Genomic DNA, 230,686 nt, shown 5'->3' on the forward strand with positions numbered 1-230,686 from the left:
AAGGCTCTCATTTCAAGGAGAGAAATCAAGGAGATTAAAGCTATGGAGAGCATTCAACCAACAAGATCAGGCCCGACTGAGGACAAATCCGCCAGGTTGTCGGCTGGTCAGGCAGCGTACGCACTCACCCGTTCTATCACTCCTAACGATCATGAGAGCCCTCCTCACAAGAAGCTGCGGTCAATGAAGGTTGATCCAGGTGAAGCTTTCCCGTCTTTTACTCCGCTATCCGCTCGTGGTATCGAACGCCCGGATACGAAAAATAGCAAGCCTGCCTGCCATGACTTGCCACCTGGCATTTCTACTCTCATCACAGACGAGCAAATCCGATCCTCTTTTGGCGGCAAGGGACTGTTTCTGCACCGTATGCAGCAGGCCAGGATACCGGTTCCACCCTTCACTGTGGTTGACACAGCCCTGATCGCCAGGCTCGAGCAACAGCCTTTCCCCACAAAATGCCTGTTGCCCTTTTTGCCAGATATTGACACGCGAAGTCAGGAATCATTCAGCCTGGAACAATTGCGCACGATCGTTACCGAACTACCGCATCAGCAACAATCAAAATGGCTCAAGGGGTTATCCGAATTTATTGCCAGTGAGGATTTCTATCAACAGGTAGAAAATATCAGTGCTGCCGAGGATATTCGTCATCGCTACTTTGTGCTTCAGCAACAAGCCAGCGAAGCCTGCATCGTCCGCAGTTCCGGCGTTGATGAAGACTGCTTCGGCAATGCCCAGGCCGGTCGCTATGATTCCCGGGTTCATGGTGGCGGCGATATCCTGAAAACCTGCCTGCAAGTCCTGTCCTCCGCCTACCGGCCTGAAGTCTGTCCAAACGGGCAAGTAAAGCCCATGGCGCTGGTGTTCCAGCAGTGCATTCATTGCCTGCTGGGGGGCGCAGTGATCAGCCACTCAACACTGCAGGACAATACCATTGAGGTGGAATATGCACTGGGTCAACCCCGGGGGGCGGTCTCCGGAACCACAGGTATCCGCCCCCATCGTTATTCGATCAAGCGCAGTGACGACAGAAACAGCCAACCAGATCGGCAATTTACCCCGGGTGATATTACGACACAGTTTGTCCTGGAAAAAATCACCGATGAAAAGACCGGTGAAGTGGGTTATATCGAACGCAGCAACACGGCAACCACCGATGCAAAAGAGATCATGCTCTCTGACGAGATATTGCAAGAACTGCAGAAAAACATAGAAAAGCTGGAAGATATGTTCTGTTGCCCGGTCGATGCTGAGTTCGGCGTGGATGGCGATCTGCAACTCCACATGTTCCAGAGTCGACCAGTGACCGAGCTGCCGGGCAGTACCCGTTTCTCTGCACCTGCGCCAACCCTGCCACTGGCTAAAGGAACCATGGTCAGTGAAGGTTGTTGCAGTGGTGTCGCCCTGGCGGTCACCGAACCGGTCAACGCAGAACAGATTCCGCCCGGAACCCTTCTGTTTGCCAATCACGCCAGTGACTGGATGCTGGCGCCTGATATTTTAAAACGTCTGGGTGGCTGCGTGTTCAAACAGGGAGGAACTAACGATCATGTTGCCATCACCCTGCGTCAGGCGGGTATACCCTGTCTGTTGGCTGGTTGTCAGTATTTTGAGGCATTAAGACAGAGCAGCGGACAACAGGTAACACTGGTAGCAGGCAGTTTTGCCGGCAGCCCCGGAGCCTGTTTGCTGTCAGGCGACCAGTCTGCCTATTGGCAGGCCAGGAGCACCACTTCCGGTCAGGATATCGTCAGCTCAGCCGCAACCAGTCCTGCGGAACCACCCAACTTCACCCGTGTCGACGACGGTTTTGCCTGGCTGAACCGCCAGAATAACCGGTTGCTTGACTATTTCCACCCTGACCGTATAACAAGTCGCTGCCTTGGCCCGGGCCGAAGTAAGGCAGTCAGCATGTCAGCAAACCGATCGAAACTATTACAACAACTTGACATTGAGATTCAGCAACTACAGAAGGATTTAGACCTGTTTGTCTCTGGTTATCAGCACTTTTTAGGTCTGGCCACAGCATCTGAATCGAATACTGCACCATCCAAAGTCAAATCCTTTACCCAGAAAATCCGACGCCTTAAAATACAATGCAAAAGCCTGAAAGATGCCATTGATGAACTGCGCTTAAAGGTGGTCTTGCCGCTGACCACCGAGCTGGAATTACCCGACCAGCCCGCGAATTTCAGACAGTGGCTAAGCGATTGCCAGACCTTGCAGGATAGATTGCAAAAACTGACCCGGCCCATATCTGTGTTCAATATTAGTTCTGCCCACGACCTGGTTTATTGGCTTCATCAGCAATTCGTTCTTGCACTCGACTCGGTGGCAGAAGCATCAGGGCAGGGACAAATCACCAAAATTTCATACACCGAAGTGCTGATTAATATACTCCCCCAGGGCGCCTGGGGACTATTAAACGACAATTGCATGTCGGTACTGAGCAAACTTGCCACATTAAGGCTACGGATACTTAATATGGTGGATGCCGCTTTTGTCAGTGCAACACTCGGAGTACACGTCTGCACTATATCCATGCTGGAACAGGCCGAGGGAGGCAAGGGCCGTACACTCCGCCTCGACATCTCTGATAAATTTTCCCAAGACGAGGAAAACACACACTTACAGGGTAAATTGAAGCGTTTCTGGTTTTTGATCCAGACACTGCGCTGCGCATCGATTGATAGTCATTCACTGCCAATGGCGGTCAGTTTCAATAAAAATGCATTGAAAATGACCATAGAATACACTCAGGTTGATTCAAAAAAAGCATTACAAGAGGGCTTTGTGAAATTAGTGACTGTTCTGAGCGGACTGACCGACCTGGATATGTCAATCAACAAATTTAATCGTGGTGAAAATCTTGACGAATGGAATTTTGAAACGCTGGTTAAAAAGTCTCAAATCGGGCTGAGCGACTCTGTAAATAACTGGACATTCAAACATTGCCTGGTAGTGGATGTATTCGAAAGCCGCAACAGGAATCGATGTCACAAAAACTATGCGTTCGTTGATTATCTGGACGACGAATACAAGTTGTTACATGAACTAGCCAAAAATACTCATGAAACTCTTGAGGCATTTCAGGGCTCGTGCAGAAGTTCGGAACTTCGCCAAATGTTAGCCAACGCCAGCAAACGGCTCAAACCCGATGATGCGGAAAGAATAATAAAGGAACTGCTGACCCACATGGTCATTGAAGACTTCCACCCGGAGCTTACTTTTACACTCTTGCGTGAGGACTTTAATTTAGATCACGATAAGGATCTGGTGCTTTTCCTGATAGAACAAAACCCGATGTTATTCCGTTATGTCTCCGACGCATTCAGGGATGATTTCGAAATAGCCAAGTCTGCAATAGGATCGCGAGGGCGGTTATTAGAATATGCCAGCGATCGTCTCAAAAAGCATAAACCTCTGGTAATGCTTGCCATTAGTGATCCTGGCTGTGTTGCGCTTGAGTATGCCAGTACCGATCTCAAAAATACCCCAGATGTGGTTGTGGCAGCTACCCGATATAGTTTTCATTCCATAAAATATGCCGGGCAGACAGTAAAAAACAACGAATCCCTCTTGAGAGTGCTCATTGCAGAAAACCCTATGGTCTTGATCTATGCAACTGAGTCCCTTAAAAATGACAAGGACTTTGTCCTGCCAGTGCTCTTGGGAAATACCCGCACTTACGAAAATGCCGACATTTACAAATATCTCAGTGACAGACTGAAATCGGATCTGGATATTATGGCTGCAGCCGGACACCCGATTGAAGTTGAACCATAAACCGAAAGTTGAGATCAGCCTGAAAAGCCGAAAGATAAAAAGCGTTCGTGTGTCACCCTATGACTCTGATTTTCACCTTCTGAGTGCGCTTTCGTGAACTGATGTGGTGCAGACAAAGAGGCCCGGTACCGGAATAAAGTAAGGGTCTCATTTCAAGGAGAGAAATCAAGGAGATCAAAGCTATGGAGAGCATTCAACCAACAAGATCAGGCCCGACTGAGGACAAATCTGCCCGGTTATCGGGTGCTCAGGCAGCGTACGCACTCACCCGTTCTGTCACTCCTTACGATCATGAGAGTCCTTCTCGCAAGCAATTGCAGTTAATGAAGGTTTATTCAAGTGAGAAAAAATTAAGACACCCAAATAAAAATAAAAAAATTAAGACACCCATAAAAATGTCTCTTCAGGGGAAAAAAATAAGACATTCAAAAATGTGTACTCCCAAAAAGGATCAGAAAAATCTATCTTCAAGTAGCGTATCAACGAACCACACAGCGCCACCCAAGGAACAGAGGCTGTTCAAGCCATAATTTAGACAATGCAAATTCATTCCGACATAAGTCGAAGAGAGATAAAGAGAGGGTCTTTGACGTCTTAACTGACTTCTACGCTAACCTGTCAGGTACAAACGACTGCAGGCGTTTAAACCTCGAAGCCACTTCTGTCCGGCTTCAAGTGCATAAGCCTTCATCGCCTTCAGACGGCCAACTGCCCGATAAAAACGATTATTCCATTGCATGGTTTTCAGCCACTCATCCGGATCAATTTCCAATCTTTCAAGAATCGGAGGGGTACACGACGGGATGGAACCTTTCTTGTCTGCCCTGACAATGCGGCCACTCCAGTCAACCAGTTCCAGATAGTCGTGAAGAAGGTACGGAAGGGCAACGTCCGTATTCTGGCCCTGCAAACAAAAAGGTTTCAGGGTCAGCGGCTGATTTTTAGTCTCAGAATGTGTAACCTGCTCTACGCGTTCCTGAATCGACGTGTAGTCTGATTCTTCCGGTGTTTCTACCTTTCCAGCCCGAATCGGATTCAAGTCAACGTAGGTCATGCAGGTCAGTAACGCTGCTTCGTCCAGCAATGCCTGGCTTTTAAAGCGTCCTTCCCAGAAGCGTCCTTTACACTGGTCTTCTTTGTTGGCCTCACGAGCAAGATGTTCATTCAGGCAGCGCATAAACCAGCTGATATCCGTTAAACGACGCCGGTATTCCTCAGCATATTCATCGATACGGGCCAATTCAGCTCTGCCCAGCTTGTCAGCGGCCAGATGCCTTTGCACCAGAAGCGGACCTCTGAACAAGGTCGTCCAACGGTGAAGCACTTGATTCCGTGACCAGCCTCTGGCAGATGACTGATTGATGTGCAAAACCACATGATAATGATTCGACATGATAGCGTAAGCACAGACTTCGATAGCAAAGACTGAAACCAGTTCCCGGAGTTTATCCACCACCCACTGACGGCGATGCTCGTAGTTCTTGCCAGTCAGGTGGTTCTCTCCACAGAGGTAAGCCTGACGAACACATCTTGCCATGCAGTGGTAATAAGGCGTTGTGCCGGGATCAATCAGGGTATTGCGAGCTTGGGCCATGAACTTACCTGTCTGGGTAAAAAATCAGTGATGGGTGAAAAAGTAGACCAGGTGGATGGTAAAGCAAATTTATGGGTGTCTTTTTGATTGTTAATTTAATTTCAACTTTGTACCAGTGTTCAGGAACTTTTTTTATTTTGTTGCATCTAAAATTAGTACAGGACACAGCTGTTTATTTTGAGCTGAAGCTCGCGGATTTTTCCGGGTTGCAACTCTTCAAGTTCAAAAGGGGCCTGCAAATTCTGGGCAGTGACTACGGAATAACCCAATAACCAAGTAAAGGAGAATCTTATGAATAATTTTAACTCTTATGGAACTAATCAATCTACTGCGGGTCCTTACCAGAAGCTAATGGAGCCAGATAGGCAGAAAGCCATCACGGAAAATTTTGATAAAAATAAAGCCCCTCGCTTTATAGACACTTCTGATTATAGATATCGCTATGAGACTAGAGGCTTGTCTTCATATTCTATTAAGACTTCTGATGATAATTCTGAAAACAATGATAATAAAATCTTACAATTGCATGTGGATGAACGTGAATGGATTGGGATCAATGAGAATGTTCAAGCTACAGAGCTTAATGGTTGCATATTCGCCATTCATGTTCCTGATAATGCTGAATTCTATAATGCATGGCATTTTAACTCGGTAAACAAGGCAATTTTAGCCGACGATTTAATAGAAGCCATGTTCATGATGACGAACCCTCTTGAAGTTAAATCAGCTTACCGCGAAGCTGAGTCCTGGCTAGAAATGCTGAGTCAATATCCCGGGACGAGCTATTTATGTGCCAATTACGACGTTACAGATAAGCTCAGGAGTGTTTTTCGTGTCAGTCCGGCTAATTTCACAAAAACTGGAGAATCAGTAGCTGTTGACGTCACATTTAATATTGCTACCCGAACCTTTGAGGTGAGACATTCTCTTGAAGTTGACGCCGCTGACAGTGAGCTTGAATCCGGAAAAGAAATGCTGCAAGAACATCTCGGGACCAGCCATTTATATGGCCCTAACGACGCTGGAGATGATCTGGAAGGGAATCCTTCTGATATTGATGCGGCTGTAGCAAAACCGGAGGACAGAGCTAACTCAGCCACGGAATAGATGGCATTGTTTGGGCCGCTCTTATTGATATCCTCCCCCAACCAGAGGCTGTCGTAAAACTCCAACAGCTCGTTCCCAGCCTGAAGAGAGTTTTGCGACATCGTCAGAACGTGGAAACGAGTGATAACAATCAGGGTTAGCACTCAAGGATAACAAAAGCGAGAGCATGCTCTGCTTCATCAGAAAGGCTCAGATGGATCGCTTTTATCCCCCTCTCTTTTTGAAGTTCCCGGGCGTAGTCCAAAAAACGCATACGAGGCGCGCCCCTCTCATCACTGAATGTCTCAAGATGCCGAAACGAAACCTTGCCTATGCCGGTTCCCAGAGCCTTGGAAGCGGCTTCCTTGGCCGCAAAGCGTTTGGCCAGCCAGGCTGCCTGCTGGGGGTGGGACGCAAAGATTTCCAGCTCGGAATCCGTAAGAATTCTGCGAGTAAAGGCCTCTGCCCGCCGCTCCAGGATTTTCCTGAATCGCGCAATACTGGCGATATCCGTGCCTATGCCTGCAATCATTTATGAAGAGAAGCTCTCAGCATTAAGGTCTTCATCTCTTTTACGGCAGTTTTCAATCCGCTAAAAAATGCCCGACCAATAATAGAATGACCAATATTCAATTCATTCATACCATTGATAGCAGCAACAGGCTCCACGTTCTGATAGTTCAAACCATGCCCGGCATTCACTATTAAGCCTTTAGACAGGGCAAACTCAGTGGCTTTTTTCAGCCTGTCCAGCTCTGTCTGCATAGCTTCTGGTGTTTCTGCATCGGCGTATGCACCAGTATGTAGTTCAATGACAGGCGCTCCCGCTTCCACAGAAGCTTCTATCTGCCCCAGATCCGGATCAATGAAAAGAGAAACTTCGATACCAGCCTTTGCCATTCGCGAGCAGGCAGAGGAGATGGAAGACATCTGTCCAACAATATCCAGCCCCCCTTCGGTGGTCAGCTCTTCGCGTTTTTCGGGTACCAGGCAAACTGCGTGAGGCAGAACCTCTTCAGCAATGGCTAACATTTCTTCCGTAGCAGCCATCTCCAGATTCATACGGGTCTGAAGTACATGGCGAATCAGCCTGACATCCCGATCCAGAATATGACGGCGATCTTCACGCAAATGCAGAGTGATACCATCGGCTCCTGCCTGCTCCGCCTCAATGGCGGCCTGAACCGGATCAGGGTAAGTACCTCCCCGGGCCTGACGGATGGTTGCGATATGATCAATGTTCACACCCAGCAGGATGCGGTTGTGAGGAATCATGAGACAAACTTCTCCCTGGTACGGAAAAATTCCCGACTTTTCAGCGGCTTCTCTCCCACCAGAGGAACCAGTGCCAGACGGGTTAATCGTTTATAGCCCGGATAATGCCGAACCTTGTCAAAACGCCTCTCTGCCAGAGACAGCAGCAGCTCTCCGGAAAAATAGTGGGACCGGTCTTTTTCCCTAAGCTCAAGAACAGGTATAAAACCCACTCCGGCTTTGAATTCATAAAGCAGATCGGGTTTTATGTCTGTCCCTGATGCAGCGTCAGAAGTCAATGACGGGGCGTAGCCAGTTATTTCCAGCAATTCAATCTCAAACACTCTCAACAAAGGTTGCAGAGGCGCTCCCGAAGTCAGTTGTTGCAGCACAGCACTGTACAGGTCGAACAACCCCTCAACATGCTGTCCTGGCAACACTGAACGCATCAAGAGTTCATTCAGATAAAAACCACAGTAGAGTGATTGTCCCTTCAGGTTTATGGCGGCAGCGGTTTCAAAGCTGTTGAGAGTTTTCAGTTCTGACCGCCCTCTCCAACTGACGAAGAGCCGGGTAAAGGGCTGAATAGCCCAGGAGCGGGATTTTGCCTGACGAACCCCTCTGATAACCATGGCAATACGGCCATGGTCTTTCACCAGGAATTCAGCAATAACAGAGCGCTCCTTGTAGGGTCTGCTGTGCAGCATCCAGGCTGCGCTCAGTTCATTCATCAGTCGAAGTCGTAGCCAAGGCTTTTCAGAGCCCTGTCATCGTCAGACCAGCCTCCCCTGACCTTAACCCAGAGATTCAACATGACCTTGCTGTCGAACATTTTTTCCATATCAATCCGGGCTTCCTGACCGATCTGTCTCAGTCTGGCACCCTTATCACCAATGACAATCGCCTTTTGACTGGAGCGTTCAACCAGAATCAGACCACTGATGACCAGCAATGGGCCTTTTGGACGCATTTCCTGCTTGAACTCTTCGATCTCAACCGTCATTTCGTAAGGCAGTTCGTCACCCAGCTGACGCATGATCTTTTCACGAATCAGCTCAGCGGCCATGAAGCGGGAACTGCGATCAGTGATCTGGTCTTCCGGGAAGAAGTGAATACTCTCAGGCATCAGATCAGCAATCAATTTTTCCAGTTCTTTCAGGTTATGACCATGCAGAGCCGACACCGGAATAATAGCTTTAAAGTTCGCCTTATCAGAAACTTCCTGCATAAACTGCATCAGCTCTTCTTTGCGTTCCTTGAGACGATCGACCTTGTTCAGTACCAGAATAATCGGACACTTGGCATGACTGAGTTTAGTGAGCACGAGCTGGTCTTCTTCGGTCCAGGTCAAACGATCGACAACAAACACGACGGCATCAACACCGGTCAGAGCACTGCTGGCAGCACGGTTCATGTAACGGTTAATGGCCTTCTTTTCCACTTTGTGCATACCGGGGGTATCCACAAATATGGTTTGTACATTATCTTCCGTCTTTATACCAAGAACCTGGTGTCGTGTGGTCTGGGGACGGCGGGAGGTAATGGACAGCTTCTGTCCCAGAACATGGTTGAGCAGCGTTGATTTACCTACATTAGGGCGCCCGACAATTGCCACGTAGCCACATCGTTGACCTTCAGTCACTGCTTCAGATCCGGTCACGGCTGAAATCATTGATTATCTACTCGCAGTTTTTCCAATGCAAAACGGGCAGCTTGCTGCTCTGCCCCTCGACGACTGGGCCCCTGACCTTCAGTGGTTATGTCCAGACTTTCCAGCTCACAAACCACAGTGAACACCTGATCATGGGCATCACCTTCAATATTCAACACCCGATATTTTGGCAGAGGATTCTGACGAGCCTGAAGGAACTCTTGCAGACGGGTTTTAGGGTCCTTGTTCTGCTGATCGGTGACGGAGAGCCCTGCCAAACGATCAGTAAACCAGCTGCGAATACGCGCACGACAAGCCTCCATGCCAGCATCCAGATAGATGGCACCAATAATCGCTTCTACCGCATCCGCCAAAATGGATTCGCGACGATAACCACCACTCTTCAACTCACCCGAACCCAATCGCAGAGAGTCTCCCAACTGGAATTCACGGCCAATTTCAGCCAGTGTCGCTCCTCGTACCATACGAGCACGCAGTCGGCTTAGCTGGCCTTCCCGGGCATCAGGAAAACGCTCAAACAGAGCTTCTGCGATGACAAAGTTAACGATGGAATCCCCAAGGAATTCGAGTCGTTCATTATTACGACTGCCACAGCTCCTGTGGGTCAGAGCCAGCTCCAGCCGGTTACGATCAGAAAATGTATAGCCCAGCCGTCTTTCCAGCCGGGCAAGTTCATCAGTCTTCACTGAGTTTTAGCATTCCAGTTATGTTCAAAAGTTAATACAAGATCAGCGTTGTGCACCAGGTGTACACGACGCTCATAATTGATTTCAACCGCCACCGACTGGCCCTTATTCCGAAGAACATTGGATTCTTCCCTGGCCAGCTGCACCCGGTTAGTCGAGAGCCCCTTATTTAGCCATTCTCTTACCTGCTGCACTCCCGCTTCTTTAATACCTGGCCTGGTATCCAAAGACGTCAGCACTTTCTTGATGGCATAATCATCCAGATAGACCGGTGTCACCTTGAGAGTCAACATGATCATAAAACCACCGACCAGTATAGCTACCAGCCAGCCCAAAGTACTCAGTCCTTTTTGTCTGTTTTTTGCAACGGTCATGATCCCTCCCGCCGGGCTATTATTGTCCGTTTTTTAAACCCCGGGACAACTCTGTCTCTGCTCACCATAACAGGCAGAGCCAAACCGAGAGAATAATTAATTTATTGTCCCATTATTCTTGAAACCGGGCAGCTGAGTCCAGCTCGGCCAGTGCATCCAGATATAAACGGCTTTACCGACAATATTCTTCTCAGGCACGGTTCCCCAATATCGACTGTCGTTACTGCGATCCCGGTTATCCCCCATCATAAAATACTGCCCTTGGGGAATGACCCAGATTCCTTCAGCTCGCAGACTTCTCACGCCCAGGTCCTTGCGAATCTCGAAGCTTTTATCATCAATGGTCTCTTCAAACAGCTGATAAGCTCGACTTTCATCCCTCAGTTGCGCGATGTATTTCTCGGGAACCGGCTTGCCATTGATGGTGAGTTTCTTGTTCAAATAGCGAATTTCATCTCCCGGTATACCAATCACCCGCTTGATAAAATTGATATTCGGATTTTGTGGCTCCTTGAAGACCATAACATCGCCACGCTCTGGCTCATTGATGGAGACAATTTTGGTACCAATGACCGGTAGACGAAGTCCGTATTCAAACTTGTTTACCAAAATAAAGTCTCCCACCTGCAGGGTAGGTATCATGGAACCGGAGGGAATCTGAAAGGGCTCAAAGAGAAAAGACCGGACCACCAGCACCAGAGCCAGAACCGGAAATATCGACTTCGAGGTCTCAATAATACTGGGCTCTTTCTCCAGACTGACCAGAGTCTCCTCGTCCGGCTCAGAACCCGAACTGGAGTTGAAGCTTTCTATGGCCGCCTTTCTTTTGGGCAATAGAACCAGCCTGTCAAACAGCGCAACCAGACCTGTAATAAAAACCGCCAGAACCAACAGCAGTGGAAAATTAATATCCATGGTTATTTGTTCTCAGATACCCGATCTTTTTTCTACCAAAATTGCTGCCAAGGCAGAATCTAAGCTGCCTCAACGGGATGTTTTTTCATGTTCATGGGAAGCCCGCCTGTTATGACAGACTCTCCATTGAGTAACCCTGACACTTTTTATCAAAGGTCAGTTATTTATCTACCTTAAGCACAGCAAGAAAAGCTTCCTGAGGAATTTCAACCCGCCCCACCTGCTTCATCCGTTTCTTACCTGCTTTCTGCTTCTCAAGCAGCTTACGCTTACGAGAAGCATCACCACCGTAACATTTCGCAGTCACATTCTTGCGCAGCGCCTTAACAGTGGTCCGTGCACAGATCTGACCACCTACTGCAGCCTGAATGGCCACATCAAACATCTGGCGCGGGATAATCTCTTTCATCTTTTCAGCCAGTGAACGACCTCTGGAGACTGCATGATCTCTATGAGCAATCAGAGCCAGTGCATCAACTTTCTCACCATTGATCAGAATATCCAGCTTAACCATGTTGGCCGTTTCAAAACGATCAAAACTGTAGTCCAAAGACGCAAAACCGCGACTAACAGACTTCAGACGATCAAAAAAATCCAGAACCACCTCGTTCATAGGCATATCATAGGTTATTGCCACCTGGCTGCCAGTGAACTGCATGTCTTTCTGAACTCCCCGACGCTCAACACACAGGGAGATCACGTTACCCAGATAATCCTGGGGAACCAGAATATTTGCCTGAACGATGGGCTCCCTGATTTCCTGGATACCAGCTGGATCTGGTAGTTTGGATGGGTTATCAACCTCTACCAGATCGCCATTTTTCAGCTCTACTTGGTAGATAACCGTCGGTGCAGTAGTAATCAGATCCAGGTTATATTCACGTTCAAGTCGCTCCTGAATGATCTCCATATGCAGCATACCCAGGAAGCCACAGCGGAAACCAAAGCCCAGGGCATCACTGCTTTCAGGCTCGTAGAACAAAGAAGCATCATTAAGACTCAGTTTTTCCAGGGCTTCACGGAAAGACTCAAAGTCGTCAGAGCTGACCGGGAAAAGACCTGCATAAACTTGAGGTTTGACCTTCTGAAAACCTGGTAGCTCCTGAACACCCGGTGTTTTTGCCAGAGTCAGGGTATCGCCCACTGGTGCTCCATGAATGTCCTTGATGCCGGCGATAACATAGCCGACTTCACCCGCTTTCAGTTCACCAGTAGCATCCATCTTTGGAGAGAAGATACCCACATTATCTACGCCGTGGGTCTGGCCAGTCGATTTGACGAGCACCTTGTCACCTTTCTTCAAGGTACCGTTCTTGACACGGACCAGAGATACAATACCGAGATAATTATCAAACCATGAATCAATAATCAAGGCCTGCAACTCACCGTCGACATCACCTTCTGGAGCAGGAATAGTCTGAACCAGACGCTCAAGCACATCGTCAATACCCAGACCACTCTTGGCGGAGCAGCGTACTGCATCCAGGGCATCAATACCGATAATTTCTTCGATTTCCTGCGCAACTCGCTCAGGTTCTGCCTGAGGCAGATCCATTTTATTCAGCACGGGCATCACTTCCAGCCCTTGCTCGATTGCGGTGTAACAGTTTGCCACAGACTGAGCTTCAACGCCCTGAGCAGCATCCACTACCAACAGAGCACCTTCACAGGCAGAAAGAGAACGTGAAACTTCATAGGAAAAGTCTACGTGTCCGGGCGTATCAATGAAATTCAACTGGTAGGTGATACCGTCTTTAGCGGTATAGTCCAGAGTGACACTCTGCGCCTTGATGGTAATACCACGCTCACGCTCAAGTTCCATGGAGTCAAGAACCTGGGCTTGCATTTCACGATCACTTAACCCTCCGCAGGACTGGATAAAGCGATCTGCCAGCGTCGACTTACCGTGGTCGATATGGGCAATAATGGAGAAATTCCTGATATGACTTAAGTCGCTCACGATTGCATCACTACAAAAAATTTGTCCCCGTTCAGAGCTCAATCTCTTTCACGAGGACAGTTGTTCAGCTTGCAGGGTCTTCGCGAGCCTGAAACAAAGGCGCGAAGCTGCTGTAAATTCAGACGAAGTCTACAGCATCTGAAGATACAGATCACCCCTGAAGACCTGAAACCCCAACCAGAACTGAATTATTCGGTCAGCCGGAATGTGATGTAGCCTGACTGCCCACCACGAATTACCCTCATGGAAACCGAGCGATCTACAGGAAGATCAGCCACTACCTTGTTAAAGTCCTTAACTGATTGAATACGGTCATTATTCAGATCTGTGATAACATCCCCTTTACGAAGACCAATGGATCGACCCACACCTGAAATCTCGCCAGTCACCACCACTCCTTTAACACTCTTTTCAAGGCGCAACTTGTTGCGATAGTCATCATTGAGGGCTTCGACCTGGATACCCAGACGGTTCTTTTTAATATCTATGCTTTGAGGACGTTCTGAGCCCTGCCCCTGCTCATCAGGCAACTCACCGACTTCCACCTTAATGATTTTTTTCTTGCCTTCACGAATCAGCTCAAGCGTTGCCTTGTCTTCCGACTTGATAACACCAATTGCCATGGGAAGAGCACCAGATCTCATGATCTCACGACCATTGACCCGGGTAATGATATCGCCTGGTTGCAACTTGGCTTTATCTGCAGGTCCACTGGGCACAATCTGACTGATCAGGGCCCCCATCGGCTTTTCAAGACCAAAAGACTCTGCCAGATCGCGATCCACCTCCTGAATAGCCACCCCCAGCCAGCCACGAGAGACATAGCCTTTATCCTTAAGCTGTTCAACAGCCCATTCAACATGGTCCGAAGGAATAGCGAAAGACAGCCCCATGAAACCACCGGAGCGGGTAAAAATCTGGGAATTGATACCAATCACTTCACCCTTCATGTTGAACAGCGGGCCACCGGAATTACCCGGGTTAATAGGCACATCTGTCTGAATGAATGGAACATAGGCGTCACTGGGCAGACTTCTGTCCAGAGCACTAACAATGCCTTTGGTGATGGAATACTCAAAGTTAAAGGGTGAACCAATAGCTGCCACCCATTGTCCCGGTTTAATATCTTCCGAATTACCCATCTTCACTGCGGGCAAATTGGCATCACTCTCAATTTTAAGCAACGCCAGATCAGAGCGCTTGTCGGCACCAATCAGTTTGGCCACCTTCTCACTGCGATCATGCAGTCTGACGATAATTTTATCTGCACCCTGCACCACATGATTGTTAGTAAGGATATAGCCATCATTAGAGATGATAAATCCGGAACCCAGGGACATGGGCTGCGGCTTACCAGAAGGCGCCTCAGGCATGGGTAAACCAAAATAGCGACGAAATATCTCGGGCAACTCTTCGCTGCCCGGACCATAAATCTGCCCACGCCCCTGTTTTGGGGTCGCAAGTGTGCTGATATTAACGACTGCGGGCGAGGCCTCTTCAAACAATCGGTCAAAGTCCGGTAACTCAGTGGCCTTAACCATTTGCAATGAAAGCAGCGAGAGACTCAGAAAATAAATAAAGTTCCTGAAGAGAAGGTTGACCCTGTTCATGAACCTGACTTCTCCTTACACCTTGTGATTAGAGACCCAAAATGGGTTTTGTGAATGAATGGTTATAACGTTTATTATGAAAAATATTCTGATGGCTAACTTTCCATATTCATTTTTCATGTTAAAAAACATTTTTCTTTGTTTTAAGCTGTTTATGCAGACCAGGACTGATCGATTGTGATTAGTTCAGGTCCGACCAACTTGCGGGGCATCACCTTTATCACCCTGACGCGACATTGGTCGCTGGTTGAATGACCCAGCATACGCACGGAAACAAACCCCGCAGCAAGGCCTGCCATAGCAGACAAGGCGGTAAAAAAATCATTCCAGCCAACAGCCGTGGCCAGCAAGAGTGCCCCCATCATAGCTACCAATGGCATCAGATAAACCAGAAACGAGGCTCTCATCAACGCACTTTCAGGTATACCTATGATGACCTGATCATCCTCTTCAATAGAGAAGTCATTGATCGCCTGGATATACGACTGATGTTTATTGGAGCGATACTTCTCAAGCAGATTCTGACCACAGCCATTTCGTACACTGCAACTCGAACAGGTGCTTTTGCGAATGGTTTCTACCCAGACAGCCCCCTGCTCAATAGCCACAACCCTGCCTTCTTCCTCAATCATTTATCTGCCTTCCGACTCTGTTCCCTGGGGCGAACTGAAACCGCTATCCTCTCGGCCGTACCCAATGGAATCTCTCCCAAAACAGTGACATGAAAATACTTTTCACCGTTACGAAAGACTTTAGACACTGCTGCCATAGAACCGATCTGCTCAGTAGCCTGACTCAATACCCGGGTTTCATCCGGCTCAACAAATACTGAAAAACTGGCCAGTCCATCAGAAAAGTTCAGAGTATCCACCTTTTGATTACTGACAGCTGAGTTTCTACTGCTGTGGCCACGAGGCGAAAAGCCTTCAGGTATCCAGCCAGTTTCCCATTTCCATTCAGCCTTTTCAGGGACTGATTTACTGCTAAGTTTCACTACATTCTTGCCCGATGATTCAGGCAGTTTCCGTTTTAATCGCTCCAGCTCTTGCGAAGTCAACTCTTTCGGAAATTCAAGGCTGGTAAACTGCATTCTCTCGATGATCCTGCCTTCTTTGTCCACCATAACGGACTTGAGCAGCAGACCGGTTCGACGATCCAGCCATAATTGATAACCGTAACGGAAGCGGTCCGTTGGTACCACCAGCAGCTGAACGGCTTCCCTGCCAGCCACCCTGTCCAGTGCAGCTGGCTTCAGTTTGTAATGTTTGTCAAAATGACCGGAAGTAAAACGCCCCACCATAGGAACCAGAGACTCGTGCTCAAACCTTGCAGGCTCTCTTCCAGCGCTGGCAAAAGTGATATTGTTTCCCTGACGAACCATCTCTCTGGGCAATCCATCAAGGTAAGCAATACTCTCCAGCTCTTCTGACTTACCATTCACCTTCTGAAGCGTATGCGTAACTGCCAGGGTCTCAAGATTAGCACCCTGTTGGTAAACAAAGTGTCCGCGATAGGTAAGATTTTGAGTGGCCTGAATCATGGTTTCCATCCACTTTTCGGGCGTATCGGCAGGCTTGGATGACTGGCCGACAGGCTTAGATGACTGACCGACAGATTTAGATGACTGGTCGGCAGGTTTTGATGACGGATTGCCCGATTTTGATGACTCCCCGTCAGCAAAGGGACGACCCACTGTTACTACCAGCAAAACCAGCAGTAATGGCAGTAAACGCCCCCTGTTCAATCGAATTCCTTTCATAAACTCATTGTGATTCAAAAGTGGTCAAGCGTGCAAAAGGGAGGATTCCCTGTCCTGAATTCATGGCACTCATTTCAGCATGCTGAAGTGCATAAGCCCTGAAACGTTCCTTAATAGCCCTGTCTGCTAGGCTCTGGGCCTGAGCAAGTTGTTCCGGGGTAATGCTGTCATGCTGACGAGAGTTGTATCCCGCCTGGATCCCGGCAGCACCATAGCCATTATGCATGATCTGCACAGGCTGCAACAGTGTCGTTTGATCAGTTACCGATGTGACCAGAGGTAAAGCTTCCGGAGTGGTGTGGTAATTTTTTACACCCAGCAACACAGCCAATGCAACAGAAGCAGCTACCGCTAGTCGCCCCGCTTTAGACCACCAATGCCCAACACCCTTCAAGACGCTGTAACCGGTTACAGATCTTTCTTTAGCCAGAGAATGAGGTGGCTCAGCCTCCAGTTGGTCGCGAATACCGGCTGACAGATCGATATTCATAAATTCGTTGGTTTCTCGCCGCAGCGCGTCACCTGCTATCTGATACCTGCGAGCTTTGCCCCGTAGATCTTCATCGCTGCCGATATTATCAAGCACCCGACGCAGTTCAAACTCTCCAGCTTCACCGTCCATCGCTGCTGACAGTGACTCATTCAACCTTTCCTGGGCATGATTGTGAGGTGTCTTCTCACTCATAGGCATACCTCCGGTCATCCGACCTGTCTGATACCCGATGCATCAAGTATCAACAATATCAATCAACATAACACGAAAATGATCACCATAAGGAAATCATTTTCTTCACTCATGGCCTTAACGGCCAGTTATGGACCGCGACGCAAAAGTGGCTCGACTTCCTTATCAATCGCCTCTCTGGCACGAAAGATTCTTGATCTTACCGTACCGACGGGACAATCCATAACATTAGCAATTTCGTCATAGCTGAGACCATCAAACTCCCTCAGCACGACAGCCGTTCGCAACTCATCCGGCAGACGACGGATTACATCATGGATAACCCGTTCAATCTCATCCCGGTAAAGATTTCTCTCGGGGGTATCAACCATTCGAAGAGACGTTGTAGTGTCCAGAAAATCTGCATCATGAACATCAATCTCAGACTCCGGAATCTTGCGCCCCCTGGAAACCAGATGATTCTTGGCAGTGTTCACAGCAATCCGGTACAGCCAGGTATAAAAAGAACTGTCGCCGCGAAACTTGTCTATTGCCCGATAGGCCTTAATAAACGTTTCCTGAGCTACATCCTGCACTTCCTGATAGTCAGTAATGTAACTACCTACCAGACCCAGTACACGATGCTGATACTTGAGAACCAGCATATCGAAAGCCGCTTTATCGCCCTTCTGAACGCGCTCAACGAGCTGCTTGTCCGCCTGTGGTTGTTCTACCATAGAGGGGGTCTCCCACTATTGCAGAAAACACATGGGCAAAAGGGAAAGGAATGGAAATATGAGACAGTCAGCTGACCGACCACAAATCGGCATCCCGGCTGACCAGACTCCCCCCCTTTCCACAAACACATGCTTGTGCTGTGAACTCTATTTTCTTCTATATAGACCATGTTTTGGCCAGAAAGTTCCCGAACTCATTCAAAAAAATTCACAGTATCGGCTGAAAACTGATTCGGACTATCACAGCGTACTATAGTGCTCGCCATAATTTCTATATACTAGATACCGATTTTTCAGTGTTTTATAACGCCGTACGTTGTGTCTGCTTTATATACCGCCAAAAGCGAAGACTGCATTACGAACCTCAGGGAGCGTAATGATTTTCACTGCAAAGGTGAGTGATATTCTCCGTACAGACCATCGGCAACCTATGACACAGCTTTAGATGGAAGTGAGTTTAACCGCCATGATTCTTAGTTCCAGTTTCACCTGTAAAACGACCATATTCACTTTATGTCCAGCTTCAGACACAGGAATCTCCACTGTCTATTGATGCCCAGTGGATAATTTCCCTGCCCGTGTTCATAATATTTTTCAGACCTGAGTCTGTCAGTGACAGACTCCCGGTACAGACCCAGCAGTCTGTTATAAAAGGATCAGAGAATATACATGCATCCAATACTTGACTATGACGTAGTAATCATTGGCAGTGGCGCAGCGGGACTGACACTAGCACTGCACCTGGACAGCCAACTTCAAGTCGCCATTCTCAGTAAGGGTGAGCTAATGGCCGGCTCTTCAGCCGGGGCCCAGGGTGGTGTCGCTGCTGTTCTGGACACACAACAAGACAGCCTGGACAAACACATAGAAGACACACTTCTTGCAGGTGCAGGACTCTGCAGGGAGTCCACTGTCAGGCACGTTGTAGAACAGGGTAATGCCAGCATCCAGTGGCTGATTAACCAGGGTGTCCCCTTTACCCGTGATGAAGAAGATGAAAAAAACTTTAATTTTCACCTGACCCGTGAAGGCGGTCACAGCACCAGAAGAATTATTCATGCTGCCGATGCGACCGGCAGAGCCATTTCAGAAACCCTGATCGATAAAGCCAGAAAACAACCCAACATTCATCTCTATGAGCACCACCTGGCCATCGATGTCGTTGCTACCAACAAACTGGGCCTGGATGAGCAAAGGTGCGTCGGGGTCTATGTGCTGGATATTCGTTCAGACCAGGTAAAACTGTTCCGTGGACGTGCACAGGCTATTGCCAGTGGCGGAGCCAGCAAAGCCTATCTTTTTACCACTAACAGCGATGGTGCCAGCGGAGATGGTATTGCTATGGCCTGGCGTGCGGGCTGCCGGGTTGCCAATCTGGAGTTCAACCAGTTTCATCCCACCTGTCTGTTCCATCCCAAGGCCAAATCCTTCCTGATATCTGAAGCGGTTCGAGGAGAAGGAGGTATGCTGGTTCGCCCTGATGGAACACGCTTTATGGATGACTACGACCACCGTGGCGAGCTGGCCCCCCGAGATATTGTTGCCAGAGCCATCGATCATGAAATGAAAAAGCTGGGTGCAGACTGTCTGTTTCTGGATATCAGTCACAAGCCACGGGATTTTATTACTTCCCACTTTCCGAATATTTATGAACGGTGTCTGGAATACGGGATTGATATGACCCGTGAACCTCTCCCCATCGTTCCGGCAGCCCACTACACCTGCGGTGGCATTCTTGTTGACCTTAACGGTCAAACGGACCTTCCGGGACTTTACGCCATCGGTGAATGTTCATTTACCGGCCTGCATGGTGCCAATCGTCTGGCCAGCAACTCACTGCTGGAATGTTTCGTCAGCGCCAGAAGTTGTGCCGAAGACATCAACCGCACCATCGCCGATCAACCTCCCTGCCCTGAAATTCCGGTGTGGGACGACAGCCTGGTGAGCGACTCTGATGAAAATGTTGTCATCTCACACAACTGGGACGAACTCAGACGCTTCATGTGGGACTACGTTGGCATTGTCAGAACGACCAAACGCCTGCTAAGAGCCAGAAACCGCTCCAGATTGTTACAGCATGAGATTCATGATTTTTACAGCAACTTCAAGATCAGCAATGACTTGATTGAATTGAGAAATCTGTCTCAGGTTGCGGAATTGATTATTGAATGCGCTCTCTCCCGGCAAGAGTCACGGGGATTGCATTTCAACCTGGACTTCCCGTTCACACAGGATCACAGCAAGGAAACTACCCTGATACCGGAAAATTTTGTGCCGGAAAACGCAATTAAGTTTTAATACCTCCAAAGGGCTGAAATCCACAGACTCGCAGGCCAGACATTTTCTAAGCCCCGGGTTTCGGCTCTTTAGAAACAGGAGCATGGTTCCTTCTCTGTTCCGGCGCTATCAGCATCGCCCCAAGACAGCCGACAACCCCAGCGACCATCAGGTAAAATGCTGGAGCTGCCTGCAACTCTGTCACTCGAATCAACCCCATTGAGATAACCGGGCCAAATCCGGCAAAAATCATGGCAGCTATGTTGTAAACGAAAGCCACTCCGGTAAAACGGATGCTTACTGGAAAGGCCGATACCAGCAACAAAAAGGAAATAGCATCAATACTTCCCCATAAGATGGCTCCAATGAGAGCAGTCACCGGCAGATTCGCATCGCCAGAAGCATACCAATGAAAAAGTGGCCAGGCCATCACAACGATCAGAAAAGAAGACCCCAGCATCAGATAGCGCCTGTCTAACCGATCAGCCAGCCAGCCCGTCAGCAGGCACACAGGCACTCCGACAAACATACTGATCCCGTTGGCCACCGCCACTTCTCTGGCCGAATAATCAAGCAGCCCTGTCAGATAGCCAGGCATAAACAGTACCAGGATTGTCACAGCAACCAGCACCGGCATAACCAGCAGAAACCCGGTAAAAATTTTTGACTTGTATTGCTTGAAAAGGGTGCGCACTGGCACTCTCTCTGCTTCACCCTGAGCCAACAGCAGCCTGAAAGCTTCCGGCTCCACAAAATGTCTTCTGACGACATAACTGACAGCCCCAAGAGATCCACCCAGTATGAAGGGCACTCGCCAGCCCCAATCAATCATTTGCTCCACCGTCAACAGATAAACAAGAACCCCTTGCAGGCCAATACCCAGAAGAGTTCCAGCCATAGTGGTTGCACTCAGGATACTGACAGCAAAACCCTTTGATTGAGCAGGGACGGTTTCATAGAGATAAACGAAAGCACCACAGAGCTCACCTGCAAAAGAAAACCCTTGCAAAAAACGTAAAACAGCAAGGAGTACAGGTGCCAACAGCCCCCACTGAGCGTAACCGGGTAGTAGGCCAATCAATAATGTTGAGATAGCCATTAAGAGAATGGTGACCGTAAAACTGGATTTACGGCTATGGCGATCTCCCCAGTGACTGAAGGCGATAGCCCCAAGTGGCCTGGAAATGTACCCAAACGCAAAAGTTACAAAGGTATTAATGAGTGAACTGGTAGTACCAGAAGCTGGAAAAAAAACCTGAGAGATATAGACTACCATGTACGCATACACAGTAAAGTCGAAGGCTTCAAGGAGTCCGCCCATTGATGTAATCGCTATTACCTTTTTCTGGGACAAAGCCATAGCTAACTCTCTGAAAAATTCATCAGTAATGTTGCAAAAAAATGACTTAACTTAATCTCAATAGGTCTGCAAAAAAGCATCACATATCATCTATCCGCTTCTGGGAGCCCGTTTCAGAATAGCACCCGTCAAAAAGCCTCTCAGACTACTGTCCTACGCGGCAACGCAGGAGCAGTTGCCGCGTAGGACAGTCTGTGCCCGGTCAGGCTCCAGGTGCATCACCGATCGTTAGCCATAATCATAGACAGCTCTCTGAGACGTAAAGTAGGAGGCAGGAAGTCATGAAAGCCCACAGAAATCGCTGCCTCTATCAACTGGGCGATGGAATGCACATCAAACTTTTTCTTCAGATGCTCAATGTGGGACCGGATAGTGTTTTCAGACAGTGACAGAATGCCGGCAATTTGCTTGATCTGCTGATTACAGATCAGGAAGAACAACACCTCGGACTCTCTGGGACTCAGGTTGGGCATGACACCCACACGAAATGTTGACTGACCTCTGGCTCGACCGTCCAGCTTCATCAGACAGCGGATGTTCATGGCTGCTTTCATCCATGACTGCGTCACCGAATAACCATGGCTGAGCACACCGTCTACCTGGTGCAGATGGTTGTAGTGAGGTTTTTTCCTGGAAATGTAGGCAAACCAGCCATTTCCTCCCGGATGCACATTAAGGACAGTAATCTCTTTTTTTTCCCTGATACAAATGTTGTTCTGCTCCACAATCTGGTCAGCACAGCGAGAGAATATGGGTGCTGGAATCTCTGAAAACCGTTTTCCACAGAGTTTGTAGCGGCGTGGAATACCGTACAACCGAAGAGAGTGCTCATTCATATAGAACGCTCTGGCATGGCAATCATGCACACCCCAGGCCTGCATGCGGTCGTGCTCCATAAAATGCATGAAGTCACTGGAGAGTTCCGGAGCAGAAGGTAAGTTATCGATAGAGGTCATTTTGTTATCACAATCGGTATGACTCAATACACCAGGTTTGCTCCTGCCCATCGTGGCCAGGCATAAAAAATTACAATCTGGACAACACTCTGAAATACTCACCGAAAGCCAGCTCAAAGTGACAAGAGTCACAATCCATTCAGTTGCAATTCAAGGCAAACCCAACCTGCGAATGAACAAGGATAGACCAATATTGACCATCACTGTGCGATCGATCATATTTTTAAAAAATAAAGAACATAAGTACTCAACTATTTACCTGCTGTGGCACAATGAACTTTAATCAGTCCGTTTCGTAATCTTTCATTAGGGTTTTGACTGGACAGGTAAAAATGTGCTGTCTAAGCTTCCCGCTGCTCCTGGCATTCAAGCAAGCTATTGCGTCCAGAAAACAACCTTTGTTTTTGGCTTTTATCCTTTAAGATGGTTTTTATAATTCATGAAGATACTTTCAAGTCTGTTTCTAGCCTTGATGCTGCCTTTTTGCTCTTTTCTCCGGGCTGCGAATAATGAAATTTTTGACGACGGCCTGCCGCCATATAATCATAAAGCCAAAATTAAAGTCACAAAATTCATGAATGGCCACTTGATCACCACCTCTAAAAAAATATCTGTCTCCATAAATCCGTTGGCTAAGACCATGCAAGGGAGTCAACCAATAAACAAAATTGAGTCCAAAGTTCGCTTTCAGAATAAAGAGTCTAATTTTCTTTATTACACTCTCAGTGGGTATGCATTAAAGGAGCCTTTGTTCCATCTGGTTTTAATTGAAGAACCAGAAGACTCTTCAAAATTGTATCTTGGTTACTATGAAGAGGATGAAGACAGTGTTATTGATACCACTGTTTTAAGTTCAACTCCTGCGTCCATCTTTCTAAAAAACGTTCTGAAAAAGTCTGACACATCGGCTTCCAAAATCAATGGATTCAGCACCAATAAGACTGTTTTACCACCTCATTCAGGGCAGTCTGCAAACGACACCTTGATAAATACCAATCTTACTTCCAGGAATACCGCCGGGTTACAGGGTTTGATGCCGAAAGAGCCTGACCTTAAGCCCTTCAGACCCATACTAAGTCTGGAAAAAGGGCAGGATTATGCAATCGAAGTAGTCTGGAAATCAAAGGATGCAATAACGTCAGTTGTAATGTCTGACACCAGTAGTATGACGTTTACAGCAGCCAGTACTTCAGCAACCGTGTCTTCATCAATACACCCTTCACCAGTCCAGTCTTCATCAATATTGTCTTCGACAAAACAAATACAGCCAGTCCCATTGGCAGAAATTTCCGAAAATGTCGGCACAGAGATTATTATCAAAGATAAAGACGGGATGACTCTGGCAACATTAAACCTTGATCTGGAGCCGGGTTATTTTTCGCTCAGTGATGAAAACGGATATTTGCTAGAGTACGGAATTGATCGGTTCGGGATTCATCAGCTCACTAAAATTCAAACTCATATTGAATATGTGAAAAAAAACGGATCTAATCCTGATCCGGAAAAACCTGAGCCTGACATCATGCGTAATTTTATTGCCGGACTTGTCGCATTTGGATTAGGCTGTGTTGGTTTGGTAGCATTTATAAACCATCGTAAGAATCGTTCCCCTGCGAGACTTGATGAAGTGCCTTTATAAAAAGACCCTGAGTTTATTTATACGCTCTCTTTTGCCAACGGTTGCAGCATTAGTGGCAATTACAGCTTTCATGTCCTCTATAACGAAATTTAACTGATTGTTTGGAGCAGTGAAACACCAGTATTCGTTATGGCAGCAATATAAGCAGATATTCGTCGCTGCGTTCATCAATAACTAAACACAGCGTCTACCTTGTGCAGATGGCTATGTCGAAAAACCAACCATTTCCTCCCGTATGCACATTCAGGACAATAATTTTTGACCCTGATACCAATGTCGTTCTGCTAAACAATCCGCTCAGAAGAGCGAGACAATATGGCTACTGGAATTTCTGTAAACCGTTTTCCGCAGAGCTTGTAGTGGTTTGGAATATCGTACAACCAGAGAGAGTGCTCATGTATTTTGATTGGACAGATAACAATGTGATATCGAATTTTCCTGCTACCATAAACATCTGACAAAACTATTATGTTCGGAAAATAAAATTTTCTTTGATTTTTTATCCTTCAGGTGCTTTGTAAAAATCATGAAGTTACTTTCTAGCCTTCTTTTATCCCTGACGCTGCCCTTTTGTTCTTCTCTTTGGGCTGTGAATGATGAGATCAGACCAGACGGTGTGTTTCCATACGATCCTCAGGAATACGCCGCTGACGAAGGAGTTGGTGCTGTTCCTGAAAGGGACAGAAGAGAAGCGCGAAGGGGCAGTGGATCCTCTGGAAGCGGCTCAAAGGGAAGCGGCTCAAAGGGAAGCGGCTCAAAGGGAAGCGGCTCAAAGGGAAGCGGCTCAAAAGGAGGCGGCTACAAAGGAGGCGGCTACAAAGGAGGCGGCTACAAAGGAGGCAGTCATAAGGCGACAAACTACATAAAATCATTAGCATCAGGCGCAAAAGTCAAACTCACAAAATTCATGAAAGGTTACTCTCTGACCAACTCTAAAAAAATATCTGTCTCCGTAAACCCGATAGGCAGGTCCCTGAGGGGAAGTCAGCCAGTAAACAAAATTGAGTCCAAAGTCCAATTTCAAAGTAAAGAGTCTGGTTTTCTTTACTACACACTCAGGGGATATTTATTACGGAATACTTTGTTCCATATGGTTTTAATTGGAGACCCGGAAGATTCCTCAAAATTGTATCTTGGTTACTATGAAGAGGATGAAGACAGTGTTATAGATACAGCTACTTCCAGTTCAACGGCTGCACCCATTTATTTGCAGAACGTTTTAAATAAGTCTGAAACGCCGGTTTCCAATGATTCTGAAACCAATAGCACGGTTTTACCACCTCATTCAGGTCAGACTTCAAACGACACTTTTATAAATGCTAATTTAACATCCCACAACACCACCAGATCGCTGGGTCTGATGCCAAAAAGACGTGAGCTTAAGCCCTTCAAACCCATTCTAAGTTTGGAAAAGGAGCAGGATTATTCAATCGAAGTCGTCTGGAAATCAAAGTCTGAAATAACGTCTGTTGCCATGTCTGACACCAGTACAATGACGTATACAACAATCAACCCTTCACCAACCCAGTCTTTATCACCACAGTCTTCATCAATAGCCTCTTCGAAGAGAGAAATACTGCCAGACGCCTCGGCCATTCCAGAAAATGTCGGCACACAGATCATTATCAAAGATAAAGAGGGGATGACTCTGGCAACATTAAACCTTGACCTGGAGCTGAGTTACTTTTCATTCAGTGATGAAAACGGATATTTGTTGGAGTACAGGATTGATGGGGACGGGATTCATCAGCTCACTAAAATTCATACCGAAACTGAATATGAGAATCAAGGCAGAATTGTTTTCACCTCTCAAGAAGGACCTGATGATACCAGTCTAATCGTGGTTGGCTCAGTGGTTGCTGGGCTTCTATTACTCTACGTCGGTGCACTCGCATTAATACACTATTATGAGAATCATTGGGAGAAGAGACCTTACGCAAATCCTTGAGTTTTTTTATACGCTTCTCATTTGCTCCAGTTGCAGCACTGATGGCAGTCTCTACTGTAATAGCTTTTTTAACGACATTTAACAGATAGTTTGGTGCACGGAAGCACCGGCATTCATCAATACTAAGCGCAACCTGAAATAAACACGAGTACCATTCATGCAATCGACGACTTCTTTATTGGACAAGTAAAAATATGCTGTCTAAGCTTCCCACCAGTCTGAGCATCCGGGTCAGCTGTTGTTTCCGGCGAACAACTTTTTCTTTTGGTTTTTAACCTCTTCAGCTGGTTACCATAATTTATGAAGATATTTTCAAGCCTGCTTTTGGCTCTGCTGCTCCCTTTTTGTTCTTCTCTTTGGGCTGGGAATGATAAGATCGGAGCAAATAGTTTGTTGCCATACGACTCTTATGAGTACGACGTTAATGAAGAAGGTGACGTTGTTTCTGAAAGGGACAAAAGGGAAGCGCGAAGAGATGGCGGCTCTTCAGGAGGCACTCACAAGCTAACAAACTACATAAATTCATTAGCATCAGGAGCCAGAATTAAACTCACAAAATTCTTGAAAGGTTACTCCCTGACTACCTCTAAAAAAATATCTGTCTCCGTAAACCCGCTGGGTAGGTCCATGCGGGGGAGTCAGCCAATTTACAAAATTGAGTCAAAAGTCCGCTTTCAAAGTAAGGAGTCTGATTTTCTTTACTACACACTCAGGGGGCATTCATTACAGGAGGTTTTGTTCCATCTGGTTTTAATTGAAAACCCGGTCGATTCCTCAAAATTGTATCTTGGCTACTATGAAGAGAGTGAAGACAGTGTTATAGATACAGCTGTTTCCAGTCCATCGGCTGCGCCGATCTGTTTGCAGAACGTTTTAAATAAGTCTGACTTACCGGTTTCAGTCACCAACGCTACTGACACTAATAGCACGATTCTAACACCTCATTCAGGCCAGTCTTCAAACAATACTTTTATAAATGCTAACTTGACTTCCCATAATAACACCGGGCCAGAGGGTTTGATCCCAAAAAGGGGTGAGTTTAAGCCCTTCAAACCTATTCTAAGCTTGGAAAAAAAGCTGGATTATTCGATTGAAGTCGTTTGGAAAGCAAGGGCTGAAAGAACCTCGGTTACCCTGTCTGACACTGGTCTAATGACGTATACAACAATCAACCCTTCTCCAATCCGGTCTTTATCAATATCCTCTTCAACAAGAGATATACTGCCAGACGCCTTAGCGGCCATTCCTGAAAATGTTGGTACAGAGATTATTACCAAAGATCAAGACGGGATGACTCTGGCAACGTTAAGTCTTGACCTGGAGCCGAATTACTTTTCGTTCAGTGACGAAAACGGATATTTGCTGGAGTACAGGATTGATGGCGATGGAATTCATCAGCTCACTGAAGTTCAGACCGATACTGAATATGTAAACAGAAATGGAAATAGAGACAGAAACGGAAATCTGGCAAAACCTGAACCTGCCTGCTCAATCCATTGTGCTTTGGCGTTAGTCGTCGCGATTGGTCTAGGTTGCATGGGTTTTGCAATAATGATAGTCAAGTATCAGGATCGTCGACTCGAGAGACAACATTATAGATTCCAGCGAAACCTGTTCGGTGAATAGCCCCCTATGATTCAGTGGCTGTCAATTTCTTCCTTCAGTCATCAACAGCAAGCGCAACCTCAAAGCATGCAGCGATTCAGGGTGATCAGAGTCTTTGAAAAAATTCACTGAATAATTTCGCTCATCCTCCCCACGAAATCTCAGACACATCAGCCATGGCAATACCAGCCATTCCCCCCTTGGTCGGCATGTCTGCCAACCTTTATGAGTCTCGATAAACCATCGATCTCCATGCCAGCGAATAGCCAGCACGCTAGTGCCAATACTCTTTTTTAGCCGCAACAGATAATAATGAATGGCATAGGCATTCAGGCCTGCAAAAAACAACAGGGAGTAAGTAAAATCAAGAGAGGTGAAAAACAGTGCCAGACTGGCAAGCAGATAACAGAAAACAGCCAGTATGAAGTGACGAACAGAAAGGCCTGCCCGCACTTCAATCAGAGTATCATTGGATGCTAACCGCATTCTTCAAACCACTCGCTAAACCACTACGGGCATATTGCAGAACTTTGTCCACCATACTTGCCAGCCCAGGGTCCTGAGGACGACCTTCTCCCATAAACCAGGCAAACAGGTCCGGATCTTCGCAATCAATTAATTTCAAGTAGACAGACTGATCTTCCACAGAGAGTTTTTTAAAAACCTGATTGGTGAAGGGCTCGAGCAAGACATCCAGCTCCAGCATACCGCGTCGACTGTGCCATTGCAGGCGTCTGAAATCATCAGCGCTCAACATTATCGCAATACTCCCTTGATTGAGTTCGATAAACAGGAACAGAAAGTCTTGTCACAGGACCAGAAGCCTGTCTAAAAGTAGACAGGACAAGCATCTTGTTTCCAGCGACGAGTATTATACGGTTTAGTTAGAGTCCTGAATACTCTATATTATGACGACTAACATTCACCCGCCCTTATCTGTATCCATTGCCAGCCAGCGGGGATACTGAAATCAGCATACTTTCGAAACATTGCAGAGAATGGATCATGACTAACGATCAAGAAGAAAGATTCCAACAGTTTTTTACTGAACGGGGCGCTCGTTATGAAAACGGCAAACTGCTTGACTTTGGTGAGGCCTCTCCAGCAGCCGAACCGGAAAGCCCGATATTATCTGTTCTGGATCAAAAAGCACTTTTGCAGGTTTCTGGCCCGGATAGTCTGAAATTTCTCCAGGGACAACTCACTTGCAATCTTGATACGCTTGCGACTGACCAGTTTTGCGGGGGAGCGGCCTGCACCCCCAAAGGTAGAATGTTCACCAGCTTCAGACTGCTCATGGCCGGTGAAGATCAATTTATGATGGCTATGCATCAGGGGCTGGTTGAGAGCACCCGGACCGGCCTGGGAAAATACGCTGTTTTTTATAAAACCGAACTGACCCCTGACCAGAAGTATGTTTGTCTGGGGCTTTCCGGAAATGCTGTTGAAGAGAAAATTGCCAGTCTCTTTAATGATGTTCCCGATGGCAACAGCGCGCTCAATATTGATCAGCAGGGTTGGCTTCTGAATGTTTCCGGGAGCCTGAATCGTTTTGAACTCTGGATTACCTTCGAGCATCTGGCAACACTCTGGGACAAACTCACTGAGCAGTTCTCACCCGCAGGGCATCAGCACTGGCAGCTGCTGGACTGTCTCGCAGTCGAGCCCTGCCTGTCACCGGAAACCGCAAATAATTACATTCCGCAGCATCTCAACCTGCCCTCACTGAAAAGTGTCAGCTTCAGAAAAGGCTGCTACACCGGCCAGGAAATAGTTGCCCGCATGCAAAATCTGGGGCAGCTTAAGAGTCGTTGCTATCGCCTCAGCTCAGACCAACAGCTGAGGCTGGAACCTGATACGCACCTGTTCAATAGCACAGGCAAAGCTATAGGTGAAGTGATTGAAAGCGTTCAAACCGGACAGGGAACAGAGCTGCTGGCGGTGATTCGAGTTGAATCCGCCCAGAAAAATGATATTCGACTGGATGGCGGTGAAGGACAAAAACTCAATTGTCAGCCACTGCCTTACGAAGTGGATCCCAAACAGGAACTGCAATTTTAAAAAGTGTCTAACTGCCAGTGAACTCTAAGTACTCAGCCATACGGAATCGAATATTTCTGGCTTATTGGGCAGGTGCTCTGCAAGGCGCAATGACGGGAACATAGCAAGCTATGTGACCAGAGTTGCAACGCAGTCAGAGTGCCTGAACAATGAGTCAGAAAGTATGATTTCGTAGGGTTGAGTACTTAAACCAGGGTACCTGCACATTAACAGGAGGTACCTCTGGCTTCAGATGCTCAGAACACCATCAGCTGAATACTGAGCATTCATTCTCTTGAGCTATTCCCGACGAATAACCCTTCGATAATATAAAACATTGTCGTTTGTCCTGAAACCTCCACAAGCCGGTAATCTGTGTTTTAAAGTAGCGCTACCGGCTGCAATAAACAAACAATCCAAAGATGTAAATTTCATATCGTTTTGGAAAACGTTTTAGCTTTATTTATGAAATTTCCGGTTTAGGATGAGTAGCGCCCTTAAAATGAATTGTCACGGCACGGATGCTTTTGTTTTAACTTTTAAAAATCAGGCAGAGTGCAGTTATGAACATTTCCAGATCCGGGTCAGGGGTCGTGATATTTTCAGCAATCTATGCCCTCTCTTGTCATGCTTTGCCCTCAGGTGGCTCAACGGACAGTTCCATCGTTAGAGAGGTTTCAGATTGTTCTGAATTGACCCTGACACACCCAGATCCGGGTCACTACCTGGATCGCAACAAAGCCGTAGTGTGTTGTTCTCCATGAACTTATGGCCCAGAGAAAATATTCTGAGCTTTGTCGATGCTACCTGTAACAGTCTCGTTGATCAGCATGATAATGATCTATCCATTGACTCAGCTCATCCAGCAGATCCCTATCACTATATGGGTGGCGTTTTTGGCAGTAATAACTGTTCCAATATCAAAATGGTTAATGGACCCTTTGGATTAAAAAACAGAGAGCAGGCATGGGGTTGGATATCCGTAGACGACACTGATCAACACAGTTGTACGACTCTGTTTGAAAAGGTTTATCGAACAGGATTTGCCCCAGTGCGCACATGGGCCAGGGCGGGTTTTGATGTTAAGTGTGATTCTTCTGTGCCAACACCCGGTTCATCACCCGCATTCATTCCTGATGCAGGTGATACGGGCGCTATGTTTATGAATAATATTGAAACAGCAGAGTCACAAAGACTGGAAAGGTTAGCCACATGGGAAAAAGTAGGCTTAGGTGCTGGCTTCTCTATTTTGAATCAGGCTATAACTCAAACCTGGTTCCACCTTTCAAAACTTATCAAGCAGGCCTGGATAAGACATACCAGTCAGGTGTTAGCGGCGACATTGGGTTTGGGTCTTCCGGCTCTCCCGTTGTTACCGGAATGTATTATTGGATTGAGAAGAAAGTCAGGACATAACCCATCAGGGGATCCTGGTCTATTGAGACGTCCAGATCTATATCAACCAGGTAATTTATTAGCGACATCTTCCGTTACTCAAGGATCTTTTGCTGAATTAGCTGTTTCCATAGCGCATGATGGGCGTTGGCCCACCCACGACCATACTTCCATCACTGGTGAAGAACAGGCGGATCACTTTATTACCCGTGATGGGATAACCTTTGCGGGCACGCATTTGATCCTCGACTTTTGGGGAGCTGAAAAGCTGGATCACCCCGCTCTGATGGAACAAGCACTGCGTGATGCGGTTGCAAAGGCAGGTGCTACCTTGTTGCATATCCATCTTCATCGCTTCGAGCCCAATGGCGGCATTTCTGGCGTTGCAATACTGGCTGAGTCGCATATCAGTGTGCACACCTGGCCAGAGAGGGACTTCGCGGCGTTCGATATCTTTGTCTGTGGTGATGCTCAGCCAGGATTAGCGATTCCGGTCTTAAAGGCCGCCTTCAATCCTGACTCGGTTAATATGGTTGAGCACTTGCGCGGTCAGGTACTCAGCGAAAGTGAGTAAAGCATTTATCATTAAGCGAATACACCTGTGGGAAGTTTTTCAAAGAACCTTTTATAAGGTGCTGTGCCAATAATATCGCGTCAACAAAATGCACTTTGAAAGTAACGAACCGACTATAAATTCAATCGTCGGGAATTGCTGCATTTTCTTAATGCTCGATTTCTGACTGAAAATCCTCAAGAATCTGCTCAGCTACTTCAAAATCATAGACTCTGATGCTTTTCTGCAGTCTGTCCAGTTTCTGTTTGTCAACCTTACCGTTCAGTCCGCCAACCAGTTCAGACAGAGACTCTGATGCAGAAACATCGCCTTCCTGAAGTTGAGTGATCATGGAACTCATCAGAAAGGACAAGCGTTCAACCTCAACCATCCCTTCGCCTATCACTTCTTCTTCCGGGCCGTTCTCGACCAGCTGCTTAAGACTCTCCATCACTTTGTTAAAGGCATGCTCAAAACTTTCAATCAACGCTTTTGAAGGCAATTCATCCCGGTTTCTCAAGGCTGCCTCCAAACGAGCCGCAGTAATATGCAACTGTTCTGCCCCAAGGCTGCCTCCAGCCCCCTTAATGCCATGAACAATAAAACGGGCACCCTGCCAATCCCGTTTATCCAGACAATTCAAGAGCTTTTGCAAGTCTTCTCTCTGATCCAGATAAAAGTTCACTAGCAACTGCCGGTATAAATCGACATTTCCTCTAACCCGGTTCAGACCATTGTGGAGATGAATGCCTTCCAGTTTCTCAAGATCTTCTGCAAACGCTTTTTGCTCTGATGCACCCTTTGCAGCGAGGCTGGATGACTTTCCTCGTTCAGGCACCTGAAGCCAGCGACCTACCATTTCCTGCAACTCAGCAGGATTCAAAGGTTTGGAAATATGATCATTCATCCCCATCTGCAGGCAACGCTCACGGTCACCGGTCATAGCATGGGCCGTCATGGCAACAATCGGCAAATTTTTATCACCTGAATTTCGTCGTATGACTCTGGTTGCCTGATAACCATCCATCAGGGGCATCTGAATATCCATAAAGACCAGGTCAAAAGCTTTGGATTCAAGAATATCTACAGCCTCCTGACCATTATCTGCCAGGGTCACCTTCAGCCCCATACCTTCGAGCAGCTCACGGGCTACCTGCTGGTTAATCTCATTATCTTCCACCAGCAGAATATCACCATTCAACGTCTGCTTGCCGGCACTGCTGTCGATACCCTTGCGGCCGCCACCCGAGCTTTTATAATCAAGGGTGCGAAGAATGGTTTCTATCAACACAGAGCTGCTGGCAGGCTTGATCAGGAAAGCGTCTACCCTGCCAGAAGCCCTGATCATGACCTCTTCACGACCGTAAGCTGAAACCATGATCAATACGGGTGCAGAGTCGAGATTCATCGCTCTGATCTGCTCTGCCAGCTCAATGCCATCGGTATCTGGCATTCGCCAGTCCAACAGAGTCACAGTAACCGGATTATTCGAGTCAAGATTGTGCTCTCTCAGGATATTCAGAGCCGTTGAACTGTCACAGGCTTCCAGAGTTTCACAGCCAAAACTGTTGAGCTGACTAACCAGTATCTTCCGGGCCTCATCAGTGTCATCGACGACCAGCACTCGTGTGCCGACCAGCGCCTGATCATTAAGCCCAATCGGTACACCCAGACCCAGCTCAACATCAAATCTGAAGGTACTGCCCCGATCAATTTCGGACTCCACCTCAATATCACCATTCATCATATTGACCAGACTTCGACAGATGGCCAGACCGAGACCCGTACCCCCAAATTTACGGGTAGTGGAGCCATCAACCTGAGAGAAAGACTCAAACAGTCGGGCCTGATGTTCAGGACTGATACCGATACCGGTATCCTGTACTTCAAAACAGATTCTGGCAGTTTTTGAATTAAGCGACAGTAGTCTTACTGAAATTCTGACAGCCCCAACGTGGGTAAATTTCACAGCATTGTGAATCAGGTTAATCAATACCTGTCCAAGACGCAGAGGATCACCCCGGAGGTGGTCCGGAACATCCGGCGCAATATCGTAGCCAAGTTCAATCCCCTTCTCTTCTGCCCTTACGTTGGTAATGTCATAAACATTGTCAAAAACATCCTCCAGATTAAAGTCAATGGTCTCCATATTGAGCTTTCCGGCTTCAATTCTGGAAAAATCAAGGATGTCATTAATAATGCCTAGCAGAGCATGGGCAGAGGACTGGATCTTGGTGACATAATCCTGCTGCTTGTCAGACATATCTGTTTGCAACACCAGGTGGCTCAGGCCAATAATGGCATTCATTGGCGTACGGATTTCATGGCTCATATTGGCCAGGAAGTTACTTTTCGCCTGGTTAGCCTGATCTGCGGCTTCTTTGGCTTTATGAAGCGTTTCTTCAGCGTGCTTGCGGTCGGTGATGTCACGCCCGGTAGCAGAGAGATAACCTTCGCCTTCGTACTCCATATAGTTCGCCGTCACTTCAACCGGGAAAACCCTGCCATCATGGGTTTTGCGCAGGGTCTCATAAGTCATTGCCTTGCGCATGGTCAGCTGATCCCAGAGCCGCTCCCAGGAAGTTTCCGTCACCGCAGGATTGATATCCATGATGCTGAGTTCCATCACCTGTGCGGTGGTATAGCCCAGGGCGCGGCAAGAAGACTCATTCACATATTTATGGCTGCCATCATGGCGGAACCAGTGAATGAAGTCAGCAGCCCGATCCAGCGTGAAACGGGCCATTGAGAGTTCACGCTCACGTTCTTTCTGCTCGGTAATATCCACCATGGTGCCCACTGCTCGCAATGGATGACCACGACTATCCCGGAAAACAACCTTACCTTTGTTCCTGACCGTAGCGAAACTGCCATCCTTGCGTCTGATCCGGTATTCATAGACGAAGGCTTTATCCGAGTGAGCAAACTGGTCGTTAAAGAAATCTACGGTTGCAATCTTGTCATCTGAGTGGATCAGCCGACGCCAGCCCCCTGGGGTATTTATCAGCTCTCCGGCCTCATAGCCGAGCATACTTTGATATCGGGGACTGAAATAGATACGTTCATTAGCGACATCCCAGTCCCAGAGACCATCGGAAGCAGCATCCATCGCCAGCTGATAGCGCTCTTCACTGGACCTCAGGGCATCTTCGGAGAGTTGTCTTGAACGCGCAACAGCCACCAGTTCACTGGCCCTGCGCAGGAGATCCACTTCATCACTCAACAGTTCGTCTTCGGTCTGGCGATTGAGAAAAATGACCCCACCTATCTCTTCAGCGAATAGCCTCATGGCCACATGAATCCCTGCTACCACTCCGTCCTTACTGATGCTTCTCAAAGATTCGCTTTTGGCTAACTGTTCACTATCAACACTCAATTTCATTGTTGCTATACCATCTTCAGATGGCTGGCTTCCCTGACTGAGAGCACCCCGGAGCAACTCATTCAGGTCAGCCATTTTCAGAAATTTTCTGTCGGACCAGAAATGTTCAATGGCTGCATGTCCATCCGTTCTCGAATAAACCAGAGCTATGTCGTAACTCATAAAGACAGCCAATTTGCGAAGGAAGTACTGAACGGCCTCTTCAAGCGGTTTGTTAATGAACTTTCTGGAAATATCACTGAGCAGGCGGTCCAGATCTGAACGGGCTTTCAACTCTTCTTCGGCACGCTCCCTTTCACCGATTTCCAGAATCAGCCTTCGGTTCCAATAAATAATGAGAATCAGCGTCACAAAAATCAGTAACAGCCCGATAAACAGTTCCTTGTTAGGCTGCCACCTCAGCTCAGTAATAGAGACCCAGCGACTGTTAATCTGCGACTTCTCTGCCTCAGTCAAACTGTCAACCGCTTTCTGTAGAATGGAACCCAGCATGGGCCAGTCATTGCGACTACCAAGAGCATATTCATATTCAAAACCTGCCTCACCCACCACGCGAAGATTGGTGACTTTGAGTCGATCAAGCTCAAAACTGGAAGCTGCAATGTCGGCAATCACCGCATCCAGAGCACCGCTGGAAACCCGACTGATACCACCACTGAGACTGGCCACCGGCTTGAAATTAATACCGGAATTTTTCGCTCTGAAATAATCAAGAGAAGCACTGCCAGGCACATAACCCACATCGTGTCCTCTCAGATCCCGAATATTTTCAATGGTTTTATCCGAGGTTCTGGCCAGAATCACGGAAGGCACCTTAAACAACGGGCTGGTGAAGTCCAGATAACGACTGCGCTCGTCTGTCTTCTGTGCCATGCCGAGCACATCGGTTTCGTGACGATAGGCACGACCCAGAGATTCGGTCCAGACCTTGGAGGGGTTAAGACGGAATGTTAAACCCAGACGATCTTCAAGAAGACGAATATAATCAACGGCTATGCCTTGATAATTCCCTTCTTCGTCCTGAAAAAGGAACGGAGGATGATCCGCCTGCACATCAATCTGGATAATACGATTCCTGTCCAGCCAGCGACGCTCCGCTTCGGTCAGGTTGACATTGGTAACGCCCTTGCCAAAATACCGGTTATCACTGTTAACAATCCAGCGCTCTTCAATCTTACGGTATTCTTCTGGCGAGATATCTCCCAGCCCAGTGTTGACCAGAGTAATCAGATCATCTGTTCTATCGGCGGCTACCCCGGCAGCAATCGCCTCATTCATATTGAAGTATTTGCCACTTTTGAGTTCACCGATCAGCCCCATAGCGCCCAAGGCAGACTCAACCACCACAGGCTCAGCCAGGAGCGCATCAATATCACCTTTAAACAGACTCTGGATCAGCTCAATGACATTATCACGGGTTACCACTATAACCCCCGGAAGCCACTTGTCGACAAATTCTTCATGACTGGAGTCTGTGACAACGCCCAGCCTTCTGCCTTCCAGATCAGGCCCAAGATCATTGAGAGTCTGGTTACTGCGATAGTAAATTCGTGAATTGATGCCATAGAATGGATTGGACATACGCATCCACTCACTGCGAGCCCGGGAGGGCGAAATGCTCCCGAGAACATCTACCTTGCCACTCTTCAGTGCCCGAATGATCTCTTTTTGTTCTCCCATTCTAAAGCGAACAGGCGTAGAAGTTTTTTCTGACCACTTTCGCCAGATGTCTACATACATACCTGCCGGTTTACCCAGCGCATTCACAAAAGACAGCGGCGACGAGGCTGATTCCAGAGCAATAACCAGTTTGCCAGAAGTCTGGCTATCATTCCCAAGCCAGTTCTCGAATACCAGACTCTTACGGTCCTGCGGTATCATTTCCATACCGCTTTCAATGATAGAACCCAGGGCAGAACGTTTTTTATTAATCCCGGCCAGAAGTGAAACAGAAGTATTCAAAGGCGATGCATAAGGCGAGTATTCGGAGCTGACCCCCCGACTTTCCAGATAATACCCCAATACATCTGCATTACCGGCAAACAGCGTCACCTTCCTGGCAGCAATGTCGTCAATCATTAAATGCTGATTGTCATACTCTTTCAGACGGACATCAGGAAACCGCTTAATGATCTTGTCTTTCAGATAGTCATTGTCCAGAATGGCCACCTGATGCTCTGACAACAGCTCCTCAATGGGCTTTGGGGTAATGTCGTTGCGGATAAACAAAGCCCTGCGACTCTGGAAGATCTCGCGGGTCATAACACCTATTTCGGTGACTTCATCTGCCGACCCAAGCAGAGCAATGACATCAATTTCATTATTTTTAAGTAGATCGATCGCCTGTTGTCGAGCCATGGGATAGAACTTGACGGGCACGCCAACCTGTTCAGACCACTCCCGCCAGAGGTCGAGTATCAGACCGTCCGGTTCACCGGCATCATTGGTGAAAGCCCAGGGCAGAGAGTCTTGCGTATAAGCAATTTTAAGAGGCTTGAAATAACTGGAGTCCGACTTGAGCCTGCTGTCATCAGCCCAGGCTGAAAACGACAAAGTACAGAAAAAAAGCAGGCTAACGAAGTAAAAAATCAGGCCACGTTTTCTTTTTATAGTGAAAACAGACTCTTCACCGAAGGCTTCCAGACTAACCAACGGTTCAGGACTGTTTTCACGCTCAAGGCTTTTTAGAGCGTATGACATAAGAGCTCGTTCTGGGTCTATATAGGACTTGGCACGAACATTTTACCTGTAATCAACGGCTATGCCACTGAGAGAAGTACGCAATTTCACAGACAAGAACCTAGAATGAATAGAGGTATACCCATTCCGGATGAATCATGGATATTGAAAAACGATCCCAACAGAGTCTTGATGAGAGTAAAAACTGCATTCTTGAGGCCCAAAACCTGATGGACAAAATGGCCGCCCTGCGAGGAAAGCTAAACATCCAGGAAGGCGCAGGCAGACGCTACCTGCAAAGAATCAAGCCTGATGAAGCCAGCCTGAAAACCGCTGAAAAGGAAATTGCCAGCCAATACACCGGAAAAAGCAGCAACCCGGAAAGGAAGAAAAAGAAGCACAAGAACCTTATGAATGCCCTGCACAGACATGGCAGAGCCTGATCAGGAACACAGGCAGATTGTGATTACTGCCTGAAAGCATTGTTTTTTTAACTTAAAGTCTTGGTACTCCTCCATTTGTGTTGACATAACCCACCAGAACATGAAGAGTTAGAACCTTCATAGATACAGGCTGATTTTCCTTTCGTGTTCACTATTTATCACTCTAACCAGCTTGACCTGCTTAAAGACCTGCTGATTGATCTGATACAGCGGGATCCTCTTCCCAACCCACTGGAAGACGAACAGATTCTTGTTCAGAGCCCCGGCATGGCCCAGTGGCTTCGGCAGGAGCTGGCTCAATCCATGGGCATCGCGGCATCTCTCAATTTTCCGTTGCCAGCCAGTTTTCTCTGGGACATGTTCGTCAAGGTGTTACCGGATGTCCCGGGACGTTCAGCCTTCAATAAGGAAGCCATGACCTGGAAGCTGATGTCATTGCTGCCCGACATGCTGGAAGAAGAGGCCTTCAAGCCTCTCAGGCACTATCTGGCCGATGATAGCGACACCTTGCGGTGTTACCAGCTGGCAGGCAAGGTAGCGGATATTTTTGACCAATATCTGGTCTATCGACCGGAATGGATCGCTGACTGGGAACAGGGAAAGGATAAGACAGCAAGAGATCAGCTCTGGCAGCCTATGCTCTGGCGAGCACTGGTCTCAAGAACGTCGGAAGCGGGCCAGTCACACTGGCATCGGGCCAATATGCATCAAAGTTTTTTGAGCGCATTGGAGAACGACTCTCATAAACACTTTCTTCACAAACAAGACCTGCCCCGCAGGTTATTTGTTTTCGGAATTTCCGCACTCCCCCCGCATTTTGTAGAAACCCTGAAAGCACTGGGTCAACAAACCGACGTCCATCTCATGGTCTGCAACCCCTGCCAATACTATTGGGGTGACGAGAAAGACCCTAAATACCTGGCCAAACTGGCAACCCGGCTCTTCAGTAAACAGGTCAGTCAATCGACGGCACATAAAGCTGAGGGCGCTTCACAACAGACTGACCTGTTCGAATCCCTGGTTGATGAGCAAAGCAACCCCCTGTTAGCCTCCATGGGCAAGCTGGGCAGAGATTACATGCATCAGCTGCATGACCTGGACGCAACCGAGATCATGGCCTTTGTTGATGGTCAGGAAGATTCACTGCTGCACCGGATTCAGAAAGATATCCTGGACCTGACCGACAGAACTCTTGAAGGTCCCGTCACTATAGCCCCTGATGATCAGTCTCTGGTTTTCCATAACTGCCACAGTGCGCTCAGGGAAGTGGAAGTTCTTCATGACCAGTTGTTAAGACTGTTTGAACGAAATCCTGATCTCACACCCAGAGATGTTGTTGTCATGCTGCCTGATGTAGATCAATACAGCCCCTGGATTCAGGCTGTTTTTGGTGGACTGCCGGATCATCACAACAATCCACGCTATATCCCCTTTGCTATTTCAGATCGAAGCGCCCGCCAGGAGTTTCCTCTGCTGAAAGGCTTACTGGAGCTGCTTGACCTGGACAATCAGCGCTGTGGTGCCCAGGAAATGCTGGAATTGCTGGAAATTCCAGCCATTCAGAGACGCTTCCAGATTGATGAAAAGGGCTTTGAACTCCTGCGCCGATGGATCGCTGAATCAGGCATTCGTTGGGGATTAAGCCCTGAACACCAGAGTGGCTTTGGCGTCCCGCCAAGAGAAAGTAACTCCTGGCTCTTTGGCCTCAAGCGGATGCTGCTGGGTTATGCGCTGCCAGAAGATGCCGGACTTTTCTCGGGCATACTGTCACTGGATTCTTCACAGGGAATGAATGCGGTTCTGAGCGGAAAGTTGGCAGCTTTTGTTGAAGAAGCCTCTGAACTGATTCTGCAACTTAACGAATCTCGCTCCATTGAAAGCTGGACACTTTTTATCAATCAGATACTGGAAAACTTCTTTCAACCCGATGAAGAAGACGAATACGCACTGAAACTGGTCCGAAGCTCACTGGAACACCTGACAGAGCAAGTTCGGGATGCAGGTTATAGCGACAGGTTATCCCGGCCTGTCTTACTGGATTACCTGACAGAACGACTCACCAGCGAACGGAGCAGCCAGAAATTCCTTTCAGGCCGAGTCAATTTCTGCACCCTGATGCCCATGCGATCCATTCCTTTTAAAGTGGTGTGTCTGCTGGGTATGAATGACGGTGCTTATCCAAGAAGCATTGCTCCAGGCGGTTTTGACCTGATGACAGAAAGCCCCCGACGGGGTGATCGCTCTCGCCGTGAAGACGACCGTTACCTGTTTCTGGAAGCCTTGCTATCGGCCCGCCAGACTCTCTACATCAGTTATACGGGTCGAAGCATTAAAGACAACAGTGAACGCATACCCTCAGTACTGGTAACGGAACTGCAGGAATATTGCAGTCAGTTTTTCACCGATAGTGAAGCTTTTCAGAACCTGATCACAGAACACCGGCTACAACCCTTCAGTCAGGAGAACTTCACCCCGGACAGCGGTCTGTTCAGTTACGCCAAAGAGTGGTTACCGAATGCCAACAATCCTACTGAATCATCCGCTCCTTTTCTGGCTTCACCACTAAGCACTCGAGAAACGCCGGAAGCACTTGAAGTCCCGGAATTATTGAGATTCTTTCGTAATCCCAGCCAATATTTCTGTAACCGAAGATTAAAAGTTTTCTTCGAGCAGGAAGACACCCTGCTGGTGGAAACCGAACCTTTTGCCCTGGATGCACTGGACACCTATTGGCTCAAAACGTCCATGCTGGACACTCTTCTTGCAGATAACAGGCTGGACAGCCTCCGGGAAAAATTAAACGCCACTGGCACACTACCCCATGGTGCCTTTGGTGAGCTGCTTCTGGAAGACCAGCAGAATGCCGTCTCACCACTCGTGGAAAAGCTGAAAGATGCCACCCTTGCCCCCCTGGATGATGTTGAGGTTAATCTGTCAGTAGCCGGTATCAAGGTCACTGGCTGGCTGAAACAGCATTACTCATTTGCAGGTCAGAATTCCGGATTGCTGCGCTACCGGGCTGCAGGACTTAAGGCAAAAGACAAACTCTTCGCCTGGATTGAACATCTCTTGTATTGCGCTTCCCTGGAAAGTGAATCACATAGCGGTGGCCATACCCGGTTGATGGGACTGGACGATGAGATCCTGTTTACCCCCATTGCCCGACAACAGGCCAGAGCCTACCTTGGCGATCTGGTGTCTCTCTACCTGCAGGGGCAAACCCGACCTGTTCCTTTCTTCCCAACCACCTCACAGGCGTGGCTGGAAAAAGAAGACGACGAAGAAAAAGCACGCAAAGCGGCTGAAACGGCCTTTTATGGGGGTTTTAAGATTCATGGCGAAGTTGAGAATGTTTACATTCACAGGACGTTTCCTGAACTGGAACCCATCTTTGACGAATTTACCAACCTGAGTCGTCTTATTCTTGAGCCCATGGCCCGGACGATAGAAGTGGTTTCAAAAGGAAGCCGCAAATGACTGATACCACTCAACAGCCTGCAGCGGAAAACCAGCCCATGGCAGAAATAGCCAATCCACCACTACAGCTGGATGCCCGAACCTTCCCCCTGCATGGAAACCGCTTGATCGAAGCCAGTGCAGGAACAGGCAAAACCTACACAATTGCCAACCTTTTCCTCAGGCTGGTCCTTGGCCACGGACCTGAGCATAACCATAAAATATCAGCCCACTGTCAGCCTTTAACAGTGGACCAGATCCTGGTAGTCACCTTCACCGAAGCAGCCACTGAAGAGCTGAGAGACCGAATTCGTGCCCGGCTTCATCAGGCCAGAGAAGCGTTTGAAAAAGGTCTGAAGGATGATGACTTCATAGCAACACTGATGAACGACCTTGATCGTCACTCAGAAAGAGCAAAACTATTGCTGGCCGCAGAGCGTCAGATGGATGAGGCAGCGGTATTCACCATACACGGCTTCTGTCAGAGAATGCTGAAACAACATGCCTTTGAAAGTGGTACGCTGTTTACCAATGAGTTAATTACCGACGAATCCCACCTGCTGGAGCAGTCAGCCGCAGACTTCTGGCGCACCGAACTTTACCCACTGGACAAGCCTCTGGCACGACTGGCGCGATCTGTCTGGAAAACCCCCGGCGATCTGCTTAACGATCTGCGAGGGCTATTGGGTAAACCGGGGCTGCAAATCAAAACCGGTGCAATGCCTGATAACCTTGAACTTTTCAACCAAAAGTTTGTTGAACCCGCTGTGGCCATCAGAAATTTATGGCGTGACGATCGCAATGCCATAGAAGATCAGCTGCTGTCTTGTGGTCTGACTAAAAGAAGCAAACCTTTCACGCGAATAGCTAAAATGGCGGCTTTTGCCGATAGTGATGCCCTCTTCCCGGTTCTTGGTAAAAACGAGAGCTGGGAAATCTATGGCAGGGAGATTCTGGAAAAGGCCCTGTCCAAAAAAGGCCAACTGCCCGGACACAAGGTTTTTGGTCTCATCGAAAACATACTGGATCAGTCCACCAGCATTCAGAACGCCTTCAAAAGCATGATGCTGGCCAGAGCCCTCTCCAGCATTCAGCAGAGAAGCCACAGAATCAAAAACCAGAAGCATCAGATGTCTTTTAACGACCTTCTGACCCGACTCCATCAGGCACTGCATCAGGGTCACGGCGAACAGCTGGCAAACAGGCTGCGAATCCAGTTTCCGGTGGCCATGATCGATGAGTTTCAGGATACCGACCCACTGCAGTATGCTATTTTCAGCCGAATCTATCCCGGTCACTCAAGCCCCAACCGTGATGCCGGGCTGTTTATGATAGGCGACCCAAAACAGGCTATCTATGCTTTCAGGGGCGCCGATATTTTCACTTACATGCAGGCAAGAAAGCAGGTTTCGGCTCACTACTCACTGGATACCAACTGGCGTTCCAGCAGCAATATGGTGCAAAGTGTGAACCGGATTTTTGAGCAATGTCTCAAAACATCCGCTGACACAGGTCGCCCACCTTTTATCTACCAGGACATTCCCTTTTTATCCGTCAAACCTTCACCGAAAGCCGACCGTCAACGTCTGTTGGAAGCAAACTCTGAGGTTCCGGCTCTGACAATCTGGTGGCAGGATAATGAAGGCACTACGGTGGGCAAAACAGATTATGAGCAGACCATGACTCTGGCGACAGCCAGTGAAGTCAACCGATTGCTGAGCCAGGCTCAGGCTGCCATTCATTCAGACCAACAGCAAAAGTCTTTAAAAGCCGGAGATATTGCCATTCTGGTAAGAACTGGCCGACAAGGCCTGATGATCAGGGAAGCCCTGGCAAAACAGGGGATTCCCAGTGTTTATCTGAGCAGCAGTGACTCGGTGTTTACCTCAAATGAAGCGGTTGATGTGCTGAGAATTCTCACCGCCTGCCTCAATCCGGGCCACGACAGAACCTTGAGATCCGCCCTGGCAACGCCATTGTTGGATCTGACGGCTGAGGCCCTGGATGCACTGAATGAAAATGAGCTTGCCTGGGAAGAAGCCGTTGAAGAGTTTTCCAACTACCACCAGATCTGGATGAAGCAGGGTGTTTTGCCCATGCTCAGAGTCATGGTGCAAAAACGCAAACTGGCAGAAAAGCTGTTAGCAAAAGACCATGGCGAGCGACGTCTGACAGACCTGTTGCATGTGGGTGAGCTGCTGGCAGCAACCAGCCTTGAGCTGGAGAGCCCCCACGCTCTGCAGAGATGGCTGTCTGAACACATCAGCAAGCCGGACACCCATGCCGATGAGCAGCAGCTGCATCTTGAAAGCGAACGCAACCGGGTCCAGATTGTCACCATCCATAAATCCAAGGGGCTGGAATACCCTGTCGTGTTTTTGCCCCATATCTGCAGTTTCAGGGAAGCGGAAGAGCCGGTTTATCATGACAGCCAGCACACCACCTTAGACCTGTCTGGTGATGATCAGGCCCTGATTAAAGCCGATGAAGAAAGACTGGCTGAAGACATTCGACTGTTGTATGTGGCACTCACCCGTTCAGTTCATCGTTGCTACATGGGCATGGCTCCCGTCAAAAGTGGTTCGGGACGAAAAGGTGATCTGACCGATCTGCACAGAACCGCCATTGGCTGGTTGTTGAACGGCCCTGAAGAGCTTGATTATGCGACGCTGGAGCAACAACTGAAACATCTGGCCGAAAGCCACCCTGGCATTGCTTTCCAGCCCGTTGAAGACCTTCAGCTACCTCATTACCAGAGCGAATCTGAAGAGACTCCTCATTTTGTCGCAGAAGAGTTCAGGGGTGACATCCAGAAGGACTGGTGGGTCACCAGCTACTCCGCATTGTCCAGAACCTCGCAGTCTCATAAAAAAGAGCAGAGTCACCACAAAGCTCAGGAGCCTGATGCCTCTCTGGAAACAGCCGGTCTGGATATCGAAGTAATCAATGAGGCAGAAGCAGCTTTTAGCAATGAGCAAGAGCCCGAAGCGGAAACATTGGATATTTTCACATTTCCAAAAGGCGCTCGACCCGGTACCTTTCTGCACGCCCTGTTCGAAAACCTCGAAGATCTGACAGCAGATACACTGAATGACCTGCCCCGGGATTTATCTGGCTATGTGCTCGAACAATTGCAAATGGAAGGCTTTGATGAGAAGTGGTGCCCTACCCTCGAAAATATGCTTGATCATTGCCTGAAAGCACCATTGAACGACAACGGACTCACTTTGGGTGATCTGCCCAAGCGTTGCAAAAAAGTCGAGATGGAGTTTTATCTGCCGGTGAGCAGGCTCAGAGCCAGGGAACTAAACGCCATCCTGCAGTCAGAAGACAGACTGTCAGCCGAGGCGGGATTACTGGACTTTGTAACCGTGAAAGGCATGTTAAAAGGCTTTATCGATCTGACCTTTGAACAAGATGGCCGCTGGTATGTTCTCGATTACAAGTCAAACTGGCTGGGTGACCAGCTCGTCGATTACACCCGGGAGAACATGCAGAAAGTCATGATTGAGCACCGATACGATCTTCAATACCAGCTCTATTCACTGGCATTGCACAGGCTACTGAGTAGCAGGCTGCCAGATTATGACTTTGAGCAACATTTCGGGGGGGGTTATTACCTGTTTCTCAGGGGTATACGAAAAGATGAGCCAGGCCAGCCGGGCATTTTCCACTGTCGCCCCAGTAAAATCCTGATTGAAAAACTGGATCGTCTTTTTTATGGAGACTCTGCCCTAAGTGAAGAAGGCTCCACCAAAACCGGAGTCTCTTCATGATCAATGCCATTAAGCATCTTTACCAACAAGGCAAGATTCGCCCCCTGGATTACCAGTTTGCCCGTTTTATTCATGAACTGGACGACACGCCCTGTGTTGTAATGGTGGCAGCCCTCATCAGTCATGAGCTGGGTCGAGGCAACCTCTGTCTGGAGTTCAGTCATTTATTCCATAAGCCATTGTTCGAATTGAGTCTGGCAAACAGCAATGCACTCAGGGCTTTAGCAGACATTGACAATCAATCCGAAGACAAGCTGATCAGTCTTCTACTCTCAAGTCCGGTTATCAGCAAGGGTAAAACCAATTCGCCTCTGATTCTGGACGCTAAGCGACTCTATCTCTATCGATACTGGCAACATGAGTGTCTGGTTGCCCGACACCTGCTCAAAGAGGGAAAACAGTCAGAAGACTTTCAGGAAACCCGAGCCATTCTGGATCGGCTGTTTCAGCGAAACTATTCCGCTCTTCTTGAGAATCGTCCCGATACCAGCGATTCGAAAGCCCTCCAGGAATACCTCATAAAATGGCTCGATGTAGAATTTCCTGAGGCCATTGACTGGCAAGAATGTATCCAGACGCTGCTGTCTGCCAGAGAGACTGGAGACCTTAAGGTTTTCGATCAAACAATCCCGCAACACTATTGCCTGAACTGGCAGAAAGTTGCAGCGGCCATGGCAGCGACTCAACCCCTGGTCATCATCAGCGGTGGACCCGGTACAGGTAAAACAACAACGGTCACAAGACTGCTGGCCATGCTGGTTGAGAAAGGACTGAAGAGTGACAAAATACCGGACATCCGACTGGTGGCACCCACTGGTAAAGCCTCTGCCCGGCTCACTGAATCGATGGGGGGCGCTCTGCCCGCTCTTCACTGCAATGAAGAGGTGCGTAAGTTGATCCCAACTCAGGCAGGAACGATTCATCGGCTCTTGGGTGTTATCCCTAACCGCCCGGAATTTCGCCACAACGCCAACAACCCACTGCATCTGGATGTTCTGGTGGTGGATGAAGCCTCTATGGTTGATCTGACACTCATGCGTCAGCTGCTGGACGCACTGCCTGACCATGCCCGAGTTATTCTGCTGGGTGACAGAGATCAGCTGGCTTCTGTGGATGCTGGCAGTGTGCTGGGTGATATTTGTTCCGCTGCCGAAGGTGGTTACTCACAGGCCCAGGCTAATACACTGGAACAATTAACCGGCTTTGATCTGAAATCATGGACAAGACGACAAATGTCCACAGTAAAAGAGAACGCTATGACAGCCTGTTTTTCAGAAAAAAGTCGGGCTATCAATGACCGCTTCTGTCAGCTTCAGAAAAGTTACCGATTTGATGACCGATCGGGCATAGGCACGCTGGCCAAAGCCGTCAACAAAGGCGACACCAGACTTATAAAGGAGATATTTCAGCAAACATTTGCTGATATTGCCCTGCACCCTGTAGACGATAGCAGCTACTCCCAACTGATGTCACTCTGTGCACAGGGCTATACCCCCTATCTTCAGGCCATTAATGATCAGCAAGATGAAAAAACAGTTCTCGCTGCCTTTAACCATTTACGCTTGCTCTGTGCATTGCGGGAAGGACGCTGGGGTGTTGAAGGACTCAATGATGGCATTCGCTCAGCTCTGGCAAGGAGCAACCTGATTCCATCAGAAGGCTTATGGTATCCGGGCCGCCCGGTTCTGATTACCCGAAATGCCCATGACCTCGGCCTGTACAACGGTGATATTGGCATTGCTCTTCCTGATTGCAATGGCCGCCTGAAAGTGGTCTTTGAATTACCCGACGGTAGCCTCAAACATCTATTGCCCAGTCGCTTGCCAGAGCACCAGACGGTCTTTGCCATGACCATACACAAAAGCCAGGGGTCAGAATTCCCCCACACCGTCATGGCACTTCCAGAACAGATGACACCGGTTCTTACCCGGGAACTGGTTTATACCGGCATCACCCGGGCCAAGGCCAGACTGGATCTGTTTGCACTGCCGCAGATTCTGGTCAAAGCCATTCAGCAGAAGACCCTGCGTTCATCAGGATTGAAAGACCGACTCATTAACCATTAAAGCCCCTGAAATTGCTGTTATGACCAAGAAAATCTACGTTATTTACACCGGCGGCACCATCGGCATGAAACCCACTGATTCGGGTTATGCCCCCTCTGGTAATATGCAGGCGCTTCTGGATGAAAAACTGCCTCCCCATGTCCGTCAGGGTCTGCCCGACTTTGACCTGGTGGAGTATGGGGAGTTGATCGACTCCAGTAATATCCGCCCAAAAAACTGGAAGCAGATAGCAACGGACATTGCTGATCACTATGAAGACTACGATGGTTTTGTGGTTCTGCACGGTACCGACACCATGGCATTTTCCAGCTCCATGCTGTCTTTTATGCTTCGCAATCTGGATAAACCGGTTGTCTTTACCGGCTCCCAGATCCCTCTGTGTGAACCTCGTAGTGACGGACTGGAAAACTTTGTCGGCGCCCTGAGTATCGCCGCTGATGAGCGCATCAATGAAGTATGCCTGTACTTTAACGGTCGTTTAATGCGCGGCAACCGGGCTCGCAAACAAAACGCCTATCTTTTTGATGCTTTTGACTCTCCCAACTTCCCCTGGTTGGGACGTGCCGATATCAATATCGAGATCAATGATCTACTGTTGTTGAAGCCTGAAAAAAAACCAGAATTTCATCTTGAATGCTCTGAAGATACCCAGGTCGGCATTGTGCAACTCTTCCCCGGTATCACAGCCCAGTGGCTGGAAGCGGCCCTGAACCAGCCTCAAAAAGCCTTTATCATAAGGACTTATGGCACAGGGAATGGCCCTGATGACGACCCGGCCCTGCTGAACGCACTGAAAAAGGCGACAGATGCCGGAAAAATCATCGTCAATCTGACCCAATGCCACAGGGGCGCTGTCCATCAAGGCAGTTATGCCGCAGGCTCTGCACTGGCCAAAGCGGGGGTAACTGGTGGTCTGGACACCACGACTGAAGCCATGTTCTGTAAGCTTCATCACTTACTGTCAAAAGGCCTCTCAACACAAGAGATCAGAGAACTGGTCGGAAAGAGTATTTCTGGTGAGCTGACGATCTGAAAAAAGATGAGGACTTTCGAGTCCTCATTCAGTCGCTATCATGGCAGCTGCCAGTCGATGGGCTGAACGCCTCTGGAAGTCAGATAATCATTAGCCTGCGAGAAAGGTCGGCTGCCAAAGAAGCCCCGATGTGCTGACAGTGGCGAAGGGTGCACAGTCTGCAATACCCGATGTTTGCTGCGGTCAATGAATTGCCCTTTACGCTGGGCATAACTACCCCAGAGGATAAACACCAGCCCTTCTCTCTTATTGTTCAGCTCTGCAATCACTCTGTCGGTAAACTGCTCCCAGCCTCGCTTTTGATGGGAAGCAGCCTGCTTGTGTTCAACAGTCAAGACGCTGTTGAGCAGCAAAACCCCTTGCTCAGCCCAGTGTTCCAGGCAACCGTGACTGGCTGGGGGAATCCCGAGATCATTTTGCAGCTCTTTGTACATATTGATCAGTGAAGGAGGAATACGAACATCTGGACGCACCGAGAAACTAAGTCCATGAGCCTGACCCGGGCCATGATAGGGGTCCTGTCCAAGAATCACCACCTTGACCTGTTCAAAAGGTGTCAGCTCCATAGCCCGAAAATATTCACTGCCCTTAGGATAAATCGTTTTACCAGCGGCCTTTTCATTCAACAGAAAGCTACGCAAAACCTGCATATACTCCTTGTTGAACTCACTCTGCAAATGAGACTTCCAGGAGGGCTCCAGTCTGATTTCCTGCATAGGACTTCCCCGGTTCTGTAAATATTAACAATAAGAGTTGAATGATAATCGAGTCAGCAAGTAACTGACCAGTTGGTTTTGCATATAGTGGCGAGTGGATTTCTTCATCCCTCGTGGCACAGCCACGGCCCCATAGCCAGGGCAGGTTAACAGAATTGAAACGCAGAAGGATCGATTAAGACGTCGCCCAGAGAGGCAGAACCAACAAGGCAGGCACTTATACATACGATTGATGTTAAACTGACTTGATAAAATAGTTTCGTACACCCGTTAGCAGAGAGGTGTACGGTATTTTTAACTTTACAGAATGCCTGTTGACAGTCCGTGATTAATCAATGTTTGAACATCAACATTATCTGGCGATGTAGTCTTTCTTTAATCGGTGTCATATCCAGTCCACCTTTCTGCAACAGCCCCTCATACTCAACCTGCGCAATGAACGAGGCAAGCAGTTGTGCATCGGTTTCTGGCTGTGAAGAGCCTGTGCGCCTGAAGAGTGAAGTCAGGCTGTTCAACAGATAGGTCTGATGTTTAAAAGCGATGGGACGCAGATTTTCATTTCTCAGGCACTCCAGCTGGAAAGCCCGCTCTGCGATCAGGTAATCACGATGCTCAGTCAGCTGGTTGCCAACATAATCAACGGCCAGATCCAGCATCTGATCAACAAACTGATCCCTGGAATCACTGGAGTCATCCAGCAGTGAAAGCGCTTTTTGCAGCTGATCATCAGACTCTTCCCAGAATGCCTTGAAAGTTTCAGCCCCCATTTCCACAAACAGGGTAAAGGTGTCTGTTATGAGGTCGGAAATATCTTTGAAGTAATAAGTAGTCGCAGAGAGAGGTACTTGAGCTTCTTTAGCGACTGCGCGGTGTCTTACACCACGAACGCCATCTCTTACTACGATTCTCAGTGCTGCCTCCAGTATGGTTCGACGGCGCTGTTCACTATTGGCCCGACTGGTTTTACGCCCTTGGTATTTCAGAGTTCCATTTCCGAGAGCTGCTCCTTCATTCCGGGCCATCTGCGTTAGGACGCAGTTTCTTTCGTCACTGTACGTTGCTTCCATGATTAAATGCCTTGCAGTTGCCTGTTAGTCTTAAGACGTTTGAAACCCTCGCTTGAAAGAGAGGTTTCAGCTACGCCAATCTTCTTGTACTTCAGCCTGAAAATGACGGTTAAAGTGTCATTGTCCAGGCTTGGTCAATGGCCGCTGAAGACTGGGCTGCAGGCTAGGAGGCAGACAGATCAACTGTCTGCCATGATTCCAGCCGGGATTACTGCTGGGGTCGCATGTGCGGGAACAACAGTACATCACGGATAGAAGGTGCATCAGTAAACAGCATGACCAGACGGTCTATGCCGATACCTTCGCCCGCCGTTGGCGGCAAACCGTACTCCAGAGCGTTGATGTAGTCTGCATCGAAATGCATGGCTTCATCATCACCAGCGTCTTTTTCTGTGACTTGCTGATGAAAACGCTCAGCCTGATCTTCAGAGTCGTTCAACTCGGAGAAACCATTGGCCACTTCACGACTGCCCACGAAAAACTCAAAGCGGTCAGAAATGAATGGATTGTCATCATTACGACGAGCCAGAGGCGAAACCTCTGTCGGGTATTCGGTAATGAATGTCGGATCCATCAGCCGGTGTTCAACCGTTTCCTCAAATATTTCGATCTGAACCTTGCCCAGGCCCCAGGTACCCTTGACCTCGATACCCAGCTTTTCCGCAACCCGGGTTGCTGAATCAATCGTATCGATGTCAGCAGCCTCAAGATCCGGATTGAAGTGCAGTATAGAATCGAAAACGGACATACGCACAAATGGCTTGCCGAAATCGATCTCCTTACCCTGGTAAGTCACTGAGGTTCCACCGGTCACGTCTTTTGCCAGACGCTTAAAGAGGGCTTCCGTGTGATCCATCATATCAATGTAGTCTGCGTAAGCCTGATAGAACTCAATCATCGTAAATTCAGGGTTATGACGTGTAGACAATCCTTCGTTACGAAAGTTCCGATTAATTTCAAACACCCGTTCAAATCCGCCCACCACCAGACGCTTCAAATAGAGCTCTGGAGCAATACGCAAGTACATATCAATATCCAGCGCATTATGATGAGTCACGAACGGACGAGCGCTTGCACCACCCGGTATCACCTGTAGCATCGGGGTTTCCACTTCCATGTAATCCTGCTCATGGAAATAGTCACGAATCACCTGAACAATACGGGAACGAACACGAAATGCTTCCCGGGACTCTTCGCGGGTAATCAGGTCCACATAACGCTGACGATAACGCATTTCGGTGTCGGTCAGCCCCTTGTGCTTCTCGGGCAATGGGCGCAGGGATTTGGTCAGCAACTCAACCTGCTCCATGTCGACATAAAGATCCCCCTTGCCGGAACGCTGCAGGGTGCCTTCAGCACCGATGATGTCACCCAGGTCCCAGGTCTTGACTTCCTTCAGCACTTCTTTAGCCAGCACCTTGCGATTCACGTACACCTGGATACGACCAGACATATCCTGAATTTCCATGAATGCACCACGGTTCAGCATGATACGGCCAGCTATCTTGACCTTCTTTCCAGCTTCCAGCAGCGCTTCCTTGCTGGCATCTGCAAACTCTTTTTGAAGATCAGCAGCCAGTGCATCACGACGGAATTTGTTTGGAAAAGCGACCCGTTCCGCACGAATGGCAGTGAGTTTTTCTCGGCGAAGAGCTACCAGCCGGTTCTCTTCCTGGGTATCTAAGATCTGTTCTTCAGACATATTTTCTCCGGTTCAACCCCAGGGGGGCCGGGAGTTAACAGTTGCCTGCTACTCCTTTGCGTAAACTTTTGCGTAAACTGTTTTCTGCCAACGGCTGACTTTAAAGGCCTTTCTTGAGACTTGCCTCGATAAACTTATCGAGATCTCCGTCAAGAACGGCCTGGGTATTTCGGGTTTCCACGCTGGTTCTCAAATCCTTGATTCGGGAATCATCCAGAACGTAGGAACGAATCTGACTGCCCCAACCAATATCGGACTTGGAATCTTCCAGAGCCTGAGCGTCAGCACTGCGCTTCTGCATCTCCAGCTCATACAGCTTGGCTTTCAACTGCTGCATAGCCTTGTCCTTGTTCTGATGCTGGGAACGCTGATTCTGACATTGCACCACAATACCGGAAGGCTCGTGAGTAATACGAACCGCAGAATCGGTGGTGTTTACGTGCTGACCACCGGCGCCACTGGAGCGGTAGGTATCAATTCGAAGGTCGGCCGGATTAATCTCAATCTCAACATTATCGTCTATCTCCGGAGAGACAAAAACCGATGAGAAGGAGGTATGACGACGGTTACCAGAATCAAATGGAGACTTTCGTACCAGACGATGCACACCTGTTTCTGTTCTCAACCAGCCAAAAGCATATTCACCGGTAAACTGAACCGTGGCCGACTTGATACCCGCTACTTCGCCCGCAGACACTTCAATGATTTCTGTTTTGAAGCCTTTCTGCTCACCCCATCGCAGGTACATCCGCAACAGCATATTGGCCCAGTCCTGGGCCTCGGTACCACCGGAACCCGACTGAATGTCCAGATAGGCATTGTTGGGGTCCATTGCCCCGGAAAACATACGCCGGAATTCCAACTCTGCCAGTTTTTCGCCCAGCTGGTCCAGCTCTTCCACAACGCCTTCGACGCCGTCTTCGTCCTGCTCTTCCACCGACATTTCCAGCAGTTCAATGGAATCTTCCAGGCCTGATGTCAGCTGATCAATGGTAGCAACGATGCCTTCCAGCATGGAACGCTCTTTGCCCAGGGCCTGGGCACGCTCTGGCTGATTCCAGACATCCGGATCTTCAAGCTCCCGCTCTACTTCCTGCAGACGCTCACTCTTGTGAGCGTAGTCAAAGATACCCCCTAAGCACGTCAGTACGCGCTGTCAGATCCTTAATACGCTCCTTGATAGGGTTTACTTCAAGCATGGTTTATCGCTCAATATCGTTCAGTGTTCGATGAAAAATCGGGAAATATCACTTCGGCTGTCGGTATTGACCATGAGTAAGGCAAATGCCTGAACAGGAACAGAACCGGATGGCTTGCCCCGGGCAGTGACAGGAAAGAATGATTTCCACAATAAAAAACAGCCGACCATTCTACCTGATCAGCCCAAGTGTTGGAATGAGAGAAAAACAAAAGCCAACCCCCGAATGTCTGGTCAGGAGACTATTCAGGGAACATTTTCAGCATCTGGCAGTCAAATGTAATGAGAACAGAAAAAAAGCAACCAACAAGAGGTATACATCATGATCAAACAGAAATTGACGGCCCTGGCCCTGATACTGCCCCTGACCGCTGTAGCCCTGTCCGGCTTTGCTGATGAAGAAGAGCCAAAGCAGGATGAGAGCAATAAAAGCGAGAAGGTTCTGATCCTTCAAAGCCTGATGGCTAAAAATGAAGAGACAAACACCGAAGAAGAGTCTGCGGAGGATGAAAAACCATCGACAGAACAAAACAACCGTTTTGAGCTGCTGTAAAAAGATGGCGAAGCCGGAACAAAGTCAAAAGCTGGCATCCGGCAACTGCTTCTGCCGTCGATGAACCCCATCGACAGCAGAATCAACGCTCTCTGCAAGATTCAGAAAACTGCATGCTCTATGGCTCTTCTGAAAGGCGGCAGAGAGTCCAGAATCATACGACCATACCTGGCTGTGACCACTCTTCGATCCAGCAGGGTGATCTGGCCGGTATCCTGCTCTGTTCTTAACAAACGACCGCAGGCCTGTACCAGCTTGATGGCTGCATCAGGAACCGTTATTTCCATAAACGGATTCCGACCCTGAGCCTCAAGCCATTCTGACAGCGCCGATTCCACAGGATCATCGGGAACCGCAAAAGGAATTTTGGCGATAATAACATGCTCACAATATTCACCAGGCAGGTCGATCCCTTCCGCCAGACTGGCCAGACCGAAGAGAATACTGTCTTTGCCTTCATCAATATGCTTGCGATGCAGTTTCAGAAGTTCCGCCCGGGAATAATCATCCTGCAAAAGGATCTTCTTGCGCCAGGCATCATCCAGACCAAAATGCACATCTTTCATCTGCTTGCGTGATGAAAAAAGTACCAATGTACCTTTTTGTCTGGCCATCAGATCGGGCAGCTTCTCAACGATTTCTTCCGTGTGCTCTTCACTCTGACGAGGATCAGACAACATACCCGGTACCACCAGCTGTGCAGCGAGACTGTGCTGAAAAGGGCTGGGAACCACAACGCAACGGGATTCAGACGGAACCCCTGAGCGCATACGGAAACGATTGAAGTTGCCCAATGCAGTGAGTGTGGCCGACGTAACAATCGATGCATAACCCGGATTCCAGAGCGTCTGCCAGAGTGTTGCCGAAGACAGTATTGGGCTGCTGAAAGCCTCCAGTTCCTCACCAAAGGGCCCTTCACTCCACTTCAGCCAGCGGGCACTGGGTGGCTCACCCTCAGGGTCTTTCATGGTGTAGGTCAACCAGAGCTTAAACTGGTTTTCCAGACGCATTTGCATTGCACCCATTTCCGGATACAGTTGCTCGGCCTGCCAACGGTCAATACCCGGGACATCACCGTCCATGGCATCGTCCAGTTCCCTGGTAATTTTTTCTACCATACCACTGCAACGACTGAAACCGGCTTTGAGTACTTCAGCCTGCTGACGAAGTGCTTCAGGTATTTTCCCTTGCTCAAAGCGATAGACAGCAACCGTCGTATCACCCTGAATTCGAGGTTCAAAGGTTGCAACACCCTGTAACAGAGTATGGGTGTGACCCAGGGCATTCACCAGTTCATCAAACTCAGGCATGAGTTTTTCGAGTCTTTCACCCAACTCACCGGGCAAGGCGTTTTGGGACAGGGTTTTCTGTAGAGACTTACTGGCTTTCTCCAGCCAGCTGGCCGTTCCTTTTATTCTCGAATGACAGGCGAAATGATCGATCGCCTTGTCAGGCAGATGATGGCCCTCATCGAAGACGTAAACGGTATCTTTCGGATCAGGCAGAATAGCGCCACCGCCCAGGGCCAGATCGGCCAGCACCAGATCATGATTGGTCACCACCACATCGGCCTGTTCAAGATCTGCCCGGGCTTTATAGAAAGGACACTGATTAAAATAGCCACAGCGGCGGCCACTGCACTGAGAATGATCCGTGGTAATCATTCGCCATTGTTGATCTTCCAATGCATCGGGCCAGCTGTCGCGATCACCCTCCCACCTGGAAGCGGCAAAGTCTTCCAACATAGTTTGATAGAGCTTCAGGGAAGTCTCGTCCTGCGCCAGTGTGAAACCTTCTGCGGCAAACATATCCATTAATGAGGCCGTTGACTGCTCTTCCTGCAACAACCGATCAAGCTTGCTAAGACAAGCATACCGCCCACGACCCTTGGCCAGGGTAAAAGAGAACTTAAGTCCGGTTTTCAGGATAATATCGGGCAGGTCCTTGCCGATAATCTGCTCCTGCAGCGTCACAGTGGCTGTAGAGATTACCAGTCTTTTATCAGCAGCCTGCGCCATCACCACAGCAGGCAGAACATAGCCCACCGTTTTACCGGTACCGGTACCAGCCTCGACGACAATCACGGAAGGATCAGAGGTTCTGCGCCCTTCACTGTCGGTCTTGACCTCACCCAGGGAACGGGCGACTTCTGCAATCATCTGTTTCTGACCGGGCCGGGCCTTCAGCTTTTTGCTGGCCAGAAACGTGCTGTAAGCCTTCTGGATCTTTTTTTTCTGTGAATCTTCAAGCACTGTGCTGATCACCCACCGGCTGGGTTGGAATTTTTTTCATCAGACTCATCAGGTGAAAGCCGCCAAAGATCAGAATCATGTAGCGATCTTTCATGGACAGCGGCGCGCCCATAGCGGCAAAACGGCGACTGAAGAAGAAATGCTCTGCCGTGTGCAACAGCAGCAACAGGGGCGCAGCCCAATTCAATACGGACCCCATGGGTTCTGCCACGGGCACAAAGAGATTCCACAGTGCTGAAAGCCAGAATAAAACCACCACCGCTTTGCCAAAGCCCATGTATCTGATCCTGTAATTTAAGTAAAATGATATTCTATCGAAAACCCATCACTCCTGCTCGAAGAATTCTATGACTGAAAACAGCCCTGAGCTTAAAAACAGCCTTGAGCACAAACATCCTTATTCAGACGCCTCTATCAACCATTGCCCTTGTGGTTCAGGCCAAACCTATAAAGCATGCTGTGGCCCTTACCATTCGGGGCAAGCGGCTCCAACCGCAGAAGCCCTGATGCGTTCCCGCTTTTCAGCCTATTATCTTAAAAACACGGATTATCTGCTGGCCACCACCTGGCAGCGCCAGATCAATGGCTTGGATAAAGCCGACATTCACCGAGAGACAGACGCCACCCGGTGGACCCGACTGGACGTGGTCAGCACTGAAGCTGGCGGCAGTGCTGACAGCCGGGGAAAAGTGGAATTCAAAGCCTGGTTCCTGAACCCCGCCACCGGCAGGGAAGAAGCGCACCATGAGCACTCAGACTTCATCAGGGAACAGGGTCACTGGTATTTTATTTATCCGGATATACCTGCCAGACTGCCTGGAAGAAACGACCCTTGTCTCTGCGGCAGTGGCAAAAAATACAAAAAGTGCTGCGGTTGATTCTCTCTCAGCTTTATCAAAAGACAGCAAAATTTAATTAAGAGAGGTGAGGTGAAACTTGTTTTTAATTGCTAAACCTTCCGGTTCAACCTGCCAGTACACTGTCGTTCTTGTGTTGCTCTGTTTACTGTTGCTGCCCTTACAACTACTGGCTTTGACTTGTCACAAATGCGGCTTCAATTACAATCGAAAAGACTTCTCGTTCTGCCCAATGTGTGGGGAAGAAGCTGAAAATGAAGATCTTCTGCATCGCACAATGCCTTCCCAATCAGCAGCGCCAGTAAGTCCTGGTGCACAGGTGGATGAATCGCTGAGAAATCTGGAGTTTGCCGTAAAAGTATTTAGCCGTGCAGCCCCCAATATTCCTGAAAATTTTGTATTATCCCCTGATAGTCTTTTTCAGACACTGGCATTGTTAGTATTAAATGCGGGTCCTGACGGTGCGATCGAGCAATGGCGTCAAAATTGTCTGAGTGAGGATCATTCTAAGCCATCCGGTGCGGCAGCCCATGAACAGAACAAAAACCCTTCTTCGATTATCTTGCTCGCAGCCAGTCAACCTGAGGCTGTGGCAGTTTATAGAGAGAGACTTAAACAAATACACGACGATTTTCGCGGTAAAATCAACTTGATGAGCCTCACGCCTATGCATGGCCTGGCCCAAGAACTCAACGGACTATTTTACCAATTAACCCATGATATGATGCAACGTTTATGCAGCCCCATCGCTTGGCCCTTATCAACATACATGGAACTCATGACTTCGATTTACTTCACAGGGCTGTTGGAAAGGTCTCGCGGGACCGAAAATGCAGCTTTATTTACCTTACCCGATGGTCAGGCCGCCGTTGTAGACAGAATTATGAATGGAGAAATCAATCCTTCCCGGTACGCACATCACAATGATTGGGAAGCAGTTACCTTTCCCTACCGGAGAGATGATGAAATAATTTTGGTCTTACCCCCGCCAGAAACAATGCTAAGAGCAGTCACATCAAAAATAATAACGGCATTATTTTCATCATTAGACTCCGACGAATCCTTTTCATCCAGCTTAACGATGACTCCCGGACTTCCACCCTCTAAAATTGCTAAGAACACTGACTTGAGCGAAGCTTTACGTCCATCAGGTTCAGGTTTACTTTCTGTTGTTACCACCGATCTGAGTTCAGGCGCTATGCCAGCTCTGTCGTTTCCTATGAATGCCTTTAGTAATCAAGAAGCCCCGGACGCAGCTCTAACCAATACTGATTCTAACAGAAACCGTGAAGGAGATAGAATACAATCAATCCGATTTGATCGACCCTTTCTTTATATATTGCGTAATAAAATAACAAAAAGAATCAACCTCATTGGCAGATACTTCTTTCCACCGGACTCAGGGACAAGCTCTTCAAGAAAAACAAAAAAACAAAAAAACAAAAAAAACAACAAATAAAAAAATAAAAATAAAAATCAAAAATAAGACACCCATAAAAAATCAAAAATAAGACACCCATAAAAAAAGGCCTCGTCAGCAAAAAAAAATAAAAAAAATAAGACACCCATAAAAAAAACAAACAAAAATAAACAAAAATAAGACACCCATAAAAAAAAGGCCTCGTCAGAAAAAAATAAAAAAAATAAGACACCCATAAAAAATGTCACTTCAAGGGAAAAAATAAAAAAATAAGACATTCAAAAATCTGTACTCCCAAAAAGGATCAGAAAAATCTATCTTCAAGTAGCGTATCAACGAGCCACACAGCGCCATCCAACGAACAGAGGCTGTTCAAGCCATAATTCAGACAATGCAAATTCATTCCGACATAAGTCGAAGAGAGATAAAGAGAGGGTCTTTGACGTCTTAACTGATTTCTACGCTAACCTGTCAGGTACAAACGACTGCAGGCGTTTAAACCTCGAAGCCACTTCTGTCCGGCTTCAAGTGCATAAGCCTTCATCGCCTCCAGACGGCCAACTGCCCGATAAAAACGATTATTCCATTGCATGGTTTTCAGCCACTCATCCGGATCAATTTCCAATCTTTCAAGAATAGGAGGGGTACACGACGGGATGGAACCTTTCTTGTCTGTCCTGACAATGCGGCCACTCCAGTCAACCAGTTCCAGATAGTCGTGAAGAAGGTATGGAAGGGCAACATCCGTATTCTGGCCCTGCAAACAAAAAGGTTTCAGGGTCAGCGGCTGATTTTTAGTCTCAGAGTGTGTAACCTGCTCCACGCGTTCCTGAATCGACGTGTAGTCTGATTCTTCCGGTGTTTCTACCTTACCAGTCCGAATCGGATTCAAGTCAACATAGGTCATACAGGTCAGTAACGCTGCTTCGTCCAGTAATGCCTGGCTTTTAAAGCGACCTTCCCAGAAGCGTCCTTTACATTCGTCTTCTTTGTTGGCCTCACGAGCAAGATGTTCATTCAGGCAGCGCATAAACCAGCTGATATCCGTTAAACGACGCCGGTATTCCTCAGCATATTCATCAATACGGGCCAACTCAGCGCTGCCCAGTTTGTCAGCGGCCAGATGCCTTTGCACCAAAAGCGGACCACTGAACAAGGTCGTCCAACGGTGAAGCACTTGATTCCGTGACCAGCCTCTGGCAGATGACTGATTGATGTGCAAAACCACATGATAATGATTCGACATGATAGCGTAAGCACAGACTTCGATAGCAAAGACTGAAACCAGTTCCCGGAGTTTATCCACCACCCACTGACGGCGATGCTCGTAGTTCTTGCCAGTCAGGTGGTTCTCTCCACAGAGGTAAGCCTGACGAACACATCTTGCCATGCAGTGGTAATAAGGCGTTGAGCCGGGGTCAATCAGAGTATTGCGGGCCTGAGCCATGGACTCACCTGTTTGGGTAAAAAATCAGTGATGGGTGAAAAAGTAGACCAGGTGGATGGTAAAGCAAATTTATGGGTGTCTTTTTAATTTTTCTTTTACGAGTCCATGTATTCCTGATAGGGGTGGTGAAAGGCGGATGTACTGGGCAAGCTGCCCGAACCAGAAATGCCCCACAGATTTTGCTGACGAGGCAACTTTTTAAACTGACCGTCAAATCCAATGGCTATGTAATTACCCGACGAGTGGATTGAATTCTGGATGGGATACAACCAGGAAACTATCCTATATTGAATTTCAGATTTCGTATTCAGTTGATCGCATCCATAGGGCAAGGGTTCGGTAGACAGAGAGGTTATGGCAAGTAAAAAACCTTAAACCAAGGTAAGAAGGTACAGACGTGGTTTTGCTCAGTCATTTTTTCAATTCAGTCTGCCATTACAGGATCCTTATGGTATTGCTCTGCTTATTCTATTTATCGTTGCCAGCCTCACACCTTCTGGCTGTGACTTGTGGAAATTGCGGTCTGAATTACGATGATGAAACCCTTTCATCCTGCCAAACACCGTCGTGTAACATAGAAGCTGAGAGTGAGCCCCCTCAACATGACACAGCACCTCCTGAAAGGGCAACACCAGTTAACCCTGATTCAAATCCTGTTGCACAAGTGGATGGATCCCAGGGAAATTTTGATTTTGCAATGAAGGTATTTTACCAGGCATCAGCAAATATCCTTAAAGATTTTGTCATGTCCCCTGACAGCCTTTTGCAGACAATGACGCTGTTACTGTTACAAGCGGGTACCAACAGTACGGACGAGCAATTGCGTCGAATTTATTGGCCAGGCTATGATTATGAGCCATCCGGTGCAGGCGCAACAGCCGGTGGAAAGAACAAAGACCCTTCTTCGATTATCATGCTCGCAGCCAGTCAACCTGAGGCTTTGGCAGTTTATAGAGAAAGACTTAAACAAGTCGACAATACTCCTGGTAATGTCGACTGCACCAATCGCGGACAAACCCAAACCCTTGGCCAACTGCTTAACAGACTATTTTGCCAATTAACCCATGGTATTGTTCAAGATTATTGCACTCCCGATGCTTACTCCTTTCAGTTATCTTTCTCCATAGAACACGCATGCTATTTATACTTCAGAGGGATGTGGAGAAAGTCTTTTGGGACCGATAGTGCCTATTTATTTAACTTACCCAATGATCAAGCAGACGCTTTAAAAAGAATTATCGAAGGAAAAACCAATCCTTCTCAATACGCACGTCACAATAATTGGAAAGCATTTAACTTTCCCTTCCGGGAAGACAATGAAATAATTTTGGTTTTACCACCAGCAGGGGTGTTTCTTTATGGGCTAAAGTGTAACATAATATCGGCCTTGGTATCCTCGTTCGACTCCAAGGAACCCTTTTCATCCAGTTCAACGACAACTACCGAATTCCCACCCTCTGAAGTTGATAAAAACACTGACTTGAGTGAAGCTCTAAGTCGATCGGGTTCAGGTTTACTTTCTATTGCTAGCAGTGATCTGGGCTCAGGAGCTATGCCAGATCTGACAGTTCGTTCGAATATGTTTAGTGAACAGGGAACCCGGGGCGCAGCTTTAACACACGCTGATTCTGACAGAAACCATGAGAGAGATACAATACAACCAATCCGGTTCGATCTGCCCTTTATTTATATCTTGCGTAATAGAATAACAAAAAGAATCATCTACATTGGTCGGTTATTTTATCCCAGAGACGCCTCATGATTGTGAACCCGCTGACCGGGATCAGGAGAGCCTCATAAATCCCTCGCTGATTTCCTCGCAAGCGAAGGTCAATGGGACTTCCAAAGATTTAATGAGGGATATAAGCAATCAAAAGACAATGGACATTTGTTTTATACGACGTCGACACTCTATGTCCTTCAAATTGTTTTAGTTTTTATCTGGACGCTGATCAGAAAACCACCCTATATTGGACTATGGATTTCACACTCGATTGAGTGTTCGGCAAAATAACGTTCCATAAAAAAACAGGAAGGTTATTCCAGCTCACCCTAAAACTTCAGGCAGCATGGTACAAGCGTGGTTTTACTCAGAAAATCTTCCGATCCAGACTGCCATTACAGAGTCGACCTGGTATTGGTCTGTTTACTCCACATATTCTTATTGCCTTCGCAACTTCTGGCTGTGACTTGTGAGCAATGCGGCTTCAATTACGATCAGGAAGACTTTAAATTTTGCCCAACAGCGTCATGTAATAGAGAAGCTGAGAGTCAGCCCCCTCAACATGACACAGCACCTCCCCAGGGGGCGACAGGAGTAAACCCTGATTCAGATCCTGGTGCGCAAGTGAATGGATCCCAGAGAAATCTTGATTATGCCATCAATGTACTTGGCCATGTTGCCGCAAATATTCATGGAGATTTTGTCATTTCCCCCGATGGCCTTTTTCAGACAGTGGCAATGTTGCTGCTACATGTGGGTGCTGACGGTGCGGCCGAGCAATTGCGTCAAATTTATGTGGGAGAGTATTCTTCTGAGCCAACCGGTGCAGCATCATCACGCGCTACAGAATCCGGACAGGAGAAAAACCGGAATATGACTGACTGGCTCGCAGCCAGTCAGCCTGATCCTCTGGCAATTTACAGAGAGAGACTTGAAGAAGCAAACCGCCATGCTCGTAGTAATGTCAACTTCACCAACCGTGGGCCTATAAAAAACTTAGCCCTGTTGCTCAACAGTCTATTTTGCCAGTTAACCAGCGGTATAATTCAACGTTTCTGCAACTCCAACGTCTGGCCCCGATCCTGGTCCACAGAACTCATAAGTGCTTATTACTTCATAGGGCTGCGTGAAAGGTCTTTTGGGACCCAAAATGCAGCAGGTTTATTTACCTCATTACCTAACGACCAGGCCGCCACTTTGCGTAGAATTGTGGATGAAGAAATCAGACCTTCCCAATACGCCCATCACAATGATTGGGAGGCATTTTCCTTTCCCTACCCCAACTGGGGAAATGAAGAAATGGTATTGATTATACCACCGGCAGGAATAGTGCTTTATGGACTAAGTTCAGAAATAATAAAGGCATTATTATCGTCATTAGACTCCGAAAAATCCATTTCAACGACAACTCACGGACTTCCACCCTCTCGCGTTGATACAAGCACTCACTTGAGCGAAGCTTTAAGTCGTTCAGGTTCAGGTTTACTTTCAGTTGTTACCAGTGATCTGAGTTCAGGAGCTATACCAACGATGCCTGCTCGTATGAATGTGTATAGTGACCAGGCAGCCCCGGACGCAACCTTAACGCACACTGATTTTGAGAGAACACACGAGGGAGATACAATACGACCAATCCAATTTGATCGACCCTTTATTTATATCTTGCGTAATAGAATGACAAAAATAATCATCTATATTGGGCGGATATTTTATCTCAGAGACACTTCATGATCCTGAACCCGTTAATCGGGATCAGGAGATCCTCTTGGCTCCCTCGCTGATTTTGTATAAATTCAACACACTCTGATTTGAGACCAACCCTAAAATTAAGTCAACAAGGTACAAACGTGGTTTTACTAAGCAAATATTCCGATAGGGTCTGGCTTTCGATAAAGGCATTAACTCAAACAACTTTACATTCTCTTTTTACAAATACACTCAGCTTAGGAACCATGCTATCGGAGCCTGTACCTGTTTTAATTAATGTGTTTAATCAACACAGCGCCATAGAAGTTAACGAACAAGGAACCGAAGCCGCTGCTGTAACACACATCGGTTGTTCGAGAGGATTTAGTATGAATAGCCCTAAGCCCATTGAATTTACACGGCCATTTATTTATATATTGCGTAATAAAATAACAAAAAAAATCATCTTCATCGGGCAAATACTTGATCCCCGGAAATCAGGAGCAGGTACTTCAGGATCGGGTACCCAGTAATCGGGGTTGGGGGAGCCTCACGACCCCCCCCACCCTTTGTTGCAAACGAAAAAGAATGTGGCCTAGAAAGATTTTAATCTTCAAACTGATTTGTTTTTTTGGCGCTAACCAGGAAACCATCCTATATTGAGTGCCTGATTTAACACTAGGTTGACCATTCTGCAGGGTAGCGGTTCATAAGATAGGGACGATATTCCTAACCGAAGATTAAGACGACAAGGTACATACATGGCTTCATCAGGCAAGGCTTCCAATATAGCCAGGCAGTACAGGTCCGTTTCAGTGTTATCCTGTTTGCTCTGCTTCCTGTTCATACCCTCACAACTTCTGGCAGTGAACTGTATAAAGTGCGGCCGTAAGTACAGTGATGACTTATTTAAAGAATCTGAACCCTGCTATTTATGTCGAACAAAAGACGGTTCTGATTCTGCTGATGAGGGTCATGATTTAAATCCCGGTGCACAGGCAGATGAATCACACGGGACTCTGGGTCTTGCCATAGATATATTCAGGCGTGCAGCACAGGCAACTCCTGAAAATCTGGTCCTGTCCCCTGATGGCATTTTTCAGACACTGTCACTGTTACTGATGGGGGCCACTGATGAAACCCGGCAATTGCTTCAAAAGTGTCTGGGAGAGGATTATTCTGAGCCATCCGGTGCCACAGCATCAGGCGCGACAGCCTCTGGACAGGACCAATACTGTATTGCCAATTGCCTGCTTGTCTCCAATAGGCATACTCTTCAGGAAACTTATAAAAAAAAGCTTGAACAAATAAACGCCGATATTCGAGATAACGTCAACTTCTCCGACCGTGCATCATTACAAAGCCTTGCTCAAGAACTCAACGATCTATTTTGCCAATTAACCCATGGATTGGTTCGAGAATTTTGCCAGGACAATGATTGGCATTCCAATACTTCCATGGCACTCATAAATTCTGTTTACTTCAAAGGCCTCTGGGAAACGTTTTTCAGGAAACGAATTGGAGGATCAACATTTACTTTACCCGATAATCAAAGAGTTGTTTTAGACGGGTTTATGGATGGAACAATTAATGCTGACCAGGAGGCTGAATATAATGATTGGAGGGCAGCTGCCGTCCCCTACCAGGGAGATCATGAAATGATTTTGGTTTTACCCCCGGAAGGGATAATGCCCCACGAGGTATCGCCAGAAATAATAATGGCACTATTCTCATCATTAGACTCCAAAGAGCTATTATTTTCAAGCTCATCAGTTCCTCTTGGTCTTGGACTCCCGACTTTTAGTGTTGACTCGGACACTAAATTGATAAATACATTAGCTCAAACAACTTTACACTCTCTTTTTACAGGCACACTCAGCTTAGGATCTATGCTATCCAATCCAGCACCTGTTTTTATTAATATGTTTAATCAGCACAGCGTCATGGAAGTTGATGAACAAGGAACCGAAGCCGCAGCTGTAACACACGTCGGTTTTTTTACATCAACGGGTATGAGTTTTCCGAAGCCCATTAACTTTACACGACCATTCATTTATATATTGCGTAATAAAATAACAAAAAAAATCATCTTCATTGGACAGATACTTGATCCCCGGACTTGAAAGAAGACTCTTCAGGTTCGGGTCCCAATAATTGACATGGGGAGCCTCACGACTCCCCCTCACCCTTTCTTTGCAAGCCAGATGGAATAGTGTTCTCAGAGATTTTTGGGTAAATAGCCATCGATAGACATTAAATCTTTAATTTTTACAGCGTCAATTCCCTCGACCCTTGAGCAGGTTTAATTTTTCAGGCACTCACCAAAAAACCATCCTATATTGTACTACGGGTTCCATTCCCCACTCCTCAGGGCAACTGTCCGGTGAATAGGAAGGTCATCTTGTGACAATCCCTGAAATTGAGAAGTTACGAGGTGCCAACATGGCTCAAGTAATGAAATCTCCCGATATAGCCTTGCAGCACAGGCGCATTTTGCTCTTAGTCAGTTTGCTTTATTTCCTGTTGCTACCCTCACAACTCTGGGCTGCGCCCTATGACCACTTCGGCAACAACGAAAATCCTGGAAAATCTTCACCCTACCCGGTATTTCATGAAGAAGTTTCTGGCGACGAGCTTCAGGGTGACACGATGCCTTACCAATCAGTAACACCAGAAAACCCTGATTCAGATCCTGGTACACGAGCGGCTGAGTCCAAGCAGGATCTGGAGCTTGCCATAAGTGTATTTAGTCAGGCAGCAAAAGCAAAAGAAACTCCTGAAAATTTTCTTTTCTCCCCTGATGGCCTTTTTCGATCGCTGGTACCAGTACTCATGGGGGCTTCTGGAGAAACCAGGCGATTGCTTCAAAGCTACATGGGAGATAACTATTCTGAGCCATCCCCTGCAGAAGCAACCACAACATCTTCTGCACAGGACGACTACTTCGTCTCGAACACTGTGCTCTTGTCCGAAGAACTTGAAATTAAGGAAGCTTATCGTGGGAGAGTTAAAGAAGTAAACCTCGATGTTCGTGAAAAAATCAGGTTCGACGACGGTAAATCTTTAGAAAGCCTTGCTGATGAGCTCAACGAACTATTTAGCAAATTAACCCATGGCATGATTCCAAAATTTTGCAGCCCCAGAGAATGGTCGGCAGATACCACCTTGGGACTCATAAGTTCTATTTACTTCAATGCGCTTTGGAGAGACTCTTTTCAAGTCGGAATGATAGGTTTATTTACTTTACCCGGCGTCGTCAACAAAGTCATTTTGGACAAATGGTTGCAGGGTGAAATCAGTTCCTCCCAATACACAAGTCACGAACATTGGCAAGCAGTCAAAGTTCCTTACCGGGGAACCCATGAAATGGTTTTAGTTTTACCTCCCGAAGGGATAATGCCCCATGAGATATCAGCAGAAATAATAATGACTTTATTTTCATCATTAAACTCCGAAGAATCATGTCCATCATGTTCAAAAATCTCTATTGGACTTCCACCCTTTAAAGTTGATTCGGACATGGAGTTGAGCAATTATTTAAGAGAAACACCTCTACGTCCTGTTTTTACAGGCGTCGTCTTTAGAGGAACCAGCCCCCTCGAATTAGGAGATATGCTATTATCCGATCCTCGAGCTGCTTCTATTAATTTTGTTCGTCAACATTGCGCAATTGAGGTTAATGAAGCTGGGACCCGAGCCGCAGCTGTCACACGCACCGGTACAACGAGATCGTTTGGAAGAGGAGGACATGATAGAAAATCCGTCCAATTTAATCGACCATTTCTTTATTTTTTGATTGATGAAGAAACAGGAAGAATCCTCTTTATTGGGCAGATACTTGACCCTCGAAGCACTTCAGGATCGGGTACCGGTAGCCATTAATCAGGTGAGCTGTTCAGTGAACAGGAAGGTCATCTTGAGACAACCCCTGAAATCAGTAAGTTATAAGGTGCCAGCATGGCTCAGGTAATTAAATCTCCCGATATAGCCTTGCAGCACAGGCGCATTCTGCTCTTGGTCTGTTTGCTTTATTTCCTGTTGCTACCCTCACAACTCTGGGCTTTGACCAATGACAACTGCGGCATCAATCAGGATCGTGAAAAATTTTCAGCCTGCCCGGCGTTTCATGAAGAAGATTCTGACGACAAGCTTAAAGGTGACACAATGCCTGTCCAATCGGCAACACCAGAAAGCCCTGATTCGGATCCTGGTACACGGTCGGCTGAGTCCAAGGGGCATTTGGAGCTTGCTATAAGTGTATTTAATCAGGCAGCAAAAGTAACGCCTGAAAATTTTCTTATCTCCCCTGATGGCCTTTTTCGAGCTCTGGTACCATTACTCATGGGGGCTACTGGAGAAACCAGGCGGTTGCTTCAAAGCTACCTGGGAGATAATTATTCTGAGCCATCCCTTGCAGCAGCACCAACCGCAACATCTTCTGCTCAAGACGAATACTCCATCTCGAACACTATGCTCTTGTCCGATAGACTTGAACTTAAGGAAACTTATCGTGAGAGACTAAAAGATGTAAACGTCGATATTCGTGATAACATCAACTTCTTCGACCGTGTATCTTTAGAAAGCCTTGCAGATGAGCTCAACAAACTATTTAGCCAGTTAACCCATGGCATGGTTCCACAATTTTGCTACGCCGACCAATGGCCGCCAGATACCACCATGGCACTCATAAATTCTATTTACTTCAAAGGGCTTTGGGAAAGGTCTTTTAATGTCCGAAAAGCTAAATTTACTTTACCCGACGGTCAGAGAGTCAATTTGAACGAATTTATGGTGGGTGAAATCAGTTCCTCCCAGTACACAAATCACAATGATTGGGAAGCAGTCACCGTTCCTTACCAGGGAGCCCATGAAATGATTTTAGTTTTACCTCCCCAAGGGATAATGCCCCATGAGATATCAGCAGAAATAATAATGGCATTATTTTCATCATTAAACTCCGGGGAATCATGTCCATCATGTTCAAAAATCTCTATTGGACTTCCACCCTTTAAAGTGGATTCGGACATTGAGTTGAGCGATTTTTTACGTAAAACAGCTTTACACCCTCTTTTTACAAGACCCCTGGAATTAGGCGCTATGCTATCCAATCCTCTAGCTGTTTCTATTGATGAGGCTCATCAACATTGTGCGATTGAGCTTAATGAAAATGGGACCCGAGCCGCAGCTGTCACACACCTTATTTCTACGAGATCGACCAAGGACAATCAGAGAAAATCCGTCCAATTTAATCGACCATTTCTTTATGTATTGCATAATAAAATAACAAAAAGAATCCTCTTTATTGGGCAGACACTTGATCCTCGAAGCACTTCAGAATAGGGTACCGGTAGCCATTAATCAGGTAAGGGGAGCCTCAAGACTCCTCTCACCTTTAGTCGTTGGCAACGGGGGAGTCGTTTAATTGCGAGCAACCAGTTTCTTCACACACTCTGGTCCCTTGTTCGAAACATGATTCACCGTTCTGCCCACTTTATAAAAAGACAGTTTACTGACTGTCTCAGTCGGTTTGCCCAAACTCGACAGAACCGTCTTATAGCGCTCACCCAGCCACTCCCTGGCCTGTTTTTGTTGCAACAGAACCGGCATTCTCTCAGTCAGCGGTGTAATATCACTGATAGCAGGACGAGTAAGAATCGCGCAGGACTCGAAACTCAACTGGTCGTCCACAGGATAACTCTCCCAGAGACCGGCAAACAGGCACAAACCACCCGACTTTGGACGTATATACCATGGCTGACTGTGATCCCCTACCCTTTGCCAGTCGAACCAGCCATCGGCCAGAATCAGACAACGCTGCTTTCTGAGGGCACTACGAAACATTGGTTTATCGGCAGCGGTTTCGATTCTGGCATTGATCTGGGCTCTGGAAAAATCCTGCAGCCAGTGAGGAACCAGCCCCCACTTAACCCGCGCGGTTTCAAAACAGCCCTGCTCATTATTTTTGACAATAAGCACCTGTTCACCAGGCGCAACATTATAGGAGGGAATATTGACTTCCGTCTGGTGGATACCCAGACACCCCAGGTTGATCTGATCAGCCATCAGCGTGTAACGACCACACATAATCACTCTTCCTGAATGTGATCAGATTCTTCCAAAACGGGGGACGCCCTGAGGTAATCCTCGATCATTTCTTTAGCCAGACCGGCATCGTAATCGTCAACATAGAGAGCCAGCAGACCGGTAGCGGGTAGTTCACCCACGGCACCCGCCAGATAGCTACCTCCCAGATGGCAGGCAATGCCATGGCTCTCCAGAACATCCTTGAGGCATTGAGCCTCAAGGAGATTTTCAGGGCTGAATATCTTGATCATACTTTTAATAAAAACACGGCTATCGTCGTCAAGCAAGCTTACTTCAGGTAGACCGTCCTGATCTGGCTGACCAGCTCGTTCGCTTTAGCTCTCTGGGCAGGGTTGAGCAGTTCAGACAGCTCCTGCTTCTGTTTACGGGCCGCTGTCAGAAAGTCCCCCTCAGAATCTTCCAGACTCAGGGCAGTCCACATATAAGCAGCAATCAGGTTGCGGTCTGTGCCTGCCCCTTTATAATACGATTTCCCCAGTTCGTACTGAGCCTCCGCACTCTTGCCCTGTCGACCTGCGGCCCGTTCGATCAGTTGAAAACCTTTTTTGGGATCTTTAGCTACACCCCCCAGACCCTCTCGATAGGCCTTGCCCAACAAGAGTTCTGCCTGAACATTACCTTTGTTCGCCAGAGGCTCCAGCAGAGAAAGGGTTTGACTGGCATTTTCCGGCCTGACTTTACCAGCAACCAACAGGCTGCCGGCTTCAAGCACGGCCTGTTCGTCACCTGAGCTGGCCCGCTTCAACAGACTGGAAAAGTCAGCAGCCCAGCCACTCAGGGAAAACAGTAATGTAATGGCCAGCAGCCCACCCTGGCACTTTTTACTCAATAACATCTATTACCTCTAGCCATTTTGAGCAGTCGACTGCTCAATGATTTCATTTTTGAAACACTGATTTTTTCGATTGGGCAGAGTATACACACTCAAGGCAGGGAATTCTGCAAGGTTTCAATTATCACCAACTCAATAATCATTTAAATCCACATCAACAAACATTCATACGTCCAGCCATTCTCAAACCGTTACAAAGTGCCACAACCCGGCTACAGACCCTTTGTTTTAATAACTATATACTCGTGGTTTCACTCACTGCTGTTATAAAAGGCAACCACCCGAAACAGATGGAACGTTTTGAAGAGATCCGCCCCTATCACGATCAGGAAGTAAGGCCCGTCCTGGACCGCCTGTTGCAAGACCGTGAGCTTATTCAGGCACTGGTGCGTCATCAATACCCTGATATGCCTGCTTTCCTTAATGGTATTGCAGGCTGGCTGACAGCCATGGGATTGCGCTACAAACTGAAGAACATACATGACATTGATGGACTGCAACACGTCATTGAACCTTACCTGACCCGCGTCATTGAAGGCAGTACTTCCGGCATCAGCTTTTCCGGACTGGATCAGCTCAACAAAGAGCAGGTTTATCTGTTCCTGTCCAATCACCGGGACATTGTCATGGACCCGGCTTTTGTCAATCTGGCTGTTTACAAACAGGGCATGCAAACCGTTCGAATAGCCATTGGTGACAACCTGCTGCAAAGACCTTTTGTCAGCGACCTGATGCGTCTTAACAAAAGCTTTATCGTCAAACGCTCTGTGGAAGGCCGCCGGGAAAAACTCAGGTCTTATCAGACACTGTCAGCCTATATTCATCACTCCATAGATACCGGGCATCCCGTCTGGATCGCTCAAAGTGAAGGCCGGGCAAAAGACGGTGACGACAAAACCGACTCTGCTATCATCAAAATGCTCCACATGAGCCGAAAGGCTGCGGAAACCTCTTTTGCCGACAGCATTCGCTCCATGAACCTGGTACCGGTTTCGATTGCTTACGAATACGACCCCTGCGATATGGCCAAAGCCAGAGAACTCCACGCCACTGAAACCTGGGGTAATTACGAAAAATTTAAAGGAGAAGACCTGCAAAGCATAGTGACAGGCATCGAAGGCTTCAAAGGCAAGGTTCATGTGGCTTTCGGTACACCGCTGTTCGAGGAGTATGAAAATGCCAATCAGGTTGTTGAAGAGGTAGATCGTCAGGTTCATCAAAACTACCATCTGTTCGCTTCCAATCTGATTGCCTTTGATCGGCTCCGCAGTGGCTATCCCAATGTCACAGAGTGCACTTTAGAGGCTCTGTTTGAAAGGTTTTGCCCGGAAGAATCGCTCGACGATAAAGTCACAGACTTCAATGATCGCATAACCCAGTGCCCGGAGGCTCATCAACCCTGGTTCCTGAGGATGTACGCCAATCCTGTTATCAATCATTTTGCTGGAAAACGACATGTCTTTGCATAAGCTTTGTTTTTTTGTCCCTGAAAGTCATCTTGAATCAGTGAAGACTGCCGTCTTTGCTGCGGGTGCCGGTCGTTATGAAAAGTACGACAACTGTTGCTGGCAAACGTTAGGTCAGGGACAGTTCAGAGCGCTGGATGGCAGCGATCCTTTTATCGGTAGCCAGGGTAAGCTGGAAACCGTTCAGGAATTCAAGGTTGAAATGATCTGCGAGGACCAGTATCTGAAAGCCGCCATTGCAGCGTTGAAATCGGCACACCCTTATGAAGAGCCAGCCTTTGAAAGCTGGCCGCTTGGAGCCTGAGTCTAAAAGCCGGGAAACGCCTCACCGAGAAAACGAATAAAGTTTCTTTTAGCCTTGTGCTTTTCGCGCAGCTCTTCAAACCAATGACTGAATGCCTGCTGCTGATTCAGTCCAGTCAATATCTGCCGACACTCGGCCATTAGCTCGACCGCCTCTTTATAACTATTATTCGTTTTTTTCTGTAGACAAGCTTCAACCAGCTTCCCATAGAGAGCAAAAGAGCGTTCTCCATCCTGCCGAAAATGTTTCCTCAGCTCGTAGAGCAATGCCACATCCGGTTCTGCATCTGTAACCAGTTGCCAGGCCGACTCCAGATCAGACTCGGCAAGAAAAGTCATCATCAGTGTGTTTAACACACGGTGGTGGAGATACCCCTGAGTACTAACGACACGCTCTTTCATCCAGTCTATGGCTTTTTGCCGCCAGTCTTGCTGACTGTTCAGGTCTTGTGAAAGCTCCTGCAAATACTCAAAAGTGGACAGTGTTGGTGACTCTTTAAATTGCTCCCAAACATCCTGCAAAGCTTCAGAGCTTCGCCCCGTTTTCAAAAGCAGCAACTGTTGCAGTTCATGAATCTCAGCTGATTCACCGAAACGACTGCTCTGCCGAGCTCTATCAAGATAATTGTGGACTTCGTCATATTCATCCAGCTCCAGATAACAGCGCGCAATAACCAGATAGTCTTTCTCAGTCATGGCAATCTTTTTATAGAGCTGAATCAATGTCTTGTAGTCATTTTCCAGTTCGGGTTCGACTTGCAGGACACTGAGCAACCGGTCATAAATGAGGCGATCCCGCCAGTTATCACTTTTCAGCCTGGGTAACTCATCCCAACGAGCCCGGGCGATCTCCAGGAAAGTCTTCTGACACTCTGGCGTCATAACTTCACTGAAATCATCCGGGACGCGGCCATGCCATTCATCTTCATCCTTGAGCAGCAACTCCAACAGATGCTGAGCCTTGGACGCTTCAGACCAGTTCAGTGAAGCAAAGGCCTCAACATACATCCTCTGTAACTGAGCGACAGCCTCAAACCTGAAACCTCCGGAATCATCCACTGTCTCCAGCGCACGGACGATTCGTGACATAGCATAGTCCAGCAACGCCAACTGATCAGTAGCTGCCAGCTTTTTTAAAGGGGGTTCAAGATTAAAGAGAACCTGTTCGACATTGGCAAAATACTGCCTGACTTGAGCGTATCTAAAGTAATGTCGATTGTAGGGGATAGCGGCGGTTATTCGTTTACGGATGGTTTTTCGGTCCATAATGCCCAGAGCTGTTTCAGCCTTGAGCAACCAGTGCTCTCGCACTGAACGACTGGCGTCTATCATTTCAACAAAGTGCCCCACCAGTTCTTCTTTGGGCATCTGCAATAAATAAGCGGCCAATACGTCTGTGGCCTGTGCGCCTTTTTTCACCCGGGGAACAAAGACTTTATCTCGCAACACCATAGCCACAGCAACACAGTGTTTGCAAAAGTCGATGCCATCAGAAGCCGGACAGTTACAACTGCCGTCCAGGGCACTCTGGGTATAAACCAGATTGACCTGATAAACCTCGCTGCCCATAACACTGGCTGAAATCCTCTGGCCCCGGATCGTCAGGTCTGTAACCCGTCCTTCCTGGTAGTACCCCTTCCCCCGGGAAAAAGCTTTCTCGCCTGCCAGTTTCACTAACTGCTGATCGGTAATTTCCGGCTTGTCATTCACGCTGCTTCAACCTGATAAAATACCCCTGAAATTCAGGAAGCCACTCTACGGCCCGGCAGGGCAATATCTTCCATCCGCTGAGGGAAATCACCTGTCTGACGATCACTGAAGTAATGGCGAAGGGTGCGACTGATGGTGTTGAAAGCCAGCTGATCCCAGGGAATATCTTCTTCACTGAAAAGGGCCACTGCTTCACTTTCTTCACCGGCGCTGTATTCGGGTTTATCAAGATGAGCCAGAAAAAATACCGAGAGTTGGCTCACATGAACAATATTAAACAGGGTATATAGTGATTGCAGAGTAACCTCGGCTCCGGCCTCTTCCATGGTTTCCCGCAGGGCAGCCTGCTCAAGGGTTTCTCCCAGCTCCATAAAACCGCCGGGTAATGTCCAGTAACCCCTGCGTGGTTCGATAGAGCGTTTGCAAAGGAGCACTTTACCTTCATAGACTGGCAGACAACCGGCAACGATTAACGGATTTTGATAGTGAATTTTGCCACAGTTGTCACAAACATCACGTAACCGGTTATCGCCACAAGGAACTTTCTTACTGACCTTCGCACCACACTCACTGCAGAAATTCACTGTTTTTCCTTCTAACTATGAAAATCTTTCTTCACCTTAACCTGATTCATACCTGAAGTCACTTGAATCAGAGTTGGTGTAGAAAATGCTTATCATTTCTTTACCAGATGGATCATGCCGTAAAAAATATCTGTGTTATGATCTTTTCAAAGCCTGAAAAATTAGTGTTGCACCCACGGAAGCTTAGCTCTGCCTGGTGTTACTGGCAGTCTGGTACCCAAGGTCGATAACAATAATGTTCCAACGGCGCCTTTTTTCAATGTCACTATATTTTCTGAGCATCTGAATGTCGCCAAGAAAGCCAGAGATTCACTTGTTATATGTTGATTACAGATATAGAACGAAGACTCCACAAACATCAGCCAAGAAGTATAGACACTCCTCTACCGGAAGCCGCAGTATTGATACCTCTGGTGACTAATGGCCAGGGACAGGCCACCGAAATAATCCTTACCCGAAGGGCTTCGCACATGAACAAGCATAGCGGTGAAGTGGCGTTTCCCGGTGGCAAACGGGAAGATGACGATCATAATCTGATTCAGACCGCCCTGAGAGAATCCCAGGAAGAGATTGATCTGAACCCTGCTTCCGTCCATATATTGGGCACCATGGGTCCAGTTATTTCGCGCTTTGGCATCAAGGTGATCCCTGTCGTCGGTTCTGTACCGGAAAACCTGTCACTCAGCGCAAACATTGAAGAGCTGGACCGCATTTTTCACGTCCCACTGGAGTTTTTCACCAATCTGGACAACCTGCAGTTTCACCATTGGAGCATGAACGATAAAACCTACTCCATGCCCTCTTATCAATACGATGAATATCTGATCTGGGGATTGACGGCCATTATGCTGGTAGAATTTCTGAATGTGGGATTAAACACCACTATTCCACTGGATGCCCCTCAGTTCCATGCCAGCCACAGTTTTACGCAAAACCGCTAACTTTCGGATGGCCTGAGGTTAAAGTCCATTTTACAGAATAAGTGACTCAGGTTAAGCAGTGAAAATTTTCACTGCTTTTACTCGATTGTCCTTGACCTGCATAATCTCAAACCGGTATTCGCCTACTTTGAGACAGACACTGGACTCCGGTATAAACTGCATCATCTCGGTGATCAAACCGTTAATTGTTCTGGCATCCCCGGTGGGTAATTTCCAACCCAGAGAACGGTTAATATCTCTTATGGATGCAGAACCATCAATGATGTAAGTGCCGTCTTCCTGAGGGGTAATATCCTGGCTGGAGTCGGAAACATCGGTAGTAAAGTCACCCACAATTTCTTCCAGAATATCTTCCAGCGTCACCAGGCCCAGAACATCGCCATATTCATCGACTATCAGCGCTACACGCTCTTTTGACTTCTGGAAATTAAACAGCTGGGTATGCAGGGGAGTGCTTTCAGGAACATAATAAGGCTCTGTGGTTTCCTGCAGGAGAAGCGCTTTGTTGACTTCTTCCTGACTCAATAGTCGCGCCACCTTTCGCATATGCAACATGCCCACAAGATTGTTCACATCGCCACGATAGACTGGCAAGCGGGTGTGCTGACAGGCCCTTAACTGCTCCAGGATATCCTTGATGTCATCGTCAATATCAATTCCGAAAATTTCATTTCGGGGTACCATGATATCGTCTACCCGGACTTTCTCCAGATCCAGAATACCCAGCAACATTCCCCGTCTTTTCTGCGGCAACAACATGCCAGGGTCGGTCACAATGGTGCGCAGCTCTTCAGCGTTCAACTGATCCTCGGCAGCCTGACCGGGTTTGATACCAAAAGGTCTCAGCAGGAAACCACAGACCCAGTTTAAAACGACCACCATGGGATAGAAGAGTTTCAGCAGCGGCGTCAAAATAAAAGAGGCAGGAAAAGCAATCTTTTCAGGATAGAGCGCGGCAACTGTCTTGGGTGTTACCTCACCGAAAATCAGTACTGCCACCGTCAGACCCAGAGTAGCAATTGCAATACCGCTATCCCCCCAGAGCCTCACTGCCACCAGAGTGGCCAGGGCAGAAGCCAGGATATTGACAAAGTTGTTGCCAATCAGAATCACACCAATCAGTCTGTCGGGGCGTTCAAGCAGTTTATGAGTCCGCATGGCCGCTTTGTGATTCTTGCGAACCAGATGGCGAAGGCGATAACGGTTGATCGCCATCATGCCGGTTTCCGAACTGGAAAAAAAAGCCGACAGCAACATTAAAAGGGCCAATATGGTTAAAAGAAGACTGGTAGATGCTTCGCTCAAGGCTGAAATCGCTCGTTAAGATTCTGTTTATGAAAGCGCTGATTCTAACGTTTCATACTCTAAACCCCAAACACTTTTATCGCTCTTCCTGACTCAAATAGAGCAAGGTCAAAAAAAACAATGTGGCCACCCTGAAGCCTGGCTGAATACCACTCCAGCTGCGGGACTGCCAGGCCAGAAACCACTCTCCCGAAATTCCCATAAAGGCCAGAAACCAGAGCATGATGCCCAGAGTCAAACCCAGCAGAGCCAGACACTTGCTTTCATGGAAATTCTCACCGTGCAGATTGAAGAACATACAAGCGACACCCGTCCAACATAAAAGGGTTATAATGGCTTCAACAGCAATAATCAGGCTGTAAGCAATTTTCCAGACCATGGGATCATGAATTGCTCGCCATTCTGCCTGAGCATGGTTCCCGGTTGTATCCATACTCATCACATGCTGGACATAAAGGTAATTGCTCTGATAGTCCATCAGATTATTAAACACAACCAACGTACTAAATAGAGCAACACCCGCCGTCAAGAAAATTTTACTGAGCTTGGTGGCTATTATCATTTTCATAGCCATAAACAATAGACCGACTTACAGACATCTCAAGCTGCCGGAAAAAAAAAGAAGTACCAAGAGAGATTAAGAGGAGCAGGAAACAGAGTCTGCTCCGAAAAGGCTCATCTAACCAGGATAAAGTCAACAACCGTCCGCCAGCCAAAGTAAGCCACCAACAACAGGACAAAACCGGCAACCGTCCAACGCATGGCCTTTTGTCCTCGCCAGCCATTGACCCAGCGCCCAATCAGCAGTGTCGTAAACAGCACCCAGGCCACCAGAGAAAGCACTGTTTTGTGGAACATATCACTGGCAAACATATTATCGATATACAGGAAGCCTGAAATCAGCGAGAGGGTCAGCAGGATCACTCCTACAGATAGAAACTCGAACAGCAATTTTTCCATAGTCTGCAGTGGCGGCAGGGCTTTTAGCAGACGCTTTTGATTGTGACTCCTCAGCTGCTTCTCCTGATAGGCCAGTAGCAGTGACTGACACACGGCCACCATCAACAAACCATAGGCCAATACCGACAGCAGAACATGCACCACCATCAGGGTGGGTGAATGAAAAATGTGTTCCAACGGAGCCAGCCAGTCCGCCAGAACCGAGATGATGGTAAAAGGCAGAATCGTAACCAGCAGACTTTCAGAAGGCTTTCGCAAACTGCTGAGCAGTACTACCAGTGTGACTATCAGTGTCGTCAAAGAACCGATCGTGAGAATACCAAGGTTGGTCCCTTTATCGGTGTGAATAGAAAAATAGAGCGAAAAAGCATGTAAAGCAGCTCCAACTGTGGTTGCCAGCAACACCACCTTTCGAGCGCCACCGCGACCAGTAATTCTTCCCCATTGGCAGACCATTCCCACCGCATAAAAAATGATGGCACCGATGCTGACGAGCATGAAATTCATTGATTCTTTTATAACCTCCATCTGAAATTTTCCTGATGGCGAAACCGTCACAAAGCCACTTAGGAAGATGCAAACCAGAGCTTGCCATGTCCAAATCTACACAAGAACCACTTTGTTTTCATCCATCAAGTGGAAATACTGTCTCTGCCGGGACCCGATACTGCCCCTTTTGCGCTGGATTGGATATAATGACTGCCAATTACATACTTGCACCTTACTTCAAGGTATTTCCAAGGTAACTGGATGTTCGAGAATTTAACCGAACGCCTGTCGCAGACGCTTCGTAACGTCACCGGCAAGGCGAAACTGTCTGAAGACAATATTAAAGATACCCTGCGCGAGGTTCGCAAGGCTCTGTTGGAGGCTGACGTTGCGCTGCCGGTGGTCAAAGAGTTCATCAACCGGATCAGAGAGCGGGCGATTGGTCAGGAGGTACAGGCCAGCCTGAGCCCCGGCCAGGCCTTCGTCAAGATTGTTCAGGCAGAACTGATTTCGGTCATGGGCGAAGCCAATGACCAGCTGAACCTGTCGACCCAGCCACCTGCGGTCCTGCTGATGGCCGGTCTTCAGGGTGCCGGTAAAACCACCTCTGTGGCGAAACTGGGCAAGTTCCTCAAGGAACGCCACAAAAAATCTGTGATGGTCGTCAGTGCCGACATTTACCGTCCGGCAGCGATCAAGCAACTGGAAACGCTGGCGGGTGAAGTCGGCGTCGATTTCTTCCCATCCAGCAGCGAACAAAAACCCGTTGATATTGCCACAGCAGCCATTCAGGAAGCTCGCCTGAAGCATATTGACGTGGTCATTGTCGATACCGCCGGTCGTCTGCACATCGACAGCGATATGATGGCTGAAATCCAGGCATTGCACGGTGCCATTAATCCTGTCGAAACCCTGTTTGTGGTTGACGCCATGACCGGCCAGGATGCCGCCAATACCGCCAAAGCCTTTGGTGATGCGCTGCCCCTGACCGGTGTCATTCTGACCAAGGCAGATGGTGACGCACGCGGAGGTGCCGCCCTGTCAGTTCGCCATATTACCGGCAAGCCAATCAAGTTCATGGGTGTCGGTGAAAAGACAGACGCTCTGGACCCCTTCCACCCTGACCGTATCGCTTCCCGAATCCTGGGCATGGGTGACGTTCTCTCCCTGATTGAAGAAGCTGAACAGAAGCTCGACAAAAAGAAAGCCGACAAACTGGCCAGCAAACTGAAAAAGGGTAAAGGCTTTGACCTGGAAGACTTCCGTGACCAGCTTCAGCAGATGAAGAAAATGGGCGGCCTTGCAGGCGTTATGGACAAACTCCCCGGCATGCCGGGTATGCCAGCCAACATGCCCGGCCAGATGGACAACAGGATTTTTGTCCAGATGGAAGCAATCATCAACTCCATGACCCCGGCTGAACGTGCAAATCCGGATATTATGAACGGCTCTCGCAAGAAGCGCATTGCCTCAGGTTCCGGCACCCAGATCCAGGACATCAACCGTCTGATCAAGCAGCACAAGCAGATGAGCAAGATGATGAAGAAAGTCACCAAGAAAGGCGGCATGAGCAAGCTGATGCGCGGTCTGGGTGGCATGAAAGGTCAGATGCCCGGCGGCATGGGCGGTATGATGACTCCAGGCGGCGGCAAGAAGTTTCCTTTCTAAGCTCTTTTGAAGAGTGGTACCACTCGTTCCCACGCTCTGAGGGTGTCGCAAAACTTCAACAGCTCGTTCTCACGCTCTGAAGTCGTCATTCCCGCGAAGGCGGGAATCCAGCGCCAACGGTGGATCTCTGCCTTCTCGGGGATGACAAGGCCAGGGGGACACCGGGCATATTGTTCTGATGGAGAGTCACTGTGGATTCCCGCCTTCGCGGGAATGACGAGAATGAAGCCGGGAATGACGAGAATGAAGCCGGGAATGGCGAGAATGAAGCCGGGAATGGCGAGAATGAAGCCGGTAATGACGAGAATGAAGCCGGGAATGACGAGAATGAAGCCGACAATGACGAGAATGAAGCCGGGAATGACGAGAATGAAGCCGGCAATGACGGGAGTCAGCGCGTTCCCACGCCGGAGAGAGTTTTGCGACACCCTCGCTCTGCGTGGGAATGCATACCTACCCTAAAAAGCTGACTCTACAACGCGAGATAGGTATGGGTTCCCACGCTGGGACCCACAGGGCCTGAAAGCATGGAACCCAGAATTGTCCTGGTGCCAACGCCTCACTGACCAGCTGTAATCGTATTTCTTCATCGACCGTAATAAAAAACATGACTTTTCCTTTCTCATTCATGGATCAGGAAACGGTCGATTTTATATACGACAAACATCACCTATACCAGGTATTCAGGCTTTTCAGTCAACCCGGACAGTTTCAATAACATTAAGAATGGGCAATCTGAAAAGACTTTTTTAAAACTTACGTGCAATATAAAAGTCATAACAAGCTCGTCGTTGTAGCTCACAATGCCTGCCCTCCTCTCATTCCATGAGACTTTCCGCAGCAAGATAAGTGTCAAGCATATTGTCAGCAGGACGGTTATTCCTTAGAATATGCGCCCTTCATGGCCCACTGTCAGTGTTCCATGAATCTGAAGGCTCCCGGAGCCCTCAGAGATAAGCGTTGCCGGACATCACGATTACAGGAAATTATTCCATGGTAACAATTCGTTTAGCTCGCGGCGGTTCCAAAAAGCGTCCGTTCTACCACCTGACTGTTGCTGACAGCCGTAAGGCTCAAGGTGGCCGTTTCATCGAGCGTGTAGGTTTCTTCAACCCTACTGCCCGTGGTCAGGAAGAGCGTCTGCGTGTGGATCAGGAGCGTGTTGAGTTCTGGCTGAGCCAGGGCGCTACCGTATCCGACCGCGTTAGCAAGCTGCTGAAAGACGCCAAAGCAGCCTGAGGTCAGATTTGAACAACCCTGAGCCGTTTAGAACAGCCCCGGGCCGTTTAAACAACCACCTCAAAAAGGAACAGAACCAGTGAAAAAAGCATCAGCAACCGCTCAACCCAAACAGGTTGTCCTCGGAAGTATTACTGGTGTGTACGGAGTAAAAGGCTGGGTGAAAGTGTATTCACACACCAATCCCATGACCAATATTCTGAACTACAAACACTGGATTTTGCGCCAGGATGGTCGCCAGCAGACCATTGAAGTCGATCAGGGCCGCCGTCAGGGCAAGGGACTGGTCGCACACATCGCCGGATGCGATGACCGGGATATCGCCCGCCAGTTCACTGGCTCAGAAATCCTCATCGCTGAGAGCGAACTGCCCCCACTGGCTGATGACGAGATATACTGGCATCAGCTTGAAGGTCTGGAAGTGAAAACCGCTGACGAGGCGGGCAAGGAGCTTCTGCTGGGCAAAGCCAGCCACCTGATGGAGACAGGAGCCAACGACGTATTGGTCATCAAAGCCTGCAAGGGCAGCATCGACCGACGCGAACGACTGGTCCCCTGGTTACTGGATCAGGTGATTATGGAAGTGAATCCGGAAGCAGGATTCATTCGGATTGACTGGGATCCGGAATTTTAACCGTTATGAGTGAAACTGACATGGACAGCCCTGGTCTGATTAAAAGCCCAGAGCCTGCGGACAGCCTTGAGCCATTAAACAGCCCTGAGCCGTTAGACAGCCCTGAGCCGCAGAACAGCCATGAACAATCACCCGTAACAGCAGATATGTGGTTCGGTGTAGTCACCCTCTTCCCGGAAATGTTTCGGGCCATTACCGATCACGGCATATCCGGCCGTGCTGTAAAGGAGGGAATTGTCTCGGTAGAAACCTGGAATCCCAGGGACTTCACCCACGACAGACACCGGACTGTGGATGACCGACCTTACGGCGGTGGTCCCGGCATGTTGATGAAAATTCAACCTCTGCGTGACGCCATCCATGCAGCCAAGAAGGCTGCAGGAGCCGATGCCACGGTAGTATACCTGTCTCCCCAGGGACGCCTGCTTGACCAGGCCGGGGTTCAGGAGCTGGCCGCCAGAAAGCGGCTTATTCTGGTATCGGGGCGGTATGAAGGTATTGATGAGCGTGTAATCAACGAAGAAGTCGACGAGGAATGGTCGATCGGTGATTACGTGTTAAGTGGTGGCGAACTCGCCTCCATGACTCTGATTGATGCAGTTTCACGCTTTGTACCGGGCACCCTGGGTCACAAGGATTCCGCATTAGAGGATTCCTTTGCTGATGGCCTGCTGGATTGTCCGCACTACACCCGCCCTGAGGTTTTCAAGGGGCAGAGAGTGCCGGAAGTCCTGTTGTCTGGGGATCATGCAAAAATTCGTGCATGGCGCCTCAAACAGGCACTGGGCAGAACCTGGTTGAGAAGACCGGACCTGTTGCAAGACAGAAAACTGACCCGTGAAGAGGAAAAACTGTTGTCTGAATTCATTCAGGAGCATCATTCTTCGGATAGCCACAGCAAGGCAGACTCGACGAGCGGAACACTTGACTAACGGGAGCAAGATTTAAAATGAGCAAGAACAGAATCATTGAAGCGCTCGAACAAGAGCAGATGACCAAGGAAATCCCGAGCTTCGGCCCTGGTGATACCCTGGTCGTACAAGTTAAGGTTAAAGAAGGTAACCGTGAGCGTCTGCAGGCGTTCGAAGGTGTCTGCATTGCCAAGCGTAATCGTGGCCTGAACTCCGCTTTCACCGTTCGCAAGATTTCCAGCGGTGTTGGCGTTGAGCGTGTTTTCCAGACATACAGCCCTCTGGTCGCTTCTATCAATGTGAAGCGTCGCGGTGACGTACGTCAAGCCAAGCTGTATTACCTGCGCGCTCTGAGCGGTAAAGCGGCTCGTATCAAGGAAAAGCTCAACTAAGGGACGCTTTTCGCCTCGCGCGGAAAAACTCTTTAGGGTTCTCCAAAACCCTGAGCATGACGCCCAGGGTCATAAAAGTTCTGACAATCCGGCAACCTTGTCAGTCCATAAAAAAAGCGACGAAAGTCGCTTTTTTTATGGCTTCAAAACAGAAAACAGCTTTTCATTTTCAGGCTTGTACTGTTTTCTTTACGATCCTTCCATATGCCGCAATAATGGAGACCTGAACCTGATATACAGATAATAATGGCCAATACCTCCATCGAACTGTTTCTCAACCACCTCTGGCTTGAGAAAGGCCTTAGCGAAAACACCCGCACGGCCTATAAAAGCGATATAGAACAATTCGCTTCCTGGCTTTCTCAGAACAGACTCACACTTGAGAAATCATCTACTTCGGACCTGAGAAACTATCTGGCCTGGCGACACCAGCAAAAGTTTCAACCCAGCTCAACAGCCAGAGCACTATCCAGCCTGCGCGGCTATTACCGTTACCTTTTAAGAGAAAACATGGTCAATCAGGACATTACTCAAAATATTGAGATGCCCAAACAGGGACGGCCTCTGCCCAAATCCCTGACGGAGACTGACGTTGAAAACCTGCTTGCAGCCCCTGATCTTGATACCGATTTAGGAGTTAGAGATCGATGTATGCTGGAGCTACTTTACGCCTGCGGACTCAGAGTATCGGAGCTGGTCAACCTCAACCTGAATCAAATCAACCAAAGGCAGGGCATCGTTCGTATTCAGGGCAAGGGTAATAAAGAGAGGCTGGTGCCTATGGGTGAAGAGGCCCTGAACTGGCTTCACCTCTACCTGAAAGACAGCAGACCCTTTCTGATCAGTGACCCGGAGAATCGGGTACTGTTTCCCGGCCGAAACGGCAGCCCGATGACACGTCAGACCTTTTGGCACCGGATCAAACAACATGCCATAACAGCTAACATTCAAAGCACGGTTTCCCCCCACGTTCTTCGACACGCCTTTGCTACCCACCTGTTGAACCATGGAGCCGACCTCCGGGTGGTCCAACTGCTACTGGGACACAGCGACCTTTCAACGACCCAGATATATACCCATATTGCCCGGCAGCGGTTGAGCGAACTGCATGAATCTCACCATCCCAGAGGCTGAATGCAGGTTCAGCCTTTTTAAACAGTAAAATACAAGACTAAGCTTCATTTGACAGACACCCATTGAACATCCGAATCCGGCTTCATCAGACCCAAAAAAAACAGATATTAAGTATTTATAAGCATCACTATTTAGCAATTATAAGACCTACGCCTTTTAATTTAGCCATTCGGATTAAAATCAGAAAACATTGTGTAGGCTTGCGCTTTGAACTTACCGGATACCATCAGGCTCTACCTGAGACCCTGGGCAGTTACAGCACTGCTGCTTTTGCCTTCTGCCATCCTGTCAACAGCCCAGGCAGCTGACAGATATGAAAAGTTAGCTAACATGTGTCGTGCCTGCCATGGTCAGGATGGTAGTAATAAGTTCAATACCATCCCGAATCTCAAGTGGCAGAATCGCCAGTACCTTTTCGCTCAATTACAGGCTTTCAAAAGCGGGAAACGACAGGACATCACCATGACTAAAGTCGCTCAACTGTTAAGTGAAGAAGATATGCTGCGTCTGGCTGACTTTTTCTTCGAAGGCAAAAAGCCTTGAGCATACCCAAAGCCTCTGTAACCTGAACAAACCAGATGCCAAAAGGTTAACCGGATACCAGACAATGAACAGAAGAAAGTTTCTACAGCAGGCACTGAACGCATCCGCTGCTTCCATTCTGTCTGTGAGGTGGGTTTTTGCTCAAAACCGTCCCCCGGGTCTGGAGCCTGTTGACATCTCCACAATGAAATGGGTCAGGGCGGAAGATCTGCCAGATTATTACACGGTATTGAATACCAAGCCGTTAAATGCCCATCCTGCTGAGCATATGCTGGACCCGGCAGTCACACCGGCAAACATAGCCTTTACACGCTGGAATGGTCTGATGCCGGATTTCGACAAGATAGACCCGAAGACCTGGACCTTTACTGTCGACGGTGAATCCGTCGTCAAATCCAGGACTTATACCATTGATGAACTCAAAAGCAGGTTCAAACACCACAAACAGAACCTGGTTCTGGAATGTGGCGGCAATAGCCGTAAAAATTTTTTTCCCAACACCAAAGGCAACCAATGGAATAACGCTGCCGTTTTTTGCTCACAATGGACCGGCGTCCTGCTCAGCGATGTACTGAAAGACTGTGGCGTGAAAGACGACGCAGTTTACACCGGTAACCATGGGATTGATAAACAACTGAGCGGCACAGGACCTGCGATTTCGCGGGGTGTACCCATTGCCGCAGCCATGAATGATAACGCCCTGATCGCCTGGGCTATGAATGGCGAAGATATTCCATTTCGCCACGGTTTCCCCCTGCGCATTGTCTTTGCTGGCCGCCCGGCTTCTGTCTCCCAGAAGGCAGCCACAGGTATCAGTGTTCGTAACAAGGTGCATGATGGCGCCAAGATGGCAGCACCGGCCTATCAGGTTCCCAGATACCCTATAGCACCCGGAGAGAAAGTGCCCAATGAAGATTATGAAATTATCGAAGAGATGATCGTCAAATCTCTGATCACTTTCCCGCAGAGCGGGATTGAACTGTCACTGGGTAAAACCCAGGAAGTGAGGGGGCACGCCTGGGCCGGTTTGCGAAAAGTCGTCAAGGTTGAAGTCAGTTATGACTATGGTACTCGCTGGCATCAGGCCGAATTGAGTCAACCGGTCAACAAGGGTGCCTGGCAACAGTGGCGCATAAATCTGAAGCTGCCAGAGCAGGGTTACTACGAAATCTGGGCCAAAGCCACGGACAGTGAAGGAGATTCCCAGCCTGTGGTACAACCCCAGTGGAATCCGAAAGGCTACCTCTTCAATGGCTGTCACCGAATTGCTGTGAGGGTTGCCTGATGCCGGACTTAAAAAAGCTCAAAATATTGATAGTCTCGGCGTTACTTTGTGGAGCAAGCCTGGCCGCACCCGATGAAGTGCCAAAAAAAGAGTACCCGGTTGATCCCGGGTCCGGACTGATAATGGCTCCGGGCTGGGAGATGGTTAACGCTCAGTGTAACGTCTGCCATAGCAGTCTTATTATCAGCCAGAACAGTGGTGACAAAAAAGCCTGGCGTGAGACCCTGCAGTGGATGATAGATACCCAGGGACTCTGGGATCTTTCTGAAACCTGGGAACCGATCCTGGACTATCTCAGCACCAACTATGGTGTTGCAGATATTGATAGGGAGACTTTTCGAAGGCTCCCCCTGGACGCGGCATTAATGCCTCCACCCAGAAAGTAAAGACCCAACTCCGAACGGGTCATGGTTTATGTCGCCGCCTGTTAGAGCACTCACCACTCGTTCCCACGCTCTGAGGGTGTCGCAAAACACTGATTCCCACACTTTCAGGCCCTGTGGGTCCCAGCGTGGGAACGAGTTGTCTTCACTCCCGTCATTCCCGCGAAGGAGGCTGTCGTAGTCGGGCTGGTCTGTGACACCTTCATAATCGGCGAGGATGGCCAAATATGGCGATGCGGGGAGATCTTCCCGAATGCCAGTAGTTTGTCGGCTCACGAAAACGCAGAACACAGCGGGCGAAGAAGGTGCGACATAACCGTAACAGATACGGATGGCCAACAGAGGCTATGTTGGACGCTCTGCAGAAGTTCAAGAGACCTGACGGAACACAAAAGGAGATATCACAACCAACCAGTAGTCAATTTTCTGATTCATGACAGCTAAAACTGACAATTCCAATAAAGTGTCTAAACTTCTGCCCCAGAACCTACGATCATATTGGCAGTAGCTACCTGGCTTGCTTCACACTGTCGGTCGAGAAAAAAACAATACCCAGGAGGATGACTCATGCGCCTAAGCACCCTGATCTTATCTGCCACTCTGGCGACTGCCCCCTTTTTGCGGGCTGCGCCATTAGCAGAACAGGTCACTCAAGAAGTACAAAATGCCATTACCAGTGAACTGAAAGGTCTGGATTCCAACATTCCCATTAAAAAGATTGAAAAGACTGGCTGGGAAGGCGTGTTCAGAATAACGCTGGAAGGCGGCAGCGTGATCCATTCCAATGAAACCGGCAAACTCCTGCTGCGTGGTGACATGCTGGAAATTAACAATGGCCAGATCGTTAACCTGACAGAAGAACTCCGTAATAAAGCCGTGGCAGACCAACTGAAGTCTCTGAAAAAAGAAGATCAGATTGTCTTTTCACCCGAAGAGGTCAAAGGCGTTGTTTATATCTTTACAGATACCGACTGTGGTTACTGCCGAAAGCTCCACCAGGAAGTGCCTGAACTCAATAATATGGGGATAGAAGTACGTTATCTGGCTTTCCCCAGAGGCGGAAAACAATCCCCCGCCTACGCCAAAATGGTTAATGCCTGGTGTTCACCTGAGAGAACGCAAGCCCTTTCAGAGCTGAAAAACGGCAAAGAGATCACTCATCAAGCTTCCAAAGAAGACAAAGATCAAACCCGATGCGAAGTTCTCGTTGAAGAGCAATTCGAGCAGGGCCTGAAGCTGGGTGTGAGCGGAACCCCTGCTCTGTTTCTTGAGAGCGGCAAAGCCATACCCGGTTACCGCCCAGCTGTGGAGCTTGCCAAAATTATGGGCATTACACCTCCTCCTGCCCCTGAACCAGCTCCTGACACTAAAGCTGACTCTGCGCCAAAGTCATAGAGTACTTCAGGGTGCGAACCTGCTTCGCACCTGCTTCCCAAATCAGTCATACCGCCATACATTAATAGCCTCTGATCGTCAGCAGGAACAGCGAAGAACCTGCAAACAGTTCGGGCAAACTATCGCTCTTAAGGCCGGTTTATGGCTATAATCCCCCATCCATTGATAATAAATCAGAGCGCTTTCTGTTTCTGAAAGCCGTCGACACAGACAGTGAGTTGAGATCAGCTCACGGGGGATAACAGTTTGAAACCGGTCAAAGTAGGAATATGTGGCCTGGGTACCGTAGGCAGCGGTACGTTTAATGTACTGACACGCAATGCCAGTAGCATTGCTGCACGAACTGGCAGACCCATTATTGTAGAGCAGATTGGTGCCCGTCGGGACAATCCTGCTGCTGATACCTCGACCACCCAAGTCACCCGTGACATCTTTGATGTCGCCCGTAATCCCGAAGTGGATATTCTTGTCGAAACCATTGGCGGATACGATGTTGCCAAGGAGTTGATTCTCACAGCGATCCAACACGGCAAACATGTTGTTACGGCCAACAAAGCGCTGATAGCCGAACATGGCAATGAGATCTTTCAGGCAGCCCGTGAAAAGAATGTCGTGGTTGCCTATGAAGCGGCAGTGGCTGGCGGCATCCCTGTCATCAAGTGCCTGAGAGAGGGTCTGGCAGGCAACCAGGTTAACTGGCTGGCCGGCATCATCAATGGAACCGGTAATTTTATTCTGACTGAAATGGGCGACAAAAATCGTTCATTTGAAGAAGTACTCGCCGAGGCCCAGGCCCTGGGGTACGCAGAAGCTGACCCCACCTTTGATGTAGAAGGCATTGATGCCTGCCACAAACTGACCATTATGGCTTCTATTGCCTTTGGTATCCCTCTGAACTTTGAGCGCGCCTATACAGAAGGTATCAGCCGTATAACTCCGGCCGATATTCAATACGCGCAAGAGCTGGGCTACCGCATAAAACATCTGGGCATTGCCCGACAAACTGATGAAGGCGTTGAACTCAGAGTTCATCCGACCCTGATTCCGGCTTCCCGACCACTGGCCAATATCAACGGCGTTCTGAACTCTGTTGTGATCAATGCAGATGCCATCGGTGAAACCATGATGGTGGGACCCGGTGCTGGCGCCGAGCCAACAGCCTCTTCTGTTGTTGCCGATATTATGGACATTGCCAGAGCACTGGCAACGCCAGAAGCAGCCCCTAACCCACTGGGTTTCTCCGAAGATCAGTTACAAAGCATTCCAGTTCTGGCCATCGGTGAAACACTGAGTCCCAATTATCTGCGCATCCATGCTGACGATCACCCTGGTGTCATGAATGCCATTACCCGGATTCTCAGTGACCGTGGGATCAATATGGATGCCATCACCCAAAAAGCGATCCGTGAAAGCGATGGCTTCGCTGACATTGTTATCCTGACCCAGACCATCAAAGAATCGGAGCTGGATAAGGCCATTGCCGAAATTGAAAGCCTGAGCGATATCCAGGCACCTGTCACACGCATTCGTGTTGAGACCATGGCTTGAAAACTGTCGTTTGTCAGACAGCTACTGATTAAGTCCTGAGTGCATAAGCCCCGGAAGGAGTGAGATTCAAGTCTCACCCTTCATGGGAAAGCAGCCATGAACTCATAAACAATAGATGGAATAGACCGTGAAATACATCAGTACCCGGGGACAGGGTGGAGAAAAGAGTTTTAAGGAAGTACTTCTGGCCGGTCTGGCCGAAGACGGTGGCTTGTACATCCCTGCCGAACTGCCCCAGTTTGATCAAGATAAAATCCGCTCACTGAGGGGCCTGCCTTACAACGAACTGGCCTTTGAAGTGATTAAACCTTTTGTGGCAGGTGAAATTCCTGACCCCAAACTGAAGGAAATGATTGATGACAGCTACGCAACCTTTGCTCATGAAGCAGTTGCACCGCTAACTCAACTAAAAAGTCACCAGTGGGTCATGGAGCTGTTCCACGGCCCTACCCTGGCTTTTAAAGATTTTGCCCTGCAACTGCTTGGCCGATTACTGGATTACACTCTTACCGAAAGAGGTGAACGTGCTGTCGTTCTGGGTGCCACCTCCGGTGACACAGGTTCGGCAGCTATCGAAGGCTGTCGGCACAGTAAAGCGCTGGATATTTTCATCCTTCACCCCTACCAGAGAGTCTCTGAAGTCCAGAGACGACAAATGACTACTATTTTGGACAACAACGTCAACAATATCGCTGTTCAGGGTAACTTTGATGACTGTCAGGCGATGGTCAAACGGTGCTTTGCCGATCAGTCCTTCCTGCCAGACTCGCCAGGAAAAAAGACCCGCCTGGTGGCTGTCAACTCCATCAACTGGGCCCGCATCATGGCTCAGGTCGTATACTACTTCCATGCAGCATTGGAGTTGGGTGGCCCGGACAGAGAGGTTTCCTTCTCGGTACCCACCGGCAACTTCGGTGACATCTTCGCAGGTTACATCGCCCGGGGTATGGGACTGCCAATCAATAAGCTGATTGTTGCAACTAACCGTAACGATATTCTGCACCGCTTTTTCCAGAGCAACGATTACAGCAAACAAGGCCTCGAACACACCCTGTCGCCCAGTATGGATATTATGGTGTCAAGCAACTTTGAGCGCCTGCTGTTCGACCTTCAGGATCGTGATGGCCAGGCCCTTGCCGCACAGATGGCAGCCTTTGAAGAAACCGGCAAGCTCTCGGTTTCAGAACAGCGCTGGCAGAAAATCCGCGAGTTGTTCGACAGCAGTCGTAGTGCCGACCAGGATACCTGCAATGCCATCAAAGACCTGTTTGATCGCACTAAATACCTGGCCGACCCTCATACTATTACCGCTATCAGAGCACTGACAGAAGTTGAAACGGACAGCCGTATTCCCAATGTCGTTCTGGCAACCGCTCACCCCGTGAAGTTTCCCGAAGCCATTGAAAAAGCCGGACTGGACGCCCCGGAGCTGCCACATCATCTGAAGGACCTTCTGGAACGTGAAGAGCGTTATGAGGTTCTGCCTGACGACCTGAACGCTGTGAAAAGCTTTATTCAGAATCATCTGGCACAATAAAGCTTACCGCAGGCAGCTTATCCTGAGCTGCCTGCTCTCATTTAGCCAATAACCCTCCTGTGCTCTGACGCTCTCTGTGATAGAGTAAACCGATACTTTTTACTGCAGACAGCCCAGAACTTCCATGCCGCTTCAGATCATTAGACGCACCAGCACCCCTCTCTCTTTAACTAATGGCATAGACCCGCTTCTCGCCCGAATATACAGTGCCCGGGGCATCAGCCACCCTTCGGAAATCAATCGTCAGCTAAAGGGTCTTCAGAGCTATAAAAGTCTCAAGGATATTGAAAAAGCAGCCAGTCTTCTGACTGACGCTGTTTATGGCCAGCAACGTATTTTAATCGTCGGAGACTTTGATTGTGACGGAGCCACCAGCAGTGCGCTGGGTGTCCTGGCCATGAGAGAAATGGGTGCAATAGTGGATTACCTGGTGCCTAACCGATTTGAATATGGTTATGGTCTGACACCGGAGATTGTTCAGGTCGCCAGACAATATCAGCCTGACGTTCTGGTCACCGTCGACAATGGCATCTCCAGCATAGAAGGCGTAGCAGCTGCAAAATCTCTGGGCTGGAAGGTCATCGTCACGGATCACCATCTGGCCGGCGAACAGATTCCTCAAGCCGACGCTATCGTCAACCCCAATCAGCCTGACTGCCCTTTCATCGGTAAAAATACCGCCGGGGTGGGCATTATTTTTTACGTCATGTGCGCACTGAGAACCGAGTTGCGCAGGCGGGGCTGGTTTGCAGGAAAAACCGAGTTCAACCCTTTTCAATTACTGGATCTCGTTGCCTTGGGTACCATTGCTGACGTTGTCAGTCTGGACGCCAACAATCGCATTCTCGCCTATCAGGGTCTGGCAAGAATTCGTGCTGGCCATTGTCGTCCGGGGATTCAGGCACTGATTGAGATCTCAGGCCGACAACAGTCACGCCTGACCTCTTCCGACCTGGGATTTGCCCTGGGACCTCGCCTCAATGCAGCGGGACGCCTGGATGACATGTCCACCGGTATCGAATTATTACTGACAGAGCGTATCGAGACAGCACGGGAACTGGCTGCTGAGCTGGACGGTCTTAACCGGGACAGAAAAGAGATTGAAGCAGGAATGCAAGTAGAGGCCATGAGCCACTTGTCCAGCCTGAAACTGGATCAGCATTCCGACTTGCCCTGGGGGGTCAGTCTTTTCCGCGAAGGCTGGCATCAGGGTGTGGTAGGCATTCTGGCCTCAAGGGTGAAAGAGAAATTACACCGCCCGGTGATCGCCTTTGCAGAAGCCGACAATGACGAAATCAAAGGTTCGGCAAGGTCCATAAAAGGTTTGCACATGCGCGACGCTCTGGACAGTGTTGCCCGGGAAAACCCCGGCCTCATCATCAAATTCGGCGGTCATGCCATGGCAGCAGGTCTGAGCATTTATAAAAAAGATTTCGAGACGTTCGCGGCTGCTTTTGACCGGATTGTAAAACAGGAGCTCTCTGCTGAGCAGCTTGAAGCAGAGATCCATACCGATGGCGAACTGGGTGTCTCCGAGCTGACAATGGGTACGGCTCAACTGCTACGCGATAGCGGGCCATGGGGACAGAATTTCCCGGAACCTTCATTCGATGGCCGGTTTCAGATCATTCAGCAGCGGCTGGTAGGCCAGAAACATCTGAAAATGGTGCTCAAGCTGCCTTCGTCAGAATATTATGTAGATGCCATTGCCTTCAACATTGACCCGGGGCAGTGGCCAAACCAGAACATAACAACCGTTAAAGCGGTTTATAAACTGGACATTAACGAGTTTCGGGGTCAACAGAGCCTTCAGTTGATTGTTGACCACCTTGAATCAGCCTGATAGCAGGGGGACTGCCCTCATTGGCATATCATTGTTCTTTGCAGGTTTCTCAACTATTTTAGTGACAAGATAACTCTTTCCAGAAGACACAAGAAAAATGACTGAGCCCCGAAATTTCAGTATTGCTGCCCCCCTGATTGTTTTAATCATTTCACTAGGTTTATTGATTCCCGGAATCACCCAACCCATGATCACACTTCAGGCGGATATGAACCGACAGGCCCTGGTCAAGGAAGGTCAAAAAATTATGGAACAACAGTCCATTCACCCGGCACTGCTGACTATGGCCAACCAGTTTCTCTCTAATCTGAAGGTGGAAGGCCAGAGCCGGGTTTATGACAAGACCCGAAGCATTCTTGGCACTGCCAGCGACCTCTGGAATTTTGGCTACAAATTTGTCGCCATTCTGATTCTTACCTTCAGTGTCCTGATACCTGCTATCAAAAGCTTACTCTTGCTGGCATCCTGTCACTCGCCATCACGAAGAGTTGCACTTAAAGTCAACGCTGCGCTCGGTAAATGGTCTATGGCAGACGTGTTCGCAATGGGGATCATCATTGCCATGCTGGCTGCCAACGCCACTGCGTCGGAAAGCGCTCTGCTGAATTTTCAGGCAGAACTGCACTGTGGATTCTATCTCTTTGTCGCCTACTGCCTGGTTTCAGGATTGACAGGGCAGCTGTTATTGAAAGAGCAGCCATAAACTGCTCAATCTTCCATCTCACTTACCTGAAGTTCCAGCGCATCAATCGAAATTTTAATTTCGGCCAGACAGATGATCAGGGAAATCAATAAAGCCAGCAGGCTTATACCAAAAATGATAAAACCCACCTGATATTGACCCAGGTGAAGAAGAAACATAACCAGAACACAGCAGATAAAGCTGACAATTCCAGCCCCCTGCATGTGTTTGATGAGTATCATTCGTCGCCTGAGGTTTTCCATCTGCCCTTTGATGTGAGGGTTATCCGGATGTTTCTTGAACTCACCGTGAAGATTTCTGATCAATGTAGCCAGCGCCAGAAACTTGTTGGTATAGGCAAGGAACAATAGAGAAATGGCCGGAAACAACAGGGCGGGAGTTGTCAGATTCAGCTCCATGGGACCTTATCAGAGTTTAAATATTGAGAGATGCCATACTATATCCTTCCACCCCTGCGTTCAAACAACTCCAATTGCTGCATCTGCCCCGAGGTTCTCAAATCCAGCAGCCTTACGCCAACACCCAGTAGACGAACAGGTTTATCCCCCCTTTGCCAGGCTCGAATCAGCAATGCCTGGAAGTGTGCCTCGGGTGCCAGATCATCGGACTCTATCATTTCCTCAAGTGTTGTCTGGGTGAAATCGTTGAACTTCACTTTTACAAACCGCTTGGTGACCGAATATTCATTCCTGATTGCCTGAAAACGTCGCGACAGATCCTCAACCAGGGGTTTTACCTGAGTCAGTATCGACTGTTCGTCCTGCAAATCTGCATCAAAAGTGTGCTCAACAGATAACGACTTCCGTCTTCTATCCAGCTCCAGTGCACGATTGTCCTCGCCTCTGGCAAGCTCCCAGAGGCGCTCGCCGAAACTGCCAAACCAACGACACAACTCAACCGGAGAGTATTGTCGCAACATGCCACAGGTCATAATCCCTTTGCTATGTAGCTTTTGAGCAGTGACCTTGCCGACACCGTGTATCTTCTCAACCGGTAATTCAAAAACAAAATCCTGAACCTGGTCGGGCGTGATCACACAAAGACCTTTTGGCTTGTTCCAGTCGGATGCCACCTTGGCCAGAAATTTGTTTGGAGCCACACCCACAGAGACAGAAATCCCCACCTCTTCCAGGACAGACTGCATAATCTCCCGGGCCATCAGCGTGCCACTGCCCTGGCAGTGACTGGAGTGGGAAACATCCAGATAGGCCTCATCCAGCGACAAGGGCTCAATCATCTCAGTGTAACGATGAAAAATGGCATGCATCTGCCGTGAAGCGGCTTTATAGACATCAAACCGGGCTGGCAAAATAATCAGATCAGGACAGAGCCTGAGTGCACGATAGGACGCCATAGCAGAATGCACGCCCGACTTTCGCGCCGCATAACTGCATGTGGCAATCACTCCTCGACGTTCAGCTTTACCCCCCACAGCAAAAGCCTTGCCTTTTAGCGTGGGGTCATCCCTCTCCTCTACAGAGCAGTAAAAGGCATCTGCATCAACATGGAGAATTTTTCTCTGAACGGATTGATTCGTTTCCTGCATGGTGTTATCGAAAAATAGTGCGAAAAAAATTGAAGCTGCCTGTAAAGACTAACGACAGGTGAAGCAGGAAACAATGATTTCTTAGTGACTTTTTATACAGCCTTGATCGATCTCTTCACTCTGGACGAGGGTATCGCAAAACTCCAACAACTCGTACCCATGCTCTGGGGTCGTCATTCCCGCGAAGGCGGGAATCCAGCGCCAACGGTGGATCTCTGCCTTCTCGGGGATGATAAGGCCAGGGGGCACCAGGCGGTATGGTTCTGGTGGTAAGTCAGTGTGGATTCCCGCCTTCGCGGGAATGACGAGAATGAAGCCGGGAATGACGAGAATGAAGCCGGGAATGACGAGAATGAAGCCGGGAATGACGGGAGTCAACTCGTTCCCACGCTGGAGAGAGTTTTGCGACACCCTCTGGACATGTCTGACCTCAAAAATGTTCAGCAAAGTCTTAATGACGCAGAAAGATGCCATGTCACCCCAAGAGAGATGTCGCAACGCTGAATATTTAGGTATTTTCAAATGATCGATAAAAAACGAGGGAAATTTCCGGTCTGCTTCAGCCCGGTTCTATCCAGCAATCAGGAAAAACGACAATATTTTCACTGATCAGGGTTCTCAGAATAGATCAGACCTTATCTCCAGAAATAAGCAGAGTAATGATTTTTAGCCCGTTGGCTGGCATATTCCGGCCCATGCTCTCGCAAGACATTATTGAGCTTTTCTTTATTAACTGAAAGTGGCTGAACCGGTAGAAGATAAAACTCCAGTTTGTAGCTGAAGGATGGATTGATCACAAAGTAGTGGTTTTTATAGCCAAACAGCAACTCAACCACTTGAACAGCGTATTTGGGATGTAACAATACATAATGATGTAAGAACTCCCAGCGAATGTCCTCAGCGATCTCATCATTCAAGAACATCTCCCTCAGACTATCTACTGTTTTTTTCCCCTGAAATACTAACGAATTACACGAACCTAACTGCTGGGCCCAGCGAACAAACTGTTGCAGTCGGTTGCTTAATAACTGGCAGCATTCGCTAGAAATCCTGAACCCACCGCAGTAAAACATTGAGAAAAGGCAATGTTGAAAGGCAAATCTGTCAGCTGCTGTTGCAACATCGCGATTAAGGCGTTGTGCAAGCAAGTTGAAGTCCCACTGATCTCCTTCAAAAATACGTAAGTCCTCTAAATGTCTATCCAGATTATACATGGAATCTAACGCAATCATCAGTTTTTCAAAGGCATGCTGCATGGTTTGATGCAATTTCATTCGCGGGCATTCGACGACAATTTCACCCGCTATGGCATTGCAAGTTACCTTCATACCACCAGCATTTTTATTCAGTTCGATCGCTTTCAGCAACTGCACCAGAAACCACATACGCTTTAACTTGGCGCTGACATCGACACCATCATTGCCATCAAATTGGTCAGAAAACTTAAGCCGCAAGGTTCGTCCTTTTCCCCCCTCTGCGTTTTCCAGTAGCTCGATAAGGCAAAGATGAACGCCAAGCTTCAGGTTAACAATCGTGGCACTGTCCATACTGAAGACAGTCCCCGTAGACCCGGAATTTTCAATGGATGATCTGTCGGACGGCCTCAGTAGCGATACTTTGTCACTCGGGGTCGTGCAGTCAACATAGGTGATTTTCTTTACTCTCGATACCCTGCCCTGAACCGAATCCAGAGCAATCGGAGCCAGCGCGTTTACGAAACGCTGATGCAAGGCAAAAATCAGTTCATGAATACTTCTGACCTGCTCAGCCTCTTTAAGATGCAGTGATTGCAGAACGGATTGTAGTTGCTGACAGTCTGCAACCCACTGACGGAAGGATCCCTGCCTTTTTTCAGCAGCTTTCAGGGGCAGCATAATAGCCTCCAGGCCTGACAGGACGCTCTCTTTGAGTGTCTTGAACCGTTTGATTAATTGTTGTGCTTCATCCTGCAAAGGTCTGACACTGCTTCTCCCCAGCTGCAAGAATGCATGGTAGCCATCCAGAAATGCTTCAGCCCCCTGAACCAGTTGATTTACCCTGACTCTGATCTCTGCCAGCAACTCTGCCCGTTGCGGCGACATGCTCAGTTTTATGGGATTTGCCAGACAATCCAGTCCGCCACCGGAGGCAAAAAATGCCAACAAACGGGCATTTTGATCCGTGAGCCACTGAAAACCGCTGGCGATATTAAGGAATGTGCCTTCAGGGGGGGACAAATCACTCCGTGACGGGACGGCTCCGGTGAGCGGCACATCAGAAAATGCAGAGGACAGACTTCTGTGACTGGCAAGTTTACCGCTAAGGTCACCGGCAACAATAAAGGCGCCAGGCTTTCCTTTGAAGCGGGCAAAGGCGAGCGTCGCCTGTTGGCCAACCTGAGCGGCCACGACCGCAAACTGTCCACCGGCCAGCATCAAGGTTTTTCCTTCCTGTTTCATAACGATCGCGACATGATCGTTGAAGCCTCCTTCGGCAAAGACAAACCCCCCTGCCCGCTTCAGGAACTCTGGCTCAAGCATCCAGTCTGCAGCGTGTTGGGCCACAACAATGGCACCCTCTGGCATAGAGTCCGCCGCTTGTTCTTCAGCCTGCCAGATTGTTCCGGTGCAATGGCCTTCGCTGACGCCCTGACCAACGGTCAGGGTCTTTTTGGGTATCGGCATCGCAAAATCCATGCCGCCAGAAAGCCGGGTAACAGGGCGCACCTGCAACAGGAACAAGTTACCCTGATGATCGATGGCAAACTCCACATCCACGGGGCAAAGCAACAGGTTCTCCAACTCCGTCACCGCCTGACTGAGTTTTACCACCAAATGATCACTGAGTTTATGAACACTGTCGTCTGATTGGTCGTCCGCATCATAAATTTCTGTTTCCAAATAGCCGTTATTGTTTTTGTGCAGGGCGAAGTGACTTGAAACCTTGCCGGAAAAGTATTGAAAGTGTTCAGCGCCTTCCTTGTGATAAATATCGATACGGTGGGGCGTATTACCGGACTGACCTGCCACTACGCCTCTGGGCTGACCCTTTGTGTACTCAATCCTGACGGTATCATTCTGAAAGGATTGAAAGCTCATGATGACTCCACCATATCGACAGTCAATACACTGTTGGATGATCAGCGCCATGGGTTGCGGTATGCCTTCGGGACAGACTTCAGGACGGTAACCTGAGGCCATGACCTTGAGACAGGTTCTGAAAACATCGCCTTCTGCCTGAATGACAGAGAGGTATTTGCCCGCCTGGGCATCGCCGTAGTTATCTTCATTGATGCCAGAACTGCGAACAATAACGGGCTGTGATGCAGAGAGTCGGTCCACCTGACGGTGAAGTTCCCTGATTTTTCGGGCCGCTTCAGAATCTTTAACCCGTTCGTAAAAGTCATCACTGGCAATAAATGTTGCCATACCTGACAGCCAGTCATCCCTTTTGGTTTGCTCTGAAGGCGGCAGGGTATTGAGGTATTCCCGGAGGTTCTTCAGGCTGGTCTTAGCCAGCGGTTCAGCAACAAACCCGGGCAAATAGTGATCTAACCGATGAGTATCGAGAGGGTGTTGTTCCAGCGCATTCATGATTTGAGCAGTCACACATTCGAAGGGCGGAACAGACAGACCGGCTGCTTTCATGCGCCACAAAAACATCCCCTTGCCCCCGAGCAGTTCCCGTTTGCAGGAAGAATGGTAAGCAGCCTGATCTGAAACAGCTGAATGACAGCTGCGCTTGACCAGCAACCTTGGGTCGGGTGTACCACTGATATCAAGATTATCGAAATACCTTTTAGCTGGATGACCTGCCTCATTGGATCGAGTGCCAGCTCCGGTATTCTGAATTGAATTGGTTGTCAGGCTTTCAGGACATGATGCTCTGAAAGTAACATGATTCATTAGACATCCCTCTCATAATGTTCACCTGTGACTCAATAGCTGATGAGTCATTAATTAATTTCATTGGACATTGATATTTTTATAAAGTTCATGAAGTTTTCACGAAATTCGGGATTGCTTTGTTTCGCTGGCAAAGAATAAGGGAGAAATACTATCGGCAATTGCCATTTGCCAATTGAATAATCTCTTTATCGCTTCGGAGCCCTTCACCGGCATAACACAAAACTCCGGGAGATTCTGCGACAGCGGCAATAACGATATCTCTATCATTCCTCAGCACCTCATTCAAATATCTCAGTTCCATGGGATATTTTGAAATGACGGGTAATACAAAGTCTTTATCATTCCAGACTGCTTGGCTGGCATATTCCAATCCATGTTTGAGCAGGGCATTCCTGACCTTTTCTTTATGATCCCCAAGCGGTTGGCCTGGTGCTGCATAAAACTCCAATTCGTGACTGAACGATGGCTTGATAACAAAGTATTGATTTCCCAGGTCATACACTTGCTCAACCAATCTGGTAGCACTTTTAGGTTCGAATAATAAAAAATGATGTAACAGCTCCCTGCGGATGTCCTCACTCATCTCTTCAGTCATAAAGATGTCCTGCAGACTCTCTTCCGGTTCTCTATTAAAAAACAATGACCACTGATACGCACCTAACCGCCGGGCATGATGGGTAAGCTGTTGGTGGTGGTTGCTCAATAAACTGCAGAAAGCGGCAGTAGTGTAGCGACCACCCCTGAGCCAATAAAACATTACGAAAAGGCAATGTTGAAAAGCGAATCTATCTGCGTTTGTCACAACATCACGATCAAGACGTTGCGCAAGCATGTTAAAGTCCCACTGACCGCCTTCAAAAATGGGAGAGCACTTCAACCGAATATCCATATTATACATAGCACGTAACACAATGATCAGTTTTTGAAAGGCATTCCGCATGGTTTTTGGTAATTTCATTCGGGAGCATTCGACAATAATCTCACCCGCAACTGCGTTGCAACTTAGCTTCATGCTGTCAGCATTTTGATCCAGTTTGATCTCTTTCAGTAATTGCGCCAGAAACCACATACGTCTGAACTTGCCGGATTTATCACGCTCATCAGGCCTGTCAAATTGATCAGAAAATGTCAGCCGCAAGGTTCGACCTTTCCCCCCCTCTGCACACTCAAGCAGCTCGATAAGGCCCACATGACTTCCAAGTTCCAGGTTAACAATCGAGGCTTCATTCATAATGATGACAGTCCCTATAAGCCTTAACTCTTCCATAAGTGCTCTGAGGACCGGACTCAATATCGGTGTTTTTTCACCCGGGATCGTGCAATCAACGTAGTTGATTGCCCTTTTCCTTGTCAGATTGCCCTGACCCGAGGCCGAAGTGACCGGTGCCAGCCCTTTTATGAAGCGCTGATGCAGGGCAAAAATAAGCTCATGGACACTCCGGACCTGCTCAGCCTCACCGGGGATGAGTGCCTTAAGACAGGATTGCAACTGATGGCAGTCTGTCACCCATTGACTAAAAATCACCGGGGATAGCTGTCTTTTTTCAGTAGTCTGCATTGGCAGGATGAAACGCTTTAACCCTGATCCGATGATCCGTTTCAGTGTTTCGAACCGGTTGCTCAGTTGCGGTAATTCTTCCTGCAGTGATTTGAGTTGAGGTGAATCGCTGTTACCCGCCAGCGACAAGAATGCCCTGTAGCCATCAAGCAGTTTTTCAGCCCCGTAAACCAACCGATTAACGGTGTCTCTGATCTCTTCCATAATCTTGAGTCGTTGCGGCGACATGCTCAGTTTTATCGGGTTTGCCAGACAATCCAAACCGCTGCCGGAGGCAAAAAATGACAGCAGGCGGGCATTTTGATCCGTGAGCCACTGAAAACCGCTGGCAACCTTAAGGAAAGTGCTTTCAGGGGGGGACAAATCATCCCGTGACGGGACGGCTTTGTGTAACTGCACATCAGCAAAAGCAGAGGCCAGGCTTCTATAACTGGCCAGTTTTGCGGTAAGGTCACCGGAAACAATAAAGGCACCCGGCTTACCCTTAAAGCGGGCGCAGGCCAGCGTCGCCTGTTGGCCTTCCCCGGCGGCTATGGCTGCAAACTTTTCACCGGCCAGCATTAACGTTTTTCCTCTCTCTTTCATGAGGATCGCTGCATGATCATTGAATCCTCCTTCAGCCATGAAAAAACCTCCCGCCCGCTCCAGAAACTCAGGCTTCAGCATCCACTCTTCAGCATGGTGGGCCACGACAATGGCTCCCTGTGGCATAGAGTCGGCCTGTTGTTGTTTGGCCAGCCAGAGGGGACCGGTGCAAAAGCCTTCGCTGACACCCTCGCCAATGGCCAGAGTCTCTTCGGGTACAGGCATGGCAAAATCCATACCACCAGAAAGTCGGGTAACAGGACGCACCTGTAACAGGAAAAGTTGACCCTGATGATCGATGGCAAACTCCAAATCCACGGGGCAGAGCAACAGGTCTTCCAGCGTTGTCACCGCTTCCATGAGCTCTGAAACCGTTTCATCACTGAGTTTCTGTCCGCCGTCGTCTGATTGAGCACCAGCATTATCAATTGCTACTTCCGAATAGCCGTTATTCTTCTTTTGCAGGACAAAATGACTTGAGATCGTGCCGACAAAGTATTGATAGCTGTCAGCTTCTTCTTTACGATCCTTGCGATAAATATCAATGCGGTGGGGCCTGTTACCGGACTGCCCTGCTACCACACCTCTGGGTTGACCTGGTGTGTACTCAACCCTGACGGTATCATCCTGAAAGGATTGAAAGCTCATGACGACGCCACCATATCGACAGTCAATACACTGTTGGATAATCAGCGCCATGGGTTGCGGTATGCCTTCGGGACAGACTTCAGGACGATAACCTGAGGCCATGACCTTGAGACAGGTACTCAAAACATCGCCTTCTGCCTGAACGACAGAGAGGTATTTACCCGCGTGGGCATCGCCGTAGTTATCTTCGTTGATGCCGGAACTGCGGACAATCACGGGCTGTGATGCAGAGAGTCGGTCCACCTGACGGTGCAGCTCCCTGATTTTTCGGGCCGCTTCAGAATCTTTAACCTGTTCGTAAAAGTCATCACTGGCAATAAATTCTGCCATACCTGACAGCCAGTCATCCCTCTTGGTTTGCTCTGAAGGCGGTAAGGTATTGAGGTATTCCCGGATGTTCTTCAGGCTGATCTCCGTCAGCGGTTCATCAACAAACCCGGGGAAATAGTGGTCTAAAACATGGGTATCGAGAGGGTGTTGTTCCAGTGCATTCATGATTTGAACAGTAACACATTCGAAGGGCGGAACAGACAGACCGGCTGCTTTCATGCGCCACAAAAACATCCCCTTGCCCCCGAGTAGTTCTCGTTTACAGGGAGAATGCTCAGCAGCCTGATCTGAAACCGCTGAATGACAGTTGCGCCTGACCAGCAAGCTTGAGTCGGGCGTACCACGGGTATCAAGATTATCGAAATACCTTCTGGCTGGATGACCAGCCTCATTGGATCGAGTACCTGCTCCGGTATTCTGATCAGGATTGGTTGTCAGGCTTTCAGGACATGATGCTCTGAAAGTAACATGATTCATTAGACATCCCTCTCATAATGTTCACCTGTGACCCAATAGCTGATGAGTCAATTAATTACTGTCCTTGGACATTGATATTTTTATAAAGTTCAACCGTCGGCCAAAAGCACGCATTAGAAAAAAAGCCAATAAGCTGGCAAAACGGCTTGTGCCGGTCAACGATGTCAGAATTGATCAGACCTTATTCGCAGATTACTCGACGTATTCACGAACTTCGGGGTTTCTTTGTATTGCTGCCTCAATAAAATCCTCACCATCTTCAAATTCGAAAGCAACAAAATTGAAAACATCAGAATCCTGTTCAATCAAGTCCAGCATATAGTCACGATCCTTCAATAGCGTTTTATTGGCATATCTCAAGATATTAAAATTGATAGCCACTAAGGTTTTAATTATGTTTTTATCGCTTCGGATTCTTTCACTGGCATATCTGAGGGCTGCCGGATAATTTTTGATAGCGGCCATTACAACTTCTTCATTATCCTGTGGTTTCGGGCTGGCGTATCGCAGTTGATAGCCTTCTTGGGTGACTGCAGCCAGAACGACCTCGTTATCACTCTTCAGTTCTTCACTCAAATGTATCAGATTATAGGGGTTTGATGAAATGGCTGCTAATGCAAGGTCTTTATCATTTCGAATCCGTTGGCTGGCATATTTCAATCCTCCCCTGAGCAAGACACTCCTGATCTTTTCTTCGAGATCCCCAAGCGACTGCGCCGGTGGAAAATAAAACTCCAGGCTGTAAAGATAGGACGGCTTGATCACGTAGTATTGATCTTTCAAATCAGGATACACAAGATCAACCCATCCCATAGCCTTACCGGGATGTAACAATAAAAAATGATGCAGCAGCTCCTTGCCGATGTCCTCAGCGTTTTTATCACTCATCAATACTTCCCGAAGATTGTCCTTCGAATTAATGAGCCGTCGACTATGATCAATAAAGTCTTGTTGATGACTGTTTAATAACTGGTAGCAACCGGGATTAATGCCATTTCTGTGACTATCAACCATTAAGAAAAGGCAATGTTGAAAAACGAATCTATTGGCTTCTGCCGAAAAATCGCTATCAAGGCGTTGTGCAAGCAAGTTAAAGCTCCACAGATCTTCTTCAAAAATGCTTCTTAGCTCTAAAAACTCATCCAGATCATAAATGACATCTAACGCCGTTATCAGCTTTAAAAAGGCATCCTGCATGATTTCAGGTGATGTCAATCGGGAGCATTCGACGATCATTTCTCCCGCTGCAGCGTTGCAACTCAGCTTCATGCTATCAGCATATTTATCCAGTTCGATCGCTTTCAATAACTGCGCCAGAAACCACATACGTTTCAACTTGCCGGGTGCATCACTGCCATTAGTGGCATAAAATTCCTCAGAAAATGTCAGCCGCAAGGTCCGCCCTTTTCCCCCCTCTGCGTTTTCAAGTAGCTCGATAAGGCTCTTGGTATCTTCTAAATCCAAATTAACAGTCAGGGTATTATCCATACGGATGACAGTCCCTTTAAGAAGCCTTAACTCTCTCAGACCTGCCCTGCAGGACGAACTCAATACCGGTGCTTTTTCACCCGAGCCATCCGTTGTCGTACAGTCAACATAGATCACGCCCTCGTCCATGGCCAGCATGCCCTGAGCCGAGACCGGAGTATCTGGTGCCCGGGACTTTACCAGGCACTCGTACAACGCAAGCATCAGGCCATTGACACTCAGGACCTCTCCGGTCTTCATGGGATAGAGTGCCTGAATACAGGATAGGATGACTTCTCTGTCATTCTTCAGTTCTTCACTCACGTATTCGAGATTGTATGGATGTACGGCAATGGCCGCTAATACCAGATCTTTATCATTTCGAACCCGTTGGCTGGCATATTTCAGTCCTCGCTTGCGCAAGACATTTTTAATCTTTTCCGTTTGATCCCCAGGCGACTGAACCGCTGGAACCTCAAAATTCTGGCTGTAACTGAGGGATGGATCGATAACAAAGTATTGATCTCTCAGGCTATATACATCCTCGTACAATGGAGTAGCCTTATTGGGCTCTAACAATAAAAGATGCTGTAAGAGTTCCCTGCGGTTGTCCTCAGCGATCCTGTCACTCATTAACACTTCCCGAAGATTGTCCTTTGATTGAGCTAACCGTCGACTATGATGAATAAACTTTTTTTGGTGTTGGCTCAATAACCGTTTTAATAACCGGAAGCAATCCTGAGTAATCCAATCCCCAATACCATAAACCATTAAGAACAGGCAATGTTGAAAAGCAAATCTGTCGGCTTCAGCCGCAACATCGCTATCAAGGCGTTGTACTAACAAGTTAAAGCTCCACTGATCTCCTTCAAAGATGGCTGTCGACTTTAAGTCTATATCCAGATTCTTAATGACACGTAACGCCGTTATCAACTTTACAAAGGCATCCTGCATGATTTCACGTGATTCCATTCGCGGGCATTCAACAATCATTTCACCTGCTATGGCATTGCAACTTAGCTTCATGCTACCAGCGTGTTTATCCAGTTCGATCACTTTCAGCAAATGCGCCAGGAACCACATACGTTTCAATTTGCCGGGGGCATCACTGCCATCAGCCCTGACAAATTGGTCAGAAAATTTTAGTCTCAAGGTACGTCCTTTCCCCCCCTCTGCGTGTTCAAGCATCTCGATGATGCCCATGTGATGTCCTAACTCAAGGTTAACAATCAAAGCATCATCCATACTGACAACCGTCGCTGAACGCTTTGATTTTTTGAGGGATGCTTTGCAGGGGTAGCTCAATAGCTGTCCCATTTCATCGTCGCCACCCGGAGTCCTGCAATCAACATAGGTGATGTCCTTTTTCCTGGATATCCGGCCCTGACCCGAAGCCAGAGCGACCGGCGCCATTGCCTCTACAAAGCGCTGATGCAGGGTAAAAATCAGTTCATGGACACTTCGGACCTGCTCAGCCTCGCCGGGGTTGAGTTCTTGAAGACAGGATTGTAGCTGATGGCAGGCGGCCAGCCACTCGCGAAAAGTTCCGGCAGGTACCAGGCCTTCTTCAACGGATTGCAGGGGCAGGATGATACCCTCTAGCCTTGACCAGATAATCTGTTTCAGCGTCCCGAACCGGTCGATCAATTGCTGTGATTCTTCCCAGATTGACTTGAGCTGAGATGAATCACCGTCATCCGCCAGCCGCAGGATGGCCCTGTAACCCTCCAGCAAGGCTTCCGCCCCACAAATCAGGCGATTTATGCTGTCCCTGGTCTCTGACAATAGCTTTGATCGCTGCGGCGAAATACTCAGTTTGATTGGGTTTGCCAGACAATCCAGTCCGCCGCCGGTGGCAAAAAATGCCAACAGCCGGGCATTTTGATCCGTTAGCCATTTAAAACCGCTGGCCACCTGAGAGAATGTGCCTTCAGGGGGAGACAAATCATCCCGTGAGGGGACGGCTTTTGCTATCGGCACATCAGAAGCAGCAGAAGGCAGGCTTCTGTAACTGGCCAGTTTACCGGTCATGTCACCGCTCACGATGAAAGCACCGGGCTCACCGTTAAAGCAGGCACAGGCCAGTGTCGCCTGCTGCCCATTATGATTGACTACTGACGCATACTTTTTACCGGCAAGCATTAAAGCTATTTTTTTCTGTTTCATGAGGATCGCTACATGGTCATTGAATCCTCCTTCGGCAAAGACAAAACCCCCTGCTCGCTTCAGGAACTCAGGCTCAAGCATCCAGTCTTCAGCGTGCGGGGCCACGACAATAGCTCCGAACGGCATAGCGTCTGCCTCTGGTTTTTTGGCCAGCCAGATGGGGCCGGTGCAATAACCTTCGCTGACGCTCTCGCCAGTGGCCAGGGTCTCTTCGGGTATGGGCATGGCAAAAACCATGTCGCCGGAGAGTCGGGTAACAGGGCGTACCTGCAACAGGAATAGCTGTCCCTGATGATCGATAGCAAACTCCACATCCACGGGGCAGAGCAACAGGTTTTCCAGCTCTGTTACCGCCTCCCTGAGTTTTGAAACCCTGTCATCAGTGAGTGAATGCCCAGTGACCTTTGATTGCGGATTGGCATCATCAATTCTTGTTTCCGAATAGCCGTTATCATCCTTGTTCCTGTGCAGGATAAAGTGACTGGAGATGGTCCCGGGAAAGTATTGGTAGCTGTCAGTTTCTTCTTTAACACCCCCGCGATAAATATCAATGCGGTGAGGCCTGTTACCGGACCGCCCTGCCACCACGCCTCTGGGCTGACCCTGTGTATACTCAAGCCTGACGGTATTATCCAGATAAGATTGAAAGCTCATGGCGACACCACCATATTCGCAGTCAATGCACTGTTGGATGATCAGCGCCATAGGTTGTGGTATAGCTTCGGCGCAAACTTCAGGTTGGTAAGCTGAAGCCATGACCTTAAGGCAGGTTCGCAAAATATCCTCTTCTCCCTGAACTAAAGAGAGGTATTTGCCCGCCTGGGCATCGCCGTAATTATCTTCATTGACGCCAGAACTGCGGACAATTACGGGCTGCGATCTGGTGAGTCTGTCCAGCTCGGTGCGCAGATCCCTGATATTTTGGGCTGCTTCAGAATCTTTAACCTGTTGGTAATAATCATCACTGGCTACAAATTGTGCCAGACCCGCCAGCCAGTCATTCCTTTTGGTTTGCTCTGAGGGCGGCATGGCACTAAGGTATTCCCGGATGTTCTTCAGGCTGATCCCGGCATCCAGTTCAAGGTCAATCCCGGGGAGATAGCGGCCTGAAAGATGGCTATCCAGAGGGTGTTTGTCCAGAGGGTATTGTGCAAGCGCATTCATGACCCGGACTGTCACACATCGGAACGGTGGAACAGACAGACCGGCGCTCATCATGCGCTGCAAAAACATTCCCTTGCCCCCAAATTCTTCCCGTTTGGCGGATGAACGGTCAGCAGCCTGATCTGAGACAGCTGAACGGCAGGTGCGCTTGGCTAGCGGCGTCCGGTCCGGAACGTCACCGGGATGAAGATCACTGAAATGCCTTTTGTGTGAATGCTTAGCCTCATTATCCTGATCAGGAACAGTTGTCAGGCCACTGGGACCTGGTATGTCTGTAGCAGGAGGTAACATCAAAATATCCCTCTCAGGTTCTTATTCATCCATGACTTAATCGCTATGGCATAAAACGTTTGGTACTTTTGACAATGATATTTTTACGAAGTTCACCACTCAGGCTGAAGAGCACAACAGGAAAGCGGCAATAAGGTGTGGCAAGACGATTTGAACCAGTCAACGTTTTCAGAGCCAATCAGACCTTATCCGAAAGTTTCCTGATGTATTTAATAACTTTGGGGTTTCTGTGTCTTGCTGCCTCAATAAAATCCTTATCCTGTTTAAGCTCAAAAGCAACATATTTGAAAGCTCGATGATTTTTTGCAATTAAGTCCAGCATAAAATCGCGATCACTCAATACACTTTCACTGGCATATTCTGAGTATTGAATATCATTAGCCATTGCGATTTTAATAATATTTTGATTGCTTCGCATTTTTTCACTGACATACCTCAGAGCCTCTGGATATTGTTCGACAGCCGCCATTACCACCCTGACATTATTCTTAAGTTCTGGACTGGCATATTGCAGCTGATTGCCATCTCGAGTGACTGATGCCATGACGACATCAGTATCATCCCTCAGTTCTTCATTCACGTATTTCAGTTGTTCGGGATGTTTTGCAATGGCGGCTAATACAAGTTCTTTATCATTCAGAACCCGTTGGCTGGCATACATCAACCCATGCATGAGCAGGGCATTCCTGACCTTTTCTTTATGATCCCCGGACGGCTGTCCCGGTGGAGCATAAAACTCCAATCTGTAACTGCAGGATGGCTTGATCACAAAGTATTGATTTTCCAGGCCATACAGACGTTCAACCAATCGAGTGGCGTAACTGAAGTCGACCAATAAAAAATGATGCAGGAGTTCCCAGCGAGTGTCCTCAGCGATCTCATCACTCATTAACATTTCCCGCAGAATGTCCTCCGATTTTCGTCGCCAAAAAATTGCCCGCGTGCACTCACCTAACCGCTGTGCATGTTCAGTAAAACGTTGAAACTGATTGCTCAATAACCCCCGGCAAGCCGGAGTGATGCACCAACCTTGTTTGTAAAACATTAAGAAAAGGCAATGTTGAAAGGCGAATCTATCGGCTTCTGTCGCAACATCTCGATTAAGCCGTTCTACAAGCAAGCTAAAGTCCCACTGGCCTCCTTCAAAAATAACCCTTTTCCGAAACTTTTGATCCAGTTCAGCCATTGAACCTAACACAATGATCAGTTTTTCAAAGGCATGCTGCATGGTTTCACGTGATGCTATTCCCGTGCATTCAACAGTGATTTCACCTGCTACAGCATTGCCATTCACATGCATGCTATCGGCATCTTTGTTCAGCCCGATTGCTTTCAGTAACTGCACCAGAAACCATACACGAATAAACCTGCCGGTTTTTCCAACACCATCAGATATATTGAATTGGTCAGAAAATTTCAGCCGCAGAGTTCGTCCTTTACCTCCCTCTGCATTCTCAAGCAGCTCGATAAGAGCCAGGTGACATCCTAACTCGAGGTTAACAATCAAGGCTTCATCCATACTGATGACAGTCCCTGAAAGCCTCAACCTTTCCATGGATGCTTTGCCTGACAGTCCCAATAGCGATAACTCTCCGCCCGGAGTGGTAAAATCAAAATAGGTGATGTGCTCTTTTCTAGATATCTTGCCCTGAACAGAAGCCAGAGTGACGGGGGCCAGAGCCTCTACGAAACGTCGATGCAAGGCAAAAATAAGCTCATGGACACTCCGGACCTGTTCAGCCTGCTCAGGGTCCAGTGCCTGAAGACAGGATTGCAGCTGATGGCAATCTGCCACCCACTGACTCAGGATTCTCGGGGATACATCCCCTTCTTCAGCGGCCTGGATTGGCAGGATAATATTATCTAACCCTGATCCTATGGTCTGTTGCAGCGTCTTGAACCGTTTCCTCAGTTGCGGTAATTCATCCCGCAATGACATGGTCAGGTATGGTCGACTTTTTAGAGCCAGCCCCAGAAATGCCTTGTATCCAGCTAACAGTTCTTCAGATCCATGAATCAGCCGTTTCACGCTATCTCTGGTCTGTGCCAATAGTTTTAAGCGATCTGGCGACATGCTCAGTTTTACCGGGTTTGCCAGGCAATCCAGTCCACCACCGGAGGCAAAAAATGCCAAAAGCCTGGCATTTTGATCCGTTAGCCATTTGAATCCACTGCCGACATGACAGAACTTGCCCTCAGGAATTGATAAATCCTCCCAGGACGGAATTGCGTTCGCCAGGGGCTGATCAGAAAAAACACTGGCCAGGCTTCTGTGACTGACCAGCTTTTCTGTCATGTCACCGGCAACAATAAAGGCTCCGGGCTTGCCTTTAAAGCGACCGCAGGCCAGTGTCGTCTGTTGGCCATTGTCAGTGGCAAATACCGGACACTGATCATTAGCCCGCATCAGGCTTATTTTTTGCTGTTTCATGAGGATCGCTACATGATCATTGAATCCTGCTTTGGCAAAGACAAACCCCCTCACTTGCTTCAGGAACTCTGGCTCAAGCATCCAGTCTTCAGCGTGGTCGGCGACGACAATGGCGCCTTGTGGCATAGCGTCTTTTGCTCTTTTTTCAGCCCGCCAGAGGGGACCGGTGCAATAGCCTTCACTGATGCTGTCGCCAATGGCCAGGGTCTCTTCGGGTATGGGCATGGCAAAAACCATGTCGCCAGCGAGCCGGGTAACAGGGCGTACCTGCAGCAGGAACAGGCGCCCCTGATGATCAACGGCAAACTCCACATCCACAGGGCAAAGCAACAGGTTTTCCAGCTTTATCACCGCCTCCATGAGTTCTGAAACCGTTGCATCCGTGAGTTGCAGTCCACCGTCGTATGATTGAGCATCAACATTATCAGTTATTGTTTCCGAATAGCCGTTATTGTTCTTGTGCAAGACAAAGTGACTTGAGATTGTCCCGGGAAAGTATTGATAGCTGACAGCATCTTCTTTGCGATCCTTGCGATAAATGTCGATGCGGTGGGGCGTGTTACCGGTCTGCCCTGCCACCACGCCTCTGGGTTGACCCGATGTAAACTCTGCCCTGAGGGTATTATTCTGAAAAGATTGAAAGCTCATGGCGACTCCGCCGTATCGACAGTCAATGCACTGTTGGATGATCAGGGCCATAGGTTGCGGTATACCTTCGGAGCAGACTTCAGGCCGGTAAGCTGAAGCCATGACCTTAAGACAGGTTCGCAAAATATCCTCTTCTCCCTGAACTAAAGAGAGGTATTTGCCCGCCTGAGCGTCGCCGTAATTATCTTCATTGATGCCGGAACTGCGAACAATCATGGGCTGTGATGCAGAGAGTCCGCCCACCTGACTGTGCAGCCCCCTGATTTTTCCGGCCGCTTCAGAATCTTTAACCTGTTGATAATAGTCTTCGCTGGCAATAAATTCTGCCAGACCCGCCAGCCAGTTATTCCTTTTGGTCTGCTGTGAAGGTGGCAAGGCATTGAGGCATGCCCTGATGTTCGTCAGGCTGATCTCTTTCTCTGCTTCAAGTTCATATTCAATCATTGGCAGATAGCGGGCTAAAAGCCCGGTATCCAGAGAGTGTTGCTCAAGCGCGTTCATGATCCGGGCTGTCACACATTGAAATGGCGGAACAGACAAACCGGCTTTTTTCATGCGCCACAAAAACATTCCCTTACCCCCCAGTTCTTCGCGGTTGAGGGGAGTCGGATCTGAAACAGAAAAACAACAGTGACGTTTGGCTAAAGGCGTTTTGCTGATCGAAACGCCACTGGAATCAGAATCACAGAGATGCTTTTTGGGTGAACTATCAGTTCCTCTGGATGGACTACCAACCCGGTTATTCTGACTTGAATAAGCTGTCAGAAGTCCATCATTCGATTTATCAGAATTGACATTTAACATTAAGATATCCCTTTCGTGAATAACTGGCACACCAATAAAGTTCAACCTTCAGTCTGAAACAGGCACCAGTAAAAATGACAATAAGCCGTTAAGGTCAAGGTTGTCAGAATAGATCAGACCTGATTCACAAAATTATTGATCGTACCTAAAAGCAAAGTATTCATTTCGCAGCCGTTGACTGGCATATAGAAGCCCATTCCTCTGAAAGGCTTTCTCGACTTTCTCTTTATGCTCACTGAACAGCTGATCAGTTGAAACGACAAAATTCAACTGGTAATCTTCTGATGGTTTGATAATAAAACTTTTACCCTTCAAATGGGGATACACATCCTCAAACAACGGAGTCACCAATCCGGGATCTACTAATAAAGAATGATGCAAAAGTTCCCTGCGATTGGCCTCACCAATATCATCACTCAGCAGCACTTTTTCATAAGCATTCTCCAAATTAACTAACCGCCGGGAATGATCAATAAATTGCATCTGCTGGTGGTTTAATAACCGGTAGCAACTGGGAAGAATGTCATATTGCTGACTAAGAGCCATTAAGAAAAGACAATGTTGAAAGGCGAATCTATCTGCTTCTGTCACAACATCACTATCAAGGCGTTGTGCAAGCAGGTTAAAGTTCCACTCAACCTCTTCAAAAATGCTTTTATCCTCTAAAAAAAGATCCAGATTCTGAACAGCAAGTAAAGCTGTTATCAGTTTTTCGAAAGCCTTCTGCATGGTTTCAGGTGATGTCATTCGGGGGCATTCGACGATAATCTGCCCTGCAACGGCGTTGCAGCTTAGCTTCATGCTATCAGCATTTTCGTCCAGTTCGATGGCTTTCAGTAACTGCACCAGAAACCACATACGTTTCAGCTTACCCGGTTCTTCACTACCATCCGATGGATGAAATGTGTCAGAAAATTTCAGCCGCAAGGTTCGTCCTTTCCCCCCCTCGGCCTTTTCAAGCAGCTCAATTAAGCCCCAGTGTTCGCCAAACTTCATGTTAACAATCAAGGCTCCCTCCATAGTGACGACCGTCGCATGACGCACTAATCTCTTGAGAGATGTTTTGCAGGACGTACTGATTAGCGGGACTGTTTCACCCGGGGTCGAGCACTCAACATAAGTGACGTTCTTATCCATAGATATCTTGCCCTGACCCGAGGTCAGTGTGACCGGTGCCAGCGCCTCTACAAAGCGCTTATGCAGGGCAAAAATCAGTTCATGGACACTTCGAACCTGCTCAGCTTCTCTGGGGTTGAGTGCTTGCAGACAAGATTGCAGCTGGTGGCAAGCAAACACCCACTGCCGAAACACTAACGGGGCAACCAGTCTTTCTTTAGCGGCTTGCATTGGCAGAATGACACTGTCTAACTTTGATTCCACGGTCTCTTTCAGCTCCACAAACCGTTCCCTCAGGAGTGGAAATTCATCCTGCAATAACTTGACATGGGGTGAATCTTTTTTCCCGGCCAGCCGCAAGAATGCCTGGTAGCCCTTCAACAGGGCTTCAGCTCCATAAATCAGCCTGTTAACCCTGTCTCTGGTCTCTGCCAGTAGCTCTGAACGTTGTGCCGACATGCTCAGTTTTATCGGGTTTGCCAGACAATCCAGTTCGCTGCCGAAGTTAAAGAATGACAGGAGCCGGGCGTTTTGGTCGGTGAGCCATTGAAAGGCACTGGTGACCCTGGAGAATGTGCCTGGAGGGGGGGACAAATCATCCCGTGACGGGAGAGTTTTTGCTAAGGGCATATCCGCAAAATCAGAGGACAGACTGCTGTGACACGCCAGTTTTTCGGTACAGTCACCGGCGACAATAAAGGCGCCGGGCTTACCCCTGAAACGGGCACAGGCCAGCGTCGCCTGTTGGCCAACAAGAGTATCCATTGCCGCAAACTGACCAGCAACCAGCATCAAAGTTTTTCGTTTCTGTTTCATGAGAATGGCTACATGGTCATTGAATCCTCCTTCGAGAAGGACAAAACCCCCTGCCCGATCCAGGAACCCGGGCTCAAGCATCCAGTCTTCAGCGTGGTGGGCCACGACAATGGCTCTCTCTGGCATAGAGCCTGCCTGTCGTTTTTTGGCCAGCCAGATGGGTCCGGTACAGTAGCCTTCGCTGACGCTTTCGCCAATGGCCAGGGTCTGTTCGGGTATGGGCATGTTAAAATCCATGCCGCCAGAGAGTCGGGTAACAGGGCGCACCTGTAACAGGATCGGACGACCCAGACGATCGATGGCAAACTCCACATCCACTGGGCAGCACAACAGGTTTTCCAGTCTTGTCACATAGCCAATGAGTTTTGAAACCATGTCATCAGTGAGTGCATGTCTAGCGCCGTCGGATTGGGCATCGGCATCAAAAACCTCAGTTTCCGAATAACCGTTATCATTTTTTTTCAGGATAAAGTAACTGGAGATCGTCCCGGGAAAGTATCGGAAACTGTTAACTTCTTCTGTGCGATCCTCACGATAAATATCAATACGGTGGGGCCTGTTACCAGACTGCCCTGACACGACACCTTTGGGCTGACCATATGTGTACTCAAGCCTGACGGTATTCTCCTGAAAGGATTGATAACTCATGGCAACCCCGCCATATCGACAATCAATGCACTGTTGGATGATCAGTGCCATGGGTTGCGGTATGCCTTCGGAGCAGACTTCAGGCCGGTAAGCTGAAGCCATGACCTCAAGGCAGGTTCGCAATACATCCTCTTCTCCCTGAAGTTTCGAGAGGTATTTGCCCGCCTGGGCATCGCCATAGTTATCTTCATTAATGCCAGAACTGCGGACGATAAACGGCTGTGATGGGCAGAGTTTTTCCAGCAGACAGCGCAGGTCTCTGATTTCCCGGGCTGCTTCAGAATCTTTAACCTGTTGGTAATAGTCATCACTGGCAATAAATGTTGCCAGACCCGCCAGCCAGTCTTTCCTTTTGGCTTGCTCAGAAGGTGGCAAAGCAGTGACGTATTTCCTGATCTTCAACAGGCTGGTCTCTGCCTCCGGTTGATCAGGAATCCAGGGGAGATAGCGGGCCAGGCAGCGGCGATCCAGAGGCTCATGTTCAAGTGCATTCATGACCTGGATTGTCACACATTCAAAGGGTGGAACTGGCAGACCGGCTTCCTTCATGCGCTGCAAAAACATTCCCTTACCCCCAAGCTGTTGGCGGCTGGGGGGAGAATAGTCATCAGCCTGATCTGAAACAGGTGAACGGCAAAGACGGTCGGCTAACGATGTCTGGATGGGAAAGCTAGTGGAATCAGGATCACTGAAATAGCTTTTGTGTGGACTCTCAGCCCCGTCGAACAGACCCTCAGCCCCGGGAATCTGATTTGAATTGGTTGCCGGAGTCGGAGAATCTGCCCTTTGATAGCAAGTGGGTAACATCAAAATATCCCTCTCATGTTAATATTCATCCATGTGACTCAATGACTGGAAAGTCAATAAACCTTTGACAATAGTTTTTTTATAAAGTTCACCCCTCAGGCTGAACCACGCAATAGGGGGAACAACAATGAGCTGTCAACACAGTTGGCACTGTTTAGCGTTGTCAGAATAAATGAAACCTTGTTCAGAGATTACTCGAGGTGTTGACTCACTTCGGGGTTTCTTTTTTTTGCTGCCTCAATAAAAGCCGCATTTTGTTTAAGCTCGGAGGCAACATAAATAAAAGCAGCAGAATCCTTTTGAATCAGGTCCAGCATATAATCACGATCCTTCAATACCGTATTATTGACATACATCAGGCAATTAATATTGACGGCTATTAAGGTTTTAATAATGTTTTTATCGCTCCGAATTCTTTCACTGGCATATTGCAAAGCGCCTAAAGAATTTGTAACAGCGGCTACGACAACCTTCTCATCATCCTGAACTGTCGGGCTGGCATATTGCAGATGACAACCATCTTTAGTGATCGCAAGCATGACGACCTCTGCAACATTCTGCAACTCCTCACTGACATATTTCAGGCTATCCGGATGTATCGCAACAGTTGCCAATACAAGGTCTTTATCATTGCGAATCCGTTGGCTGGCATGCATCAGTCCATCCCTGAGCAAGAAATGCCTGAGCTGTTCTTTATTATCCCCAAGCGACTGAACCGGTGAGAAATCAAACTTCAGGCTGTAACTGCAGGATGGCTTGATCACAAAGTAATGATCTTTCAAATGGGGATACACAAGCTCGACCCATCGATTAGCCCTACCGGGATCTAACAATAAAAAATGATGCAGAAGTTCCCTGCAGATGTCCTCAGGAAGCTCATCACTGATTAACACTTCCCGAAGGTTGTCCTTTGATTTAACCAACCGATAACCATGATCAATAAACTGTTGTTGATGATTGTTTAATAACTGACAGCAATCGGGATCAATGCCATATTGGTAATTATCAATCATCAAGAAGAAGCAATGTTGAAAGGCGAATCTATTGGCTTCTGCCGCAACATCGCTATCAAGGCGTTGCGCAAGCGAGTTAAAGCACCACCGCCCCTCGTCGAAAATACTTATCGAGCCCAGGAGTATATCCAAAGAAATAACTGCTCTTAATGCCGTTATCAGTTTTACAAAGGCATCCTGCATGGCTTGAGGTGATGTTATTTGCGAGCATTCGACCATCACTTCCGCCGCTGCAGCGTTGCAAACAGACCTGATACTATCAGCATTTTCGCCCAGTTCAATAGCTTTCAGTAACTGCACCAGAAACCACATACGTTTTAACTTGCCAGGTGCATCACTGCAATCAATACAGGAAAATTTATCAGAAAACTTCAGCCGCAAGGTACTTCCTTTTCCCTCATCTGCATTTTCAATCAGCTCGATTAAGCCCACAAGACCGAATAACTCAAAGTTAACAATCAGGTTATCATCCATACTGATCACAGTTCCTCTAAGAGGTCTTGATTCTCTGAGGGATGCTCTGCAGGACGGACTCAATACCGATGCCTTTTCAGCCGTGCCTCCCTGAATCCTGCAATCAACATAGATGAAGTTCTCGTCTCTGGATAGCATGCCCAAAGCCGAGGCCGTGGTAACCAATGTCCGGGCCTCTGTTAAGACCCAATGCAAGTCAAAAATCAGGTCATTGACACGGCGGACCTCCTCAGTCTTCAAAAGATTGAGAGTTTTAAAACAGCTCAAGACGACTTGTTTATCATGCTTCAGTGCTTTACTCACATATTTCAGGTTGTATGGATTTACGACAATGGTTGCTAATACAAGGTCTTTATCATTTCGAACCCGTTGGCTGGCATATTTCAGTCCATGCTTCAAAAAGAAACTTTTGACCTTTTCTCTATCTTCCGCAAGTGACTGAGCAGGTGGAGCATTAATCCCCATCCTGTAGCTGCAGGATGACGTTTCAATAACATAGTATTGATCTCTCAAATCAGGATAAACATCCTCAACCAATGGAATAGCCTTTTGGGCATCTATCAATAACAGGTGATGTAAAAGCTCCCTGCGGGTGTCCTCACTGATCTCATCACTCATTAACACTTCTCGAAAATGCTCCTTCGGCTTTTTCCAGCACTCTTCTAACCGTTGAACATAATCAATAAATTGTTGGTGTTGTTTACTTAATAACTGGCAACAATCGGGACTCATCCTGGAATAGTCATAAATCGTTGAGAAAAGACAATGTTGAAAGGCAAATCTATCGGCTTCTGTCGCTATATCTCTATCAAGACGTTGCGCAAGCAAGTCAAAATTCCACTGATCCCCTTCAAAAAGGCTGCAGTCCTTTAAATAAATATCTATATCCTGAATAGCATGCAAAGCTGTCATCAGTTTTACAAAGGCATCCTGCAGGGTTTGACGTAATGTCATTCGGGCGCATTCGACAATCATTTCTCCCGCTACGGCATTGCAACTGAGCTTCATATTACCAGCTTGTCCATCCAGATTGATCGCTCTCAGTAACTGCACCAGAAACCACATACGTTTCAACTTGCCGGGGCCATCACTGCCATCAGCTCTGGCAAACCGGTCAGAAAATTTCAGCCGCAGGGTACGTCCTTTGCCCCCCTCTGCGTTTTCAAGTAGTTCGATAAGGCCCACATGTTGTCCTAATTCAAGGTTAACAATCAAAGCATCATCCATAATGATGACAGTTCCTCGACACTCTGATCTTATCAGGGATACCTTGCAGGACCGATTAAATAGCGGTGCCTTTTCAAACGGGCCTCCTGGAGTCCTGCAATCTACATAAGTGACCGGCCACCCCCCGCTTATCCTGCCCTGACCCGAGGCCAGAGTGACCGGTGCCAGTGCCTTGACGAAGCGCTTATGCAAGGCAAAAATCAGTTCGTGGACACTTCTGACCTGCTCAGGCGTATTGGGGTTGAGTGCCTTAAGAGAGGATTGCAGCTGATGACAAGCTGCCAGCCACTGTCGAAAAACCCCCATGGATTTCTGACCTTCTCCACCGGCTTGCAGGGGAAGGATGAACGTTTCTGACACTGACTGGATGTTCCCTTTCAATGTCTCGAACCGATTGCTCAGTTGCGGTAATTCATTCAGCCATGGCTGGACCTTGGAAGGATCCCTGTTAGCGGCCAGCTGCAAGAGTGACTTGTACCCATCCAGCAATGCTTCAGCCCCATAAATCAGCCGGTTTACACTGTCCCTGGTCCCTGCCAGCAATTTTGACCGTTGTGGCGACATGCTCAGTTTTATCGGGTTTGCCAGACAATCCAGTCCGCCGCCGGAGGCAAAAAATGCCAACAGGCGGGCGTTTTGATCTGTGAGCCACTGAAAACCACTGGTAACCTGATCGAATGTGCCTTCAGCGGGGGACAAATCCTCCCGTGACGGAACAGCGTTGGCTAACGGCACATCAGACACAGCAGAACAGAGACTTCTGTGACTGAGCAGTTTTCCAGTAAGGTCACCAGCAACAATAAAGGCACCGGGCTTACCCTTAAAACAGCCGCAGGCCAGGGTCGCCTGTTGGCCGTCCTGAGCGACCACTGCCGTAAGCTGACCACCAGCCAGCAGCAACGTTTTTCCAGCCTGTTTCATAAGGATCGCTACATGATCATTGAATCCTCCTTCGGCAATGACAAATCCCCCTGCCTGCTTCAGGAACTCAGGCTCAAGCATCCAGTCTTCAGCGTGTCGGGCCACGACAATGGAACCCGCTGGCATAGAGTCTGCCTTTTTTTCCCTGGCCAGCCAGATGGGTCCGGTACAGAAGCCTTCGCTGACGCTCTCGCCAGAGGCAATGGTCTCTTCCGGTATGGGCATGGCGAAATCCATGCCGCCAGAGAGTCGGGTAACAGGGCGCACCTGCAACAGGAACAGACGACCCTGGTGATCAATGGCAAACTCCGCATCCACAGGGCAGAGCAACAGGTCTTCCAGCTTTGCCACCACCTCCTTGAGTAATGAAACCATCTTATCACTGAGTTTCTGTCCACCGTCGCCTGATTGAACGCCAACATTATCAATTCTTGTTTCCGAATAGCCGTTATTGTTCTTGTGCAGGATGAAGTGACTTGAGATCGTCCCGGGAAAGTATTGAACGCCTTCAGCGCCTTCCTTGCGATGAATATCGATACGGTGGGGCGTATTACCGAACTGTCCTGCTACTACGCCCCCGGGCTGACCGGGCGTGAACTCAATCCTGACGGTATCATCCTGAAAGGATTGAAAGCTCATAATGACCCCGCCGTATTTGCAATCAATACACTGTTGGATAACCAGCGCCATGGGTTGCGGTACACCTTCGGAGCAGACTTCAGGCCGGTAAGCTGAAGCCATGACCTCAAGGCAGGTTCGCAATACATCCTCTTCTCCCTGAAGTTTCGAGAGGTATTTGCCCGCCTGGGCATTGCCGTAGTCATCTTCATTAACGCCAGAACTGCGGACAATAATCGGTTGTGACAGGGAGAGTTTGTCCAGCTGACGACGCAGGTCTCTGATTTGTTGGGCCGCTTCAGACTCTTTAACCTGTTGGTAATAGTCATCACTGGCAATAAATGTTGCCAGACCCGCCAGCCAGTCTTTCCTTTTGGCTTGCTCAGAAGGTGGCAAAGTAGCGACGTATTTCCTGATTTTCGACAGGCTGGTCTCTGCCTCCGGTTGATCAGGAATCCAGGGGAGATAGCAGGCCAGGCAGTGCCGATCCAGAGGCTGATGTTCCAGTGCATTCATCACCTGGGTTGTCACACATTTAAAAGGTGGAACACGCAGACCGGCTTCCTTCATGCGCTGCAAAAACATTCCCTTACCCCCAAGCTGATGGCGGCTGGGGGGAGAATAGTCATCAGCCTGATCTGAAACAGGTGAAGAGCAAAGACGATTGGCTAATGATGTCTGGACGGGAACGCTAGTGGGATCAGGATCACTGAAATACCTTTTGTGTTTACTCTCAGCCCCGTCGGATAGACCCTCAGCCCCGGGAATCTGATTTGAATTGGTTGCCGGAGTCGGAGAATCTGCCCTTTGAGAATAAGCGGGTAACATCAAAATATCCCTCTCATGTTAATATTCATCCATCTGACTCAATGACTGGAAGGTCAATAAACCTCAGACAATAGTTTTTTTATAAAGTTCACCACTCAGGCCGAACCAGGCAATAGGGGAAACAACAATGAGCTGTCAACAGAGTTGGCACTGTTTAACGTTGTCAGAATAAATGAAACCTTGTTCGGAGATTACTTGAGGTGTCGAATCACTTCGGGGTTTCTTTTTTTTGCTGCCTCAATAAAAGCCTTATATTGTTTAAGCTCATCAGACGCATACAAAAAAGCAAAAGAGTCCTGTTCAATTAAGTCCAGCATAGACTCCCGATCATTCAATAATGTTTTCCTGACATTTCGTAGAATATCAATATTAACGGCTATCAGTTTTTTAATAATGTTTTTATCGCTTCGGATTCTTTCACTGGCATAAGACACAGGTCCTGAATAAGCTGCAACTGCAGCCCTGACAATCTCTTCATTGTCCCGAAGTCTCGGGCTGGCATATTTGAGATGTATACCATCCCGTTTGATTGCGACCATGACAATTTCATAATTATCCCGAAGTCTCGGGCTGGCAAATTCCAGATAACTGCCATGAATAGTGACTGCAGCCATGACAATTTCATAATTATCCTGAAGTTTCGGGCTGGCATATTTCAGAGAAAAGCCATTTTGAGTGACTGCAGCCATGACGACCACTTTATCATTCTTGAGTTTTTCACTCGCATATTTCAGGTTATCCGGATGTCTTGCAAGGGTCGCTAATACAAGGCTTTTATCATTTCGAACCTGCTGGCTGGCATATGTCAGCCCTTCCTTCACCACAACATTCCTGACCTTTTCTTTGTGATCGGGAAGCGCCTGCCCCGGTGGCACATCAAACATCAGCGTGTAATCCCATGATGGCTTAATAATATAGTATTGGCCTCTCAAACGAGGATAGACAAGCTCAAACAGTGGAGTCGCCTCATCGGGATTGAGCCATAAAAAATGATGCAGTACCTCCCTGCGGGTGTCCTCACCCACCTCATCACTCATTAACACTTCCGAAAAATTCTTCTCCGATCGAAAGAACCGCCGACTATGATTAATAAACTGCTGTTGATGGTCGCTTAAGAACGAGTAGCAAGCATCTGAAATACCGATCGCAGCGGAGTAATATAGTGTGCATAAGCCATGTTGAATTAAGCATTTTTGAAAGGCGAATCGATCGGCTTCTGTCACAACATCGCTATCAAGGCGTTGTGCAAGCAAATTAAAGCACCACTGATCTCCTTCAAAAAGGGCTATATTACGTATGTACAGATCCAGACTATAGGTTGAATACAATGCCATTATCAGTTTTTCAAAAGCCTGCTGCAGGATTTTACGTGATGACATTCGGGAGCATTCAACAATCATTTCACCCACTGCGGGATTGACACTGATCTTCATACCATCTGCCTCTTTATCCAGTTCAATTGCCTTCAGCAACCGCGCCAGAAACCACATACGCTTCAACTTGCCGGGTTGTTGATAGCCATCAGGGCTCCGAAACCGGTCTGAAAATCTAAGCCGCAAGGTTCTTTCTTTCCCTCCTTCTGCGCATTCAAGTGCCTCGATAAGGCCTAAATGATGCCCAAGCTCCAGATTAACCAACAAGGCATCATCCAGACTGACGACAGTTACCGGGTGCCTTGATTGTTCAAGCAATGCTTTGCCTGACTGCCTCAATAACGGCACCTTTCCATCTGAGCCACCCGGAGTCGTGCAATCGACATAGGTGATTTTCTTTTCTGTAGATATCCTGCCCTGTCCCGAAGCCAGAGTGACCGGTGCCAGTGCCTCTACAAAGCGCTGATGCAGGGCAAAAATCAGCTCATGGACACTTAGGACCTGCTCAGCTTTCCAGGGGTTGAGTGACTGAAGATCGGATTGTAGCTTATGGCAATCGGCCAGCCATTGACGAAAGATACCGGGGAATGGCCGCCCTTCTTCAGCGGCTTGCATGGGCAGAATGACACTCTCCAGCCCTGATTGGATAGTCTTTTGCAACGTCTCAAACCGGCTGATCAGTTGCTGCAATTCATCCCGCAATAACTGAACCTCGGGCGAACCTTTCTCACCCGCCAGTTGTAAGAAGGCCCAGTAACCCTGCAACAGGGCTTCGGCCCCATAAACCAGCCGATTTACGCTGACTTTAGTCTCTGCCAGTATCCTGGATCGTTGTGGCGACATGCTGAGTTTTAGCGGGTTTGCCAAACCATCCAGTCCGCCACCAGGGGCAAAAAATGCCAGCAGGCGGGCATTTTGATCCGTGAGCCATTTGAAACCGCTGGCAACCTGAAGGAATGTACCTTCAGGAAAGGACAAATCATTCCGTGAGGGGACGGCTTTGGCTAGCGGCACATCAGAAACAGCTGAGGACAGGCTTCTGTGACTGGCCAATGTTCCGGTAAGGTCACCGGCAACAATAAAGGCACCGGGCTTATCGTTAAAGCGGGCACAGGCCAGCGTCGCCTGTTGCCCAACCTGAGCTTCCACTGCCGCAAGCTGCCCACCGGCCAGCATCAACGTTTTTTGCTCTTGTTTCATAAGGATCGCAACATGATCATTGAATCCTCCATTGGCAATGACAAAACCACCAACCCGCTTCAGGAACCCGGGCTCAAGCATCCAGTCTTCAGCGTGTGGGGCCACGACAATGGCACCCTCTGGCATAGAGTCTGCCTTTTGTCGTCTGGCCAGCCAGAGCGTTCCGGTGCAAAAGCCTTCACTGACACCCGTACCTGTGGCAATGGTCTCTTCGGGTATGGACAGCGCAAAATCCATGCCGCCAGAGAGTCGGGTAACAGGGCGCACCTGCACCGGGAACAGCTGCCACTTACGATTGATGGCAAACTCGGCATCCACGGGGCAGAACAACAGGTTTTCCAGCGTTGTCGCCATCTCTCTGAGATCTGAGACCGTTTGATCACCAAGTAACTGTTCACCGTCGTCTGGCTGGGCACCGACATTATCAATTCTTGTTTCTGAATAACCGTGATTGTTTTTGTTCAGGACAAAGTGACTTGAAATCGTACCGGGAAAATATTGATAGCTGTCAGGGCCTTCCTCATCAGAAATATCGATACGGTGAGGCGTGTTACCGGAGTGCCCCGCAACCACACCTCTGGGCTGACCCTGAGTAAACTCAACCCTGATGGTTCCATCCTGAAAAGATTGAAAGCTCATGACGACACCGCCGTATTGGCAGTCAATACACTCCTGGATGATCAGAGCCATGGGTTGTGGTATGCCTTCGGGGCAGACTTCAGGGCGGTAGCCTGAAGCCATGACTTTCAGACAGGTACGCAAAACATCGTCTTCTTCCTGAACCAATGAGAGGTATTTGCCTGCCTGGGCATCGCCGTAATTATCTTCGTTGATGCCAGAACTGCGGACAATAATCGGTTGTGATAAAGAGAAATTGTCCAGCTGACGACGCAGGTCTGTGATTTGTTGGGCCGCTTCAGACTCTTTAACCTGCTGATAAAAGTCATCACTGGCAATAAATTCCGCCAGCCCCGTCAGCACCCCGGCTCTTTTGACGGGTTCTGAAGGTGGCAGAGTATTGAGGTATTCCCTGATGAGCGTCAGGCTGCTGTGCACACCCGGCTCATAGGCGATATCGGGAAGATAGCGAGTTAAAGAGTGAGGATCCAGAGGGTGTTGTTCAAGCGCATGAACGAGCTGAGTTGTCACACATCTGAACGCTGGAACACGCAGACCAGCTTCCTTCATGCGTTGCAAAAACAGTCCCTTACCCCCAAGCTGATGCCGGATGGGGGGAGAATAGTCATCAGCCTGATCTGAAACAGATGAACAGCAGGTGCGTTTGCTAAGGCACGTCGTGTCTGGAATGGAAGTGCTATCAAGATAACTGAAATATCTTTTGAGGTAATTAACAGCCCTGCCGTATAAACTACCAACCCTGCCGGATGAACTACCAGTCCCGGTAATCTCATCTGGATTCGTTGTTGGACTCCGAAGCGCTGACATTTGAGAATTAGCAGGTAACATCAAGATATCCCTCCCATGTTAATATTCATCCATGATTCATCTAGAAAAAACATCAATTAATCTTTTGACAATAATTTTTTTATAAAGTTCAACCTATACGATCCTTCAACACCGCTTTACTGACATATCTTAAGTTATCAAAACTGACAGCCATTAAGGCTTTGATAATGTTTTTTTATCGCTTCGAATTCTGTCACTGGCATATTTCAGGGCTGCTGAATCATGTTTGATAGCGGCTTTGACAACCTCTTCATTATCCCGCAGTTTGGTGCTGGCGTATTGCAGGCAACAACCATCTCCGGTGACTGCAGTGAGGACGACCTGTTTATCACTCCTCAGCTTTTCACTGACATATTTCAGGCTATACGGATGTATTGCAAGAGCCGCTAACATAAGGTCTTTGTCATTTCGAATTCGTTGGCTGGCACATTCTATGCCATGCTTGAGCAAGAAACTCCTGACCCTTTCTTTTTGCCCCCCGAGCAACGGCATCGGTGGCACATCAAACTCCAGACTGTAACTACAGGACCGTTTGATAACATAGTATTGATCTTTAAGATGAGGATACAAAAGCTCAACCCATTGACTGGCGTTACCAGGATATGACAATAAAAAATGATGTAATAGCTCCCTTAAGATATCTTCAGAGACCTGATCACTCATTAATAGCTCCCAAACATTGTCCTTCGATTTGACCAGACATCGACCTTGATCCATGAACTCTTGTTGATACTTGCTTAATAACGGGTAACACTCTGGAGCAATGCCATCTCGGATACTATTAACCATTGAGAAAAGGCAATGCTGAAAGGCGAATCTATTAGCTTCTGCCGAAGCATCGCTGTCAAGGCGCTGCGCAAGCCAGTTAAAGCTCCACCGACCTCCTTCAAACAGAGTTATCCGACTTAAGTATCGATCCAGACTAACTAATGAATATAATGCCTTGGTCAGTTTTACAAAGGCCTCCTGCATGTTTTCACGTGATCTCATGCGAGTGCATTCAACGATAATTTCACCCGCTACAGCGTTACAACTTGTCTTCATGCTACCCGCATTTTTATTGAGTTCGAACGCTTTCAGTAACTCCACCAGAAACCACATACGTTTTAATTTGCCGGGTGATTCACTGCCATCATCACTGTCAAAAGAGTCAGAAAATTTCAGCCGCAGGGTTCGTCCTTTCCCCCCCTCTGCACGATCAAGTAGCTCGATAAGACTCACATGAGTGCCTAACTTCAGGTTAACAATCAAGGCTTCATCCATACAGACGACAATCGCTTTACGAAACAATAATCCTTCGAGGGTTGCTTTGCAGGCTGGACTCAGTAGCGGTGCCGTTTCACTCGGAGTCCTGTGATCAATATAGGTGATGCGCTTTTCCCGAGAGACCCTGCCCTGACTCGAGGCAAGAGTGATGGGTGCAAGCGCATTTACGAAGCGCTGATGTACAGCAAAAATCAGTTCATGAACACTCTGTACCTGCTCAGCCCTCCAGGGGTTGAGAGCTTGAAGAAAGGATTGCAGCTGATCGCAGTCTGCCAGCCAATGACGAAACGTTACCGGAGATAGCTGCCCGTCTTCAGCAGCTTGCATTGGCATAATGATACTCTTCAAGCCGGATAGGATGGTCTGTTTCAGCATCTCAAAGCGGTTGGACAGGTGCAGAAATTCATCCAGCAATGGCTCAACCCGGGATGAACGGCTGTCGCCCGCCAGCCGCAGGAATGCCTCATAACCCTGCAACAGCTTTTCAGCTCCATAAATCAGTCGGCTTATGTTCTCTCTGGTGCCTACCAGTAACTCTGATCGTTGCGGCGACATGCTTAGTTTTATCGGGTTTTCCAGACAATCCAGTCCGCCGCCGGAGGCAAAAAATGCCAGCAGGCGAGCATTTTGATCCGTGAGCCATTGAAAACCGCTGGCGACCTGACAAAGTGTATCTTCAGAGGGAGACAAATCAGCCCGCGACGGGACGGCTTTTCCCGGCAGCACATCAGAGAAGGCAGAGGATAAATTTCTGTGACTGGCCAGTTTTCCGGCAAGGTCACCGACAACAATAAAGGCGCCGGGCTCACCATTAAAGCGAGCGCAGGCCAGCGTCGCCTGTTGGCCATCCTGAGCGATCACAGCTGCATACTCAGCACCGGCCCGCATCAAGGCTATTTTTTCCTGTTTCATAAGGATCGCTACATGATCATTGAAGCCTGCTTCGGCCAGCACAAAACCTCCTGCCCGTTTCAGGAAGCCAGGCTCAAGCATCCAGTCTTCTGCCTGCCGGGCGACGACAATGGCGCCCTTTGGCATAGAGTCTGCCTGTGTTTTTTTAGCCAACCAGAGTGGCCCGGTGCAGAAGCCTTCACTGATGCCCTCGCCAATCGCCAGAGACTCTATGGGTATAGGCATGGCAAAATCCATGCCGCCAGAGAGTCGGGTAACAGGACGCACCTGCAACAGGAACAGGCTACCCTGATGATCGATAGCAAACTCCACATCCACGGGGCAGAGCAGCAGGTCTTCCAGTTTTGTCACCGCATCCCTGAGATCTGAAACCATTTTATCAGTGAGTTTTTGTCCACTGTCGTCTGATTGAGCATCGGCATTAGCAATGATTGTTTCCGAATAGCCGTTATTGTTCTTATGCAAGACAAAGTGACTGGAGATTGTTCCGGGAAAGTACTGATAGATGTGAGCTTCTTCTTTGTGATCTTCGCGATAAATATCAATGCGATGGGGCCGGTTACCAGACTGCCCTGCCACTACGCCTCTGGGCTGACCACGTGTGTACTCAACCCTGATGGTATCTTCCTGAAAAGATTGAAAGCTCATGACGACACCGCCGTATCGGCAATCAATGCACTGTTGGATGATCAGTGCCATGGGTTGTGGTATACCTTCGGAACAGACTTCAGCCCGGTAACCTGAGGCCATGACCTTTAGGCAGGTGCGCAATACATCCTCTTCTCCCTGAACTTCCGAGAGGTATTTGCCCGCCTGGGCATCGCCGTAGTTATCTTCGTTGATGCCGGAACTGCGGACAATAACGGGTTGTGATCTGGAGAGTTTGTCCAGCTGATGGCGAAGAGTCCTGATGTGTCGGGCCGCTTCAGTATCTTTAACCTGTTCGTAATAGTCATCACTGGCAACAAATTGCGCCAGACCCAGCAGCCAGTTATCCCTTTTGCTTTGCTCTGAAGGCGGCAAGGCATTGAGGTGTTCACGGATGTTCTTGAGACAGGTCTCTGCCTTCAGTTCACGGTCAATCCCGGGGAGATAGCGGGCAAAGTTATGCAGAGGCTGTTGTTCAAGAGCACTCATGACTTGAGCAGTAACACATTCGAACGGTGGCACAGACAGACCGGCTTTCTTCATGCGCTGCAAATACATTCCTTTGCCACCAAGTTGTTCCCGGCTGGCGGCAGAACAGTCAGCAGCCTGGCCTGAAACAGGGGAACAGCAGGTGCGCTTGTTTAGCCACGTTGGGTCGGGAACGTCACTGAGATCAAGATGACTGAAATACCTTTTGGGGGAACTGGCAGCTCTGCTGGATGAACGACCAGCCCCGGTATTCTGCTCTGGGTTCGTTTTCGATATTTGAAGATCAATAGTTTCAGGCAACATCAAGATATCCCTCTCATTTATCCATAATTCAATGACTAACGCCTAAAAAATCGCTTATTACATATATGACAATTATTTTTTTATAAAGTTCACCACTCAGGCTGAACCAGGCAACAGGTAAACAACAATGAGCTATCAACACAGTTGGCACTGTTTAACGTTGTCTGAATAAACGCGTTAACTCTCTTAAGGGCGAGTCACCATAAGCTGGCCGTCGTCTCTCTTGACCACTATGAATTGCACAAAGGCAGTTCCTGCTGATGACTCATAGGGAATACCATTACCCAGGTCGTAGGCACTGACGGTAATTTTGCGTACCAGACATGCGCCTCGGGAAGGTGCAGTAAATGCTCCCCAGGGGGCGAGTGCATAGGTTTGTGTATCACAATCCCAAGCGGATCCGCCAATGTATTTGATTTCACCATATACATCGAGGTCAGTTTTATTAACGATATGGACATGAGACCAGGCAAAAACCTGAGTTGCAAACAGAAGCAATATGCCGGCGATCATGCTTCCTGACTGTTTTACCTTTAACATATTTCATAGCCTTAAGACTTAAATGACTGATTATATCACTCAGGCTTCTGACCCACTCTCAGGGCATTATCCGTGCCGCCGTCTGCTTAAGCGACACACTGCAAACCAGAAACCACCAGACCGGGTTCTTTCGCTAATATATATGCGTTGCGTAAGGCTGTTAAAGTTAGAAAGCACGATGGGTATTACATGAGGTGTTGACTCACTTCGGGGTTTCTTTTTTTTGCTGCCTCAATAAAAGCCTCATTCTGTTTAAGCTCGGGAGCAACAAAAATAAAAGCAGCAGAATCCTTTGCAATTAAGTCCAGCATGTACTCAGGATCCTCCAATATCGTTTTATTAACGTATATCAGGTTATTAACGTTGATAGCTATCAAGGTTTTAATAATGTTTTTATCGCTTCGAATTCTTTCACTGGCATATTTCAGAGCGCCTGAAGAATTTGTAACAGCGGCTATGACAACCTTCTCATCATCCTGAAGTGTCGGGCTGGCATATTGCAGATAACAACCATCTTTAGTGACTGTATGCATGACGACCTCAGCAACACTCTGCAGCTCCTCACCTACATATTCCAGGCTATGTGGATGTCTTGCAAGAGCCGCTATCACAAGGTCTTTATCATTGCGAATCCGTTGGCTGGCACATTTCAGTCCATCCCTGTGCAATATATTCCTGACCCTTTCTTTATTATTACCAAGCGCCTGAACCGGTAAAAAATCAAACTTCGGGCTGTAACTGCAGGATGGCTTGATAACAAAGTAATGATCTTTCAAATGAGGATACACAAGATCAACCCATCGATTAGCCTCACCGGGATCTGACAATAAAAAATGATGCAGTAGCTCCCTGCGGGTGTCCTCAGGGAGTTCATTTCTCATTAATACGTCGCCAGGATTACCCTCCAATTTAAACAACCGATGACCATTATCAATAAACTGTTGTTGATGACTGCTTAATAACAAGTAGCAACTGAGATCAATGGCATATCGGTAACGTTCAGCCATTAAGAAAAGGCAATGTTGAAAGGCAAATTTATTGGCTTCTGCAGCAACATCGCTATCAAGGCGTTGCGCAAGCATGTTAAAGCTCCACTGACCCCCTTCAAAAACAGGTCTTGGGCCTAAAAACATATCCAAAGATCTAACAGCCTCTAATGCCCTTATCAGTTTCACAAAGGCACCCTGCATGACTTGAGTTGATGTTATTTGCGGGCATTCGACGATCACTTCAGCCGCTGCGGCGTTGCAACCAGGCTTCATGCTGGCAGCACTTTTATCCAGCTCTATCGCTTTCAGTAACTGCACCAGAAACCACATACGTTTTAACTTGCCAGGTGCATCACTACCATCAGAGTAGGAAAAATTGTCAGAAATTTTCAACCGCAAGGTACATTCTTTTGCCTCTTCTTCGTTTTTAAGTAGCTCGATAACGCCTACAAGATCGGTTATCTTAAAGTTAACAATCAAAGTATCATCCATACTGATAACAGTTCCTTCAAAAAGTCCTGATTCTCCAAGGACTGCTCTGCAGGACGGATTCAATAGCGTTGACTTTTCACCCACGCCACCCGGAGTCGTGCAATCAACATATATGACCTTATCATCTCTGGATAGCATGCTCAGAGCTGAGGCCCTGGTAACCGGTCTCCGGGCCTCTGTCACGGACCTATACAAGTCAGAGACCAGGTGATTGACACTGCGTACCTCTTCAGTCTTCAAAAAATTGAGCGCTTTAAAACAGGTTAGAACGACTTCTTTATCACACTTCAGTTCTTCACTCACATATTTCAGGCTGTATGGATGTACGGCAATGGTCGCTAATACAAGATCTTTATCATTGCGAACCCGTTGGCTGGCATATTTCAGTCCCTGCCTGCGTAGAACATTCTTCACATTTTCTCTTTGAACCCCAAGGAACTGAATGGGTGAAACCTCGAAATTTACACTGCAACTGCAGGATGGATTGATAACAAAGTACTGATCTTCCAGCTCATACACCTCTTCAAACAATGGCGCAGCGTCATCAGGCTTTAACAATAAAAAATGCTGCAAGAGTTCCCTGCGGGTGTCCCCGGGGATCTTATCACTCATTAACGTTTCCAGAGGGGGGTGTATTGATTCAGCAAGCCGTCGACTATGACGAATAAACTGTTTTTGATGATTGTTTAAGAACTTTATTAATAATCGGTAACAATCCTCATTAACGTTATATTGAGCAGAATAAGCCATTAAGAAAAGGCAGTGTTGAAAAGCGAATCTATGGGCTTCTGTCGTAACATCGCTATCAACGCGTTGCATAAGGCTGTTAAAGCTCCACTGATCTCCATCAAAAATGGCTGCTGACTTTAAGTCCTCATCCAGGTTCTTAATGACAGATAATGCCGTTGTCAGTTTTACAAAAGCTGCCTGCATGATTTGATGTGATTTCATTCGGGGGTATTCGACAATCATTTCACCCGCTACGGCATTGCAACTGAACTTCATAGGACCCGCTTGTTCATCCAGATTGATCGTCTTCAGTAACTGCGTCAGAAACCACATACGTTTCAATTTGCCGGAACCATCACTGCCATCAGCTGTGGCAAACCGGTCAGAAAATTTCAGCCGCAGGGTACGTCCTTTCCCCCCTTCTGCTTCTTCAAGTAGCTCGATAAGGCCCACATGATGTCCCAGTTGAAGGTTAGCAATCAAAGCAGCATCCATAATGATGACAGTCGCTTCACACTCTGATCTTACGAGGCATTCATTGTAGGAGTGAGTGAATAGCGGTACCTTTTTAGCCGAGTCACCCGGAGTCCTGCAATCTACATAGGTGATGGGCCATATCCTGCTGATCTTGCCCTGACCCGAGGCCAGAGTAACCGGTGCCAGTGCCTTGACGAAGCGCTCATGCAAGGCAAAAATCAGTTCATGGAGACTTCGGAGCTGCTCGGGCGCATTGGGATTGAGTGCCTGAAGAGATGACTTTAGTTGCTGACACGCCGTCAACCAGTGTCGAAAAATGCCCATGGATTTCTGACCTTCTTCACCGACTTGCAGGGGAAGGAGCATCATTTCTAACTCTGATTGGATTTTCTCTTTCAACGTCTTGAACCGGCTGGTCAGTTCCGGTAATTCATTCAGCCATGGCCCGATTTCGGATGGGTCCTTTACGCTCGCAAGCTGCAGGAATGACTTGTACCCATTCAGCAATGCTTCAGCCCCATGAATCAGCCGGTTTACACTGTCCCTGGTCCCTGCCAGCAACTTTGAGCGTTGTGACGACATACTCAGTTTTATCGGGTTTGCCAGACAATCCAGTCCGCCGCCTGAGGCAAAAAATGCCAACAGGCGGGCGTTTTGATCTGTGAGCCACTGAAAACCGCTGGTAACCTGATCGAATGTACCTTCAGCGGGGGACAAATCCTGCCGTGACGGAACGGCTTCAGCTAACGGCACGTCAGAATCAATAGCGGTCAGGCTTCTGTAACTGGCCAGTTTTTCGCTAAGGTCATCAGCAACGATAAAGGCGCCGGGCCTGCCCATAAAACGGGCACAGGCCAGTGTCGCCTGTTGCCCAACCTGAGCTTCCACTGCCGCAAGCTGCCCACCGGCCAGCATCAACGTTTTTCCTTCCTGTTTCATGAGGATTGCTACATGATCATTGAATCCTCCTTCGGCGATGACAAAGCCTCCTGCCTGCTTCAGGAACTCAGGCTCAAGCATCCAGTCTCCAGCGTGATGGGCCACGACAATAGCACCTTCTGGCATAGAGTCTGCCTCCTGTTCACTGGCCAGCCAGATGGGTCCGGTGCAGTAGCCTTCGCTAACGCTCTCGCCAGAAGCAATGGTCTCTTCCGGTATGGGCATGGCGAAATCCATGTCGCCAGCGAGTCGGGTAACAGGGCGCACCTGCAACAGGAACAGGCGACCCCGGTGATCAATGGCAAACTCCGCATCCACGGGGCAGAGCAAAAGGTCTTCCAGTTTTGTCACCGCGTCCCTGAGATCTGAAAGCATTTTATCAGTGAGTTTCAGACCACCGTCGCCTGATTGAGCATCGACATTATCAATTCTTGTTTCCGAAAAGCCATTATTGTGCTTGTACAGGATGAAGTGACTTGAGATGGTCCCGGGGTAGTATTGAGCGTCTTCGGCGCCTTCCCTGCGATAAATATCGATACGATGGGGCGTATTACCGAATTGTCCTGCCACTACGCCTTTGGGCTGACCCTTTGTGTACTCAACCCTGACGGTATCATCCTGAAAGGATTGAAAGCTCGTAAAGACCCCGCCGTATAGGCAATCAATGCACTGTTGGATAACCAGCGCCATGGGTTGTGGTATGCCTTCGGGACAGACTTCAGGCCGGTAACCCGAGGCCATGACCTTAAGACAGGTTCGCAAAATATCCTCTTCCCCCTGAACTAAAGAGAGGTATTTGCCCGCCTGGGCATCGCCGTAGTTATCTTCATTGATGCCGGAACTGCGAACAATTACGGGCTGTGAGTTGGAGACTTTGCCCAGCTGAGAGCGCAGAGCCCTGATTTGTCGGGTCGCTTCAGAATCTTTAATCTGTTCGTAATAGTCATTACTGGCAATTAATTTCGCCATACCCGACAGCCATTCATCCCTTTTGGTTTGCTCTGAAGGCGGCAGGGCATTGAGGTATTTCCTGATGCTCGCCAGGCTGGTTCCCAACTCCGGTTCATAGATAATTCCGGGGAAGTAGCATTCTAAAAGATGGGCATCCAGAGGGTGTTGTTCAAGCGCATTCATGACTTGAGCACTGACACATTCGAAGGGCGGAACAGACAGACCGGCTGCTTTCATGCGCAACAAAAACATTCCCTTGCCCCCGAACTGTTCCCGTTCGGAAGGAGAACAGCCAGCAGCCTGCTCTGAAACAGCTAAACGGCAGAGACGTTTGGTTAAAGGGGTTTCGCTGGTCGAAACGCCACGGGGTACAGGATTATCGAAATGCCTTTTGATTGCACTGCGAACCCTGTTGGATAGACTGCCAGCCCCGGTGTTCTGATTTGAACAGGTTCCCGGGCTTCGGGGATCTAATTTGCCAAAATTTTCAGGTAAAGGTAACATCGCGACATCCACGTCATACTAAGTACTCATACATAATTTAATTGCCAGAAATTCAATGTATCACCCTGTTCAGGCAATGATATTTTTATAAAGTTCCCCCCGTCAGACTGAAATACGAAATAAAAAGAATGCCAATAAGCTGGCAACAGGGTTTGCACTGACCAACTTTTCAGAGCCATTCAGACCTTATCCAAAAGCTCTCTGGTGTATTGAATAACTGCGGGATTTCTTTGTTTTGCTGCCTCGATAAAAGCCTTATTAAGTTTAAGCCCGGGAGCAGCAAATTCAAAAGCACGTGGATTTTGTTCAATAAAATCGAGCATAGAATGGTAATTATTCAACACCGTATTACTGGCATATGCCAGGTAATCAATATTATGAGCAATGACACTTTGAATAATGTTTTTATCACTTCGGATTTTTTCACTGGCATACCTCACAACTGCTGGACGCTTTGCGATAGCCGCTATCACCAGCTCATCATAATTTGGGAGTTCCGGGCTGACGCAGCTCATACAATAGCTCTTCTGAGTAACTGCGGCTAGGATGACATCTTTATCACTCTTCAGTTCTTCACCTACATATTTCAGGTTAAATGGATGTACTGCAATGGCTTCTAGTACAAGGTCTTTATCATTTCGAACCCGTTGGCTGGCATATTCCAGCCCATCTTTCAGCAAAGCTTGCCTGACCTTTTCTTTAATATCCGAAAGCGACTGAACCGGTGGAACAACAAACGTCAGCGTGTAAGCGTGTGATGGCTTGATAATAAAGTATTGGCCTCTCAAATGGTGATAAAAATCCTCAACCGGGCCAACAGAGTAATAGGGATCTAGCAATAAAAAATGATGTAAGAGCTCCCTGCGCATGCTCTCATTCATGTCATCACTCATAAATATTTCCTTCAGACTCGCCTCCGGTTTTTTCCCTGAATAGACTAAAGACCGACACTCCCCTAATCGCTCAGTATGATGAACAAACTGTTGAAGATGGTTACTGAGTAACTGGCAACAAGCGGGACTCATCCAATAATCGTTCTTATAAAACATTGAAAAAAGGCAATGTTGAAAGGTGAATCTATCAGCTTCTGTCGCAACAACGGGATTAAGACGTTGTGCAAGCAAGTTAAAATCCCAATGAGGTTCTTCAAAAATGTCTTCGTAATCAAAGAGAATATCAAGATCAGTCATAGAATCTAAAACAAGCATCAGCTTTTCAAAGGCATACTGCATAGCTTGAGGTGATTGCATTCGCGTACATTCGACAATAACTTCACGCGCTACCGCATTGTAACTGAGCCTCATTGGATCAGCATTTTCATCCAGTTCGATGGCCTTCAGAAACTGTGTCAGAAACCAGACCCGCTGTAACTTGCCGGATTTATATAAGCCACCAGGTCTATCGAATTGGTCAGAAAATTTCAGCCGCAAGGTTCGTCCTTTCCCACCCTCTGCGTTTTCAAATAATTCGACAAGGCTGACATGAACGCCTAATCCCAGATTAACCAACAAGGCATCATCCATAATGACAACAGTCCCTGAAAGCTCTAATTCATTCATAATGGCTTTACCGGTTGGACTCAATAGCAACGCATTTTCATCAGGATTACCCTGGGTCGTGTAATCAACATAAGTGATTCGCTTTTCCCTGGATAACCGGCCCTGACCCGAGTCCAGAGTGATCGGTGCCAGTGCTTTTATAAAGCGCAGATGCAGCGCAAAAATCACTTCATGGACACTTTGGAACTGCTCAGCCTCCCTGGGATTGAGTGCTTGAAGACAAGATTGCAGTTGTTGGCAGGCTGACAGCCAATGACGAAACGATAACTGCCGTTCTTCATCGTCATCCTGGGGCAGGATGATAGCCTCCAGCAATGATTGGATGGTCTGTTTCAGTGTCTTGAACCGGTTGCTTAATAGTAGTACTTCATCCTGCAATAACTGAACCTCTGATGAACTGCTGTTACCCGCCAGCAGCAGGAATGCCCGGTACCCATCCAGCATTGCTTCAGCTCCATGAACCAGCCTGTTTACACTGTCTCTGATCTTTGCCAGTATCCCGGATCGTTGTCGAGACATGCTCAGTTTTACCGGATTTGCCAGACAATCCAGTCCGCCGCCGGAGGCAAACATTGCCAACAGACGGGCATTCTGATCTGTGAGCCATTGAAAACCGTCGGCAACCTGAAGGAATGTGCCTTCAGGGGGGGACAAATCATCCCGTGACGGGACGGCCTTTGCCAACGATAGATCAGAAAATGCAGAGGACAGGCTTCTGCAACTGGCCAGTTTTCCGCTAAGGTCACCGGCAACAATAAAGGCTCCGGGTTTTTCGTTAAAGCGGGCACAGGCCAGCGTCGCCTGTTGCCCAACCTGAGCGACCACTGCCGTAAACTGGCCACCGGCCAGCATCAAAGCTATTTCTGCCTGTTTCATGAAGATTGCTACGTGATCATTGAATCCTCCCTCAGCAATGACAAAACCACCAACCCTCTTCAGAAACTCAGGCCCAAGCATCCAGTCTTCAGCATGGTGGGCCACGACAATGGCTCCCTCTGGCATAGAGCCTGCCTCTGGCTGACTGGCCAACCAGAGTGGACCGGTGCAGAAGCCTTCGCTGACGCCCTCGCCAATGGCCAGGGTCTCTTCGGGTATGGACATGACAAAATCCATGCCACCAGAGAGGCGGGTAACAGGGCGCACCTGCAAAAGGAACAGACACCCCTGATGATCAATAGCAAACTCCACATCCACGGGGCAGAGTAATAAGTTTTCCAGCTCTGTCAGCCACTCCATGAGTGTCGAAACCGTGTCATCACTGAGTTGTTGTCCAACGTCGCCTGACTGGGCATCGGCATTATCAATTCTTGTTTCCGAATAGCCGTTATCGTTCTTTTGCAGGATGAAGCGACTTGAGATCGTCCCCGGAAAGTATTGAGAGCTGGCAGCTTCTTCTTCACGATCCTCGCGATAAATATCAATACGGTGGGGCCTGTTTCCGGACTGCCCTGCCACTGCGCCTCTGGGCTGACCCCGTGTGTACTCAATCCTGACGGTATCATCCTGAAAGGATTGAAAACTCATGGCGACTCCGCCATATCGACAATCAATGCACTGTTGGATAATGAGCGCCATGGGTTGCGGTATGCCTTCGGGACAGATTTCAGGCCGGTAAGCTGAAGCCATGACCTTGAGACAGGTTTGCAAAATATCTTCTTCTCCCTGAACCAAAGAGAGGTATTTGCCCGCCTGGGCATCGCCGTAATTATCCTCATTGATGCCAGAGCTGCGGACAATAACCGCTTGTGATGCAAGGAGTACACCCAGCTGACGGCGCAGACCAGCTATTTGTCGAGCCGCTTCAGAATCTTTAACCTGTTGGTAATAATCATTACTGGCAATAAATTCTGCCAGACCCGACAGCCAGTCATCCCTTTTGGTTTGCTCTGAAGGCGGCAAGGTATTGAGGTAGTCACGAATGTTCCTCAGGCTGTTCTCTGTGTCCCACTCATGGACAATCCCGGGAAAATAGCGGTCTAAAAGATGGCTATCCAGAGGGTGTTGTTCAAGCGCATTCATAACTTGAGCAGTCACACATTCGAAGGGCGGAACAGACAGACCAGCCTTTTTCATGCGCCACAAAAACATCCCCTTGCCCCCGAGTTGTTCCCGATTGTGAGGAGAATAGCCAGCAGTCTGATCTGCAACAGATGGACGGCAGTGACGCTTGGTCAGGGGAGTTTCGCTGGTCGCAACGCCACAGGGATAAGGATCACTGGAATGCCTTTTAGATAAACTGCTAATCCCCTTGGATGAACTGTCGGCACCAGCATCCCGATTTGGATCAGTTTTCGGGATTTGACCCTCTGAACGGCCAGAATGAGCAGGAAACATCAAGACTTCCCTCCGTTATTGATATTCATCCATGATTCAATCGCTGACGAATAAACAAATCCCTTTCTATTGACAATAATTTTTTTGTAAAGTTCAGCCTGAAGCACGCAATAGGATAAATAAGTACCTGGCCAGTTGGTTTCACATATTATGGCGAGTGGATTTTTTCATTCTTCAAGGCGCAACGACGGACGCGTAGCCTTAGCTACGCAACCAGCGTTGGAACGCAGAAGGATGGAAAAAGCCGCCGTCCAGAATATGTGAAACCAACTGGTTAGGTACTTAACAACTCGGTTTGCACTGGAGGGCGTTATCTGATGAGAAAATTATTGCTTGCCTGCTTAAAAAAACCGGTAGCAACTGGCTGATAATCAGGCTTAGAGGATGTTACACAGAATGCTATGGTCCTCAGCGTTTTCGGGCTGATTTTTCTGTTGTGAACTTGCACTCCCAGTACTCAGACACATTCTTAAAGTCTTCTCGGAGAGGTATTGAACAACATCAGGGTTCCTGTAGATTGCTGATCGGATAAAATCCCTATCGCGCCTGAGTTCATCAACAGCATAATTGAAAACACGACAATGATGTTCAATCAGGTTCAGCAGATACTCGCGATCACTCAGTATTCTTTTACTGGCACATTTTAAGTTCACAATATTATCATCGATAACCATTTTTATAATGTTTTTATCACTTCGGATTCGTTCACTTGCATACCTCAGCGCTGGTGGATAACTGGCGATAGCGGTCTTTACAATATTTTCATCATCCCGCATTTCCGGGCCAGCATCATCCAGCCAAATGCCATTCTCTTTGACTGCGGTCATGACGACCTCTTTATCATTCTTCATTTTTTCACTAGCAAACTCAAGGTCTCCTTGACGTTCTGCAATGATTGGTAATACCAGGTCTTTATCATTCCGAACCCGTTGACTGCCATATTGCAGTCCGTGCTTCAGCAAGGCTTTTTTGAATGTTTCTTTATCACCAGAAAGCCACAGATCCGGAGGGACTTCTAAACTTAGCCAGTAACTGTAGGATGATGGTTTTATAACATAGTATTTATCTCTCAAATCGGGATAAACATCCTCAACCAATAGAGCCGTTCTTCTGGCATCCAGGAATAACAAATGATGTAAAAATTCCCTGCGGGTTTCTTCAGTGATCTCATTGCTCATTAATATTTGCCGATAGTCGTCCTCCGATTTATTACGACACGATTTATTACGACACTCGGCAAACCGTTGGGCATAATTAATAAATTGCTGGTAGTGATCGGGTAATAACAGCAAATAATCAGGACTGTAGGAGAAATGCTCCTCATAATACATTGCGAAAAGGCAATGTTGAAAGGCGAACCTGTCAGCTTCTGCCGCAACATCGCCGCTCAGGCGTTGTGCCAGTGAGCTAAAGCTCCACTGATCTCCTTCAAAAATCTTAATGTACTGCATTTTACAATCCACATTACACATATCACGTAATACAATAATCAGTTTTTCAAAGGCATCCTGCATGTTTTCAGTTGCTTTTATTCGAGTGCATTCGACGATAATGCCTCCCGCTACCGCATTGCAAAACAGCTTCATGCTATCAGCATTTTCATCCAGTTGGAGCACTTTCAGTAACTGCACCAGAAACCACATACGCTTTAACTTGGCGGTTGTATCAACACCATCATCTTTATAAAACTGGTCAGAGAATTTCAGCCGTAAGGTTCGTTCTTTGCCTCCCTCTGCGCATTCAAGCAGCTCAATAAGGCACACATGACTTCCAAGCTTCAGGTTGACAATCAAGACATCATTCATAATGACGACAGTCCCTGAACAAGCAAACTTTTCAATTAATGCTTTCGAGGACGGCCTCAATAGCGGTAGCTTTTCTCCCGGGTTGCGCTGAGTTGTGTAATCAAGGTAGGTAATTTTCTTTTCTTTTGATAGCTTGCCCTGACCGGAAAGCTGAGTGATCGGTGCCAGTGCAGATACAAAGCGCCAGTGCAAGGCAAAAATCAGCTCATGAACACTCCGGACCTGCTCAGCCTCTTTAGGATTCAGTGCTTGCAGAGAGGATTGCAGTTGCTGACAGGCAGTCAGCCATTGATGAAATGTTATCTGCCTGTTTTTACCATCATCCAGAAGCAGGATAATAGCCTCCAAACTGGATCGGATGGTTTGTTTCAGCGCCTCGAGCCGGTTGCACAATGTCGGTATTTCATCCCGCAATAACCGAACCTCGTAAGCACCTGTTTTTCCCGCCAGCAACAAGAACGCATGGTAGCCATCCAGAAATGCTTCAGCCCCCTGAACCAGCCGATTTACCCTGACTCTGATCTCTGCCAGCAACTCTGAACGTTGTGGTGACATGCTCAGTTTTATGGGATTTGCCAGATAATCCAGTCCGCCACCAGAGGCAAAAAATGCCAACAAACGGGCATTTTGATCCGTGAGCCACTGAAAACCGCTGGCGACATTAAGGAATGTGCCTTCAGGAGGGGACAAATCATCCCGTGACGGGACGGCTCTGAGCAGCGACACATCAGAAAATGCAGAGGACTGGCTTCTGCGACTGGCAAGTTTTCCACTAAGGTCACCGACAACAACAAAGGCGCCAGGCTCACCTTTGAAGCGGGCAAAGGCCAGCGTCGCCTGTTGGCCAACCTGAGCGGCCACGACCGCGAACTGTCCACCGGCCAGCATCAAGGTTTTTCCTGCCTGTTTCATAAGGATCGCGACATGATCATTGAAGCCTCCTTCGGCAAAGACAAAACCCCCGGCCCGTTTCAGGAACCCTGGCTCAAGCATCCAGTCTGCAGCATGGTGGGCTAAGACAATGGCTCCCTCTGGCATAGAGTCTGCCGCTTGTTCTTCAGCCAGCCAGAGTGTTCCGGTGCAATGGCCTTCGCTGACACCCTCGCCAATGGCCAGGGTCTTTTTGGGTATAGGCATCGCAAAATCCATGCCGCCAGAAAGCCGGGTAACAGGGCGCACCTGCAACAGGAACAGGTTACCCAGATGATCGATGGCAAACTCCACATCCACCGGACAGAGCAACAGCTTTTCCAGCTCTGTCACCGCCTGACTGAGTTTTGCAACCAAATGATCACTGAGTTTATGAACACTGTCGTCTGATTGGGCGTCCGCATCATAAATTTCTGTTTCCAGATAGCCATCATTGTTTTTGTGCAGGACAAAGTGACTTGAGACCTTGCCGGGAAAGTATTGAAAGTTTTCAGCGCCTTCCTTGCGACAAATATTAATACGATGGGGCGTGTTACCGGACTGCCCTGCCACTATGCCTTTGGGCTGACCCTTTGTGTACTCAATCCTGATGGTATCATCCTGAAAAGATTGAAAGCTCATGACGACTCCACCATATCGACAGTCAATACACTGTTGGATGATCAGCGCCATGGGTTGCGGTATGCCTTCGGGACAGACTTCAGGCCGGTAACCTGAGGCCATGACCATGAGACAGGTTCTGAAAACATCGCCTCCTGCCTGAATGACAGAGAGGTATTTGCCTGCCTGGGCATCGCCGTAGTTATCTTCGTTGATGCCGGAACTGCGGACAATCACGGGCTGTGATCCAGAGAGTCGGTCCACCTGACGGAGCAGCTCCCGGATTTTTCGGGCCGCTTCAGAATCTTTAACCTGTTCGTAAAAGTCATCACTGTCAATAAATGTTGCCATAGCTGACAGCCAGTGATCCCTTTTGGATTGCTCTGAAGGCGGCAAGGTATTGAGGTATTCCCGGATGTTCCTGAGGCTGGTCTTTGCCAGCGGTTCATCAACAAACCCTTGGAAATAGTGGTCTAAAGCATGGGTACCGAGAGGGTGTTGTGCCAGCGCATTCATGATTTGAGCAGTCACACATTGGAAGGGCGGAACAGACAGGCCCGCTTCTTTCATGCGCTGCAAAAACATCCCCTTGCCGCCGAGTTGTTCCCGATTGGGAGGAGAATAGCCAGCAGTCTGATCTGCAACAGATGGACGACAATCACGCTTGGCCAGAGGAGTTTCCCTGGTCAGAGCGCCACAGGGACCGGGATCACTGAAACGCTTTTTGGATAGGCTGCGAGCCTCCCTGGATGGACCGCCAGCGTCGGCATTCCGATTTGGATCAGTTTTCAGGATTTGACCCTCTGAACGGCCAAAATTAGCATGAAACATCAAGATATCCCTCTATTATTAACATTCATCCATGGTTCAATGGCTGTGGCATTAATCAATTACTTTGTTTGGACAATACTATTTTTATAAAGTTCAGCCTGAAGCACGCAACAGGATAAATAACAACTCGGTTTGCACTGGAGGGCGTTATCTGATGAGAAAATTATTGCTTGCCTGCTTAAAAAAACCGGTAGCAACTGGCTGATAATCAGGCTTAGAGGATGTTACACAGAATGCTATGGTCCTCAGCGTTTTCGGGCTGATTTTTCTGTTGTGAACTTGCACTCCCAGTACTCAGACACATTCTTAAAGTCTTCTCGGAGAGGTATTGAACAACATCAGGGTTCCTGTAGATTGCTGATCGGATAAAATCCCTATCGCGCCTGAGTTCATCAACAGCATAATTGAAAACACGACAATGATGTTCAATCAGGTTCAGCAGATACTCGCGATCACTCAGTATTCTTTTACTGGCACATTTTAAGTTCACAATATTATCATCGATAACCATTTTTATAATGTTTTTGTCGCTTCGGATTCTTTCACTTGCAAAACTCAGCGCTGGTGGATAACTGGCGATAGCGGTCTTTACAATATTTTCATCATCCCGCATTTCCAGGCTGGCATATTTCAGCCAAATGCCGTCCTCTTTGATTGCAGTCATGACAACCTCTTTATCATTCTTCATTTTTTCACCAGCAAATTTAAGATTTTCTTGACGCTCTGCAATGATTGGTAATACCAGGTCTTTATCATTCCGAACCCGTTGACTGCCATATTGCAGTCCGTGCTTCAGCAAGGCTTTTTTGAATGTTTCTTTATCACCAGAAAGCCACAGATCCGGAGGGACTTCAAAACTTAGCCGGTAACTGTAGGATGATGGTTTTATAACATAGTATTTATCTCTCAAATCGGGATAAATATCTTCAACCAATGGAGCCGTTCTTTTGGCATCGAGGAATAACAAATGATGTAAAAATTCCCTGCGGGTTTTTTCAGTGATCTCATTGCTCATCAATATTTGCCGATAGTCGTCCTCCGATTTATTACGACACTCATCAAACCGTTGGGCATAATTAATAAATTGCTGGTAGTGATCGGGTAATAACAGCAAATAATCAGGACTGTAGGAGAAATGCTTCTCATAATACATTGCGAAAAGGCAATGTTGAAAGGCGAACCTGTCAGCTTCTGCCGCAACATCGCCAGTCAGGCGTTGTGCCAGTGAGCTAAAGTTCCACTGATCTCCTTCAAAAACCTCAATGTACTGCATTTTACAATCCACATCACACATATCACGTAATACAACAATCAGTTTTTCAAAGGCATCCTGCATGTTTTCAGTTGCTTTTATTCGAGTGCATTCGACGATAATGCCTCCCGCTACCGCATTGCAAAACAGCTTCATGCTATCAGCATTTTCATCCAGTTCGAGGGCTTTCAGTAACTGCACCAGAAACCACATACGCTTTAACTTGGCGGTTGTATCAACACCATCATCTTTATAAAACGGATCAGAGAATTTCAGCCGTAAGGTTCGTTCTTTGCCTCCCTCTGCGTATTCAAGCAGCTCAATAAGGCATACATGACTTCCAAGCTCCAGGTTAACAATCAAGACATCATCCATGATGACGACAGTCCCTGAACAAGCAAACTTTTCAATTAATGCTTTCGAGGACGGCCTCAATAGCAGTGCCTTTTCTCCCGGGTTGCACTGAGTTGTGTAATCAAGGTAGGTAATATTCGCTTCTTTTGATAGCTTGCCCTGACCGGAAAGCTGAGTGATCGGTGCCAGTGCATCTACAAAGCGCCAGTGCAAGGAAAAAATCAGCTCATGAACACTCCGGACCTGCTCAGCCTCTTTAGGATTCAGTGCTTGCAGAGAGGATTGCAGTTGCTGACAGGCAGTCAGCCATTGATGAAATGTTATCTGCCTGTTTTTACCATCATCCAGAAGCAGGATAATAGCCTCTAAACTGGATCGGATGGTCTGTTTCAGCGCCTCGAACCGGTTGCACAATGTCGGTATTTCATCCCGCAATAACCGAACCTCGTAAGCACCTGTTTTTCCCGCCAGCAACAAGAACGCACGGTAGCCATCCAGAAATGCTTCAGCCCCCTGAACCAACCGATTTACCCTGACTCTGATCTCTGCCAACAACTCTGAACGTTGTGTTGACATGCTCAGTTTTATGGGATTTGCCAGATAATCCAGTCCGCCACCAGAGGCAAAAAATGCCAACAAACGGGCATTTTGATCCGTGAGCCACTGAAAACCGCTAGCGACATTAAGGAATGTGCCTTCAGGGGGGGACAAATCATCCCGTGACGGGACGGCTCTGAGCAGCGACACATCAGAAAATGCAGAGGACAGGCTTCTGCGACTGGCAAGTTCGCCGCTAAGGTCACCGACAACAACAAAGGCGCCAGGCTCACCTTTGAAGCGGGCAAAGGCCAGCGTCGCCTGTTGGCCAACCTGAGCGGCCACGACCGCGAACTGTCCACCGGCCAGCATCAAGGTTTTTCCTGCCTGTTTCATAAGGATCGCGACATGATCATTGAAGCCTCCTTCGGCAAAGACAAAACCCCCTGCCCGCTTCAGGAACTCTGGCTCAAGCATCCAGTCTGCAGCATGGTGGGCCACGATAATGGCCCCCTCTGGCATGGAGTCTGCCGATTGTTCTTCAGCCAGCCAGAGTGTTCCTGTGCAATGGCCTTCGCTGACACCCTCACCAATGGTCAGGGTCTCTTTGGGTATTGGCATCGCAAAATCCATGCCGCCAGAAAGCCGGGTAACAGGGCGCACCTGCAACAGGAACAGGTTACCCAGATGATCGATGGCAAACTCCACATCCACCGGACAGAGCAACAGCTTTTCCAGCTCTGTCACCGCCTGACTGAGTTTTGCAACCAAATGATCACTGAGTTTATGCTCACTGTCGTCTGATTGGGCGTCCGCATCATAAATTTCTGTTTCCAGATAGCCATCATTGTTTTTGTGCAGGACAAAGTGACTGGAGACCTTCCCGGGAAAGTATTGATAACTGTCATTGCCTTCCCTACCCTTGCGAGAAATATCGATACGGTGGGGCGTGTTACCGGACTGTCCTGCCACTATGCCTCTGGGCTGACCCCGTGTGTACTCAATCCTGATGGTATCATCCTGAAAAGATTGAAAGCTCATGACGACTCCACCATATCGACAGTCAATACACTGTTGGATGATCAGCGCCATGGGTTGCGGTATGCCTTCGGGACAGACTTCAGGCCGGTAACCTGAGGCCATGACCATGAGACAGGTTCTGAAAACATCGCCTCCTGCCTGAATGACAGAAAGGTATTTACCCGCCTGGGCATCGCCGTAGTTATCTTCGTTGATGCCGGAACTGCGGACAATTACGGGCTGTGATCCAGAGAGTCGGTCCACCTGACGGTGCAGCTCCCGGATTTTTTGGGCCGCTTCAGAATCTTTCACCTGTTCGTAAAAGTCATCACTGGCAATAAATGCTGCCATAGCTGACAGCCAGTCATCCCTTTTGGTTTGCTCTGAAGGTGGCAAGGTATTGAGGTATTCCCGGATGTTCCTTAGGCTGGTCTTTGCCAGCGATTTATCAACAAACCTGGGGAAATAGTGGTCTAAAGCATGGGTATCGAGAGGGTGTTGTGCCAGCGCATTCATGATTTGGGCAGTCACACATTGGAAGGGCGGAACAGACAGGCCCGCTTCTTTCATGCGCTGCAAAAACATCCCCTTGCCGCCGAGTTGTTCCCGATTGGGAGGAGAATAGCCAGCAGTCTGATCTGCAACAGATGGACGACAATCACGCTTGGCCAGTGGAGTTTCGCTGGTCAGAGCGCCCGAGGGACCAAGATCACTGAAATGCCGCTGGGATAGGCTGCGAGCCTCGCTGGATGGACCGCCAGCGTCGGCATTTCGATTTGGATCAGTTTTCAGGATTTGACCCTCTGAACGGCCAAAATTAGCATGAAACATCAAGATATCCCTCTATTATTAACATTCATCCATGGTTCAATGGCTGTGGCATTAATCAATTACTTTGTTTGGACAATACTATTTTTATAAAGTTCAGCCTGAAGCACGCAATAGGATAAATAACAACTCGGTTTGCACTGGAGGGCGTTATCTGATGAGAAAATTGTTGCTTGCCTGCTTAAAAAAACCGGTAGCAACTGGCTGATAATCAGGCTTAGAGGATGTTACACAGAACGTTATGGTCCTCAGCGTTTTCGGGCTGATTTTTCTGTTGTGAACTTGCACTCCCAGTACTCAGACACATTCTTAAAGTCTCCGCAGAGAGGTATTGAACAACATCAGGGTTTCTGTGGATTGCTGATCGGATAAAATCCTTATCGCGTTTAAGTTCATTAGCAGCAGAGTCGAAAGCACGATAATTATGTTCAATCAAGTTCAGCAAATACTCGCGATCACTCCGTACTCTTTTACTGGCACATTGTAAGCAACAGATATCATCAACAATTGCCATTTGTATAATGTTTTTGTCGCTTCGGATTCTTTCACTTGCAAAACTCAGTGCTGGTGGATAACTGGCGATAGCGACCTTTACAATGTTTTCATCATCCCGCATTTCCGGGCTGGCATATCGCAGCCAAATGCCATGCTCTTTGACTGCAGTCATGACAACCTCTTTATCATTCTTCATTTTTTCACCAGCAAACTCAAGGTCTCCTTGACGTTCTGCAATGATTGGTAATACCAGGTCTTTATCATTCCGAACCCGCTGACTGCCATATTGCAGCCCGTGCTTCAGCAAGGCTTTTTTGAATGTTTCTTTATCATCAGAAAGCCACAGATCCGGAGGGACTTCAAAACTTAGCCGGTAACTGTAGGATGATGGTTTTATAACATAGTATTTATCTCTCAAATCGGGATAAACATCCTCAACCAATGGAGCCGTTCTTTTGGCATCGAGGAATAACAAATGATGTAAAAATTCCCTGCGGGTTTCTTCAGTGATCTCACTGCTCATTAATATTTGCCGATAGTCGTCCTCCCATTTATTACGACACTCTGCAAACCGTTGGGCATAATTAATAAATTGCTGGTAGTGATCGGGTAATAACAGGAAACAATCGGGAGTGTAGAGGATATGCTTCTCATAATACATTGCGAAAAGGCAATGTTGAAAGGCGAACCTGTCAGCTTCTGCCGCAACATCGCCAGTCAGGCGTTGTGCCAGTGAGCTAAAGCTCCACTGATCTCCTTCAAAAACCTTAATGTACTGCATTTTACAATCCACATTACACATAGCACGTAACACAATGATCAGTTTTTCAAAGGCATCCTGCATCTTTTCAGTTGATTTTATTCGAGTGCATTCGACGATAATGCCTCCCGCTACCGCATTGCAATACAGCTTTATGCTATCAGCATTTTCATCCAGTTCGAGGGCTTTCAATAACTGCACCAGAAACCACATACGCTTTAACTTGGCGGTTGTATCAACACCATCATCTTTATAAAACTGGTCAGAGAATTTCAGCCGTAAGGTTCGTTCTTTGCCTCCCTCTGCGCATTCAAGCAGCTCAATAAGGCACACATGACTTCCGAGCTTCAGGTTAACAATCAAGACATCATCCATAACGACCACAGTCCCATAACAACTACACTTTTCGATTAATGGTTTCGAGGACGGCCTCAATAGCGGTACCTTTTCTCCCGGGTTGCGCTGAGTTGTGTAATCAAGGTAGGTAATTTTGTTTTCTTTTGATAGCTTGCCCTGACCGGAAAGCTGAGTGATCGGTGCCAGTGCATCTACAAAGCGCCAGTGCAAGGCAAAAATCAGCTCATGAACACTCCTGACCTGCTCAGCCTCTTTAGGATTCAGTGCTTGCAGAGAGGATTGCAGTTGCTGACAGGCAGTCAGCCATTGATGAAATGTTATCTGCCTGTTTTTACCATCATCCAGAAGCAGGATGATAGCCTCTAAACTGGATCGGATGGTCTGTTTCAGCGCCTCGAACCGGTTGCTCAATGTCGGTATTTCATCCCGCAATGACCGAACCTCGTAAGCACCTGTTTTTCCCGCCAGCAACAAGAACGCATGGTAGCCATCCAGAAAAGCTTCAGCCCCCTGAACCAGCCAATTTACCCTGACTCTGATCTCTGCCAGCAACTCTGAACGTTGTGGTGACATGCTCAGTTTTATGGGATTTGCCAGATAATCCAGTCCGCCACCAGAGGCAAAAAATGCCAACAAACGGGCATTTTGATCCGTGAGCCACTGAAAACCGCTGGCGACATTAAGGAGTGTGCCTTCAGGTGGGGACAAATCATCCCGTGACGGGACGGCTCTGAGCAGCGGCACATCAGAAAATGCAGAGGACAGGCTTCTGCGACTGGCAAGTTCACCGCTAAAGTCACCGACAACAACAAAGGCGCCAGGCTCACCTTTGAAGCGGGCAAAGGCCAGCGTCGCCTGTTGGCCAACCTGAGCGGCCACGACCGCGAACTGTCCACCGGCCAGCATCAAGGTTTTTCCTTCCTGTTTCATAACGATCGCGACATGATCATTGAAGCCCCCTTCGGCAAAGACAAAACCACCTGCCCGTTTCAGGAACTCTGGCTCAAGCATCCAGTCTGCAGCATGGTGGGCTAAGACAATGGCTCCCTCTGGCATAGAGTCTGCCGCTTGTTCTTCAGCCAGCCAGAGTGTTCCGGTGCAATGGCCTTCGCTGACACCCTCGCCAATGGCCAAGGTCTTTTTGGGTATAGGCATCGCAAAATCCATTCCGCCAGAAAGCCGGGTAACAGGGCGCACCTGCAACAGGAACAGGTTACCCAGATGATCGATGGCAAACTCCACATCCACCGGACAGAGCAACAGCTTTTCCAGCTCTGTCACCGCCTGACTGAGTTTTGCAACCAAATGATCACTGAGTTTATGAACACTGTCGTCTGATTGGGCGTCCGCATCATAAATTTCTGTTTCCAGATAGCCATCATTGTTTTTGTGCAGGACAAAGTGACTGGAGACCTTCCCGGGAAAGTATTGATAACTGTCACTGCCTTCCCTACCCTTGCGAGAAATATCGATACGGTGGGGCGTGTTACCGAACTGTCCTGCCACTATGCCTCTGGGCTGACCCCGTGTGTACTCAATCCTGATGGTATCATCCTGAAAAGATTGAAAGCTCATGACGACTCCACCATATCGACAGTCAATACACTGTTGGATGATCAGCGCCATGGGTTGCGGTATGCCTTCGGGACAGACTTCAGGCCGGTAACCTGAGGCCATGACCATGAGACAGGTTCTGAAAACATCGCCTCCTGCCTGAATGACAGAAAGGTATTTACCCGCCTGGGCATCGCCGTAGTTATCTTCGTTGATGCCGGAACTGCGGACAATCACGGGCTGTGATCCAGAGAGTCGGTCCACCTGACGGTGCAGCTCCCGGATTTTTTGGGCCGCTTCAGAATCTTTCACCTGTTCGTAAAAGTCATCACTGGCAATAAATGCTGCCATAGCTGACAGCCAGTCATCCCTTTTGGTTTGCTCTGAAGGCGGCAAGGTATTGAGGTATTCCCGGATGTTCCTTAGGCTGGTCTTTGCCAGCGATTTATCAACAAACCTGGGGAAATAGTGGTCTAAAGCATGGGTATCGAGAGGGTGTTGTGCCAGCGCATTCATGATTTGAGCAGTCACACATTGGAAGGGCGGAACAGACAGGCCCGCTTCTTTCATGCGCTGCAAAAACATCCCCTTGCCGCCAAGTTGTTCCCGATTGGGAGGAGAATAGCCAGCAGTCTGATCTGCAACAGATGGACGACAATCACGCTTGGCCAGTGGAGTTTCGCTGGTCAGAGCGCCCGAGGGACCAAGATCACTGAAATGCCGCTGGGATAGGCTGCGAGCCTCGCTGGATGGACCGCCAGCGTCGGCATTTCGATTTGGATCAGTTTTCAGGATTTGACCCTCTGAACGGCCAAAATTAGCATGAAACATCAAGATATCCCTCTATTATTAACATTCATCCATGGTTCAATGGCTGTGGCATTAATCAATTACTTTGTTTGGACAATACTATTTTTATAAAGTTCAGCCTGAAGCACGCAATAGGATAAATAACAACTCGGTTTGCACTGGAGGGCGTTATCTGATGAGAAAATTGTTGCTTGCCTGCTTAAAAAAACCGGTAGCAACTGGCTGATAATCAGGCTTAGAGGATGTTACACAGAACGTTATGGTCCTCAGCGTTTTCGGGCTGATTTTTCTGTTGTGAACTTGCACTCCCAGTACTCAGACACATTCTTAAAGTCTCCGCAGAGAGGTATTGAACAACATCAGGGTTTCTGTGGATTGCTGATCGGATAAAATCCTTATCGCGTTTAAGTTCATTAGCAGCAGAGTCGAAAGCACGATAATTATGTTCAATCAAGTTCAGCAAATACTCGCGATCACTCCGTACTCTTTTACTGGCACATTGTAAGCAACAGATATCATCAACAATTGCCATTTGTATAATGTTTTTGTCGCTTCGGATTCTTTCACTTGCAAAACTCAGTGCTGGTGGATAACTGGCGATAGCGACCTTTACAATGTTTTCATCATCCCGCATTTCCGGGCTGGCATATCGCAGCCAAATGCCATGCTCTTTGACTGCAGTCATGACAACCACTTTATCATTCTTCATTTTTTCACCAGCAAACTCAAGGTCTCCTTGACGTTCTGCAATGATTGGTAATACCAGGTCTTTATCATTCCGAACCCGCTGACTGCCATATTGCAGCCCGTGCTTCAGCAAGGCTTTTTTGAATGTTTCTTTATCATCAGAAAGCCACAGATCCGGAGGGACTTCAAAACTTAGCCGGTAACTGTAGGATGATGGTTTTATAACATAGTATTTATCTCTCAAATCGGGATAAACATCCTCAACCAATGGAGCCGTTCTTTTGGCATCGAGGAATAACAAATGATGTAAAAATTCCCTGCGGGTTTCTTCAGTGATCTCACTGCTCATTAATATTTGCCGATAGTCGTCCTCCCATTTATTACGACACTCTGCAAACCGTTGGGCATAATTAATAAATTGCTGGTAGTGATCGGGTAATAACAGGAAACAATCGGGAGTGTAGAGGATATGCTTCTCATAATACATTGCGAAAAGGCAATGTTGAAAGGCGAACCTGTCAGCTTCTGCCGCAACATCGCCAGTCAGGCGTTGTGCCAGTGAGCTAAAGCTCCACTGATCTCCTTCAAAAACCTTAATGTACTGCATTTTACAATCCACATTACACATAGCACGTAATACAATAATCAGTTTTTCAAAGGCATCCTGCATGTTTTCAGTTGCTTTTATTCGAGTGCATTCGACGATAATGCCTCCTGCTACCGCATTGCAAAACAGCTTCATGCTATCAGCATTTTCATCCAGTTGGAGCACTTTCAGTAACTGCACCAGAAACCACATACGCTTTAACTTGGCGGTTGTATCAACACCATCATCTTTATAAAACTGGTCAGAGAATTTCAGCCGTAAGGTTCGTTCTTTGCCTCCCTCTGCGCATTCAAGCAGCTCAATAAGGCACACATGACTTCCGAGCTTCAGGTTAACAATCAAGACATCATCCATAACGACCACAGTCCCATAACAACTACACTTTTCGATTAATGGTTTCGAGGACGGCCTCAATAGCGGTACCTTTTCTCCCGGGTTGCGCTGAGTTGTGTAATCAAGGTAGGTAATTTTGTTTTCTTTTGATAGCTTGCCCTGACCGGAAAGCAGAGTGATCGGTGCCAGTGCATCTACAAAGCGCCAGTGCAAGGCAAAAATCAGCTCATGAACACTCCTGACCTGCTCAGCCTCTTTAGGATTCAGTGCTTGCAGAGAGGATTGCAGTTGCTGACAGGCAGTCAGCCATTGATGAAATGTTATCTGCCTGTTTTTACCATCATCCAGAAGCAGGATGATAGCCTCTAAACTGGATCGGATGGTCTGTTTCAGCGCCTCGAACCGGTTGCTCAATGTCGGTATTTCATCCCGCAATGACCGAACCTCGTAAGCACCTGTTTTTCCCGCCAGCAACAAGAACGCATGGTAGCCATCCAGAAAAGCTTCAGCCCCCTGAACCAGCCGATTTACCCTGACTCTGATCTCTGCCAGCAACTCTGAACGTTGTGGTGACATGCTCAGTTTTATGGGATTTGCCAGATAATCCAGTCCGCCACCAGAGGCAAAAAATGCCAACAAACGGGCATTTTGATCCGTGAGCCACTGAAAACCGCTGGCGACATTAAGGAATGTGCCTTCAGGTGGGGACAAATCATCCCGTGACGGGACGGCTCTGAGCAGCGGCACATCAGAAAATGCAGAGGACAGGCTTCTGCGACTGGCAAGTTCACCGCTAAAGTCACCGACAACAACAAAGGCGCCAGGCTCACCTTTGAAGCGGGCAAAGGCCAGCGTCGCCTGTTGGCCAACCTGAGCGGCCACGACCGCGAACTGTCCACCGGCCAGCATCAAGGTTTTTCCTGCCTGTTTCATAAGGATCGCGACATGATCATTGAAGCCCCCTTCGGCAAAGACAAAACCCCCTGCCCGCTTCAGGAACTCTGGCTCAAGCATCCAGTCTGCAGCATGGTGGGCTAAGACAATGGCTCCCTCTGGCATAGAGTCTGCCGCTTGTTCTTCAGCCAGCCAGAGTGTTCCGGTGCAATGGCCTTCGCTGACACCCTCGCCAATGGCCAGGGTCTTTTTGGGTATAGGCATCGCAAAATCCATGCCGCCAGAAAGCCGGGTAACAGGGCGCACCTGCAACAGGAACAGGTTACCCAGATGATCGATGGCAAACTCCACATCCACCGGACAGAGCAACAGCTTTTCCAGCTCTGTCACCGCCTGACTGAGTTTTGCAACCAAATGATCACTGAGTTTATGAACACTGTCGTCTGATTGGGCGTCCGCATCATAAATTTCTGTTTCCAGATAGCCATCATTGTTTTTGTGCAGGACAAAGTGACTTGAGACCTTGCCGGGAAAGTATTGAAAGTTTTCAGCGCCTTCCTTGCGACAAATATTAATACGATGGGGCGTGTTACCGGACTGCCCTGCCACTATGCCTTTGGGCTGACCCTTTGTGTACTCAATCCTGATGGTATCATCCTGAAAAGATTGAAAGCTCATGACGACTCCACCATATCGACAGTCAATACACTGTTGGATGATCAGCGCCATGGGTTGCGGTATGCCTTCGGGACAGACTTCAGGCCGGTAACCTGAGGCCATGACCATGAGACAGGTTCTGAAAACATCGCCTCCTGCCTGAATGACAGAGAGGTATTTGCCTGCCTGGGCATCGCCGTAGTTATCTTCGTTGATGCCGGAACTGCGGACAATCACGGGCTGTGATCCAGAGAGTCGGTCCACCTGACGGAGCAGCTCCCGGATTTTTCGGGCCGCTTCAGAATCTTTAACCTGTTCGTAAAAGTCATCACTGGCAATAAATGTTGCCATAGCTGACAGCCAGTGATCCCTTTTGGATTGCTCTGAAGGCGGCAAGGTATTGAGGTATTCCCGGATGTTCCTGAGGCTGGTCTTTGCCAGCGGTTCATCAACAAACCCCTGGAAATAGTGGTCTAAAGCATGGGTATCGAGAGGGTGTTGTGCCAGCGCATTCATGATTTGAGCAGTCACACATTGGAAGGGCGGAACAGACAGGCCCGCTTCTTTCATGCGCTGCAAAAACATCCCCTTGCCGCCGAGTTGTTCCCGATTGGGAGGAGAATAGCCAGCAGTCTGATCTGCAACAGATGGACGACAATCACGCTTGGCCAGAGGAGTTTCGCTGGTCAGAGCGCCACAGGGACCGGGATCACTGAAACGCTTTTTGGGTAGGCTGCGAGCCTCCCTGGATGGACCGCCAGCGTCGGCATTCCGATTTGGATCAGTTTTCAGGACTTGACCCTCTGAACGGCCAAAATTAGCATGAAACATCAAGATATCCCTCTATTATTAACATTCATCCATGGTTCAATGGCTGTGGCATTAATCAATTACTTTGTTTCGACAATAATTTTTTTAAAAAGTTCAGCAATCAGCCTGAAACAAACAACAGAAAAAACAACAACACGGTTGGCACTGGCAGAAGTTGTCTGGATAAGTCAGACATTAATCGCAGATTATCTGAAGTATTCTCGAAGCTCGGGGCTTTTGAGGGTTGCTTCATCCATAAAAACCGGATCAGCTTTAAGCTCTGAAGCAGCATATCGGAAAGCTTGATGATTCTTTGCAATTAACTCCAGCATATATTCACGATCATTCAATAACGTTTCGCTGGCATAACACAGAGCTCTGGGATTTTTTTTGACAGCGGCCATGACTATAGCTCTATCATTCCTCAGCTCCTCGCTCAAATATTTGAGCTCTAAGGGATATTCTGAAATGAAGGGTAATACAGAGTCTTTATCATTCCAAACCCGCTGGCTGGCATAATCCAATCCATGTTCCAGCATGACATTCCTGACCTTTTCCTTATAGTCCCCAAACGGTTGACCTGGTGACAAATAAAACTCCAGTCTGTAACTGTAAGACGGCTTGATAACAAAGTATTGATTTCCCAAGACATACACTTGCTCAATGAATCTGGTAGCGCTTTTGGGCTCAAACAATAAATAGTGATGCAAGAGCTCCCTGCGGGTGTTCTCACTCATCTTATGACTCATTAAGATTTCCTGCAGACTCTCTTCCGGTGTTTCATGAAAAAACAATGACGACTGATACTCACCTAACCGCCGGGCATGATGGGCAAACTGCTGGTGATGGTCGCTCAATAACTGGCAGCAAACGGCAGTATAGTGCCAACCATTCCAATTCCGATAAGACATTACAAAAAGGCCATGTTGAAAGGCAAACCTATCGGCTTCTGTCGCAACATCACAATTAAGACGTTGCGCAAGCAGGTTAAAGTCCCACCGACCTCCTTCAAAAATGGGTCTGGAACGCAAATCAAGATCCAGATCAAACATAGCACGTAACACAATGATGAGTTTTTCAAAGGCATACTGCATGGTTTGACGTAATTTCATTCGGGAGCATTCGACGATCATTTCACCCGCTACGGCGTTGCAACTCAGCTTCATGGGATCAGCATTTTCATCCAGTTTGATTGCTTTCAGTAATTGCGCCAGAAACCACATACGCCTGAACTTGCCGGATTTATCAGCGTAACCAGTTCTGTTAAATTGGTCAGAAAATGTCAGCCGCAGGGTTCGTCCTTTCCCTCCCTCTGCCTGTTCAAGCAACTCGATAAGGCCCACATGACTGCCAAGTTTCAGGTTAACAATCAAGGCTTCATCCATGGTGATAACAGTCCCTGAAAGCTTTGACTCTGCAATAAGTACTTTGTCGGACGGCCTCAGCAGCGGTGCCTCTGCACCCAGTGTCGTGTAATCGACATAGGTGATTTCCCCTTTTCTGGACAGAATGCCCTGACCCGAGTCCAGAGTGACCGGAGCCAGCGCTTTTACGAAGCGCTGATGCAGGGCAAAAATCAGCTCATGGACACTTCGCACCTGCTCAGCGCTTTCGGGGTTGAGCGCTTGAAGACAGGATTGTAGCTGATGACAGTCTGCCACCCACTGACGAAAGCTTACCGGGGATACCTTCTCTTCTTCAGCGGCTTGCATGAGAAGAGTGATACGCTCTAACCCGGATTGAATGGTCTGTTTCAGCATCACGAACCGGTCGATCAGTTCTGGTAATTCATGCCGCAATGACTCGACTCTGTGTGAACTTTTCTTAACAGCCAGTTGCAAGAATGCCCCGTACCCATCCAGCAGCGCTTCAGCCCCATAAACCAGCCGATTTATGCTGTCCAGGGTCTCTGCCAGCAGCTTTGATCGTTGTGGTGACATGCTCAGTTTTACCGGGTTTGCCAGGCAATCCAGTCCGCCGCCGGAGGCAAAAAATGCCAACAGGCGGGCATTTTGATCCGTGAGCCACTGAAAACCGCTGGCGACCTGACGGAATGCGTCTTCAGAGAGGGACACATCATCCCATGACGGGACGGCTTTTTCTTGCGGCACATCAGAAACAGCAGAGGATAGACTTCCATGACTCACCAGCTTCCCGGTCATGTCACCGGTAACAATAAAGGCACCGGGCTTACCGTTAAAGCGGGCACAGGCCAGCGTCGCCTGATGGCCAACCTGAGCGGCCACAGACTCAAACTGATCACCGGCCAGCATCAGGGTTTTTCGTTGCTGTTTCATCAGGATCGCGACATGATCATTGAATCCTCCTGTGGCAGTAACAAAGCCTCCTGCCCGCTTCAGGAACCCGTGCTCAAGCATCCAGTTTTCAGCGTGTTGAGCCACGACAATAGCGCCCTCTGGCATGGAGTCTGCCGCTGATTCTTCAGCCAGCCAGAGTGGTCCCGTGCAATAGCCTTCGCTGACCCCCTCGCCAATGGCCAGGGTCTCTTCGGGTATGGGCATGGCGAAATCCAGGCCGCCGGAGAGTCGGGTGACAGGACGCACCTGCAACAGGAAAAGGCGACCCTGATGATTTATGGCAAACTCCACATCCACGGGGCAGAGCAACAGCTTTTCCAGCTTTGTCACCATCACCCTGAGGTCTGCAACCATGTCATCAGTGAGTTGTTGTTCAACGTCGTTTGATTGGGCATCGGCATCATCCATTCTTATTTCCGAATAGCCGTTATTGTCTTTACGCAGGATGTAATGACTTGAGATGGTCCCGGGAAAGTATTGATAGCTGTCGGCGCCTTCCTTGCGAAAAATATCAATACGATGGGGCCTGTTACCGGACTGCCCGGCCACTATCCCTCTGGGCTGCCCCCGTGTGAACTCAACCCTGACGGTATCATCATCAAAGGATTGAAAACTCATGGCGACTCCGCCGTGCAGGCAGTCAATACACTCCTGGATAATCAGCGCCATGGGTTGCGGTATGCCTTCGGAACAGACTTCAGGCCGGTAAGCTGAGGCCATAACCTTTAGACAGGTTCGCAAAATATCCTCATCTCCCTGAACTTCCGAAAGGTATTTGCCCGCCTGGGCGTCGCCGTAGTTATCTTCATTGATGCCGGAACTGCGGACAATAAGCGGCCCTGATGTTGATAGTCCGTGATCCCTGATGTGTTGGGCCGCTTCAGAATCTTTAACCTGCTCATAAAAGTCATCACTGGCAATAAAGTTCGCCAGACCCGCCAGCCAGCTGTCTCTTCTGGCTTGCTCTGAAGGCAGCATCGCATTGAGGCATTCCCTGATGTTTGCCAGACTGATCTCCGACTCCGGTTCATTGCCGATCCCGGGGAAATAGGGTTCCAGACGCTGGCTATCCAGAGGGTATTGTTCCAGCGCATTGGTGACCTGAGTTGTCACACACTGAAACGTCGGCACAGACAAACCGGCTGCTTTCATGCGCTGCAAAAACATTCCCTTGCCGCCCAATAGTGCCCGGTTGGCAACAGAACAATGAGCAGCCTGATCTGCAACAGGTGAGCTGCATTTGCGCCTGGCTAGTGACCTAGTGTCGGGAACGCCAGCGGGTTCAGGATCACCAAGATACTTTTTGGCTGAACGATCAGCCTCAGTCTTATGATTGGGGACAATTGACAGACTTTGAAAATCTGATCTGCCAATGGTTGCAGGCGGTAAAGGTAACATAAAGATATCCCTCTCATGTAAATCCATGATTCAACAGCGAGTCATTACCTTCACGTTCGACAATAAGGTTTTTATAAAGTTCCCCCGTCAACGCAGTAGAAAAACAGGGTTGGCACTGGTCAGCGTTGTCTGAATCGATCAGACCTTGTTCGCAGATTAAGTACTCAACCATACGAAATCATATTTTCTGACTTATTGTTCAGGCACTCGCGGCAACTGCTCCTGCGTTGCTCTAGTGCAGCTAAGCTCTGATATCCATACACCCCTCGTTCCCACGCAACAAAGGGTGTCGCAAAACCCTGGTTCACCTCCCGTCATTTCCGGCCTCACTCCCGTCATTCCCGCGAAGGCGGGAATCCACACAGACTCATCACCAGAACCATACTGCCCGGTGCCCCCCTGGCCTTTTCATCCGCGTGAAGGCAGAGACCCGCTGTTGGCGCTGGATTCCCGCCTTCGCGGGAATGACGACCACAGAGTATCGGAACGAGTGGGCTGTATGGATATCAAGGCTTGGCTGCACTAGCTCCTGCATCCATGCAGTCGTGATGCGTTGCAACTCTGGTCACATAGCTTGCTATGTTCCCGTCGTTGCGCCTTGCAGAGCACCTGACCAATTAGCCAGAAATATTCGATTCCGTATGGCTGAGTACTTATCTGAGGTATTTTCGAAGTTCGGGGTTTCTTTGTTTTGCTGCATTGATGAAAGCTTTATTATCTTTAAGCTCGGAAGTAGCATAATCGAAAGCTTCATGATTCTTTGCAATTAACTCCAACATATACTCAGGATCATTCAATATCGTTTCACTGGCAAAAAATAAGGGATTTATACTGTCAGCAATGGCCATTTGAATAATTTTTTTATCACTTCGGAGTCTTTTGCTGGCATAACAAAGAAGTCTGGGATCTTTTTTGACAGCGGCTATGACGACATCTCTATCATTCCTCAGCTCTTCACTCAAATATTGCAACTCCATGGGATATTCTGAAATGATGGGTAATACACAGTCTTTATCATTCCAAACCCGTTGGCTGGCATAATCCAATCCATGTTCCAGCAGGGCATTCCTGACCTTTTCCTTATGGTCACCGAACGGTTGATCTGGTGGCGCATAAAACTCCAGTCTGTAACTGTAAGACGGCTTGATAACAAAGTATTGATTTCCCAAGTCATACACTTGCTCAATGAATCTGGTAGCGTTTTTGGGCTTGACCAATAAATAGTGATGCAAGAGCTCCCTGCGAGTGTTCTCACTCATCTTATGACTCATTAAGATTTCCTGCAGACTCTCTTCTGGTTCTTTATATACTAACAATGACGATTGATACTTACCTAACCGCCGGACATGATGGGCAAACTGCTGGTGATGGTCGCTCAATAACTGGCAGCAAGCGGCAGTATTTTGCCAACCAGTCCAATTCCGATAAGACATTGCGAAAAGGCCATGTTGAAAGGCAAACCTGTCCGCTTCTGTCGCAACATCACGATCAAGGTGATGTGCAAGCAGGTTAAAGTCCCACTGGCCTCCTTCAAAAATGGGTCTGCCCTTCAACCAAATGTCCAGATTATACATAGCGCGTAACACAATGATCAGTTTTTCAAAGGCATCCTGCATGGTTTGACGTAATTTCATTCGGGAGCATTCTACGATCATTTCACCCGCTACGGCGTTGCAACACAGCTTCATGGGATCAGCATTTTCATCCAGTTTGATCTCTTTCAGTAATTGCGCCAGAAACCACATACGCCTGAACTTGCCGGATTTATCAGCGTAATCAGTTCTGTCAAATTGGTCAGAAAATGTCAGCCGCAGGGTTCGTCCTTTCCCCCCCTCTGCCTGTTCAAGCAACTCGATAAGGCCCACATGACTACCAAGTTTCAGGTTAACAATCAAGGCTTCATCCATGGTGATAACAGTCCCTGAAAGCTCTGACTCTGCAATAAGTACTTTGACGGACGGCCTCAGCAGCGGTGCCTCTGCACCCGGTGTCGTGTAATCGACATAGGTGATTTCCCCTTTTCTGGACAGAATGCCCTGACCCGAGTCCAGAGTGACCGGAGCCAGCGCTTTTACGAAGCGCTGATGCAGGGCAAAAATCAGCTCATGGACACTTCGCACCTGCTCAGCGCTTTCAGGGTTGAGCGCTTGAAGACAGGATTGTAGCTGATGACAGTCTGCCACCCACTGACGAAAGCTTACCGGGGATACCTTCTCTTCTTGAGCGGCTTGCATGAGAAGAGTGATACGCTCTAACCCGGATTCAATGGTCTGTTTCAACATCTCGAACCGGTTGCTCAGCAGCGGTAATTCTTGCCGCAATGACTCGACTCTGTCTGAACTTTGCTTAACAGCCAGTTGCAGGAATGCCCCGTACCCATCCAGCAGCGCTTGAGCCCCATGAACCAGTCGATTTACGCTGTCCAAGGTCTCTGTCAATAGTTTTGATCGTTGTGGCGACATGCTCAGTTTTACCGGGTTTGCCAGACAATCCAGGCCGCCGCCGGTGGCAAAAAATGCCAACAGGCGGGCATTTTGATCCGTGAGCCATTGAAATCCGCTGGCGACCTGACGGAGTGCGCTTTCTGAGAGGGACAAGTCATCCCATGCAGGGATGGCTTTTGCTGAAGGCTCATCAGAAACAGCAGAGGATAGAATGCCGTGACTCAACAGTTTCCCGGTCATGTCACCGGCAACAATAAAGGCACCGGGCTTACCGTTAAAGCGGGCACAGGCCAGCGTCGCCTGTTGGCCAACCTGAGCGGCCACGGACTCAAACTGGTCAGCGGCCAGCATCAGGGTTTTTCGTTGCTGTTTCATCAGGATCGCGACATGATCATTGAATCCTCCTGTGGCAGTAACAAAGCCTCCTGCCCGCTTCAGGAACCCGTGCTCAAGCATCCAGTTTTCAGCGTGTTGAGCCACGACAATAGCGCCCTCTGGCATAGAGTCTGCCGCTGATTCTTCAGCCAGCCAGAGTGGTCCCGTGCAATAGCCTTCGCTGACCCCCTCGCCAATGGCCAGGGTCTCTTCGGGTATGGGCATGGCGAAATCCAGGCCGCCGGAGAGTCGGGTGACAGGACGCACCTGCAACAGGAAAAGGCGACCCTGATGATTTATGGCAAACTCCACATCCACGGGGCAGAGCAACAGCTTTTCCAGCTTTGTCACCATCACCCTGAGGTCTGCAACCATGTCATCAGTGAGTTGTTGTTCAACGTCGTTTGATTGGGCATCGGCATCATCCATTCTTATTTCCGAATAGCCGTTATTGTCTTTACGCAGGATGTAATGACTTGAGATGGTCCCGGGAAAGTATTGATAGCTGTCGGCGCCTTCCTTGCGAAAAATATCAATACGATGGGGCCTGTTACCGGACTGCCCGGCCACTATCCCTCTGGGCTGCCCCCGTGTGAACTCAACCCTGACGGTATCATCATCAAAGGATTGAAAACTCATGGCGACTCCGCCGTGCAGGCAGTCAATACACTCCTGGATAATCAGCGCCATGGGTTGCGGTATGCCTTCGGAACAGACTTCAGGCCGGTAAGCTGAGGCCATAACCTTTAGACAGGTTCGCAAAATATCCTCATCTCCCTGAACTTCCGAAAGGTATTTGCCCGCCTGGGCGTCGCCGTAGTTATCTTCATTGATGCCGGAACTGCGGACAATAAGCGGCCCTGATGTTGATAGTCCGTGATCCCTGATGTGTTGGGCCGCTTCAGAATCTTTAACCTGCTCATAAAAGTCATCATTGGCAATAAAGTTCGCCAGACCCGCCAGCCAGCTGTCTCTTCTGGCTTGCTCTGAAGGCAGCATCGCATTAAGGCATTCCCTGATGTTTGCCAGACTGATCTCCGACTCCGGTTCATTGCCGATCCCGGGGAAATAGGGTTCCAGACGCTGGCTATCCAGAGGGTATTGTTCCAGCGCATTGGTGACCTGAGTTGTCACACACTGAAACGCCGGCACAGACAAACCGGCTGCTTTCATGCGCTGCAAAAACATTCCCTTGCCCCCAACTAGTGCCCGGTTGGCAGGAGAACAATGATCAGCCTGATCTTGAACAGGAGAACAGCATTTGCGCTTGGCTAGTGACCTTGTGTCGGGAACGCCAGTGGCTTCAGGATCACCAAGATACCTTTTGGCTGGACGATCAGCCTCAGTCTTATGATTGGGGTCAATTGCCAGACTTTGAAAATCTGATCTGCCAATGGTTGCAGGTGGTGAAGGTAACATAAAGGTATCCCTCTCACGTTAATATTCATCCATGATTCAACAGTGAGTCATTACCTTTGATTGGACCATAATGTTTTTATAAAGTTCCCCCGTCAGCTTTAAACAGGCAGTAGAAAAAACAACAACAGGGTTGGCACCGGTCAAGGTTGTCTGAACCGATCAGGCCTTATTCGTAGATTATCTGAGGAATTTATGAACTTTAGGGTTTCTTTGTTTTGCTGCATTGATAAAATCCCTATCATCTTTAAGCTCCGGAGCAGCATAACTGAAAGCTCCAGGATTTATTTCAATTAGTTCGAGCATATACTGGCGATCCATCAATACCTCTTTACTGACTACTCGTAAGTGACGGATACTATTAGCAGTGATCATTCGGATAATGTCTTTATCGCCTCGGAGTCTTTGGCTTGCAAAACGCAGAGATTTTGGATTCTTTGCGACAGCGGCCTTGATGACATCGCTGTCATCTCTCAGTTTCTTACTCAATTTTCGCAATTGTGCAGGATCTTTTGAAATGGCGGGTAATACAAAGTTTTTATCATTCCGAACCTGTTTACTGGCATATTCCAATCCATGTTTCAGCACGGCATTCCTGATCTTTTCTTTATGATCCCCAATTGGCTGGCCCGGTGATACATCAAACTCCAATTTGTCATTGCAAGATGGGCTGATAACAAAGTATTGATTTCCCAAGTCATACACTTGCTCAATCAATCGAGTAGCGATTTTGGGTTTGAGAAGTAAAACATGATTTAAGAGCTCTCTGCGGGTGTCCTCACTCATCTCATCACTCATCAAGATTTCCTGCGCAGTTTGTTCAGATTCTTCCCGACTTACCAATGACAAAAGATAAATACACAACCGATGAGCATAATCAACAAACTGTTGATGGTGTTTGCTCAATAACTGGCGCCAAGCGGCAGTTTTGTGCCAACCACTACTAGGCTCATAAGACATTAAGAAAAGGCCATGTTGAAAGGCGAATCTATCTGCTTCTGTCACAACATCATGATCAAGGCGTTGTGCAAGCACGTTAAAGTCCCAATGGCTTCCTTCAAAAATGGGTCTGCTCTGCAACCGAAAATCCAGATCACGCATCTCACTTAAGACAATGATCAGTTTTTCAAAGGCATACTGCATGGTTTTACGTAATTTTATTCGAGAGCATTCGACGATCATTTCACCCGCTACGGCGTTGCAACTCAGCTTCATGGGATCAGCATTTTCATCCAGTTTGATCTCTCTCAAAAATTGCGCCAGAAACCACATACGCCTGAACTTGCCGAAATTTTCAGCGTTATCATCTTTTTCAAATTGGTCAGAAAATGTCAACCGCAGGGTTCGTCCTTTCCCCCCCTCTGCGTGTTCAAGCAGCTCGATAAGGCTCACGTGACTGCCAAGATTCAGGTTAACAATCACAGCCTCATCCATAGTGATAACAGTCCCTCGACGCCTCAATGCTTTAATTAATGTTTTGCCATTCGGGCTCAGTATCGCTGCCTTCTCATCCAGGTTACCCCGAACTGTGCAATCAACGTAGTCAACGAAACCTTCCCTGGAAAGCCTGCCCTGGCCCGAGTCCAGAGTGATCGGTGCCAATGCCTCCACAAAACGCTGATGCAGGGCAAAAATCAGTTCATGGACACTTCGCACCTGTTCAGCGCTTTCAGGGTTGAGTGCTTGAAGACAGGATTGTAGCTGATGACAGTCTGCCAGCCACTGACGAAAGCTTACCGGGGATAACTTCTCTTCTTCGGCAGCTTGCATGGGAAGAGTGATACGCTCTAACCCGGATTGAATGGTCTGTTTCAACATCTCGAACCGGTTGCTCAGCAGCGGTAATTCTTGCCGCAATGACTCGACTCTGTCTGAACTTTGCTTAACAGCCAGTTGCAGGAATGCCCCGTACCCATCCAGCAGCGCTTGAGCCCCATGAACCAGTCGATTTACGCTGTCCAAGGTCTCTGCCAATAGCTTTGATCGTTGTGGTGACATGCTCAGTTTTACCGGGTTTGCCAGACAATCCAGCCCGCCGCCGGTGGCAAAAAATGCCAACAGGCGGGCATTTTGATCCGTGAGCCATTGAAATCCGCTGGCGACCTGACGGAGTGCGCCTTCTGAGAGGGACAATTCATCCCATGCAGGGATGGCTTTTGCTGAAGGTTCATCAGAAACAGCAGAGGATAGAATGCCGTGACTCAACAGTTTCCCGGTCATGTCACCGGCAACAATAAAGGCACCGGGCTTACCGTTAAAGCGGGCACAGGCCAGCGTCGCCTGTTGGCCAACCTGAGCGGCCACGGACTCAAACTGGTCACCGGCCAGCATCAGGGTTTTTCGTTGCTGTTTCATCAGGATCGCGACATGATCATTGAATCCGCCTGTGGCAGTAACAAAGCCTCCTGCCCACTTCAGGAACCCGGGCTCAAGCATCCAGTCTTTAGCGTGTCGGGCCACGACTATGGCTCCCTCTGGCATAGAGTCTGCCGCTGATTCTTCAGCCAGCCAGAGTGGTCCGGTGCAATAGCCTTCGCTGACACCCTCGCCAATGGCCAGGGTCTCTTCGGGTATGGGCATGGCGAAATCCAGGCCGCCGGAGAGTCGGGTGACAGGACGCACCTGCAACAGGAACAGACGACCCTGATAGTTTATGGCAAACTCCACATCCACCGGACAGAGCAACAACTTTTCCAGCTTTGTCAGCATCACCCTGAGGTCTGCAACCATGTCATCAGTGAGTTGTTGTTCAACGTCGTTTGATTGGGCATCGGCATCATCCATTCTTATTTCCGAATAGCCGTTATTGTCTTTACGCAGGATGTAATGACTTGAGATGGTCCCGGGAAAGTATTGATAGCTGTCGGCGCCTTCCTTGCGAAAAATATCAATACGATGGGGCCTGTTACCGGACTGCCCGGCCACTATCCCTCTGGGCTGCCCCCGTGTGAACTCAACCCTGACGGTATCATCATCAAAGGATTGAAAACTCATGGCGACTCCGCCGTGCAGGCAGTCAATACACTCCTGGATAATCAGCGCCATGGGTTGCGGTATGCCTTCGGAACAGACTTCAGGCCGGTAAGCTGAGGCCATAACCTTTAGACAGGTTCGCAAAATATCCTCATCTCCCTGAACTTCCGAAAGGTATTTGCCCGCCTGGGCGTCGCCGTAGTTATCTTCATTGATGCCGGAACTGCGGACAATAAGCGGCCCTGATGTTGATAGTCCGTGATCCCTGATGTGTTGGGCCGCTTCAGAATCTCTAACCTGCTCATAAAAGTCATCACTGGCAATAAAGTTCGCCAGACCCGCCAGCCAGCTGTCTCTTCTGGCTTGCTCTGAAGGCAGCATCGCATTGAGGCATTCCCTGATGTTTGCCAGACTGATATTTGCCTCCGGTTCATCGCCGATCCCGGGGAAATAGGGTTCCAGACGCTGGCTATACAGAGGGTATTGTTCCAGCGCATTGGTGACCTGAGTTGTCACACACTGAAACGTCGGCACAGACAAACCAGCTGCTTTCATGCGCTGCAAAAACATTCCCTTGCCACCAAGCAGTTCCCGGTTGGCAACAGAACAATGAGCAGCCTGATCTGCAACAGGTGAGTGGCATTTGCGCTTGGCTAGTGACGTTGCGTCGCAGTAGCCAATGGGTTCAAGATCACTGAAATACCTTTTGTATGAACTATCAGCCTTAATATTCTGATTGGGGACACTGGCCAGGCTTTGAAAATCTGATCTGCCAATTTTTTCAGGTGGTAAAGGTAACATAAAGATATCCTTCTCACGTTAATATTCATCCTTGAATCAACGACTGGTGATTATCTTTACGTTTGACAATCATGTTTTTATAAAGTTCCCCCGTCAGCTTCAGGCACGCAGTAGAAACAACAACAGGGTTGGCACTGGTCCACATTTTCTGAATCGATCAGGCCTTGTTTGCAGATTATCTGAGGTATTCACGAAGTTCGGGGCTTCTTTGTTTTGCTGCATTGATAAAAGCTTCATTATCTTTAAGCTCGGAAGCAGCATAATGGAAAGCTTCATGATTCTTTGCAATTAACTCCAGCATATACTCAGGATCACTCAATACCGTATCACTGGCGAATGTTAAGGCATAAATGCCATCAGCAATTGCCAATCCAATAATGCTTTTATCGCTCCGAAGTCTTTTACTGGCATAACGCAAAGCTCCCGGATACTTTTCGACAGCGGCTATGACAATCTCTCTATCATCTCGCAACTTTTCACTCAAATATCGCAGCTCCATGGGATGTTCTGACATGACGGGTAATACAAAGTCTTTATCATTTCGAACCCGCTGGCTGGCACAGTCCAGACCATGTTTCAGCAAGGCACTCCTGAGCTTTTCTTTATGATCCCCGAGCGGTGGGCCCGGTGGCGCATAAAACTCCAATTTGTGTCTGAACGATGGATTGATAACAAAGCATTGATTTTCCAGGTTATACACTCGCTCAACCAATCGGGTGGCGCTTATGGGATTTAATAATAAAAAATGATGTAAGAGTTCCCTGCGGATATCCTCAGTTATCTCATCACTCATTAACATTTCCAGCAGGCTTTCCTCCGGTTTTTCCCGGAGAAATACTGAGAACTGACAGGCACCAAACCGCCGGGCATGATGAATAAACTGTTGGTAGTATTTGCTTAATAACCGACAGCAAGCTGCTGTAATGTACCAACTCCCCCCACTCCGATAAGACATTACGAAAAGGCAATGTTGAAAGGCGAATCTATCCTCTTCTGTCGCAACATCACGACCAAGGCGCTGTGCAAGCCGGTTAAAGTCCCACTGGCCGCCTTCAAAAATAAGTTTATCCCCGAACTGACGATCGAGATTATACATAGCACGTAATACAATGATCAGATGTTCAAAGGCATACTGCATGGATTTACGTGATTTCATTCGGGGGCATTCGACGATCATTTCACCCGCTGCGGCGTTGCAACTCAGCTTCATGCTACCCGCATTTTCATCCAGTCTGATCTCTTTAAGAAGTTGCGCCAGAAACCACATACGCCTGAACTTGCCGGATCTACCATAGTCAAAAGGTCTATCAAATTTGTCAGAAAAGGTTAGCCGCAAGGTTCTTTCTTTACCTCCCTCTGCCTGTTCAAGTAGCTCGATCACGCCCACATGACTGCCAAGATTCAGGTTAACAATTATGGCTTCATCCATACTGATAACCGTCCCTGAGAGCCCCAACTCTTCCATGTATGCTCTGCCGGTGGGCCTCAATAGCGGTTCCTCATCACTTGAGGTTGTACAATCGACATAGGTAATTTTCCTTTCACTGGACAGTCGGCCCTGACCCGAGGCTATTGTGACCGGTGCCAGTGCCTTTACGAAGCGCTGATGCAGGGCAAAAATCAGCTCATGGACACTCCGGACCTGATCAGCCTGCTTGGGGTTAAGTGCCTGAAGGCAAGATTGCAGCTGCTGGCAGGCGGCCAGCCAGTGACGAAAAGCGCCCTTGGATTTCTGGTCTTCTTCACCGGCTTGCGAGGGGAGAATGATACTCTCCAAACCATATCGGATGGTCTTTTTCAGAGCCTCGAAGCGGTTGACCAGTTGCGGTAACTCTTCCCGCCATGACTTGAGCGGAGATAAATCACTGTTACCCGCCAGCCCCAGGAATGCCCGGTACCCAGCCAACAGTGACTGAGTCCCAAGCACCAGCCGATTGACGCTCTCCCTGGTCTCAGCCAGTAGCTTTGATCGTTGTGGCGACATGCTCAGTTTTATCGGGTTTGCCAGACAATCCAGTCCGCTGCCGGAGGCAAAAAATACCAACAGTCGAGCGTTTTGTTCCGTGAGCCATTTAAATCCGCTGGCAACCTCAAGGAATGTGCCTTCAGGGGGAGACAAATCCTCCCGTGACGGGATGGCCTTTGCCAGGGGTGCATCAGCAACAGCAGAGGCCAGGCTTCTGCGACTGGCCAGTTTTCCGGTAAGATCACCAACAACAATAAAGGCTCCGGGCTCACCGTTAAAGCGGGCGCAGGCCAGCGTCGCCTGCTGGCCATTCTGAGGGGCCAATGCCGCAAACTCTTCAGCGCACCGCATTAAGGTTATTTTTTCCTGTTTCATGAGGATCGCTACATGATCATTGAATCCCGCTTTTGCAAAGACAAAACCCCCTGCTTGCTTAAGGAACTCTGGCTCAAGCATCCACTCTTCAGCGTGGTCGGCCACGACAATGGCTCCCTTTGGCATAGAGTCAGCCGCTTGTTCCCGGGCCAGCCAAAGTGTTCCGGTGCAATAGCCTTCGCTGATGCCCTCACCAATGGTCAGAGTCTCTTTGGGTATGAGCATGGCAAAATCCATGCTGCCAGAGAGTCGGGTAACAGGGCGCACCTGTAACAGCAACAGGCAACCCCGGCGATCAATGGCAAACTCCACATCCACAGGACAGAGCAACAGGTCTTCCAGCTTTGTCACCGCCTCTATGAGTTCTGAAACCGTTTCATCAGTGAGTTTCTGTCCACCGTCGTCTGATTGAGCATTAACATTATCAATTGATATTTCCGAGTAGCCGTTGTTCTTTTTGTGCAGAACGAAATGACTTGAGATCGTCCCGACAAAGTATTGATAGCTGTCAGCTTCTTCTTTACGATCCTCGCGATAAATATCAATACGGTGGGGCCTGTTGCCGGACTGCCCTGCTACCACACCTTTGGGTTGACCGTATGTGTACTCAACCCTGACGGTATCATCCTGAAAAGATTGAAAGCTCATGACAACCCCGCCGTATTTGCAGTCAATACACTGCTGGATGATCAGTGCCATCGGTTTTGGTATGCCTTCGGGACAGACTTCAGGCCGATAAGCTGAAGCCATGACCTTAAGGCAGGTACTTAAAACATCCTCTTCTTCCTGAATTAAAGAAAGGTATTTGCCCGCCTGGGCATCGCCGTAGTTATCTTCATTAATGCCAGAGCTGCGCACAATCACGGGCTGTGATTTAGAAAGCTCTTCCAGCTGGCGGCGCAAAGCCCTGATTTGCCGGGCCGCGTCGGAATCTTTAACCTGTTGGTAATAGTCATCACTGGCAATAAATTGCGCCAGACCCACCAGCCATTCATCCCTTCTGGTTTGCTCTGAAGGCAGCAAGGCATTGATAGACTCCCGGATGCTTTTGACACTGGTTTCAGTCTGGGGTTCACAAACAAACTCAGGTAAATAACGGTCTAAAAGATGGGTATCCAAAGGGTGTTGTTCAAGCCCATTCATGATCTGGGCAGTAACACATTCAAAGGGCGGAACAGACAGACCGGCTTTTTTCATGCGCCGCAAAAACATTCCCTTGCCCCCAAATTGTTCCCGGTTGCCGGAAAAACAGTCAGCAGCCTGATCTGAATCAGGTGGACGGCAGGTGCGCTCGGTCAGTGACTTTGGATCGGGAACGACAGTGGTATCATGACCAGCCAAATAGCCTTCGGATGAACCATCAGCCCCTATGGATGGAATCGCAGTCCCGGCATTCTGATCCAGATTCGTTGTCAGGCTGTAAAGGTCTGATTTATCAACTAGAGCAGCAGGTAACATCAAGAAATCCCTCTCATATTAATATCCATCCCAGAGTTATTGGTTAGCATTGACATCCTCCCCGCCCTAAAGAGGGTGTCGCAAAACTCTGGTTCACATCTTCAGAGGGTGTCGCAAAACTCTCTCCAGCGTGGGAACGATTTGACTCCCGTCATTCCCGGCTTCATTCTCGTCATTCCCGGCTTCATTCTCGTCATTCCCGGCTTCATTCTCGTCATTCCCGGCTTCATTCTCGTCATTCCCGCGAAAGCGGGAATCCACACTGACTGACCACCAGAACCATACTGCCCGGTGCCCCCCTGGCCTTGTCATCCCCGAGAAGGCAGAGATCCACCGTTGGCGCTGGATTCCCGCCTTCGCGGGAATGACGACCTAAGAGCATGGGAACGAGCTGTTGGAGTTTTGCGACACCCTCTAAAGGACGGGGATTCCTACGGCTAGACGGTCATGCTCGACCGCAGTGTATACCTTACCCTATAGCGGCATACACCTTATTCGACAATCTGCTCTACCTTTCGGATTGTCTAGGCGACCCCGTTAACAAACACGGGCAGAAAGCGGAAGGTATTTTACTTTTCCTGTCAGGTAGCGTAATCGCTAAAAACACCTGACGGATAGTAAAGTAGCACAAGGGGCTTGCTCTGCAAGCCGAGCTTTCATCCCCGTCATCAAAGTACGGGGTTTTACGCTCATTCGATAACTGCCTTTCACCACAGCGACTGATATTTACCTAAGTACCCGTCTGAGAACCTCAACCACCCTGGCTTGATTGCCACTATGGTGTCGGGAGTTAAAGATAGCCGAATATATTGATGCCCGTATCACAAATGACTCTGATGTTCGTAATGTCACTATTGGACAAGTTGTAGTTGCAATGATCATCAATGGCTTGGGCTCTAGGGGGCAAACTCTGTACATAGTAGTAATTCATTGTTTACCGGCACTGAGTAGCGACATTCTGCCTATGCAGAAAGACGGACACTTTGCTCGTTTCGCTCAACAATAGAATGAACTTTCTTTTCAAAACCGACTCTAACCGACGAGATTATTGTTCGACATCCTTAACTATCGGGAATAAATATTTACTCTCGGGGAACCAGACATGAATGGAATAGATACTGACTTCAGTAGTGAAAGTCACAACTCACCACCACCCGGGCAAGAGGAATCGGCAACAACAACGGGCACCATTGCAGGCAGGAGTGTCACTGTAGCAATCAGGGAAAAAAAGGATAAACCCTCACTGCTGGACTTATCCTCATTACCCATGATTTTTCGCTGTCTGGAACTTCGGGATATCTGCCGTTTAAAACAGGTATGTACCCTCCTGCGCGATGCAATCAAAGAGGATAATGCTGAGGCAAAAGCCTGGTATCGCCGTTTTCCTTCCTCGCACCAGAATCAGCTGAGGATAGCCATCAATACAAAAAACAAGGATCAACTTCGTGATTGGTTTGAATCGTTCACGAATGATCAGGCGTTAGTGAAGTCACTCACAGATCGCGACCCGGAGGGGGCTTATGTGCCTGCTCTGTTTTTTTTCACCAAAGCCAGGCTGATGGCTGAATGTAAAACATTTAAATTAGTCACAACGTCAACCATTCACGAACATAAATTCCTGATCTCAGCCAGCCTCAGTGTCGATGGCTGCCACTTGGTCACCGTCTGTCAAGATCACTCAGCAAAAATCTACTTTCATAAGGATGTTGGATTATGGGAACTAAAACTCGTCATTCGCCATGCCCATTGGGTCTTTTCAGCCACCTTCAGCCCCAATAGTCTGCATCTGGTGACTACCAGTTATGATGGCAAAGCCTTAATTCACAGCCACAAGGCCGATGGGTCCTGGGAACTGGCAGGCATCATTGCTCATACTGATGGTGTCGTCTCAGCCAGCTTCAGCGCTGATAGCCGCCATCTGGTGACTGCCAGTAAAGATAAAACGGCAAAAGTCTATGGCCTCAGGGACGATGGATCATGGGGAAGCGAAGCTACTATCTTGCAGAAAAGTCCGATCAAATTTGCCAGCTTCAGCTCCGATGGCCAGCATCTGGTGACCGCCTGTAAAGATAAAACGGCAAAAATCCTTAGTCAGCAGGCCGATGAATCATGGTTAGAAAAAGTCAGCATCGACCATCATGGCAGCGTCCAATCAGCCACCTTCAGCCCCAATAGCCACCATCTAGTCACTACCAGTAAAGATGGCAAGGCTGTAATCTACGGTCATAAGGCCGATGGATCATGGCAACCAGAAGACACCATTCACCATACTGACTGTGTCTGCGATGCCAACTTTAGCCCCGATAGCCGTTATCTGGTAACTGCCAGTAGTGATAACACGATAAAAATCTGTGCCCGGAAAACCGATGGATCATGGGAGCCTGTCGCCAACATCAGCCATGAAGACGAAGTCTTCTCAGCCACTTTCAGCCCTGATGGCCGTCATGTGATGACTGGCAGTAGTGACGAAACAGCGAAAATAATTGGTCAGGAGGCCGATGGTACATGGTTAGAAAAAGCCAGCATTTCCCACCATAACAGCATTAACCCTCATGGTTGCTGCGTCACCTCAGCAGCCTTCAGTGCCGATGGCAGCCATGTAATCACCGCCGGTTCCGACGGCGCAGTCAAAATCACTGAACTACGGAGCAGTAATTCATTGTTTACCGTCACTGAGTAACGACATTCTGCCTATGCAGAAAGACGGACACTTTGCTCGTTTCGCTTAACAATAGGATGAACTTTCTTTTCAAAGCCGACTCTAACCAACGAGATTATTGTTCGACATCCTTAACTATCGAGAATAAATATTTACTCTCGGGGAACCAGGCATGAATGGAATAGATACTGACTTCAGTAGTGAAAGTCACACCTCACCACCACCCGGGCAAGAGGAATCGGCAACAACAACGGGCACCATTGCAGGCAGGAGTGTCACTGTAGCAATCAGGGAAAAAAAGGATAAACCCTCACTGCTGGACTTATCCTCATTACCCATGATTTTTCGCTGTCTGGAACTTCGGGATATCTGCCGTTTAAAACAGGTATGTACCCTCCTGCGCGATGCAATCAAAGAGGATAATGCTGAGGCAAAAGCCTGGTATCGCCGTTTTCCTTCCTCGCACCAGAGTCAGCTGAGGATAGCCATCAATACAAAAAATAAGGATCAACTTCGTGATTGGTTTGAATCGTTCACGAATGATCAGGCGTTGGTGAAGTCACTCACAGATCGCAACCCGGAGGGGGCTTATGTGCCTGCTCTGTTTTTTTTCACCAAAGCCAGGCTGATGGCTGAATGTAAAACATTTAAATTAGTCACAACATCGACCATTCACGAACATAAAGCACTGATCTCAGCCAGCCTCAGTGTCGATGGCTGCCACTTGGTCACCGCCTGTCAAGATCACACAGCAAAAATCTACTTTCATAAGGATGCTGGATTGTGGGAACTAAAACTCGTCGTTCGCCATGCCCATTGGGTCAATTCAGCCACCTTCAGCCCCGATAGTCAGCATCTGGTGACTACCAGTTATGATGGCACGGCCTTAATTCACAGCCACAAGGCCGATGGGTCCTGGGAACTGGCAGGCATCATTGCTCATACTGATGATGTCGTCTCAGCCAGCTTCAGCGCTGATAGCCGCCATCTGGTGACTGCCAGCAAAGATAAAACGGCAAAAGTCTATGGCTTCAGGGACGATGGATCATGGGAAAGCGAAGCTACTATCTTGCAGAAAAGTAAGATCAAATTTGCCAGCTTCAGCTCCGATGGCCAGCACCTGGTGACCGCCTGTAAAGATAAAACGGCAAAAATCCTTAGTCAGCAGGCCGATGAATCATGGTTAGAAAAAGTCAGCATCGACCATCATGGCAGCGTCCAATCAGCCACCTTCAGCCCCAATAGCCACCATCTAGTCACTACCAGTAAAGATGGCAAGGCTGTAATCTACGGTCATAAGGCCGATGGATCATGGCAACCAGAAGACACCATTCACCATACTGACCGTGTCTGCGATGCCAACTTTAGCCCCGATAGCCGTTATCTGGTAACTGCCAGTAGTGATAACACGATAAAAATCTGTGCCCGGAAAACCGATGGATCATGGAAACCTGTCGCCAACATCAGCCATGAAGACGCAGTCTTACTAGCCACTTTCAGCCCTGATGGCCGTCATGTGGTGACTGGCAGTGACGACGTAACAGCGAAAATAATTGGTCAGGAGGCCGATGGAACATGGTTAGAAAAAGCCAGCATTTCCCACAATAACAGCATTGACCCTGATGATGGCTGGATCACCTCAGCAGCCTTCAGCGCCGATGGCAGCCATGTGATCACCGCCGGTTCCGACGGCGCAGTCAAAATCACTGAACTACGGAGCAGTAATTCATTGTTTACTGTCACTGAGTAACGACATTCTGCCTATGCAGAAAGACGGACACTTTGCTCGTTTCGCTTAACAATAGGATGAACTTTCTTTTCAAAGCCGACTCTAACCAACGAGATTATTGTTCGACATCCTTAACTATCGAGAATAAATATTTACTCTCGGGGAACCAGGCATGAATGGAATAGATACTGACTTCAGTAGTGAAAGTCACACCTCACCACCACCCGGGCAAGAGGAATCGGCAACAACAACGGGCACCATTGCAGGCAGGAGTGTCACTGTAGCAATCAGGGAAAAAAAGGATAAACCCTCACTGCTGGACTTATCCTCATTACCCATAATTTTTCGCTGTCTGGAACTTCGGGATATCTGCCGTTTAAAACAGGTATGTACCCTCCTGCGCGATGCAATCAAAGAGGATAATGCTGAGGCAAAAGCCTGGTATCGCCGTTTTCCTTCCTCGCATCAGAATCAGCTGAGGATAGCCATCAATACAAAAAACAAGGATCAACTTCGTGATTGGTTTGAATCCTTCACGAATGATCAGGCGTTGGTGAAGTCACTCACAGATCGCAACCCGGAGGGGGCTTATGTGCCTGCTCTGTTTTTTTTCACCAAAGCCAGGCTGATGGCTGAATGCAAAACATTTAACTTAGTGACTAGATCAACCATCAAACTAAATAGCCGCATCGACTCGGCCAGTCTCAGTGTCGATGGCTGCCACCTGGTCATTACCCGTTACGATAACGACACAGCACAAATCTACGTTCACAAGGGTGCTGGCTTATGGGAAGTAAAAGACATCATTCACCATGCCGATTGGCTCAGATCAGCCACCTTCAGCCCCGATGGTCAGCATATGGTAACTGCCAGTACCGATGGCACGGCTGTAATCTGTGGCCATCAGGCCGATGGGTCCTGGGAAAGAGTAGGCTGCATTACCCATACTGCCCGTGTCAGCTCAGCCCGTTTCAGCACCGATGGTCGCCGTGTGGTAACCGCCAGTAGAGATCAAACGGCAAAAATCTATGGCCTCAGGGACGATGGATCATGGAAAAGTGAAGCCACTATCCAACAGGACAGTCCGATCAAAAGAGCCAGCTTCAGCTCCGATGGCCGCCATCTGGTTATAGCCAATAAGCATCGTACGGCAACAATCCTCAGCCAGCAGGCCGGTGAATCATGGTTAGAAAATACCAGCTTTGAACATGATAACAGCATCAAATCAGCGACCTTCAGCCCCGATGATCACTATATGGTGACCGCCAGTACCGATTACACGGTTGTAATCTTCGGTCATAAGGCCGATGGATCATGGGAACAAGAAGACACCATTCACCATAATTTCTGGGTCTACAAAGCCAACTTCAGCCCCGATAGCCGCTATCTGGTGACTGCCTGTGAGGATCGCAGGGCAAGAATCTATAGCCAGAAAGCCGGTGGGTCGTGGCAACAAGAAGCCAGCATTTTCCATGAAGGCGGAGTCATATCAGCCACTTTCAGCCCTGATGGCTGCCATGTGGTGACTGCCAGCAAAGACGGAACAGCGACAATAATTGGTCAGGAGACCGATGGGTCATGGTTAGAAAAAGCCCGCATTTCACACAAAAACGGCATTTTTTCTAATGATTGCGGTTTAAAATCAGCCGCCTTCAGCGCCGATGGTCGCTATGTGGTAACCGTCTCCAGGGACCGTTCGGTGAAAATCACTGAACTACGGAGTAATCATTAATGGCTCTCTAGGAGCCTCCTAGTGCATCAATAAATTACTTTCTTTTGACAGTACTGTTTTTATAAAGTTCACTCTTCAGCCTTAAGTTTGCCACGATACCTTGTCGAGACGATTGATGTCGGTGGCTGGAAAAAACTCCACCCAAACATGCCAAAACATGCCGGGCCGCAGGGCTTCAATCCGCATCAATCGGCCACGATCCGATCGGCCATTGAAGTCGATACGGGTGACAGACTGACCGCTGTCGTTGTACCAGGCCCCAAGACTTTCCAGTTTAGAATCGTATGCAATGACTACCGCTCGACCGCCAATCGTCACGTTGATGACATTATCCTGCTCAAACACAAAGTCCTCTGTATAGGCCACTGCATCACCATTTAGCGCGATACCCCATATATACGTCTTGTTAGGGAGCCGATCATCATAATGGGTCATATTATCGATAACAGGCGTGTTCTCACGAGCATGCCGACCGAGCAAGACAGCAAAGATCGAGTCGATACCGGCATCCAGCAAACGCAGAAACGGATTAGACACCGGCTTGTTCAGAAACACACGCCCATTTGGATAGGCCTTTTCAAAGGCGCGAAAACTCATGCGAAACGTTGGCCAAAGCGGCATGCCCTGGCGCTCGCAGGTCGAATGTCTGTCGGGCCGTCCATGACTGTTTGCAGACAAGTCGCAAACGCGCTGACCGAAAATATGCTGAATCGGCTCACGGGTTTGTTTGTCACGCATCACCAGGTTATTACCATGCTGTGCCAGCACGTCTAAATCGATAGGACGGCCATCCATTTCGGCCTTGAAGCCCAAACCCAGATTTGCCAGTGCGCAATAAGTCATGATCAAGCGCTTCTCGCCACCAAGACCTCTGGCACTGCTGGCCAGGTGCGGCCGACTCAAGTCGTAATCACTATGCGCAGCCGCTTCGCCATTGTTCTCGATCACCAGCATACTGGTGGAGGGATTGATAAAGTTGCGAGCCTTGTCGATGGAGTAATAGCTTGCAGTGCCTTGCTGATTGCGCAGGCCTATGTGAATCCAGACATAGGGAAAGCCATAGAACAATGTCACCAGTGCTGCCGCTGACCAGAAGGTCCAGCCGCTGCCGGCATCATACGTCAGATGACACAGGGCCATCAGCAACGCCAGACCAAGGCCGATCGCCATGAGGCGACGCTCCTGGCGAATCGCACGAAGGATGTTTTCTCGCTTAACCCTGATGAACGACTGACTGATATCACCCAGATCCCGAAACAGAATCGCACCAATAACCAAAGTGCCTGCCAGACTGAGCCAGAAGACCCACTGCCATAACATGATCCGAACCTCCGAGAGAACATGGTTGCCGCCGAAGAATTGACCGGATGTATAACAACCCCTGATGCTTTGCTTGTGCATTCTAGCGCATTATCGAACAGCGGATGCCGGAATTGCGGACAATAACCGACAGTGTCCTGGAGAGTTCGTCCCGCTGACAGCGCAAAGTGCTGACTTGCACTCTCAGTACTGAAGCACATTCTTAAAGTCGTATCGGACTTAAAGTCGTCTGGGAGACATATTCAACAACATCCGGGTTCCTGAAGATTGCTGACCTGATAAAATCCTTATCGTATCTAAGTTCATCAGCAGCATAGTCGAAAACATGATGATCACGTTCAATCAAGTTCAGCAAATACTCGCGATCACTCAGTACCTTTGTACTGGCACATCGTAAGTAAACAATATCATTATCGATAACTATTTTTATAATGTCTTTATCACTTCGGATTCTTTCACTTGCATATCTCAGCGCGGTTGGATAACTGGCGATAGCGGCCTTTACAATATTTTCATCATCCCGTATTTCCGGGCTGACATATTGCAGCCAATTGCCGTGCTTTTTGATTGCAGTCATGACAACCTCTTTATCATTCTTCATTTTTTCACCAGCAAACTCAAGGTTTTCTTGACGCTCTGCAATGATTGGTAATACCAGGTCTTTATCATTCCTGACCCGTTGACTGCCATATTGCAGTCCGTGCATCAGCAAGGTTTTTTGAAAATTTCTTTATCATCAGAAAGCCACAGATCCGGAGGGATTTCAAAACTTGGTCTGTAACTGTAGGATGATGGTTTTATAACATAGTATTTATCTCTCAAATCGGGGTAAACATCCTCAACCAATGGAGCCGTTCTTTTGGCATCCAGGAATAACAAATGATGTAAAAATTCCCTGCGGGTTTCTTCAGTGATCTCATTGCTTATTAATATTTGCCGATAGTCGTCCTCCGATTTATCACGACACGATTTATCACGACACGATTTATCACGACACGATTTATCACGACACTCTGCAAACCGTTGGGCATAATTAATAAATTGCTGGTAGTGTTCGGGTAATAAAAGCAAATAATCAGGACTGCAGGTGAAATGCTGCTCATAATACATTGCGAAAAGGCAATGTTGAAAGGCGAACCTGTCAGCTTCTGCCGCAACATCGCCAGTCAGGCGTTGTGCAAGCAAGCTAAAGCTCCACTGATCTCCTTCAAAAACCTTAATGTACTGCATTTTACAATCTACATTACGCATATCACGTAACGCAATGATCAGTTTTTCAAAGGCATCCTGCATGTTTTTAGTTGATTTCATTCGCGTGCATTCGACGGTAATGCCTCCGGCTACTGCATTGCAATTCAACTTCATGCTATCAGCATTTTCATCCAGTTGGAGCACTTTCAATAACTGCACCAGAAGCCACATACGCTTTAACTTGGCGGTTTTACCAACACCATCATCTTTATAAAACTGGTCAGAGAATTTCAGCCGTAAGGTTCGTTCTTTGCCTCCCTCTGCGTATTCAAGCAGATCAATAAGGCACACATGACTTCCAAGCTTCAGGTTAACAATCAAGACATCATCCATAATGACCACAGTCCCATAACAATTAAGCTTTTCGATTAATGGCTTCGAGGACGGCCTCAATAGCGGCGCCTTTTCTCCCGGGTTGCGCTGAGTTGTGTAATCAAGGTAGGTAATTTTCTTTTCTTTTGATAGCTCGCCCTGACCGGAATGCTGACTGATCGGTGCCAGTGCATATACAAAGCGCCGGTGCAAGGCAAAAATCAGCTCATGAACACTCCGGACCTGCTCAACCTCTTTAGGATTCAGTGCTTGCAAAGAGGATTTCAGTTGCTGACAGGCAGTCAGCCATTGATGAAATGTTATCTGCCTGTTTTTACCATTATCAAGAAGCAGGATGATAGTCTCTAACCCGGATCGGATGGTCTTTTTCAGCGCCTCGAACCGGTTGCTCAATGTCAGTATTTCATCCCGCAATGACCGAACCTCGAAAGTTTCCGAATAGCCGTTATTGTTTTTGTGCAGGACAAAGTAACTTGACACCTTGCCGGGAAAGTATTGAAAGTTTTCAGCGCCTTCCCTGCGACAAATATCGATACGGTGGGGCGTGTTACCGGACTGTCCTGCTACTGCTGCGCCTCTGGGCTGACCCAGTGTGTACTCAATCCTGACGGTATCATCCTGAAAGGATTGAAAGCTCATAACGACTCCACCATATCGACAATCAATACACTGTTGGATGATCAGCGCCATGGGTTGCGGTATGCCTTGGGGACAGACTTCAGGCCGGTAACCTGAGGCCATGACCTTAAGACAGGTTCTGAAAACATCGCCTCCTGCCTGAATGACAGAGAGGTATTTGCCTGCCTGGGCATCGCCGTAGTTATCTTCGTTGATACCGGAACTGCGGATAATCACGGGCTGTGATCCAGAGAGTCTGTCCACCTGACGGTGCAGCCCCCGGATTTTTCGGGCCGCTTCAGAATCTTTAACCTGTTCGTAATAGTCATCACTGGCAATCAATTTCGCCAGACCCGCCAGCCAGTCATCCCTTCTGTTTTAGACAGACTGGCTTCTTTCATGCGCTGCAAAAACATCCCCTTGCCCCCAAATTGTTCCCGGTTGCCGGAAAAACAATCAGCAGCCTGATCTGAAGCAGGTGAACCGCAGTTGCCCTCGGTTAGTGACTTTGGATCGGGAACGACAGTGGTATTATGACCAGCCAAATACCCTTTGGGTGAACCATTAACCCCAATGGATGGACTGGCAGTCACGGCATCCTGATCCGGATTCGTTGTCCGGCTGTAAAGATCTGATTTATCAACTAAAGCAGCAGTTATCACCAAGAAATCCCTCTCATGTTATTATCCATCCCATTACTAGGAGCCTGACCGAGAATAGCGCCCGTAGCGAGGACGGCAGAAAATTGAGGATGAAAATTCGGTTTTGTGAGGAGAATAGCGAGCTATTTGACGAACAAAAGCGGATTTTCAGACCAATTTGCTGCCGCCGCAGTAGGGCAGTCTATTCTCGGTCAGGCTCCTAGTGCATCAATTAATTAGTTTCTTTTGACAGCAGAATTTTTACAAAGTTCCCTCATCAGCCTGAAGTACGCAATAAGAAAAACAACAACAGGGTTTGCACCGGATGACATTGTCTGAATAGATCAAACCTTATTCGCAGATTATTCGAAGTATTCAGAAACCTCGGGGTTTCTTTTTATTGTGGCCTCGATAAAATCATCATTATCTTTAAGGCTGGATTCAAGCAATAACGATACAGATGACTCAGATTATCAGAGTGACAACATGAGTGATCGTGTATTTTTTGGTCTAGAGCAATCAAAATGAACATCAGGTGTCAGAATCCTCAAAAAAAACAGTCATATAAACTGTGTGTGCTACTCTCAATCATTCACCGAAAATTGATATTAGTAAAAAACAGGTAATTAACGATGAAAATAGACATAAGATTAATCATTTTACTCTGTCTCTGCTTGCTATCATCTTATTCAAATTCAAATGACCTGCACTTTACATGGAAACTGGAGCGTTTAGGTCAATTAGTACTTGATGGTACAGCCACATCATCCGCTAATTTCAGTCACAATGGGAGAACAATAAATAGCTATTTGAATAACCCCACTAGCTTTTTTAGTTATATTTCCGGGGATCGTTTTGTCAATTATGACCTGACCTCTTCCGCTAATATAGAGCTTAATCAACATAACACGGCCAATCGTGTGCCAGCTTTTTTTAGTAGCTTATTAGGAAATGGCCAACATAACCTTCAGCATCGCTTACACACTCGTTACACACTAAGAAGTGAAACGAAAACAACAGCACGTAAATTTGCCCATATATTAAGCTTTTTTGCTATGCCTTTTATCTGGACTAGCAGGATGCTTTTTCAAAACTTACTAAATAGCGAAGAAAAGGTGAACGCGCTTGAAGCAGCAACGCCAACCACTTTACCAGAACATGTAAGTATCGATAGTCGCTCTATATCTGTATCTCGATCTCCTACAGATGAGACCGATAATGCTCAAACGCTTTTATCGTCAAGCACAAAAGCTATAGACGATAATAACCTTATATTTGACCTTTTCCTGAATAATCCAGAAACACGACAATGGATAATAGAGCATCTACTAAACTCTACGTCCTACGGTACGTTTAATTTGATAATACCTGAGTTATTCAATACAGTCAGACCTGCCAATATTATTGTGCATGAGAAAACCAGTGAAGATGATAGTGCAAACCTGCAACCATCAAATTTTTTATCATTATACTTTCAAAAAGGAACTGTCGTTCAATACCACCTTAGGAAATTACCCAACAATAACATTCAGATATTAGCGATTTCAGTTAACTCCAATTTTTATACCCTGACATTCTCCATCGATAATTATGATGCTGCAGCCAGAGCTAACCAACCCCCCGCACATTTTGCGGAATTCCCGGAAAACTGTAACTGTGGAGGAGCATGCAATTGTGCTACCTCAAGAAATAATGATACTCAGTTCAGCTTTGAAGCCATGAGAGCGATGATGCTCTGTTGGCAGACACTGAACGACAAAGATGGCAGGTTCAGTAAGAAGTTGTTTCGCGGCTTTTCACAAGACTTGCAGGACCGGGAAGCCAGGGACGATTTCAATATGGCGCTTTATCACTCTTTCTCGTCCATGCGTAATGACATAAGATCGCTCACACAAGATGATGTGAAAGAGATCCTGAAATGGCCGAAAAGGAAAGACAAGGATGACGAGCCCAATACCGAGCTGTAATGAACACCAGGTTAAGCTACTTCCACCAGTTCACATTTCTCAGGTGTCGTAGTTTTACCGCTGATCAGGAGGAAGTCCTGTTCACGGGTCGGGAAATTTATGCGCCACAAGTAAAAAAGGCTAAATTAGCCTTACCTGTTGTTTGAACTATGATGCAGCAGCCTCCTACTTTCAGGTATGCAATTATGCAATATGATCTCATCAAGGCATTTCTTGATGCCATTTCGACATTGACCAGCCATCAGATGAATATTCTCATCAAAGCCCTTTCTCCAGAGGTTGAGAACAAAACGCATAAGCCGAACCTGAGTAGTTGTTGAAGTTTTGCAACACCCTCTAAAAGTACAGGGTTTTACGCTCTTTCCGGTGAAAAATTGACGGCTTACTCAGAACCCGTAGCTGACTCTGGCAATAAAACCATAGGCCTTGAAGCTGTCCATCCAGTCATAGTGATAGCTGATGGTAAAGGCCAGGTTGCTGTGGCTCTCCATATTAATCACTGCATCGAACTGGTAACGGCTTTGTTCACGTTTGGCCCCGCTCATCAGAAAAGCATTGCCACCCTGGGCAAATTGCGCGGTCATGCTCACCGGGTCATCCTTGAAATCGTGGAAGGCCATCAGGCTGACTTCAGGTTTGACGGTCATACTGGCTGTGGTGATATCGCCCGACAGTTTCAGACCAGCGCCCAGTTCCAGTATCTCGTAAGTGTCGCTTTTGACTCTTGCAAACCGCAGGATATCTGACCAATCGTTAACGCTTGTCTCCCGGTAGTCGTCTGGCTTGATGCTGGCATAGTTGAAGGCCAGTTGTGGCAACCAGTGCCATTCTCCTGACTGACCCAATGGCATTTTATAGCCAGTCAGAAGACCAACATCCCACGAATTGAGATCATGTTTGGCCTTGATCTCATTGCCGACAACGTTACGTTTACCATCATTATTACTCCAGCTGTAACCTATACGGCCATCGACAAACACGGAGCCCTGCGCAAAGCTCGAATAGACGCTGAAGGTATGCCCTTCGGTATCAATCCTGCTGCTTGAGCCATCGGTCCCGTTAACATCACCCTTTGAGTAGGTATAGGCGACACCTAACGTCATGCGTTCATTCAGATCAGAGTCAACACCCATTGTGAAGCCGTGGGTTTTGGCTTCATAGCCGTTGTACCCGTCCTTTTTATCCTGCCTGGCATCCGTGTTGGCATACTGCATCCAGACATTACCGGAGGCAACCATATCACCCGCAGCAATACCGTTGCGAAGGCCAGTCTGTCGGGCGCCAACTGCAGTACGGGCCTGTCTGATCGAAGCGTTGGCAGAACTTATGGACGCACCGGACAGGTCCGGAGTCATCTGGTTGACAATTTTGGCGACTTCGGCAGTGTTGTTATTGATCATCTTGACCTGACTCAGGATCCAGTTATTCAATGGTTCACTGTCGTTTGATTGACGGGTAGTCAGTGCTATCTCAATCGCTTTCAAGGCTGAATCGTTGGCACCGCCGGATCTGGCAAGATCCGCAACAAATGTCGCTACATGGTAGCTGACAAGGAACAGCTGTCTGGCCGTCAGGCGAAGGTAGTAAAGGGTGTGAGGAGTGAATGAAGTCGTTACCAGGGAGGGCATTGTTTTAATGTCGCAGTCGCTTGATTGCATCAAAAGATATTCGGTGCTCTCACCGATATCCGGTTGATTATTCAGTAAAACACCGGCTTCAGGGCCGACTTCAATTCTGCTGGCTTTGATGTAAGGTGCTTTCAGGTCACGCAGTTCATCCAGAGTCACTACCAGTGTGCCCTCTTGCTTATAAAGACCTGCCACTTCCAAGGCACTGTCACGTCTGGACGACAGAGCTGCAGAAGGTGCCTTCGGGTATAAAGTACCGCCTTTGTTAATATGGACAGTTGTCTTGGCCAAGGCGGTTGAGGTATCAGATTCAGCTTCTGAAACAGATTGTAAAAATTTGACGGGAGTGACAGACAATTTCAGGTTTGAGGTCAGGGTCAGTTTGCCTGAAATGCTCACTGTTCCCATAGTCTCAATCAGCTGACCGCCGAATTGAGCCTCCGGACCACTGAAGGTCAGGGAGTCCAGCCCGATAATGTCGCCCTCTACGGTACTGTTCTGAACATCCAGACTGTCACCTTTACCCGGTAGGCTCCGGATGCTGCCAATGGTGCCAGCCTTAAGGACAATGTTGATGGGTGGGCGGTGACCGGTGTCATCAAACTTCATCTCCTTTATTGTGCCACGGGTGTTTAATGGTACTTTCTTGAAAAGTACCGCTGACTTAGTGAATTTAAGAGGTAATGTTAAAGCACCGCCAGCAGGGCCTGCGTCTCTGGTCGTTATCAGTCTGGCTGTACCGTCTTCAGTCACCGTGATGCTTAATGGGTTCTGTATTGCAATGGTTTCCCATTGTTTGCCTGTGATCGAGACATCATCTATGCCACTGACCGATCCAGTGATCTTGCCACCGCTGAGAAACAGACTATCGCCGTGGCCTTGTTGACCTTTAATGTTTTCGGTGATGCCATCGAGATGGTTCAGAAAGAGTTTCGGACGTGCGGAGTCTGGCCCTGAGAGATCGATTTCATGGATTTCACCGCCTTCATTATTGATAGCAAAGGCTGACCGATTAAATAAAGACTTTTTAAAGCCTAATACCAGACGATCAGTTCCTTTTTCAACCTTTGGGTCATCCGTGATTCTGTTAACGACAGCGCCTTTAACAAGGTTCACAAGGTCAAGATTATCCATTCTCAAATAGCCCCATGTATCTCCCTGCACGATCAGGTTGTCAAAGCCGCTCTGTTCCCTGATAGTGCCTGCGACCATTACAAGAGTGTCGTTCATTCCAGGGCGTGCTTTTACAAGGTCAGCAGCTCCACCGGATTGGATAAATTGCAGTGAAGGGCGGTGGGCGTCGCTGGAAAAGTCCAGGCTTGCCAGTGTTCCATGGTTATCCACTTTAAAAAAATCGTTGTTGCTAAAGGTGCCGTTAAATGCCACAGCTAAGGTTTTATTGCCATAGGTGGAACGAGTATTGATGCTGCTGACCCGGGCATCAGGACTTATGGTTATGGAACTGGGGTTGTTGACTTGCCCTGACACCGACCAGGCATCTGCACTGTCCAGCAGGATGTGTCTGGCTCCTTGAAGCTTTCTGATCTGGGCTTCACCTTTCAGCCATAGATCTGCCTGTTTATCGGCATGACTGGTAATAATGACTGGATGATTCTTATCACTGATGATGCTCAGGGTCTCTTCTGGAACTGTTTCCTGATCTTTTTTGTCGTAAACACGGATCTGATGAATGGGGCTTTCCAGAGTCACTTGTCGTGTATTTGTGGCCCAGTCCAGAAAATCCCATTTTTTACCTGTTACCCTGATGGTATGGATGCTATCAACCGCTCTTTTTACTGAGCCGGAGTCCAGTATCAGTTCATCATTTTTATCAGAGCGACCTTTGATTTCTTTAACTATTTCACCGCCTTTCTGAGAGAGCTTTAAAGAAGGGCGCTGAGCATGAGCTGACAAGTCCAGACTCTCCAGTGTTCCATAGTTATCCACTTTAAAGTCGTCGTCGGCATCAATACTTTTAAACACCAGAGCCAGAGATTGAGTCCCGAATCCGGAGTGGGTACTGATATTCTTGACCTGTGCACCCGGTCTTATGGTTATGGAGTCAGGGTTTAGTACTTGCCCCGTCACCGACCAGTCTTTAGCGCTGTCCAGCCAGATACCCCGGGCTCCTTCAAGATCGGTGATCCGGGCCTCACCTTGTAACCATAGATCGGTTTGTTTATCGGCATGACTGGTGATACTGACTGGATTGCTACGGGTGATGATGCCCAGAGTCGCTGCTGGCAACCCTTTTTTCCATTCCTCGTCTGTCTGCTCTCTCTGGTCTGAAACACGGATCCGCTGAATAAGGCTGTGCAGATCCACTTTGTGTGTGCCGGTGGCCCAATTCAGAAAAGTCCATTCCCGACCTGTTACCCTGATGGTATGAATATCATTAACCGCTTCTGTCAACGAACCCTTGTCAAGTATCAGTTCATCATTTTTATCAGAACGACCCTTGATTTCTTTTACTTCACCTCCTTTCAGAGAAAACTGCAATGGAGGGCGGTTAGCGTTACTGGAAAAGTCCAGGCTTCCCAGTGTTCCACTATTATCTACTTTAAAGACATTGTCGTCTTTGTAGGTGCCGTTAAATAACAGGGTTAAGGTTTTATCCGAGTTTCCCCTGTTTAAGTGGGTGGAGTGGGTATTGATACTGCTGACCTGTGCTTCAGGGCTTATGGTGATAGCATTGGAGTTGTAAACTGAGCCATTCACCGACCAGTCTTCAGCACTGTCAAGCAGGATATTTCGGACACCCTTAAGATCGCTGATGTTGGCTTTTCCCCGCAACCATAGATCCGTTTGTTGATCAGCATGACTGGTAATACTGACTGGACTGTTGCTGGTGATCAGGTTCAGAGTGGCGCCTGGCACGACTTCCTGTTGTTTCTTGTCGGAAACCCGGATCTGATGAACAGGGCTTTCCAGGATCACTTGTCGTGTGCCGACGGCCCAGTTCAGAAACGTCCATGCTTTACCCGTCACATTGATGGTACGGATATTATTAACTTCGCCTGTTACTGAGCCGGTGTTCAGTATAAGTTGATCATCCCGATCAGGATGACCCTTGATTACTCCCATCTCACCCCCTTTCAGAGAGAGCTGTAGAGGTGGTCGTTTAGCGCCGTTCGAAAAGTCCAGTCTCTCCAGTGTTCCGCGGTTATCTACTTTAAAAAAGTTATCGTCAGTGTAGGTGCCGTTAAATGTCAGGGATAACGTATTATCGCCGTGACTGGAGCGGGTATTGATGCTGCTGACCTTGGCATAGGGAGTTATGGTTATGGAGTCAGGGTTGGGGACTGATCCTGTCACTGACCAAACGTCAGCACTGTCCAGCAGAATATTCCTGACTCCATGAAGATCGCTGATCTGAGCTTTACCTCGCAACCACAGATCCGATTGTTGATCAGCATGGCTGGTGATACTGATTGGACTGTTGCTGTTGACCAGGCCCAGAGTGCTGCCTGGCAAGGTTCCCTGTTCTTTCTTGTCGGCAATACGAATCTGATGAACAGGGCTTTGCAGATCCACTTTCTGTGTGCCGGTAAGCCAATTCAGAACCGTCCACTCCCTACCTGTTACCCTGACGGTATGGATATTATCAACCGTTCCTTTCACTGAACCCGTCTTCAGTTCAAGTTCATCTTGTTTATCGGAACGACCTTTGATGGCTGCTGTTTGACCTTGTTGCAGAAACCACAGCCTGGGACGTTCAGCGTCACTCGAGAAGTCCAGACTCCCTAATTTCCCCTGATTATCCACTTTAATGAAGTCGTTGTTGGTATAGCTGCGGTTAAATGCCAGACTTAAAGCGCCACGGTCACTGCCACGGCTGGAGTGGGTATTGATGCTGTTGATCTGCGCACCGTCATTTATATTTATGGAATTGGGGTTGTACACTGGCCCTGTCGCTGACCAGGCGTCAGCATTGTCACTTGTTACCGTGATGGTAGAGATATCATTGACCGCTTCTGTTACTGACCCCTTATTCAGTACAAATTTATCATTTAGGTCAGAACGGCCCTTGATGGTTCCTGTTTCCCCCCCTTCCAGAAACAACAATAGAGGTTTTCGGTCGTCTTTTGACGATAGATCAATCGTCTTGATGATGCTCTCAGGCAAGCTATGAACAACCAGATCACGAGCAACCAAAGTTGATTGGCTGAACGACAAATAGAGTGATTTGGATTTGTTCGAGGGACGTTTAGTAGTTATCTCTTCAATCTGACCTCCTGAACCTGCTGTAATGGTGAGCAGGTCAGGCAAAGGTGCAACAGGCGAGACTGACCAGTTCCCGGAATGGTAAACAGCTATATGTTTTAGCTCCGGTAAATGATTAAGCTGAGCGCTACCGAAAAGGTTCAGACTCTCTACCTTCCCTCCCCCTTCAGTATTTATGTCCAGTTTGTTCTGGCTCTCACTTGTAGTAGCAAACCTTAAGGAAGCGTCAGGGACTTCATGGGAGGATGCTATTGTATCGCTCACAAACAAGCTATTGATTTGACTGGATGTATCAAACCTTGTCGCCTCTGAAATCCAGCCACTCAGGCTCCAGCCTGATCCGGAAATCTTAATGGTGGAAAAGCCGGAAATATTGCCCTTTATGGATAATGTCGTATTTTTACCCGGAACTTCTTCAGGAAGAGCAATATAAAGAGTGTTGTCTTCGCCACTAGCACTCTCGATGTTTCCTGTTATGAATCCTCCGTGCAAATACAGAGGGGATTGACTTGCCTGCTCCATTTTAATGGCAGGCGACCCCTCAATGACGTATCCGGGTTTAATGCTAAGGCCTCTTGGAAAATTACCAGAATAAAGCAATCCGGTGCCAGTACCTCTTATGGTTCCCGCATTCACTAACTGACCATTGCCTGAGATTTTGATGCCAATGGCATTATCTTTGGTAAAAATATCACCACTGTTGTCTACTTTAGCTCGATGTGTGTCTGTGCTCATACCAACACTATCGTCGCCAGAAACGTTGATAGTGGCCCAGTTGGCAGCGGTGGAGGAGTAACCGACCGGGGGAGGGTTACTGGCATCGGCGGTTGCAGCCATACCATAATTGTTTTTGCCATTAACGTTGAGGGTACCTCTATTGCGAACTTCTGCATTACCCTGTTCTACTCCGAAGTCGTGGACATTTTGATTTCTGGCTTTCATTCCATAGGACGGTTGGTCGCTTGAGGACTGGCTAGACAAGTTAAGAGTGCCACTGTTTGTACCCAAACCGTTGATAATGAGAAAGCCCATTGCGGGAGCGCTTAAAATATTAAAGGTTCCATTTATCTCATTAGCGGCCTCAGAAGCTTTGTGCGCAGCCTGAAAGGCTGTGGGTGCAGTTCGTCTCTTTATCCCCTGAATAGTGACTATGCCCTCGTTGCTGATAGTATCCCCATATTTGGTCAGGGCCATGACGACGTCTGCAGCGTAACCCTTCTTCTCCCGTGCACTGCTGAGTATGCCTTTGTTAGTGACTCTATTATTCATGCCTACAGCGCTGACGATCATATGAACCCCGGCCTGCACTTTATTGCCACTGGGTAATTCGCTCGTCAGAGAACCTTCGATGTTTAATGTTCCATTCACCATTTTTATGTAATTTATCCCGTCGGGTTTGGATGGATCAGCGGGACCTATGGTAACGGTACTATCTTTTGGGATGGATTCTACCCACTCTACAACTTTGGTTTTATGGGGGGGCCATTCCTTGGGGTCAAAGCGGCTGCCGCCGCTATCATCTCCCAAAACCCACCCGGAAATCACAGAAACAACGGCAAAAGCCAGAATAATCTTCGAGTAAAAAACATGAGGCCTGGGATGACTCATTGATAAACCTTCAAAAGTCATTGGAATATCAGCAGGAGGCGTATTATGGGAAAGAGGCGGCAGACAGTTTGGGAGAAACCACCGCTGAAAATCTGATTTGGCGTTCGAAAGACGACCGGAGCTTGACCACGCTCATTTTAGGTAATCAAAGGAATGTTTTGAAATACCCATTAATTTTAAAAAACAGGTTTTTAGCCCGAAAAACGACACAGTTTACGTATTCCGGGGCTGACTTTGATCCCTCATCTGCTGTTTAATAGCCCAGCTTCAAGTCATAATGAAGTGACTTGAGTGAATGTTGTCATGACGACATAGCTGCCATTCTTGGGCTCTTCACTCACATATTGGCGTTCTTTGGGATCTTCAGAGATAGTGAGTATAAAACTTTCTATCATTTCGAACCGCTTGGCTGGCATATTCCAGCCCATGCATTCGTATGGCATTCGCAATCTTTTCTTTGTGATCCCCAACCGGCAAACCCGGTGGCACATAAAACGCCAGACGCTCACTGAAGGAGGGCTTGATAACATAATATTGACCTTTCAATTGAGGATACATAATGTCAAAAAATGGCATAGCTGCTTCAGGATTTCTGAATAAAAAATGCTGCAACAGTTCCCTGCGGTTGTTATCACTGCGCTCATCACTCATTAAAAGCGCCTGAAGATCGTCCTTTGATTTTATCGCGCACCGGGATAAACGTTGAACATCATCAATAAACTGTTGGTATTGCTTGCTTAATAACGGGTAGCAAAGAGTAACTTTGTGTAAATAGGTATAACTGATTGAGAAAAGGCACCGTCGAAAGGCGAATCTATCGGCTTCTGTCGCAATATCGCGATCAAGCCGTTGTTCAAGCAAGTTAAAGTCCCACTGGTCCCCTTCAAAAATGGGTTTATCGTTCAAATTCATATCCACATCTTTAATATCACGTAACACTATGATTAGTTTTTGAAAGGCATTTTGCAGGGTTTCAGGTGATCTTATTCGGGGACATTCGATGATAACTTCACTGGCTACGGCATTGATACTTGTCTTTAAGCCATCGGTATTATTATCGAGTACTATCTCTTTCAGTAACTGCACCATAAACCACACACGCTTTAATTTGCCGACTGCAAAGTCCCATTCTTTACCAAAGGTGTCAGCAAATTTAAGCCGCAAGGTTCGTCCTTTGCCCCCTTCTGCATGTTCAAGCAGCTCAATAACACTCATATGATTGCCAAGCCTCAGGTTAACAATCAAGGCATCGTTCAGACTGACGACAGTGGCTGTAAAATTAAATTCTTCCATGGCTGCTGCTGCGGAAGGCGTCAGTAGCGGCGGCCTTTCACAAGGGGTCGTACAATCAACATAAGTGATATCCTTTCTCTTGGATATACTGCCTTGCCCCGAACCCAGAGTCACGGGAGCCAGCGCCTCGACAAAGCGCTGGTGCAGGGCAAAAATCAGGTCATGGACACTTTGGACCTGTTCCGCCTCCTTTGGGTTGAGTTTTTGCAAACAGGATTCCAGTTCCTTGCAATCTACCAGCCACTGACGAAATATTACCGGGGAAAGCCGCCCTTCTTCAGCGGTTTGTATTGCAGAAATGATACTCTCCAACTTTGATTCGATGGCCCGTTTCAATGCCTGGAATCGTCTGCTCAGTTGCGGGAATTCAACCCGCAACGAGTTGACCAGAGGCGAATCCGTTTTACCAGCCAGCCGCAAGAACGCCTGATACCCCTCCAACATGACTTCAGCCCCACGAATCAGCTGGTTTACGTCGTTCCTGATCTCTGCCAGTCGTTGCGATCGTGCTGGCGACATGCTCAGTTTTATGGGGTTTGCCAGACAACCCAATCGGCCATCGGAGGCAAAAAATGCCAACAAACGGGCATTTTGGTCTGTGAGCCAGTGAAAGCAGCTGGCGACCTGACGGAACTGGCATCTATGAGGGGACAGTTCATCCCTTGAAAGGCTGACTTCCTTCAGGGGCGCATTAGAAAAAGCTGAGGACAGGCTGCTGTGACTGGCCAGTTTTTCAGTAAAGTTACCGGCAACAATAAAGGCTCCGGGCTTACCCATGAAGCGGGCACAGGCCAGCGTCGCCTGTTCACCAACCTGAGCGGCCAACGCCGAATACTGGCCACTGGCCCGCATTAAAGTGACTTTTAGCTGTCTCATGAGGATCGCTACATGATCATTGAATCCGGCATAGGCAAAGACAAAGCCACCTGCCCGCTTCAGGAACCCGGACTCAAGCATCCAGTCTTTAGCCTGTTGAGCCACGACAATGGCGCCCTTTGGCATAGTGTCTGCCTGTCGTTCATTGGCCAGCCAGATTGGCCCTGTGCAATAGCCTTCGCTGATGCTCTCGCCAATGGCAAGACTCTCTTCGGGTATGGGCATGACAAAATCCATACCGCCCGAGAGCTGGGTAACAGGGCGCACCTGCAACAGGAATAAATTACCCTGATGATCGATGGCAAACTCGACATCCACGGGGCAGAGCAACAGGTTTTCCAGCTCTGTCACCGCCTGGCTGAGTTTTGTAACCAAATGATCACTGAGTTTATGCCTGCCGTCGTCTGTTTGTGCGTCAGCATTCTGAATAGCTGTTTCTGAATAACCCTTGTTGTTTTTGTGCAAGACAAAGTGACTTGAGATCGTACCCGGAAAGTATTGAATACTGTCAGCTCCTTCCACGCGAGAAATGTCAATGCGGTGAGGTGTGTTACCAGACTGCCCTGCCACTGCCCCCCTGGGTTGACCGGGTGTGTACTCAACCCTGATGGTACCATCCTGAAAAGATCGAAAACTCATGGCGACCCCGCCGTATTGGCAATCAATGCACTGCTGGATGATCAGCGCCATGGGTTGCGGTATGCCTTCTGGACAGACTTCAGGCCGGTAAGCTGAGGCCATGACCTTCAGGCAGGTACTTAAAACATCGTCTTCTTTCTGGACGACAGAGAGGTATTTGCCCGCCTGGGCATCGCCGTAGTTATCTTCGTTAATACCAGAGCTGCGGATAATAATCGGTTGAGAGGTGGGGCACCCGTCCAGCTGACGACGCAGATCCCTGATTTTTTGCGCCGCTTCAGAGTCTTTAACCTGTTGGTAATAGTCTTCACTGGCAATAAATTCCGCCAGACCTGCCAGCCAGTCATCCTTTTTGCTTTGCTCTGAAGGTGGCAAGGTATTAAGGTATTCCCGGATATTCGTCAGGCTGGTCAGTGCATCGGGTTCATCAACATTCACAGGGAGATAGCGGACTAACAGCTGTCTATCCAGAGGGTGTTTTTCGAGCGCATTCATGACCTGGGCTGTCACACATTCAAAGGGCGGAACAGACAGACCGGCTTTTTTCATGCGCATCAAAAACATCCCCTTGCCCCCCAATTGTTCCCGGTCGGAGAAAGAATGGTCAGCAGCCTGACCTGGAACAGGCGAACTACAAATGCGCTTGACCAGCAAAGTCGAGGCGGGAATACCGCTGGGATCAAGGGCACCGAAATATCTTTTAGGTGAATCACCAGCCCTATTGGATCGAGTGCCAGCCAGGGTATTCTGATTTGGATTTGTTATCGGGTTTTTAGGATCTGATGTCTCAGAAGTAGCACAATGCATAAAATATCCCTTTCATTATGTTCATCTATGAATCAACGGTTGATACGTTAATTGACTACTTTCTATAGACATTGATGTTTTTATAAAGTTCAACCGTACGGCTGAAGTGGTTAAAACGCCGTCTGCTGGCCAATACTGTCAGAGCCGGTCAGACCTTGTTGGCAGGGTATTTCGAAGAATTCAAAAACTGCCGGGTTTCTTATGGTTGCTGCATTGATAAAGTCATAATCCATTTGAAGCCTTGAAGCAGCAAATTCGAAAGCAAGACAGTTCTGCTCAATTAAGCCCAGCATGTACTCTCGATCATTCAGTAAGGTTTCACTGGCATAATATAAGCTACGAACATCACCAGAGCTTGCGAATTGTATAATTTTTTTATCGCCTCGTAATCTTTCACTGGCATGACGCAGGGCTTGCGGAAACGTCTCAACAGCGGCCATGACCACCGTTTCATCATCCCGAAGTGTTGCGCTGGCATATTCCAGCATACGACCATTCTGAGAGACTGCGGCCATGACGACCTCTTTATTGTCAAGAAGTTCCGGGCTGGTATATTGCAACTGTCTGGCCTTCTGAGTGACTGCGGCCATAACAACCTCTTTATCATTTTTCAGTTCTGTACTCACATATTTCAGGTCACCCGGATAAACTCTAATGGTGGGTAACACAACCTCTTTGTCACTTCGAACCCGTTGGCTGGCATATTTCAGCCCATGCAAGAGTAAGACATTCCTGACCTTTTCTTTATCATCCGGAACTGGCTGACCCGGAGGAATATCAAACTCCAGTCTGACATTAAAGGATGGTTTGATAACATAGTATTGACCTTCCAGATGGGGATACACATGGGCAAACAATGGCACAGCATGTTCCGGATGTATCAATAAAAGATGCTGTAATAGTTCCCTGCGGCTGTCGTCACCGATCTCATCACTCATTAACACTTTCTCAAGATGGCGCTCTGATTTACCTAAACGTCGACAATGATCTATAAACTGTCGTTGTTGCTGGTTGTTCAATAACTGGTCGCAGGGAATAAGGCATTTGTAAAAAATGTATAATTTCCAATCATAAAACATTGAGAAAAGACAATGATGAAAAGCGAATCTATCAGCTTCTGTGGTAATATCACGATTAAGGCGTTGTGCCAGCAGGTTAAAGTCCCACTGATCTCCTTCAAAGATGGGCAGGTCCGACAATTGTTGATCCAGATTATAGGTATTGTTTAATACAGTGATCAGTTTTTCAAAGGCACCCTGCAGGACTGGACGTGATTTTATTCGGGAGCATTCGACGATCATTTCACCTGCTACTTCGTTGCAGCTCAGCTTCATGCTCTGCGTATTTTCTCCCAGTTCGATCGCTCTCAGTAACTGTGCCAGAAACCACATGCGCTTTAACTTGCCGGGATTATAAAGACCTGATGCACGATGCTTACGAAATTTGTCAGAAAATTTCAGTCGCAAGGTTCGTCCTTTACCCCCCTCTGCCTGTTCGAGCAGTTCGACAAGGCCTACATGACTTCCTAATTTCAGGTTAACAATCAAGGCATCATTCATACTGATGACAGTCGCTTTATTCGCTGATTTTCCGATGGACTCCTTGCCGAACGGAGTCAATAGCGGTGCCTTTTCACCCGACTTACCCGGAGTGGTGCAATCAACAAAGGTGGCTTGCCCTTGTTTGGATAGCCTGCCCTGACCCGACCCCAAAGTGACCGCTGCCAGAGCCTCTACAAAGCGCTGATGCAGAGCAAAAATCAGTTCATGGACACTATGCACCTGCTCGGCCTTCCCGAAGTTGAGCGCTTGAAGACAGGATTGCAGCTGATGGCAGTCTGCCACCCACTGACGAAACATTAGCGGGGAAAGCTGCCCGTCTTCAGCAGCTTGCATTCGCATAATGATATTCTCCAAGCCGGATTGGATGGTCTGTTTCAGCGTCTCAAAGCGTTTGTTCAGTTGCGGTAATTCATCTCGCAATGTCTCAATCAGGGATGAACTGCTGTTGCCCGCCAGCTGCAGAAATGCCTGGTACACCTCCAACAGCTTTTCAGCGCCATAAATCAGTCGTTTTATGTTCTCTCTGGTCTCAGCCAGTAGCTCTGATCGTTGCCGCGACATGCTCAGTTTTATCGGGTTGGCCAGGCAATCCAGTCCACCACCGGAGGCAAAAAATGCCAACAGGCGGGCGTTTTGATCCGTCAGCCACTGAAAACAGTTGGCGACCTGGCGAAGTGTGTCTTCAGAGGGAGACAAATCATCCCGTGACGGGACGGCATTTCCCAGGGGCATATCTGAGAAGGCCGAGGATAAACTTCTGTGGCTGGCCAGTTTTTCGGTAAGGTCACCGGCAACAACAAAGGCTACGGGCTCACCGTTAAAGCGGGCGCAGGCCAGTGTCGTCTGTTGGCCTTTCTGAGCGGCCAATGCCGAAAACTGATCATCGGCCCGCATTAAGGTTATTTTTTCTTGCCTCATGAGGATCGCGACATGATCATTGAATCCTGCTTTGGCAAAGACAACCCCCCTCACTCGCTTCAGGAACTCAGGCTCAAGCATCCAATCTTCGGCATGGTCGGCCACGACAATGGCTCCTTCTGGCATTGAATCTACCGCTTGTTCTTCCGCCAGCCAGAGTGTACCGGTGCAATAGCCTTCGCTGATGCCCTGACCACTGGCCAGGGTCTCTTCTGGTATAGGCATGGCAAAATCCATGCCGCCAGAGAGTCGGGTAACGGGGCGTACCTGTAACAGGAACAGGCGACCCTGACGATCAATGGCAAACTCCACATCCACGGGGCAGAGCAACAGGTCTTCCAGCTTTGTCACCGCCTCCATGAGTTCTGAAACCGTTTCATCAGTGAGTTGCAGTCCACCGTCGCCTGATTGAGCATCAACATGATCAATTCTTACTTCCGAATAGCCGTTATTATTCTTGTGCAAGACAAAGTGACTTGAGAGGGTTCCGGGAAAGTATTGATAGCTGTGAACTTCTTCTTTGTGGCCCTTGCGATAAATATCGAGGCGGTGGGGCGTGTTACCGGACTGCCCGGCCACTACGCCCCTGGGTTGACCCAGTGTAAACTCTGCCCTGACAGTATTATCCTGAAAAGATTGAAAACTCATGGCGACCCCACCATATTGGCAGTCAATGCACTCCTGGATGATCAGCGCCATGGGTGGGGGTATGACTTCGGGACAGACTTCAGGCCGATAACCTGAGGCCATGACCTTAAGGCAGGTACGCAAAATATCCTCTTCTGCCTGCACTACCGAGAGGTATTTACCGGCCTGGGAATCGCCGTAGTTATCTTCGTTGATGCCTGAGCTGCGCACAATAACCGGCTGTGATGTGGAGAGTCGGTCCAGCTGACGGAGCAGACCTCTGATCTCCCGGGCCGCTTCAGAATCTTTGACCTGTTCGTAATAGTCATCACTGGCCACAAATTGCGCCAGACCCTGCAGCCACTTATCCCTTTTGCTTTGCTCTGAAGGCGGCAAGGCATTGAGGTGTTCACGGATGTTCTTCAGGCTGGTCTCAGCCTTCAGTTCGCGGTCAATCCCGGGAAGATAGCGGTCAAGTCTATCCAGAGGGTGTTGTTCAAGAGCATTCATGACTTGAGCAGTAACACACTCGAACGGTGGCACAGACAGACCGGCTTTCTTCATGCGCTGCAAAAACATTCCCTTGCCCCCAAATTGTTCCCGGTTGGAGGGGGAACAGTCAGCAGCCTGACCTGAATCAGCTGGACGGCAGGTGCGCCTGGCGAGCGATGCTGGGTTGGGAGCGCCACCGGGATCAGAATTGCCAAAATACCTTTTGGGAGAATCATCAGTCCCGATGGATGGACTACCATCCTGGATATTATGATTTGGAATCCTTGTCAGGCTTTTAGAATCTGACATCTCAGCAGTAGCAGGTAACATCAAGACATCCCTCACATGTTAAAATCATCCATGATTTAATCGCTAAAGTTCAATAGATTACTTTCTTTTGACAATGACATTGTTATAAAGTTCAACCGACAGCCTGAAGCTGACAATAGAAAAAAAGTAATGAGCTGGTAACAACCTTTGCACCGGTCAATGTCCCCGGAGTTGAAAAGAACTTAAGTACTCAACCATACGAAATCATATTTTCTGACTTATTGTTCAGGCACTCGCGGCAACTGCTCCTGCGTTGCTCTAGGAGCTTGTCCGAGAATAGACTGCCCTACTGCGGCGGCAGCAAATTGGTCTGAAAATCCGCTTTTGTTCGTCAAATAGCTCGCTATTCTCCTCACAAAACCGAATTTTCATCCTCAATTTTCTGCCGTCCTCGATACGGGCGCTATTCTCGGACAAGCTCCTAGCTCCTGCATCCATGCAGTCGTGATGCGTTGCAACTCTGGTCACATAGCTTGCTATGTTCCCGTCGTTGCGCCTTGCAGAGCACCTGCCCAATAAGCCAGAAATATTCGATTCCGGATGGCTGAGTACTTATTTGCAGATTACCCGACGTATTGACGAACTTCGGGGTTTCTGGAGATTGCTAAATTGATAAACTGAGTATCTTTTTGAAGGCTGTTAGTAATATTTGAGAAAGCAAATGAATCGATTGCAATCAAGTCCAGCAAAAACTCGCGATCATTTAATATCTGTTCACCGGCCCCTCTTAAATAACACATACTTTTAGCAACGGCTATTCGAACAATATTTTTATCGCTTCGCAATCTTTCACTGGCATACTCCAGGGCTCCGGCATACTGTTTGACAGCAGCCATTACCACTTCCTCATTATCCTTAACTTTCTGGCTGGCATATTGTAGCTGAGAACCATTCTGAGTGACTGATGCCATGACAATATCGCTGTCATTCCTCAACTCTTTACTGACATATTCCAGTTGTTCAGGATGTTTTAAAATGGCGGGCAACACAAGGTCTTTATCATTCAGAACAGCCTGACTGGCATATTTCAACCCATGCTTGAGCAGGGCATTTTTGAACTTTTCTTTGTGACCCCCAGATGGCTGACCTGGCGGAACATAAAACTTCAGACGTGTACCGCAGGATGGTTTGATAACATAATGTTGACCTTTCAAGTGAGGATACATAATCTCAAAAAATGGCATAGCGGTTTTAGCATATGTCAATAAAAAATGCTGTAAGAGTTCAATACGAGTGCCCTCACCGATCTCATCACTCATTAACTTTTTCAGAAAATGGTCCGCCGATGTTCTCATGCACGTTTCCAAGCGTTGAACACAACGAATAAACTGCTGGTGTTGTTTACTTAATAAATGATAAAAACGCGGAACTCTATGTAAATAAGTTCTGGCAATTGAGAAAAGGCAGTCTTCAAAGGCAAATCGATCGGCTTCTGTGACAACATCGCTATCAAGGCGCTGTGCAAGTGTGTTAAAGCACCAGTGATCTTCTTCAAAAATGGCTCTGTCCAGAAAAACATCTAATTGATCAGTAGCACCTAGCACTGTTAGCAATTTTTCAAAGGCATACTGCATGTTTTTCGTTGATGTCATTCGGTGGCATTCAACGATAATTCTTCCCGCTGCGCCGTTGCAACTGAGCTTCATGCTATCAGAATCTTTATCCAGTTCGATCACTTTCAGTAACTTGGCCAGAAACCACATACGCTTTAACTTGCCCGGTTGATCACTGCCATCAGGTTTCTGAAACTGGTCAGAAAATGTCATCCGCAAGGTTCGTCCTTTACCCCCCTCTGCGTGTTCAAGTAGTTCGATAACACTCATATGTTGACAGAGCGACAGGTTAACAATCAAGGCATCGTCCAAACTGACAACAGACCCTGAAAGCCATAATTTATTCAACATTGCTTTGCCGGCCGAGTTCAATAGCGGTGTCGCCTGACTGCGGGTCGTCCAATCAACATAGGTGATGTTATTTCCCTCAGATATCCTGCCCTGACACAAATCCCGAGTAACCGGCTCCAATGCCTCTACGAAACGCTGATGCAGGGCAAAAATCAGCTCATGGATACTACGGATCTGTTTAGCCTCATCAAGGTTGAATGCCTGAAGACAGTATTGCAGCTGATGGCAGTCTGCCACCCACTGACGAAACACTCCCGGGGATAACTGCCCTTTTTCAGCGGCTTGCAGTGGCAGAACGACACTCTTTAGCCCTGATTGAATGGTCTCTTTCAGCATCTCGAACCGGTTGTCCAGTTGCGATAATTCATCGCACCTTGACTTGACCTCGGATGAAGGCCATTTACCTGCCAACTGCAAGAAGGCCCGATACCCATCCAGCATTGCTTGAGCCCCATCAACCAGCCGATTTACACTGTCCTCAGTCTTTGTGAGTAGCTCTGATCGTTGTGGCGACATACTCAGTTTTACCGGGTTTGACAGATAATCCAGTCCACCGCCAGAAGCAAAAAATGCCAACAGCCGGGCATTTTGATCCGTGAGCCATTGAAAACCGCTGGCGACCTGATGGAATGTGCCTTCAGGTGGGGACAGATCCTCCCGGGACGGGGCAACTTTTGCAAACAGCGCATCAGAAACAGCTGAGACCAGACTTTTGTGACTGGCCAGTTTTCCGGCAATGTCACCGGCAACAATAAAGGCTCCGGGCTCACCGTTAAAGCGGGCGCAGGCCAGCGTCGCCTGTTGGCCATGGTGAGCGGCCAAGGCCAAATATTGGCCACCAGCCCGCATCAGGGTTATTTTTCTCTGCCTCATGACTATCGCGACATGATCATTGCATCCTGCTTCGGCCAGGACAAAACCCCCTGCCCGCTTCAGGAAGCCAGACCCAAGCATCCAGTCTTCAGCGTGGTGGGCCACGACAATGGCGCCCTCTGGCATAGATTCTGCGCGTTGTTTATTGGCCTGCCAGAGTGGTCCGGTACAGAAGCCTTCGCTGATACCCTCGCCAATGGCCAGGGTCTCTTCGGGTATGGACATGGCAAAAACCATATCGCCAGAGAGTCGGGTAACAGGGCGCACCTGCAAGATGAACAGACGACCCCAATGATCGATGGCGAACTCAACATCCACGGGGCAGAACAACAGGTTTTCCAGCTCTGTCACGATATTTCTGAGTTTTGAAATCATCTTATCAGTGAGTCGCTGCCCGCCGTCGTTTGATTGGACATCAGCGCCAGCAATTCTTTTTTCCGAATAACCGTTATTGTTCTTGTGCAGAATAAATTGGCTTGAGATCGTCCCGGCAAAGTATTGATAACTGTCAGCTCCTTCTCGACCCTCGCGAGAAATATCAATGCGGTGAGGCGTATTACCAGACTGCCCTGCCACCACACCTCTGGGTTGACCGGATGTGTACTCAACCATGAGGTTATCATTCTGAAAGGATTGAAAGCTCATGGCGACGCCGCCATACAGGCAGTCAATACACTGCTGGATGATCAGTGCCATGGGTTGCGGTATTCCTTCGGCACAGACTTCAGGCCGGTAGGCTGAGGCCATGACCTTAAGGCAGGTGCTTAAAACATCGTCTTCTTCCTGAACGACAGAGAGGTATTTGCCCGCCTGGGCATCGCCGTAGTTATCTTCATTGATGCCAGAGCTGCGAACAATCATGGGCTGTGATAGGGAGAATCCGTTCAACTCCTGGTGCAGATCCCTGATGTGTTGCGCCGCTTCAGAACCTTTAACCTGTTCGTAATAGTCATCACTGGCAATAAATTCTGCCAGACCCGCCAGCCAGTTATTCTTTTTGGTTTGCTCTGAAGCGGACAAGGTATTGAGATGTTCCCGGATGTTCGTCAGGCTGGTCTCTGCGCCCCATCCATGGGCGATCCCGGGGAGATAGCGGGCTAAACGATGGGGGTCCAGAGGCTGTTGTGCAAGCGCATTCATAACTTGAGCAGTGACACATTTGAAGGGTGGAACAGACAGACCGGCTTGCACCATGCGCAGCAAAAACATGCCCTTACCCCCAAATTGTTCCCTGTTGGCGCTAAAACAGTCAGCAGCCTGATCTGAAACAGGTGAACGGCAGGTGCGCTTGGTTAGCGACCTTGGATCGGGAACGCCACCGGGATCAAGATCCCTGAAGTACCTCTTAGGCAATTCATTGACCTCAGTATTCTGATTGGGGTCGGTCGCCAGGTTTTGATGATTTGAAATTTCAACAGTAGCAGTAGCATTTAACATCAAGATATCCCTCTAATGATATTATTCATCCATGATTCAAGTGCAAACGTTTAAAGCGATTACCTGACATTTGACAATGAGACTTTGATAAAGTTCACCCGTCCGTCTGAAGCAGATAACAGGAAAAACGATAACGAGCTGTTGAGGTCAACATTTTCAGAATAGATCTGAACCTATTCCCGGAATCAGACCCATTTACCCAGTAAGGGGTTTCTCAGGGTTGCTTCATTGATAAAATCTGTATCAGTTTTAAGCTCCAGAGCTACATATTGGAAAGCCTGATAATTCTTTGCAATTAAGTCCAGCATGAACTCGCGATCACTCAATAAGGTCTCGCAGCCATATTTTAAGACATTAACATTGACAGCCATTAAGCTTTCAATAGTGCTTTTATCGCTTCGGATTGTGTTACTGGCATAGGACAGAACTTTTGCCTCCTCTGCGGCAGAGGCCATGACAACATCTCTGTCATTGCGCAGCTCTGCACTCAAAAACTGCAGTTCTTCGGGATGTCGTGAAATAGCGGGTAATACAAAGTCTCTATCATTTCGGACACGTTGGCTGGCGTATCTCAGTCCGTACTTAAGCAAGGCATTATTAATCTCTTCTTTATGATCCCCAAGCGGTTGACCCGGTGGCACATAAAACTCCAGTCTGTAACTGTAAGATGGATTGATAACAAAGCATTGATTTTCCAAATCGTACAGTTGCTCAATCAATCGGGTAGCGTTTCTGGGATTTAATAATAAAAGATGATGTAAGAGCTCCGTACGAGTGTTCTCACTGATCTTCATTAACCTTTCCCTCATAGCGTCCCATGGATTCCCCCTGATAAACTTTGACCTCCGACACATACCCAAGCGCCGGGCATGATGAGCAAACTGTTGGTGGTGTGTGCTTAAAAACTGGCAGCACATAGCAGTAACGGACCAAATGCTCCCAGCCCGATAAGCCATTATGAAAAGGCAATGTTGGAAGGCGAATCTATCCGATTCTGTCGCAACATCACGATTAAGACGCTGTGCAAGCAGGTTAAAGTCCCACTGACCTCCTTCAAAAATGGGTCTGGAATTCAAATCAAGATCCAGATCAAACATAGCACGTAACACAATGATCAGTTTTGCAAAGGCATACTGCATGGTTTTACGTAATTTCATTCGGGGGCATTCGACGATCATTTCACCCGCTACGGCGTTGCAACTCAGCTTCATGTTATCGGCATCTTTATCCAGTTCAATCTCTCTCAATAATTGCGCCAGAAACCACATACGCCTGAACTTGCCGGGTCTGTCATAGTCATAGTTTGCATCAAATTTGTCTGAGAATGTCAGCCGCAAGGTTCGTCCTTTACCCCCATCTGCCTGTTCCAGTAGCTCGATAATGCCCACATGACTTCCCAGCTCCAGGTTAACAATCACGGCTTCATCCATACTGATGACGGTCCCGGAAAGCTCCAGCTCTTCCATAGAGACTTTATCGGAAATTCTCAATAGCGGTGCCTCTTCACCCGGTGTCGTACAATCGACATAGGTGATGTTTTTTTCCCCGGATATCCTGCCCTGACCCGAAGCCAGAGTGACCGGTGCCAATGCTTTTACAAAGCGCTGGTGCAGGGCAAAAATCAGTTCATGGACACTCCGCACCAGATCAGCCTCTTGTGGATTGAGCGCTTGAAGAAAGGATTTTAGCTGATGGCAGTCTGCTATCCACGGACGAAACATTCCCGGGGATAGCTGCCCGTCTTCAGCCACTTGCATGGGCTTAATGATTTTCTCCAGGCCGGACTGGATGGCCTGTTTCAACGCCTCGAAACGGTCGCTCAGTTCCAGCCATTCTTCCTGTAATTGCCTGACCTCAGGTGAACCGCGTTGTCCTGCCAGCTGCAAGAACGCCTGATAGCCAGCCAACAGAGCTTCAGCGCCATAAATCAGCCGATTTACGTCATTCCTGGTCTCAGCCAGTAACTTTGATCGTTGCGGCGACATACTCAATTTTATCGGGTTTACCAGATAATCCAGACCACTGCCGGGGGCAAAAAGTGCCAACAGCCGGGCATTTTGATCCGTGAGCCATTGAAAACCGCTGGCGACCTGACGGAATGTGCCTTCAGATGGAGACAAAGCTTCCCGGGACGGGAAGGCTTTTGTTGACGGTGCATCAGAAAATGCAGAGGACAGGCTTCTGTGACTGGCCAGTTCTTCGCTAAGGTCATCGGCAACAATAAAGGCTCTGGGCTTGCCTTTGAAGCGGCCACAGGCCAGCGTCGTCTGCTGGCCAACCCTGGCAGCCAGGGTGTCAAAATGCCCACCGGCCAGCATTAAGGGCTTTTTTTCCTGTCTCATGAGTATCGCCACATGATCATTGAATCCTCCTTCTGCAATGACAAAACCTCCTGCCCGCATCAGGAACCCGGACTCAAGCATCCAGTCTTCGGTGTGTTGCGCCACGACAATGGCTTTATCTGGCATAGCGCCTGCCTCTTGTTTTCTGGCCAGCCAGAGTGGTCCGGTGCAATAGCCTTCGCTGATACCCTCGCCAATGGCCAGTGTCTTTTTGGGTATGGACATGGCAAAATCCATGCCGCCAGAGAGTTGCGTGATGGGGCGCACCTGCAACAGGAACAGGCGACCCTGTTTGTCTATGGCAAACTCCACATCCACGGGGCAGAGCAACAGGTTTTCCAGCTCTGTCACCGCCTTCCTGAGATCTGAAACCATTTCATCAGTGAGTTTCTGTCCACCGTCGTCTGACTGAGCAGCCACATGATCAATTCTTGTTTCCGAATAGCCGTTATTGTTCTTTTGCAGGATAAAGTGAATTGAGATCGTACCGGGAAAGTATTGAGAGCCTGCAGCTGCTTCTTTGCAATCCTCACGATAAATATCAATGCGATGGGGTGTGTTACCGGACTGCCCTGCCACAACACCTCTGGGTTGACCCCGTGTGTACTCAACCCTGACGGTATCATCCTGAAAAGATTGAAAGCTCATGGCGACACCACCGTATTGGCAATCAACGCAGTTTTGGATAATCAACGCCATGGGTTGCGGTATGCCTTCGGGACAAACTTCAGGCCGGTAACCTGAAGCCATGACCTTGAGGCAGGTTCGCAAAATATCCTCTTCTCCCTGAACTAAAGAGAGGTATTTGCCTGCCTGGGCATCGCCGTAGTTATCTTCATTGATGCCGGAACTGCGGACAATAATCGGCTGTGCCATGGAAAATCGGTCCAGCTGACGACGCAGATCCCTGATTTGCCGGGCCGCTTCAGAATCTTTAACCTGTTCGTAATAGTCATCACTGACAATAAATTCAGCCAAACCCGCCAGCCAGTGATTCCTTTTGGTTCGCTCTGAAGGCAGCAGGGTATTGAGGTATTCCCGGATGTTCGTCAGGCTGGTCCCGGCCTCCGGTTCACGGTCAACCTTCTGTAGATAGCGGACTAAACGATGCCTGTCCAGAGGATGTTGATCAAAAGCATTCATGACTTGCGCAGTGACACATTTGAAGGGTGGAACAGGCAAATCAGCTTTCTTCATGCGCTGCAGAAACATCCCCTTACCCCCAACTTTTTCCCGGCCAAGGGGAAAACAGTCAGCAGCCTGATCTGAATCAGCTGGACAACAGGTGCGCCTGATAAGTGGCTCCGGGTCGGGAATGCCATCGGGATCAGAATGGCCGAGATACCTTTTGGGCACATCATCAGCCCCGATGGATGGACTGCCAGCCCGGGTATTATGATTTGGATTCGTTGTCAGACTCTGAGGATCTGACGTCTCAGAAATAACAGGTAACATCAGGATATCCCTCTCTAACGTTAACAATGATGTTTTTATAAAGTTCGCCAATCAGCCTGAAGCAAGCAAATTGATCAGGCTATGAAATAAGCTCTTGTAGGCTCATCAAAGTATTTAAAAGGTGAAAATCAGGCTCAGAGGATTTTACAAATAGCTATGGGCTTTGGTTTTTCAGGCTGCTGTTTGTATTACGAACCGGCAAATTCACTACTGTAGTATTTTTCTAAACTTTCCTCGTCTACGTGTTTAACAACACCCCGGTTCCTGTGGATTGCTGACCTGATAAAATCCATATCACGTTTAAGATTATGCGCAACAGATATGAAGGCACGGGAATTATGTGCAATTAAATCCAGCAAATACTTGCGATCATTCAATACCCTTTCACTGGCATAATATAAGTGGTCAATATGCTTATCAATTACCATTTGAATAATGTTTTTATCGCTTCGGATTCTTTCACTTGCATACCCGAGAGCCTCTGGATAATCGGTGATGGCAGCCTTTACAACCTCTTCATTATCTTTAATTTTCGGGCCGGCATATTGCAGATAAAAGCCATGTTGGTTGATTGCAGTCATGACGACCTTTTTACTATTCTTTAGTTTCTCACTGGCAAATTCAAGGCATTTGGGACGTGCTGCAATAATTGTTAATATCAGTTCTTTATCATTCCGAAGCTGTTGGCTGGCATATTGCAGTCCATGCTTCAGCAAGGCTTTTGTGATCTTTTCTCTATTATCCGCAAGCGACTGACCCGGTGGAACATCAAAACTTAGCCTGTAACCGTAGGAGAATGGTTTTAGAACATAGCATTGATGCCTCAAATCGGGATAAACATCCTCAATCAATGGAGCAGTCCTTTGGGCATCCAGGTATAACAGATGATGTAAAAGTTCCTTTCGGGTTTGCTCTGTGATTTCATTGCTCATTAATATTTCCCGAAAGTTGTCCTCAGTTTTATCACGAGACTCTTTATCACGAGACTCTTTATCACGAGATTCTTTATCACGAGACTCTTTATCACGAGACTCTTTATCACGACATTCTTCAAACCGTTTGGCATAATGAATAAACTGTCGGTGGTGGCTTGGTAATAACTTGAAACAATCGGGAGTGTAGTGGATACGCTTCTTATAATACATTGCGAAAAGGCAATGTTGAAAGGCGAACCTGTCAGCTTCTGCCGTAATATCGCCATTAAGCCTTTGTGCCAGCAAGCTAAAGTTCCACTGATTGCTTTCAAAAAGGTCAATGTGCAGCATCTTACAATCCAAATCACACATACCACATAACACAGTGAGCAGTTTTTCAACGGCATCCTGCATAGTTTTAGTTGTTTTCATTCGAGTGCATTCGACGATAATTTCTCCCACTACCGCATTGCAACGCAGCTTCATGCTATCAGCATCTTTATCCAGTTCGAGCACTTTCAGTAACTGCACCAGAAGCCACATACGCTTTAACTTGGCAGCTGAATCAATACCATCATCTTTATAAAACTGGTCAGAGAATTTCAGCCGCAAGGTCCGTCCTTTACCCCCCTCTGCGTTTTCAAATAGCTCGATAAGACACAGATGACTTCCAAGCTTCAGGTTAACAATCAAAACGCCATCGGCAATGATGACCGTTCCTGAGCACCCTAACTTTTCAATTAATACTTTGCAGGACGGCTTCAATAGCGGCATCTTTTCATTCGGATTACCCGAAACCGCACAATCAACATATTTGATGCTCCCGCTACTGGATTGCCTGCCCTGACCCGAAGCCAGAGTAACCTTCGCCAGTGCACTTACAAAGCGCCGATGCAGGGCAAAAATCAGCTCATGGACACTCCGAATCTTCTCAGCCTTCTCAGGGTTGAGTGCCTGCAGACAGGATTTCAGCTGATGGCAGGCGTCCAGCCACTCAGGAAAAGTTACGGTGGATAACGGCCCTTCAACATCGGCTTTCAGAGGAAGCCTGATCGTTTCCAACATTGATCGGATGGTCTTTTTCAGTGTCTTGAAGCGCTTGTTTAATTGCGGTAATTCTGCCAGAAGTGGCTTGATCCAGGGTGAACTGCTGTCACCCGATAGCAGCAGGAAGGCCCGGTACCCCTCCAGCAGGACTTCAGCTCCATAGAGCAGGCGTTTTAAGTTGTACTTATTCTCTGCCAGTATTTCTGATCGTTGTGGCGACATACTTAGTTTTACCGGATTTTCCAGACAATCCAGTCCGCCCCCGGAGGCAAAAAATGCCAACAGACGGGCATTTTGATCCGTGAGCCATTGAAAACCGCTGGCGACCCGGTCGAATGTGCCTTCAGGTGGTGACAAATCCTCCCGTGACGGGACGGGTTTTGTTGTCAATGCATCAGAAACAGCTGAAGTCAGGCTTCTGTAATTGGCCAGTGTTTCGGCAATGTCGCCGGCAACAATAAAGGCACCGGGCTTATTTTTAAAACGGGCGCAGGCCAGCGTCGCCTGTTGACCATCCTGAGCGAACAATGCCGAATATTGGCCACCAGCCCGCATCAAGGTTATTTTTTTCTGTTTCATAAGGATTGCTACATGATCATTGAATCCTGCTTCGGCCAGCACAAAACCCCCAACCCGTTTCAGAAACTCAGGCACAAGCATCCAGTCTTCAGCGTGGTGGGCCACGACAATAGCTCCCTGTGGCATAGTGACTGCCTCTGGTTTTCTGGCCAGCCAGAGCGGTCCGGTGCAGAAGCCTTCGCTGATGCCCTCGCCAATGGCCAGGGTTTCTTTGGGTATGGGCATGGCAAAAACCATATCGCCAGAGAGTCGGGTAACAGGACGTACCTGCAACAGGAACAGGCGATCCCAATGATCGATGGCGAACTCGACATCCACGGGGCAGAACAACAGTTTTTCCAGCTTTTTCACCAGTTTCCTGAGTTTTGATACCATCTCATCACTGATTAGCTGCCCGCCGTCGTTTGCCTGGACATCGACAACATCCATTCTTTTTTCCGAATAACCGTTATTGTTGCTGTGCAGGGTAAACTGGCTTGAGATAGTCCCGGGAAAATATTGATAACTGTCAGCTCTTTTTCGACCCTTGCGACTAATATCAATGCGGTGAGGCGTGTTACCAGACTGCCCTGCCACTGCACCTCTGGGTTGACCGGGTGTGAACTCAACACTGATGGTATCATCATCAAAAGATTTATAGCTCATGGCGACCCCGCCGCATCGGCAATGAATACACTGCTGGATGATCAGTGCCATGGGTTGTGGTATGCCTTCGGGACAGACTTCAGACCGGTAACCTGAGGCCATGACCTTAAGGCAGGTACGCAAAATATCCTCATTTCCCTGAACCAGTGAAAGGTATTTGCCCGCCTGGGCATCGCCGTAGTTATCTTCATTGATGCCAGAACTGCGGACAATAACCGGCTGTGATATGTAGAGTCTGTCCAGCTCATGGCGCAGCCCCCTGATTTGCCGGGCCGCTTCAGAATCTTTAACCTGTTCGTAATAGTCATCACTGACAATAAATTCAGCCAGACCCGCCAGCCAGTTGTTCCTTTTGGTTTGCTCTGAAGGTGGTAAGCTATTGAGGTATTCCCGAATGTTCGTCAGGCTGGTCTCTGCCTCCGGATCATAAACAATCCCGGGGAAATAGCGGTCTAAAAGTCGGGTATCCAAAGGCTGTTGTTCAAGCGCATTCATGACCTGAGCAGTCACACATTCGAAGGGTGGAACAGGCAGATCGGCTTTCTTCATACGCTGTAAAAACATTCCCTTGCCGCCAACTTGTTCCCGGCTGCAGGGAAAACTGTCAGCCGCCTGATCTGAAACAGGTGAACGGCAGGAGCGCATGGTTAGCGACCTTGGCTCTGGAAAACTACGGGTGCCATGGTCACTAAAATGCTTTTTGGATGAACTACCAGCCCTGCTGGATGAACTTCCAGTCACCGTATTCTGATTTGAATTTGCTTTCGGAGTTTGAGCATCAAATGTAGTGGGAAACATCAAGATATCCTTCTTGTATTAACATTCATCCATTATTCACTAACAGCTAATTAATAAGCCTCTTTCTTTGACAATGATGTTTTTATAAAGTTCACCCGTCACCCGTCAGGCTAAAACACGCAAAAAAACAACAACAAGCCGACAACACAGCTTGCACTGACCAACCTTGTCTGAATCGATCAGTTTTAACTCGCAGGCTTCTCCACGTATCTTTGAACTTCGGCGTTTTTCCGGATTGCCACCTCAATAAAGGCCCTCTCACGAAGAAGCTCTTTGTAGGCATATTTAACAGCAAGAGCATTATCTTTAATTAAGGCCAGCATAGACTTGCGATCACTCAATATCGTGTCAGTGGCCCATGACAAGCGATTAATATCATCAGCAATCACCCTTTTAATAATGTTTATATCGCTTCTGATTCTCCAACTTGCAAAACGAAAAGCTTTCGGATGCGAAGCGAAAGCGGTCATTACAACTTCATCATCATCCTGCATTTCCTCGCCGGCATATGCCAATCCAATGCCATATTGAGTAACGACGGACATAACGATCTTTCTATCATTCCTCAGTTCTTCACTAGCATATGTCAGGTCACCCGGATGCACTTTAACCGTTGCCAATACCAGCTCTCTATCATCTCGAACCCGCCGACTGGCATATTTAAGCCCATGCTTCAGCAGATTTTTTTTAATCTCTTCTCTACCACCCGGAAACAACTGACCCGGTGAAACAGAAAACCTTAGCTCGTAGCTGTAAGCCGGGTCGATAATAAAGTAATCATTTCTCAAATTGGGATACTCATCTTCAACAAACCAAATAACCTCTTGGGGGTGTGATAATAAAAGATGATGTAACAATTCCCTGCGGATGTTTTCACCCATCTCATCACTCATTAGCACTTCCACAGGAGCCGAAAAAACTAACTCTCGACACTGATCAATAAACTGTTGTTGGTGATGGCTTAATAAATGATAGAAAACGGGGGTTGTTCGGTCTTCTCTATATAAATCACCAGCTATCAAGAACAGGATATGTTGAAAGGAGAATCTGTCAGTTTCAGTAACCGCATCACTATCGAGGCGTTGTGCCAGCATGTTAAAGTTCCACTGTTCTACTTCATCTCTTTCAAAAATAGCACTGTCCGCCAAGTAAAGATCCATATCACGAGAAGCACGTAACGCTGTCAACAGTTTTTCAAAGCCTTCCTGCATGGTTTCAGGTGATGCCATACGGGCACATTCGACGATCATGTCTCCAGCTATGGCGTTAAAACTAACCTTCATGGTTTCGCCCTCTTTATTCAGTCCGATCATTTTCAGTAACTGCACCAGAAACCACATACGTTTTAAAGCACCGGGATTGTCACTGCCATCAGGTTTATCAAACCTGTCGGAGAATTTCAGTCGCAGGGTATGGCCTTTTCCCCCTTCTGCGTCCCTGAATAGCTCAATAACGGCCACATGATAGCCAAGCTTCAGGTTAACAATCAAAGCATCATCCATACTGAGAACAGTCCCTCCGCGCCCTGATCGCTGGATGGATGCTTTGTCACACGTTCTTAAGAGCGGTGCTTCTGCACCCGGAGTCGTGCAATCGACATAGGTGATCTTGTTTTCCGTAGATATCCGGCCCTGACCCGAAGCCAGAGCGACCGGTGCCAATGCCTCCACAAAACGCTGATGCAAGGCAAAAATAAGCTCATGAACACTCCGTACCTGCTCAGTCTCCCTGGGGTTAAGTGCCTGAAGAGAGAATTGCAGCTGGTGGCAGTTAGCCACCCACTGACGAAAAGCTCCCGTGGATAACTGCTCTTTTTCATCGGATTGCAGGGAACGGATGATCGTTTTTAACCCTGATAGGATGGTCTCTTTCAGCGTCGCGAAGCGGTTGATTAGCAGCTGCAATTCATTCAGCAATGGCTGCACCTTTTGTAAATCTTTGTCACCCGCCAGGTTCAGGAAGGCCCGGTAACCCTCCAACAGTGCATCGGCCCCATGAATCAGCTGATTGATCTTGTCACTGGTCTCTGCCAATAATTCTGAGCGTCGTGGCGACATGCTAAGTTTTATGGGGTTTGCCAAACAATCCAGTCCCCTGCCGGGGGCAAAGAATGCCAACAAACGGGCATTTTGATCCGTGAGCCATTCAAAACCGCTGGTGACCTGGCGGAATGTGCCTTCAGGGGGGGACAAATCATCCCTTAACGGGATGGCTTTTACTGACGGCAGATCAGCAACAGCAGAGGACAGGCTTCTGTGACTGGCAAGTTTTTCGCTCATGTCACCGGCAACAATGAAGGCTCCGGACTCACCTTTGAAGCGGGCGCAGGCCAATGTCGCCTGATGGCCATCCCGCTCGGCCAGGGTCGTAAACGCTTCGCCGGCCAGCATAAAGGGTATTTTTTTCTGTCTCATAAGGATGGCCATGTGGTCATTGAACGCACCTGAGGCAAAGACGACACCTCCAGCCCGATCCAGACATTTGGACGTAAGCATCCAGTCTTCAGCATGTCGGGCCACGAGAATGGCTCCCTCTGGCATAAAGCCTGCCTGTTGTTTTTTAGCCAGCCAGAGTGGTCCGGTGCAATAGCCTTCACTGATGCCCTCGCCACTGGCCAGGCTGTGTTCGGGCATGGGCATGGTAAAAACCATGTCGCCAGAGAGTTGGGTTATAGGGCGCACCTGCAACACGAACAGCCCCCCCTGATGATCGATAGCAAACTCTACATCCACGGGGCAGTGCAACAGGTCTTCCAGCTTTGCCACCACGTCCTTAAGTTTTGAGATTATGTCGTTACTGAGTATGTGGCCATTACTGAATTTTTGACCATCGTCGTCTGATAGCGCATCCCCATCATCAATTCTTATTTCCGAATAGCCGCAATTATCTGTGTTTTTGTGCAGAATGAAGTGGCTTGAAATCTTTCCGGGAAAGTATTGAACGTTTTCGGCGCCTTCTTTGCGAGAAATATCAATACGGTGGGGTGTGTTACCGGACTGTCCTGCCACTACCCCCCTTGGCTGACCGTGTGTGTACTCGACCCTGAGGGTATCATCATCAAAGGATTGAAAGCTCGTGGCGACTCCACCTTGCAGGCAGTTAATACACTCCTGGATAATCAGCGCCATGGGTTGCGGTATGCCTTCGGAACAGACTTCAGGCCGGTAAGCTGAGGCCATAACCTTAAGACAGGTTCGCAAAATATCCTCATCTCCCTGAACTTCCGAGAGGTATTTGCCTGCCTGGGCATCGCCGTAGTTGTCTTCATTAATGCCGGAACTGCGGACAATAAGCGGCCCGGATGTTGATAGTCCGTGATCTCTGATGTGTCGGGCCGCTTCAGAATCTTTAACCTGCTCATAAAAGTCATCACTGGCAATAAATTTCGCCAGACCTGCCAGCCAGCACTCTCTTCTGGTTTGCTCTGAAGGCAGCAACGCATTGAGGCGTTCCCTGATCTTTGCCAGACTGATCTCCGCCTCCGGTTCATCGCCGATCCCGGGGAAATAGGGTTCCAGACGCTGGCTATCCAGAGGGTGTTGTTCCAGCGCATTGGTGACCCGGGTTGTCACACACTGAAACGGTGGCACAGATACACCAGCTGCTTTCATGCGCTGCAAAAACATTCCCTTGCCGCCCAGTAATTCCCGGTTGGCAGGAGAACAATGAGCAGCCTGATCTGCAACAGGTGTGCTGCATTTGCGCTTGGCTAGTGGCGTTGCGTCGGGCTCGCCAATGGGTTCAGGGTCACCAAGATACATTTTGGCTAAACGATCAGCCAAAGTCTCCTGATCGGGGAGAGTTGCCAGGCTTTGAGAACCTGATCTGTCAATATTTACAAGTGGCAAAGGTAACATAAAGATATCCCTCTAACGTTAATATTCATCCATGATTCAACAGCGAGTCATTACCATTACTTTGACAAGAATATTTTTATAAAGTTCCACCATTGGCCTTAAGCACATAACTTGATCAGGATAAAAGATGAAGCATTCCGAACTTATGCGCCAGACCATTAATCCACAAATGCAGCTTGGCGAGGTTGATATCTCTGCCATTACATTCAATCTCAGATCAAGGGATGACATTCCCCGCTTGCTCCTGGCATTGCAATATATCTGGACAAATAAGAACTGGTACGTTGGGTAAAAGATTCAGACTACCAGTGTCAGCTGATTGTCCGTCGTGTATTGAGCCATGAAAGCATCCCTCATAATGAGAAGGTTTTTTCTTTGTTCGAACGTCATACCGAATGGATCAGCAAAGGTAAGGCTGGCACTCCTGTAGAGCTTGGCCTCAGAGTCTGCGTATTGCAGGATCAGTTTGGCTTTACCCTGCATCATCTGGTCATGGAAAAACGAGAGGTTATGACCCCCAAAGCATTGGTCACTGGAGTTGTATCCGCTGATGAAGCAGAGGATTAAGGCTCTGTCGTGCAAACAGCTGAGTCAAAGTAGAACTGACCCTCGACGTTGGTCAGTCCAGTCAAAGCAGTGGCTTTGGAATCATTGACAGGAGTACATCTATTCACGATCTGGCAAAGTGTCGGTGCACTGGTCGTTGCCGGGCCATGGGCTTTACTGTGAACACCAGTACAAACTGCAAACCCTGCAAGGGGTACTGCTCACATACCCTCGAAAAGTTCACTAGGAGCCTGACCGAGAATAGCGCCCGTCTAGGCGACCCCGTAGCGAGGACGGCAGAAAATTGAGGATGAAAATTCGGTTTTGTGAGGAGAATAGCGAGCTATTTGACGAACAAAAGCGGATTTACAGACCAATTTGCTGCCGCCGCACGACTGCATGGATGCAGGAGCTAGAGCAACGCAGGAGCAGTTGCCGTGTAGGGCAGTCTATTCTCGGTCTAACGGGATGGTCCGCCCCTCCTAAACGGCTTCAAATGAGCCAAAATGGAGTTAACCATTTAAACAGGATTAACCGGAGCGAACCACCCATGACTATTTCAGTACATGGTATCGATATTGGCAAGAACAACTTTCACCTGTTTGGTGTTGATGAGCAGGGTAGCAAAGTCATCAGAAAGAAGTTGTCCAGGAAGAACCTTCTGGAGTACGTGGCAAATCTGGAGCCATGCATTATCGCTATGGAAGCCTGTGGTGGTGCTCACTATTTGGCTCGGTTATTCAAGAACTATGGGCATACTGTCAAGCTGATTTCACCTAATTCTGGAAGATGCTGAAAATGGACTCCATTCGCTGACTCGTGAGCTGCTACATGGTTTATCAGAAGAGTTGGCCAGTCTTGACAAGCGTATTCAACAGTATGACCAGAAAATTCAGGAGCTGGCTGAAAACGACGACGAATGTCGTCGAATGATGACTATGCCGGGTATCGGAGCCATCACTGCCACTGCATTGAAGGCAGCCGTTGGTGATGCGACGTATTTTAAATCTGGTCGACACCTTGCCGCATGGTTGGGATTAGTTCCAAGACAGCATTCCACAGGCGGTAAGTCAGTCCTGCTGGGCATCAGTAAACGGGGTGATAAATACCTGCGCACATTATTGATACACGGCGCACGTTCGGTACTCCACTGCCTCAAAAATAAGGATGACCGCTGTAAAAAATGGGTTAGCCAACTTAATGAGCGCAGCAATCACAACGTTGCCGCCGTTGGTCTGGCTAATAAAATGGCTCGGATTGTCTGGGTCATCATGACCCGAAATGAAGTTTACAAGGCTGCATAATGAGGTAAAGGCGGCAGCGGCAAAGTAAAGCATAAGCTTAATCAAAGGGGAACCCCCCGCAGATTGCGATGAGCATGCACAGTTGATGGCAAACAGGTAAAAACCGGCAACCTGAAACCTGATAGGAGTCTTGGCCCTTGAGGCCGTCGGACTGATAAGGCCAGGTTGCGCGGATACCCATCAGGGCCAGAGGGTTAGACCTCATGAATAGGCCGTATATATGATTGCAGTTATCTTTGTTTGCTAATTAACAAAACAGGCTCTTGCAAAACGGGGCGGACCATATAAGGCTCCTAGGCCAGCTTATTGGAGATCTGGGTTAGTATGTCTTCCATCTTGCCAAAACGTCGGTCCATCTTGTCAAAACGTTGGTCATGATTTTCTAAATTATCGTAGATTTGCATTAACAGGTCTTCCATCTTGTCAAAACGACGGTCATGATCGTCAAAACGCCCGTCATGTTCGGCCAAACGTTTGTCGATATTATCAAAACGACGGTCATGATCGTCAAAACGCCCGTCATGTTCGGCCAAACGTTTGTCGATATTATCAAAACGACGGTCATGATCGTCAAAACGCCCGTCATGTTCGGCCAAACGTTTGTCGATATTATCAAAACGACGGTCATGATCGTCAAAACGCCCGTCATGTTCGGTCAAACGTTTGTCGATATTATCAAAACGACGGTCATGATCGTCAAAACGCCGGTCATGATCTTTTAAATGATTGACGACCTGTATTAACACATTTTCCATATTGTCAGAACGTCGGTCCTGATGTTCTAAATAGGTTTCAATCCTGACAAAATGCTGGTCTACCTTCTTGAAACCTTGGTCAACTTTGTCAAAACGCTGCCCGATCGAGGTAAATTTCCGGTCATGTATCGTCAGGTGACGCTTTAATTCCTGATGAAAATTAAGCAAAAACGACAGGCTGTTGCTCAAGCTTCCGGTGGTTTTAAACCAGTTCTCTTGTTGTTCTTCCAGTACCCTGACTCTTGCCTCAAGGCTCATACTGCTTTCCTATGTGGTTTTTTGTTCGTCAGGTGAGCATAGCAGTTGAAAAGCAGGGTCAAGATTTTTATTTACAAACTGCCATCCCCCCCGTTCCCATGCTCTGCGTGGGAGTGCATACTGCGGACTGGACACACTCCGATGCTGAAATATGGTAGCGAGTTGAAAGGGTACGGATATTAACCCTTAGCTACGTCGGCTTGTTGGGCAAGGTATTCATTCCCACGCTGGGACCCACAGGGCCTAAAAGCGTGGGAACGAGGGGGTATCACTCAGGCTATAGATTCAACAATATGGCCAGAGAGGTTATGACCCCCAAAGCATTGGTCACTGGAGTTGTATCCGCTGATGAAGCAGAGGATTAAGGCTCTGACGTGCAAACAGCTGAGTCAAAGTAGAACTGACCCTCGACGTTGGTCAGCCCAGTCAAAGCAGTGGCTTTGGAATCATTGATAGGAGTCCAGCTATTCACGATCTGGCAAAGTGTCGGTGCACTGGTCGTTGCCGGGCCGTCGGTTGAACTCACGGATCTCTTGCACTCACCTGCCAGTGGCAATGGATCAACGGCTTTCAGGGGTAAATATTCGTAGTTGTCTACTTCCCACAAAGTCATTCCCTTAAAGTTGTTACAGGTCAGTGCCAGATCAAGCTTGCCATCGATAGTTAAAGCTGTCGTTGTGACGTTGATATTGTTACCAGCCAGATTGATTAGAGGAGCTTTTATATCGAAGACAAGATGGACAAGAGGGACAAGAGGGACGCGAAAACCTTTTAAAGCGAACCCTCCCCTTTGGCTTTCAATTCCTGTAAGAATTTCGCTAAGTGTCTCGCCTTTATTGTCAATATCAACAGTGTTTCTGAAGATATTAATATTACTTTCGTCTCCAATTCTAATATAAGCCAATCTCGAGATTCTGCCCTCGAATGTGTTACCAATTATTTCGAGTTTGTTTGACAGGTTATTGATGTAGGGAAGATTAATGAATATTGCTAACTCTGGAATCATACTGAGTTTTGTTGTGCGGATGGTTTCACCAATGACCTTGTTATTAGCGAAACGTAAGCCCGGAACCGTGTGCAAATCACTGGTGGATGCATCCAGACCCGCATAACAATCAATGTTAACTGCGGCCCGGTCAGGGAGATAAAAAACGTTGTTCTCTATAGATAGTGCCCCATAATAGCAGTTTGTGTGGACAATAGCGTGAGTTTGAGTATCTGGATTAACTCCGGTTGGCTGGAAAGTAATGTGTTTTATATGATTGTCTGCTGTTTCTCCAAAATTGAATTCGTGATAGTACTGGCCAACCCCGATCATGTATCTACTTGTAAAGTTATCATGAAGCTTGATAACAATTTCAAAACCGTCATCAGCAGCCCCGATGATGTCCTGACCGTTCTTCAAAGTTATTGCATTGGCGATAAGATATTCAACAGTGGTCTTACCTGTCACAGGGGCAACGGTTGGAGAAGTTGTTTCGGAGGAAAGCAAGATAACAGTGTTATCAGGAATCTGTTTTATCAACTCACTTAAATCATCTGCAGGGTCGGCACTGAGAACAACGCACTGTCGTCCGCTAACGAGAGCACTGTATTGGTTAAGCCGTTGTTGAACCCCAGCCGTTTGACCTCTGAGAGTGTCACATAATACCGTTGGAAGGGAAGTTGCAGTAGTGGGAGCTGCAGTAGCATTCTGTTGATAGGTACCTACCGGGCAAGCATCACTGTACGACAAGTCCAATGCATCCAGAAATTCTGTTCGCGCAGAGCAATTGGCTGTTAACACTCGTGGGTCGGCTTTTTGGCAAAGAAGCTGATCATTGGCGACAGATCCAATATTCACTTCAGTGCCATCGACATAGCTGTTCACCGCAGTGGTGTTGGCAACCGTTCCTCCATTTACCCCCCCCTCCCGATGCCGGCGCGTGCAAGTTTACCCGAGGTTTTGACCCTGCTGTTCACCGCCGTGGTGTTGGCAACCGTTCCTGAAACGTACCCTCCCCCGATGCCGGCGTCTGCAAGCCAACTCACGGTTTCGACCCTGCTGTTCAACGCCGTGGTGTTGGCAACCGTTCCTAAAACGTCCCCCCCTCCGATGCCGGCATATCCAAACATATTTTTGGTTTCGACCGTGCTGTTCACCGCCGTGGTGTTGGAAACCGTTCCTCTATCGTCAACCAACCCTCCCCCGATGCCGGCGTTTCCATGCAAACCCCAGGTTTTGACTGTGCTGTTCACCGCCGTGGTGTTGGCAACCGTTCCTCTATCGTCAACCAACCCCCCCCCCCGATGCTTGGCGTATGCCCATAAACCCCTGGTTGTGACATGGCTGTTCACAGCCATGGTGTTGGCGACCGTTCCTTCAACCCAGCCCCCCCCGATGCCGGCGAATGAACCATAACTCGAGGTTGTGACATGGCTGTTCACCGCCATGGTGTTGGCAACCGTTCCTGCCTTGTCAACCTGCCCTCCCCCGATACCGGCGCCTGCACTCCGACCCGAGGTTTCGACCGTGCTGTTCACCACCATGGTGTTGGTAACCATTCCTCCACCGTCAACCACCCCCGCCCCAATGCCGACGTGTGCATTGTTACCCGAGGTGGAAACATGCACATTTTCGGCCCGGATATCACTGACTGTGCCAGTATCATCAACAACACAGGCTGCTAACCCGGTCGGCTTCGCGGAATTTTTTATATTGGCACGAGCAAAGTGAAGGGCACTGATGCTGCCTTTCAGAATGTCAACAAAACAGTTAGACAGGCCGCTGATGGAACGGCACTGCCCATAGTACTCCCCGGTGAATGGATGGGTATCATTGCCAATGGATTGATAGTCTTTAGTGACAACAATATCCGCTGTCTGTTGATAGGTACCGTCCAGTGGATAGTCGCGATCTCGACCAATCTTGCCCAGGTCTTCTGCATCATTAATCTTTATGGGGGCTGTTGACGCTGTAGTGGGTGTAGATTGAGTGGTCAGGGCCAGTAACAGAAATACAGGAGCGATGAACAGGTTCGAATAGTGCCGCAACTTAATCATTTTCAGGACTTCCTGGAAAAGTCGATAGGAAGCCTAGGAGCCTGACCGAGAATAGCGCAACCAGACCAACAGAAGTTTTCCCAAATCTTAAAATGAGCAAAAAATATCCAATTATTAGTGGGATTTTGCTCATTTTTGCATATTTATGCCTTCTCACAGCCTCTATGCTGCCTTTTTAGCCTCTTTCAAATCTTCAAGACGGATTGACCTCGTGGAAGCCGCTTTTACAAATTTTTTGATATTATGCGCAGTGCATACCAGTGAAAATTCCGCTGAAACTTTTTCTTTGCCGCGGAGACTGAACCCTCGGAAACCAGATTCTTTTATCTGTCCAAATGGTGGCTCCGCAATAACTTTACGACGCTCATATATGGCTTTCGCACCGGCTGTCTCCATTTTCTTATTCATAGCCTGACGTGCTTTTTCAAACTTATCGGTACGGATAACCCTGCCAGCCTCTTTCTTTGAATCACTGCAATTCCGACGATAAGGGCATTCCCTGCATACCGTCTTGTTTGCCCGGTAGCTTTTTCTTTTGCTTTTGCTGGCCGGGTTCGTTACCAGCTTTTCCCCTGCCGGACAGATAAATACATCAGCTTCGGAATCATACGCAAAATCCGCTTTGACAAACTTCCTGTCAGAGCTTTCAAGGTCGTCAGCGGCAGGCTTCTCCGCCTTGTCGGTTGCGATATAGGCATCAATCTCATGTCGCTCGACTGTATGTAAGTTTGACCCTGAAAAGTAACCATTATCCATACTCCACTTATCTACAGCCGCGCCATCAGTGGCTCCTGATAATGCCCTCAGCGCCGGCTCCACTTCCTGTACATCGTTGGCGTGTTGGCTGACATGCTGGCCAACAATGATCTGGTTATCGGAATCAACTGTAATTTGAGCATTGTAGCTGTACTCACAATACCCCTTCTTGCTCATCACGCGGGCATCGTGATCTGCAAAACTGATCTGCTTTTTGTCGTCTATTGGTTTGTCTGGATTTAAAGCTTTTTCACGTTCTTCAAGTGCTTTCTTGGCCTCTTTGATTTTTTTCAGGCGCTCTTCTTTAAACTGGAGGTCTTCAGGAATGCTGTAACCATTGGTTGCTTTGTAGGCGTCATCTTCTTCCTGATCACACTGACTGGCTTTTTTGATCAGCTCATCCACTTCGGCACTGAGTTCTGCCTCTTTCGCTTTGAGCCTCCCGTAGCTCATGGCCTTGTGTTTTGAGCTGTTGGCTTTGAACTTGGAGCCGTCCAGGCTGATATGACCCAGTGATGCCATTTTGAGTTCAATGGCCAGTTTGACTGACTGTTTGAAGCAGTCATGGAAAAACGACAGATTATCCTTACGAAAGTCACCAAGAACCCTGAAATTCGGGCAGTTCATTTGTGAGATATACATGAACGCCAAGTCTTGTCGACACCGTCGCTCAATCTCACGGGAACTGAAAACACCATGGCTGTATGCGTAGATCAGAATAGCGACAATGAGCTTTGGAGGGTATGCGTGCTGACCAAGGTGGTGATATTTTTTTTCGACTTCAGACGTATTAATGTTCTGAAAAATGCTTTCATAAATAAAACAATCATGATCTTTGAGAAGCAAATCGAAAACGTTGGTTGGGAACAGCAGATGCTGATCAAACTCAACAGGACTGGCCTTAAACTTTGGTGGTGGTGACATTTGGCATAATCAGAGTTGGTTTAAGGCCTATCATAACAGATAAGCCTATTCTCGGTCTAATGGGATGGTCCGCCCCTCCTAAACGGCTTCAAATGAGCCAAAATGGAGTTAACCATTTAAACAGGATTAACCGGAGCGAACCACCCATGACTATTTCAGTACTTGGTATCGATATTGGCAAGAACAACTTTCACCTGTTTGGTGTTGATGAGCAGGGTAGCAAAGTCATCAGAAAGAAGTTGTCCAGAAAGAACCTTCTGGAGTACGTGGCAAATCTGGAGCCATGCATTATCGCTATGGAAGCTTGTGGTGGTGCTCACTATTTGGCTCGGTTATTCAAGAACTATGGGCATACTGTCAAGCTGATTTCACCTCAATTTGTCAAGCCTTATGTCAAGACCAACAAAAATGACTACAACGATGCTGAAGCGATTGCAGAAGCAGCTTCACGGCCCAGCATGCGTTTTGTACCCGTTAAAACGTCAGAGCAGCAGGCCTGGCAACTTCTGCACCGCTATCGTCAACAAGCGGTTGATCAGAGAACTGCCCTGGTTAACCAGATCCGGGGGTCACTATTGGAAGAAGGTATTGTGGTTGCCCAGGGTATTGGTAAAGTTCGTGCACAGCTTCCACGAATTCTGGAAGATGCTGAAAATGGACTCCATTCGCTGACTCGTGAGCTGCTACATGGTTTATCAGAAGAGTTGGCCAGTCTTGACAAGCGTATTCAACAGTATGACCAGAAAATTCAGGAGCTGGCTGAAAACGACGACGAATGTCGTCGAATGATGACTATGCCGGGTGTCGGAGCCATCACTGCCACAGCATTGAAAGCAGCCATTGGTGATGCGACGTATTTTAAATCTGGTCGACACCTTGCCGCATGGTTGGGATTAGTTCCAAGACAGCATTCCACAGGCGGTAAGTCAGTCCTGCTGGGCATCAGTAAACGGGGTGATAAATACCTGCGCACATTATTGATACACGGCGCACGTTCGGTACTCCACTGCCTCAAAAATAAGGATGACCGCTGCAAAAAATGGGTTAGCCAACTTAATGAGCGCAGCAATCACAACGTTGCCGCCGTTGGTCTGGCTAATAAAATGGCTCGGATTGTCTGGGTCATCATGACCCGAAATGAAGTTTACAAGGCTGCATAATGAGGTAAAGGCGGCAGCGGCAAAGTAAAGCATAAGCTTAATCAAAGGGGAACCCCCCCGCAGATTGCGATGAGCATGCACAGTTGATGGCAAACAGGTAAAAACCGGCAACCTGAAACCTGATAGGAGTCTTGGCCCTTGAGGCCGTCGGACTGATAAGGCCAGGTTGCGCGGATACCCATCAGGGCCAGAGGGTTAGACCTCATGAATAGGCCGTATATATGATTGCAGTTATCTTTGTTTGCTAATTAACAAAACAGGCTCTTGCAAAACGGGGCGGACCATATAAGGCTCCTAGTGCAGCCAAGCCTTGATATCCATACAGCCCACTCGTTCCGATACTCTGTGGTCGTCATTCCCGCGAAGGCGGGAATCCAGCGCCAACAGCGGGTCTCTGCCTTCACGCGGATGAAAAGGCCAGGGGGGCACCGGGCAGTATGGTTCTGGTGATGAGTCTGTGTGGATTCCCGCCTTCGCGGGAATGACGGGAGTGAGGCCGGAAATGACGGGAGGTGAACCAGGGTTTTGCGACACCCTTTGTTGCGTGGGAACGAGGGGTGTATGGATATCAGAGCTTAGCTGCACTAGTACCGTTGTTAGTTCGCCATCAGTACGATACAAGGCAACATAATCACTGCTACCAAAGTCAATCAGCCACTCCCTAAACTCAGGCTCCATGCCATCAACAGGCCGACCAACTTCAGGTTGATGGGCTAAAATTTTCACATTAGAACGGATTGTTTTGATAGCACGGCTGGCAGACTTTCCACCTTTGCTTGCCAGAAACCGATGAAGTCGCTGAACATCTCTAAGGGCAGAAGGTGACCATATCAATCGTGACACTTAGGAATCTCCGCATCTTCTCCGGCTTCAAGTTTGGCCAGCCATGCATCTGCCTCTTCAAGCGTCAGGTGCATGCCATTTTCCTGATAGGCTTCCCAAGCATCGAGAGCATCCTGCTTGAAGGCTTCTTTCTTTTCCTCACAAGCCACATAGTGACGAATTGCCTCACACATAATCCAGTGGGCTGATCGGTGTCTGGCTTCAGCCAAGTGCTGAACCCTCCTTTTCAAGTCTTCATCAAGTTTAACTGAGGTGGTGGCCATCCTCTTCTCCTTTGGTATTAAAAGGTGTTACCTATTAACACTGCACCACTACAACAGAAAGTAAAGAAAACCCTCGTTTTATTTACTTTTGTACTGGGTGACCAGAGTGAGCCTTTAAGTACCTGGCCAGTTGGTTTCGCATATTCTGGCGAGTGGATTTTTTCATCCTTCAAGGCGCAACGACGGGCGTGTAGCCATAGCCAGGCAACCAGAGTTGGAACGCAGAAAGATGGAAAAAGCCGCCGTCCAGAATATACGAAACCAACTGGTTAGGTACTTACCTTTGATTTGACAAGAGAATTTTTATAAAGTTTCGCCATTCGCTGCAAGCACAGAGCTTAATCAGGATAAAAAAATGGAGCATTCCGAACTTCTTACTTGCGTATGTATTTAAGAACTTCGCAATTTCTTTGGACTGCTGCATCAATAAAGTCCTCATCTTCTTGAAGTCTGTAGGCAGCATATTCGAAAGCCAGAGGATATTCCTGAATTAAGTCCAGCATATACTCGCGATCATGAAATACCGCTCTGTGGGCATGTCTTAAGTGAGTGATATCATCAGCTATCAAGATTTTAATCATGTTTTTATCGCTTCGAATTCTTGGACTTGCGTACTTAAAAGCGCCTGGATACTGTGCGATAGCAGCAATGACAACCTCATCATCATCCTGAAGTCCCGAGCTGGCATATTCCAGCAGACCGCCATCTCCAGTGACTGCGGCCAGGACGACCTCTTTATCAGCTTTCAGTTCTTCACTCAAATACTTCAGGTTATGCGGATGTGCTGCAGTGATGGCTAATACCAGATGTTTATCTTTTTGAGCCCGTTGGCTGGCATATTCGAGCCCATACTTCAGAAAGAAACTCTTGACCTTTTCTCTGTCTTCCGGAAGCGACTGACCTGATGGAACATCAAACTCCAGGCTATAACTGCAGGCTGATGGTTTTACAATATAGTATTGGTCTCTCAAATCGGGATAAACAGCCTCAACCAATGGCATAGCGTTTTGGGCATCTATCAATAACAGATGATGTAAAAGCTCCCTGCGGGTGTCCTCACTGATCTCATTACTCATTAACACTTCCCGAAAATGGTTCTCCGACTTTCTCCACCACTCTTCTAACCGTTGAACATAATCAATAAATTGTTGGTGTTGTTTACTTAATAACTGGCAACAATCGGGAGTCATCGTGGAATAGTCATAAATCGTTGAGAAAAGACAATGTTGAAAGGCAAATCTATCAGCTTCTGTGGCTGAGTCTCTATCAAGACGTTGCGCAAGCAAATCAAAATTCCACTGATCTCCTTCAAAAAGGCTGCAGTCCTCTAAATAAATATCCATATCCTGAATAGCATGCAAAGCTGTCATCAGTTTTTCAAAGGCATCCTGCATGGTTTGACGTGATGTCATTCGGGTGTATTCGACAATAATTTCTCCCGCTACGGCGTTGCTACTGAGCTTCATACCGGCAGCATTTTTATCCAGTTCGATCGTTTTCAGTAATTGCACCAGAAACCACATGCGTTTCAATTTGCCGGGTTTGTCAGTGCCATCAATGGCATCAAACTCGTCAGAAAATTTCAGCCGCAAGGTTCGTCCTTTAACTCCCTCTGCGTTTTCAAGTAGCTCGATAAGCGCCAGGTGATGTCCTAACTTAAGGTTCACAATCAAGGCATCATCCATACTGATGACCGTTGCCGGACGGGCTAATTTTTTGAGGAATGCCTTGCAGGAGGGACTCAATAGCGGAGGACTTTCACCCGAGCTAACCGGAGTCGTGCAATCAACATAAGCGACTTCTTCCTCCTTGAACAATCTGCCCTGACCCGAGGCCAGAGTGACCGGTGCCAGCGCCTCTAAAAAGCGCTTATGCAGGGCAAAAATCAGCTCATGGACACTGCGCACCTGCTCAGCCTCTGAAGGGTTGAGTGCCTGAAGACAGGATTGTAGCCGGTGGCAGGCGGCCAGCCACTGACGAAACGATATCTTCCCATCTTCACAGTCATCCAGTGGCAGGATGATAGCCTCCAGCTCTGCTCGGATAGTCTGTTTCAACGTCTCGAACCGGTTGATTAATAGCGGTAATTCATCCAGCAATCGCCCGACCTTGGGTGCCCTGCTGTTACGCGCCAGCAGCAAGAAGGCCAGGTAACCCTCCAACAGGGCTTTTGCGCCATAAATCAGCCGATTTACGCATTCCCTGGTCTCTGCCAGTATCTTTGCTCGTTGTGGCGACATACTCAGTTTTACCGGATTTGCCAGACAATCCAGGCCACTGCCCGGGGCGTAGAGCAGCAGCAGTCGGGCATTTTGATCTGTGAGCCACTTAAAGCCACTGGCGACCTGACGAAATGTGCCTTCAGGGGGGGACAAATCATCCTGTGTCGGGATGGTTTGCGGTAAGGTTTCATCGAAAAAAGCACTGGATGGCGTTCTGAAACTGGTCAGTTTTGCGCTATGGTCACCGACAACAATAAAGGCACCGGGCGTCCCTTTAAAACGAGCGCAGGCCAGTGTAACCTGATGGCCGTCCTGAGCGGCTATGGCCGGGTACTGGCCAGCAGCCAGCATCAAAGTTTTTGCTTTCTGTCTCAGGAGGATCGCTACATGATCATTGAATCCTCCTTCATCAAAGACGAGCCCTCCTGCCCGCTTCAGGAACTCAGGCTCAAGCATCCACTCTTGCGCGTGGTGGGCCACGACAATGGCTCCCTCTGGCATCAAGTCTGCCTTTTGTTTTTTGGCTACCCAGAGTGGTCCGGTGCAATAGCCTTCGCTGACAACCTCGCCGATGGCCAGAGTCTCTTCGGGTATCGGCATGGCAAAACTCATGCCACCAGAGAGTCGGGTAACAGGGCGCACCTGCAACAGGAACAGGCGCCCCTTATGATCGATGGCAAACTCCATATCCACAGGACAGAGCAAGAGGTTTTCGAGCTTTGTCACCATCTCCCTGAGTGCTGAAACCCTGTCATCACTGAGTTGCTGACTGAAGTCGTCTGATTGAGTATCCGCATCATGAATTCTTATTTCTGAATAGCCGTTATTATTCGTGTTTTTGCGCAGGATGAAGCGACTTGAAATCGTTCCGGGAAAATAGTGAGCGCTGTCAACGCTTTCTTTGCGAGAAATATCGATGCGATGGGGCCTGTTACCGGACTGTCCTGTCACAACGCCTCTGGGCTGACCCGGTGTGTATTCGACCCTGAGGGTATCATCCTGAAAGGATTGAAAGCTCATGACGACCCCGCCATATTGGCAGTCAATGCACTGTTGGAGGATCAGCGCCATGGGGGGTGGTATAACTCCGGGACAGACTTCTGGCCGGTAACCTGAGGCCATAACCTCAAGGCAGGTTCGCACAACATCCTCTTCTCCCTGAACTTTCGAGAGGTATTTGCCCGCCTGGGCATCGCCGTAATTATCTTCGCTGATGCCAGAGCTGCGAACCATCACCGGCTGTGTCCATGGTCCGTCCAGCTGAGCACGCAGTTCCCCGATGTATCGGGCCGCTTCAGAATCTTTCACCTGTTCGTAAAAGTCATTACTGGCAATAAATTTCGCCAGACCCGCCAGCCCGATATCCCTTTTCACTTGTTCTGAAGATGGCAGGGCATTGAGGTATTTCCGGATGTTAATCAGGCTGGTCTGAGCCTTCTGTTGATGAACAATCCCCGGGAGACAGCGAGCAAGTTGATGGCTATCCAGAGGATATTGTTCAAGCGCATTCATGATTTGAGCAGTAACACACTTGAAGGGTGGAACAGGCAGACCTGCTGCCTTCATGCGCTGCAAAAACATTCCCTTGCCCCCAAGCAGTGCCCGGTTGGGGCGAGACTGGTCAGCAGCCTGATTGAGTGGAACTGAAGTCTGTATACGACAGACACGATTGGCCAGTAGTGTCTGGCAGGGAATGGGACTGGCAACCAGATAACTGAAATATCTTTTGGCTAAAAGGTTAGCCCTGTTAACTGAACTGAGAGCCCCGGTAATCCGATTTGGAATGGTTGTCGGGATTTGCTGATTTGAACGATCAGAATTGGCATGTAACTGAGACATCCCTCTGATGTTTATGTTCAACCTCCGGGCTTGCATCTGCCAGCCCGTTGCCATACCGAGTGACCGCAGCCATGACGACGTACTTATCATTCTCTGGTTTTCCACTAATACCAATCGAACTTTCTAATTCCCTATTGCGCACTTCATTAACAGACAACATCTAGATTTCCCTCTCCCCCCTTTGACAATGGCGTTTTTATAAAGTTCACACGTCAGCTTCAAGCACGCAGTAGAAAAAGCAACAACAGGCTGGCAACAGTGTTGGCACTGGTCAGCGTTGTCTGAATCAATCAGACCCTGTTTGCAGATTATCTGAGGTATTTACGAAGTTCGGGGTTTCTTTGTTTTGCGGCATTGATAAATTTTTTATCATCTTTAAGCTTTACAGCAGCATAATGGAAAGCCTGAGGATTTTTTGCAATTAAGTCGAGCATGCACTCGCGATCACTCAAAACCTTTTCGCTGGCAAATGATAAGGGATAAGTACTCTCAGCAATGGCCATTCGAATAATGTTTTTATCGTTTCGGAGTCTTTCACTGGCATAATTCAGAGCTAAGGGATTTTTTTCGACAGCGGCCATAACAATATCGCTGTCATCCCTCAGCTCCACACTCAAATATTGCAGTTGTTTGGGATGTTTTGAAATGGCGGGTAATACAAAGTCTCTATCATTGCGAACCCGTTGGCTGGCATATTCCAAACCATGCTTCAGCACGGCATTCCTGACCTTTTCTTTATGATCCCCGGACAGTGGCTGAGGTGACGCATAAAATTCCAATCTGTAACCGTAAGATGGCTTGATAACAAAGTATTGATCTCCCAGGTCATACAGTTGTTCAACCAATCGGGTAGCGCTTTTGGGATCGAATAATAAAAAATGATGTAAGAGTTCCTTGCGGATATCCTCACTCATCTCATCACTCATTAAGATTTCCCGCAGACTCTCTTTCGGTTTGTTCTTAAGCAACAACGACCACTGACACGCGCCCAACCGGCGGGCATGATGAGCAACCTCTTGCTGGTGTTTGCTTAACAGCCAGCAGAAAGCGGCAGTCGAGTTTTGACCACCCGCAATCCGATAAAACATGACAAAAAGGCAATGTTGAAAGGCAAATCTATCCGCTCCTGTGGCAACATCACGTTCAAGGCGTTGTGCAAGCAGGTTAAAGTCCCACTGACTTCCTTCAAAAATGGGACTGCACTTCAAATGCAGATCCAGATCAGACATAGCAGGTAAGACAGTGATCAGTTTTTCAAAGGCATCCTGCATAGCTGGACGTGTTGTCATTCGGGAACATTCGACGATAATTTCACCCGCTACGGCGTTATAACTTAGCTTCATGTTATCAGGATTATCAGCCAGTTTGATCTCTCTCAGTAATTGCGCGAGAAACCACATACGCATTAACTTGCCGGATTTACCTGCGTAATCAGTGCTAACAAACTGGTCAGAAAATGTCAGCCGCAAGGTGCGTCCTTTCCCTCCCTCTGCGCGTTCAAGCAGTTCGATAAGGCTCACATGGCTGCCAAGATCCAGGTTAACAATCAAGGCTTCATCCATACTGATAAGAGTCCCTGAAAGCCCTGACTCTTCCATGAATGCTCTGCTGGACTGCCTCAACAGCGGCGCCTCTTCACCCTGGGTCGTGCAATCAACGTAGGTGATTTTCCTTTTTATGGACAGACTGTCCTGACCCCAGGCCAGAGTGACTGGTGCCAGCGCTTTCACGAAACGCTGATGCAGGGCAAAAATCAGCTCATGGACACTCCGGACCTGCTCAGCCTCCTCAGGGTTAAGTGTTTGAAGACAGGATTGTAGCCGACAACAGTCTGCTACCCACTGACGAAACATTACCGGGGATAGCTTCCCTTTTTCAGTGGCTTGCATGGGAAGAATAATACGCTTTAACCCGGATAGAATGGTTTTTTTCAACATTGCGAACCGGTCGTTCAATTGCGGTACTTCTTGTCGCAATGACCTGACCCTGTGTGAACACCTCTTACCAGCCAGTTGCAAGAATGTCCCATACCCATCCAGCAGAGCTTGAGCCCCATCAACCAGCCGATTTACACTGTCGCAGGTCTCTGCCAGTCGCTTTGATCGTTGTGGCGACATACTCAGTTTTACCGGATTTGCCAGACAGTCCAGCCCGCCGCCGGAGGCAAAAAATGCCAACAGCCGGGCATTTTGATCCGTGAGCCATTGAAAACCGCTGGCGACCGTATGGAATGTGTCGTCTGAGGGGGACAAATCATCCCGTGACGGGACGGCTTTTACTGGCGGCAGATCAGACAGGCTTCCATGACTCACCAGTTCCCCGGTAATGTCACCGGCGACAATAAAGGCTCCGGACTTTCCGTTAAAGTGGGCACAGGCCAGCGTCACCTGTTGGCCAGGCTTAGCGGCCACTGCCGCGAACTGACTAGCGGCCAGCATCAGGGCTTTTCGTTTCTGTTTCATGGCGATCGCTACATGATCATTGAACCCTCCTGTGGCAGTGACAAAGCCTCCTGCCCGCTTCAGGAACCCGGGCTCAAGCATCCAGTCTTCAGCGTGTCGGGCCACCACTATGGCTCCGTCTGGCATAGAGTCTGCCGCTGCTTCTTCAGCCAGCCAGAGCGGTCCGGTGCAATAGCCTTCGCTGACACCCTCGCCGATGGCCAGGGTCTCTTCGGGTATGGGCATGGCGAAATCCAGGCCGCCAGAGAGTCGGGTGACAGGACGCACCTGCAACAGGAACAGACGACCCTGATAGTTTATGGCAAACTCCACATCCACCGGACAGAGCAACAGCTTTTCCAGCTTTGTCACCATCACCCTGAGGTCTGCAACCATGTCATCAGTGAGTTGTTGTTCAACGTCGTTTGATTGGGCATCGGCATCATCCATTCTTATTTCCGAATAGCCGTTATTGTCTTTACGCAGGATGTAATGACTTGAGATGGTCCCGGGAAAGTATTGATAGCTGTCGGCGCCTTCCTTGCGAAAAATATCAATACGATGGGGCCTGTTACCGGACTGCCCGGCCACTATCCCTCTGGGCTGCCCCCGTGTGAACTCAACCCTGACGGTATCATCATCAAAGGATTGAAAACTCATGGCGACTCCGCCGTGCAGGCAGTCAATACACTCCTGGATAATCAGCGCCATGGGTTGCGGTATGCCTTCGGAACAGACTTCAGGCCGGTAAGCTGAGGCCATAACCTTTAGACAGGTTCGCAAAATATCCTCATCTCCCTGAACTTCCGAAAGGTATTTGCCCGCCTGGGCGTCGCCGTAGTTATCTTCATTGATGCCGGAACTGCGGACAATAAGCGGCCCTGATGTTGATAGTCCGTGATCCCTGATGTGTTGGGCCGCTTCAGAATCTCTAACCTGCTCATAAAAATCATCACTGGCAATAAAGTTCGCCAGACCTGCCAGCCAGCTGTCTCTTCTGGCTTGCTCTGAAGGCAGCAACGCATTGAGGCGTTCCCTGATCTTCGCCAGACTGATCTTTGCCTCCGGTTCATTGCCGATCCCGGGGAAATAGGGTTCCAGACGCTGGCTATCCAGAGGGTATTGTTCCAGCGCATTGGTGACCTGAGTTGTCACACACTGAAACGGTGGCACAGACAAACCGGCTGCTTTCATGCGCTGCAAAAACATTCCCTTGCCACCAAGCAGTTCCCGGTTGGCAACAGAACAATGAGTAGCCTGATCTGCAACAGGTGAGCTGCATTTGCGCCTGGCTAGTGACCTAGTGTCGGGAACGCCAGCGGGTTCAGGATCACCAAGATACTTTTTGGCTGAACGATCAGCCTCAGTCTTATGATTGGGGACAATTGACAGACTTTGAAAATCTGATCTGCCAATGGTTGCAGGTGGTAAAGGTAACATAAAGGTATCCCTCTCACGTTAATATTCATCCATGAATCAACGACTGGTCGTTACCCTTACGTTTGACAATAATGTTTTTATAAAGTTCCCCCGTCAGCTTCAGGCACACAGTAGAAAAATAACAACAACGGGGTTGGCACTGGTCAACATTATCTGAATCGATCAGACCTTGTTCGCAGATTATCTGAGGAATTCATGAACTTCAGGGTTTCTTTGTTTTGCTGCATTGATGAAAGCTTTATTACCTTTAAGCTCGGAAGCAGCATAATTGAAAGCCTGAGGATTTATTTCAATTAATTCGAGCATACACTCGCGATCCTTCAAAATCTTTTCACTGGCCAATGATAAGCTGGAAATACTCTTAGCAATGGCCACTCGAATAACCTTTATATCCCCTCGGGCTCTCTCACCTGCATGAACCAGAAGTGTGGAAGACGTTTCGATAGCGGCCTTGACGACATCGCTATCATTTCTCAGCTCCTCACTCAAATCTCGCAGTTGTGAGGGATCTTTTGTAATGGCGGATAATACAAAATATTTATCATTTCGAACCCGTTGACTGGCATATTCCAATCCATGCTTCAGCACGGCATTCCTGATCTTTTCTTTATGATCCTCAAGTGGCTGGCCCGGTGGTACATAAAACTCCAATTTGTAATTGCAAGATGGATTGATAACAAAGCATTGATATCCGATGTCATACACTTCCTCAATCAATCTAATAGTACTTATAGGATTAAATAATATAGAATGGTGCAAGAGTTCCCTGCGGGTCTGTTCACTCATCTCATCACTCATCAAGATTTCCCGCGCAGTTTCTTCAGGTTTTTCCCGACTTTTCAATGACAAAAAATAAACACATAAGCGATGAGCATAATAAATAAACTGTTGATGGTATCTGCTTAATAACTCACAGCAAGGAGCAATATGGGGCCACTCTCTTTTATTCTGAAAAGACATTAAGAAAAGGCAACGTTGAAAGGCGAATCTATCCGCTTCTGTCGCAATATCACGATTAAGGCGCTGGGCAAGCAAGTCAAAGTCCCACTGGCCTCCTTCAAAAATGGGTCCGTAATTCAAACGAATATCCAAATTACTCAAAGCACATAACACAATCATCAGTTTTTTAAAGGCAGCCTGCATGGTTTGAGTTGATTTCATTCGGGGGCATTCGACGGTCATTATACCCGCAACAGCGTTGCAACTCAGCTTCATGCTATCAGCATTTTCATCCAGTTTGATCTCTCTCAATAATTGCGCCAGAA

Annotated in this window: 128 protein-coding genes and 3 pseudogenes (1 of these 131 running past the window's edge); 52 read left to right on the plus strand and 79 right to left on the minus strand. The window is 48.1% G+C overall.

Annotation, left to right across the window (positions count from 1 at the left end):
• Nucleotides 1-42 precede the first annotated feature (42 nt).
• Nucleotides 43-3,786: a DUF4116 domain-containing protein gene (locus ACO6V5_RS08025; protein WP_422409008.1), complete on the plus strand. Its 3,744-nt coding sequence runs from the start codon at nucleotides 43-45 to the stop codon at nucleotides 3,784-3,786.
• 610 nt (nucleotides 3,787-4,396) lie between these two features.
• Here the strand turns inward: ACO6V5_RS08025 and ACO6V5_RS08030 are convergent.
• Complete coding sequence (locus tag ACO6V5_RS08030; RefSeq protein WP_422409010.1) at nucleotides 4,397-5,380, minus strand: transposase; 984 nt, start codon at nucleotides 5,378-5,380, stop codon at nucleotides 4,397-4,399.
• A gap of 291 nt (nucleotides 5,381-5,671) precedes the next feature.
• Here ACO6V5_RS08030 and ACO6V5_RS08035 point away from each other — a divergent pair, with 291 nt between their 5' ends.
• The gene (locus ACO6V5_RS08035) at nucleotides 5,672-6,487 is read left to right on the plus strand and encodes a hypothetical protein (RefSeq protein ID WP_422409012.1); all 816 of its coding nucleotides are present in this window, start codon (nucleotides 5,672-5,674) and stop codon (nucleotides 6,485-6,487) included.
• 136 nt (nucleotides 6,488-6,623) lie between these two features.
• Here ACO6V5_RS08035 and acpS read toward each other — a convergent pair whose 3' ends face one another.
• The 13 genes from acpS to rpoE form a co-directional block, all read right to left on the minus strand.
• Entirely contained in the window at nucleotides 6,624-6,998 is a 375-nt protein-coding gene (gene acpS, locus ACO6V5_RS08040) for a holo-ACP synthase (RefSeq protein ID WP_422133547.1), read from the minus strand.
• Nucleotides 6,995-7,741, minus strand: a complete 747-nt coding sequence (gene pdxJ, locus ACO6V5_RS08045; RefSeq protein WP_422133546.1) for a pyridoxine 5'-phosphate synthase — start codon at nucleotides 7,739-7,741, stop codon at nucleotides 6,995-6,997. The genes acpS and pdxJ overlap by 4 nt, the downstream gene beginning before the upstream one ends.
• Complete coding sequence (gene recO / locus ACO6V5_RS08050; protein WP_422133545.1) at nucleotides 7,738-8,451, minus strand: DNA repair protein RecO; 714 nt, start codon at nucleotides 8,449-8,451, stop codon at nucleotides 7,738-7,740. Before recO ends, pdxJ begins: the two co-directional genes overlap by 4 nt.
• Nucleotides 8,451-9,392 carry a GTPase Era gene (gene era, locus ACO6V5_RS08055; RefSeq protein WP_422133544.1) on the minus strand — a complete coding sequence of 314 codons (942 nt, stop codon included), beginning with the start codon at nucleotides 9,390-9,392 and terminating at the stop codon, nucleotides 8,451-8,453. Before era ends, recO begins: the two co-directional genes overlap by 1 nt.
• A complete protein-coding gene (gene rnc / locus ACO6V5_RS08060; protein WP_422133543.1) occupies nucleotides 9,389-10,078 on the minus strand; it encodes a ribonuclease III in 690 nt (229 codons plus the stop codon). The genes era and rnc overlap by 4 nt, the downstream gene beginning before the upstream one ends.
• On the minus strand, nucleotides 10,075-10,452 hold the full coding sequence (locus ACO6V5_RS08065; RefSeq protein WP_422133542.1) for a DUF4845 domain-containing protein: 378 nt from the start codon (nucleotides 10,450-10,452) through the stop codon (nucleotides 10,075-10,077). Before ACO6V5_RS08065 ends, rnc begins: the two co-directional genes overlap by 4 nt.
• A 96-nt stretch (nucleotides 10,453-10,548) precedes the next feature.
• Nucleotides 10,549-11,367 carry a signal peptidase I gene (gene lepB / locus ACO6V5_RS08070; protein ID WP_422133541.1) on the minus strand — a complete coding sequence of 273 codons (819 nt, stop codon included), beginning with the start codon at nucleotides 11,365-11,367 and terminating at the stop codon, nucleotides 10,549-10,551.
• 160 nt (nucleotides 11,368-11,527) lie between these two features.
• Complete coding sequence (lepA, locus tag ACO6V5_RS08075) at nucleotides 11,528-13,327, minus strand: translation elongation factor 4 (protein WP_422133540.1); 1,800 nt, start codon at nucleotides 13,325-13,327, stop codon at nucleotides 11,528-11,530.
• Between the two features lie 188 nt (nucleotides 13,328-13,515).
• Nucleotides 13,516-14,937: a DegQ family serine endoprotease gene (locus tag ACO6V5_RS08080; RefSeq protein ID WP_422133539.1), complete on the minus strand. Its 1,422-nt coding sequence runs from the start codon at nucleotides 14,935-14,937 to the stop codon at nucleotides 13,516-13,518.
• 152 nt (nucleotides 14,938-15,089) lie between these two features.
• Entirely contained in the window at nucleotides 15,090-15,569 is a 480-nt protein-coding gene (locus tag ACO6V5_RS08085) for a SoxR reducing system RseC family protein (protein ID WP_422409017.1), read from the minus strand.
• Nucleotides 15,566-16,696, minus strand: coding sequence for a MucB/RseB C-terminal domain-containing protein (locus ACO6V5_RS08090; RefSeq protein ID WP_422133537.1), 1,131 nt, complete (start codon nucleotides 16,694-16,696; stop codon nucleotides 15,566-15,568). The genes ACO6V5_RS08085 and ACO6V5_RS08090 overlap by 4 nt, the downstream gene beginning before the upstream one ends.
• A gap of 4 nt (nucleotides 16,697-16,700) precedes the next feature.
• Nucleotides 16,701-17,381: a sigma-E factor negative regulatory protein gene (locus ACO6V5_RS08095; protein ID WP_422409019.1), complete on the minus strand. Its 681-nt coding sequence runs from the start codon at nucleotides 17,379-17,381 to the stop codon at nucleotides 16,701-16,703.
• A gap of 128 nt (nucleotides 17,382-17,509) precedes the next feature.
• Nucleotides 17,510-18,097, minus strand: coding sequence for an RNA polymerase sigma factor RpoE (gene rpoE, locus ACO6V5_RS08100; RefSeq protein ID WP_422133535.1), 588 nt, complete (start codon nucleotides 18,095-18,097; stop codon nucleotides 17,510-17,512).
• Between the two features lie 669 nt (nucleotides 18,098-18,766).
• On the opposite strand from rpoE, the gene nadB reads away from it, so the two are divergent.
• Nucleotides 18,767-20,395 carry an L-aspartate oxidase gene (gene nadB, locus ACO6V5_RS08105; protein ID WP_422133534.1) on the plus strand — a complete coding sequence of 543 codons (1,629 nt, stop codon included), beginning with the start codon at nucleotides 18,767-18,769 and terminating at the stop codon, nucleotides 20,393-20,395.
• A 46-nt stretch (nucleotides 20,396-20,441) separates the two neighbouring features.
• Here nadB and ACO6V5_RS08110 read toward each other — a convergent pair whose 3' ends face one another.
• Together ACO6V5_RS08110 and ACO6V5_RS08115 are read right to left on the minus strand one after the other, a co-directional pair.
• Nucleotides 20,442-21,734 carry an MFS transporter gene (locus ACO6V5_RS08110; protein WP_422409022.1) on the minus strand — a complete coding sequence of 431 codons (1,293 nt, stop codon included), beginning with the start codon at nucleotides 21,732-21,734 and terminating at the stop codon, nucleotides 20,442-20,444.
• A 218-nt stretch (nucleotides 21,735-21,952) separates the two neighbouring features.
• Entirely contained in the window at nucleotides 21,953-22,717 is a 765-nt protein-coding gene (locus ACO6V5_RS08115) for a helix-turn-helix transcriptional regulator (RefSeq protein WP_422409024.1), read from the minus strand.
• 412 nt (nucleotides 22,718-23,129) lie between these two features.
• Here ACO6V5_RS08115 and ACO6V5_RS08120 point away from each other — a divergent pair, with 412 nt between their 5' ends.
• The 3 genes from ACO6V5_RS08120 to ACO6V5_RS08130 all read left to right on the plus strand — a co-directional run bounded on the left by ACO6V5_RS08120 (nucleotide 23,130) and on the right by ACO6V5_RS08130 (nucleotide 27,903).
• Entirely contained in the window at nucleotides 23,130-24,329 is a 1,200-nt protein-coding gene (locus tag ACO6V5_RS08120; RefSeq protein ID WP_422409026.1) for a hypothetical protein, read from the plus strand.
• A 526-nt stretch (nucleotides 24,330-24,855) separates the two neighbouring features.
• Nucleotides 24,856-26,277: a hypothetical protein gene (locus ACO6V5_RS08125; protein WP_422409028.1), complete on the plus strand. Its 1,422-nt coding sequence runs from the start codon at nucleotides 24,856-24,858 to the stop codon at nucleotides 26,275-26,277.
• A gap of 390 nt (nucleotides 26,278-26,667) precedes the next feature.
• Complete coding sequence (locus ACO6V5_RS08130) at nucleotides 26,668-27,903, plus strand: hypothetical protein (RefSeq protein ID WP_422137843.1); 1,236 nt, start codon at nucleotides 26,668-26,670, stop codon at nucleotides 27,901-27,903.
• A gap of 21 nt (nucleotides 27,904-27,924) precedes the next feature.
• On the opposite strand, the gene ACO6V5_RS08135 is transcribed toward ACO6V5_RS08130, so the two are convergent.
• Nucleotides 27,925-28,368, minus strand: coding sequence for a hypothetical protein (locus tag ACO6V5_RS08135; RefSeq protein WP_422137842.1), 444 nt, complete (start codon nucleotides 28,366-28,368; stop codon nucleotides 27,925-27,927).
• Nucleotides 28,349-28,639, minus strand: coding sequence for a succinate dehydrogenase assembly factor 2 (locus ACO6V5_RS08140; RefSeq protein WP_422133527.1), 291 nt, complete (start codon nucleotides 28,637-28,639; stop codon nucleotides 28,349-28,351). Before ACO6V5_RS08140 ends, ACO6V5_RS08135 begins: the two co-directional genes overlap by 20 nt.
• 248 nt (nucleotides 28,640-28,887) lie before the next feature.
• Here ACO6V5_RS08140 and ACO6V5_RS08145 point away from each other — a divergent pair, with 248 nt between their 5' ends.
• Nucleotides 28,888-29,943 carry a YgfZ/GcvT domain-containing protein gene (locus tag ACO6V5_RS08145; RefSeq protein ID WP_422133526.1) on the plus strand — a complete coding sequence of 352 codons (1,056 nt, stop codon included), beginning with the start codon at nucleotides 28,888-28,890 and terminating at the stop codon, nucleotides 29,941-29,943.
• 739 nt (nucleotides 29,944-30,682) lie between these two features.
• Nucleotides 30,683-31,891, plus strand: a complete 1,209-nt coding sequence (gene speD / locus ACO6V5_RS08150; RefSeq protein ID WP_422137841.1) for an adenosylmethionine decarboxylase — start codon at nucleotides 30,683-30,685, stop codon at nucleotides 31,889-31,891.
• A 148-nt stretch (nucleotides 31,892-32,039) separates the two neighbouring features.
• On the opposite strand, the gene ACO6V5_RS08155 is transcribed toward speD, so the two are convergent.
• Nucleotides 32,040-37,952, minus strand: a complete 5,913-nt coding sequence (locus ACO6V5_RS08155; RefSeq protein WP_422492078.1) for a transporter substrate-binding domain-containing protein — start codon at nucleotides 37,950-37,952, stop codon at nucleotides 32,040-32,042.
• 137 nt (nucleotides 37,953-38,089) lie between these two features.
• Between ACO6V5_RS08155 and ACO6V5_RS08160 the strand changes: the two genes are divergently transcribed.
• From ACO6V5_RS08160 to ansA, 5 genes are all read left to right on the plus strand, one after another.
• Nucleotides 38,090-38,374 (plus strand): hypothetical protein, encoded by a 285-nt coding sequence (locus ACO6V5_RS08160; protein WP_317141800.1) that lies wholly within the window; start codon nucleotides 38,090-38,092, stop codon nucleotides 38,372-38,374.
• A 144-nt stretch (nucleotides 38,375-38,518) separates the two neighbouring features.
• The gene (gene recC, locus ACO6V5_RS08165) at nucleotides 38,519-41,851 is read left to right on the plus strand and encodes an exodeoxyribonuclease V subunit gamma (protein WP_422409034.1); all 3,333 of its coding nucleotides are present in this window, start codon (nucleotides 38,519-38,521) and stop codon (nucleotides 41,849-41,851) included.
• On the plus strand, nucleotides 41,848-45,606 hold the full coding sequence (recB, locus tag ACO6V5_RS08170) for an exodeoxyribonuclease V subunit beta (RefSeq protein WP_422409036.1): 3,759 nt from the start codon (nucleotides 41,848-41,850) through the stop codon (nucleotides 45,604-45,606). The genes recC and recB overlap by 4 nt, the downstream gene beginning before the upstream one ends.
• Nucleotides 45,603-47,672, plus strand: a complete 2,070-nt coding sequence (gene recD / locus ACO6V5_RS08175) for an exodeoxyribonuclease V subunit alpha (RefSeq protein ID WP_422133521.1) — start codon at nucleotides 45,603-45,605, stop codon at nucleotides 47,670-47,672. Before recB ends, recD begins: the two co-directional genes overlap by 4 nt.
• Before the next feature lie 19 nt (nucleotides 47,673-47,691).
• Nucleotides 47,692-48,705 carry an asparaginase gene (ansA, locus tag ACO6V5_RS08180; RefSeq protein WP_422137837.1) on the plus strand — a complete coding sequence of 338 codons (1,014 nt, stop codon included), beginning with the start codon at nucleotides 47,692-47,694 and terminating at the stop codon, nucleotides 48,703-48,705.
• 38 nt (nucleotides 48,706-48,743) lie between these two features.
• Here ansA and ung read toward each other — a convergent pair whose 3' ends face one another.
• The 5 genes from ung to ACO6V5_RS08205 all read right to left on the minus strand — a co-directional run bounded on the left by ung (nucleotide 48,744) and on the right by ACO6V5_RS08205 (nucleotide 53,559).
• Entirely contained in the window at nucleotides 48,744-49,421 is a 678-nt protein-coding gene (ung, locus tag ACO6V5_RS08185; RefSeq protein WP_422133519.1) for a uracil-DNA glycosylase, read from the minus strand.
• A gap of 332 nt (nucleotides 49,422-49,753) precedes the next feature.
• Nucleotides 49,754-50,488 carry a TetR/AcrR family transcriptional regulator gene (locus tag ACO6V5_RS08190; RefSeq protein WP_422133518.1) on the minus strand — a complete coding sequence of 245 codons (735 nt, stop codon included), beginning with the start codon at nucleotides 50,486-50,488 and terminating at the stop codon, nucleotides 49,754-49,756.
• Between the two features lie 208 nt (nucleotides 50,489-50,696).
• Entirely contained in the window at nucleotides 50,697-52,190 is a 1,494-nt protein-coding gene (gene lysS / locus ACO6V5_RS08195) for a lysine--tRNA ligase (protein WP_422409039.1), read from the minus strand.
• 100 nt (nucleotides 52,191-52,290) lie between these two features.
• Nucleotides 52,291-53,389 (minus strand): peptide chain release factor 2 gene (prfB, locus tag ACO6V5_RS08200; protein WP_422409041.1). Its coding sequence is split into 2 segments (ribosomal slippage): nucleotides 52,291-53,313 and nucleotides 53,315-53,389, totalling 1,098 coding nucleotides; the frame shifts between segments, so codons are not numbered across the junction.
• A 20-nt stretch (nucleotides 53,390-53,409) separates the two neighbouring features.
• Nucleotides 53,410-53,559 (minus strand): hypothetical protein, encoded by a 150-nt coding sequence (locus ACO6V5_RS08205; protein WP_422133515.1) that lies wholly within the window; start codon nucleotides 53,557-53,559, stop codon nucleotides 53,410-53,412.
• A 151-nt stretch (nucleotides 53,560-53,710) separates the two neighbouring features.
• Between ACO6V5_RS08205 and ACO6V5_RS08210 the strand changes: the two genes are divergently transcribed.
• Nucleotides 53,711-53,941 (plus strand): hypothetical protein, encoded by a 231-nt coding sequence (locus ACO6V5_RS08210; protein WP_422133514.1) that lies wholly within the window; start codon nucleotides 53,711-53,713, stop codon nucleotides 53,939-53,941.
• Between the two features lie 101 nt (nucleotides 53,942-54,042).
• On the opposite strand, the gene dinG is transcribed toward ACO6V5_RS08210, so the two are convergent.
• Both dinG and ACO6V5_RS08220 read right to left on the minus strand, forming a co-directional pair.
• Nucleotides 54,043-56,193: an ATP-dependent DNA helicase DinG gene (dinG, locus tag ACO6V5_RS08215; protein ID WP_422409043.1), complete on the minus strand. Its 2,151-nt coding sequence runs from the start codon at nucleotides 56,191-56,193 to the stop codon at nucleotides 54,043-54,045.
• Complete coding sequence (locus ACO6V5_RS08220) at nucleotides 56,186-56,470, minus strand: DUF1145 domain-containing protein (RefSeq protein ID WP_422133512.1); 285 nt, start codon at nucleotides 56,468-56,470, stop codon at nucleotides 56,186-56,188. The genes dinG and ACO6V5_RS08220 overlap by 8 nt, the downstream gene beginning before the upstream one ends.
• Before the next feature lie 70 nt (nucleotides 56,471-56,540).
• Here ACO6V5_RS08220 and ACO6V5_RS08225 point away from each other — a divergent pair, with 70 nt between their 5' ends.
• Both ACO6V5_RS08225 and ACO6V5_RS08230 read left to right on the plus strand, forming a co-directional pair.
• Nucleotides 56,541-57,071 (plus strand): YchJ family protein, encoded by a 531-nt coding sequence (locus ACO6V5_RS08225; protein WP_422137834.1) that lies wholly within the window; start codon nucleotides 56,541-56,543, stop codon nucleotides 57,069-57,071.
• Nucleotides 57,072-57,129: 58 nt separating this feature from the next.
• Entirely contained in the window at nucleotides 57,130-58,509 is a 1,380-nt protein-coding gene (locus ACO6V5_RS08230; protein ID WP_422409045.1) for a serpin family protein, read from the plus strand.
• Between the two features lie 424 nt (nucleotides 58,510-58,933).
• Here ACO6V5_RS08230 and ACO6V5_RS08235 read toward each other — a convergent pair whose 3' ends face one another.
• Nucleotides 58,934-59,917 (minus strand): transposase, encoded by a 984-nt coding sequence (locus ACO6V5_RS08235; RefSeq protein ID WP_422409047.1) that lies wholly within the window; start codon nucleotides 59,915-59,917, stop codon nucleotides 58,934-58,936.
• Between the two features lie 664 nt (nucleotides 59,918-60,581).
• On the opposite strand from ACO6V5_RS08235, the gene ACO6V5_RS08240 reads away from it, so the two are divergent.
• The 6 genes from ACO6V5_RS08240 to ACO6V5_RS08265 all read left to right on the plus strand — a co-directional run bounded on the left by ACO6V5_RS08240 (nucleotide 60,582) and on the right by ACO6V5_RS08265 (nucleotide 68,666).
• Nucleotides 60,582-61,679, plus strand: a complete 1,098-nt coding sequence (locus tag ACO6V5_RS08240) for a serpin family protein (protein ID WP_422409049.1) — start codon at nucleotides 60,582-60,584, stop codon at nucleotides 61,677-61,679.
• Between the two features lie 585 nt (nucleotides 61,680-62,264).
• On the plus strand, nucleotides 62,265-63,371 hold the full coding sequence (locus ACO6V5_RS08245) for a serpin family protein (protein WP_422409051.1): 1,107 nt from the start codon (nucleotides 62,265-62,267) through the stop codon (nucleotides 63,369-63,371).
• A 116-nt stretch (nucleotides 63,372-63,487) separates the two neighbouring features.
• Nucleotides 63,488-63,859, plus strand: coding sequence for a serpin family protein (locus ACO6V5_RS08250; protein WP_422137829.1), 372 nt, complete (start codon nucleotides 63,488-63,490; stop codon nucleotides 63,857-63,859).
• A 228-nt stretch (nucleotides 63,860-64,087) separates the two neighbouring features.
• Complete coding sequence (locus ACO6V5_RS08255; RefSeq protein ID WP_422409054.1) at nucleotides 64,088-65,449, plus strand: serpin family protein; 1,362 nt, start codon at nucleotides 64,088-64,090, stop codon at nucleotides 65,447-65,449.
• A 280-nt stretch (nucleotides 65,450-65,729) separates the two neighbouring features.
• Nucleotides 65,730-67,208 carry a serpin family protein gene (locus ACO6V5_RS08260; protein WP_422441783.1) on the plus strand — a complete coding sequence of 493 codons (1,479 nt, stop codon included), beginning with the start codon at nucleotides 65,730-65,732 and terminating at the stop codon, nucleotides 67,206-67,208.
• Nucleotides 67,209-67,283: 75 nt separating this feature from the next.
• A complete protein-coding gene (locus tag ACO6V5_RS08265; protein WP_422409058.1) occupies nucleotides 67,284-68,666 on the plus strand; it encodes a serpin family protein in 1,383 nt (460 codons plus the stop codon).
• Nucleotides 68,667-68,744: 78 nt separating this feature from the next.
• Here ACO6V5_RS08265 and ACO6V5_RS08270 read toward each other — a convergent pair whose 3' ends face one another.
• Genes ACO6V5_RS08270 through ACO6V5_RS08280 form a run of 3 tightly spaced genes read right to left on the minus strand, consistent with a single transcriptional unit; the run spans nucleotide 68,745 to nucleotide 70,266 of the window.
• On the minus strand, nucleotides 68,745-69,410 hold the full coding sequence (locus ACO6V5_RS08270) for an SOS response-associated peptidase (RefSeq protein WP_422441782.1): 666 nt from the start codon (nucleotides 69,408-69,410) through the stop codon (nucleotides 68,745-68,747).
• Between the two features lie 2 nt (nucleotides 69,411-69,412).
• Nucleotides 69,413-69,697 carry a DUF2007 domain-containing protein gene (locus ACO6V5_RS08275; protein WP_422133501.1) on the minus strand — a complete coding sequence of 95 codons (285 nt, stop codon included), beginning with the start codon at nucleotides 69,695-69,697 and terminating at the stop codon, nucleotides 69,413-69,415.
• 2 nt (nucleotides 69,698-69,699) lie between these two features.
• A complete protein-coding gene (locus ACO6V5_RS08280) occupies nucleotides 69,700-70,266 on the minus strand; it encodes a tetratricopeptide repeat protein (RefSeq protein WP_422410354.1) in 567 nt (188 codons plus the stop codon).
• A gap of 242 nt (nucleotides 70,267-70,508) precedes the next feature.
• Here ACO6V5_RS08280 and ACO6V5_RS08285 point away from each other — a divergent pair, with 242 nt between their 5' ends.
• On the plus strand, nucleotides 70,509-71,732 hold the full coding sequence (locus tag ACO6V5_RS08285) for a 1-acyl-sn-glycerol-3-phosphate acyltransferase (RefSeq protein WP_422410356.1): 1,224 nt from the start codon (nucleotides 70,509-70,511) through the stop codon (nucleotides 71,730-71,732).
• Complete coding sequence (locus ACO6V5_RS08290) at nucleotides 71,719-72,033, plus strand: NGG1p interacting factor NIF3 (RefSeq protein WP_422133498.1); 315 nt, start codon at nucleotides 71,719-71,721, stop codon at nucleotides 72,031-72,033. Before ACO6V5_RS08285 ends, ACO6V5_RS08290 begins: the two co-directional genes overlap by 14 nt.
• A gap of 2 nt (nucleotides 72,034-72,035) precedes the next feature.
• On the opposite strand, the gene ACO6V5_RS08295 is transcribed toward ACO6V5_RS08290, so the two are convergent.
• Both ACO6V5_RS08295 and ACO6V5_RS08300 read right to left on the minus strand, forming a co-directional pair.
• Complete coding sequence (locus ACO6V5_RS08295; RefSeq protein ID WP_422133497.1) at nucleotides 72,036-73,742, minus strand: SWIM zinc finger family protein; 1,707 nt, start codon at nucleotides 73,740-73,742, stop codon at nucleotides 72,036-72,038.
• Nucleotides 73,743-73,774: 32 nt separating this feature from the next.
• Entirely contained in the window at nucleotides 73,775-74,326 is a 552-nt protein-coding gene (locus tag ACO6V5_RS08300; RefSeq protein ID WP_422137819.1) for an NUDIX hydrolase, read from the minus strand.
• A 320-nt stretch (nucleotides 74,327-74,646) separates the two neighbouring features.
• Here ACO6V5_RS08300 and ACO6V5_RS08305 point away from each other — a divergent pair, with 320 nt between their 5' ends.
• Nucleotides 74,647-75,267 carry a CoA pyrophosphatase gene (locus ACO6V5_RS08305; protein ID WP_422133495.1) on the plus strand — a complete coding sequence of 207 codons (621 nt, stop codon included), beginning with the start codon at nucleotides 74,647-74,649 and terminating at the stop codon, nucleotides 75,265-75,267.
• A gap of 51 nt (nucleotides 75,268-75,318) precedes the next feature.
• On the opposite strand, the gene ACO6V5_RS08310 is transcribed toward ACO6V5_RS08305, so the two are convergent.
• The 3 genes from ACO6V5_RS08310 to ACO6V5_RS08320 all read right to left on the minus strand — a co-directional run bounded on the left by ACO6V5_RS08310 (nucleotide 75,319) and on the right by ACO6V5_RS08320 (nucleotide 78,060).
• Nucleotides 75,319-76,572 carry an HlyC/CorC family transporter gene (locus ACO6V5_RS08310; protein WP_422133494.1) on the minus strand — a complete coding sequence of 418 codons (1,254 nt, stop codon included), beginning with the start codon at nucleotides 76,570-76,572 and terminating at the stop codon, nucleotides 75,319-75,321.
• A gap of 76 nt (nucleotides 76,573-76,648) precedes the next feature.
• Complete coding sequence (locus tag ACO6V5_RS08315) at nucleotides 76,649-77,146, minus strand: DUF2165 family protein (protein WP_422137818.1); 498 nt, start codon at nucleotides 77,144-77,146, stop codon at nucleotides 76,649-76,651.
• A 101-nt stretch (nucleotides 77,147-77,247) separates the two neighbouring features.
• On the minus strand, nucleotides 77,248-78,060 hold the full coding sequence (locus ACO6V5_RS08320) for a cytochrome C assembly family protein (RefSeq protein WP_422133493.1): 813 nt from the start codon (nucleotides 78,058-78,060) through the stop codon (nucleotides 77,248-77,250).
• Between the two features lie 222 nt (nucleotides 78,061-78,282).
• Between ACO6V5_RS08320 and ffh the strand changes: the two genes are divergently transcribed.
• Nucleotides 78,283-79,689, plus strand: a complete 1,407-nt coding sequence (gene ffh / locus ACO6V5_RS08325) for a signal recognition particle protein (protein WP_422133492.1) — start codon at nucleotides 78,283-78,285, stop codon at nucleotides 79,687-79,689.
• Here the strand turns inward: ffh and ACO6V5_RS08330 are convergent.
• Entirely contained in the window at nucleotides 79,686-80,117 is a 432-nt protein-coding gene (locus ACO6V5_RS08330; protein WP_422441779.1) for a hypothetical protein, read from the minus strand. The genes ffh and ACO6V5_RS08330 overlap by 4 nt on opposite strands.
• Before the next feature lie 565 nt (nucleotides 80,118-80,682).
• Here ACO6V5_RS08330 and rpsP point away from each other — a divergent pair.
• The 13 genes from rpsP to ACO6V5_RS08395 all read left to right on the plus strand — a co-directional run bounded on the left by rpsP (nucleotide 80,683) and on the right by ACO6V5_RS08395 (nucleotide 93,236).
• On the plus strand, nucleotides 80,683-80,928 hold the full coding sequence (rpsP, locus tag ACO6V5_RS08335; RefSeq protein WP_317141840.1) for a 30S ribosomal protein S16: 246 nt from the start codon (nucleotides 80,683-80,685) through the stop codon (nucleotides 80,926-80,928).
• Between the two features lie 79 nt (nucleotides 80,929-81,007).
• Complete coding sequence (gene rimM / locus ACO6V5_RS08340; protein WP_422133490.1) at nucleotides 81,008-81,562, plus strand: ribosome maturation factor RimM; 555 nt, start codon at nucleotides 81,008-81,010, stop codon at nucleotides 81,560-81,562.
• Nucleotides 81,563-81,708: 146 nt separating this feature from the next.
• On the plus strand, nucleotides 81,709-82,494 hold the full coding sequence (gene trmD / locus ACO6V5_RS08345) for a tRNA (guanosine(37)-N1)-methyltransferase TrmD (protein ID WP_422137100.1): 786 nt from the start codon (nucleotides 81,709-81,711) through the stop codon (nucleotides 82,492-82,494).
• 17 nt (nucleotides 82,495-82,511) lie between these two features.
• Nucleotides 82,512-82,865: a 50S ribosomal protein L19 gene (gene rplS / locus ACO6V5_RS08350; RefSeq protein ID WP_252180499.1), complete on the plus strand. Its 354-nt coding sequence runs from the start codon at nucleotides 82,512-82,514 to the stop codon at nucleotides 82,863-82,865.
• 246 nt (nucleotides 82,866-83,111) lie between these two features.
• Entirely contained in the window at nucleotides 83,112-83,999 is an 888-nt protein-coding gene (gene xerD, locus ACO6V5_RS08355) for a site-specific tyrosine recombinase XerD (RefSeq protein WP_422410364.1), read from the plus strand.
• A 207-nt stretch (nucleotides 84,000-84,206) separates the two neighbouring features.
• Nucleotides 84,207-84,542 (plus strand): c-type cytochrome, encoded by a 336-nt coding sequence (locus tag ACO6V5_RS08360; RefSeq protein ID WP_422133488.1) that lies wholly within the window; start codon nucleotides 84,207-84,209, stop codon nucleotides 84,540-84,542.
• Nucleotides 84,543-84,606: 64 nt separating this feature from the next.
• The gene (locus ACO6V5_RS08365; RefSeq protein ID WP_422410366.1) at nucleotides 84,607-85,827 is read left to right on the plus strand and encodes a sulfite oxidase; all 1,221 of its coding nucleotides are present in this window, start codon (nucleotides 84,607-84,609) and stop codon (nucleotides 85,825-85,827) included.
• Nucleotides 85,827-86,213, plus strand: a complete 387-nt coding sequence (locus tag ACO6V5_RS08370) for a hypothetical protein (protein WP_422133486.1) — start codon at nucleotides 85,827-85,829, stop codon at nucleotides 86,211-86,213. The genes ACO6V5_RS08365 and ACO6V5_RS08370 overlap by 1 nt, the downstream gene beginning before the upstream one ends.
• A 564-nt stretch (nucleotides 86,214-86,777) precedes the next feature.
• Nucleotides 86,778-87,605: a DsbC family protein gene (locus ACO6V5_RS08375; protein ID WP_422410368.1), complete on the plus strand. Its 828-nt coding sequence runs from the start codon at nucleotides 86,778-86,780 to the stop codon at nucleotides 87,603-87,605.
• A gap of 246 nt (nucleotides 87,606-87,851) precedes the next feature.
• Entirely contained in the window at nucleotides 87,852-89,153 is a 1,302-nt protein-coding gene (locus ACO6V5_RS08380; protein ID WP_422133484.1) for a homoserine dehydrogenase, read from the plus strand.
• A 127-nt stretch (nucleotides 89,154-89,280) separates the two neighbouring features.
• Nucleotides 89,281-90,690 carry a threonine synthase gene (gene thrC, locus ACO6V5_RS08385; RefSeq protein ID WP_422410371.1) on the plus strand — a complete coding sequence of 470 codons (1,410 nt, stop codon included), beginning with the start codon at nucleotides 89,281-89,283 and terminating at the stop codon, nucleotides 90,688-90,690.
• 124 nt (nucleotides 90,691-90,814) lie between these two features.
• Complete coding sequence (gene recJ, locus ACO6V5_RS08390; RefSeq protein ID WP_422410373.1) at nucleotides 90,815-92,533, plus strand: single-stranded-DNA-specific exonuclease RecJ; 1,719 nt, start codon at nucleotides 90,815-90,817, stop codon at nucleotides 92,531-92,533.
• A gap of 97 nt (nucleotides 92,534-92,630) precedes the next feature.
• Nucleotides 92,631-93,236, plus strand: coding sequence for a paraquat-inducible protein A (locus ACO6V5_RS08395; protein WP_422133481.1), 606 nt, complete (start codon nucleotides 92,631-92,633; stop codon nucleotides 93,234-93,236).
• A 5-nt stretch (nucleotides 93,237-93,241) separates the two neighbouring features.
• Here ACO6V5_RS08395 and ACO6V5_RS08400 read toward each other — a convergent pair whose 3' ends face one another.
• The 20 genes from ACO6V5_RS08400 to ACO6V5_RS08495 form a co-directional block, all read right to left on the minus strand.
• Nucleotides 93,242-93,634: a DUF2721 domain-containing protein gene (locus tag ACO6V5_RS08400; protein ID WP_317141854.1), complete on the minus strand. Its 393-nt coding sequence runs from the start codon at nucleotides 93,632-93,634 to the stop codon at nucleotides 93,242-93,244.
• Nucleotides 93,635-93,672: 38 nt separating this feature from the next.
• The gene (gene dinB, locus ACO6V5_RS08405) at nucleotides 93,673-94,782 is read right to left on the minus strand and encodes a DNA polymerase IV (RefSeq protein ID WP_422410376.1); all 1,110 of its coding nucleotides are present in this window, start codon (nucleotides 94,780-94,782) and stop codon (nucleotides 93,673-93,675) included.
• Nucleotides 94,783-94,863: 81 nt separating this feature from the next.
• Entirely contained in the window at nucleotides 94,864-95,160 is a 297-nt protein-coding gene (locus ACO6V5_RS08410; RefSeq protein WP_422492079.1) for a hypothetical protein, read from the minus strand.
• Between the two features lie 257 nt (nucleotides 95,161-95,417).
• Nucleotides 95,418-98,666, minus strand: coding sequence for a PEP/pyruvate-binding domain-containing protein (locus ACO6V5_RS08415; RefSeq protein ID WP_422133478.1), 3,249 nt, complete (start codon nucleotides 98,664-98,666; stop codon nucleotides 95,418-95,420).
• Nucleotides 98,667-98,817: 151 nt separating this feature from the next.
• A complete protein-coding gene (locus ACO6V5_RS08420) occupies nucleotides 98,818-102,267 on the minus strand; it encodes a PEP/pyruvate-binding domain-containing protein (protein WP_422410383.1) in 3,450 nt (1,149 codons plus the stop codon).
• 192 nt (nucleotides 102,268-102,459) lie between these two features.
• Nucleotides 102,460-107,355 carry a DUF4116 domain-containing protein gene (locus ACO6V5_RS08425; protein WP_422410385.1) on the minus strand — a complete coding sequence of 1,632 codons (4,896 nt, stop codon included), beginning with the start codon at nucleotides 107,353-107,355 and terminating at the stop codon, nucleotides 102,460-102,462.
• A 178-nt stretch (nucleotides 107,356-107,533) separates the two neighbouring features.
• A complete protein-coding gene (locus tag ACO6V5_RS08430) occupies nucleotides 107,534-111,238 on the minus strand; it encodes a DUF4116 domain-containing protein (RefSeq protein ID WP_422133475.1) in 3,705 nt (1,234 codons plus the stop codon).
• Nucleotides 111,239-111,370: 132 nt separating this feature from the next.
• Nucleotides 111,371-114,625, minus strand: coding sequence for a PEP/pyruvate-binding domain-containing protein (locus tag ACO6V5_RS08435; protein ID WP_422410387.1), 3,255 nt, complete (start codon nucleotides 114,623-114,625; stop codon nucleotides 111,371-111,373).
• Between the two features lie 191 nt (nucleotides 114,626-114,816).
• The gene (locus tag ACO6V5_RS08440; protein ID WP_422410389.1) at nucleotides 114,817-119,706 is read right to left on the minus strand and encodes a DUF4116 domain-containing protein; all 4,890 of its coding nucleotides are present in this window, start codon (nucleotides 119,704-119,706) and stop codon (nucleotides 114,817-114,819) included.
• Nucleotides 119,707-119,897: 191 nt separating this feature from the next.
• Nucleotides 119,898-123,746, minus strand: coding sequence for a DUF4116 domain-containing protein (locus ACO6V5_RS08445; RefSeq protein WP_422441771.1), 3,849 nt, complete (start codon nucleotides 123,744-123,746; stop codon nucleotides 119,898-119,900).
• A 153-nt stretch (nucleotides 123,747-123,899) separates the two neighbouring features.
• Entirely contained in the window at nucleotides 123,900-127,364 is a 3,465-nt protein-coding gene (locus ACO6V5_RS08450; RefSeq protein ID WP_422412971.1) for a DUF4116 domain-containing protein, read from the minus strand.
• Nucleotides 127,365-127,550: 186 nt separating this feature from the next.
• Nucleotides 127,551-127,904 (minus strand): hypothetical protein, encoded by a 354-nt coding sequence (locus ACO6V5_RS08455; protein WP_422412973.1) that lies wholly within the window; start codon nucleotides 127,902-127,904, stop codon nucleotides 127,551-127,553.
• A gap of 185 nt (nucleotides 127,905-128,089) precedes the next feature.
• Complete coding sequence (locus tag ACO6V5_RS08460; protein WP_422412975.1) at nucleotides 128,090-132,985, minus strand: DUF4116 domain-containing protein; 4,896 nt, start codon at nucleotides 132,983-132,985, stop codon at nucleotides 128,090-128,092.
• A gap of 179 nt (nucleotides 132,986-133,164) precedes the next feature.
• Entirely contained in the window at nucleotides 133,165-136,878 is a 3,714-nt protein-coding gene (locus ACO6V5_RS08465; protein WP_422412977.1) for a PEP/pyruvate-binding domain-containing protein, read from the minus strand.
• A gap of 377 nt (nucleotides 136,879-137,255) precedes the next feature.
• Nucleotides 137,256-141,044: a DUF4116 domain-containing protein gene (locus ACO6V5_RS08470; protein ID WP_422492080.1), complete on the minus strand. Its 3,789-nt coding sequence runs from the start codon at nucleotides 141,042-141,044 to the stop codon at nucleotides 137,256-137,258.
• A 214-nt stretch (nucleotides 141,045-141,258) separates the two neighbouring features.
• Nucleotides 141,259-145,038 (minus strand): DUF4116 domain-containing protein, encoded by a 3,780-nt coding sequence (locus ACO6V5_RS08475; RefSeq protein WP_422474917.1) that lies wholly within the window; start codon nucleotides 145,036-145,038, stop codon nucleotides 141,259-141,261.
• Nucleotides 145,039-145,252: 214 nt separating this feature from the next.
• Nucleotides 145,253-149,032, minus strand: coding sequence for a DUF4116 domain-containing protein (locus ACO6V5_RS08480; RefSeq protein ID WP_422492081.1), 3,780 nt, complete (start codon nucleotides 149,030-149,032; stop codon nucleotides 145,253-145,255).
• 214 nt (nucleotides 149,033-149,246) lie between these two features.
• Nucleotides 149,247-153,020, minus strand: a complete 3,774-nt coding sequence (locus ACO6V5_RS08485) for a DUF4116 domain-containing protein (protein ID WP_422492082.1) — start codon at nucleotides 153,018-153,020, stop codon at nucleotides 149,247-149,249.
• Nucleotides 153,021-153,205: 185 nt separating this feature from the next.
• A complete protein-coding gene (locus tag ACO6V5_RS08490; RefSeq protein ID WP_422492083.1) occupies nucleotides 153,206-156,715 on the minus strand; it encodes a PEP/pyruvate-binding domain-containing protein in 3,510 nt (1,169 codons plus the stop codon).
• A gap of 13 nt (nucleotides 156,716-156,728) precedes the next feature.
• Nucleotides 156,729-156,887 carry a hypothetical protein gene (locus ACO6V5_RS08495; protein ID WP_422133464.1) on the minus strand — a complete coding sequence of 53 codons (159 nt, stop codon included), beginning with the start codon at nucleotides 156,885-156,887 and terminating at the stop codon, nucleotides 156,729-156,731.
• A 114-nt stretch (nucleotides 156,888-157,001) separates the two neighbouring features.
• Between ACO6V5_RS08495 and ACO6V5_RS08500 the strand changes: the two genes are divergently transcribed.
• Nucleotides 157,002-157,241, plus strand: a complete 240-nt coding sequence (locus tag ACO6V5_RS08500) for a hypothetical protein (protein WP_422132873.1) — start codon at nucleotides 157,002-157,004, stop codon at nucleotides 157,239-157,241.
• Nucleotides 157,242-157,368: 127 nt separating this feature from the next.
• Here ACO6V5_RS08500 and ACO6V5_RS08505 read toward each other — a convergent pair whose 3' ends face one another.
• From ACO6V5_RS08505 to ACO6V5_RS08515, 3 genes are all read right to left on the minus strand, one after another.
• Complete coding sequence (locus tag ACO6V5_RS08505; protein ID WP_422492085.1) at nucleotides 157,369-160,953, minus strand: DUF4116 domain-containing protein; 3,585 nt, start codon at nucleotides 160,951-160,953, stop codon at nucleotides 157,369-157,371.
• Between the two features lie 177 nt (nucleotides 160,954-161,130).
• Nucleotides 161,131-164,724: a PEP/pyruvate-binding domain-containing protein gene (locus tag ACO6V5_RS08510; RefSeq protein WP_422442416.1), complete on the minus strand. Its 3,594-nt coding sequence runs from the start codon at nucleotides 164,722-164,724 to the stop codon at nucleotides 161,131-161,133.
• A 175-nt stretch (nucleotides 164,725-164,899) separates the two neighbouring features.
• Nucleotides 164,900-168,523 (minus strand): PEP/pyruvate-binding domain-containing protein, encoded by a 3,624-nt coding sequence (locus tag ACO6V5_RS08515; protein WP_422413718.1) that lies wholly within the window; start codon nucleotides 168,521-168,523, stop codon nucleotides 164,900-164,902.
• Nucleotides 168,524-168,664: 141 nt separating this feature from the next.
• Between ACO6V5_RS08515 and ACO6V5_RS08520 the strand changes: the two genes are divergently transcribed.
• The 6 genes and pseudogenes from ACO6V5_RS08520 to ACO6V5_RS08545 all read left to right on the plus strand — a co-directional run bounded on the left by ACO6V5_RS08520 (nucleotide 168,665) and on the right by ACO6V5_RS08545 (nucleotide 174,643).
• Nucleotides 168,665-168,793: a hypothetical protein gene (locus ACO6V5_RS08520; RefSeq protein WP_422133460.1), complete on the plus strand. Its 129-nt coding sequence runs from the start codon at nucleotides 168,665-168,667 to the stop codon at nucleotides 168,791-168,793.
• Nucleotides 168,794-168,814: 21 nt separating this feature from the next.
• Complete coding sequence (locus tag ACO6V5_RS08525) at nucleotides 168,815-168,964, plus strand: hypothetical protein (RefSeq protein ID WP_422133459.1); 150 nt, start codon at nucleotides 168,815-168,817, stop codon at nucleotides 168,962-168,964.
• Between the two features lie 336 nt (nucleotides 168,965-169,300).
• Nucleotides 169,301-169,442 (plus strand): annotated as a pseudogene (locus ACO6V5_RS08530) (DUF4277 domain-containing protein); the annotation flags it as partial.
• A 183-nt stretch (nucleotides 169,443-169,625) separates the two neighbouring features.
• Nucleotides 169,626-171,203 (plus strand): F-box/WD repeat-containing protein, encoded by a 1,578-nt coding sequence (locus ACO6V5_RS08535; protein WP_422413722.1) that lies wholly within the window; start codon nucleotides 169,626-169,628, stop codon nucleotides 171,201-171,203.
• Between the two features lie 151 nt (nucleotides 171,204-171,354).
• A complete protein-coding gene (locus ACO6V5_RS08540; RefSeq protein ID WP_422442414.1) occupies nucleotides 171,355-172,932 on the plus strand; it encodes an F-box/WD repeat-containing protein in 1,578 nt (525 codons plus the stop codon).
• A gap of 151 nt (nucleotides 172,933-173,083) precedes the next feature.
• Nucleotides 173,084-174,643, plus strand: coding sequence for an F-box/WD repeat-containing protein (locus tag ACO6V5_RS08545; protein WP_422442413.1), 1,560 nt, complete (start codon nucleotides 173,084-173,086; stop codon nucleotides 174,641-174,643).
• Between the two features lie 81 nt (nucleotides 174,644-174,724).
• Here ACO6V5_RS08545 and ACO6V5_RS08550 read toward each other — a convergent pair whose 3' ends face one another.
• The 4 genes from ACO6V5_RS08550 to ACO6V5_RS08565 all read right to left on the minus strand — a co-directional run bounded on the left by ACO6V5_RS08550 (nucleotide 174,725) and on the right by ACO6V5_RS08565 (nucleotide 178,827).
• Nucleotides 174,725-175,963 (minus strand): DUF3179 domain-containing (seleno)protein, encoded by a 1,239-nt coding sequence (locus tag ACO6V5_RS08550; RefSeq protein ID WP_422133455.1) that lies wholly within the window; start codon nucleotides 175,961-175,963, stop codon nucleotides 174,725-174,727.
• A gap of 202 nt (nucleotides 175,964-176,165) precedes the next feature.
• Nucleotides 176,166-176,669, minus strand: coding sequence for a DUF4116 domain-containing protein (locus ACO6V5_RS08555; RefSeq protein WP_422413848.1), 504 nt, complete (start codon nucleotides 176,667-176,669; stop codon nucleotides 176,166-176,168).
• A complete protein-coding gene (locus tag ACO6V5_RS08560; RefSeq protein WP_422413850.1) occupies nucleotides 176,669-178,507 on the minus strand; it encodes a PEP/pyruvate-binding domain-containing protein in 1,839 nt (612 codons plus the stop codon). Before ACO6V5_RS08560 ends, ACO6V5_RS08555 begins: the two co-directional genes overlap by 1 nt.
• The gene (locus ACO6V5_RS08565) at nucleotides 178,504-178,827 is read right to left on the minus strand and encodes a hypothetical protein (protein ID WP_422413852.1); all 324 of its coding nucleotides are present in this window, start codon (nucleotides 178,825-178,827) and stop codon (nucleotides 178,504-178,506) included. The genes ACO6V5_RS08560 and ACO6V5_RS08565 overlap by 4 nt, the downstream gene beginning before the upstream one ends.
• A 611-nt stretch (nucleotides 178,828-179,438) precedes the next feature.
• Between ACO6V5_RS08565 and ACO6V5_RS08570 the strand changes: the two genes are divergently transcribed.
• Nucleotides 179,439-180,773, plus strand: coding sequence for a hypothetical protein (locus ACO6V5_RS08570; protein ID WP_422411459.1), 1,335 nt, complete (start codon nucleotides 179,439-179,441; stop codon nucleotides 180,771-180,773).
• A gap of 185 nt (nucleotides 180,774-180,958) precedes the next feature.
• Nucleotides 180,959-181,093: a hypothetical protein gene (locus tag ACO6V5_RS08575; RefSeq protein WP_422137791.1), complete on the plus strand. Its 135-nt coding sequence runs from the start codon at nucleotides 180,959-180,961 to the stop codon at nucleotides 181,091-181,093.
• 66 nt (nucleotides 181,094-181,159) lie between these two features.
• Here ACO6V5_RS08575 and ACO6V5_RS08580 read toward each other — a convergent pair whose 3' ends face one another.
• The 7 genes from ACO6V5_RS08580 to ACO6V5_RS08610 form a co-directional block, all read right to left on the minus strand.
• The gene (locus ACO6V5_RS08580) at nucleotides 181,160-188,254 is read right to left on the minus strand and encodes an autotransporter outer membrane beta-barrel domain-containing protein (protein ID WP_422411457.1); all 7,095 of its coding nucleotides are present in this window, start codon (nucleotides 188,252-188,254) and stop codon (nucleotides 181,160-181,162) included.
• A gap of 342 nt (nucleotides 188,255-188,596) precedes the next feature.
• Entirely contained in the window at nucleotides 188,597-191,848 is a 3,252-nt protein-coding gene (locus ACO6V5_RS08585) for a PEP/pyruvate-binding domain-containing protein (protein WP_422411455.1), read from the minus strand.
• A gap of 110 nt (nucleotides 191,849-191,958) precedes the next feature.
• Nucleotides 191,959-195,777, minus strand: coding sequence for a DUF4116 domain-containing protein (locus tag ACO6V5_RS08590; protein WP_422411453.1), 3,819 nt, complete (start codon nucleotides 195,775-195,777; stop codon nucleotides 191,959-191,961).
• Nucleotides 195,778-196,340: 563 nt separating this feature from the next.
• Nucleotides 196,341-199,991, minus strand: coding sequence for a DUF4116 domain-containing protein (locus ACO6V5_RS08595; protein ID WP_422411451.1), 3,651 nt, complete (start codon nucleotides 199,989-199,991; stop codon nucleotides 196,341-196,343).
• Nucleotides 199,992-200,176: 185 nt separating this feature from the next.
• Entirely contained in the window at nucleotides 200,177-203,788 is a 3,612-nt protein-coding gene (locus ACO6V5_RS08600; protein ID WP_422411449.1) for a PEP/pyruvate-binding domain-containing protein, read from the minus strand.
• Between the two features lie 188 nt (nucleotides 203,789-203,976).
• Nucleotides 203,977-207,771: a DUF4116 domain-containing protein gene (locus ACO6V5_RS08605; protein ID WP_422411447.1), complete on the minus strand. Its 3,795-nt coding sequence runs from the start codon at nucleotides 207,769-207,771 to the stop codon at nucleotides 203,977-203,979.
• 185 nt (nucleotides 207,772-207,956) lie between these two features.
• Complete coding sequence (locus ACO6V5_RS08610; RefSeq protein WP_422411445.1) at nucleotides 207,957-211,628, minus strand: PEP/pyruvate-binding domain-containing protein; 3,672 nt, start codon at nucleotides 211,626-211,628, stop codon at nucleotides 207,957-207,959.
• 127 nt (nucleotides 211,629-211,755) lie between these two features.
• Here ACO6V5_RS08610 and ACO6V5_RS08615 point away from each other — a divergent pair, with 127 nt between their 5' ends.
• The 3 genes and pseudogenes from ACO6V5_RS08615 (at nucleotide 211,756) to ACO6V5_RS08625 (ending at nucleotide 213,478) form a co-directional block, all read left to right on the plus strand.
• Nucleotides 211,756-211,920: a hypothetical protein gene (locus ACO6V5_RS08615; protein ID WP_422137146.1), complete on the plus strand. Its 165-nt coding sequence runs from the start codon at nucleotides 211,756-211,758 to the stop codon at nucleotides 211,918-211,920.
• Between the two features lie 26 nt (nucleotides 211,921-211,946).
• Nucleotides 211,947-212,129 (plus strand): annotated as a pseudogene (locus tag ACO6V5_RS08620) (ISNCY family transposase); the annotation flags it as partial.
• A gap of 595 nt (nucleotides 212,130-212,724) precedes the next feature.
• A pseudogene (locus ACO6V5_RS08625) lies at nucleotides 212,725-213,478 on the plus strand (IS110 family transposase).
• A gap of 293 nt (nucleotides 213,479-213,771) precedes the next feature.
• On the opposite strand, the gene ACO6V5_RS08630 reads toward ACO6V5_RS08625, so the two are convergent.
• The 4 genes from ACO6V5_RS08630 to ACO6V5_RS08645 form a co-directional block, all read right to left on the minus strand.
• Nucleotides 213,772-214,491, minus strand: coding sequence for a hypothetical protein (locus ACO6V5_RS08630; RefSeq protein ID WP_422492086.1), 720 nt, complete (start codon nucleotides 214,489-214,491; stop codon nucleotides 213,772-213,774).
• 361 nt (nucleotides 214,492-214,852) lie between these two features.
• A complete protein-coding gene (locus tag ACO6V5_RS08635) occupies nucleotides 214,853-216,361 on the minus strand; it encodes a hypothetical protein (protein WP_422413998.1) in 1,509 nt (502 codons plus the stop codon).
• Between the two features lie 29 nt (nucleotides 216,362-216,390).
• On the minus strand, nucleotides 216,391-217,533 hold the full coding sequence (locus ACO6V5_RS08640) for a hypothetical protein (protein WP_422492087.1): 1,143 nt from the start codon (nucleotides 217,531-217,533) through the stop codon (nucleotides 216,391-216,393).
• Between the two features lie 162 nt (nucleotides 217,534-217,695).
• Complete coding sequence (locus tag ACO6V5_RS08645) at nucleotides 217,696-219,213, minus strand: IS1182 family transposase (protein ID WP_422442405.1); 1,518 nt, start codon at nucleotides 219,211-219,213, stop codon at nucleotides 217,696-217,698.
• A gap of 146 nt (nucleotides 219,214-219,359) precedes the next feature.
• On the opposite strand from ACO6V5_RS08645, the gene ACO6V5_RS08650 reads away from it, so the two are divergent.
• The gene (locus ACO6V5_RS08650) at nucleotides 219,360-220,373 is read left to right on the plus strand and encodes an IS110 family transposase (protein WP_422492088.1); all 1,014 of its coding nucleotides are present in this window, start codon (nucleotides 219,360-219,362) and stop codon (nucleotides 220,371-220,373) included.
• Nucleotides 220,374-220,667: 294 nt separating this feature from the next.
• On the opposite strand, the gene ACO6V5_RS08655 is transcribed toward ACO6V5_RS08650, so the two are convergent.
• The 5 genes from ACO6V5_RS08655 to ACO6V5_RS08675 all read right to left on the minus strand — a co-directional run.
• The gene (locus ACO6V5_RS08655; RefSeq protein ID WP_422133442.1) at nucleotides 220,668-221,216 is read right to left on the minus strand and encodes a type II toxin-antitoxin system RelE/ParE family toxin; all 549 of its coding nucleotides are present in this window, start codon (nucleotides 221,214-221,216) and stop codon (nucleotides 220,668-220,670) included.
• Nucleotides 221,204-221,479, minus strand: coding sequence for a CopG family ribbon-helix-helix protein (locus tag ACO6V5_RS08660; protein ID WP_422413728.1), 276 nt, complete (start codon nucleotides 221,477-221,479; stop codon nucleotides 221,204-221,206). Before ACO6V5_RS08660 ends, ACO6V5_RS08655 begins: the two co-directional genes overlap by 13 nt.
• Nucleotides 221,480-221,853: 374 nt before the next feature.
• Nucleotides 221,854-225,630 (minus strand): PEP/pyruvate-binding domain-containing protein, encoded by a 3,777-nt coding sequence (locus ACO6V5_RS08665; RefSeq protein ID WP_422413726.1) that lies wholly within the window; start codon nucleotides 225,628-225,630, stop codon nucleotides 221,854-221,856.
• 218 nt (nucleotides 225,631-225,848) lie between these two features.
• Nucleotides 225,849-229,421 (minus strand): DUF4116 domain-containing protein, encoded by a 3,573-nt coding sequence (locus tag ACO6V5_RS08670; RefSeq protein WP_422442404.1) that lies wholly within the window; start codon nucleotides 229,419-229,421, stop codon nucleotides 225,849-225,851.
• Between the two features lie 180 nt (nucleotides 229,422-229,601).
• A protein-coding gene (locus tag ACO6V5_RS08675) for a PEP/pyruvate-binding domain-containing protein (protein WP_422133438.1) crosses the window boundary here: on the minus strand, nucleotides 229,602-230,686 show its end. 2,500 nt of this gene lie beyond the right edge of the window; the window shows 1,085 of its 3,585 coding nt (coding positions 2,501-3,585); the start codon falls outside the window, past its right edge — the gene reads right to left on this strand; the stop codon is at nucleotides 229,602-229,604.

This window comes from Endozoicomonas sp. ALD068 (assembly GCF_049310145.1).
In the GTDB taxonomy this organism is placed as follows: Bacteria; Pseudomonadota; Gammaproteobacteria; order Pseudomonadales; family Endozoicomonadaceae; genus Endozoicomonas_A.

Bases quoted from the DNA above. Each gene is read 5' to 3' on its own strand.
- ACO6V5_RS08670 (WP_422442404.1), bottom strand. From the start codon at position 229,421: ATGTTACCTTTACCACCTGCAACCATTGGCAGATCAGATTTTCAAAGT.
- ACO6V5_RS08445 (WP_422441771.1), bottom strand. From the start codon at position 123,746: ATGTTACCTGCTAATTCTCAAATGTCAGCGCTTCGGAGTCCAACAACG.
- ACO6V5_RS08125 (WP_422409028.1), top strand. From the start codon at position 24,856: ATGAAGTTACTTTCTAGCCTTCTTTTATCCCTGACGCTGCCCTTTTGT.
- ACO6V5_RS08030 (WP_422409010.1), bottom strand. From the start codon at position 5,380: ATGGCCCAAGCTCGCAATACCCTGATTGATCCCGGCACAACGCCTTAT.
- ACO6V5_RS08190 (WP_422133518.1), bottom strand. From the start codon at position 50,488: ATGGAAGCAACGTACAGTGACGAAAGAAACTGCGTCCTAACGCAGATG.
- ACO6V5_RS08545 (WP_422442413.1), top strand. From the start codon at position 173,084: ATGAATGGAATAGATACTGACTTCAGTAGTGAAAGTCACACCTCACCA.
- ACO6V5_RS08465 (WP_422412977.1), bottom strand. From the start codon at position 136,878: ATGTTTCCTGCTCATTCTGGCCGTTCAGAGGGTCAAATCCCGAAAACT.
- ACO6V5_RS08370 (WP_422133486.1), top strand. From the start codon at position 85,827: ATGCCGGACTTAAAAAAGCTCAAAATATTGATAGTCTCGGCGTTACTT.
- ACO6V5_RS08415 (WP_422133478.1), bottom strand. From the start codon at position 98,666: ATGAATCATGTTACTTTCAGAGCATCATGTCCTGAAAGCCTGACAACC.
- recO (WP_422133545.1), bottom strand. From the start codon at position 8,451: ATGAATGAACTGAGCGCAGCCTGGATGCTGCACAGCAGACCCTACAAG.
- ACO6V5_RS08600 (WP_422411449.1), bottom strand. From the start codon at position 203,788: ATGTTACCTGTTATTTCTGAGACGTCAGATCCTCAGAGTCTGACAACG.
- ACO6V5_RS08160 (WP_317141800.1), top strand. From the start codon at position 38,090: ATGGATATTGAAAAACGATCCCAACAGAGTCTTGATGAGAGTAAAAAC.
- ACO6V5_RS08220 (WP_422133512.1), bottom strand. From the start codon at position 56,470: ATGGGCTTTGGCAAAGCGGTGGTGGTTTTATTCTGGCTTTCAGCACTG.
- rpoE (WP_422133535.1), bottom strand. From the start codon at position 18,097: ATGGTAGAACAACCACAGGCGGACAAGCAGCTCGTTGAGCGCGTTCAG.
- dinB (WP_422410376.1), bottom strand. From the start codon at position 94,782: ATGCAGGAAACGAATCAATCCGTTCAGAGAAAAATTCTCCATGTTGAT.
- ACO6V5_RS08430 (WP_422133475.1), bottom strand. From the start codon at position 111,238: ATGTTAAATGTCAATTCTGATAAATCGAATGATGGACTTCTGACAGCT.
- ACO6V5_RS08110 (WP_422409022.1), bottom strand. From the start codon at position 21,734: ATGGCTTTGTCCCAGAAAAAGGTAATAGCGATTACATCAATGGGCGGA.
- ACO6V5_RS08495 (WP_422133464.1), bottom strand. From the start codon at position 156,887: ATGGTTGAGTACTTAATCTGCGAACAAGGTCTGATCGATTCAGACAAC.
- ACO6V5_RS08265 (WP_422409058.1), top strand. From the start codon at position 67,284: ATGGCTCAGGTAATTAAATCTCCCGATATAGCCTTGCAGCACAGGCGC.
- ACO6V5_RS08400 (WP_317141854.1), bottom strand. From the start codon at position 93,634: ATGGAGCTGAATCTGACAACTCCCGCCCTGTTGTTTCCGGCCATTTCT.
- ACO6V5_RS08095 (WP_422409019.1), bottom strand. From the start codon at position 17,381: ATGAGTGAGAAGACACCTCACAATCATGCCCAGGAAAGGTTGAATGAG.
- ACO6V5_RS08135 (WP_422137842.1), bottom strand. From the start codon at position 28,368: ATGCGGTTAGCATCCAATGATACTCTGATTGAAGTGCGGGCAGGCCTT.
- ACO6V5_RS08550 (WP_422133455.1), bottom strand. From the start codon at position 175,963: ATGTTATGGCAGTGGGTCTTCTGGCTCAGTCTGGCAGGCACTTTGGTT.
- ansA (WP_422137837.1), top strand. From the start codon at position 47,692: ATGACCAAGAAAATCTACGTTATTTACACCGGCGGCACCATCGGCATG.
- ACO6V5_RS08515 (WP_422413718.1), bottom strand. From the start codon at position 168,523: ATGTTACCTGCTGCTCTAGTTGATAAATCAGACCTTTACAGCCTGACA.
- ACO6V5_RS08650 (WP_422492088.1), top strand. From the start codon at position 219,360: ATGACTATTTCAGTACTTGGTATCGATATTGGCAAGAACAACTTTCAC.
- ACO6V5_RS08155 (WP_422492078.1), bottom strand. From the start codon at position 37,952: ATGTCATACGCTCTAAAAAGCCTTGAGCGTGAAAACAGTCCTGAACCG.
- lysS (WP_422409039.1), bottom strand. From the start codon at position 52,190: ATGTCTGAAGAACAGATCTTAGATACCCAGGAAGAGAACCGGCTGGTA.
- ACO6V5_RS08455 (WP_422412973.1), bottom strand. From the start codon at position 127,904: ATGTTAAAGGTAAAACAGTCAGGAAGCATGATCGCCGGCATATTGCTT.
- pdxJ (WP_422133546.1), bottom strand. From the start codon at position 7,741: ATGATTCCTCACAACCGCATCCTGCTGGGTGTGAACATTGATCATATC.
- ACO6V5_RS08395 (WP_422133481.1), top strand. From the start codon at position 92,631: ATGACTGAGCCCCGAAATTTCAGTATTGCTGCCCCCCTGATTGTTTTA.
- ACO6V5_RS08290 (WP_422133498.1), top strand. From the start codon at position 71,719: ATGTCTTTGCATAAGCTTTGTTTTTTTGTCCCTGAAAGTCATCTTGAA.
- rpsP (WP_317141840.1), top strand. From the start codon at position 80,683: ATGGTAACAATTCGTTTAGCTCGCGGCGGTTCCAAAAAGCGTCCGTTC.
- recJ (WP_422410373.1), top strand. From the start codon at position 90,815: ATGCCGCTTCAGATCATTAGACGCACCAGCACCCCTCTCTCTTTAACT.
- ACO6V5_RS08435 (WP_422410387.1), bottom strand. From the start codon at position 114,625: ATGTTACCCACTTGCTATCAAAGGGCAGATTCTCCGACTCCGGCAACC.
- ACO6V5_RS08575 (WP_422137791.1), top strand. From the start codon at position 180,959: ATGCAATATGATCTCATCAAGGCATTTCTTGATGCCATTTCGACATTG.
- ACO6V5_RS08450 (WP_422412971.1), bottom strand. From the start codon at position 127,364: ATGTTGCCTGAAACTATTGATCTTCAAATATCGAAAACGAACCCAGAG.
- ACO6V5_RS08145 (WP_422133526.1), top strand. From the start codon at position 28,888: ATGACTAACGATCAAGAAGAAAGATTCCAACAGTTTTTTACTGAACGG.
- ACO6V5_RS08475 (WP_422474917.1), bottom strand. From the start codon at position 145,038: ATGTTTCATGCTAATTTTGGCCGTTCAGAGGGTCAAATCCTGAAAACT.
- trmD (WP_422137100.1), top strand. From the start codon at position 81,709: ATGTGGTTCGGTGTAGTCACCCTCTTCCCGGAAATGTTTCGGGCCATT.
- ACO6V5_RS08365 (WP_422410366.1), top strand. From the start codon at position 84,607: ATGAACAGAAGAAAGTTTCTACAGCAGGCACTGAACGCATCCGCTGCT.
- ACO6V5_RS08640 (WP_422492087.1), bottom strand. From the start codon at position 217,533: ATGATTAAGTTGCGGCACTATTCGAACCTGTTCATCGCTCCTGTATTT.
- ACO6V5_RS08225 (WP_422137834.1), top strand. From the start codon at position 56,541: ATGACTGAAAACAGCCCTGAGCTTAAAAACAGCCTTGAGCACAAACAT.
- ACO6V5_RS08025 (WP_422409008.1), top strand. From the start codon at position 43: ATGGAGAGCATTCAACCAACAAGATCAGGCCCGACTGAGGACAAATCC.
- ACO6V5_RS08535 (WP_422413722.1), top strand. From the start codon at position 169,626: ATGAATGGAATAGATACTGACTTCAGTAGTGAAAGTCACAACTCACCA.
- ACO6V5_RS08605 (WP_422411447.1), bottom strand. From the start codon at position 207,771: ATGTTTCCCACTACATTTGATGCTCAAACTCCGAAAGCAAATTCAAAT.
- ACO6V5_RS08280 (WP_422410354.1), bottom strand. From the start codon at position 70,266: ATGTTATTGAGTAAAAAGTGCCAGGGTGGGCTGCTGGCCATTACATTA.
- ACO6V5_RS08235 (WP_422409047.1), bottom strand. From the start codon at position 59,917: ATGGCTCAGGCCCGCAATACTCTGATTGACCCCGGCTCAACGCCTTAT.
- ACO6V5_RS08255 (WP_422409054.1), top strand. From the start codon at position 64,088: ATGGCTTCATCAGGCAAGGCTTCCAATATAGCCAGGCAGTACAGGTCC.
- ACO6V5_RS08120 (WP_422409026.1), top strand. From the start codon at position 23,130: ATGAAGATACTTTCAAGTCTGTTTCTAGCCTTGATGCTGCCTTTTTGC.
- ACO6V5_RS08590 (WP_422411453.1), bottom strand. From the start codon at position 195,777: ATGTTACCTGCTACTGCTGAGATGTCAGATTCTAAAAGCCTGACAAGG.
- ACO6V5_RS08085 (WP_422409017.1), bottom strand. From the start codon at position 15,569: ATGATTGAGGAAGAAGGCAGGGTTGTGGCTATTGAGCAGGGGGCTGTC.
- rplS (WP_252180499.1), top strand. From the start codon at position 82,512: ATGAGCAAGAACAGAATCATTGAAGCGCTCGAACAAGAGCAGATGACC.
- ACO6V5_RS08205 (WP_422133515.1), bottom strand. From the start codon at position 53,559: ATGGTCGGCTGTTTTTTATTGTGGAAATCATTCTTTCCTGTCACTGCC.
- ACO6V5_RS08375 (WP_422410368.1), top strand. From the start codon at position 86,778: ATGCGCCTAAGCACCCTGATCTTATCTGCCACTCTGGCGACTGCCCCC.
- ACO6V5_RS08090 (WP_422133537.1), bottom strand. From the start codon at position 16,696: ATGAAAGGAATTCGATTGAACAGGGGGCGTTTACTGCCATTACTGCTG.
- speD (WP_422137841.1), top strand. From the start codon at position 30,683: ATGAACTTATGGCCCAGAGAAAATATTCTGAGCTTTGTCGATGCTACC.
- ACO6V5_RS08490 (WP_422492083.1), bottom strand. From the start codon at position 156,715: ATGTTACCTTTACCGCCTGCAACCATTGGCAGATCAGATTTTCAAAGT.
- ACO6V5_RS08505 (WP_422492085.1), bottom strand. From the start codon at position 160,953: ATGTTACCTTCACCACCTGCAACCATTGGCAGATCAGATTTTCAAAGT.
- ACO6V5_RS08470 (WP_422492080.1), bottom strand. From the start codon at position 141,044: ATGTTTCATGCTAATTTTGGCCGTTCAGAGGGTCAAATCCTGAAAACT.
- nadB (WP_422133534.1), top strand. From the start codon at position 18,767: ATGCATCCAATACTTGACTATGACGTAGTAATCATTGGCAGTGGCGCA.
- acpS (WP_422133547.1), bottom strand. From the start codon at position 6,998: ATGATTGCAGGCATAGGCACGGATATCGCCAGTATTGCGCGATTCAGG.
- ACO6V5_RS08425 (WP_422410385.1), bottom strand. From the start codon at position 107,355: ATGTTACCTCCTGCTACAGACATACCAGGTCCCAGTGGCCTGACAACT.
- ACO6V5_RS08035 (WP_422409012.1), top strand. From the start codon at position 5,672: ATGAATAATTTTAACTCTTATGGAACTAATCAATCTACTGCGGGTCCT.
- ACO6V5_RS08610 (WP_422411445.1), bottom strand. From the start codon at position 211,628: ATGTTACCTTTGCCACTTGTAAATATTGACAGATCAGGTTCTCAAAGC.
- ACO6V5_RS08485 (WP_422492082.1), bottom strand. From the start codon at position 153,020: ATGTTTCATGCTAATTTTGGCCGTTCAGAGGGTCAAGTCCTGAAAACT.
- ACO6V5_RS08615 (WP_422137146.1), top strand. From the start codon at position 211,756: ATGAAGCATTCCGAACTTATGCGCCAGACCATTAATCCACAAATGCAG.
- ACO6V5_RS08595 (WP_422411451.1), bottom strand. From the start codon at position 199,991: ATGTTAAATGCTACTGCTACTGTTGAAATTTCAAATCATCAAAACCTG.
- ACO6V5_RS08580 (WP_422411457.1), bottom strand. From the start codon at position 188,254: ATGACTTTTGAAGGTTTATCAATGAGTCATCCCAGGCCTCATGTTTTT.
- ACO6V5_RS08270 (WP_422441782.1), bottom strand. From the start codon at position 69,410: ATGTGTGGTCGTTACACGCTGATGGCTGATCAGATCAACCTGGGGTGT.
- ACO6V5_RS08540 (WP_422442414.1), top strand. From the start codon at position 171,355: ATGAATGGAATAGATACTGACTTCAGTAGTGAAAGTCACACCTCACCA.
- ung (WP_422133519.1), bottom strand. From the start codon at position 49,421: ATGCAGGAAATCAGACTGGAGCCCTCCTGGAAGTCTCATTTGCAGAGT.
- lepB (WP_422133541.1), bottom strand. From the start codon at position 11,367: ATGGATATTAATTTTCCACTGCTGTTGGTTCTGGCGGTTTTTATTACA.
- recD (WP_422133521.1), top strand. From the start codon at position 45,603: ATGATCAATGCCATTAAGCATCTTTACCAACAAGGCAAGATTCGCCCC.
- ACO6V5_RS08320 (WP_422133493.1), bottom strand. From the start codon at position 78,060: ATGGAGGTTATAAAAGAATCAATGAATTTCATGCTCGTCAGCATCGGT.
- ACO6V5_RS08480 (WP_422492081.1), bottom strand. From the start codon at position 149,032: ATGTTTCATGCTAATTTTGGCCGTTCAGAGGGTCAAATCCTGAAAACT.
- ACO6V5_RS08140 (WP_422133527.1), bottom strand. From the start codon at position 28,639: ATGTTGAGCGCTGATGATTTCAGACGCCTGCAATGGCACAGTCGACGC.
- ACO6V5_RS08440 (WP_422410389.1), bottom strand. From the start codon at position 119,706: ATGTTACCCGCTTATTCTCAAAGGGCAGATTCTCCGACTCCGGCAACC.
- ACO6V5_RS08210 (WP_422133514.1), top strand. From the start codon at position 53,711: ATGATCAAACAGAAATTGACGGCCCTGGCCCTGATACTGCCCCTGACC.
- ACO6V5_RS08510 (WP_422442416.1), bottom strand. From the start codon at position 164,724: ATGTTACCTTTACCACCTGAAAAAATTGGCAGATCAGATTTTCAAAGC.
- ACO6V5_RS08065 (WP_422133542.1), bottom strand. From the start codon at position 10,452: ATGACCGTTGCAAAAAACAGACAAAAAGGACTGAGTACTTTGGGCTGG.
- recB (WP_422409036.1), top strand. From the start codon at position 41,848: ATGACTGATACCACTCAACAGCCTGCAGCGGAAAACCAGCCCATGGCA.
- ACO6V5_RS08660 (WP_422413728.1), bottom strand. From the start codon at position 221,479: ATGGCCACCACCTCAGTTAAACTTGATGAAGACTTGAAAAGGAGGGTT.
- ACO6V5_RS08305 (WP_422133495.1), top strand. From the start codon at position 74,647: ATGTTGATTACAGATATAGAACGAAGACTCCACAAACATCAGCCAAGA.
- ffh (WP_422133492.1), top strand. From the start codon at position 78,283: ATGTTCGAGAATTTAACCGAACGCCTGTCGCAGACGCTTCGTAACGTC.
- ACO6V5_RS08460 (WP_422412975.1), bottom strand. From the start codon at position 132,985: ATGTTACCTTTACCTGAAAATTTTGGCAAATTAGATCCCCGAAGCCCG.
- ACO6V5_RS08630 (WP_422492086.1), bottom strand. From the start codon at position 214,491: ATGAGCCTTGAGGCAAGAGTCAGGGTACTGGAAGAACAACAAGAGAAC.
- ACO6V5_RS08420 (WP_422410383.1), bottom strand. From the start codon at position 102,267: ATGAATCATGTTACTTTCAGAGCATCATGTCCTGAAAGCCTGACAACC.
- ACO6V5_RS08585 (WP_422411455.1), bottom strand. From the start codon at position 191,848: ATGCATTGTGCTACTTCTGAGACATCAGATCCTAAAAACCCGATAACA.
- ACO6V5_RS08080 (WP_422133539.1), bottom strand. From the start codon at position 14,937: ATGAACAGGGTCAACCTTCTCTTCAGGAACTTTATTTATTTTCTGAGT.
- ACO6V5_RS08645 (WP_422442405.1), bottom strand. From the start codon at position 219,213: ATGTCACCACCACCAAAGTTTAAGGCCAGTCCTGTTGAGTTTGATCAG.
- ACO6V5_RS08315 (WP_422137818.1), bottom strand. From the start codon at position 77,146: ATGGCTATGAAAATGATAATAGCCACCAAGCTCAGTAAAATTTTCTTG.
- era (WP_422133544.1), bottom strand. From the start codon at position 9,392: ATGATTTCAGCCGTGACCGGATCTGAAGCAGTGACTGAAGGTCAACGA.
- ACO6V5_RS08665 (WP_422413726.1), bottom strand. From the start codon at position 225,630: ATGATAAGTACGTCGTCATGGCTGCGGTCACTCGGTATGGCAACGGGC.
- ACO6V5_RS08555 (WP_422413848.1), bottom strand. From the start codon at position 176,669: ATGCACGGACTGCAATATGGCAGTCAACGGGTCAGGAATGATAAAGAC.
- xerD (WP_422410364.1), top strand. From the start codon at position 83,112: ATGGCCAATACCTCCATCGAACTGTTTCTCAACCACCTCTGGCTTGAG.
- ACO6V5_RS08570 (WP_422411459.1), top strand. From the start codon at position 179,439: ATGAAAATAGACATAAGATTAATCATTTTACTCTGTCTCTGCTTGCTA.